The organism is Arhodomonas aquaeolei DSM 8974 (assembly GCF_000374645.1).
GTDB lineage: Bacteria > Pseudomonadota > Gammaproteobacteria > Nitrococcales > Nitrococcaceae > Arhodomonas > Arhodomonas aquaeolei.
Window position 1 is genome coordinate 275,275 of record NZ_KB894800.1, and the last position, 228,727, is coordinate 504,001.

Below are 228,727 nucleotides of genomic sequence, written 5' to 3' on the forward strand. Positions count from 1 at the left end.
GGCTACACCTGGGTCGGCTACGACCAGGGCAAGGTCCCGGCCATTCCGCTGTTCGCGGCCGTCCCCTTCGGCATGAAGCCGTGGGCGTTCATGGGCTGGTACTACTTCGACGAGGGACACAACCTCGTCCAGGAGGTCTACGCGAACGCGGGCTACAACGTGCACGCCGAGCTGTGCGGCATTATCGGGCCAGAGACGGCGGGCTGGTACCGCGAGCCCATCGAGAGCCTGGATGACTACAAGGGCCTGAAGATCCGCTTCGCGGGCCTCGGCGGCCGGGTGCTCGAGAAGCTGGGCGCCTCGGTCACCATGATGCCCGGCGGCGAACTGTTCCAGGCCCTGGAGACCGGCACCATCGACGCGACCGAGTTCTCGCTGCCGATCATCGACCAGATCCTCGGCTTCAACAAGGTCGTGAAGTACAACCTCTTCCCGGGCTGGCACCAGCAGTTCACCGCCCAGTACATGCTGATCAACAAGGATGACTGGAACGCACTCGGCGAAAACCAGCGCTCGCAGATCGACACGGCCTGCATGGCCGCGACGACTTACGCGCTCTCGGAGTCCGAGGCCAAGAACGGCAAGGTGCTGATGGAGTTCCAGGACAAGGGCGTGCACACCGCGCAGATCCCGGAGCCGGTCCTCAAGGAGCTCCGCGCCACCACCCGCGAGGTCATGCAGGAAGAGGCCTCCAAGAACGAGGACTTCAAGCGGGTCTGGGAATCGCAGAAGGAGTTCATGAAGCAGTACAAGGTCTGGGGTGAGCGTGCCTACCTCAAGCCCGAGATGATGCTCGGGGGCGAGGAAGCCAACAACTAAGTTCCCGGCCTTTCAGGGTTTTTCGGGAAAACAGCTTGGTGTGATGGAGAGATTGGTGACCATGTCGAAAGACGATAGCAACGAGTCTGCACAGGGATTCCACATCCCCGAGGGGGAGCTGGACTTCCACCATCACACCGAGCTGCCCGACACCGCCGCTTCCCTCGCTCTCGATCGCACGATCGGGAGCGTGGGGAAGCTTATTTCCTGGCTGTGGCTGGCCGTCGTCGCCGTGATCCTGATCAGCGTTATCTCGCGCTACGTCTTCGGTCAGGGCTCGATCATGCTCGAGGAGCTGACCTGGCACATATACGGTATCGCCTGGCCAATCGGACTCGCCTACACCCTGGTCACCGACGACCATGTGCGCGTGGACGTCCTGCATGAGCGCATGGCACTGAAGACGCAGGCCTGGATCGAGGTCATCGGCCTGATCGTGCTGCTGCTGCCGTTTCTCGGGCTGGTCCTCTATTACAGCCTTCCCTACGCATACGACTCCTTCATCCGCGGCGAGACCTCTCAGGCGCCGTCGGGTCTTCCCTATCGCTTCCTGCTGAAGTCGATAATCCCGTTATCCATGGTGCTGCTGGCTGTCGCCGTGATCGCGAGAATCAGTCGGTGCACGGCGCTACTGTTCGGCTTCCCGAAGCCGCGACGTCAAACCACGTCCGTTCACTAGAGGGCCCCGGCGCCTTCCCCTGCCACCGAAATAACGGGCCGGAGCGAGAGAGTTACCGTGACGCTAGAAGCAATCCTCGTCATCGCGATGTTCGCCACTTTCGGGCTGATCCTGCTGACCGGTTTCCCGGTGGCCTGGGCGCTCGCCGGTACCGCCGTGATCTACGGCATCGCCGGCCACGTGCTGGTAGCAGATTTCGGCGCCAACCTCTGGTTCAACTGGGGCAGCTCGGTCGAGCTCTTTCCGGAGCGAATCTGGCCGCTGGTCTCCAGCCCGACCCTCGTGGCGCTGCCCATGTTCATCTTCATGGGGATCATGCTCGACCGCTCCGGTGTGGCCGAGCGCCTGATGAAGAACATGGTCACGCTCTTCGGTGTGGTACGCGGCGGCTACGCGGTGACGGTGATCATCATCGGCGTGCTGCTGGCCGCCACCACCGGCATCATCGGCGCGTCGGTGGTCCTGCTGGGCATGCTCTCGCTGCCGGTGATGCTCAAGACCGGCTACAACAAGTCCCTGGCGGTGGGCACCGCCTGCGCTACCGGCACCCTCGGCATCCTCATCCCGCCGAGCATCATGCTGGTGATCATGGCCGACCGGCTGGCGCGCCCGGAGACCTCCGTGGGCGATCTCTTCCTGGGCGCGGTATTCCCCGGCGTGCTGCTCGGCGGGCTGTACATCAGCTACGTCCTCATCCTGGCCTGGGTGCGTCCCAACGCCGCGCCGGTCCCTAAGGACGTCCCCAAGGTCACACCACGCGTGGTCGCCAACGCCCTGTGGGCCGCCGCCCCCACCGCCGGGCTGATCCTGGCAGTGCTCGGCTCCATCTTCATGGGCGTGGCGACCCCCACCGAGGCCTCCGGCGTCGGCGCCGCGGGCGCCATGCTTCTGGCCATCGCTAACCGGCGCATGAGCTTCGAGGTCCTGCGCGACAGTCTCTACCAGACCACGCGGACCTCATCGTTCATCTTCGCGATCTTCCTCGGCGCCACCGCCTTCTCGGTGGTGCTGCGCAACCTCGGCGGCGACCAGGTCATCGAGGAGGCCCTGCTCGGCCTGCCGTTCAACAACTACGGCATCCTGGCGACGATCCTGTTCGTCACCTTCCTGCTCGGCTTCTTCCTGGACTGGGTGGAGATCACGCTGATCATCCTGCCCCTGGTCGCGCCCGTGGTGGAGGGCATGGGGTTCAACCTGGCATGGTTCACGATCATGTTCGCGGTCTGCCTGCAGACCTCGTTCCTCACCCCGCCGGTAGGCTTCGCGCTGTTCTACATCAAGGGGGTCTGTCCGCCCGAGATCAACACGATCGACATCTACAAGGGCGTGCTCCCCTACATCCTGCTCCAGCTCACCGGCCTGGCGGCGGTGTTCTTCTGGCCGGGCCTCGTGACCTGGCTCCCCAGCGTCGCCTTCAACTAGCCGGCGAATCCGCGGCCGGCACGGGCACGCCGAGTGCCCGTGTCAGCCGCTCCCACTCGAAGTGCGGCCCCGGGTCGGTCTTGCGGCCCGGGGCCACGTGACAGTGCCCCACGATCCGCTCCCTGCGGATCCCGGGATAGTGGCCCATCAGCGTCTCCAGCAGCGGCAGCAGGCGGGTGTACTGCGCCTCGGTGTACGGCACCTCGTCCGTGCCCTCCAGCTCGATACCGATGGCGAAGTCGTTGCATTCCACCCGCCCGGCCAGCGCCGAGCGCCCCGCATGCCAGGCCCGGGCGTCCAGGCCGACGAACTGCACCAGCTCGCCGTCACGGCGGATGAGCAGGTGCGAGGAAACCCGCAGGTCGGCGACCTCCGCGAAAAACGGGTGCGCCGCCGGGTCGAGCCGGTTGGTGAACAGCCGCTCGATGGCGTCGCCGCCGAAATCCCCGGGCGGCAGGCTGATCCCGTGCAGCACAATGGCGTCGACCGCCGTCCCCACGGGGCGCTCGTTGTGGTTCGGTGACGGGCACCAGCGCGCCGAGGCCAGCCAGCCCGTGTCGTCAACCCAGTCCATTTGCCGGACTCTCCCGCATCGTCTGTCTGGCCCGAATGCTACCATTGCGGCTGCGCCGTCCGGGTGCCGGCCTCCACGGTCCGGGCGGCGGGGCACACGAGCAGGAGCGAGGCGTCACCACCATGGCCACCACCGGCAGCAACGAACTGGCCCGCGAGGCCAGCCTGTATCTGCGCCAGCACGCGGACAATCCGGTGCACTGGCACCCCTGGGGCGAGGCGGCGCTGGCGGAGGCCCGTGAGCGCGACTGTCCGATCCTGCTGTCCATCGGTTACTCCGCCTGTCACTGGTGCCACGTCATGGCCCACGAGTGCTTCGAGTCGCCGGAGATCGCCGCGGCGATGAACGAGGGCTTCGTGTGCATCAAGGTCGACCGCGAGGAACGCCCGGACCTCGACCGCATCTACCAGACGGCCCACCAGCTCCTGAACGGCCGCGGCGGCGGCTGGCCACTCACGGTGTTCCTCACGCCGGAGCAGGTCCCCTTCTTCGCGGGCACCTACTTCCCCCCGGACGCCCGGCACGGCCTGCCGGGCTTCGGCGACATCCTGGCCCGGGTCAGCCAGGCCTGGCAGGAGCAGCGCGACGCCATCGACGGCCAGAACACGCGTATGATCGAGGCGCTGAAGGCACTCCAGCAGCCCCCCGAGGGCGAGCGCTGCGCAGCGGACGAGGCCGCCGGCCGGGCCCGTGACAGCCTCGGCGAGGCCTTCGATCCGACCTTCGGCGGCTTCGGGGAGGCACCCAAGTTTCCGCAGCCCGCCGCCCTCGGTCATCTACTCGGCCACTACGCCCGGCGTGACGACCGCGACGCCCTCCACATGGTCTGCCAGACGCTGCAGCGCATGGGACTCGGCGGGATCTTCGACCAGGTCGGCGGCGGTTTCGCGCGCTACTCGGTCGACCGTTACTGGATGATCCCGCACTTCGAGAAGATGCTCTACGATAACGCCCTGCTGGTCGGCCTGTACGCCGACGCCTGGCGGATCACCGGCGACGGCCTGTTCGCCCGCGTGATCGGGGAGACCGTGGACTGGCTGATGCGCGAGATGCAGTGCGGGGACGGCGGCTTCGCCAGCGCCCTGGACGCGGACACGCCCGAGGGTGAGGGCGCCTACTATCTTTGGACGCCGGAGACGGTGCGCGAGGCGCTGCCCGCCGAGGACGCCACACTGACGATCCACCGTTTCGGGCTCAACGAGCGCGCGAACTTCCATGGCCGCTGGCACCTCCACGTCCATGCCACCTTCTCGGAGCTCGCGCCGGTCATGGGCGCCTCGCGCGAACAGATCGTGTCGCGATGGGCCCAGGCCCGGGAGCGGTTGCAGGCGGTGCGCGCCGGGCGCACCCCGCCGGCGCGGGACGACAAGCGCCTTACCGGCTGGAACGCGTTGACCGCCCGCGGCCTCGCCCACGCCGGCCGGCTCATGGGCCGCCAGGAATGGGTGGACACCGCCGCCGGCATCCTGGGCTTCATTGACGACAACCTCTGGGCCGACGGCCGGCTGCTCGCCCGCTACGCCGACGGCTCGGCCGCCCTGCCGGCCTACCTGGACGACCATGCCTACCTGCTCTGGGCCCTGCTCACCCAGCTCGAGGCACGCTGGGAACCGCGCTGGCTGGAGCGGGCACGGACGGTGGCCGATCTGCTGCTCGCCCGCTTCGAGGCACCGGGCGGCGGCTTTCACTTTACCGCGGACGATCACGAGCCGCTGATCCAGCGACCCTACGGCTTCAGCGATGACGCCCTGCCGTCTGGCACCGCCATTGCCGTGCACGGCCTGCAGCGCCTCGCCGACCTCACCGGCGAGGCCGCCTACCGCGACGCCGCCCGGCGCGGCGTCGATGCCGCAGCCGGGGCCGTTGCCCGGGCACCGGAGGCCCACTGCACCATGATCGATGCCATGCTCGCCTGGGAGCACGGTGAGGAGACCGTGCTCATCCGTGCCGACGGCACGGACGCGGCGGAGTGGCGCCACGCCGGCGACACCGCGTACACCCCGGGCCGCCAGGTCTTCGTGCTGCCCACGGACGACGCCACCGGCCTCGGTCCGGCCGCCGGCGCCCGTGTCTGCACCGGCACCCACTGCCTGCCCGAGGCGGGCACACCGGAGGCGCTGGCCGACCTGCTGCGGGGCTGACCGGGAGGCGGAAGCTCAGGATCGGCAACGGCGAATCACCGCGGACTGGCCACGAGCGCGACGGGGATTTCCGGGGCGAGGGAAGGGAAAGCCGCCGGGCAGCGCGATGCCGCGCTCCCGGCCATGGTGACCGCCGCCCGAGGTCACGGGGACGACGGTGGACGCGGTTCAGACCGGCATGGCCTCGCCGAAGGCTGCCTCGTAGTGCCGGCGGAACTCATCCAGATCGAAGTAATGATTCTGGGTGCCGTGCTTGGCGATCTTGATCGACCCCATCAGCGAGGCGATGCGACCGGTGACCTCCCAGTCCAGGCCGCGGCCGAGGCCGAAGAGAAGCCCGGCGCGATAGGCATCGCCGCAACCGGTCGGGTCCAGCACCTGCTCCGGCTCCACCGCCGGAATCTGGATCTGCTTGCCGCCGGTAAAGATCCACGAGCCCTCGCCGCCGCGGGTGACCACCAGCGCCTCGACGCGCTCGGCGATGCCGTCCAGGTCGAGTCCGGTGCGCTCCTGCATCAGCTGGGACTCGTAGTCGTTGACCGCCACCCAGGTGGCCTGGTCGATAAAGCGCAGCAGCGCCTCGCCGTCGAACATCGGCAGGCCCTGGCCCGGATCGAAGATGAACGGGATCCCCGCCGCCTTGAACTGCTCGGCGTGCTGGACCATCGCGTCCGGACCGTTCGGTGCGACGATGCCGACCGGGTTGTCATAGCCCGCCGGCACGCTCACCCGGTGGGCCTCACCCATCGCCCCCGGATGGAACGCGGTGATCTGGTTGTCGTCCATGTCCGTGGTGATGTAGGCCTGCGCCGTGTAGTGGTCGTCCAGCGCGATGATGTGATCGCGCGGGATATCCCAGCGCTCCAGCCAGTCAGTGTAGACACCGAAATCCGCACCTACGCTCGCCAGCGGCACACCGCGCTCGCCGAGCAGGCGCAGATTGTAGGCGATGTTGCCGGCGCAGCCGCCGTATTCGCGGCGCATCTCCGGGACCACGAAGGCCACGTTCAGGATGTGGACCTGGTCGGGCAGGATATGATTGGCGAAGCGGTCCTTGAACACCATGATGGTGTCGAAGGCCATGGATCCGCTGATCAGCGCGGTCATTCACTACTCCCTCTGTCGCCGATAAGAAGCCAACACGGGACCACAGATCACCCGGAGTAGCAAGTGCGGCCCCGTCCCGGTCACACCGGGGAAGCTCACTCCTCGGCGGCGAACTCGGTGTAGGCCGCGGCGTCCAGCAGCGCGTCCACGGCGCCCTCGTCGGCGGGACGCATGCGGAACAGCCAGCCCTCGCCGTAGGGGTCCTGATTGATGAGCTCCGGCTCGTCGGCGAGGCGCTCGTTGGCCTCGGTGATCTCGCCGGCGAGCGGTGAATAGATATCGGAGGCGGCCTTGACCGACTCCACCACCGCCACCGTCGCCTCGCTGTCGACACCGCCCGGCTCGGGCAGCTCCACGAACACCAGGTCGCCGAGGGACTCCTGGGCGTGATCGGTGATGCCCACGGTCACGGTGCCGTCATCCTCAGTGCGCACCCACTCGTGACTGCGGGTGTACTTCAGTTCGGTGGGGATGTTGCTCATCGTCGCTGCTCTCCCTGAATCCTGAAAATCTCCGCGAGACTATACCCACCCCGGGCGCCCGGATACCAGCGCACCGGGTCCGGTATGCCTCAGGCCGCGACCCCCGGGGTGCGCATCAGTGCCGGCAGCTCGCCGGCCAGGCCGGTGGCCGCCCGCATGAACGCCCGCCGCAGCGGCGGCACGCGGTCAGCGGTGCCGAAGCCGGCGCCGCGCAGACGCACGAGCAGCGGATCATGGCGGGTAAACGCGGCATGGAAGGCGTCCATGGCGAGCTGCATGGCGTGGTTGTCGCCACGCCGGGCCCGCTCGTAGCGGCGCAGCAGGCCGCGGCCACCGGGGTCGCGGCCGGCGGCCAGTGCCGTGACAACGCCCTCGGCAAGGGTCGCGGCGTCGCGGAATCCGAGGTTGGCGCCCTGCCCCGCCAGCGGATGGATGACGTGGGCGGCATCGCCGACCAGGGCGACGCGCTCGTCGATGTAGCGCTCCGCGTGCAGCCGGCGCAGGGGAAAACGCGCCCGCGGCCCGACGGACTCGATCCCGCCCACCAGTGACCCGCCCGCCTCGTCGAGCAGCGTCGTGAAGGCGGCATCCGATAGCCCGGCGGTCACCTCGGCCTCGTCGGCGGGCAGGGACCAGACGATGGAGCAGCGCCCGTCCGCCAGCGGCAGGAAGGCAAGCGGCCCGCCCTCCAGGAAGCGCTGCCGTGCGGCGTGTCCGTGGCGGGCGCCCGTCGTAACGTTGGCAACGACGGCCTCCTGGCCGTACGGCGCAACGCGGGCGTGGATACCCGCCCGGGTACGCACCGCCGAGCCCGCACCGTCGGCGCCGACCAGCAACCGGGTGCGCAGGCGCCGGCCGTCCTCGAGGCGCACGTCCAGGCCCTCCGCCTCCGGCGTCCACTCGGCGATCGCCCCGGGCGCCAGCCGGCTCACGCCCGCCTGCGGGGCCCGGGCGGCGAGCATGGCGCAGACCAGCTCGTTCTCCACGATGTGGCCCAGGTGCGCGAGACCGGCGTCGGCGGCCTCGAAGCGCACCCGCGCCTCGCTCGCGGCGTCCTCGGCGTGGATGGCCTCGAACCGCCCCGCCCGCTCGGCGAGGATCTCCGGCCACACCCCGAGCCCCGTAAGCAGCCGCTCGCTGGCGAGGTTCAGGGCAGAGACGCGCTGGCGCACCTCCCCGCCCTGCCAGGGCCGGGGCGGCTCACGGTCGAGCAGCGCCACCCGGGCGCCGCCGTCGGCGGCGGCCAGGGCCGTGGCGAGCCCGATCATGCCGCCGCCCTGCACCAGCAGGTCATACTCGTCGCGTCTCATCGGCCCTCCCACAGGGGCAGTCCGCGGGCCAGCCGCGGCTGACGGCCAGCCCGGCCCATGGCATGGGTGATCAGTGTGCGGCGCACCGCGGGCAACAGCTCCAGCGCGGCGAGCGCTGCACCGCGGGCGGCGGTGATCCCCGGCAGCCGGTTGGAGAATCCGCGCACCAGGACGTCGGTAAAGGAGGATGTGCGGCGCACATCGCCACGGCGGGCGACCGCATAGCCGGCGAGGATATCGTCCGCACCGCAGTCGCCACCGGCCGCGACCGCTGCGCCGGCCCGCTCCGCCAGCTCGGCTACATCACGCAGCGCGAGGTTGAAGCCCTGCCCGGCCACGGGGTGCAGGGTATGGGCGGCGTTGCCGAGCACCACGGTGCGTGCCCCCGTGACCTCGACGGCATCGATGGCACGCAGGGGGTAGCGCGCCCGGGCGCCGGCGGCGACCAGGCGCCCCAGCCGCCAGCCGAAGGCGCGCTGCAGCGCATCCAGAAAGGTCGCTTCATCCAGGGCGGCCATGGCCTCGGCGCGCTCGTGGGGCAGCGTCCATACCGCCGCGTAGCGCCCCTGCCCGGCCGGTAGCATCGCCAGCGGGCCTTCGGGCGTGAACCGTTCGAAGGCCCAGCCGCCGTCACCACGTTCGACGCCGACGTTGGCGATGACGGCGGTCTGGCCGTAATCGCGGTTGCGCCGGGGGACGCCGAGCTGCTCACACAGCGGCGAGGCGCTGCCGTCCGCCACCGCGAGCAGACGTGCACTCAGGGTGGTGTCACCGTCGGCGCCGCTCACGTCGACGTGTACGGTGTCCTCCCCGGCACTGACACCGGTTACCGTCGCCGGCGTGTAGCAGGTGGCCGACTTCTCCATGGCCGGCCGCAGCACCCGCCCCAGGACCCGGTTGGGTGCGACGTGGCCCAGCGCGTCCAGCCCCTCATCCCCGGCATACATCCGCGTTGCCGCGAAACGGCCGCGCTCGCTGACGTGGATGGCGCGGATCGGAGCGGCCTCGGCGGCGATATCCCGCCACAGGCCCAGGGCCTCGAAGAAGCGGCGACTGGACGGGGCGAGCGCGGTCTGGCGCTCGTCGAAGCTCGGCTGCATGGCGCTGCCGGGTGCCGCCGCCTCGATCACGGCCACCCGCAGTCCACTGCCGTGAAGGGCCGCGGCGAGGCTCGCCCCCACCAGGCCGCCGCCGGCGACGATGAGGTCGTAGTCGCTCATGCCGCCATCACCGCCTCGATATCGTCGATGGACTTGGCCACGTCGGCGGTCAGGATATCGGCACCGTCCGCGGTCACGGCGACGTCGTCCTCGATGCGCACACCGATGCCCTGGAAGCGCTCGTCCACGCCCTCGGCACCCGGCGGGATGTAGAGGCCGGGCTCGACGGTAAGCACCATCCCCGGCTCGAGCTGGCGCCACTGCCCGTCGATGCGGTAATCGCCGACGTCGTGGACGTCCAGCCCGAGCCAGTGACCGGTCCGGTGCATGAAGAAGCGTCGGTACTCGCCGGACTCGATGATCCCGTCGCGGTCGCCGTCGAGCAGCCCGAGCGAGAGCATGCCGTCGACGAGCACCCGTGTCGCGGCCTCATGGGGCCGGTTCCAGTGGTTGTCCGGATGGACCGCCTCAATAGCGGCCTGCTGGGCGGACAGCACCACCTCGTAGACCGCCCGCTGCTCGGCGCTGAAGCGCCCGTTGACCGGGTAGGTCCGGGTGATATCCGAGGCGTAGCACTCCAGCTCCGCACCCGCGTCCACCAGCAGCAGGTCGCCGTCACGCAGGCGCGCGTCGTTGCGGATGTAGTGGAGCACGCAGGCATTGGCGCCGCCGCCGACGATCGAGGGGTACGCGGGCCAGCCGTTGGCGCGGCGGAAGGCGGCGAGATACTCCGCCTCCATCTCGTACTCGTACATGCCCGGCCGGCAGGTCCGCATGGCATGCATGTGGGCGGCCGCCGAGACCTCGGCGGCACGGCGCATCTGGCGAATCTCCGCCGGGCTCTTGACCACGCGCTGCTCGTGGAGCAGATGTTCCAGGGCCACGAACTCGCCGGGACTGCGCGCGCCGCCGCGGGCCCGGGAGCGGACCTGGTTGATCCAGGCCAGGAGCTGGGCATCGAACTCCGCATCCGAGCCCAGCGTACAGTACACACGGCCACGGCCCTCAATGAGGCCCGGCAGGATCTCGTCGATGTCGTCGATGGGGAAGGCGTCGTCGGCGCCGTAGTCGCTCACCGCCCGGTCCTGGCCGACAATCTCGCCGTCCCAGACCTCGTGGGCCGGGTCACGCTCGCGGCAGAACAGCACGTACTCGCCCTGGGCACGGCCGGGGATGATCGCCGCCACCGCCTCCGGCTCCGGGAAGCCGGTGAGATACCAGAAATCACTGTCCTGGCGGTAGGGGTGAAAGACGTCGCGATTGCGCCGGCGCTCCGGGGCGGCGGGCAGGATGGCGATCCCCCCCTCGCCCATCGCGGCCATCAGCTCCCGCCGGCGCCGCTCGAACTCGCTGGAATCCATTGAACCTCCGTGCCGTCGCCTGAATTCAGTGCAGCCGCCTGGCGTTCTCGTTCTGACGCGCCTGGGCGGTGAGATGCTCCTGGACGAGGAGCGCGCCCATGCGAACGTACTCCGCGAGCTCGGTGTAGGCGGCCTCGCTGTCCTCGTCCGGCTCCGGGTCGTCGTCGATGCGCGCGATCTCGCCGAAATCGCGCAGGACCTCGTCCACCTCCCGGGGGCGCTGCCCGCCCTCGCCGACGCCGCCCATGCTCACGCCGAGCAGAAAACCCTCGCACCAGTGCCCGAGCGCGGCGGAACGCTCACCGATGGGGGCATCGTCGGCAGGCAGCAACGGGCGAAAGCGCAGCTCCTCGTCGGCCATGTCCTCGGCGGTATCGGTGAACAGCTCGGTGAGCACCTCCAGGCAGGCGCGGGCGGCCTCGCCGCGGGCATGGGCATGTTCAAGCACCTGCGCGATCCAGCGCGCACGATCCGGCTCGCCGGGGCCGCTGAGCATGCCGCAGAGCAGCCCGTGGGCCTCGGCGGCGGTGGTGTCGCTGTCCACCGCGGTGAGCGCCTCGTCGAGCTGATGGTACAGTTCGGTGTCAGGCATGGGTGCTACTCCAATGAATGCATGGCGCCACCGGGGACGACGCGCTCAGTCTACCACCCGCGTTGACCCTCCGGGTGGTCGCTTCTATAGTCGGGTCAGACTCCCCGGGAGGCTTGCAGGTGACTGATTCCCTTGCTGAACATATCCGCTTGCTGGAGCGGCGCGTCGACGACCTGCTGGCCCTGTGCGAGCGGCTGCGCGAGGAGAACCGTATCCTGCGGGACTCCCAGGAATCACTCAACGCCGACCGCGCCAGCCTCCTCGAGAAGAATGAACAGGCGCGCTCGAAGATTGAGGCGATGATCAGCCGTCTCAAGGCCATGGAGAATCACTGACCATGAGCGAGGAACCCGTCGCCGTCCGTATCCTCGAGCGCGAATACATGGTCTCCTGCTCCCCCGGCGAGCGCGAGAGCCTGCGCGAGGCCGCCGCCTTCCTGGATGCGCGCATGCGCGAGATCCGCGACGGCGGCCGCATCGTCGGCCAGGACCGGATCGCGGTCATGGCCGCGCTCAATATCGCCAGCGACTTCCTGGAGCAGGGCCGCCGCCTCAATGACCAGGACCTCGCCGCCCAGGCGATCCAGCGCCTGAGCAGCCGCATCGGCAGCGTCCTCGAGGACGATGCACCGGCCGCGACGCACGACGACCCGTCGTCGGCGGGCTGACCCCCGGCGCTGGACGCACGGCACCGATCTCCGGCACCATAATTATCGACATCCCCTGCGGTGTACGAGAGCAGGCAATACGTTTTCTTGAGCCGACACTTAGTCGCCTTGGGGACGCACGCGTAGCGGCACTGGTGTGCATGTCCGCCCCGGAGCGGAAAGCCTAAAGGGTCGCTCGTTGTCCCCACCTGAACCGAAGGGTTCAAGGGCGATGCCTGCACGGCACCAACGCGGGGGATGTCTCTCGTTTCATACGGGTCACGGCCATCGCCGCGGCCCATCCCACGGATCATGGCCATGACATCCCGGCAGGACCGGCGGGCGCTGCGGCGCCGGCTGCGCGAGCAACGGCGAGCCCTGGATCGGCGAAGCCAGCACCAGGCGGCACGGGCACTGGTCCGCCACCTCTTCCGCCACCGGCTCTGGCGCCAGGTACACACCCTCGCGGCCTTCTGCGCCGCCGACGGCGAGCCCGACCTGTGGCCGCTGATGCACGCCGCCCACCGCGCCGGACGCCGCGTCCATCTCCCCGTGATCGCCGCCCCCGCCGCCCCGATGGGCTTCCGCGAATGGCGGCCGGGCCGACGGCTCGCTCCCAACCGCCTGGGTATCCCGGAGCCCGTCACCGGCACCACGCGCCACCCGCGGCGGATGGATCTGGTGCTGACGCCGCTGGTGGGCTTCGACGCCGCCGGCAACCGACTCGGCATGGGCGGCGGGTTCTATGACCGGACCTTCGCCTTTCTCCACCGGCGCCGGCGCTGGCACCACCCGCGCCTGGTGGGCGTGGCCCACGACTTTCAGCAGGTCGACACCCTCGCCGCCGAGCCCTGGGACGTGCCACTGTGGGGCATACTCACCCCCTCGGGTCTGCGCCGCTTCCCGCTGGGGCAGTGATGGGCGCCTCGCGCCGCGGCCGTGAAAGGCACAACACAGACAACGCAGGAGACTCGCCCATGGCCTACTGGCTGATGAAGTCCGAGCCGGACGTCTACGGCATCGACGACCTCGCCGCGGAGCCCGACCAGACCGACCACTGGGACGGCGTGCGCAACTACCAGGTCCGCAACATGATGCGCGACCGCATGCAGCCCGGCGACCTGGCGTTCTTCTACCACTCCAACACCAAGGTCCCCGGCATCGCGGGCATCATGGAGATCGTCAGCACCGGCTATCCCGACCATACGGCCTGGGATCCGGAGTCGAACTACTACGACCCCAAGAGCGACCCGGACAACCCGCGCTGGTACATGGTCGACGTGCGCTTCCAGCGCCGCCTGGAGCGGCTGATCCCCTTATCCGAGCTCAAGGCGGAGCCCGCCCTCTCGGAGATGGCGCTGGTGAAGAAGGGCAACCGGCTGTCGGTCATGCCGGTCAGGGAGGCGGAGTGGACCGCGATCCTGGAGATGGAGCACGCGGACGGACGCGGTTGACCGGGGCGACTGCCTCAGGCCGGCCCCAGGGTCTTGAGATAGACGCGGGAGTTGCGCTGGAGGTTGTACAGCGAGCGGCGGCTGCCTGGCAGGTCCTCCGGGGCGACACGGTGGAAGCCGCGCTCCTCGAACCAGTGCGCGGTCCGCGTGGTGAGCACGAACACCGCCTCCAGCCCGCGGCTGCGCGCCTCGGCCTCCAGCCGCGCGAGCAGCCGGTCGCCGCGGCCGGTGCCGCGGTAGTCCGGGTGGACCGCCACGCAGGCGAGTTCCGCCATGGGCGCATCCGGCATCGGGTGGAGCGCGGCGCAGGCCACCACCGTGCCCTCGCGCTCCATCACTGTGAACTCGCCGATCTCCGTCTCCAGCCGTTCCCGGGAGCGGCGCACCAGCACCCCGGCACGCTCCATCGGCTCGATCAGCGCGAGGATGCCGGGCACGTCGTCCACCCCGGCGCGGCGGGTGCGCTCGAAAGACTGCGCGGTGATCAGCGTGCCCACACCGTCGCGGGTGAACAGCTCCATGAGCAGCGCACCGTCACGGTGACGGTCGAGCAGGTGCACCCGGCGCACGCCGCCATGGCAGACGTCGATGGCACCGCGCAGCAGCCGCGTCATCTCCTCCGGCAGCGCCTCGCCGTGCTCGCCGAGATACCCCCGTGTCTCGTCGGTGGTCATCTGCCGTACCAGCCCTCCTCGGACGTCGGTGACGTCCCGCCCCTCCAGCAGGTAGAGCAGCTTCTCGGCCCGCAGGGCCCGGGCCACCGCCAGGGCGACATCTTCGCTGTAGAGGTTGAAGACCTCGCCGGTGGGCGAGTAACCCAGCGGCGGCACCAGCACCACGGCGCCGTCGTCCAGCCGCTCACCGATGGCATCGGCGTCGATGCGCCGCACCTCGCCGGTGTGCTGGTAGTCCACGCCCTCGTGCACGCCGAAGGGGTGCGCCATGACGAAATTGCCCGACGCCGCGCGCACCCGCAGCCCCGCCATGGGCGAGTTCGCCAGCCCCATCGACAGCCGCGCCTCCAGCTCCAGACGCACCTCCCCGACGGCCTCGCGCACACACTCGAGCGCCGCCTCGTCGGTGACCCGGCGGCCGTGAACGTAGCGCATCTCCAGGTCCCGCTCGCGCAGCCGGCGCTCGATCTGCGGGCGCGCCCCCGGGACCAGCACGATGCGCACGCCGAGGCTGTTGAGCAGGGCGATATCGTGGATCAGCGGCGCCAGCGCATCGCCGTCGAAGGCCTCACCGCCGAAGGCGATCACGAAGGTCGCCCCCCGGTGCGCGTTGATGTAGGGCGCGCCCTGGCGGAACACGCTCACCAGCCGCTGCGGATCCTCGCTCATGCGGCGCCCTCCATGCAGAAGCGATGGATGAAGCGCTGCAGCAGCGTGACCGTGGGCGCCAGCCGGTCGAGGGCGATGAACTCGTCCGGCTGGTGCGCCTGGGCGATATCCCCGGGGCCGAGGATGATCACGTCCATGCCCAGGTCGCGCAGCCACGGCCCCTCGGTACCGAAGGCCACCGCACCCGGCTCCTCGCCGGTGAGCGCCCGGGCGGCGGCCACGATCCCGGCGGTCTCCGGCGTCTCCATCGGGGGCTGCCCGGGAAAGAGCGAGGACAGGGTGAGCTCGCCGGGCCGCTCGGCCATGACCCCCCGAAGCCGCGTTTCCACCTCGGCGCGCAGCGCCTCCGGGCTCATCCCCGGCAGCGGGCGCAGATCGTAGTGCAGTACCACCTCGCCGCAGATGCGGTTGGGGTTGTCACCACCATGAATGTGGCCGAGGTTGAGCGTCGGCACCGGCACGGCGAAGCGTTCGTCGCGGTAGCGCCGGCCGAGCTCGTCGCGCCAGGTCATGAGCTCGCCGATCACCCCGTGCATGGCCTCCAGCGCATTGATGCCCAGCGACGGATCGCTCGAATGCCCGGAGCGGCCGGTCACGCGCACCGCCTCCATCATCATGCCCTTGTGCACACGGATCGGATGCAGCCCGGTGGGCTCGCCGATGATCGCCTGGCGCCCGGCGACGGGGCCGCTGCCGGCGAGGGCCTTGGCCCCCTCCATACCGGACTCCTCGTCCGCGGTGGCCAGCAGCACCAGCGGTGCATCCAGCTGCCCCGCCTCCAGGGTGCGCACGGCCTCCAGCGCCAGCGCCAGGAAGGCCTTCATGTCGCTGGTGCCGAGGCCGTGGAGGCGGCCCTGACGCTCGCTGAGGGTGAAGGGGTCGCTGGCCCAGCGGTCGGCATCGAAGGGGACGGTGTCGGTGTGGCCCGCGAGCACCAGCCCGCCCTCACCGCGGCCCAGGGTCGCGACCAGGTTGGCCTTGCCCGGATCCCCCGGCAGACGGCGGATATCCACCGCGAAGCCGAGCGCCTCGCACCACTCGGCGAGGCACTCGATCACGGCGAGGTTGCCCTGGTCGAGGGCCGGGTCGACGCTGCTCACGGAAGGCAGCGCCACGAGCTCGGCGATCATCCGCCGCACATCGGGAATCCGGGACATGCCAGCCCCTCCAAACTCGGGTCAGTGATTCGAGACTGCGTGGATCCCGCGCCCGGAGCAAGCCCGGGGCGCGGCACAGGCAGGTCCTGGGGCGCCCCGACGCGATTCGGTCCGTCTAGAGGTCGCCCCAGCTCGATCGCCGTCGCCAGCGGATGCGGGTCACCAGGACCCCGATGATCATGCCGGCGAACAGCACCCCCGCCCCCACCAGGAACCAGTCCTGCTGCTTGCGGTCGGAGAGGCGCTCGGTCTCGTTGACCAGATCCTGGATACGGCGCTCCAGATCGATCTTCTTCTTGGTCAGCCGGTCGTTTTCCTCGGAGAGCTTGAGCCCCTCCTTGGCCTGCTCGAGCTTCTGCGCCATCTCCTCTCGGGTGCCGGAGAGGGCATCGACCTGCTCGTTGGCATCGGCGAGCTGCTGCTTGGTCGTCTCCAGCTGGGAGGACAGCTCGCTGTTGCGCTGCTCCAGCTCGTTGACCCGGTCCTCCATCGAGGCAAGCCGGTCCGCGGCGGGACGCTCGCTGCTGAGATACTGCGACGGCACCCAGCCCGAGCGCCCGTCCCGGGTGCGCACCTGGCTCCAGCCGTCACGGCTGTCCATCAGCGTGAGCACCTCGCCGGTGGGCAGCATGCTCTGGATGCGGTAACCGTTACCGGGTCCGCTGCGCAGGTTGATGCGGAACTCGTCGGTGACGTAACGGGTCGCCTGGGCGAGCGCCACGGTGGCAAACGCCATGAGCACGGCGGCGAGAATCACGCGGGCTGGCTGTCGCACGAACACACTCCTGTTGGCCGGGAAGGCCCCGGTAACGGGGCGCGATGGAACGCAATCCGCCTCGCGGCGCCCCCGCGCCACGGGCGGACGGTTACGTCACCCCCACCGATCTTCACCCGTGGATGAAGAATCAGTCCCCGAAAACGCCCGGATTGTAGCCCATGGCGGGGACCGGCAAAACCGAGCACCGCACGGGCCTTGGGTCGACCGCGGCGGCGGGGTACGATCAGGAGCCGGTATCGCCGCGTCACCGACCACCCGGCAGGAGGGGAACATGGACCCGCAGACGAGGACCACGGCCGGCCGCGGCCGTCTCTATGACAGTGCCGCCGACGCCGTTGGCGACACGCCGTGCATCCGCATCAACCGCCTCGCGCCCGGCCACGTGTCGATGTACGTGAAGGCGGAGTTCTTCAACCCCGCCTCCTCGGTGAAGGACCGCCTGGCACTGAACATCATCGAGGCGGCGGAGCGCCGCGGCGATCTCCAACCCGGCCAGACCGTGGTCGAGGCGACCAGCGGCAACACCGGGATCGGCCTGGCCATGGTCTGCGCCGCCCGCGGCTATCCGCTGGTGGTGACCATGGCGGAGAGCTTCTCGGTGGAACGGCGCAAGCTCATGCGCTTCCTCGGTGCGCGGGTGGTCCTCACCCCGCGGGAGCTCAAGGGCTACGGCATGTACGAGAAGGCCAGGGAGCTTGCCGACACCCACGGCTGGTTCCTCGCGCACCAGTTCGAGACCGAGGCCAACGCGGACATCCACGAGGCCACCACCGCCCGGGAGATCCTCGCGGACTTCGACGGCCAGCGCCTGGACTATATCGTCAGCGGCTACGGCACCGGCGGCACCATCACCGGCATCGGCCGCGCCATGCGCGCCAGCCGCCCGGACGTCCGGCTCGTGCTGAGCGAGCCGGACAATGCCCCGCTGGTGGGCAGCGGCGAGCCCCAGCCCCGCAATGAGCGCCACGAGCCCACCGCGGGCCACTCCGCCTTCCAGCCCCACCCCATCCAGGGCTGGACCCCGGACTTCATCCCGTGGGTGCTCCAGGAAGCCCTCGACAAGGGCTATGTCGACGAGCTCGTGCCGGTGAGTGGCGCGGAGAGCATCGAGTGGTCCCGCCGGCTGGCCCGGGAGGAGGGGCTGTTCACCGGTGTCTCCGGCGGGGCGACGTTCGCCGCCGCGCTGGCCGTCGCCGAACGGGCGCCGGCCGGCTCGGTGCTCCTCGCCATGCTCCCCGACACCGGCGAGCGCTACCTCTCGACGCCGCTGTTCGAGGGCATCGAGGCGTCGATGAACGACGAGGAACTCCAGCTGATGCGCTCCACGCCTGGCTACCGCATGCCGGAGCCGGACTGACACGGGGCTCCGTCCGGCAGGACGGCAGACCGCAGCCAACGGACCGGGGGACACCCGCGGTTCGCTCCGGGCGCGCGAGCAGGCACAATGGTGCGCCCCGCGGGCACGGCGCCCGCAGCCCAGCGACGACGGAACCAATGGACGACTTTCAGGACCTGTTTCTAAAGAAGGGTGAGGACCGCCGCCTGCGCGCGGGCCACCTGTGGGTGTTCAGCAACGAGGTGGATATCGCGCGCTCGCCGCTCGCCACCCTGACGCCGGGTGCGCCGGTGACCATCCGCGCCCAGGGCGGCCGGGTCATCGGCTCCGGCTACGCCAACCCCCACTCGCTGATCTGCGCACGGCTCGTCAGCCGCGGCCAGGTACGGGCGCTGGACGAGTCGATGCTCGTGCACCGGCTCAACGTGGCGCTGTCGCTGCGCGAACGGCTCTTCGAGCGGCCCTTCTACCGGCTCGTCCACGGCGAGGGCGACGGCCTGCCGGGCCTGGTGGTGGACCGCTTCGGCGACGTCGCCGTGGTACAGGTCAACACCGCCGGCATGGAGGCAGTGCGCGACGCCGTGGTCGCCGCGCTGCAGCGCGTGATCGCCCCGGCCCACATCCTGCTGCGCTGCGATGCCGCCATCCGCGAGCTGGAGGGGCTGGAGCGTTACGTGAGCTGGGCCGGCCCCCCCGGCCCGGAGACCCTCACCGTCGAGGAGAACGGGGTGACCTTCCAGGTGCCCGCGGCCTCCGGGCAGAAGACCGGCTGGTACTACGACCACCGAGCCAACCGCGCCGCGATTGCGCCGTGGGTGAAGGGCGCACGGGTGCTCGACCTGTTCAGCTACGCAGGGGGCTGGGGTATCCAGGCCGCGGCGGCGGGCGCGGCCGAGGTCCTCACGGTGGACGCCTCCCGGGATGCCTGCGAGGCGGCAGCAGGCAACGCCGAGGCGAACGGTCTCGACGACCGCGTCTCCGTCGCCTGCGGCGACGTCCTCGATGTGCTCCAGGCCCTGCGCGCCGACCGCGAGCGCTTCGACGTGGTGATCGCCGACCCGCCGGCCTACATCAAGCGGCGCCGGGACCGCCGCAACGGGCTCAAGGCCTACCGCCGCCTCAACCAGGCCGCGCTGCAGGTCCTCGAGCCGGACGGCCTGCTCGCCTCCGCCTCGTGCTCGGCCCACCTGGACGAGCAGGACTTCCTCGCCACCCTGCTCGGCAGTGCCCGCCACCTCGACCGCAGCCTGCAGGTGATCGGCTTCGGCCAGCAGGGTCCGGACCACCCCGTGCATCCGGCGATCCCGGAGACGCGCTACATCAAGGCGGTGTTCGCGCGCATGCTGCTCGCCGACACCACGCCGTGACGGACCACGCCCGATGCTGACGTATCCCCAGATCGATCCCATCGCGATACAGCTCGGCCCCGTCGCCGTGCACTGGTACGGGCTGATGTACGCGGTGAGCTTCCTCGCCGGCTGGTGGCTGGCGCGCCGCCGCGCCCGCGCCCCCTGGCGGCCGCTGGAGCCCGTGCAGATGGACGACCTGATCGTCTACGTCGCCATCGGCGTGGTCGTGGGCGGGCGCCTGGGCTACATGCTCTTCTACGGCCTCGACCGGCTGGCGGCCGACCCGCTGAGCCTGTTCCGCATCTGGGAGGGCGGCATGTCCTTCCACGGCGGGCTCATCGGCGTGCTCGTGACCGTGTGGCTGTTCGCCCGGCGCATCCGCCGCGGCTTCTTCGAGGTGATCGAGTTCGTCGCCCCGATCGTGCCCATCGGGCTCGGCGCCGGACGGCTCGGCAACTTCATCAACGGCGAGCTCTGGGGCGCACCCACCGACCTGCCCTGGGGCATGGTCTACCCGCCGCTCGGCCCGGTCGCCCGTCACCCCTCCCAGCTCTACGAGTTCGCCCTTGAGGGCGTGGTGCTGTTCGTCGTGCTATGGTGGTTTTCCCGGCGCCCGCGCCCCACGGGGGCGGTCGCCGGCCTGTTCCTCGCGTGCTACGGCACGTTCCGTTTCATCGTGGAGTTCGTGCGCCTGCCGGACCCGCAGCTCGGCTACCTCGCCTGGGGCTGGCTGACCATGGGCCAGGTCCTGTCCGCGCCGATGATCATCGGCGGCGCAGCGCTGCTGGCCTGGGCCTACGGCAGTAGCACGAACCGGCCCGCAGCGACATCATGAAACAGTACCTCGATCTCATGCGCCACGTGCGCGACAACGGCGTGCGCAAGGCCGACCGCACCGGCACCGGCACCGTCTCGGTGTTCGGCCACCAGATGCGCTTCGATCTCGCCGAGGGCTTCCCGGTCGTGACCACCAAGCGGCTGCACCTGCGCTCGATCATCCACGAGCTGCTGTGGTTCCTCGCCGGTGACGCCAATATCGCCTACCTCAAGGACAACGGCGTCTCCATCTGGGACGAATGGGCCGACGCCAACGGCGACCTCGGCCCCATCTACGGGGTCCAGTGGCGCTCCTGGCCGACCCCGGACGGCGGCCACATCGACCAGCTCGCCGACGTGCTCGAACAGATCCGGCACAACCCCGACTCCCGGCGCCACATCGTCAGCGCCTGGAACGTCGCCGACCTCGACCGCATGGGCCTGCCGCCGTGCCACGCCCTGTTCCAGTTCTACGTGGCCGAGGGTCGGCTGTCCTGCCAGCTCTACCAGCGCAGCGCCGACATCTTCCTTGGGGTGCCGTTCAACATCGCCTCCTACGCGCTGCTCACGCACATGGTCGCGCAGGTCACCGGCCTCGAGCCCGGCGAGTTCATCCACACCCTCGGTGATGCCCACCTCTACGTGAATCACCTGGAGCAGGCGGACCGGCAGCTCGCCCGCGACCCCCTGCCGCTGCCGAGGCTGGTGCTCAACCCGGCGGTCACCGACCTGTTCGCCTTCCGCTACGACGACATCCGCCTCGAAGGCTACCAGTCCCACCCCCACATCAAGGCCCCCGTGGCCGTGTAGGCAAACGGGCGGGGGCTCAACGGCCCCCGTCGCCGAGCGCCTCCAGGGACACCCCGGCGCCGTTGCCGGCGAGGAATTCGCGGAACGCGGCCGCCTCCATGGGCCGGGCGAAGTAGAATCCCTGCACGGTCTGGCAGCCGCTCTCGCGCAGGAACGCCACCTGCTCGGCGGTCTCCGCGCCCTCGCCCACCACCTCGAGCTCGAAACGGTCACCGACGGCGATGATCGCCTCCACCAGGCTGGCGTCGGCGGGCTCGGACGGGGCCTTCTGGACGAACTCGCGATCGACCTTGACCACGGTCACGGGCAGCCGCCGCAGGTAGCTGAGCGCGGAGAAGCCGGTACCGAAGTCGTCCAGGGCGAGGGCGACGCCGAGGTCCCGGAGCTCGCGCAGCGACGCACTGATGGCCTCGAAGTCGCTCATCAGCGAGGTCTCCACCACCTCGATCTCGAGGTCCGCGGGCACCAGGCCGGCCTCGGCGAGCTCGCGCCGGACCATCTCCACGAAACCGTCGGCCTCCAGCTGAACCGGCGCCACGTTGATGGCGATCCGGGGCAGATCGAACCCCTCGGCGCGCCAGTCCCGCAACGCGCGGCAGGCCATGCGTATCACCCATTCGCCGAGCTGGACGATCACACCGTTGGCCTCGAGCACCGGCATGAACCGCGCGGGGGAAACCTCGCCGAGCGACGGCGAACGCCATCGCAGCAGCACCTCCGCACCGCGGATACGCCCGTCGACGAGCGAGACCTGGGGCTGGAAGGCGAGACGGAATTCGTGCTTGCTGACCGCCCGGCGGAGTTCGTTCTCCAGGGTGAACTGGCTGCTCACGGACTCGTTCATCTGCGGGGCGAAGAACTCCTGTCCGCCCCCGCGGCGCTTGGCGCGGTACATCGCCGTGTCCGCGTGCTTGAGCAACGAGGTTACGGTGGTGCCGTCCTGGGGATAGACCGCGATGCCGATGCTGCCCATGGGATAGATCCCGCGGCCCTCCAGCAGGAACGGCTCGCTGATCACCCGCAGCAGCCGCTCGCCCAGGTGCGCCACCGCGTCACGGTTGGCCCCGGTGACGATCACCGCGAACTCGTCGCCCCCCATGCGGGCCACGGTGTCCGCGCCGCGGGTCTCGCGGCGCAGCCGCCGGGCCACGTGCTTGAGCACGCGGTCGCCGGCGGCGTGGCCCATGGTGTCGTTGATGCCCTTGAACTGGTCGAGGTCGAGATAGAGCAGCGCCAGCGGTGTGCCGCGCTCGTTGGCGTCCGTGAGGGCCACCTCGAGACGTTCGAGCAGGCTCGTGCGATTGGGCAACCCGGTGAGGGCGTCCTGGTAGGCCAGGCGCTGGAGCCGGCGCTCCATCTCCATGCGCCTGGATATGTCCCGCCCGGTGGACACGAAATGGGTGATCCCGCCGTCGCCGTCCCTCAGGGGGGTTATGAGCTTGGCCTCGTGGTACAGCGAGCCGTCCTTTCGGCGGTTGATGAACGACTCCCGGAATACCTCCCCGCGGCTCAGCGTATCCCAGAGCCGTTGGTAGAACTCCGGGTCATGGCGCCCGGACTTCAGCAGCCGCGGGGTGCGTCCGAGGACCTCGCGCTGGGTATAACCGGTCTCCCGCTCGAAGCTCGTGTTCACGAACTCGATCCGGCCCCTGCGGTCGGTGATCATCACGGCGTCGTGGGCCTGCTGCAGCGCCCGGCCGAGCTTGCGCAGCTCCGCCTCCGTGCGCGAGCGCTCCGAGAGATCGCGGTACACCGCAAGGACCAGGGACTCGTTCAGCCACTGGATACGGGTGAAGGAGACCTCCACCGGCACAGGCTCGTGGCCTGCGCACAGCAGGCTGCCGCTGACCAGGCGGCCGCGGGCCTGGCCCGCAGCGGCAAGAGCGGCCGCCACGCGCTGCCGCTCCGGTTCCGGATGAAACGAGGCCAGGTCGCGGTCCGTCAGCGGTGCCTCGTCACCGTACAGCTCGGCGAAGCGCTGGTTCCAGTCAATCACCCGGCCGTCCGCATCGGCGATCAGCATGCCGTCCGCGGCATTGTCCATGAGCGCCCGGAACTTGCCCTCCTGGGCGCGCAGCATCGCCTCGCGCTCGCGCCGTTCGGAGATGTCCTGGATCACGCCCACGATCCGCCGCGCCCGGCCCGCGGCATCGCGCTCGACCCGCCCGGACGCGCTCAGCCAGGCGCCGGGCCGGGCGCTCACGCGGAACTCGACGTACAGCCCCTGGCCGTCGCTCAGTGCGCGCGCGAGTGCCGCCTCCGCATCCGCGGCATCGCGGGGGTCGAGCAGGGCGAGCAGCGACGTCCGGTCATCGGGCATGCCGGCGTCCCCGCGGGCGAACAGGCTCGCTGCCGTCTCCGACCAGCGCACGCGGCCATCGTCCACGTCCCATTCCCATACCGCGAGCCGGGCCGCCTCCTGGGCCCGCTGAAGCCGCCGCCGGGCGGATTCGAGCGCGGCGCGATCCGACTCGAAATAGGCCTCCAGCACGAGGGTAATGTCGAGGAAGACGATCTTGTGCAGCGCGTCCAGCGCCTGCATGAACCACGGGATGTCCCCCGCCGCGGCGCTCCAGAGGCTCGGCAGGTGGGCACGCAGGTACTTCGCGTAGCCACCCATATACCAGGCCGGCGCCAACCCGACCCGGTGATGCACGCGGCCGACGCGCAGCCGCCGCATGACGAACGCGTCGTCGTGCGGCCCTGTGGCGAGCTCCCTGAAATGCTGGCGCTGGCGCTGCTTCAGCCCCTGGAGATGCTCGGGGTCGCGATCGAGGATATCGCGCATCTCCGGGAAACGACCGAGGTGATCGTAGAATTCGTCCAGAGCGTCGTCGATCGAGCCGCCGAGCTGCACGGCCAGCTCGGCGAGCAGGGCCGCATCACGGCCGGTGAACTCGAGGAACGCCTTGCGGCGCTCGAGCTCACCGTGGTCGAGGCCGAGACTCTGCGCCATGCGCGTCGCCGGCGCATCCTTGTCGGTCGATTCCATTTCCCCCTCGCATCCGGCAATGGGCATTACCGGCCCGCGGCAGCTGCCTGCTGACCCAATCGACGGCTCCGCGGGTTCGGGGCGGAAGGCATCACGCTGACGATACCGCAGTGGCACCGGGCGCAAACTCGTTTTTCCGGATTAAGGACGCGGCCGGTGTTTCACGGTGAGGGGCGAGGGCTTGGCCCCACTGACACCGATACCCCGTCCCCGGTAACCCTAAACACCCATCCGGCGCTTCGCCACCCCCGAAGCCCCTGTGCAAAGCAAAAAAATTGCCGGAAAGCGGCACGCTGACGCCCTGGGCGCGCCGAAACGATCAATTCCTGCACACACCGAGAAACAATTCGCTGGCCTCGATGTACTCCTCCGCCACCTCCTCGAGGCGGCGCCGCTGGTCCCGTGCATGACCGCGCAGCCGGTTGAAGGCCTCGCTTCGGCCGATGCCGGCACGCTCCATGACCAGCCCCACCGCGACGCTGACGCTACGGCTGCCCTGCACCGCCCGTTCGAGCTGGTCACGGTGCTCTCGGAGCTGATGGAGCTCGCGGCCTCGTGCCATGGCGGCGTTGAGCACGGGCACGAGCTGGTTGCTCTGCAGGGGTTTCACGAGGTAGGTCAGGGCCCCGTAGCGGATGGCCTCGCTGACCGTCTCCGGATCCTCGTAGGCGGACAGGAATATGAAGGGCAGTGCGGTGTGCTCGGCCAGCCAGCCCGCGAGGCTGAGCCCGGACATGCCCGGCATCCGCACGTCAATGACGGCAAGGTCCACCTCGTTATCGCCGAGGCAGTCGATGGCCTGGTGGCCGCTGTCCGCTTCGAGGACCGTCATCCCCGCCCGCCGCAATCCGTCGCCCAGGGTGGCGAGCACCAGCCGGTCATCGTCCACAAGCAGTACCCGGCCCTCGGCCATAGCTTCCCCCAAGCGTCTTTTGCGGATGAGCACGCGGCGGCGCGCGGCAAGGATGCCTTTTACACGGCCGGCGTGCCATTTACAACTGCCGGGCAGGATCCCGTCACGCCGTGACGAACCTCACAAAATCAGCGGTTTGCGCCGGCCACCCCACGCCGGATCAGCCGGGCACCCGCCGGGGCGGGCGTACCACGGGGTGCCTGAGCACCAGCCGGGCCGCGACCCGGCCGTCACCCGCCTGAAGCGAGAGTTCGGCACCGGGGCGTGGCAGGAGACGGTACGCGAGGCCGAGACCGACGCCGCCATTGCCGTCGCGCGGAAGGTCGGCACCGTCCGCCACGTCCGCGGCATTGTGCACGCAGACGCAGGCACCATCGGGCGCACCGGTGACTGTCACCGCCACCGCCGGTCCGGGGTCCCCGTCGCGGCGCCCGTGCTTGAACGCATTGATCACGAGCTCGTTGACGACCAGGGCGACGGGAATGGCCTCCCCGGGATCGAGCCCCACCGGGCTGACGACGTCCAGTGAGAGGTCGACCGCCCGGTGCTCGCCGGTGATCGCGACCACGCCCTCGCAGACGGCACGGACCAACTCGCAGAGCAGGCTCTCGCCACCGGGGGTACGCCCCTGCAGGCCGTGGGCGGTGGCGATGGCGTTGACCTGCCCCATCACGGCACGCAGGCGCGGTGCCAGGGCGGGCTCCGCCTCCACCTGGCCGGCGATGAGGCCAAGCAGTCCCTGGAGGTGGTTCTTGATCCGGTGATGGACCTCGCGGATCAGTGCCTCGCGCTGACGGCGCTCCTCACGCAGGCGCTCACGTTCGCGCTCGCGGCGCTCGCTCAGGTCGCGGAAGACCCCGACATACAGGCAGGGCCCGAAACGCCGGTCGACACGCCGCCCCGCCACCTCCACGGGTATGCGGGTACCATCGGCGTGGATCACCTCGTGCTCACGCAGGGAGAAGCCCGTGGAGCGCATGTCCGCAAACGCGGCGTCCAGGGCCGGTTTCTCATCCGGGGGATGGATATCGCGGACCGCCATTCGCCTGAGCCGGCCTCGGGGATGACCCAGCAGTATCGCGGCCTGTTCATTGACGTCGTGGATCGCCCCAGAGAGGTCGGCGACGACGATGGCGTCCGCCGCCTGCTGGACCAGGGCCCGATGGATCCCCGCGCGTATGCGGCGATGGCGGCCGCCGAGCACCGCCGCCGTCACCGCACCACCGGCCACCGCCCCGAACAGGATGCCGCCCCACAGCGCCGGCGTCGCACCGAGCGCGACGAACAGCGCCTCCCAGCCCCCCTCGACACCGGCCATACCCGTCCCCCCTTGTCCAGTCGGTGACTCGCCTCCTACAGCGACTCGTCATCCATCGGCGCGCGGTGACTGACCACGTAGACCGCCGCCTGATCATAGATGCCCTGGAGCTGGTTGAGCAGCCGGTGCGCCACCTCGTACTGCGCCTGCCAGTTCTCCTCATTGGGGATCATGCGGATCAGCATCTCACGGCGCAGCTGGGCGAAACGTTCCGTGACCTCGTAACCCTGGTCGGTGACGAAATAGGCCACGCCGCGACGTTTGCGCGAGGCCTGCTTGTCCACCAGCCCCGCGGACTTGAGCTTCTTGAGCGCGTACTGGATGTTGCTGATGTCGTCGCGGTTGAGCAGGCGGGCGATCTCCGCGACCGTCTTGGGACGCTCTTTCATGCGCACCACATGCAGCACGGCATTATCCGATCCGGATACCGGCCGGTGTGTCACGGCCGCCAGGCACTCGGACTGCCAGCGCTCGAAGGCGGCGGTCAGCCGCAGCATCGTGTGCTCGATCTCGGTGAGCGCCATCTCCTTTTCGTCACCCGCCAGGTGCCAGTGCCGGTCCAGGGTGAAATCATCCGCGGGCGCCTCTCCTTCCCGACCCTCGTGCTCCGACATCGCTCTCCTCTCTTCTCGGTGCAGGGACCAGTCCAAACGACAACAGGCCTGGCAGCTCAGCACAAGCCCGACGGCCGGCGGGGCATACTTGACGGGGAAAAAATTTACGTCTAAAAGAAAAGTCATCTTGTTTTACTAGTAAATTACTAGAAAAAAGCACGAAAACCTGCAGGCCCGTGAGGGAAGCACACCCGAGGAGGAGCACCACCATGACCGTCAGGACCGCGCCCGTTTTCAACGACAACCCCTTCAAGCTGGGGATCTTCTCACCCAACTGCTCCGGCGGCCTGGCCGTGACCAAGGTGCCGGAGCGCTGGAACAACTCCTGGGAGAATAACCTCAGGCTCGCGCAGATGGCCGACGAGGCGGGGCTGGAGTTCCTTCTGCCCATCGCCCGCTGGATCGGCTACGGCGGTGCCACCAACTTCCACGGTAGTGTCCTGGAGACCGTCACCTGGGCCGCGGGACTGCTGGCGCAGACGAAGAACATCAACGTCTTCTCCACGATCCACACCGCGTTCAATCACCCGGTGGTGGTCGCCAAGCAGCTCGCGACGATGGACAACATGAGCAACGGCCGCGCCGGGCTCAACGTGGTCTGCGGCTGGAACAAGCCGGAGTACGACGCCCTCGGCATGACCATGCCGGACGACCACGAGACCCGTTACCGCTTCGGTCAGGAGTGGTTCGATATCGTCCGCAAGCTGTGGACCGAGACCGGACCGTTCGACTGGGATGGCGAGTTCTACCAGCTCAGGGACACCTACAGCCTGCCGCTGCCGAAAACCGACAAGGTGCCGATCTTCAACGCCGCCGGTTCCCAGCAGGGCCGCGACTTCGCCGTGCGCAACGCCGACTACCTGTTCACCCCGGCCATCGACCTGGACAGGTCCAGGGAAGAGATCGCAACGATCAAGGAGCAGGCCGCCGGCGTCGGGCGCAACGTGGGGCTGTTCACCCTCTCCTACGTCGTCTGCCGGCCGACCAGAAAGGAGGCCGAGGAGTACCACCACTACTACTCCCAGGAGAACGCGGACTGGGAGGCCGTGGACAACATCATCAACCTGATGTTCGCCCACGCCGAATCCTTCCCCAAAGAGGTCATCCGGCTGCTGCGCGACCGCATGGCCGGGGGCCACGGCGGCTACCCGCTGGTCGGCGACCCGGACACCGTCGCCGACGGGATCCAGCGCCTCTACGAGACCGGCTTCGCGGGCACCACCCTGGCGTTCGTGGACTACGTCGAGGAGTTCCCCTACTTCCGCGACGAGGTCCTGCCCCGCCTGGAGGATCGCGGCCTGCGGCTGCCGGTGGCGGGCGCGGCATGACCGGGATGCACGACGCCCACACCGCCATGGCGGCGCTGTCGGCGGTGATCGCCGGCGAGACCTTCAGCCAGTTCGTCGACGGCGCCGAGTTCCGCAGCGGCATGCGCGGCATCGCGGCGCCCGTGGCGCTGGCGACGACCCGGGGGCCGGACGGCCCCGCAGGGCTGACGGTGTCCTCGTTCTGCTCGCTGAGCGTGGACCCGCCGCGGATACTGGTCTGCATCAACCGCGACAGCAGCGCCTATCCCGTCATCGCCGGCCGCCGGGTACTCGCGCTCAATGTCCTCGCCGCACATCACGAGACGCTCGCCATGCGCTTCGCCTCCGGCGACGCCTGCCGGGGAGAGGCGCGTTTCGCGGCGGGTCGCTGGGCGCCGCTGCGCACCGGCGCGCCGGTGCTCGAGGACGCCCTCGTCGGCTTCGACTGCCGGATCGTGCGTGTCCATGAGGAAGGCTCTCATGGCATTATCGTCGGCGACGTGGTCGCGACGACCGGCAGCGGCGCCACCTCGCCGCTGCTCTACCGCGACGGCCACTTCGTCACCAGCACGGCACCGGCGCGCCAGGGGCACTGACCGCTCCGCGCCCGCCGGCACGTCGACCACACCCACCCGAGAGGCGAGGAGAACGCCATGCAGCGAGAGCATGCGGCGCCCGCACACGCGACGGCAACACCGGCGCTCAACGACGCGGCCCTGGACCGGATCTTCCGTGAGGCACGGACCTACAACGGCTGGCTCGACCGGCCGGTCACCGACGAACAGCTCCGCGAGATGCATGCCCTCGCCACCATGGGACCGACCAGCTTCAACGGCTGCCCCATGCGGGTCGTGTTCGTGCGCTCGCCGGAGGCCAAGGAACGGCTCGCACCGGCGCTGATGAAGAGCAACGTCGACAAGACCCTGTCCGCCCCGGTCACCGCCATCGTCGCCCACGACCTGCGCTTCTGGGAGTGGCTGCCCTGGCTGAACCCGCACAAGGACGTCAGCGGCCTGTTCCGCGACAGCCCGGCCTTCGCCGAGACCACGGCGTTCCGCAACGGCAGCCTCCAGGGGGCATACCTGATCATCGCCGCACGGGCCCTCGGGCTCGACTGTGGGCCGATGTCCGGCTTCGATCCGGCAATGGTGGACGAGGCCTTCTTCGCCGGCACAAGTATCCGCACCAACTTCCTGTGCAACATCGGCTACGGCGACCCGGACACGGTGTATTCACGCAACCCGCGCCCGGCCTTCGACGAGGCCTGCCGCATCGAGTGAGGCAGGCGTGCCGCACGCCGCCGTCGACGGTACAATGGCCGGCATGAGCACGCCCCTGGTGACACTGATCGCGGCGATGACGCGTAACCGCGTGATCGGCGCGAATGGCTCGCTGCCCTGGCGGCTGCCCGCGGATATGCGCCATTTCGTGGCGTACACCCGGGGCAAACCGGTGGTCATGGGCCGGCGCAACTACGACGACATCGGCCGGCCACTGCCGAAGCGGCACAACATCGTGATGAGCCGCGACCCGTCCTTCGCGGCCCCGGGCTGTACGGTGGTCGATTCCGCCGAGTCCGCCCTGGCGGCGGCCGGCGACGTCCCCGAGGTCATGGTCATCGGCGGCGCCGAGATCTACGCGCTGTTCCTGCCCCGCGCCCGGCGCATCGAGCTCACCGTGATCGACGCCGAGCTCGACGGGGACACCCGCTTCCCGGCGCTGGACGCCGGCTGGCGGGTCGTCGATGAGCAGCACCGGGGGGCCGACGCCGACAACCCGTGGCCGCTGACCTTTCAGCGCCTGGAACGGGATTGATTGCAGTGCTCACGGTGCTTGCCTATGCTGGCGCGCGAACCGGTGCCACCCGGCGCCGTCCGGGACAGATCCAACCGAGACGTTTGAGGAACAGATCCATGGTGCGCTCCCTTCTGCTGGCCGCCCTCGTCGTCACCGTCCTGATGGCCGGCGGCTGCGCGAACACGGAATCCACCCGCCAGAAGCACACCGAGCCGGGGGCGCTGCCCAGCGACTACGATCCCCTGGACACGGAGGCGCACAAGTCCGACCTGGAGGACGGCGCCATTCCGTCCGTCGGCGAGCTGATCTTCGGCAAGGACGCGTCGTCCAGCGGCGCGGATACCCGCCGGCTGGAACAGGAGGTCGCCCGCCTGCGCGCCGACCTGCGCCAGGGCGGCGGCACGGCGGCACGGCGCGGCCAGGCCACTACCACCGAGGCGGGCCCCGGCGTGGCGCTGCTCTTCCCCAATGCCACGGACCTGGCGGCCACCCGCGCCTACACGGCGATGACCCGCGTTGCCGGCGAATACCCGCTGACCGCGGTCAGCCAGCAGCGCCTGCAGCAGGCCCTCGACGGGGTCGAGTGCTCGCTGGACACCCTCGCCGAGTGCGGACCGGCGGTGGCCGCCGCTTCCGGCGCCCGCATGGTGGCCATTATCGACGGCACCGAGGCCCGCGGCGGCCAGCTCCCCCTGACCGTGAGCCTGGTGGACCTGGATCTCGGCATCCGCTACCCGGCCTACCGGATCACCCTGCCGGCCACGGATGACGGAGCCGCCGAGCAGAGCCTCGCCGCCCTCGCGGACAGCGTCTACCTCCACGCCATCGAGCGCTTCCGCCTCGCGCCCCGCATCTTCCACGTGCGCAGCACCGGTGACGGGCGCTGGGTGATGGACCCTGCCGGGGCCCAGTTCGCCATCGGCAGCCGGCTAACCGTCCACGAGAGCGGCCGCGTGCTGCGCCAGGGCGGCGACCCGGTCGCGTGGATCCCCGGCGAGACGGTGGGCACGCTCACGGTCGAGGGCCGCACGGCCAACGGCCTGCTGCTGCTCGAGCGCGGCTCGGGCAGGGCCCCGCAGGCGGACGACTTCGTCCTTCCCCCCTCGGGCTGAAGCGGCCAACCCCCGCGGAACGCACCGGGCCTCGGCCCGGTGCGTTGTTTTACGGTGCCGCCCATACGCAAGCGTATTGACGCGGACGGACAGCCCGCCTATTTTCCCTGCAAAAGGGGGCATGATTGGCGTAACGGTCACGCGGCGTGCTCCCTGTGTCACGACAAGAAGTCCGCACACCAGGAGGAGAGCCCATGTCCGCCCGTTATCGAGGCACCAGCCGTCTGATCATCGCCACCTCGGCGCTCACGCTCGCCGGCGCGACGGCGACCGCCCAGGCCACCGGTTTCCAGATCCGCGAGCAGAGCGCCAAGGCCCTCGCCAACTCCCTGGCCAACGCCGCCGCCGGCGCGGAGGACGTCAGCTTCATGGCCTACAACCCGGCGGCACTAGGCAACATCGACGGCACCCAGGTCGCCGGCAGCCTGGCCTACATCGACGCCGAGTTCGACCTGGAGAACGGCCGGGCCTCGCCTTCCGCGGTCCAGCTCAACGGCCCCAGCGATGGACTTCCCTACGACGGCAGCAAGGGCAATAGCGGCGAGGCCGCCCTGGTCCCCGCCTTCGCCGTGAAGACCCAGCTCAACGACTCGCTGGACGCGGGCCTGGCCGTCTACTCGCCTTACGGTCTGTCCACCGACTACGACCACGACTGGATCGGGCGCTATCACGCCCTGGAGACGGACCTGAAGGTGGTCGACATCCAGCCGACCCTGAACGTCCGCGTCACCGACCGGCTCTCGCTCGCCGGCGGCCTGCGGGTGCAATACGCCGATGCCACCCTCTCCAACGCGTTGGACTTGGGCGGCCTGTGGAACCCGCTCCTCGCGGGGCAGCATGACGGCATCGCCGAGGTCACCGGCGACGACTGGGGCGTGGGCTACACGGTCGGCGCGCTGTTCCAGGTCACCGACCGCACCCGCGTGGGCGTGAGCTACCGCTCCGAGGTGGAGCTCACCCTGACGGGGGATGCGGAGTTCGGCGCCACGGACACCACGTCACAAAACATACTCGACGCCGCCCAGCAGTCCGGCCAATTCACCGACACCTCCGGCAAGGCCGACCTCACCACGCCGGCGAGCCTGAACCTGGGGGTCTACCACCAGGCCACCGACCGCCTGGCGCTGATGTTCAACGCCGAGTGGACGGAGTGGAGCAGCTTCGAGGAGCTGGTGGTGAAGTTCGGCGACAACACCCCGAACAGCGTGACCGAGGAGAACTGGGAGAATACCTGGGCGCTGTCCACGGGCGCGAGCTACGCACTCACCGGCCGCTGGACGCTGCGCGGCGGCATCGGCATGGACGAATCCCCGGTGCCGAACGCGCAGCACCGCACGCCGCGCGTGCCGGACGTGGACCGCCGCTGGCTGTCCGCCGGCGCGACGTTCTCGCCCACCGACCGGCTGTCGATCACCGGTGCGTGGATGCACATCTTCTTCGACGACGGCGACGTCGATCTGGAGAACGAGAGCCGCGGCAACCTGTCGGGCACCTACGAGGGCACGGCGAACCTCTTCAGGGCACGGCGAACCTCTTCGCCCTCTCCGCCGACTACCGCTTCTGATCCCCCGCCACGAAAAAAGGGCAGCCCCGCAGAAGCGGGGCGGCCCTTCTCATGATGGCATCCGGATGCCCGCTCAGCGCTTCATGTAATCGAAGAACTCGCTGTTGGTCTTGGTGTCCTTGAGCTTGTCGAGCAGGAACTCGATGGCGGCGAGCTCATCCATCGGATGGAGGAGCTTGCGCAGGATCCAGACCTTCTGGAGCTCGTCCGGCGTCATCAGCAGCTCCTCGCGGCGGGTGCCCGAGCGATTGATATTGATGGCCGGATAGATCCGCTTCTCCGCGATGCGGCGATCCAGATGGATCTCCATGTTGCCGGTGCCCTTGAACTCCTCGTAGATCACGTCGTCCATGCGTGAACCGGTCTCGACCAGCGAGGTCGCGATGATCGAGAGGCTGCCGCCCTCCTCGACGTTGCGCGCCGCACCGAAGAAGCGCTTGGGCCGGTGCAGGGCGTTGGCGTCGACACCGCCGGTGAGCACCTTGCCGGAGGAGGGCACGACGGTGTTGTAGGCACGGGCGAGACGGGTGATGGAGTCGAGCATGATCACCACGTCCTTCTTGTGCTCGACCAGCCGCTTGGCCTTCTCGATCACCATTTCCGCGACCTGCACGTGGCGGTTCGCCGGCTCGTCGAAGGTGGAGGAGACCACCTCGCCGCGCACGGTGCGCTGCATCTCCGTGACCTCCTCGGGCCGCTCGTCGATGAGCAGCACGATCACGTAGCACTCGGGATAGTTGCTCGTGATCGACTGGGCCATGTTCTGCAGCAGCATGGTCTTGCCCGCCTTCGGCGGGGAGACGATCAGGCCGCGCTGGCCCTTGCCGATGGGCGCGGTGAGGTCGATGACGCGGGCCGTGAGGTCCTCGGTGGAGCCGTTGCCTCGCTCCATGACCATGCGGTCCTTGGCGAACAGCGGGGTAAGGTTCTCAAACAGGACCTTATTCTTCGCCGCGTCCGGGCGCTCGAAGTTGATCTCGTCGACCTTGAGCAGCGCGAAGTAGCGCTCGCCCTCCTTCGGCGGCCGGATCTTGCCGGAGATCGTGTCGCCGGTGCGCAGGCTGAAGCGCCGGATCTGGCTCGGGGAGACGTAGATGTCGTCCGGGCCGGCCAGATAGGAGCTGTCCGCCGAGCGCAGGAAGCCGAAGCCGTCCTGGAGGATCTCCAGTACGCCGTTGCCCCAGATGTCCTCGCCCTTCTTGGCCTGGGCCTTGAGGATGGAGAAGATGACGTCCTGCTTGCGGTTGCGGGCCATGCCCTCGATGCCCAGCTCCTGGGCGATCTCCACAAGCTCGGTCGCAGGTTTCTGTTTGAGTTCCGTGAGATTCATCAGCTACTGCTTCATGGATTTGGCCCCGCGCACGGCATCGGCCCGGTCACCATGACCGGCGCACGAATGGCACGGCTGTGAGGTTGTTGCGATCACGGGGCGAGGGGCGGAGCACCCTCGCCGCATCCACCAGTCGTCGTCGATGAAGGCAGAGGTCCGCGAATACCGACGCACGCGCTGCCTCCGCGGTTCCCGTTGTTCTGTAATCCTCATGCCGGGGGTGCCCTCCCGGGAGGCCGAACCGGTGGCTCCCCGAACGCACGAACGCCTGCCGCTGCTGGTGGCTGCCACCGACGCCGCCCCGCAGCGTGCGCTGCGCGCGATCACCGGGACGCACTACCCGGCCCCATCGCACCGCGGCCATCGGGGATACCGCGGCGGGTGCGCTCACGCCCTGAATCCCTCGGGAGCACCTTACCGATTACACGAAAAACGCCACAGGAACATCCGTCGTCTCGGGATTGGGGCTATAAATAAATGGCAGTGCGGATATGACCAGCTTATGCTGAGCAGTGGGGGAGGCACACGGTGCCGATATCGGTCGTAACCTTAGCGTCCCCCAAAGCGGGTGTCAACGCCACCGCCGACGGCTTCCGGCCTGCCTCCGGGAACCGCGGAAACAACCCTCCCCGAGCGTGGAGCCGCCGAGCGCGTGATATCACTGTCCAGCCTCCTCGCCGAGCCCGGCTCCCGGGCCGAGATCACCCTCGCCACCGCCGTCACGGGCGTGGCCGTGGTCCTGCTCGGCGTAGAGGCGGTACTGCTCGGCTGGCAGCTGTGGCCACGCGATAACACCGCCCCGCCCCCGGAGCCGGCGGCACGCTCGACGCCGGGCGACACCGCCGCGCGGTCCCGGGACACGGCGCCCGTTGTCGATGCCCACCTGTTCGGGCGCGCGCCGGAAGCGGATGCCCCGGCGCCCACCCGCGAGGCACCGCCGACGCAGCTCGACCTCACCCTCCACGGGGTGGTCGCCGGCCCCAGCGAGGACACGGGCCTGGCGATCATAGCCGCCGCCGGCGGTGACGAGCACCTCTACCGGCCCGGGGACACCCTGCCCGGCGGCGCCCGCCTGGAGGGGATTCGCCGGGATCGCGTGATCCTCAGCCGCGACGGCCACCGCGAGACCCTCACCCTGCCCGAGAAGACCAGCCCGCCCCGGCAGCAGGAACGCACGGCAGCGCCCCGCACGTCGTCGCAACCGACCGGCACGCCGTCCGCGCCACAGACCCTGGCGGACTACCGTGATCAGCTCCTTTCCGACCCCGGCGCCGTGCAGCGCCTACTCCAACCCACGCCGGTGCGCGACAGTGCCGGGGCGCTCGTCGGCTTCCGCCTGCGCGGCGGCGGCGACGTCCTGTACTCGGCCACCGCGCTCGAACCGGGAGACGTCATCACGGCGGTAGGCGACGTACGGCTCGACAACGAGGGCTCAGCGGTACAGGCGCTACAGCGTCTCGGCAACGCCGGGCAGGTTACACTGACGGTACGCCGCAACGGCAGCGAGCGGCAGATCACTCTGAACTTCGGCAACGGGGGGTAGGCGCAGTGGCAGCGTGGATCCACGCCCTCCGTTGGTACCGTCACGCCCTTCGCACCCGCGGCCGGGCCACCGCCGTGCTCCTGGCATTCGTGGCGGCGCTCGCCGCCACCACCGCCGGCGCGCAGGAGCAGATCACGCTCAACCTCAAGGACGCCCAGATCTCGGCGCTGGTGGACACCGTGGCGGAGGTCACGGGGCGTAACTTCGTGCTCGACCCGCGCGTGAACGCGCGGGTGACGGTCATATCGCGCCGGCCCATGGACGCCGACGCCCTCTACCAGGTATTCCTCTCGATCCTCCAGGTCCACGGCTTCGCCGCCATCCCCGCCGGCGAGGTCACCAAGATCGTGCCCGACGTCAATGCCCGCCAGCTCGGCGGCGAGGACGGCGAGGACACCGGCGACGCGGTGATCACGCGGGTGCTGACGGTAGAGAACGTGCCGGTGGCCCAGTTGGTGCCGATACTGCGGCCGCTGGTTCCCCAGCAGGGCCATTTCGCGGCCTACCCGCCGACCAACTCGCTGATCATCTCCGACCACGCCAGCAACGTGGCCCGGATCACCGACGTCGTGCGCCGGGTCGATCGCGCCGGGGCCGCGTCCACCGAGGTGATCCCGCTGGAGCACGCCACCGCCGAGACCGCGGCGGAGACCCTCGGCGAGGTCCTCGGCGGCCAGGGCGAGGAGGCCGGTGCCCAGGCGGTCCGGGTGGCGGCGGACAAGCGCACCAATGCCCTGGTGGTCATGGGCACCGACGCCCAGCGCGCCCGGGTACGCCAGCTCGTCGAGCGACTGGACGCCGGCGCGGACCAGGGCGGCGACACCCGGGTGGTCTACCTGAGCTACGCCAAGGCCGAGGACGTCGCGCAGGTCCTGCAGTCGGTCAGCGAGAACCTACCCTCCGCCGCGACGGACGGCGGCGCTGGCGGCGAGGGCACCACCACCGGCGGCAGCGGCAAGGCCGTCAGCATCCAGGCCGACGCCGCCACCAACTCGCTGGTGATCAGCGCGCCCCCCGCCGTGCAGAACGAGCTCGCCGCGGTCATCGACAAGCTCGACATCCGCCGCGCCCAGGTCCTCATCGAGGCCGCCATCGCCGAGGTCTCCGCCGACATGGCCGCTGAGCTCGGCTTCCAGTGGGCCGTGGACGGCGGCAACGGCAACACCGCGGTGGGCGGCACGAGCTTCGGCAACAACAGCGTCAGCGGCGGCGACAGCCTGGCCGGGATCATCGGTTCGCTGTCCCAGCAGGAGCTCCCGAACGTCGGCCAGGGCCTGAGCCTCGCCGTGGGCGATCTCGCCGGCGGGGTGCGCTTCGCCGCGCTGCTGCGCGCACTGGCGAGCGACGCCGACACCAACATCCTGTCAACGCCCTCGCTGGTCACCCTGGACAACCAGGAGGCGGAGATCACTGTGGCCCAGAACGTGCCCTTCGTCACCGGCTCCTACACCACCGCCTCGTCGGACAGCAGCAACGTCAATCCCTTCCAGACCATCGAACGCCGGGACGTCGGCCTCATCCTCAAGGTCAAGCCGCAGATCAACGAGGGCGACTCCGTGATGCTCGAGATCCAGCAGGAGGTCTCCAACGTCAGCGAGAGCACCCGGGCCGTGGACCTGATCACCGACAAGCGCTCCATCAGCACCAGCGTGCTCGTGGACAGCGGCCGCCTGGTGGTGCTCGGCGGGCTGCTCGACGAGCAGGTCCGCGAGACCGAGCAGCGCGTGCCCCTGCTCGGCAGCATCCCGGTGCTCGGCAACCTCTTCCGCTACCGCTCGGCGCAGAGCGAGAAGCGCAACCTCATGGTCTTCCTGCGCCCGCGCATCGTGCGCGACGAGGCGACGATGACGCGATACGCCAGTGACAAGTACGCGAGCATGCGCGAGCGCCAGCGCGCCCGGCGCGACGCGGGGGTGGCACTGCTGCCGGACGACGTGGCACCGGTACTGCCTCCGCTGGGCCGCCCCGCACTGCCGGCGCCGTTCACGCGGGGGCGATAACACCATGGCCACCGAACCGCTGAGCGAACACGACCAGGCCGGCGCCGACGCCCGGCGGCCGTCCTTCGGCTTCGCCCGCCGCCACGGCGTGCTCGTGCGCTCGGTGAGCGCCGGCAGCGCCGACGTCGTCTGCCGCACCGACGCCCCGCTGACCGTGATCGCGGACCTCCGCCGCAGCCTCGGCGTACCCCTGCACATCGAGCGCCTGGACGCGGATCACTTCGAGCGGCTGCTCCAGCAGGCCTACGAGACGCGCTCCGGCGAGACCATGCAGGCGATGGAGGACATCGGCGAGGCCGTGGACCTCTCCCGCCTCGCCGAGTCCATGCCAGAGCCGGAGGACCTCCTCGAGAGCGAGGACGACGCGCCCATCATCCGGCTGATCAACGCGCTGTTCACCGAGGCCATCCGCGAGGGTGCCTCGGACGTGCACATCGAGCCCTTCGAGTCGCGGCTGACTGTGCGCTTCCGCGTCGACGGCATCCTCCGAGAGGTCCTGGAACCGCCGCGCAGCATGGCCCCGCTGCTGGTCTCGCGCATCAAGGTCATGGCCCGGCTGGACATCGCCGAGAAGCGCGTGCCCCAGGACGGGCGGATCTCGCTGCGCATCGCCGGGCGCGCGGTGGACGTCCGCGTCTCCACCCTGCCCGGCGGTCACGGCGAGCGCGTGGTGCTGCGCCTGCTCGACAAACAGGCAGGGCGCCTGGACCTGGAGCACCTGGGCATGGACGAGGGTCTGCGCGCGGAGGTGGACGCGCTCGTCCACCGCCCCCACGGGATCCTGCTGGTCACCGGCCCCACCGGCTCCGGCAAGACCACCACGCTCTACGCCGCCATTACCCGGCTCAACGACCGCAGCCGCAACATCCTCACCGTCGAGGACCCGATCGAGTACTACCTCGACGGCGTCGGCCAGACCCAGGTGAACCTGCGCGTCGACATGTCCTTCGCCCGCGGGCTGCGCGCCATACTCCGCCAGGACCCGGACGTGGTCATGGTCGGCGAGATCCGCGACCTCGAGACCGCGGAGATCGCGGTGCAGGCCTCACTGACCGGCCACATGGTGCTCTCCACGCTGCATACCAACACCGCCATCGGGGCGGTCACCCGCCTGCGCGACATGGGCGTGGAGCCGTTCCTGCTCTCCTCCAGCCTCGTCGGCGTACTCGCCCAGCGCCTGGTGCGCCGGCTGTGCACCGCCTGCCGCCGGGCGTACACGGCAAGCGCCGCGGAGTGCGCCCAGCTCGGCGTCGAGCCGGCCACACCCCCGGTGCTCTATCACGCCACCGGCTGCGAGCGCTGTAACGACCTCGGCTACCGCGGCCGTACCGGACTGTTCGAGCTGGTGGTCGTCGACGAGACCATGCGCGGGCTCATCCACGACGGCGCCGGGGAGCAGGCAATGGCGGCCCACGCGCGCCGCCGCACCCCGGCGCTGCGCGCCGACGGCATGCGCCGGGTACTCGCCGGCGAGACGACCCTGGAGGAGGTGGTGCGCGTCACCACCGAGGAATGAGCCCGCGGCGGACCGCTCCGACCCGCCGGGAGAGGGGTTAAGTGGCAGCCTACGAATACACCGCACTGGACACCGCGGGCCGCGAGCACGGCGGCGTGCTGGAGGGCGACAGCCCCCGCCAGGTCCGCCAGCAGCTACGCGAGCGCGGCTGGCTCCCCGTGGCCGTCGAGGAGATCCGGGAGCGGCGCGAGCGCGGCACCGGCCTGGCCGGCGGGCGTGCGCGCATCCGCACCGCGGAGCTGGTGCTGTTCACCCGCCAGCTCGCCACCCTGGTGGGTTCGGGCACCCCGCTGGAGGAGGCGCTGCGCACGGTGGCGCGCCAGAGCGAACGCCCGGCGGTCCGGCGGGTGGTGACCGGCATCCGCGCCCGGGTGGTAGAAGGCCATCCCCTGGCCGCCGGTCTCGACGCGTTTCCGCGGGTGTTCAGCGAGCTCTACCGCGCCACCGTCGCCGCGGGCGAGCAGACCGGACACCTGGACATCGTCCTCGAACGCCTGGCCGACTACGTCGAGAAGCGCCAGCAGATGCGCCAGCGCGTGCAGCAGGCGCTGATCTACCCCCTCGCGCTGGTGGTGATCTCCATCGGCGTGGTCACGCTGCTGCTCACCTATGTCGTGCCCAAGGTGACCCGGGTGTTCGCCGACACCGGCCAGGCACTGCCGGCACTCACCCGCGGGCTGATCGCTACCAGCGGCTTCCTGCGGGACTGGGGCTGGGCGCTGGTGCTGGTCCTGGCGGCGGCGGCGGTGATGTTCTCGCTGTCGCTGCGCCGGCCCGCGTTCCGCCGCCGCGTGCATGCGTCACTATTGCGGCTGCCACTCGTCGGACGACTCACGCGGGGGCTGAACACGGCGCGTTTCGCGCGTACCTTCAGCATCCTCATGGGCAGCGGCGTGGCGGTGCTCGAGGCCCTGCGCATCTCCGCCGGCGTGATCGCCAACCTGCCCATGCGCGAGGCCGTGGCCGACGCCGCCTCCCGCATCCGCGAGGGCACCGGTATCGCCCCGGCCCTGGAGGCCAGCGGCCAGTTCCCGCCGATGACGGTCCACCTCGTCGCCAGCGGCGAGGGCAGCGGCAACCTCGAGGCAATGCTCGAGCGTGCCGCCGCCAGCCAGGAACGCGAGATCGACGGCCTCATCGGCACCCTTCTGGCCCTGTTCGAGCCGCTGCTCATCGTGGTGATGGGCGGCATCGTGCTGGTCATCGTCCTGTCCATCATGCTGCCGATATTCGAGCTCAACCAGCTCGTCGGCCGCTGACCGACCCGGAGGCCCCCGTGTCCTGGAACCCAAGCGCTTCGTCCGCCCGCACGTCACCGCCATGCCGTCGCACGGGCGGCTTCACGCTCATCGAGATCATGGTGGTGGTGGTCATCATCGGCATCCTCGTGGCCTTCGCCGTCCCCAACATCATGGACAACCCGGAGAAGGCCCGGCTGACCAAGGCGCGCCACGACCTGCGCACCATCGAGAATGCGCTGGAGATGTACAAGCTCGACAACTTCCGCTACCCGACCACCGCCCAGGGCCTGAAGGCCCTGGTGGAACGGCCCGACACCCCGCCGGAGCCGGAGAACTGGCAGGACGGTGGCTACCTCCGCGAGCTCCCGATGGACCCCTGGGGCCATCCCTACAAGTACCTCGGCCCCCAGGATGCCGACGGCGGGCGCGTCGAGATCATCACCCTCGGGGCGGACGGCCGTCCCGGTGGCGAAGGGGCGGACGCCGACATCAGCAGCCTCAACCTGCAATCGGACGACGGGTGAGGCCGTGACCCGGCCCAGAGTGTCGCCGGCAACCGGCCCCGGCCGCCATGGCGGCGGGCTGGCGGACATCGTCCGGATTCCCGTGGGACACCCGGCGGCCCTCCGCCGCCACGGCTTCACCCTGCTGGAGATGCTGGTGGTGCTGGTCATCATCGGCATCGTGCTCTCGCTCGCCCTCATCCGCCTGGGGGGCGGGGACGACCGGACAGCGCAGCGCAGCGCCGAGCGACTGTTCGCCCGCCTGAAGCTCGCCGGCGAGGAGAGCGTGCTGAGCGGCACCCCCATCGCCCTGGTCATCACCGAAACGGGCTACCGCTTCGCCCGCGCGACACCGGACGGCTGGGCGGCACTGACCGGCGACACCGTCCTCGCCGACACCCCGCTGCCAGAGCGGACGAGCCTGGCGGTGACGCCGGACGACGACGGTCGCACGCCGGAGGCGGCGCCCCCTGCGGGCCCGGCGGTCGTGCTCTACCCCAGCGGTGAGGTCAGCCCCTTCACCCTGGTGGTGGCCGAGGAGGGCACGGACACCGTCTGGCGCATCATCGGCCGGATCAACGGCGAGCTCCGGCTGGAGGGCCCCGGCGATGGCGACACGGCGGGGTGAACGGCACGGACCGTCCCGCGGAGACGGCTTTACCCTGGTGGAGGTGCTCGTCGCCCTGGCCGTGCTCGCCATCGCCCTGGCCGCGGCGGTGCGCGCCGCCACCCTCTCCGCGGACGCCGCCGGCGGCCTGCGTGAGCGCACCTTCGCACACTGGATCGCGGACAACCGCCTCGCCGAGATGCAGGCCCGGCGCGTCTGGGCCACCGGCCGGCGCACCGAGCGGCGGACGTTCGCCGGCCGCGAGTGGCCGCTGACCGTCACCGTCGAGGCCACCCAGTTCGAGCACGTCCGCCGGGTACGCATCGCGGTGGCCGCCCCCGCCGACCCGCAACGCACGGTAACGACGCTGCAGGGCGTGCTCCGCGATCCGGGGCTGCAGCCGTGAACCGGGGCGGCGGCTTCACCCTGATCGAGCTGCTGGTGGCAGTGGCGATCTTCGCGGTGGTCTCAGTGATCGCCTACGGCGGGCTCGCGACGGTGATGGACACCCGGGAACGCGTCGATACCGAGACCGCCCGCCTAGCCTCGGTGCAGACGGCGTTCACCGTCATGGCCCGGGATTTCCGCAGCGCCACCCCGCTCCGGGGCTACCGCGACCGCCGCGGCGACCCGCAGGTGCCGCTGCACGCCGACGGCGATACCCTCATGCTCGTGCACGGCGGCCGCCCCAACCCGCTGGGACGCCGACGCAGCCACTTCGAACGCATCGCCTACGCGGTGCGCGACGGCGCCCTGGTGCGCGAGCGCTACGCGATGGTGGACAGCCCCTACGAGCCGCAGGTCACGCGGACGGTCCTCCTCGACGGGGTCACCGAGGTCGGCTTCCGCTTCCTGTTCGATGACTGGCAGCCGACCTGGCCGCCGCCGGCCAACGCCGACACCGACGTGCCGGTGCTGCCCCGCGCGGTCGCCGTGAGCCTGCGCCACCCCCAATACGGCATTCTACGCCGGGTGTTCCTGCTGCCATGAGCGCATCCCGATACCGGCAGCGGGGCGTCGCCCTGATCACCGCGGTGCTGATCACCGCGCTGGCGGCCACTGCGGCCACCGCGCTGCTGTGGCAGGGCCACCTCGCGATCCGGCGCACGCAGAACGTCGTCGCCGACGGCCAGGCGTGGCAGTACGCCCTCGCCGCCGAGGCCGTGGCCGTCGACATCCTCGCCCGCGACCGCGGCGACAACGACGCCGACGGCGCCGGCGACGCCTGGTATGGCGAGCTCCCGCCGGTAAACGAGGGCGGCGCGACCATCACCGTGACCATCGAGGACCTCCAGGGCCGGCTCAATCTCAATGCCCTCGCCGCCGGCGACGAGCAGCGCCGGCGCCTGGCCGCCGCCGCGCTGGAGCGCCTGGTGGGCGCGGCGGTGCCCACCGCGCCGGCGGCGGGCATCGCGCCGGCGATCGAGGACTGGATCGACGACGACCTCCAGCCCGGCTTCCCCGGCGGCGCCGAGGACGACTTCTACACCCGCCAGCAGCCGCCGTACCGCGCGGCCAACGCCCCGCTGGCCGGTGCCTCCGGGCTGCGCCTGATCCGCGGCGTCGACGACGCCGTCCTCGCCGCCCTGCAGGGCCGGGTCACCGCCCTGCCCGTCGAGGCCGAGGGCATCAACCTCAACACCGCCCCGCCGGAGCTGCTGGCAGCGCTGCACCCGGACGTCGCCGCCAGCGACGTTCGTGCCCTCGTCGCTGGCCGCAGGGACACCACCCTCACCAGCGTCGAGGCGGCCCTGCAGCTCGCCCCCTCACTGGCTCAGCCGGAGCTGCCACGGACCTGGCTGAGGGTCGACAGCGACTATTTCCTGGTGACCGCCCGGGTCTCGCTGGGCCGCGTTAACGCCACGCACTACTCGGTGATACACCGCACGACGGACGGACCGATCGAGGTGATCTACCGCGGCGAGACGCCGCCGTGAACATTGGCGCTCCCCGGGTTTTCGGTGACAATACGGATAAAGGGATTCGCTCTAACGGAAGGTCAGGCGAATGCGCCCGCGATTGATCGTCCAAATCGCCGCCGACGCGGACGTGCCCCTGGCCGCACGCTGCCTGGATGCCCAGGGCCGGCTGACCGGGGCCGGCCCGGAGGATGACCCCGCGGCCTTGGCGCGCTCGCGCCGCGTCTACGCCCTCGCGCCCGGGACCGCCGTGCTCACCACCCGGGTGGCCATGCCCGTGCGCAGCCGCCAGCGCATGGCCCAGGCGGTACCCTGGGCCATGGAGGATCAGCTCAGTGAGGACGTGGAGGCGCTACACTTCCTGCTCGGCGAGCGCAACGCCGCCGGGGAGGTCCATGTGGCGGTGGTCGCCGCGCGCACCCTCCAGGCCTGGGAGGAGCGGCTCGCCCGCACCGGCATCCACGCCGAGCAGATCTACCCGGACTACCTCGCGCTGCCCCGCCACGAGCACGCGTGGACGATACTGGTCGCCGGCGACCGGGCGCTGGTACGCACCGGGGTCCAGACCGGCTTCGCCTGCGAGAGCGACGTCCTCGCGCTGTTCCTGGAGGCCGCCCTGAGCGAGGCCGGCGACGACGCCCCGCCACGGCTGGTGGCCTACCTCACCCCCGGCGCGACGCTGCCCCTGCCGGAGGTGGCGCCGGAGGCGGAGCGCCACACTGTCACCGACGTCCCCGCCCTGCTCGCCGAGAACCTGGACACCCGCCATGCCATCGGGCTGCGGCCGGTGGACACCGGGGGCACCGGCCGTTGGCGGCGGCGCTGGCGGGTCTGGCGCACTGCGGCGATCCTGCTCGCGGTGGTAATGCTGGCGGACACGGCCCGGGGATGGCTGGCGCAGTGGCATCTGGAGCAGACCATTGCCGCACGGGAGGCCGATATTGCGTCGATCTTCACGGAGGCATTCCCGGACGCCGGCACGCCGGTGTACCCGCGCCGGCAGATGGAGAGCCGGCTCGCCGCCCTGCGCGGCGGCGGCAGCGCTGCGGCGGGCCTGCTGCCCCTGTTGACCCGCGTCGCGCCCGTGATGGGCCCGGTGCGGCTCACCGGCCTGACCTGGGGGGAGGGCGGTGCCGAGCTCGCCGTTCAGACTGCAGAGCTCGCCGGCGTCGACGCCCTGGAGCGGCGCCTCGCCGATGCCGGGCTCACCGTCGAGGTACGCAACGTCACCCGCGAGGCCGACGGCGTCAGCGGCCGGCTGCACGTGGAGACGGGCTCATGAGGCGCTGGTGGCACGACCTCGCCCCCCGCGACCGGCGCATCCTGATCGCCGGCGCCGTCGCGCTCGCCGTGATCGCCTGGTTCTTCGGCCTGTGGCTGCCGCCGCGCCAGGCGGGGCCGGCGCTGCACGACCGCCTGGCCGCCGCCGAGACCGATCTCGCGTGGATGCGCGCGCACGCCGGCGAGGCGGAGGCGTTGCGGCAGCGCCGGCAGGCCGGGGGAGCGGAGCACACGGACCCGAGGGCGGTCTACGTCCTCGTCGAGGAGAGCGCCCGGCAGGCCGGTCTCGGCGAGGCACTGGAGCGGATCGAGCCCGCCGGCAACGCGGAGGCCCGCGTCACCCTCAACGGCGCCGCCTTCGACGGCCTCGTGCCCTGGCTCGCCGGCCTGCGCGACAGCCACGGGATACAGGCGGGCTCCGCCTCGTTCCGGGCCACCGGCACGCCCGGGCGCGTCGACGCCCGGCTGGTGCTCCAGGGGCCGTCTCCGTGAGGCATTGGGGCCGGCGTATCGGGCTACTCGCCCTGTTCCTCCTCGGTGCCCTGGTCACCACCGCCATCACCCTCCCCGCCCGGGTCGCCTGGTCCGTGGCGGGGGACATCGTGCCGGTACGTCTGCACGAACCGGAAGGCACGGTCTGGTCCGGCCGTGCCACGGGGCTAACCTACCGCGGCACCACCCTGCACGGCGTGGAGTGGCGGATTCACCCGGCAGCCCTGCTCGGCGGCCGGCTGGAGGCGACGCTCCGCGCCCGCGGCGACAACGGTGACCTCGCCGCGCAGCTCGCCGCCGCGCCCGGCGGCCGCGTCGAGGTCCGCGACGCCCTCGCCCGCCTGGACGTGGACACCGTGCTCGACTGGGCCCGCCGCGGCGGCCTGGCCTTCACCGTGGACGGCATCCTCGACGCCACGCTGCGTCGCCTGGTGGTCGACGGGCGCCGGCCGGTCACCGCTGACGGGCGCCTGCGCTGGGAATCCGCGGCGCTGAACCTCGGCGAGCGCTACCCGCTTGGCACCCTCACCCTCGACCTCGCACCCGGCGGGAACGGCGGCATCGACGCGACCCTGTCCGCCGAAGGCGGGGTGTTCGCGGTGGACGGCGAGGCGGACGTCGCCCCGGACGGGACCTTCCGCGCCCGCATGGAGGTCACCCCGCGCCCCGGCCGCGAGGAGGCCGGACGCGCCCTCGCCCGCCGGCTGCGACTCGCCAACCCCGACGGCACGACGGTGCTGGAGGCGAACGGCGGCCCCGCCGGCATAGAGGCCAGCCAGCACGCCGGCGGCTGAGCCGCCCGGGCCACCGGTGTCTAGGGCCGGTGAGGCAGGGCGAGGTAGCTGCGCGACTGCATCTCCGTGAGGCGGCTCGCGGTACGCTCGAACTCGAAGCCGAGCCGGTGCCCCTGGTAAAGGGCCTCCGGCTCGGCGGCGGCGGAGCAGATCAGCTTGACGGCGCGGTCGTAGAACTCGTCCACGAGGTTGATGAAGCGCCGGGCGTCATCCTCGGTGTCGCGGTCGAACACCGGGATGTCGGAGATCACTACCGTATGGAACTGGCGGGCGAGCTCGATGTAGTCGTTCTGGCTGCGCGGCCCCCGGCAGACCGCATCAAAGGCGAACCACACGACCCCGTCCGCCAGGCGCCGCACCGGGATGTCCCGGCCCTCCACCTCCAGCACGGTCTCGTGGCTCACCTCCCCGCCCTCCGGACGGACGTGATCGAAATCCTCGGTGAGCACCGCGTCCGCCTCGGCGTCCAGCGGGGTATGGTAGATCTCCGCCTGCTCGAGGAAGCGCAGGCGATAGTCCGTGTCGCCATCGACCGGGATGACCTCGGTGTGGCGCTCGAGCAGCTCGATCGCGGGGACGAAACGCTCCCGCTGCAGCCCGTCCCAGTAGAGCTCGTGGGGCGGGATGTTCGAGGTCGCCACCAGCGTGACCCCGCGCCGGAACAGCCCCTGGAGCAGCCCGGCTAGCAGCATGGCATCGGCGATATCGGAGACGAAGAACTCGTCGAAGCACAGCACCCGGGTGTCCGCCGCCCACTCCGCGGCGATGATGTCCAGCGGGTCCTGGCGGTCGCTGAGCGTCCTCAGCCGGGTATGCACGGCGCGCATGAAGCGGTGGAAGTGCAACCGTCGCCGCGCCTCGAAGGGCAGGCTCTCGTAGAAGATATCCATCAGCCAGGTCTTGCCCCGGCCAACGCTGCCCCAGAGGTACACGCCGGTCTCCGGCTCCACGGTCTCCGGCGCGCCGCGCAGGCGCCGCCACAGCCCGCCGAGCCCCCCGCCGGCCGGCTCCGGCCGCGGGCCGGCGGCGCACAGCCGCTGGTAGAGCCCCTCGAGGGCATCCACCGCCCGGGCCTGGGCGGGATCGTGCACGAAATCGTCGCGTCGCAGCGCCTGCTCGTAGCGCGCGCGGGGACTGCCCATGCTGCCTCCTGGTTGGACGGATCCGGTCAACCGGCTTACCCGTGCCGGGACACGCCGGGCCAGGCCACGCACGCGTGGCACTCGCGTTGAGCGGATCGGCAAAAACGGCCGGGACGGGCTCAGGCGCTCAGGTCCAGGCGGCCACCAAGCCGCATGAGCTCGCCGCCGGTCATCGCTGCAACCTCGGCGTAGCGGCCGGTGGGACCCCCGCCCGCCGCTGCGCCGCCAGGCCTGTCGCGCTGCACGAGCGCGGCGTCGCCGCGGGCGAGCTCGGCGCGGGCCTCGTTCGCCCGCGCCGCGGCGGTGGCCGCGATACGGCGATCCGCCGCCGATGGTGTTGTCGGTGCGAGCGCCGCGTCGCGGACCTGCTGCATCTTCGCCAGGGTCTCGCCGGGGGAGCCCTCCCGGGAGAGATCCAGCGCCACCTCGCCACCGACGGCATAGCGCCGGCCCCCGGAACCGCGCCGGTAGTCGTAGCTGATGGCGCCGGCATGCGCGCCGCCGGCGGCCTGGTGTGCCCGCTCGTGGGCACGAACCTCACGGTCCCGGGCGGCAAGCTCACGCGACCGGGCCGCCGCCTGAACGGCGGCCCGCTGACCGTTGCCGATGGATACTGCCGGTGGACCGATGGATGCCATGACCGTTAGCCGGCGCGCCTGCCCCGAGGGGTTCATTATTCACGCCGCCCGCCAAGAGGCAAGGGGCGGCGCATTGCCTGATTCCGCCAGTTCTCGTAATTTAACTTGTTTCGGGAACGCTCGTCCCCGAGCACTATCCGCTCACGCCGAGAAAGCCAGCGAGGAACAATCATGGCCGACAACCGCCGAAGCCGAGTGATCACCCAGGGGGTGGCACGCACGCCCAACCGGGCGATGATGCGCGCCGTGGGCTTCACCGACGAGGACTTCGACAAGCCCATCGTCGGCGTCGGTAACGCCCACTCCACCATCACCCCCTGCAACCTCGGTATCGGTGCCCAGGCCGAGCGCGCCGAGGCCGCGCTCAAGCGCGCCGGCGCGATGCCGGTGAAGTTCGGCACCATCACCATCTCCGACGGCATCTCCATGGGCACCGAGGGGATGAAATTCTCGCTGGTCTCCCGCGAGGTCATCGCCGACTCCATCGAGACCGTGTGCAACGGCCAGCGCCTGGACGGCATCCTCGCCACCGGCGGCTGCGACAAGAACATGCCCGGCGCCATGATAGCCCTGGCCCGGCTGAACATCCCCGGCATCTTCGTCTACGGCGGCACCATCAAGCCCGGCTACTACGAGGGCCGCACGCTCAACCTGGTGAGCGCCTTCGAGGCGGTGGGCCAGCATGCGGCGGGCAACATGTCCGACGAGGAGCTCAACGCCATCGAGAGGAACGCCTGCCCGGGCGCCGGCTCCTGCGGCGGGATGTACACGGCCAACACGATGTCGTCGGCGTTCGAGGCGATGGGCATGAGCCTGCCGGGTTCCTCCACGGTCGCCGCCGAGGACGACGAGGCCCGCGAGGTGGCCGAGCGCGCCGGCGAAGTGCTGGTCGACGCGATCCGCCACCAGCGCCTGCCCCGCGACATCATGACGCGCAAGGCCTTCGAGAACGCCTTCACCCTGGTGATGGCGGTGGGCGGCTCCACCAACGCGGTGCTCCATCTGCTCGCGATCGCCCAGGCCGCCGAGGTGGACATCTCCATCGACGACGTCGAGCGCATCCGCCAGCGCGTGCCGGTACTCTGCGACCTCAAGCCCTCCGGCACGTACTTGGCGACGGAGTTCCACGCCGTCGGCGGCACCCCGCAGGTGCTCAAGATCCTCCTCGCCAACGGCCTGCTCCACGGCGACTGCCTGACCATCACCGGCGAGCCACTGGCGGACCTGCTCGCCGACGTGCCCGAGCAGCCCCCGGCGGAGCAGTCCATCATCCACCCCTTCGACAACCCGATCTACGAGCACGGCCACCTCGCCATCCTCCGCGGCAACCTCGCCGAGGAGGGCGCGGTGGCCAAGGTCACCGGCATCAAGAAGCGCCGCATCAGCGGCCCGGCGCGGGTGTTCGACTCCGAGGAGGAGGCCATGGAGGCCATCCTCGCGGACCGGATCCAGGCAGGCGACGTGCTGGTGATCCGCTACGAGGGGCCGAAGGGCGGCCCCGGCATGCGCGAGATGCTCGCCCCGACCTCGGCGATCATCGGCCGCGGGCTCGGGGATTCGGTGGGCCTGATCACGGACGGGCGTTTCTCCGGCGGGACCTACGGCATGGTGGTCGGCCACGTGGCGCCGGAGGCCGCGGTGGGCGGCACCATCGCCCTCGTCGAGGAGGGCGACACGGTCACCATCGACGCCGACCGGAACCTGCTCTCGCTGGACGTCGACGAGGCGAGCCTGGCCCGCCGCCGCGAGGCGTGGCAGCCGCGCCCGCCGAACTACCGCCGCGGCGTTCTTGGCAAGTACGCGAAGCTCGTGAGCTCCGCGTGCTACGGCGCGGTCACCGACCGGGACCTCTTCCCGGAGGGGTGATCAGCCGCCCGCCGGCCCGGTCCCGGGCCGGCGGGCTCAGCCGGACTCGATGATCCGGCGCAGGTCCGCGAGCACCGCCTCCACCGGGTCGCTGTCGCGCACCAGCAACCGCGCCTCGCCCGCGCGGTTGAACACGAACACCGCACCGCTGTGGGAGACCACGTAGTTGCCGTTTTCGTCCGGCTCACCGTAGCCGTAGGTGACGCGGTAGCGCTTGTTCAGCGCCTTGAGCTGGTCCTGGGTCCCGGTCAGGCCGATGAAGTCCTTGCCGAAGGCGCTGGTGTAGGCGCGCAGCCGCTCCGGCGTGTCCCGCCGCGGGTCCACGCTCACGAACAGCACCTGCACGTCCCGGCGGGCGTCCTCGTCGAGCTTGCCAAGGATGCGGCTCAGCCGCGCGAGGGTGACGGGGCAGACGTCCGGGCAGAACGTGTAACCGAAGAACAGCAGCGTCACCTTGCCGCGATAGTCCTCGGCGGTGACCGACTGGCCGTTCTCGTTGGTCAGGTTGAAGGCGAGCTCCGGCATCATCCCGGAGATATCCTTGGTGCGCCAGTCACCGCTTGTGCAGGCCACCAGCAGCAGGGCCAGCATCGCCGTCACCGCGGCCGTTCGCATCTCTCGCATGGGTCGAACCTCGATCATTTTCCCGTAATCAGGTGGACGCCGCGGACGCCGGTGCGGTTCGCGCCCGGCGGCCTTCGGCGCCGCGCTCGTGGCGATGCCAGAAGGCAAGGACGATGACCACACCGAGCACGCTCATCATCGCCGAGGGGATCCAGGTGAGCGCCCCGCCGATGGTCTGGTCCGTGGAGGCACTGATGGGCCAGGGCCGCCCGCAGACGTCGTAGATCTGGTAGATGTCGCTGTCGGCGAAGACGATGTACGCCCCGAGCACGATCTGGGGGAACGCCACCGCCGCCAGCATCAGGCAGCGCTTGCCGAAGCCGACGCTGTAGTGCCCCGGCCCCGGCGCCCGCGGGTCCAGCGCCAGCCACCAGAATAGGATGCCGTCGATGGCCATGCTCCAGTTCATCAGCGCGTAGAGATCGCGGCTGAGCATGGCGTCGAAGTGGATCGAGGGGATCAGCCAGAAGTAGATCAGGCCAACGAACAGCAGCGCCGCCACCGGCGGGAACTGCAGCGTACGATAGACCCACTGCACGGGCCGCGCCCGCCACAGCGGCCGGATCACCCGCTCGCGCAACCCGGCCGGCATACCCGCGGCGAGCACCGGCAGCGGATTGGCCAGCGCGATGAGCACCGCCGCCACATGATGGAGCACCAGGTGCTGGAGGCGGTGGATGAAGAAGACGTACTGCGCGTAGTAGTCGTAGCGGGTCTGGGTGACCGCGTACATCAGCGCCAGGCCGAGCAGGAAGGCCGCCACGCGCCAACCCCCGGGCCGGGTCCCGGCGGCGAGCCCACGCAGGAACAGGACCAGCGCCCCGCCCACCACCAGGGTGACCAGGGGCTGCCATTCGTAGGGTGCCAGTGCACCCAGGATTTCCGGGAATGAAGCCATTACGGGCGCCGATCACCGAAAGAAGCGGTGATGATAGCACCCGGGTCGGTTAAGGATCAGCCGCGACGAGCCGGCCCCCACGGGACCGGCACGCCCGGGCAAAGACGGCTGCCGCCGCTTACTTGTTCGGCTGCGGGGTCAGCCGGAGGTAGGGGCGCAGTTCCTTCCAGCCCTTGGGGAAACGCTGCTTCGCGTCCTCGTTGGAGATCGTCGGGACGATGACGCAGTCCTCGCCGTCCACCCAGTCCACCGGGGTTGCCACACCGTAGTTGTCGGTAAGCTGCAGGGAATCGATCACCCGCAGGATCTCGCCGAAGTTACGGCCCGTGGACGCCGGGTAGGTAATGGTCGCGCGGATCTTGTGGTTCGGATCGATGATGAACACCGAACGCACGGTCGCCGAGGCGTCCGCGTTGGGGTGGATCATGTCGTAGAGCTCGGAGACCTTGCGGTCCTCGTCCGCGATGATCGGGAAGTTGACCTGGGTACTCTGGGTCTCGTTGATGTCGTCGATCCACTTCTTGTGATCGTCGACGGAGTCCACCGACAGCGCGATCGCCTTGACGCCACGCTTGTCGAACTCCTCCTTGAGCTTGGCGGTGCGGCCGAGCTCGGTGGTGCACACCGGGGTGAAGTCCGCGGGATGGCTGTAGAGCACCACCCAGCTACCGGCGCCCCACTCGTGGAAGTTGATCGTCCCCTCGGACGTGGCTGCGGTGAAATCGGGGGCGGTGTCGCCGATGCGAAGTGCCATGTCGACCTCCTTGGATGTGTCCCTGTGACGTCGTTCGTGAATAAACCACTGCGACTCTAGCAGCGGCTGGAATATAACAAAAAAGAATAATTGGTTTTAGGCTAACCGCTATCGGAAATATCCGTCATCCGCCCGCCCAGCCGCTGCGCGGCACCGGTGGTGAAAACCACGGCATGAACGGTGGCCCGGTAGACGTCGCCCCCGGCGCGCAGCTGCTCGATCCACTCGCCGTGCTCGGCGGCGTCCAGGTGCCGGAAGTCCCGCCCCTCGGTCAGCGCCCCCTCACGGCGCAGCGCCTTGAAGGCGCGGAAGGCCGTGCCCTTGGGCCGGGCGAACCACTCGTCGATCTGCCGCAGCGTGTGCATCGTCTCCCCGGCTACGGCCACCGAGGCCCCCGGTGCCTGCGTTCGCGGTTGCTGCATGAGGTCCCTCGCGCCCCGTATACTGCCGGCTACGATGGGGGCGGAACGACACCGGTACAAGGGGAACTATGGCCGTTTTTCAGGACTATGCCCTGTTTCTCGCCGAGCTGGCGACGATCGTGATCGCCATCGTGGCGGTGATCGTGATCGCCATGCGCGGCCGTGGCGGACGCGGCGAGCGCGACAGCCTACGGGTGCGCCGCCTCAACGAGCGCTACGAGGAAATGCGCCGCGGCATCGAGCGGGTCCTTGCCCCCTCGCGCAAGGCCCGCCGGCGGCTGCGCCGTGAGGGCCGGCGCCAGCGTCGGCGTGGCGGTGGCGACGGTGAGGCCCGGCTTCCGCGGGTGTTCGTGCTCGACTTCGAGGGCGACATCCGCGCGAGCGCCGTGGAGAGCCTGCGCGAGGAGGTCAGCGCGGTGCTGCGCACCGCTCGCTCGGACGACGAGGTCGTCGTGCGCTTGGAAAGCGGCGGGGGCATGGTGCCGAGTTACGGCCTAGCCGCCTCCCAGCTCGCCCGCCTGCGCGAGAACGGCGTACGCCTGACCGTTTGCGTGGACCGCATCGCCGCCAGCGGCGGCTACCTGATGGCGGCGGTGGCCGATCACATCGTCGCCGCCCCGTTCGCCATCGTGGGCTCCATCGGCGTGGTCGCCCAGCTTCCCAACCTCCACCGCCTGCTCAAGCGCCACGACGTCGACTACGAGCTGCACACCGCCGGCGAGTACAAGCGGACCCTGAGCGTGTTCGGGGAGAACACGGACGCCGGCCGTGCGAAGTTCCGCGAGGAGCTGGACGCGGTGCACGGGCTGTTCAAGCAACACATCGCCCGCTACCGCCCGGGCCTGGACATTGCCCGGGTGGCCACCGGCGAGTACTGGCTCGGCAGCCAGGCGCGGGAGCTGGGGCTCGTGGACGCCGTGGGCACCAGCGACGACCTGCTGCTCGAGCGCGCCGAGCGCATGGAACTCATCGAGCTCACCTGGCAGCGCCGCGAGCCGCTGACCCGGCGGCTTTCGCTGGTCCTCGAGTCGGCCCTGGCGCGGCTGCGCGCCTGAGCCCTCACCCCGGCGTCAGCCGGCGCAGGGCGACGAAGCGCCCGTCGTCGCCGTAGGCGAGCTCGAAGCGCCCGTGGATGCCGTCGTGGGTGGCGTGCCGGTGCAGCACGCTTGCCGGGAAACGCACCCGGCGCCCGTCCTCGGCACGGGCCACGACGTCGCGCGCCTCGCCGCGGTAATAGCTCAGCCACTCCGAGCGCGAGATGGCGAGACGCAGGGTCAGCACCGGCATCCTCACTCCTCCCCGGCACGGGCCCGCGCGGGCAGCCCGACGGTCTCGGCAACCGCCACCGTCAGCACCAGGGCCGCGCCGACCACCGCGAGCGGCGGGGGCACCTCGCCGAGCACCAGCGCGGCGGCGGTGATCCCGTAGACCGGCTGGAGGCAGGAGATCATGCCCGCGCTCTTGGCCGGGAGATCGCGCATGCTCGCCACGAACAGGCTGTGGGCGCAGGCGGTGAACACCGCACCAAGCAGCACCAGCAGCCCGGCGTCGCTGGTCGATGCCGGCGGCCGGACGAACGCCGCCAGGCACAGGCAGATCACCACCAGCTGCCACGCCATGGTCAGGGTGCCCGGGTAGTGGGTGAGGTAGTGGCGGTGCAGCACGTTACGCAGCGCGAACAGCAGCGCCGATAACAATCCCCAGAGGGCCCCCGCGAGCTGGCCCGAGCCCAGCGAGAAATCCGGCACCACCAGCGCCACGCCGGCAAGGGCGAGCACCGCGAGGACCAGGTCCCGCGGCTGCCAGCCGCCCCCGTGGAACAGCGGCTCGATGAGCACGGCCATCACCGGCCAGGTGAACATAGAGACCACGGCCACCGCCACGGTGGCGACCTGAATGGCATGGAAGTACGCACTCCAGTGCACCGCCATGATCACGCCCAGCACCACGACAAGGAGGCGATCGCGGCCGGAGGCCAGCCGCCAGCCGCCCTCGCGGCGCGCGGCCAGCCAGGCAAGGAGGACGAGCGCGCCGACGAACGCGCGCCAAGCGATGATGCTCACGGCGTCCAGGTCGACGAGCTTGGCGAACAGCGGCACCAGGCCCAGGAGCAGAACGGAGACGTTGACCTGCACCAGGCCGCGCGCAGGGGATAACACGGGGAACGACTCCGGCTCGGGTGGGTGTCGGGACAACGGCATCCCTGCCGCGGGCCGCGGGCGGGGCGGACCCCGCCCGCCATCAGGCGTCAGGCATCGCTACGCTCGTCGTTACGCTCGCGCACGTAACGCCCCGGGGCGTCCTCGACGGGCGTGAGCTGCCCCCCACCCGGCGTGCGCGCGGCAACCTTGCCGCCGCCCTTCTGGGCCAGCCAGCGCAGCCACTCCGGCCACCACGACCCCTCGTGATAGGTCGCCCCTTCGAGCCATTTGTCCGCATCCGCGGGCACGTTCCGGTTGGTCCAGTAGCCGTACTTGTTCTTCTCCGGCGGATTGACGATCCCGGCGATATGCCCGGAGCCGCCGAGCACGAACTTCGTCGACCCGCCCAGCAGGCGCGCACCCTGGTAGGTCGCCTTCCAGGGCGCGATGTGGTCTTCCTTCGTGGAGATGAAGAACGCCGGCACGTCGATGCTGGAGACGTCGATGGGCACGCCGTCCAGGGTGATGCCGCCGGGCTCACGCAGGCGGTTCTCGAGGTACATGTTGCGCAGGTAGAAGGCGTGCATGCGCGCCGGCATGTTGGTGCTGTCCTGGTTCCAGTACAGCAGATCGAAGGGGAACGGGTCCTCGCCCTGGAGGTAGTTGTTCACGAAGAACGACCAGATCAGGTCGTTGGCACGCAGGCTCGACATGGTCGCGGCCATCTGCTGGCCGGGCAGGTAGCCGATCTCGTTCATCTGACGCTCGAGCACGGAAAGCTGCTCCTCGTCGATAAACACCTCCAGCTCGCCGGGCTGCTCGAAGTCGATGAGGCTGGTGAGGAAGGTCGCGCTGTTCACCCGCTCGTCCCCCTTCGCCTTGAGATAGGCCAGGGTCGAGGCAAGCAGCGTGCCGCCCAGGCAGTAGCCGACCATATTGATCTCGGACTCGCCGGTCGCCTTCTCCGCGGCCTCCATGGCGGCCAGCACGCCCTCGTGCATGTAGTCCTCGAACCCCTTCTCGGCGAGCGAGGCGTCCGGGTTGCGCCAGGAGATGGTGAACACGGTCTGACCCTGCTCCACCAGCCAGCGGATCAGCGAGTTCTTGGGCCGCAGATCGAGGATGTAGTACTTGTTGATCCATGGCGGCACGAACAGCACCGGCCGCCGGGCGACCTCCTCCGTGGCCGGGGCGTACTGGATGACCTGACAGAGGTCGGTCTCGGCCACGACCTTGCCCGGGGTGACCGCCAGGTCGCGCCCAACCTCGAAGGCATCCGGGTCGGTCATGCGGATGTTGAGCTTGCCGTTGCCGCGCTCCAGGTCCTCGAGGAGGTTGTTCAGCCCCCGAAGCAGGTTCTGCCCGCGGGTCTCGACCGTCTTCTGCAGCACCTCCGGGTTGGTGGCGAGGAAGTTCGACGGCGACATCGCGTCGATGTACTGCCGGGTATAGAAGTCGATCTGCCGCGCGGTCTTCTCGTCGAGGTCGTCGACGTTGTTCTTCACCGTGTTGTGGATGTAATCCGCGGTGAGTAGGTAGGACTGCTTGAGGAAATCGAAGACCGGGCTCTCCTCCCAGGACTCGTGGCGGAAGCGCTTGTCCTTGGCATCGGGCTCGCGAACAGGGTCGGCCTCCAGGCCCCAGAGCCGCAGCGTGGTGCTCTGCACAAGCGCCATGTAGTCCTGCCAGAACGCCATCTGCGCCTGCGCCAGGGCCATCGGGTCCGACATCAGTCGGCCGTAGAGGTCCTGGAACAGCCGGCTCATGTGCAGGGCATCGTCCATGCTGAGCTGGTTGCCCTCCTGCCGCGCGATGAAGTCCTTGACCAGCTGCTGGCTCTTCTCGGCGATCTGCGCGAGCGAGCGGGCCAGTTCCTCCGGATCGACCTCGGTCGGGGTTCCTGTCTGATTCTCCGCCATTGTGCAAACACCTTGGTCGTGGTCACGGTTTGATCGCCAGCGGTTCGCCCGCATACGGCATACTGGCGTTATGTGGCATCCGCCTCGGATCGATCATACTGCACGGCAACAACGCGACCAACCGCACCCCATGACTGTCTCCGCCACGCCCCTCCAGGGCATCGTCACCACCGTCGACGCCGCGCCGGCACCGCCCGGCTGGCCCGTACTCGAGGCACCGCCGCAGAGCGGGCTGTACCTGCACTGGGACGGCTGGGCGCTCGCGCTCTGCCGCGCCACCCCCCCGCGAATGCGCCTCGTGCTCGATCCCGCCGCCACGAGTCTCGGCCGCCGAGGTCGCCAGGCGAGCGTCGGCAACGAGCACATCGCGCGTGCCTGCGGCCTGCGCGGGGGAGGAACACCGCGGATCGTCGACGCCACCGCCGGGGCCGGTCGCGACGCAGGCCTGCTCGCGGGACTGGGCGCGCAGGTGACCATGGTGGAACGCTCGCCGGTGGTGGCCGCGCTGCTCGCCGACGCACTGCGCCGTGCCGGGTCGGCCCCCGCCACCGCCCCGGTGGCCGCCCGGCTGGCGCTGGTGAGCGGCGAGGCGAGCGCGTACCTCGGCGACCACGTGGCGGACATCGTCTATCTAGACCCGATGTACCACACCGGCCGGCGCAAGGCCCTCGCCGGCAAGGAAATGCAGCTGCTACAGGCCCTGCTCGGGCCGGACGCCGACGCGGACACCCTGCTCGACGCCGCCCGCGGCGCTGCCTCACAGCGGGTCGTGGTCAAGCGCCACCGTCACGCACCGCCGCTCGCCGGCCGCCGCCCGCACCACAGCCTCACCGGCCGGAGCACGCGTTTCGACGTCTACCTGCCCGCGGGATAAGGAACGTTGCGCCGCGGGAGCTGACACTCGTCTAACCCGGCGTGCGCGGCTACGCTATCCGGACCGGCGGGACACGCCGGGTGAAGGCAATGCCGGAGGGGACGATGAGCGCACGCAAACGCCATCCGCAGGCACCGGCGCCGGAGCGCTTCGATCAGGCCCTGGCCGCCGGGAGCGCGGAGCGCTTCGAGCATCTCGGCGTGGAGTGGATCCGGCTCACGGAAGACTGGCGGGGCATGCCACGGGGGCTGCTGCGTGTAGCCGGTCGCGTGGTCCCCGACTACCCCCACATCGCCCGGGTCTTCTCCCTCGCCGCCGGCATGCGCACCAACTTCGATGCCCCCTGCCATGTCGAGGAGAAGATCGACGGCTACAACGCGCGTATCTTCCGTGCCGGCGACGGCATCGCCGCCGTCACCCGTAGTGGCCGCCCCTGCCCCTTCACGATGGACCGTCTCCCGGAGCTCATCGAACCGGCCGCACTGGGGCGCTTCTTCGACGCCTGCCCGGACGGCGTGCTCTGCACGGAGATAGCGGGCCCGGGCAATCCCTACATGGACGTCGCCTCCCCGAGGGGCGGCGACGACGTCCGCGCCTTCGTCTTCGATGTGCTGCGCCTCGACAGCGCCGGATTCGAACCGCTGGCCGAGCGCGACCGCCTGCTCGCGGCCGCCGGTGCCCCCCAGGCCCCGCGACTCGGGCTGTTCGGCCCCGGTGAGATCGATACGCTCAAGGCGGAGGTCCGCCGGCTCGACGACGAGGGAGCGGAGGGTATCGTGCTCAAACCCGCCGGCCCCGGCCTGCGCGCCAAATACGTCTGCCCCGGCATTAATGTGATGGATGCGGCCAGCGAGGCCGCGCTGGAGCTGGAGCTCCCGGGCGCGTTCTACACCCAGCGCCTGGTGCGTATGGTCATGGCCGCCCGCGAGCTGGGCCAGGCGGAACGGATAACGGCGCTGGGCGAGCGTTTCGGCCGCGAGCTCGCCGAGGGCTTCAGCCGGGCGCTGGACGAAGTCGAGGCCTCCGGCGAGCTGGTTCAGCGGCACACGGTACGGCTGCGTGAGGCCGCGAGCGCCGACGCCCTGCTCGCCCACCTCAACCGCGGCTCGCGCACCATCCACGCCGTGGAGGAATCCCGGGAGCACGACGGCCGGCACTGGGTGGTCACCTTCCGGAAGGTATTCCGCCGTTCCACCTCGCGCCTTGCCAGCCTGCGCCGGGGCGTGCCGGTGTTCGACTGAGCGGCTCCCACGGTTTCAGTCCTGGCCCGCGAGATGGCATAGCAACCCATGCAGACGTTTGGCGGGCATCAGGCGAAGCCCGCCCTTCTCGGCCCACTGCATCAGGCCGTGGTCCGCCGAGGAAACGGCAGCGTCGAGCTCCACGGCGAGCAGGATGACGTCCAGGTCCTCGGTGGAATCGAGCAGCCCGGTGCGCAGCGCCTCCCGGTAGTGGCCGCGCAGCCAGCGCACCGTGCGCTCCACGCTGCCGGACTCGACCTCGCGCACCGCCTTCTCCGCCACCCGCAGGCCACGGTCGATGCGCGTTCGGATGTCCTCGATGAGCTCGTAGAGGAACAGCCCGGGCACACGCAGGTCGTGCCGGCGCGGGGCCTGCAGGTGAACCACCAGCTCCAGATCCGGTGGCAGCCGCTCCGGGTCGGCGAAGTGACTGAGCTCGTCCATCACCGAGGGCGGCATGTAGCAGGTCAGGCGCGGGGCGGCCTCGCGGGCGAGCTCGACGAATCGGTTGACCGCCGCCGTGGCGTCATCACCGAACACGCCGGCGACGTCCGGATTGGTAAAGATACTGGTATCCAGCACGATCGCGTCGGTGTGGCTCATGCGGCCTCCTGGGTCGAGACGCCGGGCATGGGAACGCGATGGCGGGGGTCAGAATACGCGACGCCCGCGTCGGCAAGCCGGCGCGGGCGTCGGTGTGGGCCTTTTCAGGCCGCTCCGCAAGGAATGCGGAGCTTAGAAGCGGCGCGGGCCGCGACCGCCGCCGGCCGGCTTGCGGTCCTGCGCCTCGTTGATGCGCAGGGTGCGGCCGCCGAGCTCGGTGCCGTTCAGCGCCTCGATGGCGGTATCCGCCTCGGAGGGGGCCATGCGCACAAAGCCGAAGCCGCGCGGACGACCGGTCTCGCGATCCGTGATGAGGCGGACCTCGTTGACGTCGCCGTAGGCGGCGAACAGATCACGGACCTCGTCCTCGGAGGCACTGAAGGGCAGGTTGCCCACGTAAATCGATTTCATCGTAACTACACTCATCTTCCCTACCGGCCACTCCGGGTCCGGTAGCTCAAACATCAAGTCTTGCTAGGCGACGGACCGCCCGTGGGGGTACGTCACCGTGGCACGCCCTAGCGAGCGCACCGGGATCGACACTAAGCGTTTCTCGGGCGGTTTGCAATTACAAATTGACGACGCGGCCCCCGCGCCGCCGGACGGTAGCGCAGGCCCGCTCAGCTGCGCGCCATGCGCTCGTCCAGCGCCCGCTGGACGCAGGGGTGTACGAAACGGGTCACGTCGCCGCCGAGAGCGGCCACCTCACGCACGAGGCTCGAGGAGATATAGGCATACTGCTCCGCCGGCGTGAGGAACATCGTCTCCACGCCGGGGACGAGCTGCCGGTTCATGCTCGCGAGCTGGAACTCATGCTCGAAGTCGGAGACGGCACGCAGACCACGCAGGATGACCTGGGCGCCGCACTCGTTCACGAAGTCCGCGAGCAGGTTCTCGAACGGACGTACTTCGACGTTGGGCAGGTGACCGAGCACGTCCGCGCACAGGGCCACACGCTCGTCGAGGGTGAACACCGGGCGCTTGGTCGCGCCGGGATAGCCGGCGACACCGACGATCAGGTGATCGAACAGCCGTGCGGCACGTTCCACCAGATCGCTGTGCCCGTTGGTGACGGGGTCGAAGGTGCCCGGATACACCACCGTGATACTCATCGTCTCACTCCTCGATCTGGCGCTGATAGAGCCGATAGTCGACGTCGCCGGCCGTCCCGTGGCGCCGCAGGGTCCATGATGCCGGCACCGATACCGCCTGACCATGGCGGGCGCGCTCGACGTAGACGAGGGCCCGGGGCGAGAGCCAGCCCCCGGACTCCAGCCCGGCACAAACGGAGTCGATGATAGACGAGCTGAACGGTGGATCAAGGAATACGAGATCGAAGGCGGACGCCGGGCCGTCCAGGTAACGCCGTGCATCCGCCACCGTGACGGCGACGCGCTCTGCGCCCCCGAGCCTCGCGACGTTCTCCCGGAGGACGTCCGCGACCCGGCGCGAGCGCTCCACGCAGACCACCTCCCGTGCCCCGCGGGAAGCGGCCTCAAGGCCCAGCGCGCCGCTGCCGGCGAACAGGTCCAGGCAGCGCGCCCCGGCCACGTCGGCGCGTAGCCAGTTGAACAACGTCTCGCGCACGCGCTCGGCGGTGGGACGCAGGTCGCGGGCCTCCGGGAACGGCAGCCGCCGTCCGCCCCAGTCGCCGGCGACGATGCGCAACCGGTTACGCGCCGCCACCGTGCTCCCCGTCGGCGTCCGCCGCCTCGTCCGCGCCGATCACGCCGGCGGGACCCACGAGCACCGTCACGCGACGCCCCGGCGACAGCACCTGGGAGACCACCTCGGCCACCCGCTCGCGCCCGAGCTCGTCGATACGCTGCGGGAAGCGCGTCAGATAGTCCGTGGGCAGTCCGTACAGCCCGATCATGCCGAGATACCCCACCAGGTCCCGGTTACTGTCCAGGTTGAGGGGGAAGCTGCCGGTGATGTTCGAGCGCGCCAGCGCCAAGCGATCCGCGTCCGGCCCCTTGGACCGGAACTCGTCGATGCTGTCCCGGAGCACCTTCAGGGCATCGTCGAGGCGGTCGTTGCGCACCTGGGTGCCCACCTGGAACCAGCCCCCCGCCGCGGCGGCGGTCACCGAGCTCGACGAGCTGTAGGACAGCCCGCGCTGCTCGCGCATGCGCTCGGCGAGCACGGAGACCAGTCCGCCGCCGCCGAGGACGTGGTTCGCCAGGTACAGCGCCGGCCAGCGCTCGTCGCCCCGCGCCACCGGCGTGGTCTCGCCGATGAGCACGTGGGTCTGGCTGGTATCGAAGGGGATCCGTACCGTCCGGGACGCCTTCAGCGGCGGCACCGGCGGCAGCGCCGGGGCCGCCTCGCCCGCGGCGAGGCCGTCGGTGAGGCGCGCGGCGATCTCGTGGGCCCGCCTTGTGTCGATGTCACCGACGATCGCGACGGTGGCGTTGCCGGCGACGTAGTAGCGCCGGTGGAAGGCCTCGACCTGCTTGCGGGTGATGCCCTTGACCCCGGCCTCCGTACCGTTCGGCGGGCTCGCGTAGGGGTGATCGCCGAGCAGCGCCTTCATGAACGCGCGCCGGGCGACCGTGCCCGGATCCTGGCGGCCGTGGCGCAGGGCCACCTGCATCTGCCCGCGAACCCGCTCGAAGGCGTTCGCCGGGAAATCGGGGCCGGCCAGCACCCGGGCCAGGAGCTCCGTGGCGGCGTCCAGGTTTGCCTCGCGGGCAAGGCTGCGCAACGACACCCAAGCCGAGTCCCGGGCGCTGCCCGTGGACACCCGCGCGCCCTGCTGCTCGAGGCGCCGCGCGATCGCGCCGGCGTTCAGCCCGTCCGCCCCCTCCAGCAGGAGATTGGCGGTCAACCGGGCGAGACCGGGGTGATCGCCGTCCCGGGCCGAACCGGCGTCGAAGAGCACACGAACGTCCACGATGGGCAGCTCGTGGGTGGCGGCGAAGACCACCTGTGTGCCGTCATCGGTGCGCCAGCGCTGGATATCGGGAGCCGCCCACGCCGGGGCGCTCGCCACCACGATCAGGCACAGGGCCAGCATGATACGCCGCATCATTCGGCCTCCTCATCCGTGTCGCCATTGCCGCCACCCGGGCGCAGCACGCCCACGGCGAGACGGTCATCGGTCAGGTATGTACGGGCCACGCGCTGCACGTCCGCCGCGGTGACGCCTCGGATCCCTGCCTCGAAGCCCTTGAGCCACTCCCAGCCGATCCCGGTCGCCTCCAGCCGGCCGATGCGCATGGCCTGGTAGAACATGGAGTCGAGCCCATAGAGGTGGTCGGCGAGGATCTGGTTCTGGGCGCGCTCGAGGGTCTCGCCGTCCACCGGCTCGCGCCGCAGCGCCGCGATCTGCTCGCGCACCGCCGCCTCCAGGGCCTCGGGCGAGGTACCGGACGTCGGGGTCGCCTCGATGCTGAAGCGGGTGTCGAGCCGGGCCGCCGGCGAGTAGCCCGCCCCCACCCCCGCGGCGACGGACTGGTCACGCACGAGACGCTGGGCCAGCCGGGCACCGTCGCCACCGTCGAGAACACCGGCGAGGACCTCTAGGGCGTAGACGTCGGCCATGTCGTCGGCGGTGGCCGCCGACGGGACCTCGTAGGCCATGGACAGGTGCGGTACCCGCACGCGGTCGTCGCTGGCGGACAGCCGGCGCTCGCCCGGGGCACTCATGTGCCGGTCCACCGGCGGCTGAGGGTCCTCGCCGCCGGGAACGGGCCCGAAGTACTTGCGAGCGAGTTCGAAGACCACCTTCGGCTCGACGTCACCGACGACCACCAGCGTCGCGTTCGCCGGCGAGTACCAGCGCCGGTACCAGTCCCGGAGGTCGCCGATTTCCAGGCCGTGCAGGTCCTCGGACCAGCCGATCACCGGCTGGCGGTACGCGCTCACCGGGTAGGACACCGCGTTGAACCGCTCGCCGAAGGCGGCGACGGGCTGGTCGACGATACGCAGCCGCCGCTCCTCGAGCACCACGTCGCGCTCCTTGCGGAAGGCGTCGGGGTCGAGGCGGAGCTGGTGCATGCGGTCGGCCTCGAGCCGGAACGCCGTCTCCAGCCGGTCGGCGGCGAGCTGCTCGTAATAGGCGGTGTAGTCGCGGCTGGTGAAGGCATTTTCCTCGCCGCCGTTGCGCGCGACGATCTCCGAGAACTCGCCGGGTTTCAGGTTCTTGGTGCCCTTGAACATCATGTGCTCGAGCACGTGGGAGATCCCGGTGTGCGGCCGGGACTCGTAGCTCGAGCCCACCGCGTACCAGACCTGGGAGACCACCACCGGGGCACGGTGGTCCTCACGGACGATGACATGCAGCCCGTTGTCCAGACGCGTCTCCGATACCGGCCAGTCCCGCGCGGAGGCCGGCACCGCCAGCATCAGCAGCCCGGCGACCACGCCGGCGAGAATCCATGCTCTTGCGATCATTGGCTCGCTGCCCAGCGTTGATGAATGGGTGATAGGATAACAACCTCTTTGTGCCTCAAACCCGCCGAGAGGTTCCATGTTCGGATTCGGTCGCCGCCGGAAAGGCAAGCAGCCGCCCCGCGAGGAGGCCCCGCGCCCCGAAGACCGGGGAACCGCCGGGGACGAAGCGCCGGAACGGGCCGCTGACGAGACACCCGCCACCGAGGCCGACGCGCCGGAAGCGGAACACCCTGCCCCCCGGGAGACACCGCCACCCGCGACCGGCGACACCCCGGAGGCGATGCCGTCAGGCGACGCCCCCGCCGATGACGGCCCCGGACGGACGGTGGCGGACACGGACACGCGCACCGACGCGGAGACGGGCCGCGACAGCAACGGCCGCCGCGGCTGGCTGCAGCGCCTGCGCGCCGGGCTGCGCAAGACCGGCGAGGGGCTCTCCGGGCTCTTTCTCGGCCGCAAGACCATCGACGACGACCTCCTCGAGGACCTGGAGACCCGGTTGCTGATGGCGGACGTCGGCGTCGAGGCCACCCAACGCATCATCGACGACCTCACCGCGCGGCTTCGCCGCCGTGAGCTCGGTGACGCGAACGCCCTCTACCACGCCCTGCGCGAAGACATGCTCGCGATCCTCGAGCCAGTGAGCGCGCCGCTCGCCATCGACCCAGCCCACCGGCCGTTCGTGATCCTCACCGTCGGGGTCAACGGCGTGGGCAAGACCACGACCATCGGCAAGCTCGCCAGTCACTACCGCGGCGCGGGCCACGGCGTGTTGCTCGCCGCCGGCGACACCTTCCGCGCCGCCGCGGTGGAGCAGCTCCGCGTATGGGGCGAACGCACAGGCATCCCGGTGATCAGCCAGCCCACCGGTTCCGACGCCGCCTCGGTGGTCTACGACGCGCATCAGGCGGCCATCGCCCGGGGCAACGACATCCTTATCGCCGATACCGCCGGACGGCTGCACACCCAGAGCAACCTCATGGAGGAGCTCAAGAAGATCCGCCGGGTACTGGGCAAGCAGGACGACACCGCGCCCCACGAGGTGCTGCTGGTGGTGGACGCGGGCACCGGCCAGAACGCCCTCGCCCAGGCCCGCCAGTTCCACGAGGCAGTGGGCGTGAGCGGCGTGGTGATCACCAAGCTCGACGGCACCGCCAAGGGCGGCGTCGTCCTGGCCATGGCCCAGCAGCTCGGCGTTCCGATCCGCTACATCGGGGTGGGCGAGCGCGCCGAGGACCTGCGGCCCTTCAACGCCGGCGACTTTGTCGACGCCCTGCTCGCGGACACGGTGGAGGACGGCGACGCCGCATGATCCGGCTCGAGGCGGTGGGCAAGCGCTACCCGGGCGAACGCGACGCCCTGCGCCAGGTGAGCCTGCACCTGCGGCCCGGCGAGCTCGGCTTCCTCACCGGGCCCAGCGGCGCGGGCAAGAGCACCCTGCTGCGGCTGATTCCGCTGCTCGAACGCCCGTCCCAGGGCCGCGTCGAGGTCGGCGGTGTCGACCTCGGACGGCTCGCGCGCCGGCGCATCCCCTACCTGCGCCGGGGCATCGGCATGATCTTCCAGGATCACCGCCTGCTCGCCGACCGCACCGTCTTCGACAACGTCGCCCTGCCCCTGGTGATCGCCGGCACGCCGCGGCGCGAGCTCGGGCGACGGGTGCGCGCGGCCCTCGACAAGGTGGACCTGCTGCGCTACGAGCGCGCCCAGCCGGAGACACTCTCCAGCGGCGAGCAGCAGCGCGTGGGCATCGCCCGGGCCGTGGTCCGGCGCCCGCCGGTACTGCTCGCCGACGAGCCCACCGGCAATCTCGACCCGGCGCTCTCGGCGGAAATCATGACGCTGTTCCGGCGCTTCAGCGAGCTCGGCGTCACCACCCTGATCGCCACCCATGACGTGGCCCTCGTCGAGCGCCTCGGCCACCGCCGGATCAGCCTGAGCGGGGGCCGGGTGGTCGCCGACACCGCGGCCACGGAGGCGCACTGAATGGCCGCCCGCCGCAGCCGCCGCCGGATACGCGCCCGCACCGCCGCCTGGCTGGAGCACCACGGCCGGGCCGTGCTCGGCGCCCTCGGCCGGCTGCGCATGCAGTGGCTGGCCGCGCTCATGACCGCCGGGGTGATCGGCATTGCCCTGGCGCTGCCGGCGCTGTTCGTGGTGTTCATGGACAACACCCAGAACGTGGTCGGCGACTGGGACGGCCGCCCGCGGGTATCGGTCTTCCTGGAGCAGGACACCCTCATGGACCGGGCGCGGGAGACCGCGCAGCGCCTGCGCGAGCGCGACGACGTGCGCGCCGTCGAGGTCCTGACCCCCGAGGCGGCGCTGGCGGAGTTCCGCGCCCACACACGGATGGACCGGGCACTGTCGCTGCTGGAGAGCAACCCGCTGCCGGGGGTCCTGCTGGTGGAGCCGCCGCCGGGCCTGTCCACGGCGCGGATCGATGCACTCACCCGCACCCTCGAGGGACTGGACATCGCCGCCGAGGTCCGCCTCGACCGGGAGTGGGTCCGGCGCCTGCATGCGATCCTCACCCTCTTTGCCCGCCTCGGCTGGCTGATCGCCGGCCTGCTCGCGCTGGCGGTACCGCTGGTGGTTGGCAACACGATCCGCCTGGAGATCGAGAACCGACGCGAGGAGATCGTCATCACCAAGCTCCTCGGCGCCACCGACGCCTTCGTGCGACGGCCCTTCCTCTACACCGGCCTCTGGCACGGCCTGTTCGGTGGCGCCATCGCCGCGGTGCTGGTGGAAACGGCCTACCTGCTGCTCGCCGGCCCGGCGAACACCATCGCCCGCAGCTACGCCAGCGGCTTCCGGCTACAGGGCCTCGACCCGGCAGCCGCCGCCACCCTGCTCGCCTGCGGCGTGCTCCTCGGCCTGCTCGGCGCGTGGATCGCCGTCGGTCGACACCTCAGCACCATAGAACCACGCTGAGGTTGAAAACTGGCATAATGCTCACATAGTCCGAAAGGGAACTTTTCAAGGGCCTTGTCACTCCAATATGACGAAGGCCCCGGGTGGCGGCCGCAACTTTACGCTTCCGGCTCATAAAGGGGGAGCCATGGAAATGAGCAAGGCGATTGCCCGAAACGATCTCAGCAGCCTCCCGCTGCATGCCGGCAGCGAGGAGCACTACATCCAGGCAGTCAACCGCATCCCGACGCTCAGCGCCGAGGAGGAACAGGACCTGGCGGTACGCTACCGCGACGACAACGACCTCGACGCCGCGCGTTATCTGGTGATGTCGCACCTGCGCTTCGTGGTCCACGTGGCGCGGGGCTACTCCGGCTACGGCCTGCCCCTCGCGGACCTGATCCAGGAGGGCAACATCGGCCTGATGAAGGCGGTCAAGCGATTCGACCCGGACGTCGGCGTGCGCCTGGTGTCCTTCGCGGTGCACTGGATCCGCGCCGAGATACACGAGTTCATCCTGCGCAACTGGCGCATCGTCAAGGTCGCCACGACCAAGGCACAGCGCAAGCTGTTCTTCAACCTGCGTGGCTCCAAGAAGCGCCTGGGCTGGCTCAACCGCGCCGAGGTCGAGGCCGTGGCCGCGGACCTGGGCGTGAAGCCGGAGACGGTGATGGAGATGGAGTCCCGCCTGTCCGGTCAGGACGTGGGCTTCGATCCGCCGGAATCCTCCGACGACGAGGACAATGCCCCCCGCGCCCCGGCGGCCTACCTCCAGTACGCCGGCGAGGACCCGGCCTCCGAGGTCGAGGGCGATGACTGGCGCAGCCACCAGCACGAGGCCCTGACCTCGGCGCTGGCGGAGCTGGACGAGCGCAGCCGCGACATCATCGCGCGGCGCTGGCTCAACGACGGCAAGGCGACCCTGCAGTCCCTGGCGGACCAGTACGGCGTCTCCGCCGAGCGCATCCGCCAGCTCGAGAAGAACGCCCTCGGCAAGCTTCGCGGGGCCATGGGCGGCGCCGCGGCAGCCTGAACCTTAGGGGCAATCGCCGTCCGGCGACGGCGGTGCCTTCAGGGGGTGCCGCCGTCGAAGCCCTCCCCCCAGGGCCAGCTCCGCTCATTGAGACAGCGGAGCAGGTCCGCGTCGGTCATGGCCTCGAGTTCCCGCTCCGCCTCCAGCCAAGTCGCCGACTCCAGCGGCGCCTGACAGGCCCCGCCGCCGCTCTGCGGCATGAACAGGACCATGTGCACCCCGTAGGACTCGCGCCCCACGAAGGCGGTCCAGCTGCGTCCGTCGTCCGCGGTAATCGTTCGCATGGCCCGTCGCTCCAAGCCGGCCGTGTGTGTCCCCGGGTGCCGGGCCCGGTCCGTCGGGGAATGGGCGTCTCCCTCTAGAGCAACCCGCGCTCGGCGAAGCTCACCACCTCGCCATCGCCGACCACGAAATGGTCCAGCACCCGCACGTCCACCAGCGCGAGCGCGTCGCGCAGGCGCCGCGTGATCTGTTCGTCCGCCCCGCTCGGCTCGGCGACGCCGGAGGGGTGATTGTGCGCCACGATCACCGCGGCGGCGTTGTGCGCGAGTGCCCGGCGGACCAGCTCCCGGGGGTGGACCTGCGCGGCGTCGATGGTGCCATGGAACAGCTCCTCGAAGGCGATGACCCGGTGGCGGTTGTCCAGGAACAGCGCGGCGAACACCTCCGCCGGCTGGTGTCTCAGCCGCGCGGTGAGGAACAGCCGCGTGTCGCCCGGGCTCGTGAGGGCGTCCCCGCGTACCAGCCGCTCCTGGAGGTGGCGCCGCGCCATCTCCAGCACCGCCTGGAGCTGGGCGAACTTCGCCGGCCCCATGCCGGGATGGGCGGCGAACCGCGCCTGGTCCGCCTCCATGAGCCCGCGAAGCCCGCCGAAGGCGGCGAGCATTTCCCGGGCCACGTCCACCGCGGTAAGCCCCTGTCGCCCGGTGCGCAGGAATATCGCCAGCAGCTCCGCATCCGACAGCGCACCGGCACCGCGGGCGAGCAGCTTTTCCCGCGGTCGCTCCGCCGCCGGCCAGTCCGTGATCGCCATGCCTCCTCCCTGAGGTCATCGTCGCCGTTATCGCCGAGAGTCTACACGCTCGCACCACGGGCCCGCACGGCGGCGCCGGTGCTTCCCATACCCGGGGCGCGCCGGTAATCTGTGCCCATTTGCACGGATAACACCATGCCGCAGCTCACCGGCTGCCGCGTCCTGCTCGGGGTCACCGGCGGGATCGCGGCCTACAAGGCCCCTGACCTGGTACGCCGCCTGCGTGAGGCGGGCGCTGACGTCCGCGTCGTACTCACCGCCGGGGCGCGGGCGTTCGTGCAGCCACTGACCTTCCAGGCGGTCTCCGGGCAACCCGTCCACCACGACCTCCTCGACCCGGACGCCGAGGCGGCGATGGGCCACATCGAGCTCGCACGCTGGGCGGACCAGGTTCTGGTGGCCCCGGCGAGCGCGGACTTCATGGCACGGCTCGCCCACGGCCTCGCCGACGACCTCCTCGCGACCCTGTGCCTGGCCACGGACGCCCCAATCAGCCTTGCACCGGCCATGAACCGCCTGATGTGGGCCAACGCCGCCACCCAGGCGAACCGCGACCTGCTGGCGTCCCGCGGGGTCCGTTTCATCGGCCCCGGCGACGGCGCACAGGCCTGTGGCGAGACCGGTGCCGGACGGATGCAGGCCCCGGAAGCCATCGTCGCCGCCCTCAACGCGGGTGACGGCCGCCTGAGCGGCGAGCACGTGCTGATTACCGCCGGCCCCACCCGTGAGGCCATCGACCCGGTCCGCTACATCAGCAACCGCAGCAGCGGCCGCATGGGCTTCGCCCTGGCCGCGGCGGCGGCCGCCCGCGGCGCGGCGGTCACGGTGGTGGCCGGCCCCTGCACGGAACCGACGCCCCCCGGCGTGGAACGCGTCGACGTCGAGACCGCACAGCAGATGCACGAAGCGGTCATGGCGCGGGCGGATACCACCGGGCTGTTCATTGCCGCCGCCGCCGTGGCGGACTACCGCGTCGCCGAGACGGCGGCGCAGAAGATCAAGAAGCGCGAGGGCGAGGAAGGCCTGACGCTCGCGCTGGTACGCAACCCCGACATCCTCGCCGAGGTCGCCGCCCGCGATACCGCCCGGCCCTTCGTGGTGGGCTTCGCCGCCGAGACCGAGACGCTGCAAGAGCATGCCGAGGCCAAACGCCGCCGCAAGGGCGCCGACATGATCGCCGCCAACTGGGTCGGCCGGCCGGGTACCGGCTTCGACAGCGAGCGCAACGCCCTGGAGGTGCTCTGGGACGGGGGACACACGAGCCTGCCGGACGCCCCCAAGGCCGACCTCGCCGACGCACTAATGGACCTCATCATCGAGCGATATCATGGACACCGTTGACCTCCGCGTGATCGACCAACGGCTCGGGCAGGACTGGCCCATGCCCGGCTATGCCACCGCCGGCTCCGCCGGCCTGGACCTGCGTGCCTGCCTGGACTCGCCACTGACCCTGGCGCCCGGCGAGAGCTCGCTCATCCCCAGCGGTATCGCCGTGCACATCAACGACCCGGCCTACGCCGCGGTCGTGCTGCCGCGCTCGGGGCTCGGCCACAAGCACGGCATCGTGCTGGGCAACCTCGTCGGGCTCATCGACTCGGACTACCAGGGCGAGATCCTGATCTCCTGCTGGAATCGTGGCGAGGCCGCCTTCACCGTCGAACCCGGCGAGCGCGTCGCACAGCTCGTGTTCGTCCCCGTCGCCCGCCCGGCCTTCCGCGTGGTCGAGGGCTTCGCCGGCAGCGAACGTGGCGAGGGGGGATTCGGCCACTCGGGCCGGCAGTAGCCGATGCCCCGGCCGCGCCCCCGCATCGGCCTGACCCGCCGCGGCGCCGCGACGGCGCTGACCGGTGTCGGCGCCCTCGTGCTCGCGCTCGTCGCCCTGCTGGCCCTGCTGCCGGCGCTGCTGCGCCCGGACGCGCAGGCCCGCGCGCGCGACGAGGCGGCCCGGATCGCCGCCAGTGCCGCGACCCGGCTCGACCGTCGCGTCACCGTCGCCCTCGAACGCGTGGCGAGCGCCGGCGACGAGGCCGCGCTCCGGGACACCTTTCCCGCTGCACGGCGGATCCGGCACGTCCCCCCCGCCGGCCTGACCCCCGCCCCCCGGGCCGAGCCACCCGTGGGCTACGCCCTGGCGGACCAGGTGACACGCTGCCTGCGCACCGGCACGGCAAGCGCGGAGGTCCACCTGCCTGGGTCCGCTCGGGCGCAGCTCAATCTGGTCGCCGCTGCCGGAGACGATGGCGGCGCGTGGCTGGTGACCCTGCCCGTATCCCGGCTGCTCGACTGGGCCTCGTCCGACGGCGTCACGGCCGCGGTCACGATACGCCACGGCGACACCGTGCTCGCGCAGCGCGGCCGGGCGGACGGCCCGAGCGCCCGTGCCCCGGTGCCGGGACAGTCCTGGTCCGTGGCGGTACAGCAGCCGCCGCCGCAGCTACCGCTGGAGATCCCGGGCACATGGATTACCCTGCTCGGCCTCGCCGGCCTAACAACAGCCGGCACCGGCGCCTACCTCCGCCGGCGGGGCGAGCCCGCGGGCATGCCGACGAAGGTCCCGGCCGTGGAGACGGACATCACCCCCGCCGGACCGGCGCCCGAGCCACCCAAGGCCCACCATCCGATCCGCTCGCCGGCACCATCCACCCCGCCGGGAATCGAGGTCTCCGAGGCAGAGGCAGACACCGGGACGCCGCCGGCCCCCGCAGACACACCGGCAGGGGTGGCCACGGCAACCGCCGGCGTCGACACCGGCGCGGCGGGGGAGACGATCCCGCCCGGCATCCTGCGGGCCTACGACATCCGCGGGATCGTCGGCGAGACCCTCACGCCGGAGGTCGTCACCCGCCTCGGGCACGCGATCGCGGCGACCGCCCGGGAGGCCGGGAACGACACGGTGGTGGTCGGACGCGACGCCCGCCACTCGAGCCCCGAGCTCGCCCGCGCCCTGATCGCGGGCCTTAGCACCGGCGGCTGCCATGTCGTCGACGTGGACACGGTACCGACCCCGGTCCTGTACTTCGCCGTCCACCATCTCGGCACCGGCTCGGGGGTAATGGTCACCGGCAGCCACAACCCCCCGGGCTACAACGGCCTCAAGGTCATGATCGGCGGCGAGACGCTGGCCGGTGACGCGATCCAGGACCTTGGCCGCCGCGCCGCCGATGCGCCGGCCACCGGCGCCCCGGGCGAGGTCGAGCGCCGGCAGATCACCGAGGACTACATCGACCAGGTCGGCGCCGACATCACCCTCTACCGCCCCCTGCGGGTGGTGGTCGACTGCGGCAACGGCGTCACCGCCGCCCTCGCCCCGGAGCTCTACCGGGCGCTCGGCTGCGAGGTCACACCGCTGTTCTGCGAGATCGACGGCGATTTCCCCAACCACCACCCGGACCCTGCGGTCCCGGAGAACCTGGCGACGCTGCAGCAGCGGGTGGTGGACGACGGCGCGGACATTGGACTGGCGTTCGACGGCGACGGCGACCGCCTCGGCGTGGTGGACAGCGAGGGCGCCATCATCTGGCCGGACCGGCAGATGATGCTCTTCGCCCGGGACATCCTCGCGCGGCTCCCGGGCTCGGACATCGTCTTCGACGTGAAGTGCAGCCGCCACCTCGCCGAGCTGATCAGCGCCAACGCCGGCGTGCCGGTGATGTCACGCAGCGGCCACTCGCCGATCAAGCAGCGCCGCGCCGAAACCAACGCGCCGCTGGCCGGCGAGATGAGCGGCCACATCGTTCTCGCCGACCGCTGGTACCCGTTCGACGACGCCCTCTACGCGGGCGCACGGCTGCTGGAGCTGCTCTCCTTCGAGGCCGGCCAGAGCAGCGCGGCGCTGTTCGCCGGGCTGCCCGGCGCCGGCGGCGGCGCCGAGCTACGCGTGCCGGTGGCCGAGGGCGAGGCCGAGGCAGTCATGGCACGGCTGCTGGCGAACACCCACACGGTGCCGGAAGCCGCGCGGGTGACCACCATCGACGGCCTGCGCATCGACTTCGCCGACGGCTGGGGCCTGGTCCGCGCCTCCAACACCGAACCCGCCCTGACCCTGCGCTTCGAGGGCGACGACGAGGCCGCCCTGGAGCGGATCCGCGAACACTTCCGGGGCCTGCTCGCCGCAGCGGCCCCGGCGCTGTCACCGCCGTTCTGAGCCCCCGGACCCGATTCACGCTGACACGGAGCCTGGAGACCGACACGATGACCGACACCCCCACGCCCCCCGCCCAGGTCGCCCACGTCCTCACCGAGGCACTGCCCTATATCCGGCGCTACCACGGGCGCACCGTCGTGGTGAAGTACGGGGGCAACGCCATGACCGACGAGGCGCTCAAGGGCAGCTTCGCGCGGGACGTGGTGCTGATGAAGCTGGTGGGCATCAACCCCGTGATCGTCCACGGCGGCGGCCCCCAGATCGGCCGCCTGCTCGAGCGCATCGGCAAGGAGACGGAGTTCGTCGAGGGGATGCGCGTCACCGACGCGGAGACCATGGACGTGGTCGAGATGGTCCTCGGCGGCCTGGTCAACAAGGAGATCGTCAGCCTGATCAACAGCCACGGCGGGCGCGCCGTCGGCCTCACCGGCAAGGACGGCGGCTTCATCCACGCCCGCAAGCTCCATATCCAGCGCCCCGGGGCGGCCGAACGCGAGCCCGAGATCATCGACATCGGCCACGTCGGCGAGGTCGCCTCGATCGACCCGGCACTGGTCTCGCTGCTCGACGGCCAGGACTTCATCCCGGTGATCGCCCCCATCGGTGTGGGCGAGGACGGCAAGACCTATAACATCAACGCCGACCTCGTCGCCGGCCGCCTCGCCGAGACCCTGGGCGCGGAGAAGCTCGTGCTGATGACCAACACTCCGGGCATCCTCGACGGCGACGGTCGGCTGCTCACCGGTCTGGACGCCGCCCGGGTGGAGCGACTGATCGCCGACGGCACCATCCATGGCGGCATGCTGCCCAAGGTCCAGTGCGCCCTCGAGGCGGTGGCCGACGGGGTCGGCGCGAGCACCATCGTCGACGGCCGGGTGGAACACGCGATCCTGCTGGAGCTGTTCACCGACGCCGGCGTCGGCACCCTCATCCACGGCCGCGACGGGGCAGACGCACGCCGATCTGGGTGATGCGCTCGCCCTCCATCTCGCGGACCGTGAGCATCACCCCGCCCACGCGGACGCTGTCGCCCTCGGAGGCCTGGTGGCGCAGGCGCCGGCGCACGAACGCACCGACGCTCTCGGCGGGGCCGGCACCGGCGGCGTCGCCACCGAGGTACATCGCCGCGAACGCGCTCATGGGCGCATCCGCGGCCACGGTGAACTCGCCGAAGTAGGCCTGCTCCGCGTCATCCCGCGCGGTGGCGACGGTATCCACCCAGTGCTGGAAGCGCTCCTCCAGCGCCGGCGAGTGCCCGGGCAGGAGCAGGTAGAGCTGATCACCGGCCTGCAGCGGCAGCTCGGGCTCCGCCGCCACCGGCTCGCCGCGGCGGATCACTGCCAGCACCCGCACCCCGGCCGGCAGGTCCAGGTCCGCCACGCAGCCCTGCACCGCGGGCGCCCCCGCCGGGAGCACGCAGGTCACGAGCTCGTGGCCCTTGGGGCGGGTGAGATCCACCCGGTCCATGGCCGGATGCCGCCGCGGGATGATCAGCCCCAGGCGCCGGGCCAGCGGCGAGACTGTCCAGCCCTGCACCAGCAGCGAGACCAGGACGATGAAGAACACGCGGTTGAACAGCGCCTCCGCCTGGTCCACCCCGGCGATCAGCGGAAACAGGCTGAGCACGATGGGCACCGCCCCGCGCAGGCCGGTCCAGCTCATGAACGCGATCTGGCGCGGCTCGAAGCGCAGCGGCAGGAGGCAGACCAGCGTCGCCAGCGGCCGCGCGAGCACGATCAGCACCGCCGCCAGCCCGAGCGCCTCCGCCGCCACCGGGAGCAGCCGCGTGGGCTCGACCAGCAGCCCCAGCAACAGGAACAGGCCGATCTGGCACAGCCAGGCCATGCCGTCGTGGAAACGGCGAATCCCCCCCCGTGCCGTGCTCGCCCGATTGCCGACGATCAGCCCGGCGAGATAGGCCGCGAGGAAACCGCTGCCGCCGGCCACCGCCGCGGCACCGTAGACGGTGAGCCCGCCGGCGAGGGCGAGCAGCGGGTAGAGGCTCGGGGCCAGGCGCAGCCGATTGATCAGCGCGGTGAGCAGCCAGCCGCCGCCAAGCCCGGCGGCGGCGCCGAAGGCGATCTGGCGCACCAGCATCAGCGCGAGATCGACGGCCGTCCCCCCCGGCCCCGGGGCGAGCCATAGGGTCAGCGCCAGGGTGAGGAAGATCGCCAGCGGATCGTTGACCCCGGACTCGATCTCCAGGGTGTTGCGCACCCGCGCGTGCACCTCGATGCCCCGGGCCCGGAGCAGGTAGAACACCGCGGCGGCGTCGGTGGAGCTCACCATCGCCGCGAGCAGCGCCGCCGGCCCCCAGTCCAGCCCGAACAGCACCACCCCGGCCACCGCCGTGACCGCGGCGGTGACGAGCACGCCCGCCGTGGCCATGGCGAGCCCGGGCCACAGCCCGGTGCGGAAGCTCGCGAACGGGGTGTGCAGGCCCCCGTCGAAGAGGATGACCGCGAGCGCCGCCGTCCCGACGAGGTGTGCGTCGGCGACGCTCTCGAAGCTCACCCCGCCCAGCCCGTCCGCGCCGGCGACCATCCCCACACCGAGGAAGACCACCAGCAGCGGCACCCCGCTGCGGTCCGCCGGCACCGTCGCGAGGATACTCACGGCGACGAGCATCCCGCTCAGGAGGATGAACGAGTCGGTGAAGGGCACGCCGCGGCCGCCTAGCCGTCGTCGTCGGTCAGCGCCCGGTAGCGCGCCATGTCCACCTCGAACCGGGCGCGCACACGGGCCTTCTCGCGGCGCTGGCGCTGGATGTACTCGCGCTGGGAGCGCATCTGCTCGCGTACCGAATCGATACGCTCGTAAACCCCCTCCAGGCCGTCACTGCCCTTGCGTTCCATTCCCGCGGCCCGGTCGGCGAGCGCCTGGCGACGCTCGTCGAGCCGCTGCAGGCGGTCCCGGGCCAGCGAGATATGCGCCTCGAGGGCATGCAGGCGCTCGTCACGCGCGGCCTTCATGGCCTCAAGGCTGTCATAGGTCCGCAGCAGTATGCGGTCGCGCTCGCGCTGCTCCGCCTCGGCGCGCGCCTGCGCCTCGGCCTGCGCATGCCGCCGGGCGCGGGCATCCAGCTCCTCGCGCGTGGGCGGCGGCTCGACGCGCTTGACGGTGACGCCGCGGTCCGACTTGATCTCGCGCTCGCGACGGGCGCCGGCCTCATCCGGGGGAATGGAGTCGCTGTAGTGGACATTGCCCTGATCGTCGACCCACTTGTAGGTCTCCGCCCGGGCCGTGGCGACCAGCACCGCCGCGACCAGCAACCCCGCTGCCGCCCTGATCCACATACTCGCACCCCCCTGTCGCGCCGCCTGCCCCTCTGCCATTGTCGGGCAGATGGACGGGGCTGTCAGCCGGCACTCACACCATAGCGCCGGCGGTAGGCGCGCAGGGCGTGGAGGGCCGGTGGCGGCGACGGCTGTGTCTCCAGGTACGCGACCAGGGTGTCCAGGTCGGCGATCGCATGGACCGGCGCACCGTGGCGGGCGGCGACCTCCTGGGCCGCGGAGCGTTCGCCCTCACCGCGCTCCTGGCGGTCCAGGGCGATCACCACGCCCGCCAGAGTGGCCCCCGCCGCCTCGATCAGCGCCACGCTCTCGGCCACCGACGTCCCGGCGGTGATCACGTCGTCGATGACGAGTACGCGTCCGCGCAGCGGCGCCCCGACGATGTTGCCGCCCTCGCCGTGATCCTTGGCCTCCTTGCGGTTGAACGCGTAGGGCAGGTCCCGCCCGTGATGCTCGGCCAGCGCCACGGCGGTGGCCGCCGCCAGCGGGATGCCCTTGTAGGCCGGGCCGAAGAGCACGTCGAACTCGATGCCCGCCTCCTCGATCGCGCGGGCGTAGTAACGCCCCAGCCGGGCCAGTGCGCCGCCGGTGTTGAACAGCCCGGCGTTGAAGAAATAGGGGCTCTCGCGGCCCGACTTGAGCGTGAAGCTGCCGAATCGCAACACCCCGCGCTCGTGGGCGAACGCCAGAAACGCGCGCTGGTACTCCTGCATGGGACGCCTACCCGGTAGTGACTCGTTCGAGGGATGGTTGCCGGCGCCCAAGGATATAGCGCCTGCCGGGGATTCCCAAGCGCGTTGCGCCACACGGCACGCTGCCCCCATGGTGCCGGTGTAGCCCTCACCCGTACACGACGGCCGCCGCCCGCGGACACGGCCATTGACGTACACTCCGGGAACGCCCCCGGCGACCGTGGGTCCAATGAATCATGCCACTGACCGCCTTCCACCCTGCCGTGAACGACTGGTTCCGGGCCACGCTGGGCGAGCCCACGGCCGCCCAGCGCGGGGCCTGGCCGGCGATCCGTAACGGACACGACACCCTCATCGCCGCCCCCACCGGCTCCGGCAAGACCCTGGCCGCCTTCCTCGCGGCGCTGGACGAGCTGGTGCGTGAGGGCCTGGCGTCCGGGCTCGGCGACGAGACCACGGTACTCTATGTCTCGCCGCTGCGGGCGCTGTCCAACGACATCCAGCGCAACCTCCAGGTGCCCCTTGCCGGTATCGGCGAGGCCCTCGCCGCCCGTGGCGACCCCACCGTGGAGGTGCGCGCGTGGGTGCGCACCGGTGACACCCCGGCCGCCGAGCGCGAGCGCATGCGCCGGCACCCGCCGCACATCGTGGTGACCACGCCGGAATCGCTGTACATCCTGCTCACCTCCGCGTCCGGGCGGCGGATGCTGGCGACGGTGCGCACGGTGATCGTCGACGAGATCCACGCCCTCGCCGGCAACAAGCGCGGCGCCCACCTGGCGCTCTCGCTGGAACGGCTCGCGCGGCTCACCCCGAGACCGCCCCAGCGCATCGGCCTGTCCGCCACGCAGAAGCCCATCGAGGACATCGCCGCGTTCCTGAGCGGTGAGCGCGGCCGCTGCGAGATCGTGGATACCGGCCACGTGCGCGAGCGCGACCTCGCCGTGGAGGTGCCCGAATCGCCGCTGGCCGCGGTGATGTCCAACGAGGTCTGGGAGGGGATCTACGACCGTCTCGCCGGGCACGTGGACGCACACCGGACCACGCTGATCTTCGTCAACACGCGCCGGCTCGCCGAGCGCGCCGCCCGTCACCTCGCCGAGCGCCTGGGCGACGGCACTGTGACCGCCCACCACGGCAGCCTGGCCCGCGAACACCGCATGGACGCGGAACAGCGCCTCAAGCGCGGCGAGCTACGGGCACTGGTGGCGACGGCATCGCTGGAGCTCGGCATCGACATCGGCGACGTCGACCTGGTCTGCCAGCTCGGCTCGCCCCGGGGCATCGGCGCGGTGCTCCAGCGCGTGGGCCGCTCCGGCCACGGCCTCGGCCGCCTCCCCAAGGGCCGCCTCTTCCCCCTCACCCGCGACGACCTGGTGGAATGCACCGCCCTGCTCGACTGCGTACACCGCGGCGAGCTCGACCGCATCCACATCCCGGAGGCACCGCTGGACGTCCTCGCCCAGCAGATCGTCGCCGAGACCGCGGCCGCCGGCGAATGGGACGAGCGGGCCCTGTACGAGGCATTCGCCGCCGCCTGGCCCTACCGGGGGCTCACCCGCGAGACGTTCACCGGTCTCGTGCGCATGCTCGCCGAGGGGATCACCACCCGTCGCGGGCGTCGCGGCGCCTACCTCCACCGCGATGCGGTCAACGCCCGGCTGCGCCCGCGCCGCAGTGCACGCCTGGTGGCCCTGACCAATGGCGGCGCGATCCCGGACCAGTTCGACTACGACGTCCTCCTCCAGCCGGACGGGCTGCGGGTGGGCTCGGTGAACGAGGACTTCGCCTTCGAGAGCGTGCCCGGTGACGTCTTCCAGCTCGGCAACACCGCCTATCGCATCCTCAAGGTGGAATCCGGGCGCGTGCTCGTGGAGGACGCCGGGGGCATGCCGCCCAACCTGCCGTTCTGGTTCGGCGAGGCGCCGGCGCGCAGCGAGGAGCTCTCGGCGGCGGTATCACGCCTGCGCGCCGACGCCGACCGGCGGCTCGCAGCGTCGGACAACGACCCCGGACCGGTGCGCGAGTGGCTGATGGACGCCCACGGCCTGCCGGCGGGCGCCGCGGCGCAGCTCGCCGACTACCTCGCCGTCGCCCGTGTCGCCCTCGGCGTCGTGCCCACCCGGGCGCAGCTCGCCATGGAGCGTTTCTTCGACGAGGCCGGCGACATGCACCTCGTGATCCACTCGCCGTACGGCTCGCGCCTCAACCGCGCCTGGGGGCTCGCGCTGCGCAAGCGCTTCTGCCGGCGTTTCAACTTCGAGCTCCAGGCCGCCGCCCTCGAGGACAGCATCGTGCTCTCCCTGGGCCCCACCCACAGCTTCCCCCTCGATGAGGTCGCCCGTTACCTGGCGAGCGACAGGGCGCGGGAGGTGCTCACCCAGGCGCTGCTCGACGCGCCGCTGTTCGCCACGCGCTGGCGCTGGGTGGCAACCGTCTCGCTGGCCGTCAGGCGCAGCCACGGCGGCCGCCGGCGGCCGGCGCAGCTACAGCGCCAGGACGCCGAGGACCTGCTCTCGGTAGTCTTCCCGGACCAGCTCGCCTGCGCCGAGAACCTCGCCGGCGCCCGCGAGATCCCCGAGCACCCGCTGGTCACCCAGACGCTCCACGACTGCCTGGCGGAGAGTCTGGATACCGACGGTCTGGAGGCGCTGCTCGAGCGGCTGGAACGCAGCGAGATCACGGTCACGACCCGCGACCTCGCCGCCCCCTCCCCCCTCGCCGAGGAGGTGATCAACGCCCGCCCTTACGCCTTCCTGGACGACGGCGCCCAGGAGGAGCGCCGCACGCTCAGCATCGCCGGCAATGCCACCCCCGGCTCGCCGGAGGCCTGGGCGCAACCGGACGCCGCCGCCGTCGCACGGGTGTGCGCCGAGGTCTGGCCCCGGCCCCGCGACGCCGATGAGCTCCACGACGCCCTGGTCACCTACGGCTTCCTCACCACCGATGAAGGCACCGCCGGCGAGTGGCGCACACTCTTCGAACAGCTCGGCACCGAACGGCGCGCCGGTGCCGTGTCCGTGCCCGGCGGCGTAACGTTGTGGCTGGCGGCGGAGCGCCTCGCGGAGGTGCAGGCCCTGTCCCCGGACGTCCCCGCCCGCCCCGCCATCGACGCCGTGGGCACGCCCCCGACGGACGCCGACACGGCGCTCACCGGGCTGCTGCGCTCACGCCTGGAGGGGCTGGGGCCCGTGACCGCGGATGCGCTCGCGGCGCCGCTGGGTGTCGACGACGCATGCGTGGCGGCGGCGCTCGCCCGGCTCGAAACCGAGGGTTTCGCGATTCAGGGTCGTTTCACCGCCGACGCCGGGGCCGTGCAGTGGTGCGAGCGCGGGCTGCTCGCGCGCATCCAGCGTTACAGCCTGCAGCGCCGCCGCGCCCGTGCCGAACCCGTCGCGCCCCGGCGCTACCTGCGCTTTCTCGTCGGCTGGCACGGCCTCGACGAGCGCGGCGAGGGGGTGGAGACACTCGCCGGCGCTCTGGAACAGCTCGAGGGCTTTCCCGTGCCGGCGCGCGCGTGGGAGAGCGACGTACTGCCCGCCCGGGTCGTGGACTACACCGGCGGCCAGCTCGACCAGCTGCTCACCACCGGTCGTTTCGCCTGGCTGCGGCTGACCCCGCCGCGCGCCGGCGACGACGGCCGCCGCCACGCCGCCCCCGTCCGGCACACACCCATCTCGCTGATAGAACGTGAGAACCTGGCCCACTGGCGGACGGCGACCCCGGCACCGCAGGCCGGGGAGACCGGCCTTTCCGGCGGGGCGGAGCGGGTGCTCGCCGCCCTGGGCGGGCACGGTGCCTCATTCTTCGCCGACCTGGTCGCGGCCACGGGCATGCTCCGCACCCAGGTCGAGGAGGCCCTTGCCGAGCTCGTCGCCATGGGCCGGGTCACGGCGGATACCTTCGACGGGCTGCGCGCGCTCATCGCCCCGAGTCACAAGCGCCCGTCGTTCGCTCCCCGCGGCCGGCGGCGCCGACGTAGCGCACCGGGCGTGGACGCCGCCGGGCGCTGGGCGGCGCTCCGGGCACCCGCACCGGGCGCCGACGAACGCCGGCGCATGACCGACCTCGCCGCCCTGGAGCACATCGCCCGGGTGCTGCTGCGTCGCTACGGCGTGGTCTTCCGCCGGGTGCTGGCCCGCGAGCAGGCACTGCCGCCGTGGCGGGAACTGCTCTACGTCTTCCGGCTGCTGGAGGCCCGTGGCGAGATCCACGGTGGCCGTTTCGTGGACCAGTTCGCCGGCGAGCAGTTCGCCCATCCCGATGCGGTGGGGGCGCTCGCGCGCTACCGCCATGCCGAACCGGACGACACCCTCGTGGTGATCTCCGCGGCGGATCCGGTGAACCTGATGGGCATCGTCACGCCCGGCGGACGGATCCCGGCCTCCCCCGCCAACCGCATCCTCCTGCGCGACGGCGCCCCCGTCGCCGCGCAGATCGGGGGCGAGGTCCACTACCTGGAGACGCTGCCCCCCGAGGCCCAGTGGGACGCGCGCACGCGGCTGGTACGGCGGGCGGGATAAGCGACAGGGCGCGAGGAAGCAGGGACGGCCTGACGGGGCGCCGTGCCCCATACGGCCGGGGCGGCCCCGGTGTGTCCCGCGCTTTCCGCTCCGGGGTTGCCGCCCCTACCCGGTGTTGCGCATACCCGCGGCGATGCCGTTGATGCAGACCATCAGTGGCGGCAGCAGCGCCTCCTCGCGGCCGTGGCGCACGCGGTCGAGGAGCTCCACCTGGATCAGGTTGAGCGGGTCGACGTAAGGGTTGCGCACCGCCACCGAGCGCTGCACCACGGGGAAGTCCTCCAGCGGCGCCTCGTGGCCGGTGACCGCGAGCACCCCGTCGAGAGTCCGGTCGTACTGCCCGCGCAGCCGCTCGCCCAGCCCGCGCAGCGGCTCCGGCACCAGCCGCGCGTCGTACCAGGCGGCCACCTGCGGGTCGCCCTTGGCGAGCACCATCTCGACCATGTCCAGGAACGCGCGGAAGAACGGCCACTGGCGGTACATCTCGCGCAGGGTCTCGCCATCCTCCGCGAGTCCCTCCGCCAGGGCCTCGCCCACGCCGAGCCAGGCCGGCAGCAGCAACCGCGTCTGCGTCCACGAGAAGATCCAGGGGATCGCCCGCAGGCTCTCCACGCCGCGGGTCGGCTTGCGCCGCGCCGGGCGACTGCCGATGGTCAGCATCCCGATCTCGTGCTCCGGGGTGGCGTGGCGGAAGTAGTCGATGAACTCCGGGGTCTCGCGCACCAGGCCGCGGTAGGTATCCCGTGCGGTGGCGGCGAGACGGTCCATGAGCGTCCGCCAGTCGTCCTGCGGGGAGGCCGGCGGGCACAGCGAGGCCTCCAGCACCGCGGTGGTGTAGAGCTCGAGGTTGCGCTGGGCGATGCCCGGCAGCCCGAACTTCGCCTGGATCACCTCGCCCTGCTCGGTCACCCGCAGCCGCCCCTCCACGCTGCCCGGGGGCTGGGATAGGATGGCGGCGTGGGTGGGGCCGCCACCACGGCCGATGGACCCGCCACGGCCGTGGAACAGCGTCAGTCGGACGCCCTGGCGCCGGGCCAGCGCCACCAGCCGCTCCTGGGTCTGGTAGAGCGCCCAGGCGGCGGTGAGGTGCCCGGCGTCCTTGCCCGAATCGGAGTAGCCGATCATCACCTCCTGGTGACCCTGGATGCGCTCGCGGTACCAGGGGATCTCCAGCAGCCGCTCCATGGTGGCCTCGGCGGCCTCCAGGTCGTCCAGGGTCTCGAACAGCGGCACCACGCGCAGGAAGTGCCGCACCCCCGCCTCCTTCTGCAGCAGCTCGACGGCGAGGATGTCCGACGGGCGCGCGGCCATGGAGATCACGTAGGCACCGAGGGAATCCGGCCCCATCTCCGCCATCACGGCGAAGGTGTCGAGCACCTCGCGGACCTCCTCGTCCGGCTGGAACTCCCGCGGCACCAGCGGCCGGCGGCTGGAGAGCTCGCGGATAAGGAAGGCCTGGCGGTCGTCCTCGTCCCACTCGTGGTAGCTGCCCAGGCCCAGCTCCCGGGTGATGGCATCCAGGGCATCGTTGTGGCGCCCGGCCTCCTGGCGCACGTCCACGCGCATCAGGGTCAGGCCGAACACGGACAGCCGCCGGATCAGGTCCAGTAGCCGGCCCTCGGCGACCACGCCGGCACCGCACGCCTGCAGGGAGTGATAGCAGGTCAGCAGCGGCTCGCGCAGCTCCTCCGCATAGCGGTAGACGGGCGCGTCCGCCGGCCGCTCGCCGGCGAGGCGGGCGTCGATCCAGGCGCGGGTGTCGCGCAGACGCTGGCGAACGTCCTTGAGGACCTGGCGGTACGGCTCCCAGGCTGCGCCGGAGGCGCGCTGGAGCTCGTCGTCGGCACACTGCAGCGACAGCTCGGTGATCAGCCGGCCGACCTCCTGCTCGTAGAGCTGGACGGCCATCCAGCGGTTGAGCAGGCAGACCTCACGGGTAACCGTGGCGGTGACCCGGGGGTTACCGTCGCGGTCGCCCCCCATCCAGGAGCCGAAGCGGATGGGTGCGGCATCCAGCGGCAGGTGCTCGCCGGTACGCCGGTAGACCTGGCGGTCGAGCCGGCGGAGGTAGCGCGGGATGACGTCCCAGAGGGTCTGCTCGATCACCGCCAGCCCCCAGCGTGCCTCGTCCTGGGGGCGCGGGCGCTGGCGGCGAATCTCGTCGGTGTACCAGGCCGCGGTGATCTCGCGGCGCAGCGACTGGTGGACCTCCTCGATCTCCTCGGGGATGGGGTCGAGACGGTCCTGCTGGTCCAGCAGCTCGGCGATGCGGTTGTACTTCTGCAGGAGGGTGCGACGGCTGACCTCGGTGGGATGGGCGGTCAGCACCAGCTCGATGGACAGGTCACACACGGCCTGGTGGAGCCGCTCGCCGTCGACCTCACCGCTCAGGCGCTCGAAGCTCTCCTCCAGCGAGCCGCGCAGCGGTGCGGAATCCGGGTCGCGCAGCCACGTCCGGCTGCGGCGTACCCGGTGGTGCTGCTCGGCGATGTTGGCGAGGTTGAGAAACTGCGAGAACGCGCGCACCACCGGCATGATGTGCTCGTCCGGCAGCTCGGCGAGCATGCGCTCCAGCGCCTGCGCGGCCTCCGCGTCGCCGGCGCGTGCCTCCTTGGACAGGCGCCGGACCTCCTCGACGACGTGGAAGACGGACTCGCCGGCCTGCTCGTAGAGCGTGCTGCCGAGCAGCCCGCCGAGCTGGCGGATGTCCTCGCGGAGCGGCGCATCGGTGCGCTTGTCATTCATTCTCTAAATCTCCCCCTGGGCGGACGTGTTATCCAGACTACCCCGAACATGACTCCTGCCTCATCCCGGCGTCCCCGTCCGCACCGGCGCGGCACCAAATGCCCGCGCCCGTCCCGGGCGCAGATCCGCGTCGCCGCCGCCAGGCTCACGGGGCCGCACACAGAAACGCCCGGGCGCACGCAGCACCCGGGCGTTCGGTACCGCCAGGGGCGGTGGGACCTACTCCGGCAGACCGAACTGCTCGACGGCGGCGAAGATGTCCGTGTCGGAGATGATGCCCACCGGGCGCTCGTTCTCCACCACGACCACGCGGCGGATATTCTCCTTGCTCATCTTCTCCGCGCACTCCTGCAGGCCCATATCCCCGGGCACGGTGACCAGCGGCTTGGAGGCCACCTCGCTGACCCGGGCGTCCGACGGACGGCGGCCCGCGGAGATGATGCGCGAGAGGACGTCGCGCTGGGTCATGATGCCCCAGGCCCCGTCGTCCCCCGGCTCGCAGATCACCGAGCTGATGTGGCGCTCTCGCATCAGGTGCATGGCGTCCTCCACGGAGGTGGCCGCGGCCACGGAGACCGGCTCCGGGTTCATCATCTCGCGCACACTCTGCGGCGTACGCCCGGAGGCGATCATCTCCTCCAGCGGCGAGGCAACGCGGCGCAGCTCGCGGACCTTGCGGTCGTGCTCGATGGCCTCCTCGCGCTCCTGCTGGTACTTGGCGAGGTCGATGCGGCCCTGCATCTGCTCGATGATCGCGTCGGCGAACTGGCTGGTCTTGACCTCGGTCGCGCCCTCGATCTGGCGGGCGAAGTCATAGGTCACGATACCGGTGGTGACCACCTTCTGGTAGGCCGCGCGGATGAGGTCCGCCGCCTCGGTCCAGCCGAGGTAGTCGAGCATCATCACGCCCGAGAACAGCAGCGAGCCCGGGTTGACCTTGTCCTGGTTGGCGTACTTCGGGGCGGTGCCGTGGGTGGCCTCGAACACGGCCACGTGATCGGACATGTTCGCCCCCGGCGCGATACCCACGCCGCCGACCTCCGCGGCGATGGCGTCGGAGAGGTAGTCGCCGTTGAGGTTCATGGTGGCAAGCACGTCGAACTCGTTGGGCCGCAGCAGCATCAGCTGGAAGATGATGTCGGCGATGCGGTCCTTGATGACGATCTTGCCCTCGGGACGCTTGCCACCGTAGGTGGAGTAGAGCTCCTCCTCGGTGATGGTGACGTCGCCGAACTCCTCCTTGGCGACCTCGTAGCCCCACTGGCGGAAGGCGCCCTCCGTGAACTTCATGATGTTGCCCTTGTGGACAAGGGTCACGCTCTCACGGTTGTTGTCGACGGCGTACTGGATGGCCTTGCGCACCAGGCGCTTGGAACCGAAGGGGCTGATCGGCTTGACGCCGAGGCCGGCGTCGTCGAAGAAGGTCTCGCCCATCTCCTCCTTGAGGAACTTCGCGACCTTCCGGTTCTCCTCGCTGCCGGACTGGTACTCGATGCCGGCGTAGACGTCCTCGGTATTCTCGCGGAAGACGACCACGTCCACGTCCTCGGGCTTGCGCAGCGGCGAGGGCACGCCGTCATAGTGACGCACCGGGCGCACGCAGGCGTAGAGGTCGAGCTTCTGGCGCAGGGCCACGTTGAGCGAGCGGAAACCGCCCCCGACCGGCGTGGTCAGCGGGCCCTTGATGGAGACGATGAGGTCCTGAAGCGCGGTCTGGGTCTCCTCGGGAAAGTAGTCGCCGTCGTACAGGCCGGCGGCCTTCTCGCCCATGTAGAGCTCGGCCCAGTGGATCTTTCGCTTGCCGTTGTAGGCCTGCTCGACCGCGGCGTCCCAGATACGCATGCTCGCGCGGGTGATGTCCGGGCCGATGCCGTCCCCCTCGACGTAACCGAGAACCGGGTTGTCCGGCACGGAGATCTTGCCGTCGACGACCTTTATCTTTTCACCCGATTCCGGATACTGGATGTGCTGGGTCATGAATAACCTCCCTAGAGACATTGGGGCGGCGCCGGCTTCTGGCCTTTGCCCGGGGCATGCGCCCGCCCATCGTGGTCCGGTTGCATCGAAGGCGGCCCGACAGCCGATACCGCCGGGATTGTTCCCCCCGATCGGGGTCGGCCGGGCGCGCCCGGATTCCGCGCTCTCGAAGCGCGCCATTTTCGCCGACCAGCCCCCACCGTTCAAGAAATTGCTGATTTTGATGCGTAGAATCACGATGATGGGCGCTGGGGCGCTTTCACGGTTGGTGCGGTGCAGCGCCGCCCGTGAAAGCGCCCTGCCGGCCTCATCCCACACAGAACAGCTCAGGGAGTCCCCGTCATGCAGGACGTAGTCGTTGTCAGCGGTGTCCGCACCCCCGTCGGCAGTTACGGCGGTGCGCTCAAGGACGTCCCCCTCGGCGAGCTCGCCGCCTCGGTGGTGCGTGAGTCGGTCGCCCGTGCCGGCGTCTCGCCGGAGGCGGTGGGACATACGGTCTTCGGCAATGTCATCCACACCGAGCCGCGGGACATGTACCTCGCCCGGGTCGCCTCCGTGAACGGCGGCCTGCCCGTGACCACCCCGGCGCTCACCCTCAACCGCCTGTGCGGCAGCGGCCTGCAGGCCATCCTCACCGCCGCGGACTACATCCGCGCCGGCGACGCGGACTGCACCGTCGCCGGCGGCGGCGACGCCATGAGCCGCGCCCCCTACTGGCTGCCGAGCGGCCGCTGGGGCCAGCGCATGGGCGACGGGCAGATGCTCGACGCCATGGTTGGCGCGCTCACCGACCCGTTCGACAAGTGCCACATGGGTGTCACCGCGGAGAACGTCGCCGAGAAGTGGGGGATCTCCCGCGAGGACCAGGACGCGCTGGCCGCGGAGAGCCACCGCCGGGCGACCGCCGCCATCGACGCCGGCTACTTCCGCGAGCAGATCCTCCCGGTGGAGATCCGCGGGCGCAAGGGCACGGTCACCGTGGACACCGACGAGGGCCCGCGCCGCGACATCGACGCCGAGCGTATGGCCGCGATGAAGCCCGTGTTCAAGCGCGACGGCGGCACCGTCACCGCCGGCAACGCCTCGACGCTCAACGACGGCGCCGCCGCGGTGGTGCTCGCCTCCCGCGAGGCCGCCGAGCGCCAGGGCCTGAAACCGCGGGCGCGACTGGTCGCCGGCACCGTCGCCGCCGTGGACCCCCGGTACATGGGTATCGGCCCCGTCCCCGCCGTGCACCAGCTGCTCGAGCGCACTGGAGTGGCCGCCGACGACGTGGACACCTGGGAGATCAACGAGGCCTTCGCCGCGCAGGCCCTCGCGGTGGTGCGCGACCTCGAGCTGGACCCGGCGCGGGTGAACCCCAACGGGAGCGGTATCTCCCTCGGCCACCCCATCGGCGCCACCGGGGCCATCCTCACGGTCAAGGCCATCCATGAGCTCGAGCGCATCGGCGGGCGTTACGCCGTGGTCACCATGTGCATCGGCGGCGGCCAGGGCATCGCCGCGCTGTTCGAGCGCCTGGACTGACCGTCCCGGAGACACCGTCACGCCCCCGGGGCACGGGCCGGCACCCGGCCCGTGCCCCGGGGATGTGCCGAGGTGTGCACCACCTGTAGTAGGCTCCGCCCATGAGCATGGACAACGCCCCCAAGCCCCTGCGCGACGCCCTCGATGCCCTGCCCGACACCCTCCGGGACGGGGTCGCGGAGCAGCTGGAAACCCTGCTCGCCGAACGCGGCGCGCCGGACGACGCCCGGGTCCGGGCCACCCTGCCCCGGGTCTGGGCGACCAGCCCGTTCGTGGCCCGGGTCTGTCTGCAGCGCCCGGAGGCGCTCACCACGCTGACCGACCCGGCCCCGCTCACCGAGGCGCGCACCCTGGACGCCTACCGCGAACGCCTGGACCACGCCATCGCGGATGCCGACGGCACCGAGGCACTGCAGCGCGCCCTGCGCCGCTTCCGCGACGTGGAGATGGCGCGTATCGCCTGGCGGGACCTCGCCGGCATCGCACCCCTGGAGGAGACCCTCGGCGAGCTCTCCGGCCTCGCCGAGGCCTGCATCGACCGTACCCTCGCCCACCTCTACGAGCGTCGCTGCGCGCTCTGGGGCGTGCCGCGCAACGCCGACGGCGAGGCCCTGCGGATGAGCGTGATCGGCATGGGCAAGCTCGGCGGCGGCGAGCTCAACTTCTCCTCGGATATCGACCTGATCTTCGCCTTCCCCGAAGCGGGCGAGACCGACGGCCGGCGCCCGCGGGCGAACGAGGAGTTCTTCAACCGCCTCGGCCAGGAGCTGATCGCCGCGCTGGACCGGCAGACACCGGACGGCCAGGCCTTCCGGGTGGACATGCGCCTGCGCCCCTTCGGCAGCTCCGGCCCGCTGGCAAGCAGCTTCAACGCCCTCGAGCTCTACTACCAGAACCAGGGCCGGGAGTGGGAACGCTACGCCATGATCAAGGCGCGGATCGTCGGCGGTGACTACGAGCGCGGGGCGACCCTGCTCGCGGCCCTGAGGCCGTTCGTCTATCGCCGCTACCTCGACTACGGCGCCTTCGAGAACCTGCGCGAGATGAAGGCCCTGGTCGACCGCGAGGTCCGGCGCCGGGGCATGGCGGACAACATCAAGCTCGGCCGCGGCGGCATCCGCGAGATCGAGTTCATCGTCCAGGCCTTCCAGCTCATCCGCGGCGGCCAGGAGCCGGCCCTGCAGGGGCGCTCGCTGCTGGAGATGCTCTCGCGACTCGCCGAGCACGACCAGATCCCCGCGCACACCCGCGACGAGCTCGCCGAGGGCTATGCCTTCCTGCGCCGCAGCGAGAACCGGCTGCAGGCGATGTACGACAGCCAGACCCACCAGCTTCCGGACGATCCCCTGGACGGCGCCCGGCTCGCCCTCGCCATGGGCTACCCGGATTACGACACCTTCACCGCCGCGCTGGAGGGCTGGCGCGCCCGGGTGCAGGCCCACTTCGACCAGGTCTTCGTCGCCCCCCAGGAGGCCGGCGAGGCCGATGCCGGGGCCACCGACTTCGGCGACGTCTGGAACGCCACCCTCGACGACGACGAGACCGACGAGTTCCTCCACGACGCCGGCTTCGCCCACCCCTCGCGCGGCCGCGAGCGCATCGCCGCCCTGCGCGAGGGCCACACCGCACGCTCGCTCTCGGCCCGCGGCCGGGGCCGGCTCGACCGGCTCATGCCCATGCTGCTGCAGGCCGTCTCCGGCCAGCCCGGCCCGGACGCCACCCTGGAGCGGGTGCTCTCGCTGCTGGAGACGGTGGCCCGGCGCACCGTCTACCTGGCGCTGCTCAGCGAGAACCCGATGGCGCTGTCCCAGCTCGTGCAGCTATGCAGCGCCAGCCCCTGGATCGCGCGGCTGCTCGCACGCCACCCGGTGCTCCTCGACGAGCTCCTCGACCCGCGCACGCTGTACACGCCGCTGCGCCGCGAGGCCCTGGCCGGGGAGCTCGCCGCACGCATGGCCCGGGTCGACGACGACGACCTCGAGCGCCAGATGGAGGAGCTGCGCCACTTCCGCCAGGCCAACGTCCTGCGCGTGGCCGCCGCGGACCTCGCCGAGGCGATCCCGATCATGGTGGTCAGCGACTACCTCACCGACATCGCCGAGGTGGTGGTCGAGGAGGTCCTGCGCGTCGCCTGGTACCACGTCAGCCGCCGTTTCGGTGAGCCCACCGGCTTGGTGGACGGCGAGCACGTGCGCCAGGGCTTCGCGGTGCTCGCCTACGGCAAGCTCGGCGGCATCGAGCTCGGCTACGGCTCGGACCTGGACCTGGTGTTCGTCAACGACGCCCGCGGCGAGGCGCTGCACACCGACGGCGAGAAGAGCGTGGAGAACGCGGTATTCTTCGCCCGCCTCGCCCAGCGCATCATTCACATCCTGGCCACCACCACCCCCGGCGGCATCCTCTACGAGGTGGACACGCGGCTGCGCCCCAGTGGCAAGTCGGGGCTGCTCGCCACCAGCCTCGACGCCTTCGCCACCTACCAGCGCGACAACGCCTGGACCTGGGAGCACCAGGCCCTGGTGCGCGCCCGGGTGGTCGCCGGAGACACTGACCTCGGCAAGCGCATCGAGGCGCTGCGCCGCGAGATCCTCTGCCGCCCCCGCGACCCCGGGGCGCTGCGCGGGGAGGTCGCCGCCATGCGCGAGCGCATGCGCCGTGCCAAGGCCTCCGGCGACGAGGAGACCTTCGACCTCAAGAACGACCGGGGCGGTATCGCGGATATCGAATTTATGGTCCAATATGGGGTCCTTGCCGGAGCCCATGACAACCCCGGCCTGCTGCGATTCACGGACAATATCCGCCTGCTCGGCGAGCTCTCCCGCGACGACGGTCTCGTCGGCGAGGACGACGCGGAGACCCTCGCCGAGGCCTACCGGGTATTCCGCGCGGAGATCCATCGGCTGACGCTACAGGAGCTGCCCGCACGGGTTCCCGCCGAGCGCTTCCGGGCGCAGCGCGAGGCGGTCACGGCGCTGTGGTCGCGGATCATGGGCGCGGCGCATACCCCGGAACCGGGCGAGACCACATAGAGCGTGTAAGGAGTGCCGCGCATGAGCATGGCGGACCGGGACGGCGTGATCTGGATCGACGGCGAGTTCGTGCCCTGGCGCGACGCCAGGGTCCACGTCCTCACCCACACGCTCCACTACGGCTTCGGCGTCTTCGAGGGTGTCCGCGCCTACAACACGGTCCACGGCCCGGCGATCTTCCGGCTGTTCGAGCACACCCGGCGTTTCATGGACTCCGCCAAGATCCTCGGCCTGCCGATGCCCTTCGACGCGGACACCATCAACCGGGCCTGCATCGAGACGGTGCGCGAGAACGGCCTGGAGAGCGCCTACCTCCGGCCGATGGCGTTCCTGGGCTCCGAGGGCATGGGCCTGCGCGCCGACGGGCTGTCCACGCACGTGATGGTCGCCGCCTGGCACTGGGGCGCCTATCTCGGCGCCGAGGCCATCGAGCGCGGCATCCGCATCAAGACCTCGTCGTTCTCGCGCCACCACGTCAACGTGGCCATGTGCCGCGCCAAGGCGAACGGCAACTACATCAACTCGATGATGGCGCTGCAGGAGGCGGTGGCCGCCGGCTACGACGAGGCGCTGCTGCTCGACGTGGACGGCTTCGTCGCCGAGGGCTCCGGGGAGAACTTCTTCATGGTGCGCGACGGGGTGATCCACACCCCGGAGCTCACCTCCGCGCTCGCCGGCGTCACCCGCGACGCGGTCATGCAGCTCGCCGACGAGGCGGGCTACGAGGTACGCGAGCGGCGGATCACCCGCGACGAGGTCTACGTCTGCGACGAGGCGTTCTTCACCGGGACCGCCGCCGAGGTCACCCCCATCCGCGAGCTCGACGGCCGGATGCTCGGCGAGGGCCGCCGCGGGCCGGTGACCGCGGACCTGCAGAAACGCTTCTTCGACCAGGTGGAGGGCCGCCGGGACGCCCACCCCGAATGGCTGACCCCGGTCGCCTGAACATCGCTCGGGAGGATACGACGTGCCTGATCCCCAGACTCACGACCGCCAGGACCTGATCCAGCCGAACGCCGCGCACCGCTACGAGGTGACGGTGGACGACCTGCCGGTGTCCTGCCCCATGCCCGGGATGTACCTGTGGAACTCCCACCCCAGGGTCTTCATCCCGCTGCACAAGACCGGCGAGGGCAAGTGCCCCTACTGCGGCGCCGAGTACGTGGTGAAGGACTTCGACCCGGACGACCCGCGCATCCTCGAGCAGCACCGGCGGGAGTGAACCCGCCGGTCACCGCCCCCGCCCTTCCATCATGCTGCGCGCCCGCCTCGTAGACGGCCTGCTCCGGCTGACCGCCCGGCTGCCCCTGCGCCTGCTCCACGGCGCCGGCCGGGCCGTGGGCACGCTCGCGGACGGCTTCCCCAACGACGTCCGGCGCATCGTGCGCGTGAACGTGGAGCTGTGCTTCCCCGCGCTGTCCCCGGCGGCGAAGCGCACGCTCGCCCGCCGCGCGCTGCAGTCCTCGGCGTGCAACCTGCTCGAGCTGGGGGCGATCTGGCACCGGCCGGTGACGGAGACCCTGGCGCTGATCCGGGAGGTGGACGGCGAGGCGGTATTCACCGAGGCCCTGGCCGAGGGCCGCGGCGTGCTCATCATCGCGCCCCACCTCGGTGCCTGGGAGCTACTCCAGGCGTGGGTCGCGCAGCGCACCCCGCTCCACGCCCTCTACCGCCCGCCACGCCAGGCGTGGCTGGAATCGCTGCTGGTGGCGGCGCGCTCGCGTACCGGTGCGCGCTTCCACCCCGCCCGGGCCGGCGGCGTGCGCGCCCTGCTGCGGGCGCTGCGCGACGGCGAGAGCGTCGGCATCCTGCCGGACCAGCAGCCCCCCGGCGAGGGCGTGCACGTGCCCTTCTTCGGCCAGCCGGCCAAGACCATGACCCTGTTCGGCCGCATCGCCGAGCGCAGCGGCGCCCCGGTGGTGATCGGCTGGGCCGAGCGCCTGCCCGCCGGCCGGGGCTTCCGCGTGCACTGGCGCCGTGCCGACCCGGCGGTGGCCGCCCCGGACCCGGCCACCGCCGCGACCGCCCTCAACCACACCATCGAGGCGGCGGTCCGCGAGCAGCCGGAGCAGTACCTGTGGAGCTACCGCCGCTTCTCCCGCCAGCCCGAGGGCGTGCGCAACCCGTACAAGCGCTTCGCCGACCGCGGCCGCTGGCTGGTGGAGCGCTGACCCGGCGGGACGCGCCGGGTCAGTCCCCGTCGCCGAAGCGGTAGCCGAAGCGCTCGATGTCCTCGGCGTAGTGCCGGGCCACCAGCGCCCGGGTCTCCGGCGTGTAGTAATCCTGATAGGTCCCGCGGTCACCCGCGCGGCGGCGGTGCGGCAGCGCCGGCGCCTCGATGCCGATGCGCTCGCACACGTGGGCGAAGTCCTCGGAGAGACGCTCGTAGCGGGCGACGAAATCCACGATCTGCCGGCCGTGGAAATCGCACACGTACTCCCACTGGCGCTCCTGGGAGATGTCCAGCAGGTAATCGTAGGCCCGTTCCGGGTCGAGCTTGGCACGGATGAACGTCTCGAAGGTATCCAGGTGCGCGGTGCGCTGCGGGTGCTCGCGCCTGAGGTGGTGGAACGAGCTCACCTGCAGATCCCAGGGATTGCGCACCACGGCGAACTTGAACAGCCCCTCGTAGAGCTCGCGGGGCAGCATCTCGTAGGCGGCGATCGCCTTGGCATGGCGCGGGAACTTGATGCCCAGCGCGTGCTTCGGCCGGGTCATCTGGCTGATCAGGCTCGCCGCAGCGAGCACCGGCGTGTACGGCCAGCCCCAGCGGTACGGACGCAGGGCCGTGCGGATGCTCGTGCCGCCGGTCTTGGCGATGTGCACGAACAGGAATCGGTGACGGTAGGAAATCAGCATCAGGGGGTTCCGGCTCGTTCGTCCAGGCCCAGCGCCCGCAGGTAGCCCGCCGCGCTGGCCTCCAGTGTATACCCCGCCGCCGCGCCCCGGAGCGTCTCCGGCGGCAGGGGGGCGTCCAGGACCGCCGCCATGGCCGCCGCCATGGCGATGTCGTCGCCCACCGCCACCAGCGGCCCGAAGCGCCCGTCCGCGAGCAGCTCCCGGGGTCCGCTGGGGCAGTCCGTGGCCACCACCGGCGTGCCCAGCGCCACCGCCTCGGTGAGCACGTTGGGCGAGCCCTCCCAGGCCGAGGACAGCACGAACAGCGAGGCCCGCGCCATCCAGGCGTAGGGGTTGGCCACGTGCCCCGGCAGGGCCAGATCGTCGGCGACGCCGAGCTCGGCCGCCTGCGCCTCCAGCGCCCCGCGCTGGCCGCCGTCGCCGAGGATCACCAGCCGCGCCGGGCGCCCGGCGCGCAGCCGCGCGAACGCGCGCAGCAGCGTGGGGAAGTCCTTCTGCCGGGTCAGCCGCCCGGCACCGAGGATCACCGGCGGGCCGGGCTCGCGCAGCCACGGATGGTCCGGCTCGGCGCGCGCCTGCTCGGCGAGATCCGGTGAAACCACCGGGTTGCGTACCACGCACACGCGCCCGGCGGCGAGCCCGGCGATACGCCGGGTGTCCTCGGCCACGCCCTCGGAGACCGCGACCACCCGGTCCACGCGATGGTAGAGCACCCGCATGGGCGCATAGCGCAGCCACCGTCCCAGCCGACTCCGTCCCGCAAGCGCGGCGGAGAGGTTGGTGCCGAGGCGCCCGGCGAGGTGCACCGGCACCCGGGCCAGCGCACGGGCGACGATGGCGGTGCGGATGGCGCGGTCCTTGGCGGCGAGCAGCGCCACCGGGCGCTCCCGGCGCAGGTAGCGCGCGAGCGCCAGCACCGCCATCTGGCTGTGGCGGTGGCCGGTGTCCACCAGCCGCACCCCCGCCGGCAGCGGACCGGGCAGCCGGTCGGCGCGCACCGCCACCAGGTCCACCGCGTAGCCCCGGTCCACCAGCCCGGCGAGCAGGCGCACGACCATGCGCTCCACCCCGCCCTTGCCGGAGAAGGCCAGGAACACGGCGATCCGCGGCGCGCCGCTCATGCCGGGTCCTCCAGCAGCCGGAAGGGATCCGCGTCGCTGCCCGGGTCGGCGCCGTCACCCTCCAGCACGATACGGTGCCAGAGCGCGAACTGGACGATGGCGAAGGCCGGCGCGCTGAGCCGGCCCCGGGCAGCATCCCGGCGCAGCAGCCAGGCCACGCCCTCCGGGCGGAACCACTCGCGCACCGCCGGATGGGCCGGCAGCACGCGCTCCAGCCAGGCAAGGTGGTCACCGAACCAGCCGCGCACGGGCACGTGGAAGCCGCGCTTGGGGGCATACAGGAGCTCCCGCGGCACCAGGCGCTCGGCCCAGCGCTTGAGAAAGTGCTTGCCCTGGCCGTCCGCGACCTTGAGCCGGTCGGGCAGCGACAGCCCGAAGGCAACGATGCGGTGGTCGACGAACGGCAGCCGGCCCTCGACACCGCTGGCCATGAGCATGCGGTCCGCCTTGACCAGGAGGTTGTCCGGCAGCGCGGTGGTGAGGTCCACGTACTGCATCCGCTGCAGATCCGACCAGCCCCGCGGCGTCGATGCCCAGGCCTCGACGAACGGCTCCCGGGTGTGGCGCATGGCCCCGGCGAGGGCGTCGCCGGCCAGCCGCCGGCGCGTGCGCCCGCGCAGCAGGCCGCCGGTGCGGAAGCCGCCGCTGCCCGGCGCGGCCACGGCCTTGAGCCGCCGCTCCAGCGGGTTGACCCGGTAACGCCCGTAGCCGGCGAAGGCCTCGTCGCCGCCCTCGCCGGAGAACACGACCTTGAGGTCGCGCTGCGCCTGCTCGGCGAGATAGAGGGTCGGGAGGCTGGCGAAATCGCGCATCAGCTCATCCGCCGCCCAGATCGTGCGCGGCAGGCGCGCCAGCAGTGCGGCGCCGTCCGGCGCGAAGGGGTGATGCCGGCTCGCGTTGCGCCGGGCCACCTGCGCCGCCAGGGGCAGCTCGTCGACCATGTCCGGGGCCTCGAAGCCGACGGAATAGGTGTGCAGCGGCTCGTCGCGCAGGCGCGAGAGCGCCCCGAGCAGGGTGGCGGAATCCACCCCGCCGGAGAGGAACAGGCCGAAGGGCACGTCCGAGCGCTGGTGCTGGCGCATCACCCGGTCGAAGAGCTCGTCGAAGGCGGTGCTGGCCGACTCGAAGTCCGTCTCCCACGGCTCCACGGCGCTGGCGTCCCAGTAGCGGCGCCGGCCGCGGACCCGGCCGTCGACCACCTCCATCACCTCCCCCGGCAGGACCCGCTCGACCCCCTCCAGGATGGTCTCGCGCCCGGCGGCGTACTGGTGCTGGAGATAGCGCGCGAGCCCCACCGCGCGCACCGACGGGCGTGCCGGCAGCAGCGGCAGCAACGCCTTGATCTCGGAGGCGAAGCGCACGCCGTCGGCACCGGCGGCGACGAACAGCGGCTTCTGCCCGAGGTGGTCCCGGGCGAGCAGCAGCCGCCGGCGGGGGACGTCGTAGAGGGCGAAGGCGAACATCCCGCTCACGTGCTCGAGGAAGTCGTCGCCGTAGACGCGGTAGGCGTGCAGCAGGACCTCGCAGTCCGAGTGCGTGCGGAACGCGCAGCCGGCGCGCTCGAGCTCGGCGCGCAGCTCCACGTGGTTGTAGATCTCGCCGTTGGCGATCAGCACCAGAGCGCCGTCGGCGGTGACCAGGGGCTGGTGACCGCCGGCGAGATCGATGATGGACAGCCGCGTGTGCCCGAGCGCGACGTTGCCCTCGCGCCAGACGCCGCGGTCGTCGGGGCCGCGGTGGCCGAGCCTCGCCACGGCGGCGGTGATGCGCTCCTCCGGCACCGGGGCGTCGAGACTGACACCGGCTATACCGCACATTGATCGCCTCTCGCTAGTGGCTCTTCCACCGCGGCAATCCGAAAACGTCCAGGTAGGCATCCGTAGCCGCACTGACGGAGTACCTGCGGACCGCCGTGCGGAGGGAGTCACTGTCCGGTGGGCTCCGGAGTGTCGCAGCCAGTCCCTTGGCCATTTGCTCCGCATGGTCGACCGGCACTAGTGGACCATATCTGCCGCCGTCCAGGATCTCGGCCGGACCGCTCGGGCAGTCGGTCGCCACTACCGGCGTCCCCATCGACATCGCCTCGATCAACACAAACCCGAGCCCTTCCCACCGGGACGTGAAGGCCAAAACGTCGGCATGGGCCATGAAGGCATAAGGATTGGAAACGAACCCCGCGAAATCCACATGTCCGCTGATTCCGAGCTGGGAAGCCATGGCCACAAGCTCCTCCCGCTGTCGTCCTGCTCCAAGTATTACGAGCCGGGCGTCGACGCGCTCGCGCAGAAGCGCGAACGCCTGAAGCAGCATATCGAAGCCCTTTCGCCTACCGAGCTCGCCGACAGCCAGAATCACCGGCTTGCACCGCGCGCCAAACCATGGGTGATCAGGTCGAGGCTGGGGAGCCGCGAATAAGGAATCTGGCACAACCGGGCTGGGGACTACCGTGATGCGCTCGCGCCCGAGTCCCGTGTAAGCCGCCATGTCCTCAGCGACACCGCGGGAGGTGACAATCACGCTGTCCGCCAATGGGTATAAGCGCCCCATTGAGTTCCGCTGCAACCAACACTCGAATCGCCCGCGGTGACGCAGGTCGATCGATATTGTCGTACCGGAGCTCAACACAAGACGCGAGGCTACTCCAGATAACTTTCGCGCAAGCAAGGCCGTCCGATTCACCCTGTCCTTGTCCGAGAGGATAACCTTGGGCTGCAGCTCCCTGAGCCACCTGACCAATGCAGGCAGCGCTGTGTACACGTGTCTCGCCCCCAAATCGATGGCCATGAACCGCTCATGGGAAAAGTCGAGACTGGGTCCATGCTCACGAACCTTGAGAAGAGCGACGCTATAGCCTCTCCGAACTAACTCCGGCACGAGATGCCGTACCGCAACGTCAACCCCGCTGTGGCCGGATGTTGCAAAGAAAAGGCAGATATCAACGGTCATGAGGTTACCGGTTCCAGACCGAGCGCCTTCAGGTAAGCTCCGGCGCTTGATTCCGCCTTATAGGGCTCGGCCGCCAAACGCGTACATTCCGGCGATAACGGGCTCTCAAGCGCCTGATGGATGGCCGCAGCAAGGGCGGAGACATCGTTGACGGGAACCAAATGTCCCAGACGCCCGCCTTGGAGTATTTCCCTCGGGCCGCTGAAACAGTCCGATGCAACGAGCGGCACCCCCAATGCGGCGGCTTCCACCAAGGCATTGGGCGACCCTTCCCAACGCGAACTCATGACGAACACCGACGCATGCGCCATGAACGCATAGGGATTGGGTTGCCACCCGGGCAAATCCACATCGCCAGCCACGCCGAGACGTCTCGCAAGCGCCAATAACCGTTCCCTCTGGCGCCCCTCACCAAGGATAATGAGTCTGACATGACATCGCGCCCGTACTTCCGCAAATGCCCGTAACAACACACCGAAGTTTTTCTGCCGACGCAGCCCACCGATTGAGAGGACAACCGGAACCGCATCATCACGCAACCATCGATGCGGAACGGGTTCCTTTGACTCATCGTAAAGCGAGTCAACAACAGTCGGATTGGGTAGAGTCCAGATCCTCTCACGTGGCACACCGAGCCCTCTCACCAAGTCATCGGCTATACCCGATGACACCGCAATGAAACCATCAGCACGCCGATATAGCCGCGCCATCTGCATGCAGGTGTACCAGACCCTGATCGGATTCTTGGTTCGTTGCCGCAGTCGGTGAACCAGGGGATTCCCAACCCTGAAGAGGACGCGGGTGTCGACACCCGCAGCGTCCCGGGCGTCAACGGCGAGCCGGTCGTCACGCAGCTTGGCGCTGATGAGCACGGCCGGGCGTTCTTGCTCCAGAAAACGGCGCACCGCCGCCACCGGGGAGCCGGTCTCCAGCTCGCTCAGCGCAACAGCGTCATCGCAGCGGTCGAGGAAAGGGTGGTCACGATCAGCCACCAGCAGATGAACCGTAACGCCCCGCGCCGCAAGCGCATTCGCAGTATGCACCAGCATGCGCTCGACACCGCCATCGCCCTGGTCGGTGATCAGGATCGCTAGACGGTTGTCATGGACCTCTTGTGCGGGGGTGACTGCCATCGGAAGCGGGCGATACCTGTAATTGATCAGAGCCGGTAAGGAGCATCAAGTGCGAAAAGCTCCACAAGAGACGGCTGAAACGATGGGATACTATCACGTACGCCACAGCTATAGCGCAGGAACGCTGATAGACTCGCGCACCAGTAGGCACACAACACCGAGGCGCCCGCTGTCTTGAACCAGCCGATCGACATCGCCCTATTCGGCATGATTAGCCGACACCCCGGACGCAACCAGGGGGGCGTGTCCGTCAGCGTTCAACGCCTCGCCAACGCCCTGGATGCACAAGGCCTTGAGATCCTCGTCGTCACCGCGGAGACCTCCTGCCGCCCAGAGTGGCGTGCGGGACTCAACCCCGGGGTCCAGTTGGCCGCCTGCCAACGCCTGTCACGCTGGCGGCTGACCCTGCGACTCACCGCTATCCTGCGCCGCCATCGGCCGCGCGCATTGATCGCGTTTGATCAGCGCGCGGGACTGATCGCCGCCGCGGCCGGGCGCTTTCCCGGCATTCACAGCCCGCTGTTCTGGTCGCCGCGAATCGCCATTGGCCCCCAGGTCGCAGGAGGCGGCAGATCGGCCCGTCGCGTACTGGCCGGCATCCGGCGCATCCATGCCCGTGCACGGGGCATCATCGCAATCAGTCAAGGCATGGCCGCGGATCTGGGCGCGCTTACCGGCATACCGGCGTCATCCATCACCACGATATATAATCCGATCGTGGACGGAGCGCTCGAACAAAAGGCGAAGGAGCCCGCCCCGGGCCGGTTCGACCTGCCCGAAGACACCCCTCTTCTCGTCGCGAGCGGTCGGATGACGCCGCAGAAGGACTACCCCACGCTGCTACGCGCCGTGGCCAGGGCGAATCGCCGTACGCCCCTGTCCCTGCTGATCCTCGGCGAGGGCCCGGAACGGCCGGCCCTGGAGGCCCTGAGCCGGGAGCTCGGCCTGGGGGACAGAGTCGCCATGCCCGGCTATCTGTCCAACCCGTTTCCGGTCATGCGACAGGCGGACACCTTCGTGCTGAGCTCCCGATACGAAGGATTCGGCAACGTCCTCGCCGAGGCCCTGGCACTGGGTCTGCCGGTGGCCGCCACCGACTGCCCGTTCGGGCCGCGCGAGATCCTCGCCGACGGCCGCTACGGCGCGCTGGTACCCGTGGGGGATAGCGAGGCACTGGCAGAGGCGATCGCCACCACCCTGGAGCACCCGCCGACCCCCGAACACCAGCATGCGGGGGCGGCACGCTTCGAGACCGGGCGAATCGCACGGCAGTACCGCGACACGGTCCTCGGCCCCCCGGGGGATCCCGCCTGAACCCGCTCAGCGCCCACGTATGGCGAGCCGAAGCGCACGCCATGCGGCGCTGAGCTCACGCCGGCGAAAGGCGCCCGCCTGTTCCCGGGAAACCCGTGACAGGACCGCTTCCGGGTCGATGCCGAGCCGTTCCCGAAGGCCGGCGGCGACGGCCGGGATCGACCATACGGCCGCGGCGTAGTCCACGAGGCCGTAGGCCAGCGCGATCACCCCCGCGGACGCCCCCATGTGGACGACGTCCCCTGCCCTGCCGGGCAGCACGTCCGGATCCATCAGGTACAGGACATCGCCGTGAATGAGCTCCCCGCGGGAGAACGGCCGCTCGCCGCCGGCGAGCTGGCCCGGACGACGCTCGCTGTCGCGGCGCCAGGCGTGCAGCTCGGGGAAACCAACGGGGCGCAGGCCCCGTGACTGCAGGGACTCGTCGATACCGGAGAACAGGGGCTGGCCACGATATATGGGGCGGAAACTCACCTCGGTGCGTACTGCCACCAGCTCCTCGGCCAACAGCGAGGACGCGCCGTCGAAGACCGCCTGCTCCCACCCCTGGACATCGATCTTCATGTACCGGGGGTGGTCCACCGCCTCGTCGCGGACGACGTCATCGAGGGCCTGCGTCACGAGGTCCACGGTCCGCTCGGTCTCGTAGCGGTGCCCCCGGGAGAACGACTCGGCCAGTGGCCTGTCCGCCGGCAGCAGCGACGAGCATCCCGGGGCGTGGGTCACGTACAGCACACCGGCCTCGTCCCGGCGCCCGAGCGGGGTGGAGCGCACGCGCAGCGATCGCCACCCCCGGGACTCGCCCGGGGGGAAGTCCGTTGCCCGGGCATCCGCATCGAAACCCATGACATCGACGCAGACGCCAATCCCGGTCAGATCGGGACAGACCGAGCCGCGGCAACCCACGTCGATGGCGGAAAACGCCGACTTATCGCCCATGCGCCCTGCCAGTTCGCGGAGATGGTCACCGACGACGACGGGTTTAATCAGTTCCATAATGTTCTACTCTATTGCCTGCCGGCGGCCGATAACTGATCGCCGCCCCTGCCCGGACGGGACAGATGGAGCGCAACCGCGACCCCGCAGAACAGCGCAATCATGAACGGATTACGATAGCCCTCTATCACGTGATCGGCCATCGACTGCCATGTCATCGCGACGAGACTCACGAATACGCCTCCGGCGACACCGGTGACGTCATCACACAGGGCCCTGAATAGGGTAACCACGCAGAAAACGAATAGTGCGAGAAAAAGACCCAGCCCGATGATGCCGTGCTCGACCATGATGGTGATCGCGGTGTTATGGAAATGGCGAAACCCTCGAGTCGCGACCGCCTCGAACCGGGAATGCGCGAGCAGCTCAGGGGCGCTCGCGAATCCATGTCCGAGAACGGGCTGCTGCCACCATATGGAAAGCCCCTCATAGGCCATCTTGGCGCGGAGGCCGACAGAGCCATTGCCCAGTGCCTCCCAGTTCCCCTGCACCAGCATGTCAAGCGCGTGCTGACCTTTCTCCCAGCGGCCGGCGATGATGTCACCGGCCCCCCAGGCAATCGCCAGGCAGAGTGCGACCAGGACCAGACCGCCGGCCACCGCGGCCCGCAACCAGTAGCGCCGGGGGACCCTTGGGCCGACACCGAGAACGGCCGCCAGCGGCAGCGCGACGGGAACGATCAGCCACACGGAGCGGGTCTTGGCCAGCACGACACTGACAAGGGCGAGCACGAACACGGAAACCAGATAAGCCAGTGCCGCGTTACGCCGCAGCGGCGAGCGCATGCGGCACGCCCCGCGGATGAGTGTCAGCGCGAAAATCGCCACAACCAGGGACCAGAATCCGAAATCCACCGCCGAATCGCCGAACCTGAATCGCCCGTGCCCGTAAAGGGCGCCGGTAAAATCCCCGGGCTGCCATTTCTCGGCCACCCGGACCAGAAGCCCCGCCGGCAGCAGCATGAAGACCGTAAACTGCCACTCCGGCTTGCGGTACAGCCAGTAGCCGGCCGCCAGGGCAGCCAGATAACCGACGGCGATATAACTCTTGAATGCCTCGAACTGGGCCGCCATCGGCACCGCAGGGCGAAGCGGCCCCAGGGCGAGCTGCAGGACGAGGAACCCCAGATACACGAGTGTCAGCCACACGAACGGCGAGCGTGTCAGCCCCACCCGCGCCCGCGGCGCATCGACGACGAAGGCGACCAGCAGCAACACCAGCGCGACGTTGCCCATCGCCACCCCCATCAGCGCGCCACTGCCAAGCAGTAGCAGCGCGAGAATGGCGCCCACGGATACAACCCTGTCCCAGCCTGTCATTACGTAATGCGTGTCAGAACGAACGTTCGCTTTCCCCGGTAGCGACTCGGTCACGGACGACGCGTCTCCTCGACAATGCGTTGGTAAATCGACCGGTTTCCGGCCACCATGCGTTCCACGGAGAACCGGTCGACGACAAAATCGCGTGCCCGTCCCCCCATCTCCTGCCGTTCCCGCGTACTCGAAAGCAGGCCGTTGAGGCGGTCGGCCAGGATACCCGGCTCCCCTGGCGATATCAGCCAACCGCTTTCCCCGTCCATCACCGCCTCCTTGATCCCGCCCGCCGCAGACGCCACAACCGGCACGCCGCAGGCCGCCGCCTGGAGCAGGGTCACGCCGAGGCCCTCCATGTAGGCCGGGTGCGCGAGGACATCGAGGCAGGGAAAGATGTGCGCCATGTCCGTGCGGAAGCCGGCGAACACGAACCGGTCCGCCAGGCCCTGCCCGTGGACCAGCGAGCGGATCGCCGCCTCCCCCGGGCCACGGCCGAACAGCAGGAAGCGGGTGCGCGGATGCGCCGCCAGCACGGCCGGCGCCGCCGCCACGAGCACGCGGTGCCCCTTGCGCGGGATGAACTGCGCGGCCATGCCCACGACGGCCTCGTCGTCGGCCAGGCCGAACTCCCGCCGGAACCACGCACGGTCGCCGCCGGGACGATACGTCTGTGTGTCCACGGCGCTGGGCACGCAGGTGACGCGCTCCGGGGCCAGCCCCTCGGCGAGCAGGACCTCGCGTATGCCCTCGGAGATGGTGATCACGTGGGCGTAGAGGCGGTATTTCAGCGCCACCCACCAGCGCCGTTCCGGGTTGTCCACCCGGCGGCTGAGCACCGCCGGTACGCCGGCGAGGCGGGCGGCGATGCCGCCGATGACGTCGGCGCCGCGGCGGCTGTGGAGGTGGACGAGGTCCGCGTTCTCCTCGCGCAGCACGCGGTAGAGACGGGCACCGAAGGCGACGTCCAGGTCGCCACGCACGGGCATCGCAACCACGCGGTCGGCGACGCCCTGCGCCGCCTCGGCGATCTCGCTGCCCGCGGGGCAGACCAGCACGTGCCGGCCCGGCGAGGCCGCAAGCCCGCGCAGCAGCATCAGCACCTGCAGCGCCCCCCCGTAGAGGTGCATGCCGGTCTCGACGTGGACCACTGTCATGCCGCGGCCATCAGCTCGCGGGCGACGTCGAACACGTCGCCGGGGCGGTGCAGGCGCATGCAGCTGAATTCGCCGCCGCACAGCGGACGCCGGCGGCAGGGCGAGCACCACAGCGGCTCGTAGAGCACGCGGGTGCGTGGGCTCTCGGTCTCCAGGTAGGGACGGGTGGAGCCGAACAGCGCCACGGTGGGCACGGTCAGGGCGGTGCCCATGTGGGTGAGGCCGGTATCCACGCCCACCAGGGCCTCGGCACCGGCGATGGCCGCGGCGCTGGCGCGCAGCGACAGCCCGCCGGCGACGCTGATCGCCGGGCTGTCGGCGACCAGCGCCTCCGCCACCGCGCGGTCCTCCGGGCCGCCGAGCACCACCGGAGTCGCGCCGGTCTCAGCCGCAAAACGCCCCGCGAGGTCCCGCCAGCGCTCGTCGAACCAGTGTTTCTGGGGACGGGTGGTGAACGGCGCGAACGCGACGTAGCGCCCGTTCACCCCGGCCGCGGCGATGGCCGAGCGGGCGGCGGCGTGGTCGTCGTCGCCGAGTGCCAGGTCCATGGGGAAACGGGTGGTGTCCGCGCCGAGGTGGGCGGCCAGGGCGCGGTACTCGCTGGCGATGCGGCGGTCGTCCCGCGGCGGCGCGAGCACCTCGGTCATCAGCCGCTCGCTGCCCTCCCGCGAGCCCAGGCCGATACGCTCGCCGGCGCCGGTGAAGCGGGCCCAGACGCCGCTCTTCAGCAGCCCCTGGGTGTCGAGCACCAGGTCGAAGCCCTCGCCCCGCAGCCGCGCGGCGAAGGCCCGCACGGACCGTGCCAGGGCCAGGTAGCGGCGCTCGGCGCGCAGCCGCCGCCACTCCCCGCGGGGCCAGACGATCACCTCGTCGAGGCGGGGGTTGGCCTGCAGCAGGCTCGCGCCGGCGGGCTCGGCGAGCCAGGCGATGTGGGCATCCGGCCAGCGCGAGCGCAGCGCGGGGATGAGCCCGGAGGCCATGACGATGTCGCCCAGCGCGGACAGCCGGATGACGAGTATGCGCCGCATCAGCCCCACCCCCCGGTGGCGCGGTGCAGGGTGTCATAGAGGCGGACGTAGGCCTCGACGACCGCGGCCTCGCCATGGGCCCGGGTCAGCTCGGCGTGACCCGCCGCCACCATCGCCGCACGCCCATCCGCGTCCAGTGCCAGCGCCCGCTCCAGGGCCTCCGCCAGCGCCGGCGGGTCCTCACGGGGGACCAGCAGCGCGTTGTCGCCGTCCCGGGCGATCTCGGTGGCCCCCGGCGTGCGCGTGCTCACCACCGGCAGGCCGTGGTTCCAGCCCTCCAGGATGACGTTGCCGAGGGTCTCGTGGCGCGACGGGCAGACCAGCACGTCCGCCAGCCCGAACCAGGGCTCCGGGTCGTCCAGCCAGCCCGGCCAGTGCACCCGCCCCGCGACCCCCAGCTCGCCGGCCAGGGCGTGCAGCTCGCCGGCCAGCGGACCGTCGCCGACGATGACCAGTCGCAGCGGCCGGCCGTCGCGGTCCTCCCCGGGCATACGCGCGAAGGCGCGCAGGAGATCGTCCATGCCCTTGATGCCGATGAACCGCCCCAGGGCGAACAGCACCCGGGCCGAGGGCGGCAGGCCGGCCTCCTCGCGCAGGGCGGCCAGCTCCGCGTCGGTGACCGTCCGTGGCGGCGGCACGAAGTTGCCGATGTGGAAGACCCGTTCCCGCGGCAGGCCCTCACCGACCAGGTAGTCGCACACGCCCCGGGTGTTCCCGACCCAGGCGTCGCAGTGGCGGTAGTAGCCGTCGAGCTTGTAGTAACCGCCGAGGCGGGCGATGTGCGCGGCACCGCTGCGCCGGGGGACACGGGTCAGCCGCGTCGCCCGGCCCATGTAGCTCTGCACCGCCATGGGGCGTTCGCGCCGCACCAGCGCACGCAGGCGCAGCACGGTGGCGAGGTCCCACTTGTTGGCGAACGGCAGGTGATACTGGCGCACCGGGAGCTCCGCCGGCGTGGCGGCGAGCGCCTCCGCCACCGGGCTGCCGGGGCGGTTGACGGCCACGGTCTCGTGGCCGGCGGCGGCGAGCGCCTGGATCAGGCGCACGTAGAAACGGTCCGCGCCTCCGAACTGGCGGCTTCCGAGGACATGGAGACTCTTCATGCCGCGCGCGCCGCGCCCCCGCGGTCCTTGCGCGCGTGCTTGGCGTGCAGCTTCCAGAGGTAGCCGATCAGGTTGTCGCCGTAGGAGATCGCCTTGCGCGGGATCTCCAGCGGGTTGTCGGCGGTGTTGGCCGCGCCGCGGATACAGGTCAGGCCGCTGGCATAGCCGGCCTCCGCCACCAGCTCCCGGCTGCGGGCGTCGTAATCGCCGTAGGGATAGCAGAAGTGGCGTACCTCCGCCCCGAGGATGTCCTCCAGGCGTGCCTTGCTGTCGACGATCTCACGGCGCTGGTCGGCCTCCTCCAGCCGGGAGAGCCGCGGGTGGCTGAGGGTGTGCGAGCCGAAGGTCACGCCCTCGGCGTGGAGCGCGCGCACCGTGTCGGCGCCCATCAGTGCGGCCCGGGTCTGGCCGTCGCCCAGCCACTCGGCGCGTCCGCCGACCCGCTCGGCCACCAGGAAGACCGTCGCCGGGAAGCCGTGGCGCCGCAGGATGGGCCAGGCGTGCTCGCGGAAGTTCTCGTAGCCGTCGTCGAAGGTCAGCACCACCGCGCGCGGCGGCAGCGGCGTGTCACCGAACAGGCCGTCGAGCAGGCGGTCCAGGCCGATGACGTGATAGCCGAAACGCCGCAGCCAGGCCATCTGCGCACCGAAGCGTCGTACGTGGCAGTAGCCGGCACGATGCGACGCGGGCGGGGCGAACGGCCCCACCTGGTGGTACATCAGCACGGAGACCGGCGGCGCGGCGGAGGGGATCGATCGGCTCATGACTCGTCAGCGGCGAAGCGACCACGGCAACGCAGTGTAGCAAATCGCCCCCACTACCGCCCCAGCCGCGTCACGATATCGGTGGTGGAATAGCCCTCGAGCAGCGGCAGGATCCGGACGTCCCCGCCGCGGGCGAGCACCGACTCGTGGCCGGCGATGTCCTCGACGCGGTAGTCCCCGCCCTTGACCAGGACGTCCGGGGCGACCGCCTCGATGAGCCGGGCCGGGGTGTCCTCGGCGAAGGGTACCACCCAGTCCACCGCGGCCAGGCCGGCGAGCACCGCCATACGGTGCCCCAGGGGATTGACCGGGCGGCCCTCGCCCTTGAGACGCCTGACCGAGTCGTCGTCGTTGACGGCGACGATGAGCCGGTCGCCCAGCGCCGCCGCGGCCTCCAGGTAGGCGACGTGGCCGGGGTGGAGGATGTCGAAGCAGCCGTTGGTCATCACCAGCCGCTGCCCCTGGACCCGTGCCTCGCGGACGCCGGCGATCAGGCCCGGCTCGTCGAGCACGCCCTCGGCGGTACGCACCGGCGCCCAGTGGCGGAGCGCGGCATGCAGCTCCGCGGGCGTGACGGTGGCGGTGCCGAGCTTGCCCACGACCACCCCGGCGGCCAGGTTCGCCAGCGCCGCGGCCTGGGCCAGGGACTCGCCGGCGGCCACCGCGGCGGCGAGCACGGCGATCACCGTGTCCCCCGCGCCGGTCACGTCGAACACCTCGTGGGCCTGGGCAGGGATGTGCACCGGCTCACCGTCCCGGCGCAGCAGGGTCATGCCCTCCTCCCCCCGGGTGAGCAGCAGCGCCTCGATGTCGAGCTCGCGCAGCAGGGCACGGCCTCGCGCCACCAGGGTCGCCTCGTCGCCGCAGTGGCCGACGATGCGCTCGAACTCCGGGCGGTTGGGGGTGATCACGGTGGCCCCGGCGTAGGCCTCGAGATCCGGGCGTTTCGGGTCGACCAGCACCGGACAGCCGGCGGCGCGGGCGGCGCGGATCAGCGGCTGCGGGTCGCGCAGCGCGCCCTTGGCGTAGTCGGAGAGGATCACCGCCCGGACCCCGTCCAGCGCGCCGGCGATCTCGGCGGCGGCCAGCGGGGACGAGGCGGCGGCGCCGTCCTCGAAATCCAGCCGGATCATCTGCTGGTGCTGGCTGATCACGCGCAGCTTGGTCGTGGTGCGCGCACCGGGGCGCCGCACCCAGTGGCGCTCGACGCCGGCGCCGGCGAGGCAGCCGTCCAGGGCCCCGGCCGCCTCGTCCTCGCCCACCGGCGCGGCAAGCCGCGCCCGGCAACCCAGCGCCGCGAGCCCGAGGGCCACGTTCGCGGCACCGCCGGGGCGGTCGTCGCTGGCGCCGATGCGCACCACCGGCACCGGGGCCTCCGGCGATATCCGGCCGGTATCGCCGTGCCAGTAACGGTCCAGCATCACGTCCCCGGCCACCAGCAGGGTGACGTCGCCGAAATCGGGTATCCGCATCACTTGCCCTTCCTGCGCCGTTTGCGCCGCCCCCGATAGGGATTCGGCCCGCCGTCGGGCCGGGTCTTGAACCGCCGGTGCACCCAGTAGTACTGCGCCGGGCGCTGCCGGATCTCCGCCTCCAGCCGGGCGTTGAGCCGCTCGGCGTCGGCGGTGTCGTCACCGCTCGGGAACCCCTCCAGCGGGGGGCCGAGCCGGACCACGTAGCCGCTGCCATCCTCGCGCGCCACACCGTAGCAGGGGATCACCACCGCCCCGGAGAGCCGCGCGAGGCGGGAGGTCATCGTGATCGTCGCCGCCGGCACGCCGAAGAACGGCGCGAACACGGCGTGCCGGCGACCGTAGTCCTGGTCCGGGGGGTACCAGACCACCCGCCGCTCACGCAGCGCCCGTACCATGGCACGCATGTCGCCGCGGTCGAAGGCGTGCTCGAAGTGCCGCCGCCGGCTCTCGCGCATGAAGTGCTCAATGACCGCGTTCCGGTTCTCGCGGTAGATCGCCTGAAAACCGAACCACCGGCTCATGATTCGCCCCGAGATGTCCAGCGGCGTGAAGTGCGCACTCACCAGGATCACGCCGTGGCCGTCGGCCTGCGCGCGCGCCACGTGTTCGGCCCCCTCCACGGTCCCGAGCCGGGCGATACGCGACTCCGCACCCCACCACGCCAGCGCGACCTCCACCAGTCCGCGTCCTGTATAGCACAGGTTCCGGCGGGCGAGATCGCGCCGCTGCGCGGCGGTGAGATCCGGGAAGCAGAGCCGCAGGTTGGTCTCGACGATGCGGCGACGGTAGGGCACGAGGTACCACGAGAGCAGGCCGAGCCCGTCGCCCGCGCGCATGGCGAGCCGGTACGGCAGCGCCGCCAGCAGCCGCAGCAGCCCCATACCCAGCCAGGTCAACCAGTAGCGCGGCGCGAACAGCGAGCGGTCCATCGGCGATTCAACAGCGATCGGCAGGAGCGCGGAGTATACTAACCTCGCGGCTCGCATCACCACCTCCCGCGGCCGCACGTGCCCCGGCCCGGGCAGCACGCGCCCGATGACGCCCGGCGTGCTTGACCGGACTATCGCAGCGTCGAATCACGACGACCCGTTGATCCGGCGTATCCCCGCGAACCGGCACGCCCGCATGGAACGCCGATCCCCGGGGCGCACCGCGGCACGCCGCCGCCTTCGCCGGTCCGGCGGCGCTCATCGCGCCCCCCGACCTCCACGGCCGGGGCAACGGTGATCGCCACGGGCTGGCCGCAACGCTTCGGCGCAAGCCCCCGCACGCCGGGCCGGTAGAATGCCACCGCACCCCGATCGCTGAATTGATAGAGTGTGCGCCATGCCGCGTACCCTTTATACCCTCGCCCTGCGACTCGCCACCCCGGCGATCCTCTCCCGGCTGTTGTGGCGCTCCCGCCGCGCACCCGCCTACCGGCGGCGCTGGGGGGAACGCTTCGGCTTCGGCCCGGCCATCGACGGCGCGCCGGTGTGGGTCCACGCCGTCTCCGTCGGCGAGACCGTGGCCGCCCGCGGACTGATCGAGGCGCTGATGGCGGCCCATCCGGAGCGGCCGGTACTGGTCACCTCCACGACGCCCACGGGCTCGGAGCGGGTGCGGGCCCTCTTCGGGGACCGGGTCCGCCACTGCTACCTCCCCTATGACACGCCCGGCGCGGTACGGCGTTTCCTGGCACGGACACGGCCGGCGCTGGGTGTGCTCATGGAAACCGAGATCTGGCCCAACCTCATCGCGGAGGCCGACGCCCGCGGCATCCCGCTGGTGCTCGCCAACGCCCGGCTGTCAGCGCGCTCCGCCGCCGGCTATGCCCGCACCGGGCGGCTGGGCACGGAGGCCGTTCGCGGCCTGGCCGCGATCGCCGCGCAGCACGACGCGGACGCCGAGCGGTTCCGGGCGCTGGGGGCCTCCCCCGGGCGACTCCACGTCACCGGCAGCCTGAAGTTCGACCAGCCCGTGGACGAGACCCAGCGACAGGCGGGGGAGGCACTGCGCGGGTTGCTCGGCCCGGCGCGTGCGGTGTGGATCGCCGCGAGCACCCACGAAGGCGAGGAATCCGCCGCGCTCGCGGCGCACCGGCGCGTGCTGGAGGCCGTTCCTGGCGCGGTGCTCGTGCTGGTTCCCCGACACCCGGAGCGATTCGACGGTGTCGCCGCGCTGACCCGCTCGGAGGGGTTCCGGTTCGCCCGGCGCAGCACCCCGGGGACCACCGACGCGGCGAATGTGGACGTGCTGGTGGGAGACACCATGGGCGAGCTGCCAACGCTGCTCGCCGCGGGGGATATCGCCTTCATGGGCGGGAGCCTGGTGGCGGTGGGCGGTCACAATCCGCTGGAACCCGCCGCCCTGGGGCACCCGGTGATCACCGGGCCCCACGTGCACAACTTCGCGCGGATATTCGAGCTGCTGACCGAGGCGGGCGGCGCGCGCACGGTCACGGATGCGGAGGGGCTGGCCACGGCGGTGATCGAGTGGCTCACCGACTCCGGGGCCCGGATCCGGGCGGGCCAGGCCGCGGAGGGCGTGGTCGCCGCCCACCGCGGAGCCCTGGGCCGCACCGTGGCGCTGATCGAGGCGCTTACTCCGCGGAGTTCTCCCCGGGAGTGATCGCGTCCTCGCTCACGTACGGCGCCGCGTTCGCTGAGAGCAGGCGGTTGATCGAGGCAAGGTCGTCCTCTGAGAGCACGCCGGCGGCCTGCTGGAGGCGCAGGGTGTTGAGCAGGTAGGCGTGACGCGCCTGCTGATAGTTCCGCTCTGCCTCGAAGACATTCTGCTGGGCGTCGAGGACGTCCACGATGGTACGCGTACCGACCTCGAAGCCGGCCTGGGTCGCCTCCAGGGCCGTCTTGGTGGAGACGCGGGACTGCGCGAGGGCCTGCACCCGCTCGAGGGCCGTCTGCACACCGCGGTAAGCGTCGGCGGCGTTGCGGGTCACCGAGCGGCGGACCTCCTCCAGGCTGGCACGTGCCTCCGTGTACTGCGACTGCGCCTCACGCACCCGCGAGCTGGTGGCCCCGCCGGTGTACAGCGGCACGGTGACCTCGATACCGGCGGCGAGCTCCTGATTATCCGAACCGTCGTAGGTGGCACCGCTGGTCACCCCGCCATCGGTGTGGCTGCCGCCGTAGCTCGCCACCGCGTCGACCTGCGGATAGTGCCCCCCGCGGGCCACGTCGACGTTCTCCATGGCGGCCTTCGAGGCCTGGCGTGCCGCGGTGAGCTCCCAGTTCTGCTCCTCCGCACGCTGGCGCCATGCATCCTCGTCCGCGGGCTGCGGCGCCGAGAGATCGACACCGCTGCGCACCCGGGCGAGCTCCCCCGGGGGCTTTCCGATCACCTCACGCAGCTGGGCACGGGCGCTCTCCAGGTCGTCCTCCGCCTGGATGACCGAGGCACGGGCGGTATCGTAGCGGGCCTTGGCCTCCTCCACGTCGGTACGCGCGATCAGACCGACGTCGAAGCGCTCCCGGGCCTGCTCGAGCTGGCGCTGGATGGCCTTGAGCTGTGCACGGGCGGCGGCGAGCGCCACCTGGGCGTCGAGCACGCCGAAGTAGCGCTCCGCGGCGCGGGTCATCAGCGACTGCTCGGCGGAGGCGAAGCGCGCCTTGGCCTGGGCGACGTTCGCCTTCGCCACGTCGAGCTGCTGGAAGTCCGAGTAGCGGAACAGCGGCTGGCTGAGCTGAACGCCGTAGGTCAGCGAGTTGTAGCTATCGTCGGCTTCAGGACCGTTGACGATATTGGTGTCCTGATAGTTGCGCTTGGCCGCGGCATCGACACCGATCTCCGGCAGCCGTAGTGCCCGGGCCTGCGGCAGGGCCTCCTCCGCCGTACGCAGCTGCGCCTGCGCCTGCTGGAAGACCGGGTCGCTGTCCAGGGCGTTGCGGTAGACGTCGAGCAGGTCCTCGGCAGCCAGCGCCGGCAGGCTCAGGCTGCCGAGGGCGACGGCCAGTAGAATTCGTTTCATGGGCAGGTCTCCGTCAGTAGCGGGGCACGGCAGGGTCGACCTCGACCGACCACGCGTCTATCCCGCCATCAAGATTGATGACGTCTGTGAATCCGGCGCGCTCGAGCAGCCCGGCGGCCATCGCACTGCGCACGCCGTGGTGGCACATCACAACCGTGGGCCGTTCCCGGGACAGCTCATCAAGGCGCTGTGGCAGCAACGCCAGGGGCACCAGGCTCGCTTGCGCAAGACTCGCGGTCCCGTGCTCCCAGGGCTCGCGCACATCGATGAGCTGCGGGGGCGCCTCCCCTGCGAGCCAGTCGGCGAGTTCGCTGGCATTGACCGATCGCACGGTAGTGTCCCCGCGCGCCCTAGAGACGGAACCGCGGCGTGACGCGGGCGCCGCGCAACGGCGGCACGCTGGTGTCGAACAGGCTCTCGCTGGCCCACTGGTCCTCGCCGACCCGGGTAATCAGCAGCGCCTCCATGATCGGCGGCTGGCCGACGATCAGGAATACCCGGCCGCCGATGGTGAGGCTGCGGTGAAAGCCCTGATGGAGCTCCGGCAGCGACCCCGTGACCGCAATCACGTCGTAGCGCCGGCCGTCGTCCCAGCCGGCAGCGGCGTCGCCCACCTCCAGATTGACACCACCGACCCCGGCGGCGGCAAAGTGCTCGCCGGCCAGCTCGCGGAAGTCCTCGTGGATGTCGATGCTGGTGACCTCACCGGCGAGCTGAGCCAGGCACGCGGCGAAATAGCCCGTGCCGGTGCCGATCTCCAGGGCCCGCTCGTCGGGCTGGGGGTCCAGCGCCTGGAGCATCCGCGCCTCGAGCCTCGGCTCCAGCATCACCTCGCCGTGAGGCAGCGGAAGCTGGAGATCCGCATAGGCGAGGTTGCGGTGGGCCGCGGGCACGAAATCCTCGCGCGGCAGCGCTTCGAGCACCGAGAGGATGCGGTCGTTGAGCACCTCCCAGGGGCGGACCTGCTGCTCGACCATGTTGTAGCGCGCGCGCTCGAGATTGACGTCGGTCATTTGCGCATCCTCATCGCCAGTGACCTTGTTGGATTAGGGATCGAGGGACTCCGCCCCGGCAGCATCGTCCCGCCAGCGCGGCGCGTCGACAAAGGGTAAGCACTTTACCCCTTTCAGGCAACCGATTAGCGCACTAATAATCCATGTTCGCCCGGGGGTCGAACCGGCACCGGTCGCGCAACTGTTCATACAGACCGCGCACCGCGTCGTCATCCATGGGCGGGTTAACGATACGCAGGGTCACGTACTGGTCCCCCGGCGGCTCTCCGGGCAGCCCCCGCCCTTTCAGGCGCAGGCGCTTGCCCGCCTGGCTCCCGGCCGGTATCCGCATGTCCACCGGACCGCCCAGGGTCGGCACCTTCAGCCGCGCGCCCAGCGCGGTCTCCCAGGGCGCTACCGGCAGATCCAGGTGGATGTCCCGGCCGCGCAGGTGGAACTGGTGGTGCGGCGAGATATGGATCTCCAGATAGAGATCGCCGCGCTCGCCTCCCCCCATGCCCGGCTGCCCCTGGCCGGCGAGACGGATGCGCTGACCGTTGGTCACCCCCGCGGGCACGCGCACGCGAAGGCTGCGCTGGGTGCGCCGCATGCGGCCCTGGGTATCGGGCTCGGCACCCTCGAGCTGCACGGTACGGGCGCCACCGTGGAACGCCTCGTCGAGCGAAACGGTCAACCGCGCGGTCTGATCCTGGCCGCGGGCCGAGAATCCGCCGTGCTGCCGGGCGGCGCCGCCGAATATGTCGTCGAACGGGGAACGGCCGCCGCCGAACAGTGACTCGAAGAAGTCGCTGAAGTCGGCGCCGCCACGGCCGCCACCGGTATGGAACTCCCACTCCGGCGGCGGACGGAAATCCTGGCCCTCGCGCCAGCCGCTGCCCAGCTCGTCATAGGCGCGGCGCTTCTCGGGATCACGCAGCACCTCGTAGGCCTCCGCGACCTCCTTGAAGCGCTGCTCGGCATCGGGCTCGCTGCTGACGTCCGGATGGTACTTGCGGGCAAGCTTGCGGTAGGCACGCTTGATCTCGTCCGCATCGGCATCCCGTCCGACCCCGAGTATCCGGTAGTAGTCCTTGTACTCCATGCCCTGTTCGCCACCTCAGTCGCGTTACCGGTGTGCCCTGGCACGGCACGGCGGCGCGGCGCCCGCGCCGCCGCCTCCCCGACCTCAGCCCTCGACCTGGATGCGCCGTGGCCGGGTCTTCTCCTGCTTGGGAATGCTGACCTCGAGCACGCCCTGGTCACAACGTGCCGTGATGCCGCTGGGATCGGCGGTATCCGGCAGGCTGAAGCGCCGGGAGAAGCTGCCGCTGGCACGTTCGACCCGCTTGTAGCCTTCACCGGCCTCGTTCGTGTGGGACTCCCGGCGACCACTGATGCTGAGCATGCCGCCCTCCATGTGGACCTCGATGTCCTCCGGACGCACCCCGGGCAGGTCCGCATGGATGACGTAACGGTCGGTTTCCTCGCGGATATCCACCGCAGGCGTCCAGTCACTGGTAGCCAGGCTGGAGCTGTCCCCCGTCTCCGCGGACTCGGACAGACGGCCCAGCTCGCGGGAGAGCTCGTTGAGCAGCCCCCAGGGCTCGTAGCGACGAATGGCCATAAACACCTCCTGTCGAATAGACCTGTGGCTCGATGGCGGCACGCCGAGCGCGCCGTTCATCGCTCATGTGTGTCCCGCGCCCGGTAAATTCAAGCCCGATGGTGCTTGAACCGCGGCGGGGGCGCTGGTATAAAGGCCGATCTTTCGGGAACCCTGCGATCAGGCGCGTCGCCGCCCGGGCCTGATCAGAGGTTTCCCGGCTCATCACGGTCACGGATTCTAGGAGGCAGCTCCCATGGCGAAGGTCTGCCAGGTCACGGGCAAGCGCCCGGCCACGGGCAACAACGTCTCGCACTCGAACATCAAGTCCAAGCGGCGCTTCCTGCCCAACCTGCGGTTCCACCGCTTCTGGGTGGAGAGCGAGAAGCGCTTCGTTCGGCTGCGGGTATCTTCCAAGGGCATGCGGATCATCGACAAGAAGGGCATCGATCAGGTGCTCAACGATATCCGTGCGCGTGGCGAACGGGTCTGAGGAGGTCAGACATGCGCGAGAAGGTGAAACTCGTCTCGACCGCCGGCACCGGTCACTTCTACACCACCGACAAGAACAAGCGGAACACCCCCCACAAGATGGAGTTCCGCAAGTACGATCCGGTGGTGCGCAAGCACGTGACCTACCGCGAGACCAAGCTCAAGTAGCAGCGCCGCCACCCCGGCGGCGCCCGCGATGAAACCCGCCCTCCGAGGCGGGTTTTTTCTTGCCCGGACGCGGACGCGGACGGGTATCATCACGGCATGCCCGAGCTCCCCGAAGTCGAGACTACCCGGCGCGGCCTCGCGCCGCACCTGGCCGATGCCCGCGTCACCGCCGTGACCGTGCGCGAGCGGCGTCTGCGCTGGCCGGTGACCGACGGCATCGAGGCCGCGGTGACCGGCCGGCGGATCGAATCGGTCTCGCGCCGGGGAAAGTACCTGCTGCTGACCCTGGACGACACCAGCCACCTGCTCTGGCATCTGGGCATGTCCGGCAGCCTGCGGGTGGTCCCGCCGGAGACGCCGGTACAGCGGCACGACCACGTGGACGTCACCCTCGACGACAGCCGTGTACTGCGCTTCAACGACCCCCGCCGCTTCGGCAGCCTCCACCACGTCCTCGGCGCCCCGGAGGCCCATCCGCTGCTCGCCCGCCTCGGGCCCGAGCCGCTCGGGCCGGACTTCCACGGCGACCGGCTGCACGCCCGCGCCCGTGGCCGGCGCGCCCCGGTCAAGGCGTTCATCATGGACAGCGCCACGGTGGTGGGTGTCGGCAACATCTACGCCACCGAGGCCCTGTACCTGGCCGGCATCCATCCGGCCCGCGCCGCGGGCCGGATCTCGCGCAACCGCTACCGCCGGCTTGCGACCGCCATCGCCACAGTGCTCGGCGAGGCGATCACCGCCGGCGGCACCACCCTGCGCGACTTCACCGACGCGGACGGCCGCCCCGGCTACTTCCGCCAGCGCCTGCGCGCCTACGGTCACGGCGGCGCCCCCTGCGGCCGCTGCGGCCACCCCCTGCGCGAGATCACCGTCGCCCAGCGGACCACAACCTACTGCCCCACCTGCCAGCGCTGAGCCGATTTCGGTTTCCCCGTTGACCAAGGTCAATTCCCGGAACGATCGCGGTCGACTCTGAGAGTCAGGGTGCTAGCTTAGAATCAGTCAAGAAAACAGGCATGCTGACTACAAGGAGCACCGCCATGGCTTCAATACCCCTGCGCGCTTTGCCGCTCGCCGTCCTGCTCGTGGCCGGGGGCGCCCACGCCGATTCGCAACTGATGGAGATGGCGAAGGGCAGCTTCGAGCCCATTCCCGAACCGCCGGCGAACGTCGACGGCGTCAAGGTGACCGACGACATGGTCATCCTGGGCAAGAAGCTGTTCTTCGACCCGCGCCTGTCAGGCAGCCAGACGATCAGCTGCAACACCTGCCACAACCTCGGCATGGGCGGTGACGACAACCAGCCGACCTCCCTGGGGCACGGCTGGCAGCGCGGCCCGCGCAACGCCCCGACCGTATTCAACGCCGTCTACAACGTCGCCCAGTTCTGGGACGGCCGCGCCTCCGACCTCAAGGAGCAGGCCAAGGGCCCGATCCAGGCAGGCGTGGAGATGCACAACACGCCCAAGCGCGTGGTCGAGACCATCAAGAGCATGGATCCCTACGTCGAGGACTTCGAGGCCGCCTTCCCGGATCAGTCCGACCCGGTGACCTTCGACAACGTCGCCGCGGCGATCCAGGCCTACGAGGCCACCCTGCTGACCCCGGATGCGCCCTTCGATCGCTACCTGAAGGGCGACGAGGACGCGCTCAGCGACCACCAGAAGGAGGGACTGCAGGCCTTCATGAACAAGGGCTGCGTGGCCTGCCACAACGGCATCAACGTCGGCGGCCAGGGCTACTATCCCTTCGGCCTGGTGGAGAAGCCCGGCGCCGACGTCCTGCCGGAGAATGACAAGGGTCGTTTCTCGGTAACCGGCACGGCGACCGACGAGTACGTCTTCCGGGCACCGTCACTGCGCAACGTCGCGGTGACCGAGCCCTACTTCCACTCCGGCCAGGTCTGGGACCTGACCCAGGCGGTGGCCATCATGGGTGAGGCGCAGCTCGGCCAGGAGCTCAGCGACAAGGAGGTCTCGGCGATCACCGCCTTCCTCGAGAGCCTGACCGGCCCGATGCCGGACGTCTCCTACCCGCAGCTGCCGCCGAACGGAGCGAACACGCCGCGTCCGCTCGAGGCACCGGCCCCGACCCGCAACCCGCAGGGCTGACCCTGCCAGCCACGTGCCCCGCACCCGCGGGGCATGCCCTCAGGCGCTGCCCGCCAGCCAGGCGGGCAGCGCCTCGACCGTTTCCATCACCATGTCCGCCTCTGCGGCCAGTCCCTCCCGGGAGCCGGTGCCGCTGAGCACGCCGATCGCCAGACCGCAGCCCGCCGCCCGCGCCATGCGGATGTCATGGAGGTTGTCGCCGACCACGGCCACCGCCTCCGGCCCGATACCGGTAGCGGCGCAGAAGCCCCTCACCATACCGGGCTCCGGCTTGCCGCCGTGGCCGCTGTCGTAGCCGGCGACGAACGACAGCACCCCCGGCGTAACAAAGCCGGCGAGCATCGCCCGGGTCGCCCGCTCGCCGTCGCTTGTGGCCACACCGAGATGCAGGCCTAGGGCACGCAACGCGGCGAACAGTGCCTCCAGCTCCGTGACCGGGGTGGCATGCACGGGCCCAAGGCGGGCGAAGACGCGGTCGAGACGGGCCACCAGCGCGGCCCGTTCGGACGCCTCCAGGCCCAGGGTCTGGGCCCAGGCCCCGGCGATCTCACCGGTATGTCCGGCGGCTAGCAGGCTGCCGGCGGCCACCCGGCCACTTGCCGGGTCGTGGCCGGCCACGCTCAGCAACCGGTCGGCCAGGGCGGCATCGCCGCCGGCGGCCTCCAGGGCGGCGGCCTCGTTCACCGGCCGCCAGGTGCGATGATAGTCGAACAGCGTGCCGTCCTTGTCGAACAGCACGCCGCGTATCCCGGCGCGCACGCCGGCACTGCCGGACATCGTCATTCGCCCCGGCGCACGGCGGCGACGTGGCCGGCGAAGGCGGGGTCCGCCATCAGGGCCTTGCAGCGGGCGAAGCGCTCCGTCGAGTAGGCCCAGAAGTCCTCCGCGGGATTGCCGTTGCCGTGCTGGATGAGCCCCCACAGGGTCCAGAGCAGGTCGCTCGCGGCCTTGTAGAGCACCATCCGGCCCCACTCCGCCGCATTCGGCTCACGCCCGAGGTAGGCACGCATCAGCCGCTCGTCCTGGCTGCGCGACAGACCCGCCTCGACAGAGAAGTCGCCGACGTCCCAGAGGGGGTCATTCATGCCGGAGTACTCCCAGTCGACCACCCACATGCGCTCGCCGTCGTCGAGAAAGTTCTCGCACAACGGGTCGCAGTGGCAGGGCGCCAGGGCCGCGGGCTGCGCGTCCAGGGCCTCGCGCATGGTGCCCGCCTCCGCGAGCACGTCGTGATAGCCCTCCGGGAGCTCGGTATCCAGGCCGGAGAGCACCTGCAGGTACTCATCGATCATGGTGAAGAGCTCGAAGCGGAACCGGAAGATCTCGCCGGAGTTGTGCATGCGCGCGAGGACCTCGCCGGCCCGGTCGGCAGCGGCGTCCTCGGCCTGGAAGCCCTCCGGCGACATGGTGCGACAACCCTCGAGGCTGCGCATGAGCATCAGCCCGTCCGTCTCGTCGAAGTGCAGCACCTCCGCACCGACACCGGCGCGGGCCGCCGCCCGGGTGTTGTGGGCCTCCACGCCGCGGTCGATGTAGGCCTCGGTGCCCTCGCCGGGGATGCGCAGCACCAGCTGCTCGCCGCCATCGTTGAGGCGGTAGACGAGGTTCGTCATACCGCCCAGCCGCTCGGCGCCCAGCGCCTCGGCACTGCGGCCCGCCAGCCGCGGGATCCGTGCGATCGCGTTTTCGAGATGGCTATCCATCGGGTCCTCCTGATTGCGGGGTCCGTGTTCGCTCCGCCGGCTCACCCGGCCGGTTTCTCGGCGAGATAGAAGTCCAGACTGAGCTTGCCCTCGGCGGCGAGGTCCGCCCAGTGGGCCCAGCTGCGGTGGTTGTTCTCCAGCGTTTCCGCGTCCATCTCCCGGGCGAACTCGCTCATGTGCTGCTCCAGGCGCGCGAGCACCTTGGCGCGGTGAAGCGCGGCGTGGCGCTGCCAGTCCCGATGCTCGACGAGCGTGAAGCCGGCGTCGGTGATGTGGCGCTCGTAGTCCGCCGGCGAGGAGAGGTTGGACATGCCGTAACGCGCCTCCACCGCGGCACGCTCCTGCGGCGTGAGCCGCTCGTGCCAGAAGATGTGATCGGAGATCACGGCGCGGCCGCCGGGCTTGAGCACGCGGTAGGCCTCACGCAGCACGCGTTCCTTGTCCGGCGAGTGCACCATCGACTCCTGGCACCACCACACGTCGAAGCTCTCGTCCGGGAACGGCAGGTCGTGGAAGTCCGCGTACTCGAAGCTCACACGGTCGTCGAGGGCGCGGCCCCCCGCCATCTCGCGGCAGCGCGCGAGCTGGGTCTCGGAGATGTTGCTGGCGACCACCGAGACACCATACGCCTCGGCGAGGTAGCGCGCCGTGGCGCCGTAGCCGCAGGCGACCTCCAGCACCCGCTCGCCGGGACGCAGGCGCGCGGCCTCGGCCATCAGGCGCTTGGCCGCCCAGGTGGCGGTCTCGATGGTCTCGTCACCGGTTTCGTACACGCCGTAGTGGATGTTCTCGCCCCACACGGCGGAATACAGGCGGTCGACGCCGCTGTTCTCGTAGTGTTCGGACATGGTATGTGTTCTCCGTTCCTTCAGGGTTGGGGCCGCGGCCCGGGCTCAGGCGAGCCCGAGCGCGGCACGGCGCCGGGCCACCCAGGCGCCTATGAGCCGGTCGGCGATCATGGCGATGAAGGCGACACACAGCCCGGCGACCAGGCCGGCGCCGATATCCGCGCGGGTCAGCGCGATGTAGACCTCCTGGCCGAGGTCGCGGGTCCCCACCAGGGCGGTAATGACGAGCATGGACAGCGCCATCATGATGGTCTGGTTGAGGCCGAGCATGATCTCGGGCAGTGCCAGCGGGAGCTGCACCCGCCAGCGGATCTGGCCGCGCGTGCATCCGCACATGCGCGCCGCCTCGATGGTCTCGGCGGGCACGCCGCGGATCCCGTGGTCCGTATAGCGGACCGCCGGCGCCAGGGCGTAGAGGACGATGGCGACCATCGCGGAGAAGTCGCCCACCTGGAAGAGCATGACCACCGGGATGAGGTAGACGAAGCTCGGCAGGGTCTGCAGCGTGTCCACCACCGTGGTGGTCACCCGGTGGACGCGATCGCTCGCCGCCGACCATATGCCCAGCGGGATGCCGATCAGCGCGGCAATGGCCACCGAGATACCGCAGAGATAGACGGTGATCATCGCCTTCTCCCAGTTGCCGGTGACGGCGATGAACAGCGCCAGAGCGGTGACGCCCGCGGCGAGCCGCCAGCCGCCCAGGCGGTGGCTGAGCACCGCCAGGGCGGCGACGACACCAGTCCACGGCAGAGCCACCAGCGCCCGCTTGAACGGGATGAGCACGTACACCAGCAGCACCGACTTCGCCCCGTTGAGCGGCCCGTAGAGCTCGGTGTTGACCCAGGCGACGAGCCGCCCCCAGTACTCCGCCGTGCTCACGGTGAGGGCGTCCGGCACCCCGGCCAGCGGCGACCAGAACACGCCGGCAATCGTGGGCAACGCCACCACGGCGGCCAGCAGCAGGCCGAAATGCCGCCGCGGGAGTCGCGCCCGGCTGCGGGTGCCGTCGGTAAGCGCGCGCCCCAGCCGCTCGGTGGCGATGGCGATCAGGGTGATGGCGACGCCCGCCTCCAGCCCGTCACCGATCTGCAGCCGGCGCAGGGCACGGAGCACGTCATAGCCCAGACCGCCGGCACCGATCATCGAGGCGATGATCACCATGTTGAGGGACAGCATGATCACCTGGTTGACGCCGACCATCAGGCCCTGGCGGGCGGCCGGCACCAGCACGCGCCAGGTCAGCTGCCGGCGGGTGCAGCCGCTCATGCGGGCGAACTCCAGGATCTCCTCGGAGACGCCGCGCAAAGCAACAATGGTCACCCGGGCCATCGGCGGCATGGCATAGATCACCGTGGCCACCACGGCGGCCACGGGGCCGAAACCGAAGAGCACCAGCACCGGCACCAGGTACGCGAATATCGGCACCGTCTGCATGAGGTCGAGAACCGGGCGCAGAACGCGCTCGAACGCGGGATGACGGTAGGCGGCCAGCCCCAGCAGCAACCCCAGGACGAGCCCGACCGGCACGGCGACAAGGATGGAGGCAATGGTGGTCATCGCACTCTGCCACTGCCCGAAGAAGGCCAGATAGGCCACCGTGAAGAACAGCAGCGTCGCCAGACGGCGCCCGCCGACCCGGGCGCCGAAGAGCACCAGCGCGGCGGCGACCCCGAGCCAGCTCAACGCCGGTAACGTCATGCCGCCGCCGAAGGGCAGCTCGAAGCCCTTGGCAAGCACGAGGGTGCCGGCCTCCAGCGGCACGGAGAGCAGGGTCGCCAGGCTCCGCACCACCGAGCGGAAGCCGATGCCGCCGATGGCGGCGTCCTGGAGCAGCCACTCCATGACACCGCTCACCCAGTCGGATACCGGCAGCTCCCAGCTGCCGGGATAGACGCCGACCCAGGGCAGCCATCCGGCGAGCCGGTCGGCGACGAAGAGGGCGAGCACCACGGCCGCCACGGTCACCGCCGTGCGCGACAGCCCGCCGCCGGCCCCGGTGCGTTCCGCGACGGCCTCATTCATGGCCGCCCCCCGTGCCGGCGAGCACGGCAATGACCTCGTCGCGGCCGATCGTGCCGACCACACGCCCGCTTCCGGGATCGCGCACGCGCAGCGACGTTCCGGCCGCCAGCACACGGGGCGCCACCGCCTCGATGCGCTCCTCCGCACCGATCTCCGCCGCCCCGGCGGGTGCGGTGTCCTCATGGCGCATGACCGAGGAGACACTGACGACCTTGGCCGCGGGCACGTGGCGGGTGAACTCCGCGACGTAGTCATCCGCCGGCGAGAGAACCAGGCGCTCCGGTGTATCCACCTGGACGATCTCGCCGGCCTTCATGATCGCCACCCGGTCGGCGAGCCGGATGGCCTCGTCGAAGTCGTGGGTGATGAAGATGACGGTCTTGTGCAGCACGCGCTGCAGCCGGAGCAGCTCGTCCTGCATCTCGCGGCGAATCAGCGGATCGAGGGCGCTGAAGGGCTCGTCGAGGAACCAGAGCTCCGGGTCCACGGCGAGCGAGCGCGCGATGCCGACGCGCTGCTGCTGGCCGCCGGAGAGCGCCGCCGGCCGGCGGGCCTCGTAGCCGTCCAGCCCGACGAGCTCGATCATCTCGCGGGCCCGGCCCTCGCGCTCGTCACGCCCAATGCCCTGGATCTCCAGCGGGAAGGCGACGTTGCCGAGCACATCCCGGTGGGGCAGCAGCGCGAAGTGCTGGAAGACCATCCCCATCTGGTGACGGCGGATCTCGGTAAGCTCGCGCTCCGGGGCAGCGAGCAGGTCCCGGTCCTCCAGGGTGAGGGTGCCCAGGCTCGGCTCCACCAGGCGCGAGAGGCAGCGCACGAGCGTGGACTTGCCGGAGCCGGACAGGCCCATGATCACGAAGACCTCGCCGGTGTGGACGTCGAGGCTGGCGTCGCGGACCGCCGCGGTGAGCCCGTGCCGCGCGAGGATCGCGGCATCCGGGGCACCGCCGGAGCGCTCGAGCACACGGTCGGCGTGTTCGCCGAAGACCTTCCACAGGCCCCGGCAGGCGAGCTTGACCGGGGCATCCCCGGCCTCGCTGGTATCGGCATGCATAGGACGATGACCTGGCGTCAGCGGTGATACGGAGGGACGGGGCGCCCGCCCCGCGGAGCAGGGCGGCGCCGCGAGTGCGGCGCCGCCGTTACCGGCGTTACTTCGCCGGAATCCAGGACCGCCAGGTGTCCTCGTTCTCGGCCATCCACTTATCGACCACGGTCTGCAGCGGTCGCCCGTCGACGTCGATGGCACCGATCATCCGGCCCATTTCGTCGTTCTCGATGTGGAAGTTGCGGATCGCGGTGTAAGCGGCAGGCCAGACGTCCTCGCCACCGGCCCAGGCGACCTTCTTGATCCAGCCGCGGGGGTTGCCGCAGTCATAGGTGGCATCCGGGTTGATCCCCCAGGACGGGTCGTCGTAGCAGCCGTCCCCGTACTTCGGGAACCGCACCCACTCGCCCTCGAACTGCTGCGGCGCCCAGTGGGGCGTCCAGAGCCAGGCGAGGATCGGGGCCTTGCGCTGGTAGGCAGACTGGATCTCTGCCATCAGCGCCGCCTCCGTGCCGGAATGCACGACCTCGAAGGGCAGGTCCAGGGCCTCGATACGCTCCTCGGCGTGGCCGTCCCAGGTGACCGCGCCCCCGAGGTAGCGCCCCTTGGGCTGCGTGGTGGGCGTGGCGAAGACGTCGGCGCAGTCCTTCAGCGCCTCCCAGTCCGGCAGCCCGGGGCAGCGCTCCTCCATGTACTTCGGATACCACCAGTCCTCGACGGCCCGCATCCCGGTCTCGCCCATGTCGAGGACCTTGCCGCCGGCAACGGCCTCCTCCATGAGGTCCTTAGCGGTCGTTTCCCAGATCTCCATGGCGACGGTGAGATCGCCGGACTTCAGGCCCGTGAACTGGGCCATGTAGTCCGCCTGAACGTAGTCCACCTCGTAGCCCATCTCCTCGAGCACGCCACCCATGATGCGGGTGCTCACGTTCTGGCCGGTCCAGTCGTTGAGCGTCAGCCGGATGGGCTTGTCCGTCTCCGGGAAGTCAGCGGCGGAAGCCGCACCGGCGGCGCCGAGCGCCACGGTCGCACCCACGGCCCACAAAAACCCACAATTTCTGATCCAATTCCTGAGCTGCATCGGTCATTCCCCTCTTCAGCCGATCTCCTGCTTCGGCGCCCGGGCACAGCCGTACAAGGACCGGCCGGCAGCGCGTCAGCATTCACAAATTACCGATCAAAGGCCATTTATTTCGTAATCCGGGCCATCTCTGACGCCGGTCTCGTCACCCACGCGACCACGGCGCAAGGCCGTGAAAGGCGTGCTGCCGCCCCGCCGGCACGGGATCCGGGGGTCGACAAAGATCAAACTTTTTCCACAAATTACCACATATTCAGTCAGACTCAAGCCCGTATGCGTTACAATCGGCGAGCAAGAGGCGTGGTGGTGTGATCGCCGCCGGCGCCGGGGACGGCTCACAGGGAGGGTTCGATTTGCACAAAGCCGCACGACACAAGGCCATACTGAGTCTCCTCGAGACCCACGGCTCCTGCAGCGTCGCCGAGCTGGTGGACTCGCTGGGGGTCTCCGACGAGACCGTGCGCCGGGACATCAAGACCCTGGCCAACCGGGACCTCATCGAGCGGGTCCGCGGCGGCGCCATGCTGCCCGCGTTCGTGCGCGAGCCCGGCTTCCAGCAGCGCATGACCAGCAACGCCCGGGAGAAGCGGGCCATCGCCCGCGAGGCCGCCGCACTGATCGAGAACGGCGACTCCGTGCTGCTGGAGAACGGCAGCACCAGCCTGTACGTCGCGCGGGCGCTGCGCGGCCACCGCGACCTGTTCGTCGTCACCAACGGCCTGGACATCGCGCGCACCCTGCTCGGCAACGGCAACCGCGTGCACATGGCCTGCGGCGAGGTCCGCGCCGACGACGGCGCGGTGCTCGGGGCCAGCGCGATCGAATTCGTGAGCCGCTTTCGCGTGCGCTACGCGGTCATCACCGCGGGCTCCGTACACGTGGACGGCGGTCTGATGAACTACTACTACGACGAGACCGAGTTCTCCCACGCCGCCCTGGGGCAGGCCCTGCACGTCATCGCGGTAACCGACCACACGAAGTTCCGCACCCAGGCACCGGTAAGGCTGTGCGAGTTCGAGCGCATCGGCACCCTGATCACCGACCGCCAGCCCTCGGAACCACTGGTGGAGCGTCTCCGCGATGCCGAGGTGCGCCTGCTCGTCGCCGGCCCGGGATCGGCCGGGGACTGAACGCCGCAACGCACGATTGCCTCTGCGCTCAGATCGTCGATAATGCGTGCAGACCTTCGATGGGAGCATTCACTTGGCGCAGGGGCGGCAGCGCTGGCTGCAGAGACAGGCACCGGTCCTGGAATCGATACCGGATGCCGTGGCGATACTGGACCGGCAAGGACGCCGCCTCTACGGTAACGATCTCTACCACGCGCTGTGCCGCGAGCATGGTGTCCCGGATCTACGCCCGGCCACGCTGGATGCCGCCATGCCAGACTGGGACGCAATAGGCGCCGCGGCGTCCGCCGCCGGCCACTGGGAGGGGGCGATAACCGTGCCCGCGGCGCACGCCCCCCGCCGGACCCTGCGCTGCCATGTCCGCCCCATGACCGCCCCGGCCGGCGGGGATACGCTGTTCGCGGCGACGTTCACCGACATCACGGAGCTGGCCGAGGCGCACCAGACCTCGGACGGCCATGCACGGCTGATCGCACAGCTACCCCATCTGCAGGCCCCCGGGGCGGGCGCCGGAGACACCGCGGTGCGGGTCTTCCGAGACACCCTGGTCGAGGCCCTTGCGGCGCTCGATCTCGGTCGCGCCGAGACCATTCCCGACGGTGACGAGACCGACGGGGGGTGGTTCTACTGCCCGCTGACCGGGGACCGGCAGGAGGCCCGGCTGGTCTGGCGCGTCGGTGAGCCGCGCCACGGCGGCCGGGCCTTCCAGGCCCGCTTTAACGCGGCACGCGAGCTCTCGCCCGCCGAGCGCCGCCTGGCCGTGACCGCCACCCGGGCGCTGACCACGAGCACCGAGCGCGCCGGCCAGCTCGCGCGCCTGCACCGCACGGCATTCAGCGACGACGTCACCGACCTGCTCAACCGCCGCGGCTTCGAGCATTTCGCCGCGCCGCTGCTCGCCGGCGGCGAGCCGGCATCGCTGCTGCTCATCGACATGGACCGTTTCAACCGCGTGATCGGCACGCTCGGCCACGACGCCGCCGACGCCTACCTCCACGCCATGGGCGAGCGGCTGGTCGGCGCCGCCGGCCCGGGACGCCTGGTCGCGCGCATGGGCGGCGACGAGTTCGCCATCCTTGTGCCCGGCGGCATGGGACTCGCCCGCGGCGTCGCCGAGGCCATTCACGAGCGCCTGGAGACGCCGATGACCATCGCCGCCCGGCCGGTGCGCGCGCGGGTGCACATCGGTATCGCCTCCGCCCCGAGGCACGGGAGCAGCCTCGCGGAGCTCCGCCGCTGCGCCGATCGCGCCATGTTCACCGCCAAGCGCACCGGGCGGAGCACGAACCTGTTCCGGCCGGAACGCGAGCTCACCGACCGAACCGCCCTGTGGGTGGAAGGGCGACTGGAGGCGGCCATCTCCGAGGAACTCCTCACCCTCGCCGTGCAGCCGATCATGCGGCTCGACAGCGGCGAGGTGACGGAGGTCGAGCTACTGCTGCGCTGGGACGACCCGATGCTCGGCACGGTCGCACCGGCCACGTTCGTGCCCGTCGCCGAGCACGCCGGCCTGAGCGAACGCCTGGATCGCTATGTCGTCGCCAAGGGCCTGCGCGAGACGCGCCACCTGGACTGCGCCGTGGCCATCAACCTCGCCGCCCCCACGCTCTACGACCCCGCCTTCGCGGACTTCGTGTTCACCCACCTCGAGCACGCCGGACGCACACCGGACACGATGGTCTTCGAGATCACCGAGCGCCTCGTCGCCGACGCGGACCGCGCCCGCCCCACCCTGCAGCGGCTCACCGACGCGGGCGTGCGCATCGCCATCGACGACTTCGGCGCCGGCTACTCGTCCCTCGGGGTGCTCCCCGACCTGCCGCTCAGCCGCCTCAAGGTGGACAAGTCCTTCCTCATCGGCAGCCGCGGCAACCCGCGCCACCGCGAGGTGATCATCGGCACCCTGCGGCTCGCCTCGGCACTCGGGCTGGAGGCACTGGTCGAGGGCGTGGAGCGCGCCGAGGACATGGAGTGGCTGCGCGGCGTGGGCTGCGACTTCGCCCAGGGCTTCCTGTTCGGCACCCCCATCGCCCTGTCGGACTGGCCCGGCACCGACGACGACCCCCGCCCCGCCTGAACCGCCGCCTGCGCGGACTGGTATCCTGCCCGCACCGACGCAGGGCAGCCGGAGCACGACTCGCACACCGGAGGCACCATGGGCCGCTACCGACCGCCACGTCCACGCTCGTCACCCTACATCACGCCCGAGGGCTGGGACCGCCTCAACGCCGAGCTCGACTGGCTCTGGCGCGAACGCCGCCCCGAGGTTACCCAGGCGGTATCGGAGGCCGCCGCGATGGGCGACCGCTCCGAGAACGCGGAGTACATCTACGGCAAGAAACAGCTCCGCGAGATCGACCGCCGGATCCGCTATCTCAGCAAGCGGCTCGACGCGCTGACCGTCGTGCGTGAGCGCCCGGCGGACCGGGACCGCGTGTTCTTCGGCGTCTGGCTGGAGGTGGAGGACGAGGCCGGCGACCCCGCCTGCTTCCGCATCGTCGGCGCCGACGAGATCGACCCCGCCCACGGCTGGATCAGCGTGGACTCGCCATTCGCCCGCGCGGCCCTGGGCAAGGCCGTGGACGAGGAGTTCGTCGTGCCCACGCCCCACGGCGAGACGGTCTACATCGTCACCGCCGTGCACCACGAACCACCGGCCTGAGACCCCCGCACGCCCCCCGGTCCCTGCACGGAAGCAGCCTCCGGCGGCCCGGCCGGGAGTGCCGCGTGAGGGCGGGAACCGCCTCCCGGAAGCAACGACAGGCCCGGGCCGTGACAGGGTCACCGCGCCCGCGGGACGGCACTTCACCGGCCACTGAGGGCCGGCCGCCGCCACCCCGAACTAACAAACAGTCTTGACTGTTTTTATCTTTCTCCTACGCTCAATTTTGGGGTTTGCGTAACCGCAACTGGCTCCAAGAACAACGCCACCACGCTGGAGGAAGACCATGAGAGCACCCCTTATCGCCCTGTCACTGGGGCTTGCGACCGCCCTGACCGCCACCGCCGCGGTCGGACAGACCGAGTTCACGGCCAATTCCTTCTATTCCGCCGGCAGCCCGCTGTCGAAGTACGGCTTCATCGAATGGTCCAAGCTGGTCAAGGAGATGTCGGGGGGCGACCTCCAGCCCGACCCGATGATCGGCACCGCACTCCTCGAGCCCCGGGCATCACTCGAGGGCGTCCAGAAGAACATCGCCCAGGTGGCGACCATGCCTGCGATGTACACGCCCTCGGAAATGCCGGTCGCGAACTCCGTACAGCAGCTCGGCTTCACCTACTCCGATCCGCTCGCCACGATCTTCGCGGTGACCGACTTCTCCGTGCACAACCAGACGCAGCTCCAGGAGTGGAAGGACCTCGGCATCGTCTATCTCGGCGGCTACGCCACGCCGCCCTACATCCTCATGTGCCGCATGCCGGTGCACACCCTCGACCAGATCAAGGGCAAACGGATCCGCACCGCCGGCTCCGCGGTCTCGCAGTGGGTCGAATCGGTGGGCGGCATCCCGGTGAATGTCCCCTCCAGCGAGATGTACACCGGGCTCGATCGCGGCACGCTCGATTGCGCGAGCAACGCCGGCAACGATCTGGTGGACCGTTCGCTGTGGGAGGTCGCCAAGCACGTCACCCCGCTGTCGACCGGCCTCTACTACGCCGGGCCTCACTGGGGCTATAACGCGGACTTCTGGGCCAGCCTCACGCCCGAGCAGCGCCACACCCTGATGAAGGCGACGGCCTACAACATGGCGGACATGACCATCCACTACATGGCCAACGTCGACAGTGCCGAGAAAACGGCCAGGGAGAAGGGCGTCGAGTTCCACGAGGCGTCCGAGGGACTCCAGGGCTCTGCCGACGAGTTCAGCAAGAAGGTGGTCGAAATGGCCTACGACCAGGCCGAAACGACCTTCAAGCTGAGCAACCCGAAGGAAGTCATCGACGATTTCCGGGCCACCCACGAGAAGTGGAAGAAGCTGCTCAAGGACGTCGACCGGGACGATCCGGAGGCGCTGGCGAAGCTGGCCATGAAAGAGATCTACGGCGATCTTGATCCCGAGGCCTACGGCGTCTATTAGTCCGCGCCGATCGTAGACCGCCGGTCCCGGTGCCGCAGGCCCGGGGCCGGCGCAGCCACATGGAAGGCAGGCAGGTCATGAACGAAACCACCAGCACCAAGCCGCGCCGCCGGACCCAGGCCGAACGCTCGGCCGCCACGCGCACGCGCATTCTCGATGTCACGCTCGACTGCCTCATGGACATAGGTCTGCGGGACACCTCAACGGTCGAGATCGCACGCCGCGCCGGTGTTTCCCGGGGGGCGCTGCTGCACCACTACCCGTCCAAGGTGCTGCTGCTCCAGGAGGCGTTCAGGCATCTTCTGGACCGGGAGATTGCCGAGATCCAGCTGATGGCCTCCGATCTGGCCGAGGCCGAGATCACGCTGGAGGATTTCCTCGATACGCTCTGGGGCCATTTCTCCGGGCGGCTGTTCATGATCACCATCGAGTACCTCGCCGCGGCGCGGACCGACGAGGCCATACGTGAAACCATGACCGCCGTCGCGCTGGAGTTTAACGACTCCCTCGACGTCATCTGGGACAGCCTCCCGCTCAAGCAGGGGGTCTCGCTCGAGGAGCGCCGCCTGGCGCTCAATGCCACGCTTTGTTTCCTGAGGGGGATGGGCACGCAGACCGTATGGCGTGACGACCCTGCATTGCACCGGCAGATGCTCGAGTTCTGGAAACGCACGCTCGCAGCGATCGACATCATGAACGACTCGACGAGTGCCGGCGATCCCGCTCCTCCTCACCAGGAAAAGGACCCACGCGGATGATTGAAACACTCGACAGGATCACCGCCCGGATAGATCGCGTTCTTCTCGTTATCGGCTGTCTATTCCTCGCGGTGATGATGATCCAGATCACCGTGGATGTGCTGCTACGGGCGATTTTCAACGCCTCCGTCCCGGTCACGCTCGAGACGGTTTCCTACTACTACATGATCTTCGCGGTATTCCTGCCGCTGTCCTACGTCGAGCGGCGGAACGCCCATATCAAGGTGGACCTGTTCACCCAGCTCATGCCCGAACGGGTGCAGTTCGCGCTCCACGTCCTCGCCTGCCTGATCGGGGTGGGATTCTTCGGCGCACTCGCCTATCAGAGCTTCCTCGACGCGGTGGACGCAACGATAAAACAGCAGACGGTTATGTCCAATTTCATCTTCTATATCTGGCCGAGCCGGTGGGCGCTGCCGATCGGGTTCGCGGCGACGTGTCTCGCGATCATCAACAACATGGCTGCGGCCGTGATTCAGCGCCGGGCGCTCTGAGCTAGGGGGACATCGATGAGCCATCTTGCAATCGGCCTTATCGGGGTAGCCGTAGCGCTATCGATGATCGCGCTGCGGGTCCCCATCGCGGTAGCGCTCGGCTCGGTCTCGATCGTCGGCGTGGGCATGATGACGAACGCCCAGGTCGCCTGGGGACTGATCTCCGTCACACCGTTCGATTTCGTCGGCCAGTGGGCACTCACCGCGGCACCCATGTTCCTGCTCATGGGCTACATATGCACCACGACCGACCTGACGAGCGGGCTTTTCGACGCCATGCGGGTCTTCCTGTCCCGGGTGCCGGGCGGCCTGGCCCTCGCCAGTGTCGCGGGCTGTGCGCTTTTCGCTGCGGCGTCGGGTTCCAGCACGGCCACCGCTGCGGCGATGTCCCGCATCTCGGTGCCGGAGATGCTCAAGCACAACTACGACAAGGGGCTCGCCGCCGGCACGATCGCCGCCTCCGGCACACTCGGGTCGCTAATCCCGCCGTCCGTGCTGCTGATCCTCTATGGCGTATTCGCGCAGGTCTCGGTCGGCCAGCTCTTCATGGCGGGTTTCATTCCCGGCGTGCTCTCCGCGCTGCTGTACATGGCCATGATCAGCGGGCGGGTGATCGCCAGGCCCCAGCTCGCCGGCGCCGTCAATGAACGCCCGGACGCAAGCGAATGGAAGGCCGCGATAAGGCACATATGGCCCCTGCCGGTGCTCATCATCGCGATCCTCGGGGGCATCTTCTTCGGCATCTTCTCCCCCACCGAGGCCGGGGCGATAGGGGCCGCCGTGTCACTGCTGCTCGCAGCGGTACGCGGGACGCTGACCTGGCCGGCGGTGAAGGACGCCTTCGTGAGTACCGCCGTCAGTACGATCAGCATCTTCATCATCCTGATAGGCTCGGCCTTCTTCACCCGCTTTCTCGCACTGAGCGGTGTCCCGGACGCGTTCGCCAACACCATCCTCGACGTCAGCACGAACCCGCTGTGGATCATCTTCTCCGTCGCTGTGCTCTACCTGGTGCTCGGCATGCTGCTCGACCCGATCGGGCTGTTGCTGCTCACGCTGCCGCTGGTGCTGCCCCTGGTCGACGGCGCCGGTCTCAACCTCATCTGGTTCGGCATCCTGGTGGTCAAGCTGCTCGAGATCGGCCTGGTGACCCCACCGGTCGGCTTGAACGTCTACATGGTCAAGGGCTCGCTGGGCGACATCGTCACGCTCCCGCAGGTCTTCAAGGGCATCACCTGGTTCATCGTCATGGACATCGTCACGATCGTGCTGCTGGTGGCCTTTCCCATGCTCGCGCTGTTCCTGCCGCAACTCATGATTCGCTAGAAGCCACATCAACAGGAGAACGGATCTTGGCTACGATACGGCTTACCGACGCAAACGTCCTCGACACCGAGGCCGGGCGACTGCTGCCCGACCACAACCTGCTGATCGAGGACGGCCTCATCTCGCAGGTCTCCTCCGAGCCCATTGAAGGCAAGGCGGATCAGACGATCTCGCTCGGCGGTCGCGTGGTGATGCCGGGGCTGTGCGACGCGCACGTCCACGTCACTGCACTGACCCCGGATTTCGCACTGCTTAAACGCCTGTCGCCGTTCTACGTAGGCGCTCACAGCGCGGAGATCATGCACGGCATGCTGATGCGCGGCTTCACCACCGTGCGCGACGCCGGCGGCGCGGATCACGGGCTCGCGCGTGCGGTGGACGAGGACCGGGTGATCGGGCCGCGGCTGCTGTTCTGCGGCCACGCCCTCTCGCAGACCGGTGGACACGGCGACATGCGCTCCCCCGGCGAGAACGACGTCGATCAATGCTTCTGCTGCGCCGGCCTCGGCGTGGTCTGCGATGGGGTACCGGAGGCCCGGCGCGCCGCCCGCGATGAGATCCGCAAGGGCGCCACGCATATCAAGATCATGGCCTCCGGCGGCGTGGCCTCGCCGACCGACCGCATCGACAGCACGCAGTTCTCGCTATCCGAGATCGACGCGATCCTCGAAGAGGCGGAGGCGGCCAACCTGCACGTCATGGCCCACGCCTATACGGCGCGAGCGATCAACCGGCTCATCGCCCGGGGCGTACGCACCATCGAGCACGGCAACCTCATCGATGAGGAGAGCTGCCGGCTGTTCCGCGAGCACGGCGCGTTCCTCACGCCGACGCTGGTCACCTACGACGCACTGGCGCGCGAGGGCGTGGAGGCCGGCCTGCCGACGGACCTTCAGCGCAAGGTGTTCAATGTGCTCGAGGCGGGGTCACAGGCACTGGAGCTTGCCCATCGCGAGGGCGTGCGCATGATCTTCGGCACGGATCTGCTCGGGAGCATGCAAAAGCATCAGCTCAACGAGTTTCACATCAGGAAATCGGTCGTGCCCACCGACGAGCTCATCCGGGCGGCGACGTGCACACCGGCCGAGGCGTTCCAGCGCAAGGGCGAGTTCGGCGTGGTTGCGCCCGGCGCGCGCGCGGACCTGCTCGTCCTCGACGAGAATCCCCTTGAAGACATCAACGTGCTGACGCAACCGGAACGCCACCTGAAGGCGATCATGAAGGGCGGCAAATTCTACAAGAACGAGCTCACCTGAGCACGGCCATTACACCTGCTGTTGTGACACAGACGAGGAGGAGCCAGACATGGGCGATCAGCGCGACTATACCGAACGCAGTTACGGCGAGATCGACGTCGGCCTCGGGCAGCGCCCCGGGATCGTCGTCATCGACTTCCAGAAAGGGTTCACGGAGGAGCAGTATCCGCTAGGCGGCGCACCACTGATCATGCGGAGTCTCGAGAACACCGCGCGCCTGCTCGATACCGCCCGTGCGTGCGGGATCCCGGTGGCGAACTGCTACACCGCCTACCAGGGCGGGCTGGACATGCCCTACTGGAAGATTACCGCCGTGCGCGAGCAGTTCCGCCTCGGGGATCCGTCGATCGAGCTCGATCCGCGCATTCACGAGCCGGGCTACGACGTCGTGGTCTGCAAGAAAGGGCCCTCGATCTTCTTCCAGACCGGCGTCGTACCGTACTTCATCAAGGAGCAGGTCGACACGGTAATCATCACCGGCTGCACCACCAGCGGCTGCGTCCGCGCCTCCTCGATCGACAGCTTCCAGTGGGGCTTCCGGACCATCGTCCCGGAGGACTGCGTGGGCGATCACGAGGAACAGCCCCACCGCGACAACCTGCGGGACATCTCGCGGCGCTACGTCGACCTCAGCAGCGCCGATGACCTCATCCCCTATCTCGAGAAAATCAGCGCCAACAGGCGCGCCGCGGTGTAGCGGCACGCGCATGACCTTCACGGTGGACCACCGCGGTTCACCGTGGAGGCGGCGTCGGCGGCTATTCCCGGTGGCATGCCACCGGAACGCCCTGCCGGGGGGGGACGACCGGTGCACGCGTCGTGGACACAAAAAACCCGGCGCGACGGCCGGGTCTCTCGTAAGTGCTTGTCTGGGTGGTGGCCAGGGAGAGAATCGAACTCCCGACACGGGGATTTTCAATCCCCTCAAGACCACTTTCAAAAGCTCCCGCCACAAGCGGCGTTTCCTCGAATAAACCCATAAACTCAGTAACTTATAATATGCCATTTGCCGCCATTGACCGTCAAGACATTCCGGTTATGCTGTGACACAACTGTGACCGTCACACCGGATTTCCGATGCCGAACCTCACGGACGCCCGCATCCGCAAGATGGAACCGCCCGCGCGCGGCCGACGGCTGGTGTTCGACGAACACCGCGACGCGCCGAAAGGCTTCGGCCTGCGCATTACCGCTGCGGGCAAACGCGCATTCGTTCTCCGCTATCTCACGCACGATGGAAAAGACCGGCTCCTTACAATCGGCGAGCATCCGACCTGGAGCCTCGCGGCCGCGCGCAAGCGCGCGGCCGAGCTGCGCCGCGAGATCGACAGCGGCGCCGATGTGCTCGCGCAGCGGCGCGAGAAGCGTGCGGAGCCGACCGTCTCGGGGGTGGTGCAACGCTACTGCGCGGCTCACGTCGATCACCTGGCCAGCGCGACGAGCGTTCGCGGCACGCTTGAGCGGCACTTACTCCCGGCGCTCGGTGACAGGAAACTCCGCGACGTGCGGCGGCGTGACGTGATCGCGCTGCTGGAGCCGCTGGCCGCTGCCAAGCCACGTCAGGCCGGCAAGCTGCTCGGCTACCTCAAGCAAGTATTCGCCTACGCCGAGGACCGGGAGATCATCGAGGCGTCGCCGATCGCGACGCTCAAGTCCAGCAAGATTGGCCCCGGGCTCACGGCCCGCCGGCGCGCGCGGGTGCTCACCGACGACGAGCTACGCGCCTTCTGGCGGTGCGTCGAAACCTGCGGGATGCACCGCCTCACGGCCCTGGCGCTCAAGCTGGTGCTAATTACGGGCCAGCGCCCGGGCGAGGTGGCCGGGATGCGCCACGACGAGGTAGACGGCGACCTGTGGACCATCCCGGCGGAGCGGCGCGGCAAGACCGACACCGCCCACGTCGTGCCGCTCACGGATACCGCCCTGGCGCTGCTGGAGGCCGCAAAGGCCGAGGTAAAACGGCTAAGCCGGCGCCACCCGCGAACCGGGGATTACGTCTTCGAGACCCGCCCCGGTAGTCCCCTCACCTCCTTAGCGGCCGCCCGCGCCGCCAACCGCTACGCCGCCGCCCTGGGTAACGAAGACGCCAAGACCTGGGGGCACTGGACACCGCATGACCTGCGCCGCACCTGCCGTACCGGGCTCGCCGCCCTCGGCATCGGCGAGGTAGTGGCGGAAATGACTATCGGGCACGTCCGCAAGGGCATCGCCGCGGTCTATGACATGCACAGATACGACCGCGAAAAGCGTACCGCGCTAGAGGCGTGGGAGCGGCGGTTGCTCGAGCTCACCGCCTAGACCTACCGTTCATCGGGAAAAAACTACCGCTCGTCACGGCTCGGACCGCGACATCCCGCCCTATGCCCCGCACCGCACGCCATCGCATGGGTAAAAATGCGTGCAAAATCAGTCGGTGCAAATTCGATAATACTTTATTTGACACAAGCCACTGATTTTGCGCGGTTTTCCGGTGGCGTGGTACTCATGTGGTCATCGTGAGCCACACGGAGTCCTCCCGAGCTATCGCCCGACATAGATACGCCCCGCCGGCGGCCACCGGCAGGGCGTAGGGGCACTCCCCATTTATCCCGTATCCACGCCAGCCCCGCAGGGCTGGCCTTGCAACCAAAGGAGTACCCGATGCCACAGTATGACAGCCGCATCGGCACGTCCACCTCGCGCACCGTGCTGACGCAGGCCGAAGCCGCAGACTACCTGCGCGTGACTCGACGCACGCTGTACCGCTGGCGGCATGAGCGCCGCGGTCCGCGATGGACGTATGCCGGTCGTCAGATCCGCTACCGGCGCACCGATCTCGACTCGTACCTCGACGCCCGCACTGCCGAGCCGGTCGCCGATGGCGACCAGGAGGCGCGGTGATGCCGACGACCGATGCACCGATCGACCGCCTGCTCGCGCAGCTCGATGCCGTCCGCGGGCGCGGCGAGGGGCGCTGGATCGCCCGCTGCCCGGCGCACGATGACCGTACCCCCTCCCTCGCGGTCGCCGAGGCCGAAGACGGCGTGATCCTGGTCCGCTGCCATGCCGGCTGCGGGGCGGCGGACGTGGTGGCCGCAGCGGGTATGACCCTCGCGGACCTGTTTCCGCGCCGCGTCCGGCGCGGCGGCCGCGGGCCGCGGCGGGCGGATGCGCGCCGGCTCCCGCGGCCGTCTGCGGCCGAGATGCTGGCCGCGGTCGGCGGCGAGGCCGCGGTCGTCGCGCTCGCGGCCTCCGACCTCGCCGCCGGGCGGGCGCTCGGCGGCGATGACTACGCCCGCGTGATGCGCGCGGCGGCGACGCTCCGGCGGGCGGCGGATGCCGCCGGGAGGCGTCAGGCATGACGGCGTGGATCGACATGAGCGACGACCTCTCGCGCGAGGCGCCGCCGATCGACTGGATCGTCGAGGGGCTGCTGCCGGCCGGCGCGGTCGGCGACATCTACGGCGCGCCGGGCGGCGGCAAGTCGACGCTCGCGCTGCACCTCGCGGCCCACGTCGCGGCGGGGCGGCGGACCTGGTTCCGCCGCCGGCTCGCTGGCGGCCCCGTGCTCCTCGTCGGCGGCGAGCGCAGCGGCAGTGCGGTGTGGGCGCGCGATATGCACCGTACTGCCGGCATGGCCGGCATCACGCCCGACGAGCTCCGCGGGCGGGCGCTGCGCGCGCCCGCAGACCTCGGCCCGCTATGGGCCTGGGATCGCCGCGAGGGCACGTGGCTCGGCGGCGAGGCACTAGCCGCGGTCCACGAGCAGGCCGCGGCGGTGCGGCCGGCGCTGATCATCATGGATACCATCGGCCGCGTCGCTCGCGGCCAGGACCCGCTCGATATCGCGCAGCAGCAGCAGCTCGCCGAGCGTATCGAGGCGCTCGGAGCGGCGACCGGGGCGGCGGTGCTATCAGTTTCGCACACGTCCCAGGCGGCGCGGCTCGAGCGCCTCGATCGACGGCTCCGCTACGAGGCCCGCAGCGGCAGCAGCGGGCTGCCTGGGCACCTCCGCTGGCTCCTCGGCGTCACCCGTATCCCGCCAGATGAGGCGGAGCAGATCGGGCTCGACCCGCGCGGCGGGCGACTGATCGCGGGCGGCGTCGGCAAGGGGTCGGAGATGCCGCCGGCGGCGTGGACGCCGGACGCGCCGGCGATCCTGCGGATCGGCCGCGACGGCGCCGTCGAGCTGGTCCGCGACGGCGAGGAGGTGAGCGCGGACGGCGGGATCGCGGCCATGCTCCGGGGCGACAGCAGCGCCAGGCAGCGGCGCGGGACACGTCGATATGCAGCGGCGAGCCAGCCGGCGTCGGTGGGCCGCGCCGGCCGGGACTACGACACGCCGGCGGACGCGATGGCGGCGATCCGCGCCGGACTGCCGGGGGCGCGATGAGCAGGCGCGACCGCGACGTGACTACCGCGTATCAGTCCCGCATCCCCATCTTCGCCGCCACCCGCCGCCCGCGGCGGGTGGCGGCGGAAGAAGTAGAGACCCCATGGGGACGAGCGACGATCACCGGCCGGCTCGGCCAGGGCCACCGCGACCTGCTCGAGGCCGCGATGTACATCGCGGCGGGCGCCGGAGTCGATGCCGAGGGCCGAGCACGGATCACGATCGACCCCTATCGCCTGCGCCGGACGATGGGCGCCGGGACGCGAGACGTGAGCTACCGGCACATACTCGGACTCGCGCGTGACCTGCGCGCGGCCGAGGTCGATCTGCACATCCCCGCGCGCGATATCCATGTCTACGGCGGGGTCATCGACGAGCTAGTGACCGCCGGCGATCCCATTGCGCGCCGCGCTGGCACCCGTGGCGGCGACGGCATGACCTGGCGCATCACCTTCTCGCGCGCCTGGTCGATGCTGCTAGCCGCGGACATCCCCATCGCCTATCCATCGCTCCGCGCCGTGCTCCGCCTGCGCCGCGGCGCGACCCAGGCGGTCGCCCGGTGGGCGCTGACCCACCGGTGCGTCCGCGGCGAGGCCATCGCGGACGTCCTCCGGCGCCTCACGCCGAGCAGCAGCCCGGCGCGTCGCCGGCAGCAGGTCGCCGAGGTGCTCGCCGACGCGGACGCGCTCGCGGATGCCGGGGTGACCATCGATGCGGGCGGGCGGGTGTGGGTGTGACACATATACCCGGTGGGCGAACACATATACCCGGTGGCGTGCTCCATATACCCGGTGCTGTGACGCATATACCCGGTGGCGTCAGGCCTGTCAGGCCGATCAGGCCTATCAGGCGGGGCGCGCCCAGCGCCCCCGCCTGATGGCGGGGCGCTGGGCGCTATGTTACCTCGGCGGCGCGACGCCGCGCCGCCGGGATCGCCCCGGGGGAGAGTGGCCGGGCGAGATGGACGTGAGGGCGGTGCGCCACCCTATCTCCCATCTCCTATCCCCACCGCCTCACGTCGTCGGCGGCGGCGCGCTCGCCCCGGCGCTAGGCCGCCCGCGCGGCGTCGCGCGGGCGCGGCACTGCCTTCCCTTCTGTCCTTTTCACCCGCCTTTTGTCAAATTCGTTGACCTTATTTTTGTCGCTAAAACAGTGACTTGCGACTCGTATCCGCATCGTGTACCTTTACCTCCATGGGTTTTCACACCCGACGCACCTATGGTGGCTATAGATCGGTTTTTTGGGCGTTTTCCGGTGAAAAAATCGGTTCGAGTATCTGAGAAAAATGGTTTATAAACAGTAATATATGTGACCATGATGGCGATGCGAACCGCTTCCGGTTCTACGTTTCACAAACCCGCCGTTTTTCATGGCCTATACGACCCGGGAGGGCCTATGCGAGATGACCAGTATGAGGAGCACACGAGCGTGCAGGTGCACGTCGATGCCGGTATCCGCACGTCGCCGGCAGGCAACGGCATGCGGCCGATCGAGCTCCCCTGCCGGATACGGCGATGGCGCGATACGGGACGCGTCGCGATGGAGTATCTGGACACCGATGGCGGCACCGTGCCCTGCGGTGCCGCTACACGCGCGGGTGTCCACGGCCGTGGCGTGAAACACACGCTGATCAATTCCCGCGCAATCGGCCGATCGCGGACGGTCGATGACGTAGTGGCGGCTGTGGCCAATCAGGCTGGCACCGTCGTCCCCTGTACGCTCGCCGGGGACGGCCCATCAGACCGCAGTTGCCGGGTGCGCATCCGCGCACGCACGGGCGATGGGAAGACCGTGCACCACACCTACACCGTGCCCGCCTCCCAGCTGAGACAAGCCGATGACGGCAGCTGGTGGTTGGCGAGCTGGGTCGCTCGCGAGCGCCTGGACACGTATACGGACCGCGCCGAGGAGCCCATTGATGAGCGTCCGTGGCTCGGGACCGAGGCCCTCCGGCGCCAGCTCCATGCGCAGGTCGAGGCCATCCGGCACGAGGAAGCCGAGGCTGCAGAGGCGGAGCGACAGCGCCGCGAGAAGGCTGAGGCCAAGGCCAAGGCCAAGCGCGAAGAAGCCAGACGTCAGCGCGAGCGGGACCGCGAGGCGGCGCCCGAGCCGAAGCCGGATCCGGAAACCGAGCGGGAGAAGGAGAACGAGAAGTGGCGTAAAATACTGATTAGATTGGAAAAAAGAGAGAATGTGGCGGTACGGATCTACGGCTGGCGGCCCAGCGGTAGTGGCTACTACACGCGCACCCAGGAGGATGTCCCCGCTTGTGATCTCTATTACACCGCCTCCGGTAAAAGCGTCTACATCGTGGAGGACGACGATTACGTTGGATGCCGGCGTAAAGCGCTGACCAACGTGGAGATCCTGGGGGCGGCAGAGGGGGCCGAACAGTGAGAGCCATCACCATCCGTCTGCCGGACGCCAGCCACGCCACCCTCTCCCGCGCCGCCCGGCGCGGGGGGATCTCGCTCGGTGCCGCCGCCCGGGAGGTCATCGCCAGCGGCCTGGCCGTCGATGATATCGGCGATCGGATCGCGCAGCTCGACCACCGCCTGGCGCGCATCGAGCAGCGGTTCGATCAGCTATTCGCGACCGTAGAGGTAGAGATCGTCAGCGAGGACGACCAAGGAGGGACCGGCGATGGCCGCACCCCCTGATTCCCGGGACTGGGCGCGCACCCTCGCCGCTGGGGGCATCCTCGGCGTCATCGGGGGCGGGGTCCTGGCCCTCGCCGCGGTGGTCGCCATCGGGACGATATGGAGCGGCACGCCGGCCGATGACCTGATCCGCGCCACCCTGTCGGCGGCGATACCCCCCATCCTCGCCGACGCCCTGCGTCTGCCTCTCTCACCGATCGCCGCCGACTGGCTCTCCCGCGCGGCCCCAGGCTGGCAGGGGGTCGCCGTTGCCGGCGCCGCACTCGGCGTGGCCGCCGGTGCCACCCTCGGGGGCGTGGCCGGCGCACCGCGCCCACCCGTCACGGAGCGGGGGCGTATCGTCACCCGTGGTGCCCGTGCCGCGGCCGCGGAGAGCCGGCGGGAGTCCCGGCATGCCGGCGGTCCGGGGGTACACATCCATCCCGAGGTGCGCATCAGTCGGGATCGCGAGACCCGCGGCATCATGCTCTCGGGCTCGGTAGGCGCCGGAAAAACCGTGATACTGCAGCATCTTATCGGCGATATCCTGGCGAACCCATCCGCGCGACTTCTCATCCACGATATTAAGGGCGATTTCACGGCCACGGTCCCCGGGCTGATGCGCGAGGCCGGTGGCGGCCTCGGCCTGATCGCGCCCTGGGACGCGCGCTCGATGCGCTGGTCGGTAGCCGCCGATATCCGCTCCTCGGCCGACGCGCGCGAACTCGCTTCCCGCCTCATCCCCTCCGGTGAGGCCGACGGTACGGATAGCCACTGGACGCAAGGGGCGGCGATGATCCTCGGCGGCCTCATCGTCTCGCTCGCCCGCCGCACCCGCGGGCAATGGGGCTGGCGCGAGCTCGTGGCCGAGATCGGCCAGTCCTATCCGCAGCTGCGCGAAGCGGCCATCGCCGGCGCTCCGGCAACCGAGGCCCTGCTCACCCACCGGGAGCCGAGTCCCACCACCGCGAGCTACCTCTCGCTGCTGACATCCTCCGCCGGTGGATTGATCTCGGATCTGGCGGCCGCGGACGCCGAGCATGCGCGGCATCGACCCTTCTCCGCCCGGCAGTGGCTACGAGGCCATGGACCCCGCGTGGTGATCCTCGGCGGGTCCACCCGGTACGCCACCCTCGCCACGGCGCTGCACAGCTCCATCGTGCGTGCCATTGCCGGGGGGCTGGATGCCCTCGAGGACGACCCCGAGCGACGGATTTGGCTCGTCCTGGATGAGGCGGCGCAGCTGGGCCGAGTGGACCTGCAGCCGATCGTCGAGACGGGTCGGTCGAAGGGCGTCTGCGTGGTCACGGGCTGGCAGGACGTCGCCCAGCGCCGCAAGATATACGGCGCCGACGCGGCAGCGGCAATGGACGGGATGACCGGTACCCACATTATCGGCCGGCTGCTCGGGGCCGACTCGCAGCAGTGGGCCGCGCAAATGGTGGGGCAGCGCCGGGTACGGCGCTACACCACCTCCTATGGTGCCGATGGGCGCTCGGTGAGCGAGCAGGTTGGCGATGAGGCGGTCATCCCACCGGACGAGTGGGGTGGACTCGGCCGGGTGCGCGACGGTATCGAGGCCGTGCTGATCCGCGGCGGTCGCACCGTGCACCGCGTGGTCTGGCCGTTTCCCGACCGCCGCCAATGGCGCAAGGTGACACCGCCCCATCGCCCGGCGGCCTGGACCGATACCCTCCAGACTGCACCGACGCCCTCGGGCGGTGACAGCGACCCGGATCCCACGGCGTCACCGCGCCCGGCAGCGGAATCGGCCCCTTCCCACCGCCCGGCCCCGGAGGGTGGGGATCACGGCTCCCCGCCGGCGGCCGAGGCCCGCGCGGCTCAGGAGGATCGCACCGGTGGCGGTTCGCGCAGCGGCGAAGCCGGAAAGCCGTCCGGCAGAGCGGGGCCCGCAGCACCGCACGACGGGAATGCCGCCTCCGGGAGCGGAGCGATTAAGGTTCCGGAGGAGCCGGCGATGGCCCCGGAGATCCCGGCGCATACCCAGGGGCCCGACACCGGTGACACCACGCCCCGGCCGCGCCGACGGCTGGTCATCCGCCGTCCGCGCGGGGACGGCGCCGGCCCCGAGCGGGACGATCGCTGATGCTCTCGATCTCCGCGCGCGGATCCGCCACCGAGGCCATGGGCTACTACGTCCATCTCGCCGCCGGCGACGGCCCGGAGGACTACTACGCCGCCGAGGCCGCGGGGGTCTGGCAGGGCGCCGGGGCCGCCGCCCTGGGCCTCGCCGGTCCGGTCACCGGCGAGGCCTTCCGGAGCGCGGCGGAGGGGTGCGCGCCGGACGGAGCGGCCCTGGTGCAGGGCACCGGTGAGGCGCACCGCGCCGGCTGGGACCTCACCTTCTCGGCGCCGAAGTCGGTATCCGCGATCTGGGCCGTCGCCGATCCCACCGAGCGCACCGCCATCGCCGACGCTCACGACCAGGCGGTGCAGCAGGCCCTCGCCTACATCGAGTCCGGCTTCCCCCTGGCCCGCCGGGGCCGCGGCGGCCTCGAGCGGGAGCGGGCAGGGCTGGTGATCGCCACCTATCAGCACGGCACCTCCCGGGCCCTGGACCCGCAGCTGCACACGCATGCGTTTCTCCACAATCTCGCGCAGCGCGCCGATGGCACCTGGGGCGGCCTGGAAGTGCGTGATCTCTATCGGTGGAAACACGCGCTGGGGGCGATCTACCGGGCGGCGCTCGCCGCGGAGCTCGCCGCACAGGGCTACGCCATTGCCGCCGATGGCCCCTCCTTCGCCATCGCCGGCGTACCGGAGGCGGTGACCGACCGGTTCTCGACGAGACGCCAGCAGATCGAGGCCGCCCTTGCCGAGCGCGGTATCTCCGGGGCGAAGGCCAGCGAGGTCGCCGCGCTGGACACGCGGGCCGCGAAGACCGAGATCCCGGACCACGACACCCTGCACGCCCGCTGGACGACGGAGGCCCAGGCCGCCGGTTTCACCCCCGCGGACGCCCATGGCGCCGCCGCCGCGGCCCCGTCACCGGAGCCCATGCCGACGCCAGAGACGTTGCTCCGGCAGGCCACCGAGCACGAGGCGGTCATCGAGACACGCCATATCTGGCAGGCCGTGGCCGTCGCCGCCCAGCACCGCGGCCTCGGCCTCGACACCATCCGCGAGCAGGTCGGCGTGGTACTCAGCGATCCGGAGTGCCTGCGCCTGGTCGGTGCCGACGGGACCGTCCGCTACACCACCCGCGAGCTCTACCGGATGGAGCGTGCGGTGATGGCCTCGGCGCGGGCGCGGGCCGCCGAGACCCACCACGCCGTCGACGCCGCGACGGTGACCATCGCGCTCGCCCGCCACGCCAGAGAGGAGGGATTTCCGCTCAGTGACGAGCAGGCCGCGGCGGTGCGCCATGTAACCGCCGCCCCCGGCGCGGTGCAGGTCGTCATCGGCGACGCCGGCACCGGCAAGTCGGCGGCCCTCAGCGCCGCCCGCCGGGCCTGGACGGCCGCCGGCCAGCGGGTCATCGGATGTGCACCGTCGGGCAAGGCGGCCGCCGGGCTCGAGGCCGGTAGCGGCATCGAAAGCCGCACCCTGGCATCGCTACTCCTGGCGCTGGAGGGCTACACGGACGAGGAAGGCATCGGTCACCCGCCCCGGGAGCAACTCACCGCCCGCGATGTCGTGGTGGTCGACGAGGCCGGCATGGTCGACTCGCGCACTCTGGCCCGGCTGATGCGCCACGCCGACGACGCGGGCGCGCGGGTGGTCCTGGTCGGCGATCACAAGCAGCTCCAGGCCGTGGGCGCCGGGGGCGTCTTCCGCCACCTCGCCGGCGAGGATGCGGCGGAGATCACGGCGATCCGCCGCCAGCGCGATCCCTGGGCGCGCGCGGCCACCCGGGCCTTCGCCGCCGGCGAGGCCGCGGAGGCCCTGTCCCACTATCTGGAGCGCGGCCGGGTCCATCTCACCGATGGCCAGCCCCAGGCCGTGGCCTGTGCGGTGGCGCGTTGGGCCGAGCACGTCCGCGATGCGGGGGCCGCCGAGACGCTGCTCATGGCCGGAACCAACGCGGAGGTGGCGGCCCTCAACGCCGCCACCCGGGCGCGGATGGAGGCCGACGGCCGACTCATCGGCCATGAGACCGAGATTCAAACCCGCGAGCGCTCCGGGCGCGCCGCGGGCCGGATCGCCGTCGCCGCGGGGGAGCGATTGCTCGCGAAGCGGAACGATCGGGAGACGGGGCTGCGCAATGGCGATCTGCTCACCGTCGAACGCCTCCGCTACACCGGGACAGGCGTGCAACTCGTCGTGCGCGTTGACCGCACCGGCGAGGCGGTGACCATCGACCCGCGGCGCTATGCCCAGCTTCGCTACGGCTACGCGGTGACCACCCACGCCGCCCAGGGCGCGACAGTGGAACGCGCGGTGGTGCTTGCCGGCGGCTCGATGACCTCGCGGGAGAGCACCTACGTACAGATGAGCAGGCACCGCGATTCCGCCGAGATCATCGCGACACGCCAGCAGCTCCGGGCGGCCGCGGAACAGCTTGCGCCGAGCGAGCCGCTGCTCGGGCGGGTGCGCGCACTCGCCGAGGCCCGGGGCCTGGAGCGGCCCAGGGAGATCACCGAGAGCCTGGCCGCCGCACAGGCCTGGCTCGCCGCCCAGGGCGAGCCAACCACCGACCTTCGCGAGCTTTGTGATCTGGTCGAGGCGATGGGCGAGAGCCGGCCCGCGGTGACCACACTCGACTATGTCGCGTCTGAGCAGGCACGGCACGACGCGGATGTGACGGCGGACACTGCCGCGATAAACCGCGACACTACTCATGCGGCGGGGCAGTAAGGCAACCACGACGGAGGAAACGACAATGCTCAGGCGATGCAATATTCCACATAGCGGCCAACCACTGCTGCCACTTGCCAACGGAAAAACGGTCTCCCTTGTCGCCGCGCTCGACTGGCGTGGGCGCCGCATCGACCATTACGAGGCCATCTGGGATGAAACGGCGATCTCGCCGCTCGCCGACGATGAAGACTTCGATCCCAACGATATTGAGCAATTGGAGCGCCTCCCCGGGCGGAAGCTGCGCGACGGCGTGGGCTGGCTCGAATCCGGCCACATTGAACCGCCGCTAATACCGGAGGACCTCGTGCTGATCGCCGGGACCGATGTGCTTGCCGGGGCTGATAGCACCACCGCGACCGGCGTCTACGTCTCGCCGTGGCTTGAAGACGTGTGGGCGGCAATCACCGCCGACGATGGGTATTGCTACGCCCGTCGCCTGCCGACCTGGCCGAACCGGCGTAGCGCACGACGGGCCGCCCGCGCAGCCGGCGCCGGCGAGGTGATGCTTCTACGCCTCGGTGAGGGCGTATGGATTTGGATGTGACGAGGCTTCGCCATGATCCACTGCCCGTTAGCCCTCAAACCGACAATCGTCTAAAGTGGCAAAGACTCCGACAGAATCGTCTATATCGGCACTCACAGCGGTGGTAGCAATTGATGGATGGCCGTTGGCTCTCCGTAGATGAGATCAGTGTGTACCTAGGCGTTAAGCGCGACACAGTCTATCGGTGGATTGCCCAGCGCAGTATGCCCGCGCACCGAGTCGGACGGCTCTGGAAATTTAAGAGTGACGAGGTAGATGCGTGGGTCCGCAGCGGGGGGACGCGTGCGAGTGGCAAGCCCGATGCGTGATGAAACCACTCTGCAACGCCTCGGCTTCATGACTCATACCGGCGGTGTACACGCCTCTCGCACCATCATGCTCACCGAGCTATCCACGCTCTTCGACTGCGTTGGCGCGGACGCGCCACCATCCGCGTATCGTGATGCGATTTGCCAGCAGAACTGTCTCGCCAAGCGTTCCGGGCGGAGCCGACTTCTTACGGCGCGACACCTTGCTGAAGCGTACGCGTTGGATCCCGCCAATCCGGTTTATGCAGGGCTGCGTTACTTCTGGGCTCGTGATGTATCCGCCCGCCCTCAACTAGCCTTGCTCGCAGCCGCCGCCCGGGACAGCCTGCTGCGCGACACCGCTCCCGCGATACTCGCTAGGCCACCGGGCACGCGTATCGAACGGGAGTGGGTGGAGGAACGAATCGAGTCACGCTGGCCCGAGCGCTTTAGCTCGGCGACCCGTAGGTCGGTCGCACAGAACCTCAACAGCAGCCTAACGAAGGCGGGCCTCCTTGGCGGCCGGCGAACCAAGATCCGCCGGCAGTTGAATCCCGCGATAGGCGCTGTTGCCTTCGCCTTCTACCTTGCATGGTTGCAGGGAGATAGAGGTGAGATCCTGCTACAGAATGTCTACTGCAAGCTGTTGAACGTTACCAGTGAGCGCCTGCTGGAACTCGCAGGTCAGGCGTCGGCCAAGGGGTGGATGGTCATGCGCCGCGTGGATAACGTGGTAGATGTCGATTTTCCCGCTCTAACGGATGTGGTTACTCAGGCCATGCAAACCTCCGACAAGGGAACCGCACAGAGAATCAATCCATGAGCAAGGTTAAGCGACTGATCGAGTCGTATGCCCAGTTTATCCAGCTGCCTTGGCGGGACGACGCTGCTGCTGCGCAGCGGGTAGCGTTCTGCGTCTACCCGGAGACCGAGGAACTCCGCATCCGGGCCAACCTCGGGGAGTTCGAGCTGACGACCCGACAAAGCGGGCATGACTGGATCGCTTTTGACCTGAGTGACACCTTTGCGCGGTGGATGGCCGAACAGAAGTACGCGGAGGGATACTTCCGCTCTCCGTCAAAATTGCCCACGGTACTGCACCGCTACCTCGAGTGGCTGGTTGACGGCTTCGTCGCAAACCTCGACGCCAATGAAGTTGATGACAACCATGTGGTCATGATCTACGGCGTTGGCAGTCTGTTCGGGCTGCTCAAGGTAAAGGAGGTTGTCGACCGCCTCGCACCCCATGTGCCTGGCAGACTGGTCGTGCTGTTTCCGGGCAGCTTCGAGCAAAACAACTACCGACTCCTGGATGGCTACGACGGCTGGAACTATCTCGCCACGCCGATCCTTCCCGATGGCGCAAGGTGAGCTTGCAACCGAGACCGACTGCCTCCTGTACCGCAAGGAAAGGACGCATGCGAAACCGCGAAATCTATGCCAAGGACCCATCCCAGCAACGCTTGGAGAACGAGGGAGTGGCGTACGTCAACGACGACGCCAGCGACCGCGCCCAATCAGTACTCCGCTACGAGCTGGAGACCTTCGTCTGCGACGGCCAGTATGCCCGTGGCATGCAGGACATCCTAGACACCTACCTGCGCAACCTCAGCGGCGGTGCCTCACAGCAACCCGGTGTATGGATTAGCGGCTTCTTCGGGTCGGGCAAGTCGCACCTGGCCAAAGTGCTTCGCAACGTTTGGGAAGACTTCACCTTCGACGACGGCGCCACTGCGCGGGGGATCACTACGCTGCCCCAAGAGATTGGTGACCAACTCAAAGAGTTGTCTACCCAGGGCAGGCGCCATGGAGGGCTGTTCGCCGCCTCAGGTACTTTGGGTGCGAGCTCGCGCGACAAGAGCGTGCGCCTTGCACTCCTGTCCGTCATTTTCCGCGCTGCCGGTCTCCCGCGGCAGTACCCCGTCGCACGTTTCGTCATGTGGCTGCGGGATGAAGGCATTCTCGACGAGGTACGGAATGACGTCGAGGCTCGTGGCGATGACTGGCAGGAAGAGCTGGACAACTTCTACGTGGCGGAGTCGCTCCACGAGGCGCTGGTCAAGGCGAAGCCGAGGACGTTCAGCAGCGTAGAATCTTGTGCCGAGACGCTGAGCCACCTTTACCCGCACGTCACTGACGTCAGCAGCGACGACATGCTCGAGGCGATTCGTCAGGCCATAAGTCGTGACGGCAAGATGCCCCTCACGTTGGTGGTGCTGGACGAAGTACAGCAGTACATCGGCTCCGATGGCCAACGCTCCATCGAGGTCCAGGAAGCCGTCGAGGCGTGTTGCAAGGAGCTCGGCAGCCGACTCATGTTCGTCGCAACCGGCCAGACCGCGATCACCGGCACCAGTAACCTGGCGCGCTTGCAGGGCCGCTTCACTACCCGCATCGAGCTCTCGGACGCCGACGTGGACGCAGTCATTCGCCAGGTGGTGCTGGCCAAGAAGCCCGATGCGAAGGGCCCCGTCACTGAGGTGATGGAGGAGAACCTAGGCGAGATTTCCCGTCACCTCGCTGATACTTCCATCGCGCATCGCCAGGAGGATACCAGGCACTTCGCGCAGGACTATCCCATCCTGCCCGTACGTCGGCGCTTCTGGGACGCTGCGCTGCGGGTTCTCGACCAGACCGGCACTGATAGTCAGCTTCGCAACCAGCTGAGCATGATCCACAAGGCGATCCAGACCAACCTGGACGCGCCCTTGGGCAACATCATCCCGGCTGACTACCTCTACTTCGACGCCGCCGACCGGCTGTTACAGGCACGCATGCTGCCGCGCAAGCTGCATGACGCCACTCTGCGCTGGCTCGAGGGCAGCGAGGATGAGCACCTGATGGCGCGCGCCTGCGCGCTCGTGTTTCTGATCAACAAGGTGGCCGGCACCAATACCGAGCTCGGGCTGAAGCCGACGCTGAGCAACATCGCCGATCTGCTGGTGGACGATCTTACGGCCGGAAGCAGCTCGCTGCGCGGTCACCTGCCAACATTGCTCGATCAATGCGAGTTCATCATTAAGGTCGGTGACCAATACCGCATTCAGACGGAGGAAAGCGCCGCTTGGAATGACGCCTTTCTCAGCCACAAGAACACGCTCGGCAACGCAACGCATCAGATCGAGACCGAGCGGGAAGACCTGATTCGGCAGCATTTCGCCAAACAGGTCGGGAATCTCTCATTGGCCCACGGGGAGGCGAAGGTTCCGCGGCCACTGTCCCCAGTATTCGACACGGTGCTGCCTGGCGACGCGCCTGAGAAGCTCTACGTGTGGGTTCGCAACGGCTGGTCGGACGACGTGAGCCAGTTACGAGCCGACGCGCGTCAGGCGGGATCGGAATCTCCCACGTTATTCGTCTTTATCCCGAAGCGTTCTGCCGATGAGCTGCGAAATCAGCTGATCGAATACAAGGCGGCGACGGCCACCCTTGAGACCCGCGGCACGCCGGGTACCCCAGAGGGCCAGGAAGCTCAGGCCGCCATGCAGACCACGCGCGACACCGCCCAGCGACGGATCAACGAGTTGTTGGACGAGGCCTTCAGCGGCGCCCAGGTCTTCCAGGGCGGCGGTAACGAGCTCGTTGGTGCCACGCTGCGAGAAGCCATCCTCGAGGGGGCTGAAAATGCCCTGACGCGGCTTCACCCCAAGTTCCACCAGGCCGACCACTCGAACTGGGACAAGGTGTATGCCAAGGCCAAACAGGGTGCGCCCGACGCACTGAAGGCCGTGGGTCACGACGGTGAGCCGCAGGCCCATCCGGTCTGCAAGGCCATTCTCGGCTATCTAGGCAACGGTAAGAAGGGCAGCGAGATCCGCGAGCACTTCGAGCATGGCGAGTACGGCTGGCCACAAGACGCCGTAGACGGCGCCCTGCAGGTGCTCCTGGTCGCCGGCCAGATCCGCACGGTCGATGGGACAGCGCCCCAGGACCTGGATCGCCGCGCCATTGGCAGGACCGAGTTCCGCGTGGAAGCCACCACAATATCCGCCAGCGAGCGCATCAAGATCCGTAAAGTGATGCAGAAGCTGGGCGTCCAGGCCAAAGCTGGGGAAGAGTCGCCCAAGGCGCCCGAGTTCGTCGAGAAGCTACGATCTCTGGCGGACCGTGCCGGTGGTGGTGCCCCACTACCACCTCCCCCTAGCACCGATGCCCTCGAGGCAATACGCCTGAGCAGTGGCAATGACCAGCTCAAGGCCATCGTCACCAATCAGGACGAACTCCTCACTGCGATCGATGAGTGGCAGGCCATCGCGGACAAGATTGCGCAGCGCCAGCCCGCCTGGGCAACTCTCATGCACCTGGCGAATTACGCCAGGGGCGAGCAAGACGCCGAGCCGCTGCTGGCTCAGGTGGATCAGATCCGTGAGCACCGCTCCCTGCTCGATGACCCGGACCCCATCCAACCCCTGCTGAGCAACCTCACGCAGTACTTCCGTGACGCCTTGAATACCTTGCGGGAACGCTACGAAGCGGAGCATGCAGCGGGTATGGCGCGGCTGGAAGCAGATGAAAACTGGCAGCAATTGTCCCCCGAACAGCGCCATGATCTCCTGGAACCGAAGCGCCTCACCAACGCCCACGCGCCGAAGATCGCACTCGGCTCCACCGACGAGGTACTGGAGACGTTAGAACGCGTGCGCCCGGAGGCCTTGGCCGACCGCATCGCCGCGCTGTCCAGCCGCTTCGATGAGGTTTTGACAGCGGCCGCGGAGGCCATGGAGCCCCAAGCCCAGTTCGTCAGGCTGCCGCGCCGCACACTCAAAAGCGAGGCCGAGATCGATGCCTGGCTGGAGGAAGCGCGCGATCAGCTCCAGCAGGCCCTGCAGGCCGGACCCGTGATCACCCAATAGGAGCGGCGACAGGGCATGAGATCACGCCGCGATATCGAAGCGCTGCTGGAGGAGCTGGAGCACTACATCGCCGACGACCTGGAAGACCAGGACCTGGACTTCAAGCAGTGGGACACCCAGAGCCTCGCCAAGGCCGTGAAGACGGTCGTCGACATGGCCATCTGCATGGTCAACGGTGGAGGCGGCAGCGTGGTGTTCGGCGTCGCTGACCGTATCTCGGGGCGCCAGCAGGCCGTGCTGGGCGTGCCGCCGGAAATCGACGTCAATGTGCTGAAGCGGGCCGTCTATGACCAGACTGACCCCCACATTACCCCGGTATTCGAGGAGCTCCATGTGCCGGAGGGCACCGGCCGGGTGCTGATCATGCAGGTGCATCCGGGCATGCCGCCCCATACCGATACCAAGGGGGGCGGTACCATACGCATCGGCAAGGAGTGTAAACCGCTCACCGGCACCCAGCGCCGCAAGATCGGCGTGGAGACCGGCGATACCGATTACACCGCCGAGACGCTGGGTCCCGTCGACGATGCCCTCTTCTCGCCTGTCGCCATGGAAGCGCTTCGCCACCTGGCACAGCGTGAAAGAGCCCCGGATGAACTCCTGCGTCGCTCCGACCGGGAGTTGCTCGATACCCTGGGACTGATCCGCAAGGGACAGGTTACCCGCGCCGCTATCCTGTTGGCCGGTACCGAAGAAGCCCTGCGCGAGCACGTGCCGGGCCACCTGTGGACCTTCCTGCAGATGCGCTCCGATACCGACTACGGCGTTCGCGAGGACCGCGTCAGCGCCCTGCCCCTATCGGTGCAGCGTATCGAGGAGCTGCTGGTGCCCTTCAACCCCATCACCACCGTGCAGCAGGGCATGTTTCACTTCGAGTACCGCACTTGGCCCGAGGTCGCGGTGCGCGAGGCGCTGATGAACGCCTTCTGTCACGGAGACCTGCGCCTCGCCGGCCCCGTGATGGTCAAGCTCTACCCCCAGCGCCTGGAGGTCAGCAACAACGGTGGCTTCATCGCGGGGATCAGCGAGCACAACATCCTCCACCACCAGCCGGCCGCCCGAAACCCGCTGCTGGTCGATGCGCTGGTCAAGCTGCGCCTGGTCAACCGCAGCAACCTCGGGGTCAGCCGCATGTTTGAGGCCATGCTGATGGAAGGTAAGGAGCCCCCGGTGATCCGCGAGATTGGCGACTCCGTCTCGGTGATCTTCCAGAAGCGGGAGATCAATGCCGCGTTTCGGCGGTTCGTGGCCGAAGAGAGCGAGCGCGGCCGCAACCTCGGGGTCGATCAGCTGCTGCTACTGCAGTATTTCCTGCAGCACCCCGAGGTGGATACCGGCACAGCGGCGGGGCTCTGCCAGCGCACCGAGCCAGAAACCCGAGAGCTGCTCGCCGATATGGAGCGACAGGGCTACGTCGAGCATGGGGGAAGCGGTCGCGGGGCCTACTGGAGCATTCACCCCGAACTCTATGCACGGCTTCGTGCCGATGGCAACGCGGAGACACGCCGCCGCATCGATTGGGATGCCGCCAAGACCCGGGTACTCAGCATCCTGATCGAACGCGCCAAGCGCGGCGAGGAGGGTCTGAGCAACAAGGAGATCCGCCAGATCACCCGCTTCGACCGCAACCACGCCTATCGCTTGATGCGCGAGCTACGGGAAGAAAACCCGCAGATCCAGCCCCCCGGGAAGGGCAAGCACGCCCGTTACGAATACCGCAATACGTAGAGCAATGCGCTGCGCATTGGGGTGAGCATTAAACCCAGCTCAATGCGCGCTGCAATGCTCACGCGCAATAAACACGCATTCGCAGGGAGAACGTTGGAAGGGATAAACAAGGACGGCAGCATGCAGCCACTCGACAAGACACTCCGCAACCAGCTCGACCGCACCGTGCGCACGGCCCGCCCGGTAGCCGAACAGGCCGCCGAGGCGGCCCTGGAGCAGCTCGGCCTCGGCGAGGAGAACCCGCCCAGCTACCTCGGTGAAGACCAGCGCGCTCTGCGCCGTCGGCTGCGCGCCCACGCCCGTAGCCTCGGCGACCCGCTTAAGGACGGCACCCAGGCGACGACCCGCCTGATCCATGAGGTCGCCTATGAGCACTGGCACCGCATGATCTTCGCCCGCTTTCTGGCCGAGAACGAGCTGCTGATGTACGACGGCGTGGCCATCACCCTGGAAGAGTGCGAGGAGCTGGCCGAGGAAGAAGCGGAACAGGGCGAGCGCACCAACGGCTGGGCCCTGGCCGCCCAGCTGGCCAGCACCATGCTGCCCCAGGTGTTCCGCGTCGACAGCCCGGTGTTCGAGCTGACCTTGGCCGCCGAGTATCAGCGCGAGCTGGAGGACCTGCTGGCCGACCTGTCGGTGGAGGTCTTCCACGCCAGCGACAGCCTGGGCTGGGTCTACCAGTTCTGGCAGACCGACAACAAGGAGCGCATCAACCGCTCCGAGGTGACGATCGGCGCCGACGAGCTACCCGCCGTCACCCAACTCTTCACCGAGCCCTACATGGTCAGCTTTCTGCTGGACAACAGCCTGGGGGCCTGGTGGGCCGCCCGCCGCCTGTCTGAGGCCGACCTGGCCAGCGCCGAGAGCGAGCAGGAGCTGCGCGACAAGGCCAGCCTGCCGGGCGTGCCACTGGAGTACCTGCGCTTCGTCAAGGACGAGGAGACCGGACACTGGACACCCGCCGCCGGCACCTTCGATGCCTGGCCGCAGAGCCTCGCCGAGCTCAAGACCCTGGACCCCTGCTGCGGCAGCGGCCACTTCCTGGTCGCCGCCCTGCTGATGCTGGTCCCCATGCGCATGGAGATGGAGGGTCTCAGCCCCCGCGACGCCGTGGATGCGGTGCTGCGCGACAATCTGCACGGCCTGGAGATCGACCAGCGCTGCGTCGAGCTAGCCGCCTTCGCCCTCGCCCTCACCGCCTGGCGTTATCCGGATGCCGGCGGCTATCGCCCCCTTCCTGAACTGCACCTGGCCTGCTCCGGCCTGCCCATCAGCGTGGCCAAGGAGGAATGGAAGGCCCTGGGGCTGGGAAGGAAGAACCTCACCATCGCCCTGGACTGGCTCTACGACAGCTTCAAGGACGCCCCCATCCTTGGCAGCCTGCTCGATCCCACACGCACCCGCGCCGCCAAGATCGCCCACTGGGAGGAGCTCTCAGAGGCGCTTAACCAAGCGCTCAGCCAAGAGAACAGCGATGAGGAGCTTGAAGCTGCGGTGACCGCCCAAGGCTTGGCCAAGGCTGCCACCCTGCTAGGCGATCGTTACCACTGGGTCATCACCAACGTGCCGTATTTGGCGCGAGGCAAGCAGCATCCGAAACTGCAGCAATTCTGCGCCGACCACTACCCGGCCGCCAAAAATGATCTGGCCACGGTCTTTCTCGACCGCTGTCTGGAGCTGTGCGTAGAGGGTGGCACCACCAGCAATGTGCTGCCTCAGAACTGGCTGTTTTTAAGCAGAAACTCCCTATTCCGAAAAAAATTACTGGAAAGTGAGGTTTGGCAAGTAATTGCGAGGTTAGGGCCCGGTGCATTTGAAACCATTAGTGGAGAAGTTGTAAAAGCGATTCTCATTGCCATTAGCAGAGGCAACAACACCGTCCATTCCCAGGAAGGCTTATTTAAGGCAGTTAGAAGAAACTTGATCTGCGGGCTAGATGTTGCTGAATCACGCACAATAGAAGAAAAGTCAGAAAAGCTGCGTAAAGACGGTCTATCTGTTGTCTCGCAAGCTCAGCAATTAAGCAACCCAGGATTCGCCATTGAAATCCAAAACCTTTCAGATATTTCTCGTGTCAATGATTTAGCGTATGTGAGGGGTGGCATAACTACTGGTGACTCACCTAAATATAGACAGGCGTTTTGGGAGCAAAAACGTAAAAGCAATCTATTCTCATTCCAGCAAAGTACAGTAAAAAGTACTCAGGACTTCTCGGGAAGAGAGTTTTGCCTGTTGTGGCAGAATGGAGATGGGGCGCTCTCATGGGCAGCCCAGAATGCTGGAGCCACTATTGCAGGGAGAGACGCCTGGGGAAAAAAGGGAATAGCAGTAACTTACACCGGTTCACTAAAGTGCAGCATTTATAGTGGCGAATTATTTGAAAACGTAATATGTACAATGGTGCCAAATAAACCAGAACATATGCCGATATTGTGGAGTTTCTGCAGATCGCCTGAATTCGAAGAGGCGGTTAGAACCGTAAATCAGAAGCTGAGTGTAGATGTCCGATATTTTGAAAAGGCTCCAATTGACCTTAGTCGCTGGACAAAAGTCGCCGAAGAAAAATATCCTCACGGCCTCCCCGAGCCCTACTCCAACGATCCAACCCAGTGGATCTTCCACGGGCACCCGTGCGGCTCGGTAATCTGGGACGAAGCAGTCAAATGGACCGCCCATGGCCCGCTTCGCACCGATGACACCGTGCTGCAGGTGGCCGTGGCTCGGCTGCTGGGCTATCGCTGGCCGGCGGAGCTGGACCCGGAGATGGAACTGGCCGAGGAGCAGCGCGAATGGGTCAGGCGTTGCGAGGCGCTGCTGGGCCATGCCGACCGCGATGGAATCGTCTGCCTGCCCGCCGTGCGCGGCGAGCGTCGCGCCGTGGATCGGCTGGAGGCCCTGCTGGCCGATGCCTATGACGACCAGTGGTCCGCCACCACCCGCGGCAAGCTGCTGGAGAGCGTCGACCACACCGGCAAGGACCTGGAAAGCTGGTTGCGAGACAAGTTCTTCGCCCAGCACTGCAAGCTGTTCCAGAACCGCCCCTTCATCTGGCACATCTGGGATGGCCTCAAGGACGGCTTCTTGGCGCTGGTGAACTACCACAAGCTCGACTACAAGGCCCTGGAAACCCTCACCTACACCTACCTGGGCGACTGGATCACCCAGCAGAAGAAGCAGATCAGCGAGGGCATCGATGGCGCCGAGGCCCGCCTCGCCGCCGCCGAGGCGTTGCAGAAGAGCCTGGAGCTGATCCTCGAAGGCGAAGAGCCCTACGACATCTTCGTGCGCTGGAAGCCCCTGGAGGAGCAGCCCATAGGCTGGGATCCGGACCTCAATGATGGTGTGCGCCTCAACATTCGCCCCTTTATGACTGCGCCAGACGTGAAGAAGAAGGGGGCCGGAGTCCTTCGCGATAAGCCCAACATCCACTGGAAGAAGGACCGCGGCAAGGACGTGGAATCCGCGCCGTGGTACGACCTAGGCCCCGAGCTGGGCGAGGCCAAGGGCGCCCGCATCAATGACCACCACCTGACGCTCGCGGAGAAGCGCAGGGCGAGAACGCAAGCAGGGAGCAACCGAGCAGGATGACCAAGAAGATCAGTGGCGCGGAGTATCCGCTCGCCAAAATATTCAGTTCCGAGTTCGAGTACCGGATCCCGTCTTATCAGCGACCTTATGCATGGACCGTGGATCAGGCATCCGAGTTGTTTGATGACCTGTACGACTTCCATGTCAGTGAGGACGAGGAGGGTTACTTCCTGGGCAGCATCGTGCTGATCAAGGAGGAGGGGAGGGCCGAAGCCGACGTGATTGATGGTCAGCAACGACTGACCAGCCTGACTGTCCTGCTGGCGGCTATTGCATCCCTGATCGAGGGCGAGGAACATCGATCCACTCTCAACAAGTACATCATGGAGCCAGGCAACCCGTTTGAGGGACTTGAACCCAAACCGCGACTCACGCTGCGAGGGAAGGACCAAGACTTCTTCGCCCGGTACGTGCAGGGTATGCGCTTCGACGATCTCTTGGCGCTGGGCTCGCACACGCTGGAGAACGAAGCGCAAAAGAACATTCAGGTGAACAGTCAGTTGTTTTTGAGCCGGGTTACCGATCGGTTTGGCAACGACCAGCAAGCGCTGCACCGGTTTGTAGGGTTTCTGCTACAACGCTGCTTTCTTGTTGCGGTATCCACACCCAGCCAGAAGTCGGCCTTTCGGGTGTTTTCGGTGATGAACAGTCGGGGGCTGGATTTGCAGCCGACCGACATTATCAAGGCGGATGTTATCGGACAGCTGCCGTCCGAGGAAATGCAGGAGGTGTACAACGCGCGTTGGGAAGACATGGAGGTGGAGCTGGGGCGTTCCGGGTTCAACGATTTGTTCGCCTACGTGCGGATGATCTATGCCCAAGAGAAAGCGAAACGCGCGCTACTGGAAGAATTCCGGGATCATGTCCTCACACGAACCACCGGTGCGACGGCGTTGATCGAAGATGTTCTTGAGCCCTATGCGGAAACCCTCTCTACGTTGCGAGAGGTCAATTACGTCGCCGAAACCGATGCGGACAAAGTCAATCGCTATCTGCGTTGGCTTAACCGTATTGATAACTCCGACTGGATGCCGCCGGCGATGACCTTTCTCGCCGAACACAAGGATGACCCGACCTATGTCGAGTGGTTTTTCAACCGGCTCGAGCGACTTGCTGCGTATATGCACATCTGCGCACACAATGTAAACCAGCGGATCGAAAGGTATGCGCAGTTGATCGCTGCGTTGCAGCGGACCCATAGCCGGGACGATCGGGTGCAGGCCGTCGAATTAACAGAAGAGGAGAAGGCCGCAATGCGGCGCGCCTTGGATGGCGACATCTACACCCTGACCGCGCGGCGCCGCAATTACCTGATGTTGCGGCTGGACTCGTTTGTCTCGGATGGCGCGGCCTCCTACGACCCGACGCTTCTCACCATCGAACATGTTCTGCCTCAATCGGTACCGGAGTCCAGTGAGTGGGAGAAACACTGGCCGACGCCGGAGAAGAGAGCACAGTGGGTGCACCGTCTAGCCAACCTGGTGCCCTTGAACAAGCGGCGGAATTCCCAGGCGCAGAACTTCGACTTTGAGAGGAAGAAGAATGCCTATTTTCGCGGACGTAGCAATGTATCTTCTTATGCGCTGACCAGTCAGGTACTGGGACAGGAGGAATGGACGCCGGACGTTGTCCAGGAACGGCAGAAGTACCTGGTGGACGCGCTGGTCGACGGGTGGGATCTCTGACACTCATGGTACTGATCGAGCGGTTGGCCGAGGCGATTCGGCGAGCCTCCGCACATAACCCGGACGTGCAAGCGGCACCGGCCTGCATACTCTGGCCTGACCGGGAGCGCCTCTGGGAGCCGGTGATCGCGCAAATCCAGGCGCAGCTGCCGGAGCTTTTGGTGCTCGGTGACTATGCGCCGGAGGCGCGACGTGGTCCGGCGATCTGGCTGCGCTGCGCCATCGCCGGCACGCTGGACGACGTGACGGTCGATCCGGAAACGCCGCCAGTCATTTATCTGCCCGGCGTCGGCCGACAGGACCTGCGCGCCATCAGCGAGTGTCCGGACTCCCTCAAACCGCTGGCGGAATTGCAGTATCGGGGCGTGCTGTGGTCGCAGGTGAACGCCAAGGACTGGACGCCGCGCGCCTTTCTCTCGTCCCAGCAGGGGGGCCTCGGGTTGGACATCCCAGGCGACAGTGCCACGCGCCAGGCCCTGCTGGCGGCGTTGCCCCGGCTGCTGAACGAAGAAGTCGAGGATCTGCAGGGCCAGCACCTGGACGTCGATGCGCTGAACACGCTGCTCACCGGGGGCGATCCCGTTCGCGACCTGCTGGACTGGCTCAGCCAACCGGAGGGCGTGAAGGCCAGCTTGCCAGCCGATGAATGGAAGGCCTTCTGCCATGTCTGCGCATCCCGCTATGGCGTACACCCCGAACAACACAGTGCGCTGGAAGCCGTCGAGAAACTCACCCAGCGACAGGGCACGTGGAAAACGGTGTGGACGCGCTTCGCGGAGGCGCCGCACCGTTATCCGGAGCTTATCCGGCAGATTCGCCAGCTTACGCCCCCAGACCTGGGGCTCTTTCCGGCTCCGGAAGACATGGAGGTCTGGCCGCAGCTCAACCGACAGGAGGAGGACAGGCTCTATGACGCCCTGTCCAGGTTGAGTGATCTGCCGGCCCACGAGGCTCGGGATCGGCTCGAGATGCTGGAGCGCGAGCATGGTATGCGCCGGGCGTGGGTGTGGGCCGAGCTGGGTGAAAGTCCTTTAGCCGTCGCCCTGGCGCCACTCGCCCAGCTTGCCCAGGTGACCCGGCGCAGCCTGGCCGGTGGCGAGCCCGAGGACATGCGCCAGGCCTATGCCGCCGACGGGTGGAAGGCGGATGATGCGCTGCTGACCACGCTGGCGGCAGTGAATGGGCAGCGTGAGCAGGAGGCCGTCTTCACCGCGATACGTACCGTCTACATGCGATGGGCCGACGAGGCGGCCCGTCACCTACAGCAAACCTGGCGGCCAGGAGTGGATGGGCTCAAACGGGGGGCCACCTCCCCTCGCGCACACGAAGAGGAGTGCGTGCTGTTCGTGGATGGCCTGCGGCTGGATTGCGGCAAGCGATTGGCCAAGAGGCTTGCCAGTCTGGGATTGGCGGTCGAGGAGCACACCGCCTGGGCGGCGTTGCCCAGTGTGACCGGGACCGGGAAATACGCGGTGGCACCCGTCCTGAATAGCGATACTCTCCACGAAGAACCCGCTGGTTATCAGTTCACGCCGATCACTCAGCACCTGTTCAAGAAGCTACTGCACGAGCACGGGTGGCAGGTGCTCGAGCGACGCCAGGTGGAACGCCTGCACAAGGAGACACTGGACACCTCAAGGCCCGCCTGGTGTGAGTTTGGAGATATCGACCACGCCGGACACGAGCGCGGCTGGAAGCTGGCCCAGCATGTCGATGACATGTTGGCCGAGGTAGCGGAGCGCATCGAAGCCTTGCTGGCCCAGGGCTGGCCGCAGGTACGAGTGGTCACCGATCACGGGTGGCTGCTTCTCCCTGGAGACCTGCCAAAGACGGAACTGTCTGCCAGCCTGGTAGAGACCAAGTGGGGACGCTGCGCGCAGCTAAAGCCCGGCGCGCGCACCGATGCGGTGCGCTTCCCCTGGTACTGGAATGAGCAGGCGCACTTCGCCCTCGCAGAGAGCATTCACTGTTTCAAGGCGGGCGAAAGCTATGCTCATGGGGGCCTCAGCGTCCAGGAATGTGTCACGCCGGAGCTCGTCGTAACTGGTACCACCGGTCCTAGGCCCTCGGTATTGATTGACGATCTGGTGTGGAAAGGGCTGCGCTGCACACTGGCTGTGGAGGGAGACACCGACGGAATGACGTTGGACGTACGCCATCACGCTGGCGATCCGACAAGCAGCCTCGCTCTCTCCCCCAAGCCCTTCAAGACAGGTGGCAAGGCTTCGGTCGTGGTCGCCGATGACGATCGTGAGGGAGAGACAGCCCAGGCCGTCATTCTCGACAGCGCGGGACGGGTGATTGCGCAGCGCTCGACTACCGTCGGCGGCGAGCACTGACAAAGGGGACTTCATGGAACTCGATGAGCTCGATCGTAAGGCCGCCGAGCAACTGGATGGTTTCTTGGTCCGCAAGGACCTGGTGCGGACCTTTGCCCGCCAGTTCCCAGTGCCGACTTACGTGGTGGAGTTTCTGCTCGGACGTTACTGCGCGAGCACCGACCCGGAAGAAATCGAGGAGGGACTCGAGGTTGTCCAGCGACAGCTTCAGTCGCGCACCATCAAGGCTGGAGAGGAGGAGTTATTCAAGGCGCGCGCCCGGGAGAAGGGAGACATCAAGATCATTGACCTCATCCAGGCGCGGCTGGATACCAAGAGCGATAGCTACCTCGCCACCCTCCCGAGCCTGCGCCTGAACGATGTGCGTATCCCCGAGGAATTGGTAAGCGAGCACGAGCGGATGCTGACCGGCGGCTTCTATGCGGAGGTCACCCTTGCGTATGACTCCGGTGTTGCCCAGGAACAGGGCGGACGCCCATTTGGTATTCGGGCGTTGCGCGAAATCCAGCTCTCCAAGCGCAATGTGCTCGAAGAGCTGGCACGGGCCCGGAGCGGCTTCACGACAGAGGAGTGGAAGGCGTTTCTGCTGCGCTCCACCGGCATCGAGCCCGCCGGGCTCACGGAGCGGCAGAAGGACGCGATACTGCTGCGAATGGTCCCCTTCGTGGAGCGCAACTATAACCTCGTCGAGCTGGGACCTCGAGGCACCGGGAAGAGCCACCTATTTCAGCAGGTGTCCCCTTACGCCCACCTGATCTCTGGCGGCAAGGCGACCGTGGCAAAGATGTTCGTCAACAACTCCAATGGCCAGCGTGGTCTGGTCTGCCAGTATGACGTGGTTTGTTTCGACGAGGTCTCCGGCATTTCCTTCGACAACAAGGATGGCGTCAACATCATGAAGGGCTACATGGAGTCCGGCGAATTCTCTCGAGGCAAGGAGAGTATCCGTGCGGACGGTTCGCTGGTGATGGTCGGGAACTTCGATGTGGACGTCGAGCATCAGCAGCGTATCGGGCATCTATTCGGTCCGCTCCCGGAGGAGATGCGCTACGACACCGCCTTTATGGACCGTATCCACGCCTTTTTGCCGGGCTGGGACGTACCCAAAGTTGGCAAAGACTTGCTGACCGATCATTTCGGTCTGGTAAGCGACTTCCTCTCCGAATGCTGGAGCCAACTACGCAACCAGAGTCGCGTCTCCCAGTGGCAGGGTCGAGTGTTCTTCGGTGGTGCCCTTTCAGGGCGAGACAGCAATGCCGTGAACAAGACGGCGAGCGGACTACTGAAGCTACTGTACCCGGGCCCCGAGTCGACGCCCAGTGATGAGGACCTCGAGTGGGCGATCCATATCGCCATGGAGGCGCGTCGACGCGTCAAGGAGCAGCAGAAACGCATCGGCGCCGCTGAGTTCCGTAACACACACTTCAGTTACACCATGGGCGAGGACGGCGTCGAGAAGTTCGTGGCAACCCCCGAGCTGCAGAGCGACAATAGCATTGGTAGCGACCCGCTGGAGCCCGGGCAGGTTTGGGCCATTAGTCCCGGCGGGCAGGCCAGTGGCGGCCAGGAAGAACATCCCGGCCTGTTCCGTATCGAGGTCAACGAAGCCCCCGGGTCGGGGGTGAAAATCCTGAATAAACCGATACCGCCAGCGTTTCGCGAGAGCGTCGGCTATGCCGAGCAAAATCTCTATAGCCGTTCGGCACAGCTTGTCGGCGACAAGGACCCCCGTCAGCATGAGTTTGCCGTCCAGCTTCGCGCGTTCGATGCGGCCAAAAGCGGTAGCAAATTGGGTGTCGCCGCCCTGATCGCCATGAGTTCGTCGTTGCTCAAGCGCAGCCTACGCGGAGGGCTAATCGTAGTCGGGGAGATCAACTTGGGAGGCTCAATCGAACCAGTCCACAACCCAGTCACTCTGGTGGAGATTGCTGTCGAGAAGGGGGCCAGCGCCATTCTCATGCCGGTCACCTGTCGAAAGCTGCTGTTCGACCTATCTGACGAGATGGCGACTAAGGTCGACATTCAGTTCTATTTGGATGCGCGTGATGCCCTGCTTAAGTCTTTAGGGGAATGACCGCTGGTAAAGTCACCTCTCCGTTCGACCAGATATCACCGAGAGCTGGTGTAGGGTGTCGGCCTCACCCCTTCCGCTCGCTGGTGGCGTTTCCCTGCGCCGGGTGCGTTCGGCAGCTGGGTCGATTCTGATGGCCACAGGGGGGGGGTCAAAAGCGCGATGGCCATTGGCACCCGGCTTTCCCGTCGGGCGGCCCGGCTCTTAGCGGGCCGTGTCACATTATTGCGGCGGGAAGAAGATCGCCATGATCGGCACGCCGATTAACAGGCCAAGAATAACAAGCGCAAAGATACCGTTCATGATCTGCCACGGCGTTTTCTTTCCGGTTTCCGCGTAATACTGCCGGCGCTCGCGGTTTTTCTGAACGACGCGGTTCGGGTGCGGGTACGGCTCAACATCGCGAAACCCGCGGCCGATTTCATACAGCGATTGCGCTGACTTCTCCGCGTGCACAACCGCTTCGCGCTGTTTCTGTACATTCTTGTCGGCCATGATTTCCGATTGCGGAATGCCTCGCTCCTCGGCCGCGTGAACTATCGCATCGCGAAGCCGCCCGAGTTCGCGGTAACACGCGTGCAGCTCGTTAATTGCGTTCCCCTGTTCCGCCAAGGCCCTATTTTGCCGCTTTATCTGATTGTGGCGGCCGCCGGCCATGCCGGCCCAGAAATAAGCATCAGAATCCATTCCTACACCTCCCGTTCCGCCGCCGCGCTCTCGATGCGCTCGGCGTATTCCGTCAGCGTGTCCGGCGAGATTGCACCGTCGCGCGCCATCATTGCTACAACCGCCGACCAGGCTACGGCCTTCTCCCGCGCCTGGCGGTCGTCGTCGTAGGGCTCAGTCGCGCGCGACGGTGCTATCTCGCCGCACTGCTGACGCCAGACGCTCGAACTCAAGAGGATGCACAGCGGCCATAACGTATACTCCTTGGAGGTGACCAGAAGGAACGCCGCTGTGACTTTGCTGTGACTCGGAGGGAATCGGCAGTTACGCGGATTCGCGTAACTGCCTGATTTTATGGTGGCCAGGGAGAGAATCGAACTCCCGACACGGGGATTTTCAATCCCCTGCTCTACCGACTGAGCTACCTGGCCCGAGGTCGGGTATTCAACCGAATTAGGGCACCGGCGTCAAGGGGCGGTAAAGACCCACGCGCCGTCCCTCTCGCGCCGCGCCACGGCGCCGGTATGCCAGAGCCGGTTGAGGTGGGCGACGGCCTCGCCCATGGCGAAAAACAGGCTGTGGCTGTCCAGGCTGCGATCGAAGAGCAGCGGCAGTGCGTCCGCCGCGGTGAGCGGCCGCCGCCGGGCCTCGGCGAGGAGCACCTCGAGATGATGCCCGTGGTGGGCACGGAGCTCGGCGGTGCGAGCATGCAGACCGCGGAACGGCCGGCCATGGGACGGCAGCACCAGGGTATCCGCCGGCAGGGTGTCGAGGGTGTCCAGCGAGTCCAGGAATGCCCCGAGCGGATCGGCGTCCGGCGCGGCCGGCGGGACACTGACGTTGCTGGAGATCCGCGGCAGGAGCTGATCGCCGGCGATCAGCACACCGTCCTCCGCGCGGTAGAGACAGGCGTGCTCCGGGGCGTGGCCGCGGCCGACGATCACGCGCCAGTCCGCGCCGGCGAGGTCGAGCGTGTCACCGTCCGCGATGCAGCACCCGATCTCCGGCATGCCGTCGACCAGGGGGCTGTACGTGTTGCCACGCCGACGCAGGGCGTCGGCCCGCCCGGCGTCGAGTCCGTGCCGGCGGTAGAACGCCGCCACCGACTCGCCCGCCTCGTCGTCGGAGCTGGCCAGCAGCCGTGCCGCGGTGTCGCGCTCCGCGCGGCTCATCCAGACGGCGGCCCCCGTCGCGGCCTGCAGCCACCGCGCCAGACCCATGTGGTCCGGGTGGAAGTGGGTCACCACGATGCACCCCGGCGACCACGCATCCAGCAGCACCTGCCAGTGGGCGCGGTTGTCGGGCGAATCCACGCCGGTATCCACGAGCACGCGCTCGCCACCGCCGTCCAGCAGCCAGAGATTGATGTGGTCCAGGGCGAAGGGCAGCGGCAGGCGCAGCCAGCGCACGCCCCCGGCGACCGGTACCGGCTCGCCGAGGGCCGGACGCGGCAGGGGGTAGTCCAGTGCCGCGGCGCTCACGCGTCCGGGCGGTAGTCCGGGGGCAGCTCGGAGCCCGAGCCGAAGAAGAACTTCTCCATCTCCTTCTCCAGGAACTCCCGCGCCTTGGGGTCCATCGGCGAGAGGCGGTACTCGTTGATGAGCATGGTCTGGTGCTGCAGCCACATCTGCCAGGCCTCCTTGGAGACCTGCTCGTAGATCCGGCGCCCGAGGTCACCGGGATAGGGCTGCCTGGACAGGCCCTCGGCCTCGCGGCCGAGCTTCACGCAGTTAACGGTTCGAGTCATGGATCCTCCAGGCCCTTGAGCAGTCGCGCGACCGGCGCGGCGAGGCCGCGGGCGTCGCCGGAGCCGGCGTTATACCAGACGAGGTCGGCGTCATCCATGACGGCCGTGCCCGGGCCGGCATCCGCGCGCACCGGGTGTATGTCCAGCGCGAAGTGGGTGAATACGTGCCGCAGCGGCCGCCACTCGTGCACACCGTACAGCGTGAGGCCGAAGCGCCGGGACGCCTCCGCCGCCGGGTCCGCGTCGACGTCGCATTCCGGCGGACACCACAGCCCGCCCCAGATCCCGGTGGGCGGACGACGCTGGAGCAGCACCCGGCCGTCGTTCCGGGTGATGAGCAGCATGCGCGTCGCCCGCACGGGTTTGTCACGCTTTGGCCGGCGCCCCGGGAAGGCCTCCGGCGTCCCGGCGGCGCGGGCGTGGCAGTCCGCCGCCAGCGGGCAGGCGCCGCAGAGCGGGCGGCGGCGCAGGCACACCGTCGCCCCCAAGTCCATCATGGCCTGGTTGAAGGCGTCCGGACGGGTATCCGGCGTGTGCGCCTCGGACCAGGCCCACAGCTCGCGGGCCACGGCGGTGCGCCCGGGCCAGCCGTCGATGCCGTGGTAGCGCGCGAGCACCCGTTTGACGTTGCCGTCGAGGATGGGATGGCGCTCGCCGCGGGAGAGCGAGAGGATCGCCCCGGCGGTGGAGCGCCCGATCCCGGGCAGGGACTCGACGGCATCGATGTCGGCAGGGAACTCGCCGCCGTGATCCTCGACCAGCCGCTGCGCCGCCCGGTGGAGATTGCGCGCCCGCGCGTAGTAGCCGAGCCCGGACCACAGGTGCAGGACCTCGTCCACGTCCACCGAGGCCAGGGCATGGACGTCCGGGAAGCGCGCCATGAAACGCTCGAAGTACGGGATCACCGTGGTGACCTGGGTCTGCTGGAGCATCACCTCGGAGACCCACACCCGGTACGGCGTGGCCGGGCGCTGCCACGGCAGGTCATGGCGACCATGGACATCGAACCACTCCAGGACACGGGCGGCGACGTCCGCCGCCGCGGCGTCCCGTTGTGCCGACAGCCCTGCCATCAGTCGCCGAACAGCCCCTTGAGGCGATCACCGACCTTCTTCTCGATCTCCTCCTTGGCCTTGGTCTTCACCTCCGCCTTCTTCTCGTCGACCTTCTCCTTGACCCGGCCCTGGGCGGCGCGCTGGAGCGCCTCGCCCACCGCGAGCTCGACACTGGGGCCGGTGAGCGGGCCATGGAAGCGCAGCGGCACGGGCACACGTTTGAGCGCCGCGAGCTCGTCGCCGCCCTGGCCCTCCAGCGAGCTGACGACATTCACCGTGAGGTTGTAATCCATCTCGCGACTGACCAGGTTCACGTCACCGTCGCCGTCGAGCCGCAGCAGCGGCGTCTTGGCCTGGAGGTCCTGGTTGCGGAGCATGCCGCCATCGATCTGAACCGTGCCGGTGAGGCTGCTGAAGTCCGTCCTGCGCTCCCCGCCGGCGTCGCCCACGGACCCGCCACGAAAACGCGCCACGGCCTCGCGCAGCATCTGCGCGATGTTGATGCCCTTGACCGCGCCGTCGGTGAACTCGAAACGCGCCTGGCCCTGTAGCGCCTTGATCAGCGCGTCCGTCTGGCGCCCGGCGGTGCTCGCCTGCAGGCTCAGGCTGGCGGTGCCGAGCAGCCGCTCGAACCCGGCCATGTCGGTGAGCAGCGGCCCGGCGCTGACGCCGCTTAGCCGCTCGTCCACCTGGACCCTGGGCTCCTCGCCGGTGGCGTCGACGCGCACGTCGCCCTGGTAGTTGCCGCCGTAGAGCGCGGCGTTCAGCGGATGGACGCGGAGTTTGCCGTCCGCGGCCCTGACCACGACCTCCACGTCGCTGAGCTTGAGGCCGGAGACCGTGAGCTGGCCCACGGCGAGGCGGCCGTCCAGGTTGAGCGCCCGCAGGGTGTCCACGGGGATCTCGCCCGCCCCCTTGGCCGCGGCGCCGCCGGGGGTACCCGCCTGCTGCCCGCCCTCGGAGGCCGGCGGCAGGTAACGGTCCACGTTCAGGGACTCGGTGGAGAGATCGAAGGCGATCGCAGGGTCGGCGAAGTCGCTCACCGAGGCGGTCCCCTTCACCGTGGTGTCGTCCAGAGTGAGGTTCAGCGGGTCCGCGCGCAGCGTGCCGCCGCTGTAGCGCAGCTCGGTGCTCGCCTCCAGCCGCTTGAGGACGTCCGGATCACGGGTCTCCGGCACGGCCATGTCGAGGGCGTCCATCACCTCCCGCGGGCTCACCGCCGGCACGTTCAGCGACGCGGCGGCGACCGGGCCCTGATCCGTGGTGCGTACCTCGGCGTTACCGTGGAGCTCGGCACCCGCGCCGGCCACGCTCAGCTCGGGGATCCGGTAGGTCCCGCCGGCGAGGTCGGCACGGGCCTCGCCGCTGACGGTGACCGTCTGCTCCCCGGCAGGCACGCCGTCGCCGCTGGCGGTCAGATCGAGGGCGATACCGGTGACGGTCGCCTCACGCAGGGCATCGTCAACCTGCAGGGTCGCGGCGAGCTCACCGGCGAGCGACACCCCCTCGCCCAGCGAGGCCTGCCAGTCCGCCTCCAGGGGCACCGGCGCACCGAAGCGCACGTCCTCCAGCGATAGATTGAGCGGCTCCACGGCAAAGGCCGTGCCCGCGCCCTCGTCGCGGTAGCTGATGCGGGCGTCGCTCACCTCCACACCGTCGAGCCGGGCGTTGCGCACCATGGCCGGCAGCGCCGGGGCAGCGCCATCCTGCTGAACCGGGGTCAGCGAGACCGGTACCACCTGCCCCGCCGCGGCCTTCTGCGCCGGCGGCGTGAACTGCTCCCAGTTGGCCTCGCCGTCGGCGTTACGGATCAGGCGCAGCCTCAACCCCTCCAGGGTGATGGTGTCGAGACGGGGCTCGCCGGAGATCAGCGAGCTCAGGCCGACACCGAGCGTCACGCGCCCCACCTCGGCGAACGGCTCCTCGCCGAATCCGGGCGCGTCCGCCAGGGCGACGTCGTTGACGGCGAGCCCGAGGCGGGGAAAGAAGCTCAGCTCGATGTCGCCGTCTATGGCCAGGGAGCGACCGGTGTTGCGCTCGACAACGGCGGCGATGTCCTCGCGGTAGTCGTTGGGGTCAACGAACGCGACCACGGCGAGCGCCGCCGCCACGACGAGGGCGATCAACGCGATCACGACGATCACCACCCACTTCAGTAGCTTGCCCATACCGGTCCTCCTGACGGTGTCATGCCGACATTCTAGCCACATGGCCGGGGCGTTGTATTGCCCGTGCCGAGGGCTCGGCTCCTATACTGCGAAAAGGGGTTGACCGGGGCGTTAACGCCCCGATCCTTGAACCAAGGGACAAAAGGACAGGATGCGCCGGGCATCCTGCACTGTGTCATGGGGGTAAGGCCCGCGGGCGGCGCCGCCGCGGCGGGCCGAGGGGCCATGAATCACACGGCGTCATTACAGGAGACGACCATGACGAAGACCTGCGTTGTCGTTGCCGAGGGGGCCCGCGCCCGTTTCTTCACCCTGGAGCACGCGGAGGTGCCGGAGCTCGACGGCGGCCCGGACCTCGTCGAGCGCAACACCCTGATCAACCCGCGCCACCGAGCCCACGACGAGCACGTCTACAGCGACGGGCGCAGCGGCCGGAACCGCGGCCCGTCCGGCCAGGCCGTCACCTACGACGAGCACCGGGACGGCTTCGACGCCGAGCTCGAGGGACGCTTCGCCCGGGAGATCGTCACCGAGCTGCGCACGCTGCTCGAGAATACCGGCGCCGAGCGGGTCATTCTCTGTGCGGAGAAGCGGATGCTCGGTTTCGTACGCCAGGCCCTGAACGGCAGCACCCCGGAAGGCGCGCGGATCGTCGAGGTCCCCAAGGACCTCACCCGTCTTTCCGCCCGCCAGCTCCACGCCCGGCTGACCGAGGACGGGCTGCTGCCGGCACGGCGCAGCGGCGGCAACGGCGCGCGTCCCGGCGCCGGCTGACCCGGCTCCGCGCCGTCGCCGGATGACCGGCGGCGGCGCGGATAATAGGATGAACACTACCCGCAATCAAAGACACGGAAAGGAGAACGGCAATCATGGCAGCTGGAAGCGACAGCTATCACGAGCCACTCGAAGAGCTCAGCCGGGAGACGCGGCTGCATCACCAGGCGGTGGTATCACTGCAGGAAGAGCTGGAGGCGGTGGACTGGTACCGCCAGCGCGCGGACGCCTGCGGCGACGACGAACTGCGCGGGATCCTGCTGCACAACATGCGCGAGGAGCTCGAGCACGCCTGCATGTGCCTGGAGTGGCTGCGCCGTAACTACCCGGATTTCGACAGCCACCTGCGTGAATATCTCTTCAAGGACGGCCCCATCGTCGGCCACGACCACTGATCACCCCGCGCCCGCCGGGCGCGGCCACACCGGGGGCACTCCATGGAGGAGAGCAGGGCGACGGACGGACTGATCTGCGCATACGCCGCCGGCACACGCGGGCGGCTCGAACCCGCCGACGCCGCGGCCGTTGCCGGGTGGCAGGCGGGGGACGGCACGCTCTGGACCCACCTCGACCGCACCGCGCCGGACATGCACCGGTGGCTCGGTCAGACCGCTGGGCTGCCGCCCCTGCTGGTGGAGGCCCTGCTCGCCGAGGAGACCCGCCCGCGGCTCGCGCCCATGCACGACGGTCTGCTCGTCATCCTCCGCGGCGTGAACCTCAACCCCGGCGCCGACCCGGAGGACATGGTCTCGATCCGCATGTGGCTGGATCACGAGCGCCTGATCTCCCTGCGCGGCCCGCGCCTCCAGGCGGTGGAGGACGTCCGCACCGCCCTGGACGCCCCCGGTGCGCCGCGCACCCCCGGCGGACTGCTCACCGCCCTCGCCGCGGGCCTGGTGGCACGCATGGGTCCCATCATCGCCGGGCTGGAGGAGGACCTGGACGCCCTGGAGGAGCAGCTCGTCGACCGCCAGGGCCGCGAGATGCGCCAGCAGCTCGTCGCCATCCGCCGCCAGGGCATCATCCTGCGCCGTTTCATCGCCCCCCAGCGCGACGTCATGCAACGCCTCGCCACCGAGGCCCTGCCCTGGCTGGACGAGACCGACCGCGGTCGCCTGCGCGAGACCGCGGACCGCATCACCCGTTACGTGGAGGATCTCGAGGCCCTGCGCGACCGTGCCGCCGTGGCCCAGGAGGAACTGGCCACGCGGCTGTCCGACCAGATGAACCGCACCATCTACGTGCTCTCGCTGGTGGCGACGCTGTTTCTGCCGCTGGGCTTCATCACCGGCCTGCTGGGGGTCAACGTCGGCGGCCTCCCCGGCACCGAGGACCCCGGCGCGTTCATCCTGCTCTGCGTCGTCCTCGGCGTGCTCGCCGTCGCCGAGCTGGTGCTCTTCCGCCTGCGCCGCTGGCTCTGAGCCCTCGCCCCGCGGGCGCAGTCACCCGCCGTCCGCCGCGGCGACCAGCCAGTCACGCAGGACCACCGCCTCCGCGCGCAGCTCGCGGTCGGCGGGCCATACCGCATAGAACGCCTCGTTCGACGGCAGCACCGCCCGGAACGGGGCCACCAGCGATCCCCGTGCGATCCGCCCCTCGACCATGGACCAACGCCCCAGCGCCACGCCCAGTCCCTCCTCGGCGAGCTTGGTCGGGAGGATCGCCGTGTCGAAGTGCGAGCCGGATCCGCCGTCCACCACCGCGGACACACCGGCATGGTCCAGCCACTCGGGCCAGCCGGTGCGAAAACCGTCCACGTGCAGCAGCCGCTCGCCGGCCAGTCGCTCCGGCGCGCCACCGAGCCGCTCCGCGAGCCCCGGCGAGCACACCGGCATGAGGTATTCCCGGGTGAGGCGGACCGTCTCCAGCTCCGGCCATTCGTCGCTGCCGTAGCGGATCTCCAGGTCAACGCCGGACTCCACCACGTCCGTGTTCCAGATGGTCGAGACGATGCGCAGCTCGAGCTCGGGGTGAGCCGCGTACAGCGCGTGCAGCCGGGGCGCCAGCCAGAACTCGCCGAATCCGGGCGTGGCGCGGATCGTCACCTGGCCGGTGCGCTCGTAGCCGAACAGCGCCTCGGTGCCGTAGGACAGGCGCTCGAAGGCGTCCCGCACCACCGGCAGATAGGCCTTGCCCGCCTCGGTGAGCTGCAGGCTCTGCGGGAGGCGGTGGAACAGCGGCTCGCCGAGCCGGTCCTCGAGCAGCCGGATCTGCTGGCTGACCGCAGACTGGGTCACGTGCAGCTCGCGCGCGGCGCGGGTGAAGCTCATGTGGCGGGCTGCGGCAGCGAACGTGCGCAACCAGCTCGGCGGTGGCAGGCGGCTGTACATCGAGCCTCCGGGCGGGTCATTAGCTGAGCTAAGGCTAACATGCCGGATTCATCGATTGAGGCCCCGCGGCGGCCACCCGAGACTGGAGCGATTCAAAAAAACCGCCCTGACAACCCGCGGAGGGCATCCATGCCAGCCAAACAGCCGAACATCCTGTTCATCATGGCCGACCAGCTCGGCTCGCCGGTCCTGCCGGCGTACGGCCACCCGGTAGTGAAGACGCCCAACATCGACCGCATCGCCGCGGCCGGCACGGTCTTCGAGAACCCCTACTGCAACTCGCCGCTGTGCTCGTCATCGCGGGCATCGATGCTCTCCGGCCGGCTGCCCTCGGAGTTCAACGCCTTCGACAACGCCACCGAGTTCCCGTCGTCGACGCCGACCTTCGCCCACTATCTGCGCGCGCTCGGCTACCGCACCTGCCTCAGCGGCAAGATGCACCTGGTCGGGCCGGACCAGCTCCACGGTTTCGAGGAACGGCTGAACACCGACTTCTACCCGGTGGACTTCGGCTGGACGCCGGACTGGGAGAAGCCCGAGGAGCAACTGGAGTTCTTCCACACCATGGAGAGCGTGACCCACTCCGGCGTGGTCGCACGCAGCATGCCCATCGACTACGACGACGAGACCACCTGGCGGGCCGTGCGCCACATTTATGACGTCAGGCGCGACCCGCACGACGAGCGCCCGTTCTTCATCGCGGCCTCGCTGACACATCCCCACGACCCGTACCTGACCACCCGCGAGTACTACGACCTCTACCGCGACGACGAGATCGACATGCCGCGGGTACCGTTCATCCCCGTGGAGGAACGCGACGCACACAGCGCGCGGCTGTACTACCACTATGGCATGCACCGGGAATCACACACCGATGAGGACATCCGGCGCACCCGCCACGCCTACTACGGGATGATCAGCTACGTGGACGCCCGCGTCGGCGAGCTGCTGGACGCGCTGGAGCGCACCGGTCAGGCGGACAACACCATCGTGATATTCACCGCCGACCACGGCGACATGCTCGGCGAGCGGGGCATGTGGTACAAGATGAGCATGTACGAACGCTCCGCCTCGGTGCCGTTCATCGTCAGCCACCCCGACATCGCCGGCGGCCGCCGGATCAGCCAGAACATGTCCCTGGTGGACCTGTTCCCGACACTGGTAGAGTTCGCCTCCGGCGAGACCCCGGACCCGGTCGTCGCCCCGCGGCTCGACGGCAGCAGCCTGGTGCCGCTGATGGAGGGCCGCACGGACGGCTGGCCGGACACGGTCTACTCCGAATACATGGGCGAGGGCACCGCCGGCCCCTGCCTGATGGTGCGCCGCGGGCGCTACAAGTACGTCCACAGCGACGGCGAGGCCGATGCCCCCGCCGATCCGCCCCAGCTCTTCGACCTGGAGGCAGACCCGGACGAGCTCGACAACCTGGCCGGCCGCGATGAGCTGCAGGACGTCGAGCGCGAGCTCGCCGCGCTCGTCCACGAGCGCTGGGACGCCGACAACCTGCGCGAGCGCGTGCTGGATACCCAGAAGCGGCGCCGGTTCATCTACTCCGCGCTGTCGAAGGGACGCTTCCAGCCCTGGGACTACGAGCCGCGCTACGACGCCGCGAACAGATACATCCGTAACGGCGAGGTACTGGCCGAGCGCGAGGCCCGCGCCCGGCTGGAAGAACAGAACAATCCCAAGCTGGCCGCCGCCGCGGGAGGACGGCAGGCCTGACCCCCAGCACGTCACCGAAACCCGGCCCGCCACCGGGCCGGGGGGCGTAGTCGCGCACGCTCGCTCGACTACCCGGACCGGACCGGGCGCCACACACGATCAACGAAGCGCCCGTGCCGGCACGATTCGGTGAGATCACGCGGGCTGACACCCGCCTTCACCACGGTGCCCCCGCTCCTGGGGGCACCCGGAAACCGGGGAGGACCCACCATGATCCACCATAACAACCGCCGCCTGCGTGCGGCCTTGATCACGATCATCGTCGCCGCTGTCACGGCCCTCGCGCCGCTCGGCGCGTCCGCGCAGCAGCAGGCACCCATCCGCTTCGCGATCCAGACCTGGCCCGGCGTGACCGTCAAGACCGAGGTCGCCCGCCAGATCCTGGACGCCATGGGCTACCCGAGCACCCTCCAGGAGCTCAGCCCGCAGTTCGTCTACCAGGGCATCCGCACGGGCGACGTCGACGTCTCCCTGGGTGCGTGGATGCCGGCACACAAGGACATGGTCCAGCCGCTGCTCGACGACGGCGTGGCCGTCAAGTACGCCGCCAACCTGGAGGGCGCCGTACAGGGGCTGGCCGTGCCGTCCTATGTCTACGAGCAGGGCATCCACAGCGTAGAGGACTTGGTCGCCAACGGCGACGCCTTCAACCACAAGATCTACGCGATCGGCTCCGGGGCGGCCATGACCCGCGCCTTCCAGGACGCGGTCAAGGACGACTACATGGGGCTCGGCGACTGGAGCGTCGTGCCGAGCAGCGTCGCGGGCATGCTCGCCCAGGTGAAGCGCAAGACCGGCCGCAAGGAGGCCATCGTCTTCCACGGCTGGAAGCCGCACTGGATGGACATCGCCTACGACATCCGCTTCCTGGAGGCCGACCCCGAAGGCAGGCTCGCCGGCATGAAGACCACGGTCTACACCATCGTCGCCACGGGCTGGCCCGGGGATCACGCCCAGCCGGCGCGCTTCCTGCGGCAGTTCAACGTGCCCACGGACGCCCAGAGCCTTTGGATCGACCGCTACAACCGCCAGGACCAGCCGGTGGACGAGGTCGCCACCACCTGGATCCGCGAGAACATGGACCTCGTCGGGCAGTGGGTGGACGGCGTCCGCACGCCCGACGGTACCCCCGGCATCGAGGCCGTGCGCGCGCACTTCAGCGACTGACGTGTCCGGATCCCGGCCCGGGCGGTACCGCCCGGGCCGCGGCCCTGCCCCTGCCTGGAACCCGTCCTGTCCCTGCACGACACCCCGCCCGGGGTTGTTCCGTTCCCCGAGATACCGGATGATGCCGCGGGAGCGGCACCCACAACGATACATCGACACGCCGCCGCCTCAGCCCCGGGACAACGCCTATGCGTGCCTTGCAGACCCATCGCCTGCTGCTCATGGGCCTGGTCGGTCTGGTGACCGCGCTGGGCGTCATCCTCGCCGGCTCGTCACTGTACGTGCTCGACCAGGCGCAGAAGCTGGAAACGGTGACGGAGAAGGCGCTGTTCGCGGGCATACGCGGTGAGCTGCGCGGCGCCTACGGCGCACTGGAGCGCCGGCTCGAGGACCGCCACGACACCTTCCTTGCCCTGCACCGCAGGGCCCGGGAATGGCTGCGCAAGCATGGCCGCGACGCCGACCTCGGGCCGCTGCAGGAGACGCTGTCGCGGGCTGCCGGGCACCGGGTGGACATCTACGTGATCTCGCCGGACTGGCACGTCACCCACACCACCTACCCCCCGGACCGCGGACTGGACTTCAACCAGCCTGCGCTTCGGGACGGCCAGTACTACCTCGAGCGGGCCCACCAGCAGGACGATACCCTGATCAGCCCGCCGACGCTGGAGGCGGTGTCCCGGCGTTTCCGCGTCTACAGCTACTCACCCCTGGGTGACGACGGCTACAGCCTCGAGCTCGGCTTCTCCGATCCGGCCATCGACCGCTTCTTCAACCGTCTGCAGGGTACCGCCGAGGGCAACGACGCCTACTCCGCGCGACTGTACTTCCTGCTCTGGGACCACCTGCTGCTGAGCCTGCGCGAACCCTGGCAGAGCGGCACGGACCCGGACGGAAAGGCGAGACTGCTCGCCCGGGGCGGGGAGCGGGAACAGCGCATGGCACGTATTCGCGAGGTCATTGCCAGCGGCAAGCCGGCGGTGACCGCCACCGAAGACGGCGACCGGCGTTACCTGATCTACGTCGCCGACATCCCCTACGGCGAATCGCTGACCACACACATACTCGCCGAGGTGGACCTCACCGCGGACATCGCCGGCGCGGCCCAGAAGCGCTTCACCATCGCCCTGGGGCTCGCCGGCGCGGCCGCCCTCGTGGTTATCCTGCTCGCCTACCTGGCGGCCCGCAACGCCCTGGTCCGACCGCTGCACCACGCCGTCGCGGCCATCGAGCGCGGCCGGCCGATCCGGCTGCACGGCCCGGGCCGGCACGTCCACGAGCTGCAGATGCTGAGCACCCACTACAACGCGCTGCTCGGCAGCACCCACGCCCGCATCCGCGGCCTCGACCGCCGCGCCAGCACGGACGCACTCACCGGCCTCGCCAACCGCGACGCCATCGAGGGCGAGCTCCGCGCCGCCGTCGCCGGCGCCCGGGCCGCCGGTGAGCAGCTCGCCGTTATCTTCCTCGACATCGACCACTTCAAGGCCATCAACGACGCCCACGGCCACCTCGCCGGCGACCACCTGGGCCGCTGGGGCGGCGAGGAGTTCATCATCGTGTGCCCGCGCACGGGCCTGGACGGTGCCTGCACCCTCGCCGGACATCTGCGCGAGCAGCTCGCACGCACCCCGATCCCGGAGATCGGACGGTGCTCGGCAAGCTTCGGGGTCGCCGCGCTCGGCGAGGAGGACGACGAGCACACCCTCGTCGCCCGCGCGGACCAGGCCCTCTACCGCGCGAAGGCCGACGGGCGCAACTGCGTACGCCTGGAATGAGCCCCGCCGCCCACGATTGTGACACGGGGGTTTACGCGCCCGCGTTTTAGTCGCACACTCTGGCGCCTTGATGCGCTGCGGCATTGCCATGGCGCACGCGGGGTCCGGGCCCGAACGATCGGGCGTGAGTGTTCAACAGGCAGACGAGAATCTGCGGCAGGAGGTAGCCATGCCGGCGACTCAGCAAGAGAGCTGCCGTGTGGAATACCGTGGCAAGGAAATCGTCATCCGCGGGCCATCGAACGAGATCCGCCGCGAGGCGAACCGCATCATCAAGCGTTTCGCGTGCAGCGCGACGCCCTACCGCCTGGCCCAGTCCTCGGACGGACAGGTCGTGCTCAAGCCCGAGTAACCCCGGGCGCCGGGCGGCGTCCGCCGCCCGGCTTCGACACCCTCAGGACTGCCACTGACCGTCGACGAACCGCCGCAGGCCGAGCGGATTGTCGTCGCGCAGCGCCTCGGGCAGCGCCCCTGCCGGGAAGTCCTGGTAGCACACCGGGCGCAGGAAGCGCTCGATCGCCCGTGTACCCACCGAGGTGGTGCGCGAATCCGTGGTCGCCGGATACGGCCCGCCGTGGACCATGGAGTGGCTGACCTCCACGCCCGTGGGGAAACCGTTGACCAGCACCCGGCCGGCCCGCGCCTCCAGCGCCGCCACCAGCTCCGCGTGATCCACCAGCTCGGCATCGGTGGCCTGGATGGTCGCCGTCAGCTGGCCCGGCAGGCCCAGGGCGGCCACGCTCAGGTCCGCCTCGGAATCCACCGTCACCAGCAGCGACACCGGGCCGAAGACCTCCTCGGCGAGCTGCGGGTTGGCACGGAAGGTCTCGTAGTCGGTACGGAACAGCCGCACGCTGGCGCGCCCGTCACCCGACTCGCCGCAAGCGACCTCCGTCACCCCGGGCACCGACTCCAGGCGGCGCACGCCGGCCTCGTAGGCCTCCAGGATCCCGCCGTGGAGCATCACGCCCGGCGCGGCACCGGCGACCGCGTCCCCGGCCGCCTTGACGAAGCGCTCGAAGTCATCACCGGCGACACCGAAGACCAGCCCCGGGTTGGTGCAAAACTGTCCGCAGCCGAGCCCGACGGAACCCGCAAGCCCGCTACCCAGGGACTCGGCCCGCTCCGCCGCCGCGGCCGGCATCACGAACATCGGGTTCACGCTGCCCATCTCGGCGTACACCGGGATCGGTTCCGGGCGCGTTGCGGCCAGCCGCGCCAGCGCCGTGCCGCCGCCGAAGGAGCCGGTGAAGCCCACCGCCTTGATCGCCGGGTGCTGCACCAGCGCACCGCCGAGCTCATGGCCACCGCCGTGGAGCAGCGAGAACACCCCCGGCGGAACCTCGCAGCGCGCCACCGCGCGCATCACCGCCTCCGCGGTGATCGCCGCGGTCCCCGGATGGCCGGGATGCCCCTTGACCACCACGGGGCAGCCCGCGGCCCAGGCCGAGGCGGTATCGCCGCCGGTGGTGGAAAACGCCAGCGGGAAGTTGCTGGCACCGAACACCGCCACCGGGCCCAGCGGCACCAGGCAGGAGCGGACGTCGGGCTTCGGCGCCGGGCTGCGGTCGGGATCGCCGTGATCGATGCGTGCACCGAGGAAATCACCGGCACGCACCACCGTGGCGAACAGCCGGAGCTGCCCGGAAGTGCGGCCGAGCTCGCCGCGGATACGCGCCTCGGGCAGACCGGTCTCTGCGGGCGCACGCTCGACGAACGCCTCCACCGAGGCGTCCAGCTCCTCGGCCACCGTCTCCAGGAACGCCGCCCGGCGCTCCAGGCTCAGCGCCCGCCAGGCCGGGGCGGCCTCGGCCGCGGCGCGGCAGGCGCGGTCCACGGCGTCCGTGGTGGCCTCGTGGAAGACCGGCGCCAGCGCCTCGCCGCTGGCGGCGTTCACAGCCTGCAGCGGCTGACTGCCGTCTGCCTCGTGGCGGCTGGCGATGACGTGATCGGGATTGATCTGCATTGCGTGCCTCCTGGCGGACCTACTTCACCGTAAAGCCGTGGGCGAAGGGGTCGCGGTCGTCGATGAACAGGGTGTTGTAGCCGGTGATCCGGGCCCAGCCGGCGATACTCGGCATGATGCCGTCGTGCTCGCCGACCCGGGTCCGGGACTCGATCCGGCCCTCGAAAAGGCTGCCGATGATGCTCTCGTGGACGAAGGTATCGCCCACGCCAAGGCGGCCCCGGCCATAGAGCTGGGCCATGCGCGCCGAGGTGCCCGTGCCGCAGGGGGAGCGGTCGATGGCGCGCTCGCCGTAGAACACGGCGTTGCGGGCATCGGCACCCGCCTCGCGGGCAGGACCGGTCCACATGACGTGGCTGACCCCGCGGATGGTCGGGTTGTCCGGGTGCACCGGCTCGATGATGGCGTTGAGGCGCTCGCGCACCACGGGCGAGAGGCGGAGGATCTCGTCCACGCTCAGCGCGTCCAGCCCCTCGAAGCCGGGCTGGGGATCGAAGATCGCATAGTAATTGCCGCCGTAGGCGATGTCGCAGGTGAGCTCGCCGAAACCCGGCACCTCGACGGCCACGTCCGTGGCGGCGAGGTAGGCGCCGACGTTGAACAGCCGCACGCGCTCGACATAGCGGCCGTCGCTCTCGTACTCGACGCCGACGAATCCCGCCGGAGTCTCGAGGTTCAGCCGCCCGGGCTGCGACGGCGTGACGAAACCCTCCTCCAGGGCCACCGTGACCGTGCCGATGGTGCCGTGCCCGCACATGGGCAGACAGCCGGAGGTCTCGATGAACAGCACACCCAGATCGCAGTCCTCGCGCAGCGGCGGGTAGAGGATCGAGCCGGACATCATGTCGTGGCCGCGGGGCTCGAACATCAGGCCCTGGCGGATCCAGTCGTACTCGGCGAGGAAGTGCTGCCGGTACTCGGACAGCGAGGCGCCCTTCAGCGGCGGGCCGCCGCCGGCGACCACGCGCACCGGGTTGCCGCAGGTGTGCGCGTCCACGCACATGAAGGTATGTCGGGCCATGGGCAGGAACTCCTGACAACGTGCGGGGCCGCCCGGCGGGCGGCCCCTGATGACGGAAGGACATAACGCCGGTACCGCCATGCTAATGCCCTGACCCGCCTGAGTCAGGGCCTTCGGACACATGGCGCGTCACCGCGGCGCGGGCGCGCTCAGTCGATGGACGGCCGGTTGGCCAGCAGCCGCTCGATGGTGGAGACCACGTACTCCCGCTCCTCGCCCTCCAGGCGCAGGCGCGGGGCCCGCACGGTCTCGCTGCCGCGGCCGGCCACCTGCTCGGAGAGCTTGATCATCTGCACCAGCTTGGGGTGAACGTCCATGTGCAGCGCCGGCATCATCCAGCGGTAGATCTCGCGGGCCTTCTCGATCCGCCCGGCCTGCAGGTGATCGTAGATGGCGACGCTCTCCGCCGGGAAGACGTTGGCGAAGCCGGAGACCCAGCCCTGGCAGCCCAGGATCATGCACTCCATGGCCACGTCGTCGACGCCGGACATGAGCGCGAGCGCGTCCGGATCGATGTTGATGATGTCGGTGACACGGCGCGGGTCCTCGGAGGACTCCTTCACCGCGACCACGTTCTTCGTGCTCCGGGCGAGCTCCACCAGCGCATCGGGCTTGATGTCGATGCCGTACACCCCGGGGTTGTTGTAGATCTGCACCGGCAGGTTCGCGGCCTCCGCGGTGGCGCGGATGTGGGCGACTACCTCGCGCTGGTCGGCCTTGTAGACCATCGCCGGCAGCGCCATCAGGCCGTCGGCGCCGAGCTTCTCCACGTCACGGGCATACTCCTGCGCAAGGGCGGTGGTGTACTCCGCCACGCCGGAGATCACCGGCACGCGGCCGTTGACGACCTCGACGGTGGAGGCGATCACGCGGCGCTTCTCCTCCGCGCTCAGCGAGGTGTTCTCACCGACACTGCCGAGCATGACCAGGCCGTGAACGCCGTCATCGATCATCTGCTCGACCATCTTCTGATTCGCCTCCAGGTCCAGGGACCCGTCGGCCTTCATCTGCGTGGTGGCGGCCGGGTAGATGCCGCGCCAGTCGACCTTCATGGACTTGCTCCTCCAGGAGGTGTTGGGTTGAGGCGGATGGTTTGCGTCTTCCGCCGAGCGACGTATATTGTATAAAATATATATCGAACCCCGGGGACGCAAGGACGATGAAAGGGCCTATGGCGAGCACGGGACTCAAACGCCAGACGATGTCCGCCGCGCTGACCGACGAGCTGCGCGAGCGCATCCTCAATCTCGACATCCCGGAGGGGGAGCAGCTGCGCCAGGATACCCTGGCGGCTGAGTTCGGCGTCAGCCGCATCCCCGTGCGCGAGGCCCTGCTCCAGCTCGAGGGAGAGGGGCTGGTGACCCTCTCCGCCCACAAGGGCTACACGGTCACGGCGCTGTCGCTCGACGAGATACGCGAGCTCTTCGACCTGCGTGCACTCATCGAGGTCGACCTGCTCCAGCGCGCCATCCCGCGCCTGGAGACCCATCACATCGAGCGTGCGCGCGAGATTCTCGCCACCTTCGACGAGATGCTCTCCCGCGGCTCACAGGAGCGGGACTGGGGCCAGCTCAACTGGGAGCTTCACGCCGTGCTCTACGAACCCGCGGAGCGTCCCCGAGCCCTGTCCATCGTGCGCAACCTCCACCGCAACGCAGACCGCTACCTGCGCCTGCAGCTCAAGCTCACGCAGCGCACGAACGAGCGCGCGCGCGAGGAGCACAACCGGCTGGTCAACCTGTGCGCGGACCGCGATGTCATCGAGGCCAGCCGCCTGCTCAACGAGCACGTCCTGGCCGCCCGCGACGATCTGCTAGCCTTTCTTGCAGAACGCCGGGGCAGCGGCGAGAACACGCACGAGGAGTAGCGGCTTGCGCATCACCGTCACCACCCGGGCACCGCAGACGGACACACCCGTCCAGGGGCGCGATCGCCAGTGGCCGGGCGATGACCGCAGCGGACACGCCTGCCCGGCGGTGACAGCGGCACGTGCGGACACGGTGCCCGCCACGGGCCCGGGCGCACCCGTACCGCCGGGGACACTCGCCGACGGGACCACGGACGTGGTAAATATCAGGATCGCTGAAGCGGGCGGGTGCGACGGGGACGCTCCCCCCGCCCGGAGACCAGGATCGCGGCTTCCCCCGCAAAGCGCTCCGGACGTCGGGCCATCGCCCCCGGAGCGGGGGAGCCGGCCATCCACCTGCCGCGACAGGCTTGCGGCTGGCAGCCTTGAATTGTATAAAATATACCAATAAGCATGATAACCACGGCTCTGCGCCGTGGCGGAGGAGGGGCCGACAATCATGGAACGGGGACAGCACAGGGGAGCACCGATCTCCCGCCCGGGCCGCGGAGCGTGCCCGGTCATCATAAACGATCCCCGCCTCGCCCTCTCCGGCAGCCCCACCCCCGTGAACACCGGCGCCGGCGGCCACCGCCGTGCGGACGCCGGCCGGATTGCGTCCCCGGACAGCCACCGGGGACCTTTACGCGGTGGCACGACAGGCCACCCCTGTTGCAACGGCTCTACAACGCGTTAACGGAGAGAGCACTATGTCCAAACGTCTCACCCATCTCGCCGCGGCGGCGACCATCGCGCTGGCCGCGAGCGGTGCCGGCCATGCCCAGGAGCCGATCACCGTGGGCGTCCAGGTGCCCACCACCGGTTCCGAGGCCACTTACGGCGTCGACATGAAGAACGCGATCCAGATCGCGGTCGACGAGATCAACGCCGACGGCGGCCTGCTCGGCCGTCAGGTGGAGATCCTTGTCGGCGACTCCGCCTGTGACCCGCAGCAGTCGGTGAACGCGGCGAGCAAGCTCGCCTCCGCCGACGTCGCCGGTGTGGTCGGCGGCTACTGCTCCGGCGCCACCCTGCCGACGCTGAAGACCTACGGCGATGCCAACATCCCGTTCGTCATCACCGCGGCCAACTCGACCAAGCTCATCCCGGCGAACCCGGGCAACGCCTTCATGATCAACTCCACCGGCTACGACCAGGTGCGCAAGGCGGTGGACTTCTTCAAGAGCCAGGGCGCGAAGACGCTGGCGATCGTCGACCAGGGCGACGCCTATTCCCAGGACCTCGCCAACCTGACCGCGAAGGAGTGGAAGAAGGCCGGCCTCGAGGTCACCGTGCAGGAGACGGTGAGCAAGGGCGAGCAGAGCTTCAGCTCGCTGGTGACCAAGATCCGCTCCGAGGGCGCGGACGCGGTGTTCTGGACCGCCTACTACGCCGACGGCGGCCTGCTCATCCGCCAGCTCCGCCAGGGCGGCTACCAGGGCATCATCGCGGTGGGCGACGGCTCCAACTCGCCGAAGCTCTTCGAGATCGCCGGCCGCGCGGCCGACGGCGTGTACTGCTTCTCCAACCCGATCGCGGAGTTCCTCCCCGAGGCGAAGCAGTTCATCGAGTCCTACGGCAACAAGTACAAGGGCCGCAGCCCGGGACCGTACTCGACCCTGTCCTACGACGGCATGAAGCTGCTCGGCTGGGCCATCGAGAAGGCCGGCTCCACCGACCCGGACGCGGTGATCGACGCACTCGCCTCGGCGGACGGCGAGGCCTGGCTCACCGGCCCGATCTCGTTCACGGACAAGAACACGCTGGCGCGTTCCAACTTCATCATCCTCAAGGGTGAGCAGGGCGGCTGGACCCTGCATTCCAAGTAACCGTTGCCCCAACGGCCGGCGGGGCACCCGCCCCGCCGGCCCCTACCGGAATCCGCCGGGAGACCGTTTTCCATGTCACTGACCGACATACTCATCCAGCAGCTGGTCAACGGCCTGGTGCTGGGGTCGTTCTATGCCCTGGTGGCGCTGGGCTACACCATGATCTTCGGCGTCATCAAACTGCTCAACTTCGCCCACGGCGATATCTACATGGTCGGCGCGTTCGTCGGCTTCGGCGCGCTCTCCCTCGTCTCGGGCACCATCGGTGCCGGCTGGATGGGGATATTCGTGGCGATGTTCGTCGCCATGATCGCGGTGGGCTTCCTCGGCGTGGTGATCGAGCAGGTGGCCTACCGCCCGATGCTCTCCGCGCCCAGGCTGTCCATACTGATCACCGCGCTCGCCGTCTCCCTCGTGCTGCAGAACGCCGCGCTCGCGCTCACCGACGGCCAGGTCACCGCCTTCCGCACGGACCTCGGCTTCGGCGGCGTCTCGCTCGGGGCGGTATTCGTCAACTACACCCAGATCGTGCTCGTGGCCTCCGCGATCGTGCTCATGATCGGCCTGGAGCTGTTCGTCTCGCGCACGATGTACGGCAAGGCCATGCGCGCCGTCTCCCTGGACAAGGACATGTGCCGGCTGATGGGCATCAACGTCCAGCGCGTCATCGCCGTGACCTTCTTCGCCGGCTCGGCACTGGCGGCAGCGGCCGGCGTGATGGCCGGCGTGCAGTACGGCCGCATCTGGTACTTCATGGGCTTTCTCATCGGCCTGAAGGCCTTCACCGCCGCGGTCATCGGCGGCATCGGCAGCATCACCGGCGCCATGCTCGGCGGCCTCATACTCGGCCTGCTCGAGGCGTTCGCCACCCAGATCCCGCATATCGGCGGTGAATGGAAGGACGTGTTCACCTTCGGCGTGCTCATCCTGGTGCTGGTGTTCAAACCCACGGGGCTTCTCGGCAAGTCCGAAGTGGAGCGGATGTAATCATGGCGACGAACAAGGTCACGACCCGGCCGGCACCGGGCGCCATCGAGCGCCTGTACGCGGCCTTCGACGACCCGCGGCGGCGCTGGGCGCTGTACGCGGTGATCATCGCGCTGCTGCTGCTCGCCCCGCCCGTCGTGGGCCGCTACGGCACGGTGATCCTCACCAACGCCCTCCTCTACGTCATCCTCGCGCTGGGGCTGAACGTGGTCGTGGGCTTCGCGGGACTGCTCGACCTCGGCTACGCCGCGTTCTTCGCGGTGGGGGCCTACACCACGGGCATACTCACCCAGCAGTTCGGCTTCAACTTCTGGCTGACGATCCCCTTCGCCCTGTGCGCGGCGGCGATCGCGGGGGTGATCATCGGCGGACCGACGCTGCGGCTGCGCAGCGACTATCTCGCCATCGTCACCCTGGGCTTCGGGGAGATCGTGCGCATCGGCGCGCGCAACCTGGAGATCACCGGCCAGGCCAGCGGCCTGACGGGCATCCCCTCGCCGAGCGTGTTCGGCTATACCCTGACCGGCCCGACCACCTACTACTACATCTTCGCGGCCCTCGCGGTGCTCGCGGTCATCGCCGCACAGCGGCTGCTGCACTCGCGCCTGGGCCGGGCCTGGCTGTACGTGCGCCACGACGAGGACGCCGCCGAGGCCATGGGCATCAATCGCGTGCGCGTCAAGCTCGCCGCCTACATCACCGGGGCGGTCTTCGGCGCCATAGGCGGGGTGTTCTTCGCGGCCAACCTCGGGGCGATCTCGCCGCAGAGCTTCAGCTTTCAGCAGTCCGTGCTGGTGCTCATGGCGGTGATCCTCGGCGGCATGGGCAAGATCCCCGGGGTCATCCTGGGCGCGTTCATCGTCATCCTCGGCCCCGAGCTGCTGCGCGACATCGGTTCGCTGCGGCTGCTGGTCTTCGCCGTGATCCTTCTGCTCATCATGCTCTTCCGGCCCAGCGGTATCTGGCCGGGACGGCGTTCGTAGGGAGACCACCATGCTCTTGCAGCTCGACGACGTGGTCCTGCGCTTCGCAGGCAACACCGTGCTCGAGAACATCCGCTTCGGTGTCGAGGAGAACAGCGTGGCGAGCCTCATCGGCCCGAACGGGGCGGGCAAGACGTCACTGTTCAACTGCATCACCGGCTTCTACCGCCCCCAGCAGGGCTCGATCACCTTCGGCGGCGAGGAACTGCTCAAGCGCAAACCCCATGCCGTGACCAGGCTCGGGATCGCGCGCACGTTCCAGAACGTGCGCCTGTTCCGCGAGATGTCCGTGCTCGACAACGTGATGGCCGGCCAGCACTGCCGCAGCCGCGCCGGGGCGTTCTCCGCGATCCTCGGCCTGCCCTCCCAGCGCGCGGAGGAACGCCGGGTGCGCGAGATCTGCGAGGAGTGCCTCGAGTTCGTCGGCATCGCCGACGAGGCCGACCGCATCGCCACCAACCTCGCCTACGGCCACCAGCGCCTGGTCGAGATCGCCCGCGCCCTGGCCACACAGCCCCGGCTGTTGCTGCTCGACGAGCCCGCCGCCGGGCTGAACAGCAGCGAGAAGACCGAGCTCGTGCGGCTGATCCGCCGCATCCGCGACGAGCGCGGGGTGGCGGTGCTGCTCATCGAGCACGACATGGGCCTGGTCATGGAGGTCTCCGAGCACATCAGCGTGCTCGACCACGGGCGCATCATCGCCGAGGGCAACGCCGAGACCATCCAGAACGACCCGGCGGTGATCGAGGCCTATCTGGGCCAGGACGAAGACGAACTGGAGCTGACATGAGCGAGACCGTACTCAGCGTCCGCGATATCGAGTCCTTCTACGGCAAGATCCAGGCCCTGCACGGCGTCACCCTGGAGGTCCGCAAGGGCCAGATCGTCGCCCTGCTCGGCAGCAACGGCGCGGGCAAGACCACGACGCTCAAGACCATCTCCGGGCTGGTGCGCGCCGCGGCCGGCGAGGTCCAGCTCCAGGGCAAGCCCATCACCTCCCTGGCCGCACACACCATCGCCCGGCTGGGCGTGGTCCACGTGCCGGAGGGCCGGCACGTGCTCAAGGGCCTGTCGGTGAAGGAGAACCTGGAGCTCGGCGCATTCACGGTACGTGACGCCCACGTGCGCGCCGAGCGCATGGCCCACGTCTTCGAGCTGTTCCCGCGGATGGCCGAGCGCCGCCACCAGGACGCCTCGCTGCTCTCCGGCGGCGAGCAGCAGATGCTCGCCATCGGCCGCGCGCTCATGCACGGCCCCGAGGTGCTGCTCCTCGACGAGCCCTCCATGGGACTGGCGCCGAAGCTGGTGACCGATACCATGCGCATCGTCAAACGTCTCAACGAGACCGGTGTGACCATCCTGCTCGTGGAGCAGAACGCCCGGCTCGCGCTGCGGCTCGCCCACTACGGCTACGTGCTGGAGAACGGGCAGGTACGCATGCAGGGCAGCGGCGAGGAGCTGCGCGCCGACGAGCGCATCATCCAGGCCTACCTCGGCGGGGCCGAATGAGCGCGACCCGCCACATCGCCATCGTCGGCACCGGCCCGGCCGGCGGGAGCGCCGCTGCGCGGCTGCTCGACGCCGGCTGGACGGTGACCGCGTTCGACGAGCAGCCGCGCAGCGGCGGGAACATCACCCGCGTGCGCCGTGACGCGCCGGCGACGGCGCTCGAGCAGCGCCTCGGCGACGCGCTGATCTGCGGTGCCGCCGTCCTCGGCGTGACCGGCGACGGCCGGGTGACCTGGCGCGAGGGCGCCACCGGCGCGGTACGGGAGGCCCGGTTCGACGCCGTGGTGCTCGCCTGCGGGGCCTACGACCTGCACGCCCCAGTCCCGGGCACGCCGGCACCGGGGGTGACCAGCGCCGGCGCGCTCCAGGCCCTGCTCAAGGGCCACGGCGCGGTGCCCACCGGCGACGTCGTCGTCGCCGGTGCCGGGCCGTTCCTGTACGTCGCCGCCGCCGGCCTGTGCCGCGCCGGCGCGCGGGTCTCCGCGGTGATCGACCGTCTTGGCCTTTGGGACTACGCCCGGCTCGCCCCCGCGGGCGCGGCGATCCCGGGCAACGCGGTGGAGTTCGCCCGCGACCGCACCACCCTCGCCCGGCACGGCGTCACCGTGCTGCGCGGGCGGGGAGCGGCGGCGGTGGAGAACGGACGCCTGCGCCTGGACGATGGCCGGCGCCTCGCCTTCGACCGCCTCGGGCTGACTGACGCCTTCATCGCCCAGAGCCAGCTCCCGCGCACCGCGGGCTGCCGCCTGCGCTGGCACGCCCCGGGCGGTTACTTCGTCGCCGAGACGGACGAGTGGGGGCGCAGCTCCGTGGCCAACGTGCTCGTCTGCGGCGAAGGCCAGGGCGTACGCGGCTGGCGCCACGCCCGGGTCTCCGGCGAGCTCGCCGCGCTGGCGCTGCTCGGCGACGCCGGCAAACGCATCGATACCGGCCGGGCACGCCGGCTGCTCCGGTGGCGGGCGCTGTACGCGCGTTTCGGCGAGGCCCTGGAGACACGGATGCGCGCCCGGGAACCGGTGCCGCCGGCGGCGGCGACGGTGTGCGCCTGCGAGTCGGTGCCCCTGGCCCGCGTCGACGAGGCCGTGTCCCTCGGTCTGACGGACCTCTCCTCCATCAAGGTGGTGACCCGCTGCGGCATGGGCCCCTGCCAGGGCCGCTACTGCGAGCCCCAGGTCGGCCGGGCCATCGAGCAGGCCGGGGCGGTACCGCGCAGCGCGCTCAACCAGCGCACCCTAACGCGGCCGGTCGGGGCCGGGGAGTTCGCCCGTGGCGGTTGATTGCATCGTTATCGGCACTGGGATCATCGGCAGCTTCACCGCGCTGGCGCTGCACGAGCGCGGTCTGTCCGTCGCCGTGGCGGACCGGGGCGGGCTCGCCCCCGGGACCTCGCGCAGCAGCGACGGCAACCTGCTGTCCTCGGACAAGTCCGGCGGCGTGATGCTCACCCTCTCCGAGCGCAGCCTCGTGCTGTGGTCGGACTTCGCCGCGCGCCACGGCAACCACTGCGAGTACGACCCCAAGGGCTCTACCGTGGTCGCCCGCGGCGCGGACCAGGCCGAGGCGCTCGCGGAGCACGTGGCCGGCCACCAGACGGCAGGGGTGACCTGCGAGTTCGTCGATGCCGGCTGGGAGCGCTACGAGCCGCACCTGGGACCGGACACCAGCGCCATCGGCCACTGGCCGCGGGATGCGCAGGTCCAGCCCATGCTCGCCTGCTACCAGATCGCGCGCAGCCTCAGCGAGGCGAACGTGCCCTACCGCTTCTACGACGAGATCACCGCGCTGGAACCCGGCGCCGACGCCGTGACCGTCCGCTTCGCCAACGGCGACACCTGGAGCGCGGGGCACGTGGTCCTCGCCACCGGCGTGTGGAGCAACGAGCTCCTCGAGCCCCTGGGGCTGTCGGTCCCGGTGCGCCCGCGCAAGGGCCATATCTGCGTGCTCGAGCGCGGTGACGTCGAGGTCAACTCCAAGATCGCGGATTTCGGCTACAACGCCACCGCCGAGGACACCAGCGGCGACGACGCCGCGGTGCAGACGGCGGCAATCATCGAGTCCACGCGCAGCGGCACCATCCTCTGCGGCAGCTCCCGGGAGTTCGCCGGCTTCGACCGCAGCGTCAGCACCGACACCCTGCGGCGGGTGATGGCGGACTGCATCGGCATCGTGCCGGACCTCGCCCGCCTCCGGGTGCTCCGCGCCTATGCCGGGCTGCGACCGTTCTCGCCCGACGGGCTGCCGATCATCGGCCCGGTGGACCCGGACGGCCGGATCGTGGTGGCCACCGGCCACGAGGGTGCGGGCCACGGCCTCGCGCCGGTCACCGGCGAGCTGGTGGCGGACCTCATCGCCGCCGGCGTCACCCACCCCTACGACGGGGCACTGCACCCGGAGCGTTTCACGGTATGAGCGAGCGAGGGTTCCGGTTCATCGACACCCCGGAGACGGCGATCGAGGTCACGGTCGACGGCGCCCTCAGGCACCTGCCCGCGGGGCGCAGCCTGCTGGCCGGTCTGCTCGCCACGGCGGACGGGGCCCCGGACTTCTTCTGCGCGATCGGCCAGTGCCAGCGCTGCCGGGTACGGGTAAACGGCACCAGCGAGGTCGCCTGTCTGTATACGCCGCGAGACGGGGATACGGTAGAGACGCCGGAGACCGGCGGGCGGGCATAGGCCGGGCACGGGGCCGGAACGCCGCGCGGCGGCCTCCGGGAAGGCCGCCGCGGGAGTGGGGCGTTACTGCTCGTCGAGGAAGCTGCGCAGCGACTCCGAGCGGGTCGGGTGGCGGAGCTTGCGCAGGGCCTTGGCCTCGATCTGGCGGATGCGCTCGCGGGTGACGTCGAACTGCTTGCCGACCTCCTCGAGGGTGTGGTCGGTGTTCATGTCGATGCCGAAACGCATGCGCAGGACCTTGGCCTCGCGGGGCGTCAGGCCGCCGAGCACGCCGCGCACCGACTCCTTCAGGCCCTCGCGGGTGGCCGAGTCCACCGGCGACATCACGTTGATGTCCTCGATGAAATCGCCCAGGTGCGAGTCCTCGTCGTCACCGATGGGCGTCTCCATGGAGATCGGCTCCTTGGCGATCTTGAGCACCTTGCGGACCTTGTCCTCCGGCATCTCCATGCGCTCGGCGAGCTCCTCGGGCTGCGGCTCGCGGCCCATCTCCTGGAGCATCTGCCGCGAGACGCGGTTGAGCTTGTTGATGGTCTCGATCATGTGCACCGGGATGCGGATGGTCCGGGCCTGGTCCGCGATGGAGCGGGTGATGGCCTGACGGATCCACCAGGTGGCGTAGGTCGAGAACTTGTAGCCGCGCCGGTACTCGAACTTGTCCACGGCCTTCATCAGGCCGATGTTGCCCTCCTGGATGAGGTCCAGGAACTGCAGGCCGCGGTTCGTGTACTTCTTGGCGATGGAGATCACCAGGCGCAGGTTGGCCTCGACCATCTCCTTCTTCGCCCGGCGGGCCTTGGCCTCGCCGATGGACATCCGGCGGTTGATCTCCTTGATCTCCGCGATGGGCAGGCCGGTGTTCTCGCGGATCGTCGCCAGCGCGTACTGCGCCTCGATCAGCGCGTCGCGGTGATCGGCGAGCTTGTCCGAGTGCGCCTTGCCGGCGGCGATCTCCTCGTCCACCCAGCCCATGTCCGTCTCGCGGCCGGGGAAGCTCTTGATGAACTGCTTGCGCGGCATGCCGGCGCGCTTGACCGCCACGCGCATGACCTCGCGCTCCTTGCCGCGGATGCGCTCGACGGTCTTGCGCAGGTTGTCGGCAAGGCGCTCGACGACCTTGGGCACGAACTTCACCGACAGGAACAGCGTCGCCAGCTCCTCGCGGATCTCGTCCACCCGCGGGTTCTCGCGGTTGCCGGCGTCCAGGCACTCCATGAGCTCCTGGTGCAGCTCATAGATGCGGTTGAAGATCTGCGCGGCACGCTCCGGGTCGGGCCCGTTGTCGCCGGCGCTGGCCTCCTCGTCGTCATCCTCGTCGCTGTCCGCGGAGGCGGAGGACGCGGACTCCGCGCCCGCCGAGTCCTCGCCATCGGGGTTGTCGCGGAAGCCGCCGATCACGTCCGAGAGCCGCACCTCGCCGGCCTGCACGGCCTCGTAGAGCCCCACCAGGCTGCGTGCGGACTCCGGGTAGTAGGCGATGGCGCGCAGGACCTGGTCGAGCCCCTCCTCGATCCGCTTGGCGAGCATGATCTCGCCCTCGCGGGTGAGCAGCTCCACCGTGCCCATCTCGCGCATGTACATGCGCACCGGATCGGTGGTCCGCCCGAACTCCGCGTCCACCGACGCGAGCGCCGCCGCCGCTTCCTCGGCCTCGTCCTCGTCCGTGGTGACCGCGGTGTCGCTCAGCAGCAGCTCATCGCTATCCGGCGCCTGCTCATGGACAGTGATGCCCATGTCGTTGATCATGCCGATGATATCCTCGATCTGCTCCGGGTCGACGATATCGTCGGGCAGGTGGTCGTTGACCTCGGCATAGGTCAGGAACCCCTGCTCCTTGCCCCGGGCGATGAGCTCTCGAATCTGTGACTGCTGGTCCTGGCTTGCCATATTTCGTAAATTGATGTCAGCTTGATGAATATGGGGTAGCGGCTGCGAGCGCGACTGAACCGGGCATTATAGCCCGAATTGCCGGGATAACAACTGTCTGCCGCCTCCGCTGCTGTCAGCCGCGTTTGAGCGCGACCCACTCGTTCCATTCGTCCCGGGTCAGATCGCCGCTCTGCAACCTCTCGTTCAAGTATTGCAGGCGCTTGTCGTTCCTCAATGCCCGGATCCGGCCGAGCGCATCGGCGAACTCCTGCGCCAGGCCGTCCTCCGGGACCAGGTGATCCCACGTCGCCAGCCGCCAGAGCGCCGCCTCGTGCTCCGAGTCGCGGAAACGCTCCAGCAGCGCGCCTGTGGTGATGTGCGGTTCATCCCGCGTGATTTCAAGCAGCTGTGCGAGCAGCGGCGCCCCCGGGAGGTCGCTGTCGGCGAGCGCCGCATCCGTCTCGCTCACGCCGGCCCCGAGCGCCGGACGCTGGAGCAGCAGCGCCACCGCCAGACGCACCGGCGTGCGCCGCACCGCCGGCTCCTCCGGCGTGCTCCGCGCCGGGCGCGACGGTGTCCGTGACGGCGCCGACTCCCGGCCCTCGATCACCGCCTCCAGGTAATCGTGCTCCAGCCGCGCCAGGCCGGCGAGCCGATCGACGATCATGCGCCGGTAGACATCCGGCGGCAGGCGCCGTATCAACGGAATGGCCCGCTCCACCAGCCTCGCCCGGCCGTCCATGCTGGCGAGGTCGACCTCGGCGGTGAGCCGCTCGAACAGCCAGTCCGACAGCGGCGCCGCATCGGCGAGCAGCCGCTCGAAGCCCTCCGGGCCGTCGCGGCGCACGAGGCTGTCCGGGTCCTCGCCCTCGGGCAGGAACAGGAACCGCACCTGGCGACCCTCGCGCAGCGCCGGCAGGCTCGACTCCAGCGCCCGCCAGGCCGCCTGACGCCCGGCCTCGTCGCCGTCGAAGCAGAACACCAGGTCGCCGGTGACCCGGAACAGCCGCTCCACCTGGCGGGTGCCGGTGGACGTGCCCAGGGTGGCCACCGCGCGGGTGATGCCGAACTGGGCCAGCGCGACCACGTCCATGTAGCCCTCCACCACCACGATGTCCGGCGGGTGGCGGTCCGCCTCCAGCGCCTCGTAGAGCCCGTACAGGCCCTGCCCCTTGTGGAAGACCGGGGTCTCCGGGGAATTGAGGTACTTGGGCTCGCCGTCGCCGAGTACCCGCCCGCCGAAGCCGATGATGCGGCCGCGGCGGTCGCGGATGGGGAACATGATGCGGTCGCGGAAGCGGTCGTACCCCCGGCCGCCCTCGCGCTCGACCAGCAGCCCGGCCCGGGCAAGGTTGTCCCGCTCGCCGAGCTCGCGCAGGAGGTTGTCCCAGCCCGGCGGTGCGAAGCCCAGCGCGTAGCGCGCCGCGATCTCGCCGCTCAGACCGCGGCGGCGGAGGTAGTCGACGGCGCGGTCGCGATCGGGATGACGGCGCAGCCACCGCCGGTAGCACTCGCCGGCCCGCTCAAGCACGCGGTAGAGCGGCTCGTGGCTCTCCACGGGACCCTCGCGGGCCGACTCCGGCAGCTCCATGCCCGCCATCTGGGCCAGCGAGGCCACGGCCTCGCGGAAGTCCATCCGGTCGTACTCCATGAGGAAGCGGATGGCGGTGCCGTGCGCACCACAGCCAAAGCAGTGGTAGAACTGCTTGCTCTGGCTGACGGTGAAGGACGGGGTCTTCTCGCTGTGGAACGGGCAGAGGGCGTGGTGATTCGCGCCGGCACGCTTCAACTGGACGCGCTCGCCCACCACGTCGACGATGTCGACGCGCGCGAGCAACTCGTCAATGAACTGGTCGGGTATGCGACCGGCCATCGCGCCCTCCGCGCCGCCCGATGCGGCGTTCGGCGATCATCGGCCGATGCCCGCCGCGGAAACGGCCAGGGCCGGTGGTCGATTCACGCCCGCACCGTCCCGCCGGCCATTCTCCCGAACCCGCGGGGCGGGCGCACCGCGTGGACCCGCCACGCCGGCGTACGGAAGAATGGAAGCGGAACGAACCCTGGGACTCGCGCCCCACCCCGGTCCCGGGCAGCGGCGCGGCGCGCGCGGGAACCGGTGATGGCCCTAACCGGAAAGGCGTGCCTTCACCCGGGCACTGACCGCGCCCATGTCGGCACGGCCCTGAACCCTGGGCTTGAGCACGCCCATGACCTGCCCCATCGACCGGACGTCCGATGCACCGGTCTCGGCGATGGCGGCATCCACCATCCCGTCGAGCTCCGCGTCCGACAGCGGCTGGGGCAGGAACTCGGCAATAATCTCGAGCTCGCTGCGTTCCTTCGCGGCCAGGTCGTCGCGGCCAGCCTGCTCGTACTGCTCGAGGGCCTCACGCCGCTGCTTGACCATCTTCGAGAGCACCTGCAGGACCTCGGCATCCGAGAGCTCGGCCCGGCTGTCGACCTCCTGCTGTTTGATCGCCGCGGTCACCATCCGCAGTGCCGAGACGCGGGGCTTGTCGCCCGCGCGCATGGCCTGCTTGACGGCATCGGTGATCGCGGTCTTGATGGCGCTCACGTAGTGCGTCTCCGCGGAGCTAGTACATCCGCATCCGGCGCTGCTCACGCTGGATCCGCTTCATGTGGCGCTTGACCGCCGCGGCCTGCTTGCGCTTGCGCACCTGCGTCGGCTTCTCGTAGGACTCGCGCCGGCGGATCTCGGAGAGGACACCGGCCTTCTCGCAGGAGCGCTTGAAACGACGCAGAGCAACCTCGAAGGGCTCGTTCTCGCGAACCTTTACGTGCGGCATGTACTGATCACCTTCCAGGAATCGGTTTTCACGATAGAATGTATGGCCTCACGCCGGGTATTCGGCGCTCGCCGAGGCGCGTAAGTGTATACGCGCCCCCGGGTAAATGCAAAATCCGGCCGTTGCGCCGGGCCATCTGTCGGAACCGCCCCGCCATGCGCGTACTCGGCATCGAGACCTCCTGCGACGAAACCGGCGTCGCCGTCCACGACAGCGCCCGCGGGCTGCTCGCGCACTGCCTGCACAGTCAGATCGAGACCCACGCCCGTTACGGCGGGGTGGTCCCCGAGCTGGCCTCCCGGGATCACGTGCGCAAGCTCGCGCCGCTCATCCGGGAGGCCCTGGAGCGGGCGCAGACCCCGCGCACCGCCCTCGACGGTATCGCCTATACCCGCGGCCCCGGCTTGGCCGGCGCACTGCTCGTGGGCGCTGCGACGGCGAGGGCCATGGCCTTCGCCCTGGACATCCCCGCAGTGGGCGTCCACCACATGGAGGCGCACCTGCTCGCGCCGCTGCTGGAGGCGGACCCGCCGGCCTTCCCGTTCGTCGCCCTGCTGGTCTCCGGCGGCCACACCATGCTGGTGCAGGTGGCCGGCGTCGGCCGCTACCGGCTGCTCGGCGAGAGCCTGGACGACGCCGCCGGCGAGGCCTTCGACAAGACCGCCAAGCTCCTCGGCCTCGGCTACCCGGGCGGCCCGGCCGTGGAGCGCGCGGCCCGCGACGGCGACCCCGGGCGCTTCAGATTCCCCCGGCCCATGACCGACCGCCCGGGGCTCGACTTCAGTTTCAGCGGGCTCAAGACCCACACCCTCAACACCGCCCGGCGCGAGGGCGACGCCCCGCAGACCGTCGCCGACATCGCCCGCGCCTTCCAGGACGCGGTGATCGACACCCTGGCGATCAAGTGCCGCCGGGCGCTGGACGAGACCGGCGTACGCCGGCTGGTGGTGGCCGGCGGCGTCGGCGCCAACGCGGCGCTGCGCGAACGCCTGGCGGAGGTCGCCCGGCGCCGCGACGCCCGCGTGCATTACCCGCGCATCGAGTTCTGCACCGACAACGGCGCCATGGTCGCCCATGCCGGCTGCCTGCGGCTGCCCGGCGAGGGCAGCCGGGACGACGCGTTCGACATCGCGCCGCGCTGGGACCTCGAATCACTTGCCCCTCCCGGGGACGCGGTTACGGCACCAGCCGCTGGAGCCAGCGCACCAGGCGCCGGGTCCCGGGGCTGAACAGCCGTCCGGAATAGGCGGTGTTCGCCGCCCGCCGGTGAATCTGTGCCAGCGTCGGATAGGCGTGGACGGCGCTGGAGAGGCGGTCCAGGCGGACGCCGGCCTGCATGGCGAGCACGATCTCGTGGAGCAGCTCGCCGGCATGGGGCCCGAGCAGCGTCGCCCCCAGGATGCGCCCACGCCGCACCACCAGCCGGATGCCGCCGGCCGGGACGCCATCGATCAGCGCCCGGTCCACCGCCGTGAACCGGTAGGTCAGTACGCGCGCGTCCGGGTAACGGGCGTGTGCCTCGGTCTCGGACAGGCCCACCGCGGCCAGCTCCGGGTCCGTGTAGGTCACCCGCGGCACCACCCGGTAGTCCGCGCGCTTCGGCCAGCGGAACACCGCGTTGGCGATCACGATGCCGGCCTGGTACTCGGCCATGTGGGTGAACGGATACAACCCGGTGACGTCGCCGCAGGCGAAGATATGGCGCCGCGAGGTGCGCATGCGCGCGTCCACGCGGATCCCGGCGGGTCCGTGCTCGACACCGGCGGCCTCCAGGCCGAGCCCCCCGGCGTTGGCCTCGCGCCCCACGGCGACGAGGATGCGGTCCGCCACCACCGGCAGGTGCTCGGTGCCCTGGTGGACCTGCAGCGTCAGTCCGCCGGGCTCGCGCTCGACGCGCTCCAGCCTCGCCCCGAGACGGAAGCGCACCCCCTCGGCCTCCAGCGCCTCGCGGAGCTCGCCGGCGACCGCCGGCTCCTCCCGCGGCAGGATCTCGCCGGCGGCCTCGATGACGGTCACTGCCGAGCCCAGCCGCGCGAAGGCCTGGGCCAGCTCCACACCCACCGGGCCGGCGCCGACCACCGCGAGGCGCTCCGGCAGCCCGTCCAGGTCGAACACGTCCTCGTTGGTGAGGTACCCCGCCTCGGCGAGGCCGGGCACCGCCGGCACCGCCGGGCGCGAGCCCGTGGCGATGACGAACCGCCGGGCACGGATACGCTCGCCCTTGACGCTCACCTCGTCCGGCGCGGTGAACCGGGCCTCGCCGAAGAGGACGTCCACGCCATAGCCGCGGAAGCGCTCCGGGTCGTCGTGGGCCTGGATCGTGTCGATGACCTCATGCACCCGGCGGCGCACGTCGGCGAAGACCGCCGGCCGCGCCGTCGCGGGCAGACCGAAGTCGGGGGCCCGGCGCATCAGGTGGGCGACCTGGGCGGAGCGCAGCAGGGTCTTGCTCGGCACGCAGCCGTGGTGCAGGCAGTCGCCGCCGAGTCGCGCGCTGCGCTCCACCAGCACCACGTCGAGGCCGAGCTGGCCGGCGACGCTCGCCGTCACCAGGCCGCCGACGCCCCCGCCGATGACCACCAGATCCCGCATCACGCGCCGTCCCTGTCCGCCGCTGGCTGAGAACGGTAGCGTCTCACCAGCCGGGGCAGGAACGCCACCGCGGCGAACACCCCCAGCGCGATCAGCACCGCCTGCACGGCACCGCGCCCACCGGCGATGGCGGCGGCCCCGGCATGCCCCACCCAGGCATAGGCGAAAGCCCCCGGGGCCATGAACACCAGGCTGGCCAGCACGAAGTGCGCCAGCGGGATGCGGGTCACCCCGAGCGCGTAGTTGAGCAGGTTGAAGGGGATGAGCGGCACCAGCCGGGTGAAGGCGACGAAGCGCCAGCCCTCTGCCTCCACCCCGTCGACCAGTCGGCGCAGCCGTCCGCCGGTGCGCCGGGCCACCCAGTCCGCGGCGAGGTAACGGGCGACGAGAAAGGCGATGCTCGCCCCGGTGGTGGCACCGAGCAGGGCGTAGAGCGTGCCCGCCCATGGCCCGAAAAGGACCCCGGCCGCCAGGGTGAACACCAGCCCGGGCAGGAAGAGCACCGTCGCCGCCGCATACAGCACCATGAACGCCAGCGGCGCCCAGGCCCCGAAGTCGTCCAGGCGCGCGCGCAGGGCCGCCACCGTGAACGCATCGCGGTACCACAGCGCAACCGCTACGGCGGCGAGCATCCCGAGCAGCAGCAGTGCCCTGGCGGTGTTTCTCGCGTTCAAGCCCCCTCCCGGCAGGATCGAATGGCGGATGCCCGCAGTCTGCCCGCCCGCCCGCGCCGGCGCCATCCGTAATCCCCGCTACCCGCCCTTGGGGGCGGACGTGATAAATCGGCATAATGATTCGATGCAAAGTTCATGCGCGCCCCACATCAGACGCGCCCACACCGGAGGTGCCCCTTGTCCCTCGACCACATCTCGACCGGCCGCTTCCCCCGCACCCGCATGCGGCGCATGCGCGCCGATGCCTTCTCGCGGCGGCTGATGCGCGAGCACACCCTGACCGTGGACGACCTCATCTACCCGGTCTTCGTCCTAGACGGCGACAACCGCCGCGAGGCGGTACCGTCGATGCCCGGCATCGAGCGCCAGAGCATCGACCTGCTGGTGGCCGAGGCGGAACGGCTGGCCGCGCTGGGCGTGCCGGCGGTGGCGCTGTTCCCGGTCACGCCGCCGGAGCGCAAGAGCCTGGACGCCGCCGAGGCGTGGAACCCGGACGGGCTGGTCCAGCGCACGGTGCGCGCGCTCAAGGAGGCGGTCCCGGAGCTCGGCGTGATCACCGATGGCGCCCTGGACCCGTTCACCAGCCACGGCCAGGACGGGCTGCTCGACGACAGCGGCTACGTGATGAACGACGAGACGGTCGAGGTGCTGGTCCGCCAGGCTCGCTCCCACGCCGAGGCCGGCGCGGACGTGATCGCCCCCTCGGACATGATGGACGGGCGCATCGGCGCGATCCGCGAGGCCCTGGAGGACGACGGCCACACCCTCACGCGGATCATGGCCTACTCCGCGAAGTACGCCTCCAGCTTCTACGGCCCCTTCCGGGACGCCGTGGGCTCCGCGGCCAGCCTCGGCCAGGCGGACAAGAAGACCTACCAGATGGACCCGGGCAACAGCGACGAGGCCCTGCGCGAGGTCGCCCAGGACATGGACGAGGGCGCCGACATGGTGATGGTCAAGCCCGGCATGCCCTACCTGGACGTCATCCACCGGGTGAAGCACCAGCTCGGCGTGCCCACCTTCGCCTACCAGGTGAGCGGCGAGTACGCCATGCTCCGCGCCGCCGAGGCCAACGGCTGGCTCGACGGTCGCGCCTGCGCCCTGGAGGCGCTGACCGCCTTCAAGCGCGCCGGCGCCGACGGCATCCTCACCTATTTCGCCCGCGACGTGGCGGCCTGGCTCAACGACCGCGAGGTCTGACGCCCATGGCCGAGGCGACAGGAGGGGAGGCGCGGGTGGACCGCTACGCCGTGATGGGCAACCCCATCGCCCATTCGCGCTCGCCGGAGATCCACCGGCGCTTCGCCGAGCAGACCGGCGAGGCCATCCGCTACGAGCGCATCCTGGTGCCCGAGGGCGGCTTCGCCGGGGCGGTCGCGGAGTTCGAGGCCGCCGGCGGCGCCGGCCTCAACGTGACCGTGCCCTTCAAGGGCGACGCCTGGGCCCTGGCCGACACCCTCTCGGACCGCGCCGAGCGGGCGCGGGCGGTGAACACGTTGATCATCAGCGACGCCGGGCTCTACGGCGACAACACCGACGGCATCGGCCTGGTCCGGGACCTGCGCGACAACCACGGCGTGACCCTCGCCGGCGCCCGGGTGCTGATCCTGGGCGCCGGCGGTGCCGCCCGCGGTGCCCTGCCCTCGCTCCTCGAGGAGGCCCCCGCGTCGGTCCACGTCGCCAACCGCACGGCGGAGCGCGCGCGCGAGCTCGCGGCCGCCTTCGCGGACCTCGGCACCGTCACCGGCAGCGGCTACGAGACCCTCGCGGAGATGCGTTTCGACGTGGTCATCAATGCCACCTCCGCCGGGCTGACCGGTGAGCTGCCGCCGCTGCCGGACACCCTGCTCGCCCCCGGGGCGTGCTGCTACGACATGGTCTATGCCGACGAGCTCACGGCCTTCGTGCGCTGGGCGCGGACCCACGGCGCCGCCGTCGCCGCGGACGGGCTCGGCATGCTCGTCGAGCAGGCCGCTGAGTCGTTCTTCCTCTGGCGCGGCCACCGACCCCGCACCGCACCGGTGATAGAGGCACTGCGCGGCGCATGAGCGAGGCGCTCCAGGCCGCGGACCTCAACGCCCTGCTGGTCCTGCTCATCGGCGTGGCCACCGCCGCCGCCATGGGCCTGCGCGCCGGCTGCGAACGCCTCGGCCTGCCGCCGCTGGTGGGCTATCTCCTGCTCGGCGTCGCGATCAGCAGCGTCGACCAGGGCCTGCCGGTGCTCTCCGACCCGGTAATCGAGGGCTTCGACCTGCTCGCCAACCTGGGCCTGGTGGCCCTGCTCTTCCGGGTCGGCCTCGGGCTCGACCCCCGCACCCTGCTCGCCAAACTCCCCGGCGCGAGCGTGGTCTGGGTCGGCGACGTGACCGTCTCCGGGCTGATCGGCTTCGCCACCGCGCACTGGCTCCTCGGGCTCGCGCTGATCCCGTCGCTGATCATCGGCGTGGCGCTCACCGCCACCAGCATCGGCGTGGTGATGCCCGTGTGGCAGGACGCCGACGCCCTGGACGGGGAGGCCGGCTCACTCACGGTGGACGTCGCCGAGCTCGACGACATCTCCGGGGTCATGCTGATGGCGGTGCTGTTCGCCGTGCTGCCGGTGCTGCAGTCCGGCAACGGTGCGCTCTGGGGGTCGCTGGCGAGCGCCGCCGGCGGCCTGGCGGTCCGCTTCGCCGGCTTCGCCGTGCTGTGCTGGCTGTTCGCGCGCTTCGCCGAGCCGGCCCTGCACCAGTTCCTGCAACGCTGGGAGAATCCGCCGGAGCGGCTGCTCACGGTGGTCGGCGTGGGCTCGGCGATCGCCGCCGTGGCCGGTGTGCTCGGCTTCTCGCTGGCGATCGGCGCGCTGTTCGCCGGCCTGGTGTTCAGCGCCTTCCCCGAGCGGGTGCAGTCGCAGAACACCTACCACGCGCTGTACGACTTCCTCACCCCGTATTTCTTCATCGGCATCGGGCTGAAGTTCAACCCGACTCTGCTCCTGCCCGCCCTGGGCATCGGCGCCGTGCTGGTCGTCGCCGCCGCGGCGGGCAAGCTCGCAGGCCCCTACCTCGCCGCCCGGCTGACCACGGACCGCGACTCCGCGCGGCTGCTCGCCGTGAGCATGGTGCCCCGCGCGGAGATCGCCATGGTCGTCATCCACCAGGCCCACGCCCTCGGCCCGTGGGCGATCAGCGATCACCTCTACGGCGCCATGGCCGTGGTCAGTCTCGTGACCTGCGTGGTCACGCCGCCACTGCTCGGGCGGATGCTGGCACGGCGGCGCGACAGCCGGGCATAGCCGGCCCCGGCGGCGCATGATGAGGACCGGGCTCCGCAGGGGAGACAGGCAATGACCGGGATCGAGGCGCTCGCCGCCTTCACCGTGACGGCCGGGCTGATCACACTCACCCCGGGGCTCGATACGGCCCTGGTGCTGAGGACGGCCGCGGTGGAAGGCGGCCGGCGGGCGCTGTGCGCCGGGCTCGGGGTGGCCGCGGGCTGCCTCGCCTGGGGACTGGCGGTCGCGCTGGGCCTGGGCGCGGTGCTGGCCGCCTCGGAACTGGCGTACACCGTCCTCAGGTGGACCGGCGCGGCCTACCTGGTCTGGCTCGGCATCCGCCTGATCCGGGGCGCCGGTGCGGGCCCTGACGTCCAGGATGCCGTAACGGGCCCGCACACCGGAGCCCCCGGCTGGTTCCTGCGCGGGCTGACCACCAACCTGCTCAACCCCAAGGTGGGGGTGTTCTACGTGACATTCCTGCCGCAGTTCGTGCCCGCCGGCGCCGACGTCGTGGTCTTCTCCGCGCTGCTCGCGACGGTCCACGCCGTCGAGGGGATCGCCTGGTTCACGCTGCTGGTGGCCGCCACGCGGCCGCTCACCGCCGCGCTGCGGCGGCCCCGGGTGACGCGGGTTCTGGACACCGTCACCGGCGGCGTGCTCCTGGCCTTCGGCCTGCGCCTGGTCACCGGCTCTCCGCGGGCGTGACCCGCCCCCGCGCGGGCCTGCCGGTCACACGATCGGCGGCTCCGGGTCACTGCCCTGCCAGTCCTGGTCCTCCTCGAGCTCGCGGTTGAAGGCCTGGACGTAGCGGGCCACGCGGTGCACCGAGTCGAAACGGGCGACGTGGAACAGCGCCTCGCCCTCGTGGACCAGGGGCAGGTTGTTGCGGCCGATGACGATACCGCTCGCCCCCGCCTCCACGGGGATCTCGCGGTCGCCGAAGGGATCGGCGATGTAGCCGAGGATCTGGCCCTCCTCCACGTACTCGCCCAGGGGGACGATCGCGCGGAACATGCCGTCCTGCTCGGCCCGGGTCCAGCTGCTGTTGTTGGCGGCGTAGCTGTTGCGTGGGCGACGGCGCACGCGACTGGCCGCGACCATGCCGAGGTGCCACATGACCTGGAGCACACCCTGCACGCCGGCCTTGATCGAGGACTCGTCGAAACGCAGCGCCTCACCGGCCTCGTAGGTGATCACCGGCCGACCCTCGTCGCTGCAGGTCTTGCGCAGGCTGCCCTCGATCAGCGGGGTGTTGACGATCACCGGCGTGGCGAAGGCCTTGGCCATCGCGGTGCAGTCCGGGTCGTCCAGGTTGGCCCGGATCTGGGGCAGGTTCTCGCGGTGGATCGCCGCGGTGTGCAGGTCGATGACGTGGCTGGCGTGGCTGAGGATTTCCGTGCGGAAGAGGTTCGCCAGGCGCCCGGCGAGCGAGCCGCGCTCGCTGCCCGGGAACGCGCGGTTGAGATCGCGCCGGTCCGGAAGATAGCGCGAGCGGTCGGTGAAACCGAAGACGTTGACGATGGGGACCGCCAGCAGTGTCCCCCGCAGGCGCCGCAGGGCCGGCAGCTGGAGCAGCCGGCGGATGATCTCCACGCCGTTGATCTCGTCGCCGTGGATGGCGGCGTTGACCAGCAGCACCGGGCCGTCGCGCCTGCCGTGGATGACCTGCACCGGCAGTGTCACCGGCGCGTGGGTATAGAGCAGGGCCGCCGGGATATCGATGGTACGCCGCTCGCCGGGACGCACCGTGGTCCCGGCGAGGGTCAGGGCCTGACGCGCCATCAGAGCCGCCCCTCGTGCTTCTCCTTGACCCGGACGTAGTGGTGGGCGGAGTAGACGAGCTGCTCGCGCTCCTCGGCACTGAGCTCGCGCGCCGCTTTCGCGGGTGAGCCGACATAGAGATAGCCGGCGTCCAGGCGCCGGCCCGGCGGCACCAGCGTGCCCGCGGCGATGATGCAGTCGTCCTCGACCACGGCACCGTCCATGATGATCGCGCCCATGCCCACGAGCACCCGGCTGCCCACGGTGCAGGCATGCACCACGGCGCGGTGTCCGATGGTGACGTCCTCGCCGACCACGGTGGGGAAGCCACCGGGGCTGTAGGGCCCGTCATGGGCGACGTGGATCACCGTGCCGTCCTGGACGTTGCTGCGGTCGCCGATGGCGATGCGGTTGACGTCGCCACGGATCACGGCGGTCGGCCACACCGAGACGTCATTACCGAGGGTCACGTCGCCGATGATCACGGCGCTCTCGTCGATCCACGCGCTGTCGGCGACGCGCGGCCACTTCTCGTCGAACGGTCGAATCATGTCCTCGCTCCCTGGCTGCGGCACGGGGCGGCGACGCTCCGCCGTCCGCCGTGCGCTCTTCGGCCGCAAGATACCGCCCTTCGCGGCCTCAGGCCATGGTGACCACTTCCTCGGCACTGGTGGGGTGGATGGCCACGGTGTCGTCGAGGTCCGCCTTGCTCGCCCCCATGCGCACCGCGACGGCGAAGCCCTGGAGCATCTCGTCCGCCCCCAGGCCAAACAGGTGCACCCCCACCACCTGGCGGGCGTCGCCGACGCAGACCAGCTTCATCGCGCTGCGACGCTTGGCCGCGGCGTCGGCAAGGGCATACTCCATGGGCACGAACCGGGTGCTGTGCACCGTCACCGCCTCGTCGCCGTACTCCGCCCGGGCCTGGTCCTCGGTGAGGCCGACGGTGCCGATCGGCGGGTGGGTGAACACCACCGTGGGGATCGTCTCGTAGACGAGATGGCGCTCCGGCTGCCCGCCCCAGAGCCGGTCAGCGAGACGGCGGCCGGCGGCGATGGCCACCGGCGTGAGCGGAAAGGCGTTGCCGGTGACGTCGCCCAGTGCATAGATGTGGTGGGCGTTGGTGGCCTGGTACGCGTCCACCGGGATGCTGCCGTCGGCGCGGACATCCACGCCCGCGGCGTCGGGGCGCAGCGCCGCCGTCGCCGGCGTCCGCCCGATGGCCCAGATGACCTCGTCGAGGCCGTCGAGGTGACGGCCGTCCTCGGCGTGCAGCGAGAGCCTCTCGCGCCGGCGCTCCAGGCGCGCGGGGACGAAGTGGTTCACCACCTCGATGCCGTCGGCGGCCGCCGCCTCCAGGTAGGCCTCGCGGATGATCGGGTCGAAGGCGCGCAGCGGCGAGTCCCGGCGCACCACCAGGCGCACCCGCGCCCCGAGCTGGTGGAGCACGCCCGCGAGCTCCACGGCGATGTAGCCGGCACCGACCACCGCCACCTCGTCCGGGCAGGCGGTGAGCTCGAAGAAGCCGTTGGAGTCGATGCCGAGCTCCGCGCCGGGGATGTCCGGGTACATCGGCGTGCCGCCCACGGCGATGACGAAGCGGTCCGCGGTGTAGCGCTCGCCGCGCACCTCGATGGTGTGCGGGTCGACGAAACGCGCCTCGCCGCGCAGCACCGCGACGTCAGAGTTGTCCAGGTTGCGGGCGTAGATGCCGTTCAGGCGCTGGATGTAGGCCTCGCGGTTGGCCACCAGGGCGCCCCAGTCCAGGCCGTTGACGGTGACGTCGAAGCCGTAATCCCCGGCATGGCGGAGCGCCTCCGCGGCATTGGCGGCGTTCCACATCACCTTCTTGGGCACGCAGCCGACGTTCACGCAGGTGCCGCCGAGGCGCTCGCGCTCGACCACCGCGCAGTTCGCCCCGTAGCTCGCGGCCCGGCGCGCGGTGGCGATACCGCCGCTGCCGCCGCCGATACAGATCAGATCGAAATGGTTGCTCATGCGACTCTCTGCCCCAACACTTAGCATTCAGGCCGGCGGCGCCGTCCGGTACCGGCCCTAATCTACTGCGCTGCGGCGCCGCGGCAAAGCACCGCCACCGCGACGAACCAGGTGGCAAGGCGACCGCGCCGCCCACCGGCGACGCCCCGAACGGAGAAACAGCACCCGAATGGACAACCCCCTGCTCGCCACCGACCGCCTCCCGGCGTTCCATGCCATCGAGCCGGCCCACGTGGAGCCGGCGATAGACACCGTGCTCGCGGAGAACCGCGCCACGCTGGAGCGGCTGCTCGCCGACGGCGGGCCGTACACCTGGGAGGGCCTGGTCGCCCCGGTCGAGGCCATGAACGAGCGGCTGATGCGCGTGTTCTCACCGGTCTCCCACCTCAACAGCGTCATGGACAGCGAGGCCCTGCGCGCGGCATACAACGCCTGCCTGCCCAGGCTCTCGGCCTACGACACCGAGCTGCGGCAGAACACCGCGCTCTACGAGGCGTACCGGGCGGTGGCCGGGCGCGACGATTTCACCGCCCTGCCCGCCGAACGGCGCGCCGCGGTGGAGCACGCCCTGCGCGACTTCCGCCTCGCCGGCGTAGCGCTCGCCCCGCAGGCCAAGCGCCGCTACGCGGAGATCGCCAGCCGTCTGAGCGAGCTCTCCGCCCGCTTCCAGGAGCAGCTCCTCGACGCCACCGGCGCCTGGCACCGGGACCTGGGGGACGCGGGGGCGCTGGCCGGCCTGCCCGAGTCCGCCCTGGGCGTGGCGCGGCAGGCCGCGGAGCAGGCCGGCGTGTCCGGCTACCGGCTGACGCTGGAGTTCCCCTCGGTGCAGGCGGTGCTGACCCACGCCGACGATCGCGCCCTGCGCCGCGAGGTCTACGAGGCCTTTACCACCCGGGCCTCCGAGGTCGGCCCCCATGCCGGGCAGTTCGACAACGGCCCGGTCATGGACGAGATCCTCGCCCTCCGCCACGAGCAGGCACAGCTGCTCGGCTTCGACAACTACGCCGAGCTCGCCCTGGAGCCGCGCATGGCGCGCAGCGTCGACGAGGTGATGGGCTTTCTCGAGGACCTCGCCCGGCGCAGCGTGCCCCGCGCCCGCGAGGAGTTCGCGGAGCTGGAGGCGTTCGCCCGCGAGCGCGACGGCCTCGAACGGCTGGAGGCCTGGGACGCCACCTACTACTCGGAGAAACTGCGCCAGGCGCGCTTCGGCCTCTCGCCCGAGGACCTGCGCCCGTGGTTCCCCGCCTCCCGGGTGATGGACGGGCTGTTCCGGGTGGTCGAGCGCCTCTACGGCCTGCACATCACCCCCGGCGACGGCGGTGTGGAGACCTGGCACCCGGACGTGGGCTTCCACGAGATCCGCGACGCGGACGGCGGCCTGGTCGGCCAGTTCTACACCGACCTCTACGCCCGCGCCCACAAGCGCGGCGGCGCGTGGATGGACGTGTGCCGCTCGCGCAACGCCCTCGCCGACGCGGTCCAGGTGCCGGTGGCCTATCTCACCTGCAACTTCACCCCGCCGGTGGGGGGCACCGAGGCGCTGCTCACCCACGACGAGGTCCAGACCCTGTTCCACGAGTTCGGCCACGGCCTGCACCACATGCTCACCCGCGTGGGCGTGCCCAGCGTCGCCGGCATCTCCGGCGTGCCGTGGGACGCCGTGGAGCTGCCGAGCCAGTTCATGGAGAACTGGACCTGGGAGCGCGAGGCCCTGGACGCCTTCGCCCGCCACCACGAGACCGGCGAGCCCCTGCCGGAATCGCTGTTCGAGCGCATGCGCGCGGCGCGGACGTTCCAGTCCGCCATGCAGATGGTCCGCCAGCTCGAGTTCTCGCTGTTCGACATGCGGCTGCACGCGGAATACGACCCGGACGCCGGGGCCCGCGTCCAGGCGATGCTCGACGAGGTGCGCGGGCAGGTCGCGGTGATGCGCCCGCCGGCGTTCAACCGCTTCGCCAACGGCTTCGCCCACATCTTCGCGGGCGGCTACGCCGCCGGCTACTACAGCTACAAGTGGGCGGAGGTGCTCTCCGCGGACGCGTTCTCGCGCTTCGAGGAGGAGGGGCTGTTCAGCCAGGAGGCGGGCGGCGCCTTCCGTCACTGGATCCTGGAGCGGGGCGGCAGCGAGGACTTCATGACGCTCTACCGCGGCTTCCGCGGCCGCGAGCCCAGCATCGAGGCGCTGCTGCGCCACAGCGGGCTCGCCGCCTGAGTCACTGTCGCCGCCCGGGGACGTCACGCCCCGGGCGGCGGCACACACGGACTCCCGCCTCACCGCGTGCCTGAGCACGTGCATCCGGCTGGTGCTCGCGGGCGGGCCGGGCCAGGCTGTCTCCGCACTCGAAACCACAACGGCACAGACCGGGAGACAGTGACATGAAAGGCCGATACGCACTGGCGCTCGGCGCACTGGTCGCCACCGCCCCGGCACTGGCGGACGACACCACCGACGCCGCCATCGGCGGGGCCATCGGTGGTGCTACCGGCGCGGCCATCGGCTCCGAGGTCGGCGGCCGCGACGGCGCCATCGTCGGCGGTGCCGTCGGCGCGGCCACCGGCGCCGCCGTGACCACCGACGGCGATGGCGGCCATGACCACCGTGAACGCGAACGCGTCATCCACGAGGGCGGCGGCCCGTCCGGTGACTTCTGCCCGCCGGGCCAGGCCAGGAAGGGACGCTGCTGACCGCAGCGCCCCGGGCCCCGATCAGTCGCCGGACCCGCCGAAACGCTCGCGCAGCGCCGCACACGGGTCGGCCCGTTCCACGGCGGCCGTGAGCCAGACGTAGTCGAAGGGCGGCGTCCCCGCCGGAGGCCCGCCCCGGCCGTCCGGCACCGCCGCCTCGAAGGCCACGGCGACGACGCGGCGTGACGGCGCCCGGGCCGCGATCACCCGCGGGATGGCGTGATCGGTGCGCACATGACCGTGGCCGGCGATGACCACGCTCATCCCCGCCTCCCCGGCGGCCTCCAGCGCCGCACGTGCCAGGGCGCCGTCCCGCGCCCGCTGAATCCCGCGCATGCGCGGCAGCATCTCCTCCGGCAGCAGCCCGCAATGACCCTCGCGAATGGCCTCGGTCATGGAGGCCCGCTCGTCGTCGGGCTGGGGGCGCTCCAGGCCCAGCCGTGTCCGGGTCGCGGCGGACAGGCCCGCCCGCCCCCGGGAACGCAGTGTATCCAGCTGCCCACGGGAGAGGTTGCCCGCGACGATGGGGAGGTCGTGGCGGTATGCCGCGGCGAACACCGGGCGGTACATCGACCACGGCGGCCAGCCGGAGTCCGCCCAGTCCACCGCCCCGGCGAGGGCGTCGACGTCGCCGGGATGCTCGCGACGCGCCCGCTCCACCGCCGCCTGCTGGTCCGCGCGCAGCATCTCCAGCACCACCGCCGGGTGCCGGCCCCGGGCGGCCAGGGCATCGATGACCGCCGCCTGATTCTCGTGATGGTGCGGATTGTCGTGCTCCTCGCCCAGCAGCACGATATCCGCGCGGGCCAGCCGCGCCATCAGGGCGGGCCGGTCGATGAACCGCCCCGCCGCTACATCCCGGATCCGGCCCGCCTGCGGCCCGCCGTCATCCACCCCGGTGGCCGCACAGCCGGCCACCGTCAGCAGCATCGCCGCCCCCATGAGCACCCCTCGCATACCATCGACCTCCTGTTGCCGCCGCCCCGGTTCTCGGCGACCCTGTCCCTGCTGACCAGGTCGTTAGTATTGCCGCCCTTGGCCGTGCCTGTCAGCGGCTTCCGGAATACCGGGCAGGTAACGGCGCGCCGCCGGGGGAGGGAACCGCCCATGGCCGTTCACAATAGCGAGATCGCGGCGCTGTTCGAGCGCTATGCCGAGCTCCTGGAGATCCAGGGGGCGAACCCGTTCCGGGTGCGCGCCTACCGCAATGCCGCACTGATCGTGCGCGGGCTCGGCACCGAGATCGCGCGGATGATCGCGGACGGCACCGATCTCACCGAGCTTCAGGGCATCGGCGACGACCTCGCCGCCAGGATGCACGAAATCGTGGACACCGGCCGGCTGCAGGCGCTGGAACGCCTGGCCGGCCAGTTCCCTGAACACCTCGCCGACCTCGAGGCCCTCCCGGGGCTCGGCCCGCGGCGCATCCGCGCCCTCCACGACGCCCTCGGCATCGGCAGCCTGGACGATCTCGAGCACGCCGCCCGCCAGGGCCGAATCCGCGGCCTCAAGGGCTTCGGCGCGAAGAGCGAGCGCAACATCCTGCACGCCATCGAGGCCCACCGGGACAGCCAGCAGCGCACCCGGCTGGCGGACGCCGAGCGCATCGCCGAGCCCCTGCTGGCCCATCTCGCCGCGGCCCGCGGCGTGAAGCAGGCGATCATCGCCGGCAGCTACCGGCGCCGGCGCGAGACCGTGGGCGACGTGGACATCCTGGTCAGCGCGGACACCGGCAATGACGTCATGGACCGGCTCACCGGCTACGACAGCGTCTCCGAGGTCGTCTCCCGGGGCGAGACCCGGGCGACGGTGATCCTCGAGGGCGGCCTGCAGGTGGACCTGCGGGTGGTCCCGGAGGCGAGCTACGGCGCGGCGCTGCACTACTTCACCGGCAACCGCGCCCACAACATCGCCGTGCGGGTGATGGGCCAGCGGCGCGGACTGAAGATCAACGAGTACGGCGTCTTCGAGGGTGAGCACCGGGTCGCCGGCGCCACCGAGGCCTCGGTCTACGCACAGGTGGGGCTGGCCTACATCGAGCCGGAACTGCGCGAGAACCGCGGTGAGCTGGCCGCGGCGGCGGAGGGCCGGCTGCCGGCACTGGTGGACCTCGAGGACATCCGCGGCGATCTCCACTGCCACACCGATACCACCGACGGACGGGACAGCGCGGAGGCCATGGCACGGGCGGCGAAGGCCCTGGGCCGGGAGTACCTCGCCATCACCGACCACACCCGGCGGCTGCGCGTCGCCAACGGGCTCACCCCGGGGGCGTTCGCCGAGCACCTGGACGCCCTGGAGGCACTGGACGCCCGCCTGGACGGCATCCGCGTGCTCCGGTCCGCCGAGGTGGATATCCTGGAGGACGGCAGCCTGGACCTGCCGGACGACGTGCTCGCGCGCATGGACGTTGTCGTCTGCGCCGTGCACTACGGCCTGGGACTGCCCCGCGCGAAGCAGACCGACCGGCTGCTGCGGGCGCTGGACAGCCCCCACTGCCAGATCCTGGCCCACCCCACCTGCCGGATCCTCGGCGAGCGCCAGCCCATCGACGCGGACATGGGCCGGGTCCTCAGGGCCGCCGCGGAGACCGGTTGCGCCCTGGAGATCAACGCCCAGCCCGGCCGGCTGGACCTCCCCGACGTGCTGATCAGGGAGGCCCTCGGCCAGGGCGCCCGGTTCGTGGTCGCCACCGACGCCCACGGCACCGAGGACCTGGCGCGCATGCGCCTGGGCCTGGACCAGGCCCGGCGCGGCTGGCTCACCGCCGCCGACGTGCTCAACACCCGCGGCGTGGACGGCTTCCTCGCCGCGCTGCGCCGGCGCTGACCGCGCGGCTCAGCGCACCTCGTCCAGCCGGCCGCTGGCGACGTCGTAGACGAAGCCCCGGACCGAGTCCCGGTGCTGGATGAACGGGCTCGCCTGGACGCGGCGCAGCGACTGGCGCACGTCCTCGGCCGGATCGTCGAAGGCCTCCAGCGCGAACGGCGGACGCATCCCGGTCTCGGCCTCGATCTGTGCCTTCACCCCGTCGTCGTTGAAGGTGAGCATGCCGCAGTCGGTATGATGCACCAGCACGATCTCGCGGGTACCGAGCAGGCGCTGCGAGATCACCAGCGAGCGGATCACGTCCTCGCTCACCACGCCGCCGGCGTTGCGGATCACGTGGGCCTCGCCCAGACCCAGGCCGAGCAGACGGTAGACGTCCAGGCGCGCGTCCATGCAGGCCACCACCGCCACCCGCCGGGACGGCGGCATGGGCAGGCCGCCCTGGTCGAAGCCCTCGGCATAGCTGCGGTTATCCTCCAGCAGCTCGTCGGTCACGCTCATCTCGATCCCTCCCTATGACAACGGAGAACACGGATCGGGGCGCGCCCGCCCCGATCCGGCAGCGTAAGCACGCGCCGCCGGGCACCGGAACCAATCGTTCGTCATGTGCTTATGCCGTTACCGACAGGCTCCCGGCGGTCTGCCATTCGCACGGCGCCGGAAGGGATCACGGGCCTGGCGCAACGCCGCTGCCGGCCCCCCACGCCCCGTTCGGTCCGGCTGGCGGATGACAAGACCGCCAGCAGACCGGGCAGGCACGCGTCGCGCTCGCCGCGGCCCGCGCGGATCAGGCAGACTGAGCCGGCAGACCGAGGAACAGGACGCCGCCCACCGTGCTCGTCACCCACCACAGCAACCGCCTGGAGGCCCTCGCCGACGCCCTCGCCGGGCAGATGGCCGCGGCGCCGCTGCCGCCGATGACCGAGGAGACGGTGGTCGTGCCCCACCGCAGCATGGGCCACTGGCTGTCCATCGAGCTCGCCGAGCGCCACGGCGTGACCGCCAACGTGGCGTTTCCGTTCCTCGGCGGGCTGGTCTGGCGCCTGTTCGCCCGGCACTGGACGGCGCTGCCCGAGCAGTCCGGCTTCGACCGCCAGGCCCTGCGCTGGCGGGTGCTCGCGCGGCTGCCGGCGGTGATCGACGCCCCCGCCTTCGCCCCGCTGCGGGCCTACCTCGCCGACAGCGACCACGACAACGGGGTCAAGGCCTACCAGCTCGCCGACCGCCTGGCGAGCCTCTACGACGAGTACCTGGTCTACCGGCCGGACTGGATCGCCGCCTGGGAGGCCGGGGAATCGGCGCACTGGCAGGCCGCGCTGTGGCGCGAGATCGCCGCCGGCACCGACGGCCGCGCCGCCCACCGCGCCGCGCTGGTGCACGACTACATCGCCGCCCTCGGCAACGGCGAGGTCGACCCCGCCAGCCTGCCGCCGCGGCTCACCGTCTTCGGCGTCTCCTCCGCGCCGCCCGCCTACATCGCCCTGCTCGCCGCCCTGGCCGAGCACATCCCCGTGGACGTGCTCGTCCTCAACCCCTCGCTCCACTACTGGGGCGACGTGGTCTCCGAGCGCGGGCTGGCGAAGCTGCGCGAGCTCTGGCGCCGCCGCGGACTGCCGGACGCGAGCGACTACTACAGCGTCGGCCACCCGCTGCTCGCCTCCCTCGGCGGCACCGGCCGGGAGTTCCTGGAGCTGCTCCAGAACCACAGCGGCGACGACGCCTACCACTTCACCGAGCCGGCGGAGGACGCAGACCTCGGCCACCTGGCCCGGCTGCAGGCGGACATCCTGGAGCTGCGCCGGCGCGGCGCGGACGGCGACGAGCCCGCCGTGCCGCTGGACCCGGCGGACACCTCCGTCACTCTGCACGCCTGCCACAGCCCCATGCGCGAGGTGCAGGTGCTCCACGACCGCCTGCGCCGGCTGTTCGCGGACACGGACCTCCAGCCCCGGGACGTCGTGGTCATGACGCCGGACATCGACCGCTACGCCCCCTACATCGAGGCGGTGTTCGGCAACGCCACCGGCGAGCGCCACATCCCGTGGTCCGTGACCGACCGCGCGCTGCCCGGCGTGCACCCGGTGATCCGCGTGTTCACCCGGCTGCTGGAGCTGCCGCGCAGCCGCCTCACCGCCTCCGAGGTGCTCTCCATCCTCGAGGTCCCGGCGGTGCACCGGGCCTTCGACCTGGATGCCGACGCCGTCGAGCGCATCCGCGCCTGGGTGCGCGAGAGCGGCATCCGCTGGGGCGCGGACGCCGGCCACCGCACCGAGGAGGCGCTGCCCCCGGCCCGCGAGCGCCACAGCTGGCGTTTCGGCCTGAACCGCCTGCTCCTCGGCTACGCCATGGACGACGACACCGCGCTGTACCGCGACATCGCGCCCATGCCCGGCGTCGAGGGCGGCGAGGCGGCCTGGCTCGGCGGCTTCGCCGCGTTCTGGGAACAGCTGCTCGCCGCCCGCGCCACCCTGCGCGAGGCCCACACCCCCGACGGGTGGCAGACCCGGCTGAACGCCGTGCTCGACGCACTCTTCCACGGCGCCGAGGCCGCCGAGCACCAGGCGCTGCAGGTCATCCGCGACACCGTCACCGCGCTGGTGGACGCCACCGCCGCGGCGGGCTTCGACGAGCCCCTGCCGCCGGCCACCCTGCGCGCCCACCTGCTCGACGCCCTGGAAGGCGACGGCCAGCAGGGCGGCTACCTCACCGGGCAGGTGACCTTCTGCGCGATGGTGCCCATGCGCAGCGTGCCCTTCGAGGCGGTCTGCCTGATCGGCCTCAACGACCAGGACTTCCCCCGCCAGGGCCCGACCATGGCCTTCGATCTCATGGCCACGGAGGGCCGCCGCCCCGGCGACCGCAGCCTGCGCGAGGACGACCGCTACCTGTTCCTGGAGGCCCTGCTCTCCGCCCGCTCACGGCTGTACGTGAGCTACGTCGGGCGCAGCATCCGCGACGACAGCGAGCGCCTGCCCTCGGTGCTGGTCAACGAGCTCTGCGACAGCCTGGACCGCACCTTCACCGCCCCGGACGGGCACCCGGCCAGCGCGTCGCTACTCACCGAACACCCGCTGCAGCCCTTCAGCGCCCGCTACAGCGGCGCCCCGGAGGCCGCGGTGTTCAGCTACGCCGACGACTGGCTGCGCCCGGCCGGCGGCGGGGACACCGGCGACAGCGCCCCCGCGCCGTTCATCGACGCCCCCCTGCCCGAACCGGAGGCGGAACTGCGCGAGGTCACGCTGGAGGGGCTGGTCCGCTTCCTGCGCAACCCGGCGGAGGCCTTCCTGCGCCTGCGTCTGGGCACACGGATGCAGCGCGAGGCGGTGGACGAGGCGGACAGCGAGCCCTTCGACCTGGACGGCCTGGGCGCCTACCAGCTCCGCGAGCACCTGCTCGCCCAGCGCCTCCGCGGCCACGACCCGGAGACCCTGGAACGGCTGCTGGACGCCGCCGGCACCCTGCCGGAAGGCCCGTTCGGCCGCGCGGTGATGGACGACACCGTCACCCGGGTCGAGCGCCTGCGCGAGCACCTCGAACCCCTGCTGGGCGAGCCCCTGCCGGCGCTGGAGGTGGACCTCGAACTGGCGGAGCTGCACCTCACCGGCTGGCTCACGGACCGCCGCGAGGGCGGGCTGCTCACCTACCGCCCGGCCCCGGTACGCCCCGCCGACCGGCTGCGCCTGTGGGTGAGCCACCTTGCGCTCAACGCCGTCGCCCCCGGCGACGACCCCGGCCGCATCAGCCGCCACCTCGGCGAGGGCGGCCGCGAGGCCCCGCCGGCCCTCCTGGCCTTCGCCGCCATCGATCCGGAGCAGGCCCGGGAGCGCCTCGGCGCCCTGCTCGCCCTGTACTGGCGCGGCCTGCGCACGCCCCTGCCCCTGCCGCTGGCGAGCGCCCATGCCTATGCCACCGCCCTGCGCCGCCACGGCGACGCCGACCGCGCCATGACCGCCGCCGCCCGCGTCTGGGAGGACAACCCGTTCCAGGGCGTGCCGGGCGAAGGCAGCGACCCGAGCTGGGCCACCGTGTTCCGCGACGCCGCCCCGCTGGACGACCCCGGGTTCCCCGCCCTCGCCACCGCCCTGTTCGACCCGATGTCCGACGCGGAGATGCCGGAGTAGGCCCGGCGACACGGCCGGACACCTGTCGGTCGCCAGGGGCAACCGGCCTTGTGTGGTTCCGGAGTGGAAGACCGGCAGGTCGTGCACGGCCGCGGGCCGTGTGCGACGCCTTCATGACCGGGCCGGAACGTCGCACGCCTGCGGCGCACGACCTACGTGGACTCAGCCACCTGACGTGTGCGACAGCCCGCCGCGGCACCGTCCAAAGAACTTCACACGCCCCGGACACCAGCCGCGCACCGGCAAATCGCCGGCACCCCGCCCGTCGGTTGCATGGCGCAACCGACCTGCCGCGGAACGGGAGCACACCGTAGATATCACCTCGCGGATCAAGCGATTTGCGAGGTATGGAGTGTCTGATCTCCGATGACGCCGGAACGGATGTGCACGGGCTTGCATATGACCGCCCCCAGCGTCGCCATGCCGGCTTTGCCCCGCCTGCGCACACGCTGGAAAAATGCGCGGACATCGGGGTTATAAGGCCGCTCAAGGCAGTCCACGCAGCCAACACGCGGGACGGGATGTCGGCTGCCAGGCGCTGCCAACCTACAAAACGGCCCCTCCACAGGCATGCCGCAAGGGGGTCGCCTGCCCCTCCCGTAAGTCGGCTGCTCCTGGCCGCCGACGATCCCGCCGGCAGGGAGAGAACCGCCATAGATTCCCCCCGCAGCCCGCCGGCGTCGTGCTCGGCCCTGATCGTTGTGCGACACCCCCGACCGGGAATGCCACGGGACACCACACCGACGGCGGCGCCGGGCCGGACGTGGCGCGCGTGCTACCGCCTCAGGGCACCAGGAAGGGCATGGCCCGCTCGGCCACGCCCACGTGCACCGGGCCGCGGGCGCTGTTGGCGGGGTAGAGCTCGCCGTCGACGACGTAGTCGCCGTCGATATCGAGGGTGACGGCGTCCACGTCGCCGCTGGCAAAGCCCCGCCGGGGCGTAAGCCGGTGCCCCGGACGACCGCCGAGCAGCCGCGGCAGCGCGGCGACCAGACGGCCGGGACGGGCGGGCATGACCGTGCAGTGCAGCGCGCCGGCACCACCGCCCCAGTACGGACGACTGCCGAAGAGCAGCCGGTCCAGGGCGCTGACCAGCACCAGCCCGTGGTCGACGGGCGGCGCCAGCGCCGCGGGCTCGCGCAGGATCACACCGCGGCCGCGCGGACGCCGGGTAAACGGCGCCGCCAGGGTGCGCAGCACCGCCAGCGCAGAGGCCTTCTCCCCCACCAGGCCGCGGCCGCGCACCCGCTCGCGGAAGTATCCCACCCCGTCGGCAATCATGCCGGCGCCGAAGAACATCCCGCACACCCGGTGGCCGCCGTGCCCGACGCCGAGCACCGGCCGGAACCGCGCGGTCAGCGTGCGTGCATCCGCCACGGCGGAGACCAGGCGCTCCAGCACGGCAACGGGCCCGCCGCGCAGGCCGATATCCCGCGCGGTCATGTCCGTGCTGCCGGCGGGGACCACCACCAGCCACGGCAGGCGCGGGAACCGCCGCGCCTCGAGCAGCTGCCCCAGCACCGCCTGCACCGTGCCGTCACCGCCCACGACCACCAGCGCCGTAACGCCGTCCGCGGCCATGGCCTCCAGCGCCGCCGCCATCCCCGCCGGCGTATCGGCCTCGTGGGCGGCGGTCAGCGGCAGTGAGGCGGCCAGCGCCCGCACCCGCTCCAGCGGTCGGCGCAGACCGCCGGCACGGGGATTGAGCAGCAGCCCCAGCCGCTCGCCGCCGAGGGCCACCGCCGCAGCGGCGGGCTCAGCGTCGGGCACCGGCGCCTCCGGCCGGGGCCTGGGTGAAGCAGCGCACCGCCAGGCGGTCACGGTCCCGGGCCGGGTCGACGTCGTTGAGCCAGGGCACGAGCGCCGCACCGCGGGCACGGATCGCCGCCTGCATCACCCGGGCCGCGAGCACCAGCGTGGAGAGCACGTGCCAGGCGGCCACCGCCCACAGCCCCAGGTCCGGCCGCCCGCCCAGCCAGAAGGCGGTGAGCAGGATGAGATTCGGGTTGCGCCGCGCCGTGATCAGGCGGTTGAAGGAGTCGAACGGCCGCCAGATGAACAGCGAGAAGGGCGCGGCGAACCACTGGAACGCCCCCTCGCACAGCCGCCCGCCGATATAGGCGGCGAAAATCGCGGTGACGGTCACGTCCAGCGACGGCGTCAGCGTCCACGGTGCCGCCAGCCCGAGCCCCCAGGCGAGGTACCACAAGGGTGGATGGATGAGGTCGATGCCGTGGTCCAGGTAGTCGCCGAAGCGGCTGGCAGTAACGGTCACCCGGGCGAGCTTGCCGTCCACGGTGTCGAGGAAGGTCATCAGCCAGCCAGCAACCAGCCCGATGCCGTAGGCTCCACCGGCGAACGCCACCAGCGCCGCGATCGCCAGCACCAGGCCGGCGCTGGTCACGGCGTTAGGCGAGAGCCCGAGACGGATGCAACCGCGCACCGCCCACTGGGCCGGCACCGGCCACAACCACTTGGTGATCAGGTCGGTCACCCCCTTGTAGGCCCCGGAGAACAACCAACGCTCCAGCGCCCGGCGATTGTCGGCGGTGATCCGCGCCACCCGCGGGGGATTACGGCTGAGCAGGCCGGCATTGAAGCCGTCGGTCAGCTCCGCGGGACCGAGCGTGGGCCAGGTGGTGGCCAGGGAACCGCCCTCCAGCATCGACACCGCCGACTCGGCGTCCCCGCCCGGCCCCCGCATCGCCACCGGGGCGGCGGCGTCCGGATCCAGGAGACACAGCGCCGGGCCATCGCCTAGCAGCGCCGTCAGCACGGCGGCGTCGTAGACGTAGTCCCCCCGCAACACGACCACCCGCCCCGCCACTGGCACGGCCGCCGCGGCATCCACGAGCGCCACGCCCGGCATGCGCGTGATCGTACGCTGCAAGCGCTCACGCCCTGTCAATCCCCAAAGCCGGAGCGGGCTGTCGCCCACGATGAGCACGTATACGTCCATGGCGCCTGTCATATGGTCCTTCCCCATCCAGACATAAGCCTGAACTGAGCCGATGGGTAAGGCCTGCTCAGGCGGCCGGGTTTGGGTGTTGTTGATGGAGCGAAACGATTCCTCCCGCGCCTGGTTGAGGCGTAGAGCAACCCATTGTCGCTGATCACGTCGGCGATGGCATCCAGTTGCTCGAAGGTGATGCCGTGCCACCCTCAAACCCGTAGCATGGCCCAGCGCTTCAACGCCGCATCGTCACGAACCTACGGCAGGCTCCAGAGCGCGGAGGCGCTGACGTATGCCGGGGAGATCGTTGAGTTCGTCCGTACTCAAAGGGCCTGACGCGAGACTGTCGACAAAGCGGCCCGCCTGTCGGCCGGGGCGACGGTGGCGCGGCATCCGGAGATCACCCGCATCGGCTACTTCGGTTCCTACGCCCGGCGCGACTGGGGCGTGGGAAGCGATCTGGATCTTGTCGTTATCGGGAACGGGTTGGACGAGCCTTTCCTGCGCCGATCACTGCGTTTCGACACCGGTACGCTATCGGTTCCTGCGGAGGTTCTCGTCTACACCGAGCTCGAGTGGCTGACGTTGGCCACGCCGGCGGATCGCTTCGCTCGGACCGTAACCGCCGAAACGGTGTGGGGTGTGGCCGCCTTAGCAGCCAATTTACCCACCTCCGCGAAGCATTGCCCTGCGCGGGCCGAAGCACGTTGCCCTGCGGTTACCCACACCTGATTATCGTAGCCCAGCCGGGTTTTGGAGCGGGCGCCGGGCTCGGGGCACGGCAGCATAACCGCGGTATGGTTGTGCCGACCACGACCCGGATCCAGCACCAGGAACAATGCCGTGGAATGACGGTGGCGGCTCATGCGTCATTGGGCAACGCCCACATTCGCTTTCACCGTCACAGGGCGGGCATTATACTGATTCGCTAATGGCATCCCCGAACGACAGCACGGCGGCCTTCGTACACCTGTCCGACCCGCACATGACCTCGCTTCGCCGGCTACGCGCCCGCGATCTGGTCAACAAGCGCCTGCTGGGCTATCTCTCCTGGCGCCGGAGCCGCCGCCGGGATCATGATCCGGAAGTCCTCGGCGCATTGCGCCACGCGCTCGCCGACCACCCCGGCGACGCCGTCGTGATCACCGGGGATCTCACCCACCTGGGCACCCCAGACGAGTACGCCGAGGCGCGGGATTGGCTCGCCACGCTCGGGCCGGCGGAGCGGGTCAGCGTAGTCCCGGGCAATCACGACCTCTACGCACCGGTGACGCCCGCCGCGACCCTAGCCCACTGGGACCGGCACATGGGCGGCGACGGCGCCACGGCCTTTCCCTTCGAGCGCCGCCACGGACCGATCAGCTTCATCGGCGTGAACACCGCCTACCCGAGCGCACCGCTACTCGCCACAGGTCGCATCGGCACCGCACAGATGGCGCGTCTGAGCGAGCTACTGGAACGTACCGGCGCGGAAGGGCGCTTCCGCGTGGTATTCATGCACCACCCGCCACAACACGATGCCGTGGGACGACGCAAAGCGCTCAACGATGCCATGGCCTTCCGCGAGGTGATTCGCCGACAGGGGGCCGAGCTCATCCTCCACGGCCACACCCACCGGCTCTGCCGCGCCCGCCTGGACGGCCCCGCCGCCGGCGTCCCCGTGCTCGGTGCCTCCTCCGCCTCCACGCGCTCGGCCCGATTCCGGCGTAATGCGGCCTATTATCGCTGCCGCGTCACCGACGATGGCGGGAGGTGGCGACTCTCCGTGTCCATGCACGCGTATTGCCCTGACAAGGCCGTTTTCGCCGAGCATTCCAGCAGCGACGGACCGCTATCCGACCTGGCTTGCGCATCGTGACGCAGCGCGTCGGCTTCCTGTTCAATCACCGCAGCGACCAGGCATGGCATGCCGCGCCCATCGCCTTCGCGCTGTCACAACGGCATCCGGAAATCGACGTCGTCTGCCTGGGGGCCAACGCGGCGATCATGGAAACGCTGGCGCGCATCGCCAGCCTCTATCCCGGACACCACTGCCGCCTGACCGAGGCGCGCATACCCGCACCGGCACGCTGGGCGGACCGGCTGGTCAGCGCCTGGGTTCCGCTAGAAAAATGGCTCGTGATGCGCGGCAATCGTCGATTCTATCGCAGCCTCGACGCCCTGGTCGTTCCGGACGTGACCAGCCTGCACCTGCGCCACTACCACGCGCTGCATCGTACCCGCATGATCCTCACACGCCACGGCGCCGGTGACCGTGCCGGCAGCTTTCGCCCGGAGGTGGCGGGTTTCGACCTGATCCTGCTACCGGGCGCCAAGACGGAGGCCGACCTGCACCGCCACGGCCTCGCCCGCGAGGGCGGCCACGCCCGCGTCGGCTACCCCAAGTTCGCCGCGGTAGACCGCCTGCCGCCGCCGCCCGCCGTGTTCGCCAACGACCGACCCGTGGTGCTCTACAACCCGCACTTCGATCCGCGACTTTCGTCCTGGCACCGATGGGGCCTGGCCGTGCTGGAATTCTTCCGGCGCCACCCGGAGCGCTACAACCTGGTCTTCGCGCCGCACCTGAAGCTCTTCGCCCGCCGCGGCCGCTATCGCGCGCACCTGCCGGAACGCTACCGGAACTGCCCGAACATCCACGTGGACCTGGGCAGCGAGGCGGTCACGGATATGACCTATACCCGCGCCGCCGACCTCTACCTCGGGGATGTCAGCAGCCAGGTTTACGAGTTCATCCGCCAACCCCGACCCTGTCTATTCCTCAACGCCGCGGGGATCGACTGGCGGGACGACCCCCATTTCCGGTTCTGGCACTTCGGGCCGGTTCTCACGGATATCCAGGCGCTGAGTGAGACAACCACACACGCCCTCGCTTCACACGCCGAGTACGAAACAGTGCAAAGGACGGCCCTCGCGGAAACATTCGATGACAGCGCCAGCGCGGATGTCCGTGCCGCCAGAGCCATACATGGTCTTCTCGGAGGGTAGTCGGCGTGATGACGAAGTTTGGCCGCATGCGCCGGGTGAAGTACCCTTTGCGCCGGCTAGCGGCATGCAATGCGAGCAACCATCATGACCCGACCTGTTATCCACATCGGCTACCACAAGACCGCGACGAGCTGGTTCCAGCGTCACTTCTATCCGGAAGTGCGCAACCGCCGTTATGTGCCACGAAAGCTCGCCAAGGCAACGCTGGTCAACCCTTCAGCACTGCGCTTCGACCCTCAGGCCGCGCGACAGGCGCTAGGAGCCAACGAAGGGCTCATTATCTGCGAGGAGGCGCTGTGCGGACACTATGAGAACGCCGGGCTCAATGGCTGCCTGTCCAAGGACATAGCACATCGTATCCAGTCCACGTACCCGGACGCCCGGATCGTGGTATTCATCAGGCGGCAGCCGGATATAATCAAGGCGGCTTACCTGCAGTACCTGCGCCGTGGCGGTACCTTCTCGGCAAAGCGATTCATCTTTCCATACCACTATGAGCGCCATGTAGACCATAAGCGATTCAAGCGACCGATGTTCGACCTGGATCACTTCGACTACCGGCCGCTTATCCGCCACTACCAGACACTGTTCGGCGCGGAGTCCGTGCACGTCTTCCCCTTCGAGGCCTTTCTGGCCGATGCTGACACATTCCTCGACGACTACACTAAGCGGCTGGACCTGGACGTCGACCTGCGACACCTGAACCGACGCCCGGCCAACGTCTCCTATCGGTCGGCAACCGCCTTGCTTGCTCGCGTAGTGAATCACTTCGGTGTTAGCGACGTCTCCCAGCGTGGCTGCGCCCTCCCTGTGATCCCGAAAAGCCTGCGGATTCACACCATGGAGGCCTGGAACCGTTCGCCTTTGGCGGGAAGGAAGCTGACCCTCGAGCGGCTGATCGGGGCGCAGCTCGCACAGCAGGTTGCTCGCCACTATGAGGCGGCGAACACGGATCTCGCGCTGATGCTGGGGCTACCGCTAGCGGAACTCGGCTATCCGGTTGCCGATTCGGCTTCTACCTCTGCCGTGACCGGCGAATCCACCGCATCGCGCCCGTCCCCTGAAGCAACACCCTAACGAGCATACCGAGCACCGCCGCGACACCTGATCCCCAGAGCCCTACCACCGGCACGAGGGCATATAGCACGCCGACATAGGCGAGGGTGGCCACCACCTGCGCCCGCAGGGCAAGCGCCGGCCGCCCAACGGAGATCAACAACGGTTCCAGGGGAAACCACCACATTCCGAGTAATGCCGACGCCGCCAGCAGCAACATCAGCCCATAGGCCGCCTTGGCCGGCTCGCCGCCCAGCAGGAAAAGGAGGGGTTCACCGGCCACCGCTAGCAGCCCCAGGATCAGCAACGCCACACCACCGGAGAGGGTCACAGTACGCCAAATCAGGCGTCGTAACCGACCCTCGTCGCCTTCGGCCAGTAGCTGGGCCATCTCGGGATAGATCGCCGGAATCAGTGACCGTGCCGGTTTGGCCACGCCACGGGCAAGACGGTCAGCGATGTTGAACTGACCGGCTTCACTGGCACCGAGCAACCCTCCAACCAACAGTGTCCCCAACTGCTCAAAGCTCAAGGCGAAGGTGGCATTTAGGTTGGTCACGCCCAGGAATCGCCAGATACCATGAAACTCCAACCCCGGCCTAATAGCCCATCCGGGCGAGGCGCCGGCAGGCACCTCGCGGTGGAACTCACGCCATGACCAAAAAATAAGGACCACCTCGGCACCGGCACGAGATAAGAACCACACCACGAGAAAAGCCCCCAACCCTCCACCCATGGCGAGAACAACCAGGGCGCCGCACAAACGTCCCACCGGCTCAAGGACGACCTGCACCGCCAGCAGATCAAACCGGTCAAACAACCGCAGCAGCCCTTTGGGCGTGGCGGTAATCATGAACAATGCAGTTACGCCGTAGGTACTGGCGAGTGGGACGAGCGAGTCCGGCCAGTCGAGCAGAGGCGCGATGAGCCTGGCTCCGAGAACCACGGTCAGTGCGGCCAGCACGGCGCTCACGCCGTCAAGGACGGCAGTAAAGCGCACCAGCCGCCGCAAACGACCATACTCGCCCCGTTGCCGGGCACCAGCGCCATACCGAAGTACGGTCTGCCACGACTTGGAGTTGAACACACGGCTCACCACCAGGGTAAAGGTGTGGATGAGCACCAGTAAGCCGTAGTCCTGCACTCCCAACGCCCGCGTGGCGACCGCGACATAGGTTAAGCTCAGCACCGCGCCGGCGCTTTTGCCTCCCAGGAGGCGACCGGAGTTGGCGATGACGCGACGTAATACACCCCTGCGGGTCACCGGTACCGCATCCCGGTTGTTATGGTGATCTATAGTCCCCCGCGACATACTGCCCCCTTACCGGCGCCACCCGGCCAGCACGGCACCGAGGAGCAGCATCGACCCCGCGGGGACCAGGGCGATTGCGGCCGGGGGAAGCCCCAGCGACAGCCCGCCACTGGCCAGGATCTCGTCACCGATGAACACCGCGATACCGGTGAACGCACCAAGCACCAGGCGCGGGGCCAGCGGGTCGCGGGGGGCACCGCCGGTGACGAAGGCGGTGGCGAGCAGCGCGAGAGCCATGATCAGCAGGCCGCGCCCGGCCTTGCGCCACAGTATCAGTGCATAACGCGCCGAGGGGCTGCCGTTGGCGCGCAGGTAGGCCACGTAGCCTGCTAGGTCCACCGGGTCCAGGCTCTCCGGCGGCTTCTGCATGGCCTCGATGCGGGCCTGGTCGATGAACGGTGTCCATTCGAGACTAGCGCGCTGCTCGCTGCCGGTCTCCGCGCCGCCGAAGCGCTTGATGGTGACGTCGAGCAGCCGCCACGTGCCGTCACTGCGGATCTCGGCCCGGGCGGCGTAGACGTAGCGGGCCAGCCTCGCCTCGCCACGCAGCCGGAACAGCTCCACGTCCACCGGCACGCGGCCGTGGCGCATCGCCCCGATGTGCAGGATCCGCCGGCGGTCGCGCAGCCATAGCCCCGGACCGCCATCACCGCGCTCCATGCCGGCAACGAGCTCGGTACGCCGTTCGACCGCGTACTGCTGCGCCGCCGGGGCGATCACGCCCTGCAGGGCGGCGTACATCAGCGCCAGGGCCACCGCGGCAAGCCCCGTGGCGCGACGAAGCCGCCACGCGGAGAAGCCCACCGCGCGCATCGCGATGAGCTCGTCGTGGACGGCCAGCAGCCCGAGCCCCACGATCCCGCCCAGCAGGCCGATGAACGGGGCGAGCTGGGTCAACCGCCGGGGTACCAGCAGCGCCGTGTACATCAGTGCGTCGGCGAAGCCGTAGTCGCCGCGGCCCAGGTCCTCGAGCTGCTCGGCGAGATCGAGCAGGGAGAACAGGGGCACCAGCACCGCCGCGGCGATGCCGAAACCGGCCAGAAACCGGGTGACGACATGACGCTCCAGCCGGCTCACCCGGCGCCTCCCCGCCGCAGCCGCCATGCGGCGCGGCGCGCCCACAGCCCGAGCAGCGCCGCCGCGGCCACCGCGGGCACCCACCACACGCCCGGGAAGGCGCCCACCGCGGACTGCTCCACCCAGCTCCGGGCCATGTCGGTGGCCACGAAGTAGAGCGCGAACACCCCCATGGCGGTGAATACCCGCGCATAGCGGCCACGCCGCGGCGCCGTGGCGCTCAAGGGCACCGCCAGCAGTGCGAGCAGCAGCGTCGCCAGCGGCCGCGAGGCCCGCCACTGCCATTCGGCGATGTCGTCCGGGCGCTGCGAGCGCAGCAGCGCGGCGGTCGCCGCCGCCTTGCGCTTGTAGCCCACCAGCCGGGACGGCGGCTCCAGACGCAGGGTCAGCTGGTTGAACTCGGAGACCCGGTCGTTGCCACCGTCGCGATCGAGGCCATAGACGGCGCCGTCGTCGAGGAGCAGGCGCGTCCGTCCCGCCGCCCCTTCCGGCTGACGGGCCCGCTCGGCGAGCACCAGCTGGACAACGCCATCCTGGCGCTCGTAGAGCAGGAAACCCTGGAGCCCCTTCCCGCCGCGGACGCGGGCGCGAGCGTGGACCACGCGCCCGGTATCGCTATTGGCCTGGAAGTGCCCCGGCGCGAGGTCGTCCAGCTCGAACTCCGCGCCCTGCTCCGCCTCCAGGGTGTAGACGCGCTCGTAGGCCCAGGCGCGGGCGAAAAGCGACACCCCGCCCACCACCACCGCCACCGCGACGGCCACCACCAGCACGCCGCGCACCAGCACCGCAGCACTGAAACCCAGCGCGCGCAGCGCGACGACCTCGTGATCGTGGTGCAGCCGGCCCAGGGCGATCACCACCGCGAGGTAGAGCCCCAGGGGCAGCAGCACGTCCAGCGCGATCAGGGTGCGCAGCGCCACGAGCTCCAGGAGCACCGGCAGCTCCACGGCGAGAGCGGCCGTACCCGTCAGGCTCCGCGCGGTATCGAAGGCCGCGAAGATGACGACCAGCAGCGCGAGCACGGGGATCAGGGCATGGCTGACCTCGGCGACGGTGTAGCGGACCATGCGGGACAAACGGATTTCCTCCGGGAACGGGCGTTTGGCGGACGCCCCTGTCGGACCAGCAATTCTCATTATGGCGCGCCGCGCGGTGGAGCCGGTCGCAGCCAGGCATAAAACGGCTGGCAAGACGTCGCACGCCTGCGGCACACGACCTACCGAATTAGCCGGGTAGGTCGGGCACGGCCCCGGCCGAATGCCCCGGCCCCGCCACGCCGGGAATGGGTGGCATACGCCTGCGGCGTCGCAGCGGTCATCCGGCCGTGTGCGACATCCCGGCCGGCAACGCATCCACCAATCCCGTGATCAACGGCCACCGGCCGTCGTCGCGCCGGCACCCGTTGCCATAGTGCGAATTGCTGCTGTCGGGCCGACGCCAATGCTAATACAGCGGGGATGTGATGAAATAGTGACGTTTTTGCCCAAGCAACCGGACCCGCCGATGGATTCACTGTCACCGTCAGGGCATGGGGCGGCTGATGCCCCCGGAGCCCCGCCCCACGCCCTGCTGCTCAGCGCCGGCCAGGGCCGCCGCCTGCTGCCGCTGACGCAGGACAGGCCTAAGTGCATGCTGAGCTTCCACGGCCGCAGCGTGCTCGAGTGGCAGATCGACACCCTCCTGGAGGCCGGCATCGACGGCGTGACCGTGGTCACCGGCTACGGCGCCGAGCGCGTCGAGGAGTTACTCGAGCACCGCTACGGCAGCGCCCGCGTAGACACCGTGTTCAACCCCTTCTACCGGGTCTCGGATAACCTGGCGAGCTGCTGGATCGCCCGCGCGGCGCTCCACGGCGAGCTGCTGCTCATCAACGGCGACACCCTCTTCGAGGGCGGCATCGTCCGTGAAGTGCTGGCCGCGCCACCAGCACCCGTGACCCTCACGGTGGACTTCAAGGACGCCTACGACGACGACGACATGAAGGTCTCGCTGCACGGCGACGGCCGCCTGCGCCGGGTGGGCAAACGCCTGGACGCCTCCGAGGTGGACGGCGAATCCATCGGCATGACCCGCTTCCAGGGCGACGGCGCGGCGCTGTTCCGCGAGGCCGTCGAGCGTGCCATGCGCGACCCGGACGCGCTGCGTCTGTGGTATCTCTCCATCATCGACGCCATGGCCGGAGAAGGCCACGTCCGGGCCTTCCCCATCGCCGGACGGCGGTGGGCCGAGCTCGACTTCCCCGAGGACCTGGCGCCGGTGAGCGACGTCCTCGCCGCGCAACTGCCGGCGGCCTCCGCCGGCACGGCCCAAGGGGGCTGAGCGGCACGGGCACGCAGCGCGCGCCGGTGTCAGCCGTGGGCACCGGCCACGGCGCCGGCGACGGTGACGAGCGCGAGCACCAGCAGGAGCACGTGCAGGTGGTGCATGCGCGCGAGCCGCGACGGCAGATCCCGCTCTAGTTTGCCGGACATGACCCGCCGCAGGACCCCGGTGGGCCCGAGGACGAAGAGCATGAGGAAGAACAGCGTCCACAGCGCGATCATCGCCCACAGCCACCAGAAGGCCGGCTCGCCGAGGACACGCCAGAGCTGCAGGCGGTAGAGCATCCAGCCGCCGGAGGCACCCACCGCCAGCACCGCCACGCGCACCTGCGGCGCGAAGCGCCGCTCGATGGCGTGGAAACGCTCCAGCGCGCCGTCCGGATGGCGGCGCAGGTGGGGCAGGACAACGGTGGTGACCAGCGCCATGCCACCGATCCACCAGACGACGCCGAGTATGTGCAGCACCATGGCCACGGTGATGTCGGACACCAGCGATCCCCCCTGATCGCACCCAGAGCAACGCCCGGCCGGCAGCACCACCGCGACACGCGCGCCCTGCCGGCGGAGGCAGGCATGCCGGCGCCGACGGCCGGGCCATAAGCAGTATATTTCCGTTTTCTACAATAGGAAAACCCGCCGTGTTCAGGCCGCGGTCAGGCGCTGGGCGACGCCCCCGTGCCGGCGGGAGCCGCAGGCCGATCTGCGGCCAGCGCCGCCTCGGCGAGCGCCAGATCCGCCGCCGAGTCGACGTCCACCCCGGCCCGCGCCCACGGCAGGATCACCGCCCCGACGCTGACCCCGAGGCGCCGCGACAGGATCTCCAGCGCCGCCTCCAGGCTCAGCCGCCCGAGGGCGTAGCGCACCACCGCCACGGGGCCGACAGCGCCGAGGACCACCTGCCAGGGGTGCTTGCGCCGCGCCTCCACCCGTTGCCAGTAGCGCACCAGCGAGCGGCCTTCGGGAGTGGCGAAGGCGAACAGGTTGGTGCCGCAGACCGCGGCGTCGCTGAAGCGGGTGACCGTGCGCCGCACGCCGGGGAAGGCCGCCGTTACCGTGTCGTACTCGACCAGCCCGACCACCGCGTCCCAGCCGCCGGCCTCGGCCGCCGCGGCGACGCCGTCGATCATCTCCCGGGTCAGCAGGGCGTGGTCCCCGGTGGTCACGAGGGCCGGGCGCGCCCCGCCGAGATGCGCCAGCCCCGCCTCCGCGCTCGCGCTCGGCCCGGGCCCCGGGGCGAGCCAGTCGACGGCGCCGGCGTCGACACGCGCGCGCAGCCCGGCGCAGCCGGCCAGGGCCGCTGCCGGCGGGCCGCACAGTACCGTGCGCGTTACCGCCGGGTCCGCCGCGAGCGCATCCAGCACGCGCACGACCATGGGGCGCCCGGCCACCGGCGCGAGGACCTTGCAGGCCGCGCCGGTGGCGGCCGCGACCGGGTCCGCGGGCCCGCGATCGGCGGCCAGGACGACGGCGTCGAACGGTGCCACCGGCGCGTCACCGGCCCGGGCACGGATCACCCGGGCTGTCACGCGATGACCTTCCGGTAGAGGCGGTAGCGCTTGTAGGGCTCGCCCCCGAGGCGTTCCAGGATCTTGCGCATACCCGCGTTGTCATCCAGGACCCAGGACAGCTCCGCCCAGCGGATGCCCCGCTCCACGTAGGCGGACTGGGCACCGGCGATCACCGCAAAGGCGAGTGCCGCGCCGAGGGGCGAGTCCTGGTAGCAGCGGCGCACCCCCATCAACGGCACGCGCCCGCGTGTCGCGGCACCGCCGCGCAGGCGGCGGATCAGGCGCAGCCAGCCGAACGGCAGTAGCCGCCCGTCCAGATCGGCGATGAGCTCGTTGAGATCCGGCAGGCCGACGATGAACGCCGCCGCCTCGCCGTCCACCTCCGCGATGCGCACGAGATCGTCGTCGACCACCCAGCGCAGCACTTGCCCGAGCTCGGCGAACTCCTCGGCGGTGAACGGCACGAATCCCCAGTTCCGCGACCAGGCGTCGTTGAAGATACCCCGCAGCAGTTCCAGCTCCCGGCCGAGCTCGCGGCGGCGCAGCGAACGCAGCCGCACCCGGTCGCCGAAGCGGCCCAGCAGCGCTGTCATCGCCGGCGGATGGCGGAAACCGGTATCGATGGCATAGGCGAGCATATCCTGGGCAGGACGGTAGCCTTCCGCCTCCAGGCGTCGCGCGTACCAGCGCCGGCCGTGGGGCATCATCACCGCCGGCGGGGTGTCGAAGCCGTCCACCAGCACGCCGCACTCCTGATTGATCGAGAAGCTGAACGGCCCGGTGACCTCGCGCACGCCCTGCGCCGCGAGCCACTGCTCCGCCGCGGCGACCAGGGTGCGGAACACCGACGGATCATCGACCGCCTCCAGCAGCCCGAAATGACCGCTGGCGCCGTAGCGCGCCTGGTGCAGGGTATCGACCTGCGCGCAGATACGCCCCACCGGGCGTCCGTCGCGCAGCGCCACCCAGCCCCGCCAGTGGCCGTGGCGGAGGAAGGGGTTCTGCCGGGAGTAGTGCAGGCGGCGCTCCAGCCACAGCGGCGCCACCCAGGCGGGATCGTCGCGGTAGACCTCGGCGGGCACCTGCATGAAGGCGCGCAGGCCCGTCCGTCCCTCCGCACGGCGCAGCACTGGGGCACCGGGCGCGCCGCCCGCCAGCCCCGGGAGATCATGTGCATCCGCGCTCGAGCCGCTGGCGGCGTGGGCTGGGCTATCCTCCAGTGACATGGTCAGGTGTCCCGATACGTACAATTCCCGATATGTACAATTCAGGCGGCAATCATGGCACACTTGCGTGTCATCGGTCAGTCATCTATGTGCGGGAAGCACCCGCACCGGGCGGGATCACAGGCATGAGCGAGCGAATGAGCGGCGCCGACGGCACGGAATGGAACGCCACGATGCGCAAGTTCGGCGCACCGGCCACGTGCATCCGCAACTACGCTCACTGGAGCGTGCTCCTTCGTCCCCGTCAGGCAACACTGGGTGCCCTGGTGCTGGCGGCACGGGAACCGGCGCAGGCCTTCCCGGAGCTCAGTGCGGCGGCCTTCTCGGAGCTGCGCGAGGCCACTGCCGACATCGAGCAGGCCCTGCAGCAGGCGTTCTCCTACGAGCGGCTGAACTACCTCATGCTGATGATGGTGGACCCGGACGTGCACTTCCACGTCCTGCCCCGCTATCCCGAGCCACGAACCTTCGACGGCCGGGAGTTCGAGGATCGGGGCTGGCCCGGCCCCCCGGACCTTTCCCACGTCAACCAGACAGATGAATCAGCCAATGCCCGCATCATCGAGCACATCGCGAGCTGCTGGCCCTGACGGCCCGGGCGCCGCGACGCCCACCGTCAACACGGTACCGCTCAACCCCGGGGCCTTCGCCACGCTCGCCGAGGCGCTGGACTATGCGGCGGAGGGACACACCGGGCTGAACTTCCACGACGCCCGCGGACGCCTCACCGAGGCCCTGCCCTACGGTGAGCTGCGCCGCCGCGCACTGACCACGGCCCGGCGACTGCTGGGCCTCGGGCTGCAGCGCGGCGAGCGCATCGCGGTGATCGCCGAGACCGCCTCGACGTTCCCCGAGGTGTTCTTCGCCTGCCAGTACGCCGGACTCGTACCCGTGGCGCTGCCGGTGTCGCTGAACCTGGGCGGCCGGCAGGCCTACGTCGAGCAGATCCGGGGCCTGCTGGAGCGGGCCCGCCCGGGCGTCGCGCTGGCCTCTGAGGCGTTCTCGCCCTTCCTCGAGGAGGCGGCGTCAGGCATGGACGGCGTGCGGCTGCACACCCCCGCGTCCCTCGCGGCCCTCGAGCCGGCGGAGGTGACGCCGGAACCCACGCGCCCGGAGGAGATCGCCTACCTGCAATTCACCTCCGGCAGCACCCAGGCGCCGCGGGGCGTGGTGATCCGGGCCGGCGCGGTCATGAGCAACCTCCAGGGGATCGTGCGCCACGGCCTCGGCATCCACGCCGGCGACCGCTGCGCCTCATGGCTGCCCTTCTACCACGACATGGGCATGGTCGGGCTGCTGCTCGGGCCACTGGCCTCCCAGCGCTCCGTGGACTACATGGGCACGCGGGACTTCGCCGTACGCCCGGTCCAGTGGCTGAAGTTGATCAGCCGCAACGGCGGCTCGGTGGCCTTCGCCCCGCCGTTCGGCTACGACCTCTGCGCCCGCCGCGTACGCGATGGCGATGTCGAGCAGCTCGACCTCTCGCGCTGGCGGGTCGCCGGCGTGGGTGCGGAGCTGGTCCGCCCGGAGCCGCTGCGCCGCTTCGCCGAACGGCTGGCGCCGGCGGGCTTCGGCGAGCACGCCTTCCGCGCCTGTTACGGCCTGGCGGAGGCCTCGCTGGCGGTGACCTTCGCACCGGCCGGGGCGGG

Annotated in this window: 204 protein-coding genes, 2 tRNA genes, 1 other RNA gene and 1 pseudogene (2 of these 208 running past the window's edge); 115 read left to right on the forward strand and 93 right to left on the reverse strand. The window is 69.9% G+C overall.

Features of this window, described 5'->3' with window-relative positions:
* The 3 genes from C516_RS0101145 to C516_RS0101155 form a co-directional block, all read left to right on the forward strand.
* Positions 1-819, forward strand: partial view of a TRAP transporter substrate-binding protein gene (locus C516_RS0101145; RefSeq protein ID WP_018716513.1) — the 3' portion only. The gene continues 288 nt to the left of window position 1, outside the view; the window shows 819 of its 1,107 coding nt (coding positions 289-1,107); its start codon lies beyond the left edge, outside the window; it ends in the stop codon at positions 817-819.
* A 61-nt stretch (positions 820-880) separates the two neighbouring features.
* The gene (locus tag C516_RS0101150) at positions 881-1,498 is read left to right on the forward strand and encodes a TRAP transporter small permease subunit (RefSeq protein ID WP_051088173.1); all 618 of its coding nucleotides are present in this window, start codon (positions 881-883) and stop codon (positions 1,496-1,498) included.
* Between the two features lie 57 nt (positions 1,499-1,555).
* Complete coding sequence (locus tag C516_RS0101155; RefSeq protein WP_018716515.1) at positions 1,556-2,920, forward strand: TRAP transporter large permease; 1,365 nt, start codon at positions 1,556-1,558, stop codon at positions 2,918-2,920.
* On the opposite strand, the gene ampD is transcribed toward C516_RS0101155, so the two are convergent.
* Entirely contained in the window at positions 2,913-3,494 is a 582-nt protein-coding gene (ampD, locus tag C516_RS0101160) for a 1,6-anhydro-N-acetylmuramyl-L-alanine amidase AmpD (RefSeq protein ID WP_018716516.1), read from the reverse strand. The genes C516_RS0101155 and ampD overlap by 8 nt on opposite strands.
* Before the next feature lie 122 nt (positions 3,495-3,616).
* Here ampD and C516_RS18140 point away from each other — a divergent pair, with 122 nt between their 5' ends.
* Positions 3,617-5,635 carry a thioredoxin domain-containing protein gene (locus C516_RS18140; RefSeq protein ID WP_018716517.1) on the forward strand — a complete coding sequence of 673 codons (2,019 nt, stop codon included), beginning with the start codon at positions 3,617-3,619 and terminating at the stop codon, positions 5,633-5,635.
* 168 nt (positions 5,636-5,803) lie between these two features.
* Here C516_RS18140 and C516_RS0101170 read toward each other — a convergent pair whose 3' ends face one another.
* The 6 genes from C516_RS0101170 to C516_RS0101195 all read right to left on the reverse strand — a co-directional run bounded on the left by C516_RS0101170 (position 5,804) and on the right by C516_RS0101195 (position 11,647).
* Entirely contained in the window at positions 5,804-6,742 is a 939-nt protein-coding gene (locus C516_RS0101170) for a carbohydrate kinase family protein (protein ID WP_018716518.1), read from the reverse strand.
* Between the two features lie 95 nt (positions 6,743-6,837).
* Positions 6,838-7,224, reverse strand: a complete 387-nt coding sequence (gene gcvH / locus C516_RS0101175; RefSeq protein WP_018716519.1) for a glycine cleavage system protein GcvH — start codon at positions 7,222-7,224, stop codon at positions 6,838-6,840.
* 89 nt (positions 7,225-7,313) lie between these two features.
* The gene (locus C516_RS0101180; protein ID WP_018716520.1) at positions 7,314-8,534 is read right to left on the reverse strand and encodes a UbiH/UbiF/VisC/COQ6 family ubiquinone biosynthesis hydroxylase; all 1,221 of its coding nucleotides are present in this window, start codon (positions 8,532-8,534) and stop codon (positions 7,314-7,316) included.
* Complete coding sequence (ubiH, locus tag C516_RS0101185) at positions 8,531-9,754, reverse strand: 2-octaprenyl-6-methoxyphenyl hydroxylase (protein ID WP_018716521.1); 1,224 nt, start codon at positions 9,752-9,754, stop codon at positions 8,531-8,533. The genes C516_RS0101180 and ubiH overlap by 4 nt, the downstream gene beginning before the upstream one ends.
* Positions 9,751-11,055: a Xaa-Pro aminopeptidase gene (gene pepP / locus C516_RS0101190; protein ID WP_018716522.1), complete on the reverse strand. Its 1,305-nt coding sequence runs from the start codon at positions 11,053-11,055 to the stop codon at positions 9,751-9,753. The genes ubiH and pepP overlap by 4 nt, the downstream gene beginning before the upstream one ends.
* 25 nt (positions 11,056-11,080) lie before the next feature.
* A complete protein-coding gene (locus C516_RS0101195) occupies positions 11,081-11,647 on the reverse strand; it encodes a UPF0149 family protein (RefSeq protein WP_018716523.1) in 567 nt (188 codons plus the stop codon).
* A gap of 119 nt (positions 11,648-11,766) precedes the next feature.
* On the opposite strand from C516_RS0101195, the gene C516_RS0101200 reads away from it, so the two are divergent.
* The 5 genes from C516_RS0101200 to C516_RS0101215 all read left to right on the forward strand — a co-directional run bounded on the left by C516_RS0101200 (position 11,767) and on the right by C516_RS0101215 (position 13,747).
* A complete protein-coding gene (locus C516_RS0101200) occupies positions 11,767-11,982 on the forward strand; it encodes a TIGR02449 family protein (protein WP_240466214.1) in 216 nt (71 codons plus the stop codon).
* Positions 11,983-11,984: 2 nt separating this feature from the next.
* Positions 11,985-12,314, forward strand: coding sequence for a cell division protein ZapA (locus tag C516_RS18145; protein ID WP_018716525.1), 330 nt, complete (start codon positions 11,985-11,987; stop codon positions 12,312-12,314).
* 49 nt (positions 12,315-12,363) lie between these two features.
* A non-coding RNA gene (gene ssrS, locus C516_RS20725) (6S RNA) lies at positions 12,364-12,555 on the forward strand.
* Between the two features lie 56 nt (positions 12,556-12,611).
* The gene (locus tag C516_RS0101210; RefSeq protein ID WP_018716526.1) at positions 12,612-13,211 is read left to right on the forward strand and encodes a 5-formyltetrahydrofolate cyclo-ligase; all 600 of its coding nucleotides are present in this window, start codon (positions 12,612-12,614) and stop codon (positions 13,209-13,211) included.
* A 59-nt stretch (positions 13,212-13,270) separates the two neighbouring features.
* A complete protein-coding gene (locus C516_RS0101215) occupies positions 13,271-13,747 on the forward strand; it encodes an EVE domain-containing protein (protein ID WP_018716527.1) in 477 nt (158 codons plus the stop codon).
* A 14-nt stretch (positions 13,748-13,761) separates the two neighbouring features.
* On the opposite strand, the gene argA is transcribed toward C516_RS0101215, so the two are convergent.
* From argA to C516_RS0101230, 3 genes are all read right to left on the reverse strand, one after another.
* Complete coding sequence (gene argA / locus C516_RS0101220; protein ID WP_018716528.1) at positions 13,762-15,090, reverse strand: amino-acid N-acetyltransferase; 1,329 nt, start codon at positions 15,088-15,090, stop codon at positions 13,762-13,764.
* Positions 15,087-16,247, reverse strand: coding sequence for an acetylornithine deacetylase (gene argE / locus C516_RS0101225; RefSeq protein WP_040409078.1), 1,161 nt, complete (start codon positions 16,245-16,247; stop codon positions 15,087-15,089). The genes argA and argE overlap by 4 nt, the downstream gene beginning before the upstream one ends.
* Before the next feature lie 115 nt (positions 16,248-16,362).
* Positions 16,363-17,022: a TIGR04211 family SH3 domain-containing protein gene (locus C516_RS0101230; protein WP_156831086.1), complete on the reverse strand. Its 660-nt coding sequence runs from the start codon at positions 17,020-17,022 to the stop codon at positions 16,363-16,365.
* Between the two features lie 274 nt (positions 17,023-17,296).
* On the opposite strand from C516_RS0101230, the gene C516_RS0101235 reads away from it, so the two are divergent.
* From C516_RS0101235 to C516_RS0101250, 4 genes are all read left to right on the forward strand, one after another.
* Positions 17,297-18,382, forward strand: coding sequence for a PLP-dependent cysteine synthase family protein (locus C516_RS0101235; RefSeq protein ID WP_018716531.1), 1,086 nt, complete (start codon positions 17,297-17,299; stop codon positions 18,380-18,382).
* A 137-nt stretch (positions 18,383-18,519) separates the two neighbouring features.
* Entirely contained in the window at positions 18,520-19,728 is a 1,209-nt protein-coding gene (locus C516_RS0101240) for a class I SAM-dependent rRNA methyltransferase (protein WP_018716532.1), read from the forward strand.
* A gap of 13 nt (positions 19,729-19,741) precedes the next feature.
* Complete coding sequence (gene lgt / locus C516_RS18150; protein WP_018716533.1) at positions 19,742-20,545, forward strand: prolipoprotein diacylglyceryl transferase; 804 nt, start codon at positions 19,742-19,744, stop codon at positions 20,543-20,545.
* Positions 20,542-21,336, forward strand: a complete 795-nt coding sequence (locus tag C516_RS0101250) for a thymidylate synthase (RefSeq protein ID WP_018716534.1) — start codon at positions 20,542-20,544, stop codon at positions 21,334-21,336. The genes lgt and C516_RS0101250 overlap by 4 nt, the downstream gene beginning before the upstream one ends.
* Before the next feature lie 16 nt (positions 21,337-21,352).
* On the opposite strand, the gene C516_RS18155 is transcribed toward C516_RS0101250, so the two are convergent.
* From C516_RS18155 to C516_RS18160, 4 genes are all read right to left on the reverse strand, one after another.
* A complete protein-coding gene (locus C516_RS18155; RefSeq protein WP_018716535.1) occupies positions 21,353-24,328 on the reverse strand; it encodes an EAL domain-containing protein in 2,976 nt (991 codons plus the stop codon).
* Positions 24,329-24,647: 319 nt separating this feature from the next.
* Positions 24,648-25,241, reverse strand: coding sequence for an ANTAR domain-containing response regulator (locus C516_RS0101260; RefSeq protein WP_018716536.1), 594 nt, complete (start codon positions 25,239-25,241; stop codon positions 24,648-24,650).
* 160 nt (positions 25,242-25,401) lie between these two features.
* The gene (locus C516_RS0101265; protein ID WP_018716537.1) at positions 25,402-26,559 is read right to left on the reverse strand and encodes a sensor histidine kinase; all 1,158 of its coding nucleotides are present in this window, start codon (positions 26,557-26,559) and stop codon (positions 25,402-25,404) included.
* Positions 26,560-26,594: 35 nt separating this feature from the next.
* Positions 26,595-27,173, reverse strand: coding sequence for a winged helix DNA-binding protein (locus C516_RS18160; RefSeq protein WP_018716538.1), 579 nt, complete (start codon positions 27,171-27,173; stop codon positions 26,595-26,597).
* Positions 27,174-27,382: 209 nt separating this feature from the next.
* Here C516_RS18160 and C516_RS0101275 point away from each other — a divergent pair, with 209 nt between their 5' ends.
* The 6 genes from C516_RS0101275 to C516_RS0101300 all read left to right on the forward strand — a co-directional run bounded on the left by C516_RS0101275 (position 27,383) and on the right by C516_RS0101300 (position 33,008).
* Positions 27,383-28,501, forward strand: coding sequence for an LLM class flavin-dependent oxidoreductase (locus tag C516_RS0101275; RefSeq protein WP_018716539.1), 1,119 nt, complete (start codon positions 27,383-27,385; stop codon positions 28,499-28,501).
* Entirely contained in the window at positions 28,498-29,076 is a 579-nt protein-coding gene (locus tag C516_RS18165; RefSeq protein WP_018716540.1) for a flavin reductase family protein, read from the forward strand. Before C516_RS0101275 ends, C516_RS18165 begins: the two co-directional genes overlap by 4 nt.
* A 57-nt stretch (positions 29,077-29,133) precedes the next feature.
* Positions 29,134-29,760 carry a malonic semialdehyde reductase gene (locus C516_RS0101285; protein ID WP_018716541.1) on the forward strand — a complete coding sequence of 209 codons (627 nt, stop codon included), beginning with the start codon at positions 29,134-29,136 and terminating at the stop codon, positions 29,758-29,760.
* 7 nt (positions 29,761-29,767) lie between these two features.
* Positions 29,768-30,295: a dihydrofolate reductase gene (locus tag C516_RS0101290; protein WP_018716542.1), complete on the forward strand. Its 528-nt coding sequence runs from the start codon at positions 29,768-29,770 to the stop codon at positions 30,293-30,295.
* 98 nt (positions 30,296-30,393) lie between these two features.
* Complete coding sequence (locus tag C516_RS0101295) at positions 30,394-31,389, forward strand: hypothetical protein (protein ID WP_018716543.1); 996 nt, start codon at positions 30,394-30,396, stop codon at positions 31,387-31,389.
* A 194-nt stretch (positions 31,390-31,583) separates the two neighbouring features.
* Positions 31,584-33,008: an OmpP1/FadL family transporter gene (locus C516_RS0101300; RefSeq protein ID WP_018716544.1), complete on the forward strand. Its 1,425-nt coding sequence runs from the start codon at positions 31,584-31,586 to the stop codon at positions 33,006-33,008.
* A gap of 18 nt (positions 33,009-33,026) precedes the next feature.
* Here the strand turns inward: C516_RS0101300 and rho are convergent, their stop codons facing one another.
* The gene (gene rho / locus C516_RS0101305; protein ID WP_018716545.1) at positions 33,027-34,283 is read right to left on the reverse strand and encodes a transcription termination factor Rho; all 1,257 of its coding nucleotides are present in this window, start codon (positions 34,281-34,283) and stop codon (positions 33,027-33,029) included.
* 652 nt (positions 34,284-34,935) lie between these two features.
* Here rho and C516_RS0101310 point away from each other — a divergent pair.
* The 12 genes from C516_RS0101310 to C516_RS0101365 all read left to right on the forward strand — a co-directional run bounded on the left by C516_RS0101310 (position 34,936) and on the right by C516_RS0101365 (position 46,179).
* Positions 34,936-35,826 (forward strand): type II secretion system protein N, encoded by an 891-nt coding sequence (locus C516_RS0101310; protein WP_018716546.1) that lies wholly within the window; start codon positions 34,936-34,938, stop codon positions 35,824-35,826.
* 5 nt (positions 35,827-35,831) lie between these two features.
* A complete protein-coding gene (gene gspD / locus C516_RS18170) occupies positions 35,832-37,826 on the forward strand; it encodes a type II secretion system secretin GspD (protein WP_018716547.1) in 1,995 nt (664 codons plus the stop codon).
* A gap of 4 nt (positions 37,827-37,830) precedes the next feature.
* Positions 37,831-39,342, forward strand: coding sequence for a type II secretion system ATPase GspE (gene gspE / locus C516_RS0101320; protein ID WP_018716548.1), 1,512 nt, complete (start codon positions 37,831-37,833; stop codon positions 39,340-39,342).
* A 41-nt stretch (positions 39,343-39,383) separates the two neighbouring features.
* Complete coding sequence (gspF, locus tag C516_RS0101325) at positions 39,384-40,601, forward strand: type II secretion system inner membrane protein GspF (RefSeq protein WP_018716549.1); 1,218 nt, start codon at positions 39,384-39,386, stop codon at positions 40,599-40,601.
* A 17-nt stretch (positions 40,602-40,618) separates the two neighbouring features.
* Positions 40,619-41,107, forward strand: a complete 489-nt coding sequence (gene gspG / locus C516_RS0101330) for a type II secretion system major pseudopilin GspG (RefSeq protein ID WP_026320858.1) — start codon at positions 40,619-40,621, stop codon at positions 41,105-41,107.
* Positions 41,108-41,111: 4 nt separating this feature from the next.
* Complete coding sequence (gene gspH / locus C516_RS0101335) at positions 41,112-41,714, forward strand: type II secretion system minor pseudopilin GspH (protein ID WP_169509117.1); 603 nt, start codon at positions 41,112-41,114, stop codon at positions 41,712-41,714.
* On the forward strand, positions 41,695-42,099 hold the full coding sequence (gene gspI, locus C516_RS0101340; RefSeq protein WP_018716552.1) for a type II secretion system minor pseudopilin GspI: 405 nt from the start codon (positions 41,695-41,697) through the stop codon (positions 42,097-42,099). The genes gspH and gspI overlap by 20 nt, the downstream gene beginning before the upstream one ends.
* Entirely contained in the window at positions 42,096-42,683 is a 588-nt protein-coding gene (gene gspJ, locus C516_RS0101345) for a type II secretion system minor pseudopilin GspJ (RefSeq protein WP_018716553.1), read from the forward strand. Before gspI ends, gspJ begins: the two co-directional genes overlap by 4 nt.
* On the forward strand, positions 42,680-43,630 hold the full coding sequence (gene gspK / locus C516_RS0101350; RefSeq protein ID WP_018716554.1) for a type II secretion system minor pseudopilin GspK: 951 nt from the start codon (positions 42,680-42,682) through the stop codon (positions 43,628-43,630). Before gspJ ends, gspK begins: the two co-directional genes overlap by 4 nt.
* Before the next feature lie 70 nt (positions 43,631-43,700).
* Entirely contained in the window at positions 43,701-44,894 is a 1,194-nt protein-coding gene (gspL, locus tag C516_RS0101355) for a type II secretion system protein GspL (RefSeq protein WP_018716555.1), read from the forward strand.
* Positions 44,891-45,385, forward strand: a complete 495-nt coding sequence (gspM, locus tag C516_RS0101360) for a type II secretion system protein GspM (protein WP_018716556.1) — start codon at positions 44,891-44,893, stop codon at positions 45,383-45,385. Before gspL ends, gspM begins: the two co-directional genes overlap by 4 nt.
* Positions 45,382-46,179, forward strand: coding sequence for a type II secretion system protein N (locus C516_RS0101365; RefSeq protein ID WP_018716557.1), 798 nt, complete (start codon positions 45,382-45,384; stop codon positions 46,177-46,179). The genes gspM and C516_RS0101365 overlap by 4 nt, the downstream gene beginning before the upstream one ends.
* A 20-nt stretch (positions 46,180-46,199) precedes the next feature.
* On the opposite strand, the gene zapE is transcribed toward C516_RS0101365, so the two are convergent.
* The gene (gene zapE / locus C516_RS0101370; protein ID WP_018716558.1) at positions 46,200-47,321 is read right to left on the reverse strand and encodes a cell division protein ZapE; all 1,122 of its coding nucleotides are present in this window, start codon (positions 47,319-47,321) and stop codon (positions 46,200-46,202) included.
* Between the two features lie 119 nt (positions 47,322-47,440).
* Positions 47,441-47,959 (reverse strand): putative metalloprotease CJM1_0395 family protein, encoded by a 519-nt coding sequence (locus C516_RS20265; protein ID WP_018716559.1) that lies wholly within the window; start codon positions 47,957-47,959, stop codon positions 47,441-47,443.
* Positions 47,960-48,127: 168 nt separating this feature from the next.
* On the opposite strand from C516_RS20265, the gene ilvD reads away from it, so the two are divergent.
* Positions 48,128-49,825, forward strand: a complete 1,698-nt coding sequence (gene ilvD, locus C516_RS0101380; protein WP_211210558.1) for a dihydroxy-acid dehydratase — start codon at positions 48,128-48,130, stop codon at positions 49,823-49,825.
* A 36-nt stretch (positions 49,826-49,861) separates the two neighbouring features.
* Here ilvD and C516_RS0101385 read toward each other — a convergent pair whose 3' ends face one another.
* The 4 genes from C516_RS0101385 to C516_RS18180 all read right to left on the reverse strand — a co-directional run bounded on the left by C516_RS0101385 (position 49,862) and on the right by C516_RS18180 (position 52,523).
* Entirely contained in the window at positions 49,862-50,449 is a 588-nt protein-coding gene (locus C516_RS0101385; protein ID WP_211210549.1) for an SCO family protein, read from the reverse strand.
* Between the two features lie 28 nt (positions 50,450-50,477).
* Positions 50,478-51,347: a cytochrome c oxidase assembly protein gene (locus C516_RS0101390; RefSeq protein ID WP_018716562.1), complete on the reverse strand. Its 870-nt coding sequence runs from the start codon at positions 51,345-51,347 to the stop codon at positions 50,478-50,480.
* 118 nt (positions 51,348-51,465) lie between these two features.
* Positions 51,466-52,101: a peroxiredoxin gene (locus tag C516_RS0101395; RefSeq protein ID WP_018716563.1), complete on the reverse strand. Its 636-nt coding sequence runs from the start codon at positions 52,099-52,101 to the stop codon at positions 51,466-51,468.
* Positions 52,102-52,202: 101 nt separating this feature from the next.
* Entirely contained in the window at positions 52,203-52,523 is a 321-nt protein-coding gene (locus tag C516_RS18180) for a hypothetical protein (protein WP_245558719.1), read from the reverse strand.
* Between the two features lie 68 nt (positions 52,524-52,591).
* Here C516_RS18180 and sohB point away from each other — a divergent pair, with 68 nt between their 5' ends.
* On the forward strand, positions 52,592-53,578 hold the full coding sequence (gene sohB / locus C516_RS0101405) for a protease SohB (RefSeq protein WP_018716565.1): 987 nt from the start codon (positions 52,592-52,594) through the stop codon (positions 53,576-53,578).
* Between the two features lie 4 nt (positions 53,579-53,582).
* Here the strand turns inward: sohB and C516_RS0101410 are convergent, their stop codons facing one another.
* From C516_RS0101410 to phaC, 3 genes are all read right to left on the reverse strand, one after another.
* Positions 53,583-53,810: a DUF2835 domain-containing protein gene (locus tag C516_RS0101410; RefSeq protein ID WP_018716566.1), complete on the reverse strand. Its 228-nt coding sequence runs from the start codon at positions 53,808-53,810 to the stop codon at positions 53,583-53,585.
* Between the two features lie 2 nt (positions 53,811-53,812).
* Positions 53,813-54,682, reverse strand: a complete 870-nt coding sequence (locus C516_RS0101415) for a DMT family transporter (protein ID WP_026320860.1) — start codon at positions 54,680-54,682, stop codon at positions 53,813-53,815.
* An 89-nt stretch (positions 54,683-54,771) separates the two neighbouring features.
* Positions 54,772-56,583, reverse strand: coding sequence for a class I poly(R)-hydroxyalkanoic acid synthase (gene phaC / locus C516_RS0101420; RefSeq protein ID WP_018716568.1), 1,812 nt, complete (start codon positions 56,581-56,583; stop codon positions 54,772-54,774).
* A 130-nt stretch (positions 56,584-56,713) separates the two neighbouring features.
* Between phaC and C516_RS18185 the strand changes: the two genes are divergently transcribed.
* Positions 56,714-57,457, forward strand: coding sequence for a class I SAM-dependent methyltransferase (locus C516_RS18185; RefSeq protein ID WP_018716569.1), 744 nt, complete (start codon positions 56,714-56,716; stop codon positions 57,455-57,457).
* Between the two features lie 104 nt (positions 57,458-57,561).
* The gene (locus tag C516_RS0101430; RefSeq protein ID WP_018716570.1) at positions 57,562-58,698 is read left to right on the forward strand and encodes an RNA ligase; all 1,137 of its coding nucleotides are present in this window, start codon (positions 57,562-57,564) and stop codon (positions 58,696-58,698) included.
* Positions 58,699-58,713: 15 nt separating this feature from the next.
* Here the strand turns inward: C516_RS0101430 and C516_RS0101435 are convergent, their stop codons facing one another.
* The 6 genes from C516_RS0101435 to C516_RS0101460 form a co-directional block, all read right to left on the reverse strand.
* Entirely contained in the window at positions 58,714-59,301 is a 588-nt protein-coding gene (locus C516_RS0101435) for an RNA ligase partner protein (RefSeq protein WP_018716571.1), read from the reverse strand.
* 132 nt (positions 59,302-59,433) lie between these two features.
* The gene (locus C516_RS0101440; protein WP_018716572.1) at positions 59,434-59,712 is read right to left on the reverse strand and encodes an RNA recognition motif domain-containing protein; all 279 of its coding nucleotides are present in this window, start codon (positions 59,710-59,712) and stop codon (positions 59,434-59,436) included.
* Between the two features lie 209 nt (positions 59,713-59,921).
* The gene (gene coaD / locus C516_RS0101445) at positions 59,922-60,413 is read right to left on the reverse strand and encodes a pantetheine-phosphate adenylyltransferase (RefSeq protein WP_018716573.1); all 492 of its coding nucleotides are present in this window, start codon (positions 60,411-60,413) and stop codon (positions 59,922-59,924) included.
* A gap of 4 nt (positions 60,414-60,417) precedes the next feature.
* Positions 60,418-60,987 (reverse strand): 16S rRNA (guanine(966)-N(2))-methyltransferase RsmD, encoded by a 570-nt coding sequence (rsmD, locus tag C516_RS0101450; protein ID WP_018716574.1) that lies wholly within the window; start codon positions 60,985-60,987, stop codon positions 60,418-60,420.
* The gene (locus C516_RS0101455) at positions 60,974-62,335 is read right to left on the reverse strand and encodes a M16 family metallopeptidase (protein ID WP_018716575.1); all 1,362 of its coding nucleotides are present in this window, start codon (positions 62,333-62,335) and stop codon (positions 60,974-60,976) included. Before C516_RS0101455 ends, rsmD begins: the two co-directional genes overlap by 14 nt.
* On the reverse strand, positions 62,332-63,699 hold the full coding sequence (locus C516_RS0101460; protein ID WP_051088164.1) for a M16 family metallopeptidase: 1,368 nt from the start codon (positions 63,697-63,699) through the stop codon (positions 62,332-62,334). Before C516_RS0101460 ends, C516_RS0101455 begins: the two co-directional genes overlap by 4 nt.
* Before the next feature lie 280 nt (positions 63,700-63,979).
* Between C516_RS0101460 and ftsY the strand changes: the two genes are divergently transcribed.
* The 4 genes from ftsY to rpoH all read left to right on the forward strand — a co-directional run bounded on the left by ftsY (position 63,980) and on the right by rpoH (position 67,648).
* Complete coding sequence (gene ftsY, locus C516_RS18190; protein WP_018716577.1) at positions 63,980-65,011, forward strand: signal recognition particle-docking protein FtsY; 1,032 nt, start codon at positions 63,980-63,982, stop codon at positions 65,009-65,011.
* Complete coding sequence (gene ftsE, locus C516_RS0101470) at positions 65,008-65,685, forward strand: cell division ATP-binding protein FtsE (protein WP_018716578.1); 678 nt, start codon at positions 65,008-65,010, stop codon at positions 65,683-65,685. The genes ftsY and ftsE overlap by 4 nt, the downstream gene beginning before the upstream one ends.
* Positions 65,686-66,636 carry a permease-like cell division protein FtsX gene (gene ftsX, locus C516_RS0101475; RefSeq protein ID WP_018716579.1) on the forward strand — a complete coding sequence of 317 codons (951 nt, stop codon included), beginning with the start codon at positions 65,686-65,688 and terminating at the stop codon, positions 66,634-66,636.
* Between the two features lie 133 nt (positions 66,637-66,769).
* Entirely contained in the window at positions 66,770-67,648 is an 879-nt protein-coding gene (rpoH, locus tag C516_RS0101480) for an RNA polymerase sigma factor RpoH (protein WP_018716580.1), read from the forward strand.
* A 38-nt stretch (positions 67,649-67,686) separates the two neighbouring features.
* Here rpoH and C516_RS0101485 read toward each other — a convergent pair whose 3' ends face one another.
* Both C516_RS0101485 and radC read right to left on the reverse strand, forming a co-directional pair.
* A complete protein-coding gene (locus C516_RS0101485; RefSeq protein WP_018716581.1) occupies positions 67,687-67,932 on the reverse strand; it encodes a hypothetical protein in 246 nt (81 codons plus the stop codon).
* A 74-nt stretch (positions 67,933-68,006) separates the two neighbouring features.
* Entirely contained in the window at positions 68,007-68,681 is a 675-nt protein-coding gene (radC, locus tag C516_RS0101490) for a RadC family protein (RefSeq protein ID WP_018716582.1), read from the reverse strand.
* A 135-nt stretch (positions 68,682-68,816) separates the two neighbouring features.
* On the opposite strand from radC, the gene coaBC reads away from it, so the two are divergent.
* The 4 genes from coaBC to argB are packed head-to-tail and all read left to right on the forward strand — an operon-like array spanning position 68,817 to position 73,796.
* The gene (coaBC, locus tag C516_RS0101495; RefSeq protein WP_018716583.1) at positions 68,817-70,022 is read left to right on the forward strand and encodes a bifunctional phosphopantothenoylcysteine decarboxylase/phosphopantothenate--cysteine ligase CoaBC; all 1,206 of its coding nucleotides are present in this window, start codon (positions 68,817-68,819) and stop codon (positions 70,020-70,022) included.
* The gene (gene dut / locus C516_RS0101500; protein ID WP_018716584.1) at positions 70,009-70,464 is read left to right on the forward strand and encodes a dUTP diphosphatase; all 456 of its coding nucleotides are present in this window, start codon (positions 70,009-70,011) and stop codon (positions 70,462-70,464) included. Before coaBC ends, dut begins: the two co-directional genes overlap by 14 nt.
* 3 nt (positions 70,465-70,467) lie before the next feature.
* Positions 70,468-72,825, forward strand: coding sequence for a phosphomannomutase/phosphoglucomutase (locus tag C516_RS0101505; RefSeq protein ID WP_018716585.1), 2,358 nt, complete (start codon positions 70,468-70,470; stop codon positions 72,823-72,825).
* 47 nt (positions 72,826-72,872) lie between these two features.
* Positions 72,873-73,796, forward strand: coding sequence for an acetylglutamate kinase (argB, locus tag C516_RS0101510; protein ID WP_018716586.1), 924 nt, complete (start codon positions 72,873-72,875; stop codon positions 73,794-73,796).
* Here the strand turns inward: argB and C516_RS0101515 are convergent.
* The 3 genes from C516_RS0101515 to pyrE form a co-directional block, all read right to left on the reverse strand.
* Positions 73,753-75,489: a potassium/proton antiporter gene (locus C516_RS0101515; protein ID WP_018716587.1), complete on the reverse strand. Its 1,737-nt coding sequence runs from the start codon at positions 75,487-75,489 to the stop codon at positions 73,753-73,755. The two genes, argB and C516_RS0101515, sit on opposite strands and share 44 nt — an antisense overlap.
* Positions 75,490-75,500: 11 nt before the next feature.
* A complete protein-coding gene (locus tag C516_RS0101520; RefSeq protein WP_163139649.1) occupies positions 75,501-76,121 on the reverse strand; it encodes a DUF4124 domain-containing protein in 621 nt (206 codons plus the stop codon).
* A 62-nt stretch (positions 76,122-76,183) separates the two neighbouring features.
* Positions 76,184-76,834, reverse strand: a complete 651-nt coding sequence (gene pyrE, locus C516_RS0101525) for an orotate phosphoribosyltransferase (protein WP_018716589.1) — start codon at positions 76,832-76,834, stop codon at positions 76,184-76,186.
* A 215-nt stretch (positions 76,835-77,049) separates the two neighbouring features.
* On the opposite strand from pyrE, the gene C516_RS0101530 reads away from it, so the two are divergent.
* On the forward strand, positions 77,050-81,336 hold the full coding sequence (locus C516_RS0101530) for a DEAD/DEAH box helicase (RefSeq protein WP_018716590.1): 4,287 nt from the start codon (positions 77,050-77,052) through the stop codon (positions 81,334-81,336).
* Between the two features lie 105 nt (positions 81,337-81,441).
* Here the strand turns inward: C516_RS0101530 and ppc are convergent, their stop codons facing one another.
* The 3 genes and pseudogenes from ppc to icd all read right to left on the reverse strand — a co-directional run.
* Entirely contained in the window at positions 81,442-84,081 is a 2,640-nt protein-coding gene (ppc, locus tag C516_RS0101535) for a phosphoenolpyruvate carboxylase (protein ID WP_018716591.1), read from the reverse strand.
* Positions 84,082-84,300: 219 nt separating this feature from the next.
* Entirely contained in the window at positions 84,301-84,822 is a 522-nt protein-coding gene (locus C516_RS21495) for a CBS domain-containing protein (RefSeq protein ID WP_310504214.1), read from the reverse strand.
* A pseudogene (icd, locus tag C516_RS0101540) lies at positions 84,820-86,058 on the reverse strand (isocitrate dehydrogenase (NADP(+))); the annotation flags it as partial. The pseudogene icd and the gene C516_RS21495, both read right to left, overlap by 3 nt.
* A 342-nt stretch (positions 86,059-86,400) precedes the next feature.
* Between icd and C516_RS0101545 the strand changes: the two are divergent.
* The 5 genes from C516_RS0101545 to C516_RS0101565 all read left to right on the forward strand — a co-directional run bounded on the left by C516_RS0101545 (position 86,401) and on the right by C516_RS0101565 (position 92,785).
* Positions 86,401-87,585, forward strand: coding sequence for an acetyl-CoA C-acyltransferase family protein (locus C516_RS0101545; RefSeq protein ID WP_018716593.1), 1,185 nt, complete (start codon positions 86,401-86,403; stop codon positions 87,583-87,585).
* A gap of 101 nt (positions 87,586-87,686) precedes the next feature.
* Entirely contained in the window at positions 87,687-90,614 is a 2,928-nt protein-coding gene (gene glnE, locus C516_RS0101550) for a bifunctional [glutamate--ammonia ligase]-adenylyl-L-tyrosine phosphorylase/[glutamate--ammonia-ligase] adenylyltransferase (protein ID WP_018716594.1), read from the forward strand.
* A 21-nt stretch (positions 90,615-90,635) separates the two neighbouring features.
* Positions 90,636-91,559 carry a branched-chain amino acid transaminase gene (locus C516_RS0101555; protein ID WP_018716595.1) on the forward strand — a complete coding sequence of 308 codons (924 nt, stop codon included), beginning with the start codon at positions 90,636-90,638 and terminating at the stop codon, positions 91,557-91,559.
* A 22-nt stretch (positions 91,560-91,581) separates the two neighbouring features.
* Positions 91,582-91,836: a zinc-finger domain-containing protein gene (locus C516_RS0101560; protein WP_018716596.1), complete on the forward strand. Its 255-nt coding sequence runs from the start codon at positions 91,582-91,584 to the stop codon at positions 91,834-91,836.
* A 31-nt stretch (positions 91,837-91,867) separates the two neighbouring features.
* Positions 91,868-92,785, forward strand: a complete 918-nt coding sequence (locus tag C516_RS0101565) for a lysophospholipid acyltransferase family protein (RefSeq protein WP_018716597.1) — start codon at positions 91,868-91,870, stop codon at positions 92,783-92,785.
* A gap of 19 nt (positions 92,786-92,804) precedes the next feature.
* On the opposite strand, the gene C516_RS0101570 is transcribed toward C516_RS0101565, so the two are convergent.
* Genes C516_RS0101570 through C516_RS20730 form a run of 5 tightly spaced genes read right to left on the reverse strand, consistent with a single transcriptional unit; the run spans position 92,805 to position 98,673 of the window.
* Positions 92,805-93,473, reverse strand: coding sequence for a sulfotransferase family 2 domain-containing protein (locus C516_RS0101570; RefSeq protein ID WP_018716598.1), 669 nt, complete (start codon positions 93,471-93,473; stop codon positions 92,805-92,807).
* Entirely contained in the window at positions 93,473-94,594 is a 1,122-nt protein-coding gene (locus C516_RS0101575) for a glycosyltransferase (protein ID WP_018716599.1), read from the reverse strand. Before C516_RS0101575 ends, C516_RS0101570 begins: the two co-directional genes overlap by 1 nt.
* Entirely contained in the window at positions 94,591-96,411 is a 1,821-nt protein-coding gene (gene asnB, locus C516_RS0101580) for an asparagine synthase (glutamine-hydrolyzing) (RefSeq protein ID WP_018716600.1), read from the reverse strand. Before asnB ends, C516_RS0101575 begins: the two co-directional genes overlap by 4 nt.
* Positions 96,412-96,424: 13 nt before the next feature.
* The gene (locus C516_RS21655) at positions 96,425-97,540 is read right to left on the reverse strand and encodes a glycosyltransferase (protein WP_040409084.1); all 1,116 of its coding nucleotides are present in this window, start codon (positions 97,538-97,540) and stop codon (positions 96,425-96,427) included.
* Positions 97,537-98,673: a glycosyltransferase gene (locus tag C516_RS20730; RefSeq protein WP_084594026.1), complete on the reverse strand. Its 1,137-nt coding sequence runs from the start codon at positions 98,671-98,673 to the stop codon at positions 97,537-97,539. Before C516_RS20730 ends, C516_RS21655 begins: the two co-directional genes overlap by 4 nt.
* Before the next feature lie 174 nt (positions 98,674-98,847).
* Between C516_RS20730 and C516_RS18195 the strand changes: the two genes are divergently transcribed.
* Positions 98,848-99,987, forward strand: a complete 1,140-nt coding sequence (locus tag C516_RS18195; RefSeq protein ID WP_018716603.1) for a glycosyltransferase — start codon at positions 98,848-98,850, stop codon at positions 99,985-99,987.
* Between the two features lie 6 nt (positions 99,988-99,993).
* Here C516_RS18195 and C516_RS0101600 read toward each other — a convergent pair whose 3' ends face one another.
* The 8 genes from C516_RS0101600 to lpxL are packed head-to-tail and all read right to left on the reverse strand — an operon-like array spanning position 99,994 to position 108,806.
* Complete coding sequence (locus C516_RS0101600) at positions 99,994-100,983, reverse strand: FkbM family methyltransferase (RefSeq protein WP_018716604.1); 990 nt, start codon at positions 100,981-100,983, stop codon at positions 99,994-99,996.
* Positions 100,984-100,994: 11 nt separating this feature from the next.
* Positions 100,995-102,356 (reverse strand): O-antigen ligase family protein, encoded by a 1,362-nt coding sequence (locus C516_RS0101605; protein ID WP_156831089.1) that lies wholly within the window; start codon positions 102,354-102,356, stop codon positions 100,995-100,997.
* Positions 102,353-103,450 carry a glycosyltransferase gene (locus C516_RS0101610; protein WP_018716606.1) on the reverse strand — a complete coding sequence of 366 codons (1,098 nt, stop codon included), beginning with the start codon at positions 103,448-103,450 and terminating at the stop codon, positions 102,353-102,355. Before C516_RS0101610 ends, C516_RS0101605 begins: the two co-directional genes overlap by 4 nt.
* Positions 103,447-104,478 carry a glycosyltransferase family 9 protein gene (locus C516_RS0101615; protein ID WP_018716607.1) on the reverse strand — a complete coding sequence of 344 codons (1,032 nt, stop codon included), beginning with the start codon at positions 104,476-104,478 and terminating at the stop codon, positions 103,447-103,449. The genes C516_RS0101610 and C516_RS0101615 overlap by 4 nt, the downstream gene beginning before the upstream one ends.
* Positions 104,478-105,581 carry a glycosyltransferase gene (locus tag C516_RS0101620; protein WP_018716608.1) on the reverse strand — a complete coding sequence of 368 codons (1,104 nt, stop codon included), beginning with the start codon at positions 105,579-105,581 and terminating at the stop codon, positions 104,478-104,480. Before C516_RS0101620 ends, C516_RS0101615 begins: the two co-directional genes overlap by 1 nt.
* Positions 105,578-106,345 (reverse strand): polysaccharide deacetylase family protein, encoded by a 768-nt coding sequence (locus C516_RS0101625; RefSeq protein ID WP_018716609.1) that lies wholly within the window; start codon positions 106,343-106,345, stop codon positions 105,578-105,580. Before C516_RS0101625 ends, C516_RS0101620 begins: the two co-directional genes overlap by 4 nt.
* Before the next feature lie 53 nt (positions 106,346-106,398).
* Complete coding sequence (hldE, locus tag C516_RS0101630) at positions 106,399-107,817, reverse strand: bifunctional D-glycero-beta-D-manno-heptose-7-phosphate kinase/D-glycero-beta-D-manno-heptose 1-phosphate adenylyltransferase HldE (RefSeq protein ID WP_018716610.1); 1,419 nt, start codon at positions 107,815-107,817, stop codon at positions 106,399-106,401.
* Positions 107,817-108,806, reverse strand: coding sequence for an LpxL/LpxP family Kdo(2)-lipid IV(A) lauroyl/palmitoleoyl acyltransferase (gene lpxL, locus C516_RS0101635; protein WP_245558721.1), 990 nt, complete (start codon positions 108,804-108,806; stop codon positions 107,817-107,819). Before lpxL ends, hldE begins: the two co-directional genes overlap by 1 nt.
* 340 nt (positions 108,807-109,146) lie before the next feature.
* On the opposite strand from lpxL, the gene waaA reads away from it, so the two are divergent.
* Positions 109,147-110,430, forward strand: coding sequence for a lipid IV(A) 3-deoxy-D-manno-octulosonic acid transferase (waaA, locus tag C516_RS0101640; RefSeq protein ID WP_018716612.1), 1,284 nt, complete (start codon positions 109,147-109,149; stop codon positions 110,428-110,430).
* Here the strand turns inward: waaA and C516_RS0101645 are convergent.
* From C516_RS0101645 to C516_RS0101665, 5 genes are all read right to left on the reverse strand, one after another.
* Positions 110,402-111,787, reverse strand: a complete 1,386-nt coding sequence (locus C516_RS0101645) for a TolC family outer membrane protein (RefSeq protein ID WP_018716613.1) — start codon at positions 111,785-111,787, stop codon at positions 110,402-110,404. The genes waaA and C516_RS0101645 overlap by 29 nt on opposite strands.
* 13 nt (positions 111,788-111,800) lie before the next feature.
* Complete coding sequence (locus C516_RS0101650) at positions 111,801-112,118, reverse strand: rhodanese-like domain-containing protein (protein WP_018716614.1); 318 nt, start codon at positions 112,116-112,118, stop codon at positions 111,801-111,803.
* 19 nt (positions 112,119-112,137) lie between these two features.
* A complete protein-coding gene (locus tag C516_RS0101655) occupies positions 112,138-112,800 on the reverse strand; it encodes a protein-L-isoaspartate O-methyltransferase family protein (protein ID WP_018716615.1) in 663 nt (220 codons plus the stop codon).
* A 133-nt stretch (positions 112,801-112,933) separates the two neighbouring features.
* Positions 112,934-113,881, reverse strand: coding sequence for a DnaJ C-terminal domain-containing protein (locus tag C516_RS0101660; protein WP_018716616.1), 948 nt, complete (start codon positions 113,879-113,881; stop codon positions 112,934-112,936).
* Positions 113,882-113,965: 84 nt separating this feature from the next.
* Complete coding sequence (locus tag C516_RS0101665) at positions 113,966-114,403, reverse strand: Hsp20/alpha crystallin family protein (protein ID WP_018716617.1); 438 nt, start codon at positions 114,401-114,403, stop codon at positions 113,966-113,968.
* 235 nt (positions 114,404-114,638) lie between these two features.
* Here C516_RS0101665 and rpmB point away from each other — a divergent pair, with 235 nt between their 5' ends.
* The 4 genes from rpmB to C516_RS0101685 all read left to right on the forward strand — a co-directional run bounded on the left by rpmB (position 114,639) and on the right by C516_RS0101685 (position 117,153).
* Positions 114,639-114,875 carry a 50S ribosomal protein L28 gene (gene rpmB, locus C516_RS0101670; protein WP_018716618.1) on the forward strand — a complete coding sequence of 79 codons (237 nt, stop codon included), beginning with the start codon at positions 114,639-114,641 and terminating at the stop codon, positions 114,873-114,875.
* A gap of 11 nt (positions 114,876-114,886) precedes the next feature.
* Positions 114,887-115,042, forward strand: a complete 156-nt coding sequence (rpmG, locus tag C516_RS0101675; protein ID WP_018716619.1) for a 50S ribosomal protein L33 — start codon at positions 114,887-114,889, stop codon at positions 115,040-115,042.
* Positions 115,043-115,138: 96 nt separating this feature from the next.
* Positions 115,139-115,957 (forward strand): bifunctional DNA-formamidopyrimidine glycosylase/DNA-(apurinic or apyrimidinic site) lyase, encoded by an 819-nt coding sequence (mutM, locus tag C516_RS0101680; RefSeq protein ID WP_018716620.1) that lies wholly within the window; start codon positions 115,139-115,141, stop codon positions 115,955-115,957.
* Between the two features lie 125 nt (positions 115,958-116,082).
* On the forward strand, positions 116,083-117,153 hold the full coding sequence (locus C516_RS0101685; RefSeq protein WP_026320864.1) for a cytochrome-c peroxidase: 1,071 nt from the start codon (positions 116,083-116,085) through the stop codon (positions 117,151-117,153).
* 39 nt (positions 117,154-117,192) lie between these two features.
* Here C516_RS0101685 and C516_RS0101690 read toward each other — a convergent pair whose 3' ends face one another.
* The 6 genes from C516_RS0101690 to C516_RS0101715 all read right to left on the reverse strand — a co-directional run bounded on the left by C516_RS0101690 (position 117,193) and on the right by C516_RS0101715 (position 123,858).
* Positions 117,193-117,930: an HAD family hydrolase gene (locus C516_RS0101690; protein ID WP_018716622.1), complete on the reverse strand. Its 738-nt coding sequence runs from the start codon at positions 117,928-117,930 to the stop codon at positions 117,193-117,195.
* A 2-nt stretch (positions 117,931-117,932) separates the two neighbouring features.
* Positions 117,933-118,856 (reverse strand): choline/ethanolamine kinase family protein, encoded by a 924-nt coding sequence (locus C516_RS0101695; RefSeq protein ID WP_018716623.1) that lies wholly within the window; start codon positions 118,854-118,856, stop codon positions 117,933-117,935.
* Positions 118,857-118,897: 41 nt separating this feature from the next.
* Positions 118,898-119,728 carry a methyltransferase domain-containing protein gene (locus C516_RS20270; protein WP_281167310.1) on the reverse strand — a complete coding sequence of 277 codons (831 nt, stop codon included), beginning with the start codon at positions 119,726-119,728 and terminating at the stop codon, positions 118,898-118,900.
* A gap of 21 nt (positions 119,729-119,749) precedes the next feature.
* The gene (locus tag C516_RS0101705; RefSeq protein ID WP_018716625.1) at positions 119,750-121,729 is read right to left on the reverse strand and encodes an ABC transporter permease; all 1,980 of its coding nucleotides are present in this window, start codon (positions 121,727-121,729) and stop codon (positions 119,750-119,752) included.
* Complete coding sequence (locus C516_RS0101710; RefSeq protein WP_018716626.1) at positions 121,722-122,783, reverse strand: quaternary amine ABC transporter ATP-binding protein; 1,062 nt, start codon at positions 122,781-122,783, stop codon at positions 121,722-121,724. The genes C516_RS0101705 and C516_RS0101710 overlap by 8 nt, the downstream gene beginning before the upstream one ends.
* Positions 122,784-122,880: 97 nt before the next feature.
* A complete protein-coding gene (locus tag C516_RS0101715; protein WP_051088165.1) occupies positions 122,881-123,858 on the reverse strand; it encodes an ABC transporter substrate-binding protein in 978 nt (325 codons plus the stop codon).
* A gap of 353 nt (positions 123,859-124,211) precedes the next feature.
* Between C516_RS0101715 and C516_RS0101720 the strand changes: the two genes are divergently transcribed.
* The 9 genes from C516_RS0101720 to C516_RS0101760 all read left to right on the forward strand — a co-directional run bounded on the left by C516_RS0101720 (position 124,212) and on the right by C516_RS0101760 (position 133,598).
* Positions 124,212-124,988, forward strand: coding sequence for a DeoR/GlpR family DNA-binding transcription regulator (locus tag C516_RS0101720; RefSeq protein WP_018716628.1), 777 nt, complete (start codon positions 124,212-124,214; stop codon positions 124,986-124,988).
* Positions 124,989-125,061: 73 nt separating this feature from the next.
* Positions 125,062-127,065, forward strand: coding sequence for a putative bifunctional diguanylate cyclase/phosphodiesterase (locus C516_RS20275; RefSeq protein ID WP_018716629.1), 2,004 nt, complete (start codon positions 125,062-125,064; stop codon positions 127,063-127,065).
* A 78-nt stretch (positions 127,066-127,143) separates the two neighbouring features.
* Positions 127,144-127,650, forward strand: coding sequence for a transcription elongation factor GreB (gene greB / locus C516_RS0101730; protein WP_018716630.1), 507 nt, complete (start codon positions 127,144-127,146; stop codon positions 127,648-127,650).
* Between the two features lie 286 nt (positions 127,651-127,936).
* A complete protein-coding gene (locus tag C516_RS0101735) occupies positions 127,937-129,067 on the forward strand; it encodes a C4-dicarboxylate TRAP transporter substrate-binding protein (protein WP_018716631.1) in 1,131 nt (376 codons plus the stop codon).
* Positions 129,068-129,144: 77 nt separating this feature from the next.
* Entirely contained in the window at positions 129,145-129,825 is a 681-nt protein-coding gene (locus C516_RS18210) for a TetR/AcrR family transcriptional regulator (RefSeq protein WP_018716632.1), read from the forward strand.
* On the forward strand, positions 129,822-130,319 hold the full coding sequence (locus C516_RS0101745; RefSeq protein WP_018716633.1) for a TRAP transporter small permease: 498 nt from the start codon (positions 129,822-129,824) through the stop codon (positions 130,317-130,319). Before C516_RS18210 ends, C516_RS0101745 begins: the two co-directional genes overlap by 4 nt.
* A gap of 15 nt (positions 130,320-130,334) precedes the next feature.
* Positions 130,335-131,645, forward strand: coding sequence for a TRAP transporter large permease (locus C516_RS0101750; protein WP_026320866.1), 1,311 nt, complete (start codon positions 130,335-130,337; stop codon positions 131,643-131,645).
* Positions 131,646-131,671: 26 nt separating this feature from the next.
* Positions 131,672-132,901, forward strand: a complete 1,230-nt coding sequence (locus tag C516_RS0101755) for a metal-dependent hydrolase family protein (RefSeq protein WP_018716635.1) — start codon at positions 131,672-131,674, stop codon at positions 132,899-132,901.
* A 49-nt stretch (positions 132,902-132,950) separates the two neighbouring features.
* Positions 132,951-133,598, forward strand: coding sequence for an isochorismatase family protein (locus C516_RS0101760; RefSeq protein ID WP_018716636.1), 648 nt, complete (start codon positions 132,951-132,953; stop codon positions 133,596-133,598).
* A gap of 177 nt (positions 133,599-133,775) precedes the next feature.
* Here C516_RS0101760 and C516_RS20965 read toward each other — a convergent pair.
* A tRNA-Ser gene (locus tag C516_RS20965) sits at positions 133,776-133,852 on the reverse strand.
* Positions 133,853-133,978: 126 nt separating this feature from the next.
* Between C516_RS20965 and C516_RS18215 the strand changes: the two genes are divergently transcribed.
* The 19 genes from C516_RS18215 to brxL all read left to right on the forward strand — a co-directional run bounded on the left by C516_RS18215 (position 133,979) and on the right by brxL (position 161,831).
* Entirely contained in the window at positions 133,979-135,199 is a 1,221-nt protein-coding gene (locus C516_RS18215; RefSeq protein WP_018716637.1) for a tyrosine-type recombinase/integrase, read from the forward strand.
* Between the two features lie 342 nt (positions 135,200-135,541).
* The gene (locus C516_RS0101770) at positions 135,542-135,781 is read left to right on the forward strand and encodes a helix-turn-helix domain-containing protein (RefSeq protein ID WP_018716638.1); all 240 of its coding nucleotides are present in this window, start codon (positions 135,542-135,544) and stop codon (positions 135,779-135,781) included.
* On the forward strand, positions 135,781-136,242 hold the full coding sequence (locus C516_RS18220; RefSeq protein WP_018716639.1) for a hypothetical protein: 462 nt from the start codon (positions 135,781-135,783) through the stop codon (positions 136,240-136,242). The genes C516_RS0101770 and C516_RS18220 overlap by 1 nt, the downstream gene beginning before the upstream one ends.
* On the forward strand, positions 136,239-137,273 hold the full coding sequence (locus tag C516_RS0101780) for an AAA family ATPase (protein ID WP_018716640.1): 1,035 nt from the start codon (positions 136,239-136,241) through the stop codon (positions 137,271-137,273). The genes C516_RS18220 and C516_RS0101780 overlap by 4 nt, the downstream gene beginning before the upstream one ends.
* Complete coding sequence (locus C516_RS0101785) at positions 137,270-138,010, forward strand: hypothetical protein (protein WP_018716641.1); 741 nt, start codon at positions 137,270-137,272, stop codon at positions 138,008-138,010. The genes C516_RS0101780 and C516_RS0101785 overlap by 4 nt, the downstream gene beginning before the upstream one ends.
* A 658-nt stretch (positions 138,011-138,668) precedes the next feature.
* Positions 138,669-139,670: a hypothetical protein gene (locus C516_RS0101790; RefSeq protein WP_018716642.1), complete on the forward strand. Its 1,002-nt coding sequence runs from the start codon at positions 138,669-138,671 to the stop codon at positions 139,668-139,670.
* Entirely contained in the window at positions 139,667-139,933 is a 267-nt protein-coding gene (locus C516_RS0101795; RefSeq protein ID WP_018716643.1) for a ribbon-helix-helix protein, CopG family, read from the forward strand. The genes C516_RS0101790 and C516_RS0101795 overlap by 4 nt, the downstream gene beginning before the upstream one ends.
* Positions 139,917-142,019, forward strand: a complete 2,103-nt coding sequence (locus C516_RS0101800; RefSeq protein WP_018716644.1) for a type IV secretion system DNA-binding domain-containing protein — start codon at positions 139,917-139,919, stop codon at positions 142,017-142,019. Before C516_RS0101795 ends, C516_RS0101800 begins: the two co-directional genes overlap by 17 nt.
* Entirely contained in the window at positions 142,019-144,730 is a 2,712-nt protein-coding gene (gene mobF / locus C516_RS0101805) for a MobF family relaxase (RefSeq protein ID WP_018716645.1), read from the forward strand. Before C516_RS0101800 ends, mobF begins: the two co-directional genes overlap by 1 nt.
* A 25-nt stretch (positions 144,731-144,755) precedes the next feature.
* Positions 144,756-145,277, forward strand: coding sequence for a hypothetical protein (locus C516_RS0101810; protein ID WP_018716646.1), 522 nt, complete (start codon positions 144,756-144,758; stop codon positions 145,275-145,277).
* Between the two features lie 113 nt (positions 145,278-145,390).
* Positions 145,391-145,585, forward strand: coding sequence for a helix-turn-helix domain-containing protein (locus C516_RS20735; protein ID WP_084594027.1), 195 nt, complete (start codon positions 145,391-145,393; stop codon positions 145,583-145,585).
* Positions 145,566-146,387, forward strand: a complete 822-nt coding sequence (locus C516_RS20970) for a hypothetical protein (protein ID WP_169509118.1) — start codon at positions 145,566-145,568, stop codon at positions 146,385-146,387. The genes C516_RS20735 and C516_RS20970 overlap by 20 nt, the downstream gene beginning before the upstream one ends.
* A complete protein-coding gene (locus tag C516_RS0101820; protein WP_018716648.1) occupies positions 146,384-146,935 on the forward strand; it encodes a BREX protein BrxB domain-containing protein in 552 nt (183 codons plus the stop codon). Before C516_RS20970 ends, C516_RS0101820 begins: the two co-directional genes overlap by 4 nt.
* Before the next feature lie 47 nt (positions 146,936-146,982).
* Positions 146,983-150,417, forward strand: a complete 3,435-nt coding sequence (brxC, locus tag C516_RS0101825; RefSeq protein WP_018716649.1) for a BREX system P-loop protein BrxC — start codon at positions 146,983-146,985, stop codon at positions 150,415-150,417.
* Positions 150,418-150,432: 15 nt separating this feature from the next.
* Positions 150,433-152,145: an ATP-binding protein gene (locus C516_RS0101830; RefSeq protein ID WP_018716650.1), complete on the forward strand. Its 1,713-nt coding sequence runs from the start codon at positions 150,433-150,435 to the stop codon at positions 152,143-152,145.
* A 120-nt stretch (positions 152,146-152,265) separates the two neighbouring features.
* A complete protein-coding gene (locus C516_RS0101835) occupies positions 152,266-155,733 on the forward strand; it encodes an Eco57I restriction-modification methylase domain-containing protein (protein WP_018716651.1) in 3,468 nt (1,155 codons plus the stop codon).
* Positions 155,730-157,418, forward strand: coding sequence for a DUF262 domain-containing protein (locus C516_RS0101840; protein WP_018716652.1), 1,689 nt, complete (start codon positions 155,730-155,732; stop codon positions 157,416-157,418). Before C516_RS0101835 ends, C516_RS0101840 begins: the two co-directional genes overlap by 4 nt.
* A gap of 5 nt (positions 157,419-157,423) precedes the next feature.
* Positions 157,424-159,757 carry a BREX-1 system phosphatase PglZ type B gene (gene pglZ / locus C516_RS0101845; RefSeq protein ID WP_018716653.1) on the forward strand — a complete coding sequence of 778 codons (2,334 nt, stop codon included), beginning with the start codon at positions 157,424-157,426 and terminating at the stop codon, positions 159,755-159,757.
* A gap of 13 nt (positions 159,758-159,770) precedes the next feature.
* Positions 159,771-161,831: a BREX system Lon protease-like protein BrxL gene (gene brxL, locus C516_RS0101850; RefSeq protein ID WP_018716654.1), complete on the forward strand. Its 2,061-nt coding sequence runs from the start codon at positions 159,771-159,773 to the stop codon at positions 161,829-161,831.
* A 219-nt stretch (positions 161,832-162,050) separates the two neighbouring features.
* Here the strand turns inward: brxL and C516_RS0101855 are convergent, their stop codons facing one another.
* The 7 genes from C516_RS0101855 to C516_RS0101885 all read right to left on the reverse strand — a co-directional run bounded on the left by C516_RS0101855 (position 162,051) and on the right by C516_RS0101885 (position 167,464).
* Positions 162,051-162,515 carry a hypothetical protein gene (locus C516_RS0101855; RefSeq protein ID WP_018716655.1) on the reverse strand — a complete coding sequence of 155 codons (465 nt, stop codon included), beginning with the start codon at positions 162,513-162,515 and terminating at the stop codon, positions 162,051-162,053.
* A 2-nt stretch (positions 162,516-162,517) separates the two neighbouring features.
* Positions 162,518-162,727, reverse strand: coding sequence for a hypothetical protein (locus C516_RS20975; protein ID WP_156831090.1), 210 nt, complete (start codon positions 162,725-162,727; stop codon positions 162,518-162,520).
* 122 nt (positions 162,728-162,849) lie between these two features.
* Positions 162,850-162,925, reverse strand: a tRNA-Phe gene (locus C516_RS0101865).
* 36 nt (positions 162,926-162,961) lie between these two features.
* A complete protein-coding gene (locus C516_RS0101870) occupies positions 162,962-163,975 on the reverse strand; it encodes an MBL fold metallo-hydrolase (protein ID WP_018716657.1) in 1,014 nt (337 codons plus the stop codon).
* Positions 163,972-164,241, reverse strand: a complete 270-nt coding sequence (locus C516_RS0101875) for an oxidative damage protection protein (protein WP_026320868.1) — start codon at positions 164,239-164,241, stop codon at positions 163,972-163,974. The genes C516_RS0101870 and C516_RS0101875 overlap by 4 nt, the downstream gene beginning before the upstream one ends.
* Positions 164,238-165,314 (reverse strand): A/G-specific adenine glycosylase, encoded by a 1,077-nt coding sequence (mutY, locus tag C516_RS0101880; protein ID WP_018716659.1) that lies wholly within the window; start codon positions 165,312-165,314, stop codon positions 164,238-164,240. The genes C516_RS0101875 and mutY overlap by 4 nt, the downstream gene beginning before the upstream one ends.
* Entirely contained in the window at positions 165,314-167,464 is a 2,151-nt protein-coding gene (locus C516_RS0101885) for an AsmA family protein (protein ID WP_018716660.1), read from the reverse strand. The genes mutY and C516_RS0101885 overlap by 1 nt, the downstream gene beginning before the upstream one ends.
* Before the next feature lie 258 nt (positions 167,465-167,722).
* Between C516_RS0101885 and C516_RS0101890 the strand changes: the two genes are divergently transcribed.
* From C516_RS0101890 to C516_RS0101900, 3 genes are all read left to right on the forward strand, one after another.
* Positions 167,723-168,238, forward strand: coding sequence for a host attachment protein (locus tag C516_RS0101890; RefSeq protein WP_018716661.1), 516 nt, complete (start codon positions 167,723-167,725; stop codon positions 168,236-168,238).
* Positions 168,239-168,333: 95 nt separating this feature from the next.
* The gene (locus C516_RS0101895) at positions 168,334-168,633 is read left to right on the forward strand and encodes a ferritin family protein (RefSeq protein ID WP_018716662.1); all 300 of its coding nucleotides are present in this window, start codon (positions 168,334-168,336) and stop codon (positions 168,631-168,633) included.
* Between the two features lie 42 nt (positions 168,634-168,675).
* Positions 168,676-169,659 carry a zinc transporter ZntB gene (locus tag C516_RS0101900; protein ID WP_018716663.1) on the forward strand — a complete coding sequence of 328 codons (984 nt, stop codon included), beginning with the start codon at positions 168,676-168,678 and terminating at the stop codon, positions 169,657-169,659.
* A 21-nt stretch (positions 169,660-169,680) separates the two neighbouring features.
* Here the strand turns inward: C516_RS0101900 and C516_RS18230 are convergent, their stop codons facing one another.
* A complete protein-coding gene (locus C516_RS18230) occupies positions 169,681-170,568 on the reverse strand; it encodes a LysR substrate-binding domain-containing protein (RefSeq protein ID WP_018716664.1) in 888 nt (295 codons plus the stop codon).
* A 129-nt stretch (positions 170,569-170,697) separates the two neighbouring features.
* Here C516_RS18230 and betC point away from each other — a divergent pair, with 129 nt between their 5' ends.
* From betC to C516_RS0101925, 4 genes are all read left to right on the forward strand, one after another.
* A complete protein-coding gene (betC, locus tag C516_RS0101910) occupies positions 170,698-172,290 on the forward strand; it encodes a choline-sulfatase (protein ID WP_018716665.1) in 1,593 nt (530 codons plus the stop codon).
* A 210-nt stretch (positions 172,291-172,500) separates the two neighbouring features.
* Positions 172,501-173,457, forward strand: a complete 957-nt coding sequence (locus tag C516_RS0101915) for a glycine betaine ABC transporter substrate-binding protein (protein ID WP_018716666.1) — start codon at positions 172,501-172,503, stop codon at positions 173,455-173,457.
* A gap of 188 nt (positions 173,458-173,645) precedes the next feature.
* Positions 173,646-175,235, forward strand: a complete 1,590-nt coding sequence (locus C516_RS20285) for a GGDEF domain-containing protein (RefSeq protein WP_018716667.1) — start codon at positions 173,646-173,648, stop codon at positions 175,233-175,235.
* 169 nt (positions 175,236-175,404) lie between these two features.
* On the forward strand, positions 175,405-175,587 hold the full coding sequence (locus C516_RS0101925; RefSeq protein ID WP_018716668.1) for a hypothetical protein: 183 nt from the start codon (positions 175,405-175,407) through the stop codon (positions 175,585-175,587).
* 42 nt (positions 175,588-175,629) lie between these two features.
* Here C516_RS0101925 and C516_RS0101930 read toward each other — a convergent pair whose 3' ends face one another.
* The 3 genes from C516_RS0101930 to C516_RS0101940 form a co-directional block, all read right to left on the reverse strand.
* The gene (locus C516_RS0101930) at positions 175,630-177,201 is read right to left on the reverse strand and encodes an aldehyde dehydrogenase (NADP(+)) (RefSeq protein WP_018716669.1); all 1,572 of its coding nucleotides are present in this window, start codon (positions 177,199-177,201) and stop codon (positions 175,630-175,632) included.
* 19 nt (positions 177,202-177,220) lie between these two features.
* Positions 177,221-178,222 (reverse strand): 4-hydroxyproline epimerase, encoded by a 1,002-nt coding sequence (locus C516_RS0101935; RefSeq protein ID WP_018716670.1) that lies wholly within the window; start codon positions 178,220-178,222, stop codon positions 177,221-177,223.
* 149 nt (positions 178,223-178,371) lie between these two features.
* A complete protein-coding gene (locus C516_RS0101940; RefSeq protein ID WP_018716671.1) occupies positions 178,372-179,274 on the reverse strand; it encodes a dihydrodipicolinate synthase family protein in 903 nt (300 codons plus the stop codon).
* Positions 179,275-179,393: 119 nt separating this feature from the next.
* Between C516_RS0101940 and C516_RS0101945 the strand changes: the two genes are divergently transcribed.
* The 9 genes from C516_RS0101945 (at position 179,394) to C516_RS18240 (ending at position 188,048) form a co-directional block, all read left to right on the forward strand.
* Positions 179,394-180,089, forward strand: coding sequence for a GntR family transcriptional regulator (locus C516_RS0101945; protein ID WP_018716672.1), 696 nt, complete (start codon positions 179,394-179,396; stop codon positions 180,087-180,089).
* Between the two features lie 689 nt (positions 180,090-180,778).
* On the forward strand, positions 180,779-181,897 hold the full coding sequence (locus C516_RS0101950; RefSeq protein WP_018716673.1) for a branched-chain amino acid ABC transporter substrate-binding protein: 1,119 nt from the start codon (positions 180,779-180,781) through the stop codon (positions 181,895-181,897).
* A 72-nt stretch (positions 181,898-181,969) separates the two neighbouring features.
* On the forward strand, positions 181,970-182,884 hold the full coding sequence (locus C516_RS0101955; RefSeq protein WP_018716674.1) for a branched-chain amino acid ABC transporter permease: 915 nt from the start codon (positions 181,970-181,972) through the stop codon (positions 182,882-182,884).
* Between the two features lie 2 nt (positions 182,885-182,886).
* Positions 182,887-183,867 (forward strand): branched-chain amino acid ABC transporter permease, encoded by a 981-nt coding sequence (locus tag C516_RS0101960; RefSeq protein ID WP_018716675.1) that lies wholly within the window; start codon positions 182,887-182,889, stop codon positions 183,865-183,867.
* Positions 183,868-183,877: 10 nt separating this feature from the next.
* Positions 183,878-184,657 carry an ABC transporter ATP-binding protein gene (locus tag C516_RS0101965; RefSeq protein WP_018716676.1) on the forward strand — a complete coding sequence of 260 codons (780 nt, stop codon included), beginning with the start codon at positions 183,878-183,880 and terminating at the stop codon, positions 184,655-184,657.
* On the forward strand, positions 184,654-185,376 hold the full coding sequence (locus tag C516_RS0101970; RefSeq protein WP_018716677.1) for an ABC transporter ATP-binding protein: 723 nt from the start codon (positions 184,654-184,656) through the stop codon (positions 185,374-185,376). Before C516_RS0101965 ends, C516_RS0101970 begins: the two co-directional genes overlap by 4 nt.
* Entirely contained in the window at positions 185,373-186,653 is a 1,281-nt protein-coding gene (locus C516_RS0101975; protein ID WP_018716678.1) for an FAD-dependent oxidoreductase, read from the forward strand. Before C516_RS0101970 ends, C516_RS0101975 begins: the two co-directional genes overlap by 4 nt.
* Positions 186,643-187,785: an NAD(P)/FAD-dependent oxidoreductase gene (locus tag C516_RS0101980; protein WP_018716679.1), complete on the forward strand. Its 1,143-nt coding sequence runs from the start codon at positions 186,643-186,645 to the stop codon at positions 187,783-187,785. The genes C516_RS0101975 and C516_RS0101980 overlap by 11 nt, the downstream gene beginning before the upstream one ends.
* Complete coding sequence (locus C516_RS18240; protein WP_018716680.1) at positions 187,782-188,048, forward strand: 2Fe-2S iron-sulfur cluster-binding protein; 267 nt, start codon at positions 187,782-187,784, stop codon at positions 188,046-188,048. The genes C516_RS0101980 and C516_RS18240 overlap by 4 nt, the downstream gene beginning before the upstream one ends.
* A 63-nt stretch (positions 188,049-188,111) precedes the next feature.
* On the opposite strand, the gene rpoD is transcribed toward C516_RS18240, so the two are convergent.
* The 4 genes from rpoD to rpsU form a co-directional block, all read right to left on the reverse strand.
* Entirely contained in the window at positions 188,112-189,935 is a 1,824-nt protein-coding gene (gene rpoD, locus C516_RS0101990) for an RNA polymerase sigma factor RpoD (protein WP_018716681.1), read from the reverse strand.
* Positions 189,936-190,050: 115 nt separating this feature from the next.
* Complete coding sequence (dnaG, locus tag C516_RS0101995) at positions 190,051-191,790, reverse strand: DNA primase (protein ID WP_018716682.1); 1,740 nt, start codon at positions 191,788-191,790, stop codon at positions 190,051-190,053.
* 252 nt (positions 191,791-192,042) lie between these two features.
* Entirely contained in the window at positions 192,043-192,492 is a 450-nt protein-coding gene (locus tag C516_RS0102000) for a GatB/YqeY domain-containing protein (RefSeq protein ID WP_018716683.1), read from the reverse strand.
* 19 nt (positions 192,493-192,511) lie between these two features.
* On the reverse strand, positions 192,512-192,724 hold the full coding sequence (gene rpsU, locus C516_RS0102005) for a 30S ribosomal protein S21 (RefSeq protein ID WP_018716684.1): 213 nt from the start codon (positions 192,722-192,724) through the stop codon (positions 192,512-192,514).
* Positions 192,725-192,879: 155 nt separating this feature from the next.
* Between rpsU and tsaD the strand changes: the two genes are divergently transcribed.
* Positions 192,880-193,953, forward strand: coding sequence for a tRNA (adenosine(37)-N6)-threonylcarbamoyltransferase complex transferase subunit TsaD (gene tsaD, locus C516_RS18245; RefSeq protein ID WP_018716685.1), 1,074 nt, complete (start codon positions 192,880-192,882; stop codon positions 193,951-193,953).
* On the opposite strand, the gene C516_RS0102015 is transcribed toward tsaD, so the two are convergent.
* Positions 193,901-195,316: a dihydrolipoyl dehydrogenase family protein gene (locus C516_RS0102015; RefSeq protein ID WP_018716686.1), complete on the reverse strand. Its 1,416-nt coding sequence runs from the start codon at positions 195,314-195,316 to the stop codon at positions 193,901-193,903. The genes tsaD and C516_RS0102015 overlap by 53 nt on opposite strands.
* A complete protein-coding gene (locus C516_RS0102020; RefSeq protein ID WP_018716687.1) occupies positions 195,316-195,990 on the reverse strand; it encodes a TVP38/TMEM64 family protein in 675 nt (224 codons plus the stop codon). The genes C516_RS0102015 and C516_RS0102020 overlap by 1 nt, the downstream gene beginning before the upstream one ends.
* A gap of 177 nt (positions 195,991-196,167) precedes the next feature.
* On the opposite strand from C516_RS0102020, the gene hemB reads away from it, so the two are divergent.
* Genes hemB through C516_RS0102040 form a run of 4 tightly spaced genes read left to right on the forward strand, consistent with a single transcriptional unit; the run spans position 196,168 to position 199,951 of the window.
* Positions 196,168-197,190, forward strand: a complete 1,023-nt coding sequence (hemB, locus tag C516_RS0102025) for a porphobilinogen synthase (protein WP_018716688.1) — start codon at positions 196,168-196,170, stop codon at positions 197,188-197,190.
* A gap of 5 nt (positions 197,191-197,195) precedes the next feature.
* The gene (gene aroE, locus C516_RS0102030; protein WP_040409088.1) at positions 197,196-198,038 is read left to right on the forward strand and encodes a shikimate dehydrogenase; all 843 of its coding nucleotides are present in this window, start codon (positions 197,196-197,198) and stop codon (positions 198,036-198,038) included.
* Entirely contained in the window at positions 198,035-199,264 is a 1,230-nt protein-coding gene (locus C516_RS0102035) for a cation:proton antiporter (protein WP_018716690.1), read from the forward strand. Before aroE ends, C516_RS0102035 begins: the two co-directional genes overlap by 4 nt.
* Before the next feature lie 51 nt (positions 199,265-199,315).
* Positions 199,316-199,951 carry a LysE family translocator gene (locus C516_RS0102040; RefSeq protein WP_018716691.1) on the forward strand — a complete coding sequence of 212 codons (636 nt, stop codon included), beginning with the start codon at positions 199,316-199,318 and terminating at the stop codon, positions 199,949-199,951.
* 24 nt (positions 199,952-199,975) lie between these two features.
* Here the strand turns inward: C516_RS0102040 and C516_RS0102045 are convergent, their stop codons facing one another.
* The 3 genes from C516_RS0102045 to gorA all read right to left on the reverse strand — a co-directional run bounded on the left by C516_RS0102045 (position 199,976) and on the right by gorA (position 203,005).
* Positions 199,976-201,028, reverse strand: coding sequence for a succinylglutamate desuccinylase/aspartoacylase family protein (locus C516_RS0102045; RefSeq protein WP_018716692.1), 1,053 nt, complete (start codon positions 201,026-201,028; stop codon positions 199,976-199,978).
* Positions 201,028-201,558: a gamma carbonic anhydrase family protein gene (locus C516_RS0102050; RefSeq protein WP_018716693.1), complete on the reverse strand. Its 531-nt coding sequence runs from the start codon at positions 201,556-201,558 to the stop codon at positions 201,028-201,030. Before C516_RS0102050 ends, C516_RS0102045 begins: the two co-directional genes overlap by 1 nt.
* An 88-nt stretch (positions 201,559-201,646) precedes the next feature.
* Positions 201,647-203,005, reverse strand: a complete 1,359-nt coding sequence (gene gorA, locus C516_RS0102055; RefSeq protein ID WP_018716694.1) for a glutathione-disulfide reductase — start codon at positions 203,003-203,005, stop codon at positions 201,647-201,649.
* A gap of 169 nt (positions 203,006-203,174) precedes the next feature.
* Between gorA and C516_RS0102060 the strand changes: the two genes are divergently transcribed.
* Both C516_RS0102060 and C516_RS0102065 read left to right on the forward strand, forming a co-directional pair.
* Entirely contained in the window at positions 203,175-205,217 is a 2,043-nt protein-coding gene (locus tag C516_RS0102060; protein ID WP_018716695.1) for a M3 family metallopeptidase, read from the forward strand.
* Between the two features lie 164 nt (positions 205,218-205,381).
* Positions 205,382-205,690, forward strand: a complete 309-nt coding sequence (locus C516_RS0102065; RefSeq protein ID WP_018716696.1) for a glycine zipper domain-containing protein — start codon at positions 205,382-205,384, stop codon at positions 205,688-205,690.
* Positions 205,691-205,711: 21 nt separating this feature from the next.
* Here the strand turns inward: C516_RS0102065 and C516_RS0102070 are convergent, their stop codons facing one another.
* Entirely contained in the window at positions 205,712-206,647 is a 936-nt protein-coding gene (locus C516_RS0102070) for a ChaN family lipoprotein (RefSeq protein WP_018716697.1), read from the reverse strand.
* Positions 206,648-206,797: 150 nt separating this feature from the next.
* On the opposite strand from C516_RS0102070, the gene polX reads away from it, so the two are divergent.
* A complete protein-coding gene (polX, locus tag C516_RS0102075; protein ID WP_018716698.1) occupies positions 206,798-208,519 on the forward strand; it encodes a DNA polymerase/3'-5' exonuclease PolX in 1,722 nt (573 codons plus the stop codon).
* Between the two features lie 9 nt (positions 208,520-208,528).
* Here polX and C516_RS0102080 read toward each other — a convergent pair whose 3' ends face one another.
* Complete coding sequence (locus C516_RS0102080; RefSeq protein ID WP_018716699.1) at positions 208,529-209,020, reverse strand: beta-class carbonic anhydrase; 492 nt, start codon at positions 209,018-209,020, stop codon at positions 208,529-208,531.
* Between the two features lie 332 nt (positions 209,021-209,352).
* On the opposite strand from C516_RS0102080, the gene recC reads away from it, so the two are divergent.
* Complete coding sequence (recC, locus tag C516_RS18250) at positions 209,353-212,640, forward strand: exodeoxyribonuclease V subunit gamma (protein WP_018716700.1); 3,288 nt, start codon at positions 209,353-209,355, stop codon at positions 212,638-212,640.
* A gap of 783 nt (positions 212,641-213,423) precedes the next feature.
* Here the strand turns inward: recC and C516_RS0102090 are convergent.
* Positions 213,424-214,410, reverse strand: a complete 987-nt coding sequence (locus tag C516_RS0102090) for a diacylglycerol/lipid kinase family protein (protein WP_018716701.1) — start codon at positions 214,408-214,410, stop codon at positions 213,424-213,426.
* A complete protein-coding gene (locus tag C516_RS0102095; protein ID WP_018716702.1) occupies positions 214,397-215,611 on the reverse strand; it encodes a CDP-alcohol phosphatidyltransferase family protein in 1,215 nt (404 codons plus the stop codon). The genes C516_RS0102090 and C516_RS0102095 overlap by 14 nt, the downstream gene beginning before the upstream one ends.
* A 363-nt stretch (positions 215,612-215,974) precedes the next feature.
* Between C516_RS0102095 and C516_RS20740 the strand changes: the two genes are divergently transcribed.
* From C516_RS20740 to C516_RS20290, 4 genes are all read left to right on the forward strand, one after another.
* On the forward strand, positions 215,975-216,325 hold the full coding sequence (locus C516_RS20740) for a nucleotidyltransferase domain-containing protein (RefSeq protein ID WP_211210550.1): 351 nt from the start codon (positions 215,975-215,977) through the stop codon (positions 216,323-216,325).
* 199 nt (positions 216,326-216,524) lie between these two features.
* Complete coding sequence (locus C516_RS18255; RefSeq protein ID WP_018716703.1) at positions 216,525-217,451, forward strand: metallophosphoesterase family protein; 927 nt, start codon at positions 216,525-216,527, stop codon at positions 217,449-217,451.
* Positions 217,448-218,578, forward strand: coding sequence for a glycerophosphotransferase (locus C516_RS0102105; RefSeq protein WP_156831091.1), 1,131 nt, complete (start codon positions 217,448-217,450; stop codon positions 218,576-218,578). The genes C516_RS18255 and C516_RS0102105 overlap by 4 nt, the downstream gene beginning before the upstream one ends.
* A 69-nt stretch (positions 218,579-218,647) precedes the next feature.
* Entirely contained in the window at positions 218,648-219,655 is a 1,008-nt protein-coding gene (locus tag C516_RS20290; RefSeq protein WP_018716705.1) for a hypothetical protein, read from the forward strand.
* Here C516_RS20290 and C516_RS18265 read toward each other — a convergent pair.
* Genes C516_RS18265 through lptF form a run of 3 tightly spaced genes read right to left on the reverse strand, consistent with a single transcriptional unit; the run spans position 219,594 to position 223,090 of the window.
* Entirely contained in the window at positions 219,594-220,898 is a 1,305-nt protein-coding gene (locus C516_RS18265; RefSeq protein WP_169509119.1) for a lipopolysaccharide biosynthesis protein, read from the reverse strand. The two genes, C516_RS20290 and C516_RS18265, sit on opposite strands and share 62 nt — an antisense overlap.
* Before the next feature lie 57 nt (positions 220,899-220,955).
* Positions 220,956-222,023, reverse strand: coding sequence for an LPS export ABC transporter permease LptG (gene lptG / locus C516_RS0102120; RefSeq protein WP_026320873.1), 1,068 nt, complete (start codon positions 222,021-222,023; stop codon positions 220,956-220,958).
* A complete protein-coding gene (gene lptF, locus C516_RS18270) occupies positions 222,020-223,090 on the reverse strand; it encodes an LPS export ABC transporter permease LptF (protein WP_018716708.1) in 1,071 nt (356 codons plus the stop codon). The genes lptG and lptF overlap by 4 nt, the downstream gene beginning before the upstream one ends.
* A 436-nt stretch (positions 223,091-223,526) precedes the next feature.
* On the opposite strand from lptF, the gene C516_RS0102130 reads away from it, so the two are divergent.
* Complete coding sequence (locus C516_RS0102130; RefSeq protein WP_026320874.1) at positions 223,527-224,342, forward strand: phosphocholine cytidylyltransferase family protein; 816 nt, start codon at positions 223,527-223,529, stop codon at positions 224,340-224,342.
* 29 nt (positions 224,343-224,371) lie between these two features.
* On the opposite strand, the gene C516_RS0102135 is transcribed toward C516_RS0102130, so the two are convergent.
* The 3 genes from C516_RS0102135 to C516_RS0102145 all read right to left on the reverse strand — a co-directional run bounded on the left by C516_RS0102135 (position 224,372) and on the right by C516_RS0102145 (position 227,078).
* Positions 224,372-224,833 carry a hypothetical protein gene (locus C516_RS0102135; RefSeq protein ID WP_018716710.1) on the reverse strand — a complete coding sequence of 154 codons (462 nt, stop codon included), beginning with the start codon at positions 224,831-224,833 and terminating at the stop codon, positions 224,372-224,374.
* A gap of 164 nt (positions 224,834-224,997) precedes the next feature.
* Positions 224,998-225,870 carry a nucleotidyltransferase family protein gene (locus C516_RS0102140; protein ID WP_018716711.1) on the reverse strand — a complete coding sequence of 291 codons (873 nt, stop codon included), beginning with the start codon at positions 225,868-225,870 and terminating at the stop codon, positions 224,998-225,000.
* Positions 225,867-227,078 carry a GNAT family N-acetyltransferase gene (locus C516_RS0102145; protein WP_245558723.1) on the reverse strand — a complete coding sequence of 404 codons (1,212 nt, stop codon included), beginning with the start codon at positions 227,076-227,078 and terminating at the stop codon, positions 225,867-225,869. The genes C516_RS0102140 and C516_RS0102145 overlap by 4 nt, the downstream gene beginning before the upstream one ends.
* Before the next feature lie 125 nt (positions 227,079-227,203).
* Between C516_RS0102145 and C516_RS0102150 the strand changes: the two genes are divergently transcribed.
* Together C516_RS0102150 and C516_RS0102155 are read left to right on the forward strand one after the other, a co-directional pair.
* Positions 227,204-227,668 (forward strand): HIT family protein, encoded by a 465-nt coding sequence (locus C516_RS0102150; protein WP_026320876.1) that lies wholly within the window; start codon positions 227,204-227,206, stop codon positions 227,666-227,668.
* A protein-coding gene (locus C516_RS0102155; RefSeq protein WP_018716714.1) for a fatty acyl-AMP ligase crosses the window boundary here: on the forward strand, positions 227,628-228,727 show its 5' portion. It continues 682 nt past the right edge of the window; only the first 1,100 of its 1,782 coding nucleotides appear in the window; the start codon lies at positions 227,628-227,630; its stop codon lies off the right edge, out of view. Before C516_RS0102150 ends, C516_RS0102155 begins: the two co-directional genes overlap by 41 nt.

Coding starts and splice junctions, on each gene's coding strand:
- C516_RS0101150 (WP_051088173.1), top strand. CDS start 881: ATGTCGAAAGACGATAGCAACGAGTCTGCACAGGGATTCCACATCCCC.
- ampD (WP_018716516.1), bottom strand. CDS start 3,494: ATGGACTGGGTTGACGACACGGGCTGGCTGGCCTCGGCGCGCTGGTGC.
- C516_RS18140 (WP_018716517.1), top strand. CDS start 3,617: ATGGCCACCACCGGCAGCAACGAACTGGCCCGCGAGGCCAGCCTGTAT.
- C516_RS0101170 (WP_018716518.1), bottom strand. CDS start 6,742: ATGACCGCGCTGATCAGCGGATCCATGGCCTTCGACACCATCATGGTG.
- gcvH (WP_018716519.1), bottom strand. CDS start 7,224: ATGAGCAACATCCCCACCGAACTGAAGTACACCCGCAGTCACGAGTGG.
- C516_RS0101180 (WP_018716520.1), bottom strand. CDS start 8,534: ATGAGACGCGACGAGTATGACCTGCTGGTGCAGGGCGGCGGCATGATC.
- ubiH (WP_018716521.1), bottom strand. CDS start 9,754: ATGAGCGACTACGACCTCATCGTCGCCGGCGGCGGCCTGGTGGGGGCG.
- pepP (WP_018716522.1), bottom strand. CDS start 11,055: ATGGATTCCAGCGAGTTCGAGCGGCGCCGGCGGGAGCTGATGGCCGCG.
- C516_RS0101195 (WP_018716523.1), bottom strand. CDS start 11,647: ATGCCTGACACCGAACTGTACCATCAGCTCGACGAGGCGCTCACCGCG.
- C516_RS18145 (WP_018716525.1), top strand. CDS start 11,985: ATGAGCGAGGAACCCGTCGCCGTCCGTATCCTCGAGCGCGAATACATG.
- C516_RS0101210 (WP_018716526.1), top strand. CDS start 12,612: ATGACATCCCGGCAGGACCGGCGGGCGCTGCGGCGCCGGCTGCGCGAG.
- C516_RS0101215 (WP_018716527.1), top strand. CDS start 13,271: ATGGCCTACTGGCTGATGAAGTCCGAGCCGGACGTCTACGGCATCGAC.
- argA (WP_018716528.1), bottom strand. CDS start 15,090: ATGAGCGAGGATCCGCAGCGGCTGGTGAGCGTGTTCCGCCAGGGCGCG.
- argE (WP_040409078.1), bottom strand. CDS start 16,247: ATGTCCCGGATTCCCGATGTGCGGCGGATGATCGCCGAGCTCGTGGCG.
- C516_RS0101235 (WP_018716531.1), top strand. CDS start 17,297: ATGGACCCGCAGACGAGGACCACGGCCGGCCGCGGCCGTCTCTATGAC.
- C516_RS0101240 (WP_018716532.1), top strand. CDS start 18,520: ATGGACGACTTTCAGGACCTGTTTCTAAAGAAGGGTGAGGACCGCCGC.
- lgt (WP_018716533.1), top strand. CDS start 19,742: ATGCTGACGTATCCCCAGATCGATCCCATCGCGATACAGCTCGGCCCC.
- C516_RS0101250 (WP_018716534.1), top strand. CDS start 20,542: ATGAAACAGTACCTCGATCTCATGCGCCACGTGCGCGACAACGGCGTG.
- C516_RS18155 (WP_018716535.1), bottom strand. CDS start 24,328: ATGGAATCGACCGACAAGGATGCGCCGGCGACGCGCATGGCGCAGAGT.
- C516_RS0101260 (WP_018716536.1), bottom strand. CDS start 25,241: ATGGCCGAGGGCCGGGTACTGCTTGTGGACGATGACCGGCTGGTGCTC.
- C516_RS0101265 (WP_018716537.1), bottom strand. CDS start 26,559: ATGGCCGGTGTCGAGGGGGGCTGGGAGGCGCTGTTCGTCGCGCTCGGT.
- C516_RS18160 (WP_018716538.1), bottom strand. CDS start 27,173: ATGTCGGAGCACGAGGGTCGGGAAGGAGAGGCGCCCGCGGATGATTTC.
- C516_RS0101275 (WP_018716539.1), top strand. CDS start 27,383: ATGACCGTCAGGACCGCGCCCGTTTTCAACGACAACCCCTTCAAGCTG.
- C516_RS18165 (WP_018716540.1), top strand. CDS start 28,498: ATGACCGGGATGCACGACGCCCACACCGCCATGGCGGCGCTGTCGGCG.
- C516_RS0101285 (WP_018716541.1), top strand. CDS start 29,134: ATGCAGCGAGAGCATGCGGCGCCCGCACACGCGACGGCAACACCGGCG.
- C516_RS0101295 (WP_018716543.1), top strand. CDS start 30,394: ATGGTGCGCTCCCTTCTGCTGGCCGCCCTCGTCGTCACCGTCCTGATG.
- C516_RS0101300 (WP_018716544.1), top strand. CDS start 31,584: ATGTCCGCCCGTTATCGAGGCACCAGCCGTCTGATCATCGCCACCTCG.
- rho (WP_018716545.1), bottom strand. CDS start 34,283: ATGAATCTCACGGAACTCAAACAGAAACCTGCGACCGAGCTTGTGGAG.
- gspE (WP_018716548.1), top strand. CDS start 37,831: ATGGCCACCGAACCGCTGAGCGAACACGACCAGGCCGGCGCCGACGCC.
- gspI (WP_018716552.1), top strand. CDS start 41,695: ATGGCGACACGGCGGGGTGAACGGCACGGACCGTCCCGCGGAGACGGC.
- gspK (WP_018716554.1), top strand. CDS start 42,680: ATGAGCGCATCCCGATACCGGCAGCGGGGCGTCGCCCTGATCACCGCG.
- gspL (WP_018716555.1), top strand. CDS start 43,701: ATGCGCCCGCGATTGATCGTCCAAATCGCCGCCGACGCGGACGTGCCC.
- gspM (WP_018716556.1), top strand. CDS start 44,891: ATGAGGCGCTGGTGGCACGACCTCGCCCCCCGCGACCGGCGCATCCTG.
- zapE (WP_018716558.1), bottom strand. CDS start 47,321: ATGGGCAGTCCCCGCGCGCGCTACGAGCAGGCGCTGCGACGCGACGAT.
- C516_RS20265 (WP_018716559.1), bottom strand. CDS start 47,959: ATGGCATCCATCGGTCCACCGGCAGTATCCATCGGCAACGGTCAGCGG.
- C516_RS0101385 (WP_211210549.1), bottom strand. CDS start 50,449: ATGCGAGAGATGCGAACGGCCGCGGTGACGGCGATGCTGGCCCTGCTG.
- C516_RS0101390 (WP_018716562.1), bottom strand. CDS start 51,347: ATGGCTTCATTCCCGGAAATCCTGGGTGCACTGGCACCCTACGAATGG.
- C516_RS0101395 (WP_018716563.1), bottom strand. CDS start 52,101: ATGGCACTTCGCATCGGCGACACCGCCCCCGATTTCACCGCAGCCACG.
- C516_RS18180 (WP_245558719.1), bottom strand. CDS start 52,523: ATGCAGCAACCGCGAACGCAGGCACCGGGGGCCTCGGTGGCCGTAGCC.
- sohB (WP_018716565.1), top strand. CDS start 52,592: ATGGCCGTTTTTCAGGACTATGCCCTGTTTCTCGCCGAGCTGGCGACG.
- C516_RS0101410 (WP_018716566.1), bottom strand. CDS start 53,810: ATGCCGGTGCTGACCCTGCGTCTCGCCATCTCGCGCTCGGAGTGGCTG.
- phaC (WP_018716568.1), bottom strand. CDS start 56,583: ATGGCGGAGAATCAGACAGGAACCCCGACCGAGGTCGATCCGGAGGAA.
- C516_RS18185 (WP_018716569.1), top strand. CDS start 56,714: ATGACTGTCTCCGCCACGCCCCTCCAGGGCATCGTCACCACCGTCGAC.
- C516_RS0101430 (WP_018716570.1), top strand. CDS start 57,562: ATGAGCGCACGCAAACGCCATCCGCAGGCACCGGCGCCGGAGCGCTTC.
- C516_RS0101435 (WP_018716571.1), bottom strand. CDS start 59,301: ATGAGCCACACCGACGCGATCGTGCTGGATACCAGTATCTTTACCAAT.
- C516_RS0101440 (WP_018716572.1), bottom strand. CDS start 59,712: ATGAAATCGATTTACGTGGGCAACCTGCCCTTCAGTGCCTCCGAGGAC.
- coaD (WP_018716573.1), bottom strand. CDS start 60,413: ATGAGTATCACGGTGGTGTATCCGGGCACCTTCGACCCCGTCACCAAC.
- C516_RS0101455 (WP_018716575.1), bottom strand. CDS start 62,335: ATGATGCGGCGTATCATGCTGGCCCTGTGCCTGATCGTGGTGGCGAGC.
- C516_RS0101460 (WP_051088164.1), bottom strand. CDS start 63,699: ATGATCGCAAGAGCATGGATTCTCGCCGGCGTGGTCGCCGGGCTGCTG.
- ftsY (WP_018716577.1), top strand. CDS start 63,980: ATGCCGTCAGGCGACGCCCCCGCCGATGACGGCCCCGGACGGACGGTG.
- ftsE (WP_018716578.1), top strand. CDS start 65,008: ATGATCCGGCTCGAGGCGGTGGGCAAGCGCTACCCGGGCGAACGCGAC.
- ftsX (WP_018716579.1), top strand. CDS start 65,686: ATGGCCGCCCGCCGCAGCCGCCGCCGGATACGCGCCCGCACCGCCGCC.
- rpoH (WP_018716580.1), top strand. CDS start 66,770: ATGAGCAAGGCGATTGCCCGAAACGATCTCAGCAGCCTCCCGCTGCAT.
- C516_RS0101485 (WP_018716581.1), bottom strand. CDS start 67,932: ATGCGAACGATTACCGCGGACGACGGACGCAGCTGGACCGCCTTCGTG.
- radC (WP_018716582.1), bottom strand. CDS start 68,681: ATGGCGATCACGGACTGGCCGGCGGCGGAGCGACCGCGGGAAAAGCTG.
- coaBC (WP_018716583.1), top strand. CDS start 68,817: ATGCCGCAGCTCACCGGCTGCCGCGTCCTGCTCGGGGTCACCGGCGGG.
- dut (WP_018716584.1), top strand. CDS start 70,009: ATGGACACCGTTGACCTCCGCGTGATCGACCAACGGCTCGGGCAGGAC.
- C516_RS0101505 (WP_018716585.1), top strand. CDS start 70,468: ATGCCCCGGCCGCGCCCCCGCATCGGCCTGACCCGCCGCGGCGCCGCG.
- argB (WP_018716586.1), top strand. CDS start 72,873: ATGACCGACACCCCCACGCCCCCCGCCCAGGTCGCCCACGTCCTCACC.
- C516_RS0101520 (WP_163139649.1), bottom strand. CDS start 76,121: ATGTGGATCAGGGCGGCAGCGGGGTTGCTGGTCGCGGCGGTGCTGGTC.
- pyrE (WP_018716589.1), bottom strand. CDS start 76,834: ATGCAGGAGTACCAGCGCGCGTTTCTGGCGTTCGCCCACGAGCGCGGG.
- C516_RS0101530 (WP_018716590.1), top strand. CDS start 77,050: ATGCCACTGACCGCCTTCCACCCTGCCGTGAACGACTGGTTCCGGGCC.
- ppc (WP_018716591.1), bottom strand. CDS start 84,081: ATGAATGACAAGCGCACCGATGCGCCGCTCCGCGAGGACATCCGCCAG.
- C516_RS21495 (WP_310504214.1), bottom strand. CDS start 84,822: ATGCAGGGCCGCATCGACCTCGCCAAGTACCAGCAGGAGCGCGAGGAG.
- C516_RS0101545 (WP_018716593.1), top strand. CDS start 86,401: ATGCAGGACGTAGTCGTTGTCAGCGGTGTCCGCACCCCCGTCGGCAGT.
- glnE (WP_018716594.1), top strand. CDS start 87,687: ATGAGCATGGACAACGCCCCCAAGCCCCTGCGCGACGCCCTCGATGCC.
- C516_RS0101555 (WP_018716595.1), top strand. CDS start 90,636: ATGAGCATGGCGGACCGGGACGGCGTGATCTGGATCGACGGCGAGTTC.
- C516_RS0101565 (WP_018716597.1), top strand. CDS start 91,868: ATGCTGCGCGCCCGCCTCGTAGACGGCCTGCTCCGGCTGACCGCCCGG.
- C516_RS0101570 (WP_018716598.1), bottom strand. CDS start 93,473: ATGCTGATTTCCTACCGTCACCGATTCCTGTTCGTGCACATCGCCAAG.
- C516_RS0101575 (WP_018716599.1), bottom strand. CDS start 94,594: ATGAGCGGCGCGCCGCGGATCGCCGTGTTCCTGGCCTTCTCCGGCAAG.
- asnB (WP_018716600.1), bottom strand. CDS start 96,411: ATGTGCGGTATAGCCGGTGTCAGTCTCGACGCCCCGGTGCCGGAGGAG.
- C516_RS21655 (WP_040409084.1), bottom strand. CDS start 97,540: ATGACCGTTGATATCTGCCTTTTCTTTGCAACATCCGGCCACAGCGGG.
- C516_RS20730 (WP_084594026.1), bottom strand. CDS start 98,673: ATGGCAGTCACCCCCGCACAAGAGGTCCATGACAACCGTCTAGCGATC.
- C516_RS0101600 (WP_018716604.1), bottom strand. CDS start 100,983: ATGGAACTGATTAAACCCGTCGTCGTCGGTGACCATCTCCGCGAACTG.
- C516_RS0101610 (WP_018716606.1), bottom strand. CDS start 103,450: ATGACAGTGGTCCACGTCGAGACCGGCATGCACCTCTACGGGGGGGCG.
- C516_RS0101615 (WP_018716607.1), bottom strand. CDS start 104,478: ATGCGGCGCATACTCGTCATCCGGCTGTCCGCGCTGGGCGACATCGTC.
- C516_RS0101620 (WP_018716608.1), bottom strand. CDS start 105,581: ATGAAGAGTCTCCATGTCCTCGGAAGCCGCCAGTTCGGAGGCGCGGAC.
- C516_RS0101625 (WP_018716609.1), bottom strand. CDS start 106,345: ATGAGCCGATCGATCCCCTCCGCCGCGCCGCCGGTCTCCGTGCTGATG.
- hldE (WP_018716610.1), bottom strand. CDS start 107,817: ATGCGGATACCCGATTTCGGCGACGTCACCCTGCTGGTGGCCGGGGAC.
- lpxL (WP_245558721.1), bottom strand. CDS start 108,806: ATGCGAGCCGCGAGGTTAGTATACTCCGCGCTCCTGCCGATCGCTGTT.
- waaA (WP_018716612.1), top strand. CDS start 109,147: ATGCCGCGTACCCTTTATACCCTCGCCCTGCGACTCGCCACCCCGGCG.
- C516_RS0101645 (WP_018716613.1), bottom strand. CDS start 111,787: ATGAAACGAATTCTACTGGCCGTCGCCCTCGGCAGCCTGAGCCTGCCG.
- C516_RS0101655 (WP_018716615.1), bottom strand. CDS start 112,800: ATGACCGACGTCAATCTCGAGCGCGCGCGCTACAACATGGTCGAGCAG.
- C516_RS0101660 (WP_018716616.1), bottom strand. CDS start 113,881: ATGGAGTACAAGGACTACTACCGGATACTCGGGGTCGGACGGGATGCC.
- C516_RS0101665 (WP_018716617.1), bottom strand. CDS start 114,403: ATGGCCATTCGTCGCTACGAGCCCTGGGGGCTGCTCAACGAGCTCTCC.
- rpmB (WP_018716618.1), top strand. CDS start 114,639: ATGGCGAAGGTCTGCCAGGTCACGGGCAAGCGCCCGGCCACGGGCAAC.
- rpmG (WP_018716619.1), top strand. CDS start 114,887: ATGCGCGAGAAGGTGAAACTCGTCTCGACCGCCGGCACCGGTCACTTC.
- mutM (WP_018716620.1), top strand. CDS start 115,139: ATGCCCGAGCTCCCCGAAGTCGAGACTACCCGGCGCGGCCTCGCGCCG.
- C516_RS0101685 (WP_026320864.1), top strand. CDS start 116,083: ATGGCTTCAATACCCCTGCGCGCTTTGCCGCTCGCCGTCCTGCTCGTG.
- C516_RS0101690 (WP_018716622.1), bottom strand. CDS start 117,930: ATGTCCGGCAGTGCCGGCGTGCGCGCCGGGATACGCGGCGTGCTGTTC.
- C516_RS0101695 (WP_018716623.1), bottom strand. CDS start 118,856: ATGGATAGCCATCTCGAAAACGCGATCGCACGGATCCCGCGGCTGGCG.
- C516_RS0101705 (WP_018716625.1), bottom strand. CDS start 121,729: ATGAATGAGGCCGTCGCGGAACGCACCGGGGCCGGCGGCGGGCTGTCG.
- C516_RS0101710 (WP_018716626.1), bottom strand. CDS start 122,783: ATGCATGCCGATACCAGCGAGGCCGGGGATGCCCCGGTCAAGCTCGCC.
- C516_RS0101715 (WP_051088165.1), bottom strand. CDS start 123,858: ATGCAGCTCAGGAATTGGATCAGAAATTGTGGGTTTTTGTGGGCCGTG.
- greB (WP_018716630.1), top strand. CDS start 127,144: ATGGGCCGCTACCGACCGCCACGTCCACGCTCGTCACCCTACATCACG.
- C516_RS0101735 (WP_018716631.1), top strand. CDS start 127,937: ATGAGAGCACCCCTTATCGCCCTGTCACTGGGGCTTGCGACCGCCCTG.
- C516_RS18210 (WP_018716632.1), top strand. CDS start 129,145: ATGAACGAAACCACCAGCACCAAGCCGCGCCGCCGGACCCAGGCCGAA.
- C516_RS0101745 (WP_018716633.1), top strand. CDS start 129,822: ATGATTGAAACACTCGACAGGATCACCGCCCGGATAGATCGCGTTCTT.
- C516_RS0101750 (WP_026320866.1), top strand. CDS start 130,335: ATGAGCCATCTTGCAATCGGCCTTATCGGGGTAGCCGTAGCGCTATCG.
- C516_RS0101760 (WP_018716636.1), top strand. CDS start 132,951: ATGGGCGATCAGCGCGACTATACCGAACGCAGTTACGGCGAGATCGAC.
- C516_RS18215 (WP_018716637.1), top strand. CDS start 133,979: ATGCCGAACCTCACGGACGCCCGCATCCGCAAGATGGAACCGCCCGCG.
- C516_RS0101770 (WP_018716638.1), top strand. CDS start 135,542: ATGCCACAGTATGACAGCCGCATCGGCACGTCCACCTCGCGCACCGTG.
- C516_RS18220 (WP_018716639.1), top strand. CDS start 135,781: ATGCCGACGACCGATGCACCGATCGACCGCCTGCTCGCGCAGCTCGAT.
- C516_RS0101780 (WP_018716640.1), top strand. CDS start 136,239: ATGACGGCGTGGATCGACATGAGCGACGACCTCTCGCGCGAGGCGCCG.
- C516_RS0101785 (WP_018716641.1), top strand. CDS start 137,270: ATGAGCAGGCGCGACCGCGACGTGACTACCGCGTATCAGTCCCGCATC.
- C516_RS0101790 (WP_018716642.1), top strand. CDS start 138,669: ATGCGAGATGACCAGTATGAGGAGCACACGAGCGTGCAGGTGCACGTC.
- C516_RS0101800 (WP_018716644.1), top strand. CDS start 139,917: ATGGCCGCACCCCCTGATTCCCGGGACTGGGCGCGCACCCTCGCCGCT.
- mobF (WP_018716645.1), top strand. CDS start 142,019: ATGCTCTCGATCTCCGCGCGCGGATCCGCCACCGAGGCCATGGGCTAC.
- C516_RS0101810 (WP_018716646.1), top strand. CDS start 144,756: ATGCTCAGGCGATGCAATATTCCACATAGCGGCCAACCACTGCTGCCA.
- C516_RS20735 (WP_084594027.1), top strand. CDS start 145,391: ATGGATGGCCGTTGGCTCTCCGTAGATGAGATCAGTGTGTACCTAGGC.
- C516_RS0101820 (WP_018716648.1), top strand. CDS start 146,384: ATGAGCAAGGTTAAGCGACTGATCGAGTCGTATGCCCAGTTTATCCAG.
- brxC (WP_018716649.1), top strand. CDS start 146,983: ATGCGAAACCGCGAAATCTATGCCAAGGACCCATCCCAGCAACGCTTG.
- C516_RS0101830 (WP_018716650.1), top strand. CDS start 150,433: ATGAGATCACGCCGCGATATCGAAGCGCTGCTGGAGGAGCTGGAGCAC.
- C516_RS0101835 (WP_018716651.1), top strand. CDS start 152,266: ATGCAGCCACTCGACAAGACACTCCGCAACCAGCTCGACCGCACCGTG.
- C516_RS0101840 (WP_018716652.1), top strand. CDS start 155,730: ATGACCAAGAAGATCAGTGGCGCGGAGTATCCGCTCGCCAAAATATTC.
- pglZ (WP_018716653.1), top strand. CDS start 157,424: ATGGTACTGATCGAGCGGTTGGCCGAGGCGATTCGGCGAGCCTCCGCA.
- brxL (WP_018716654.1), top strand. CDS start 159,771: ATGGAACTCGATGAGCTCGATCGTAAGGCCGCCGAGCAACTGGATGGT.
- C516_RS0101855 (WP_018716655.1), bottom strand. CDS start 162,515: ATGGATTCTGATGCTTATTTCTGGGCCGGCATGGCCGGCGGCCGCCAC.
- C516_RS0101875 (WP_026320868.1), bottom strand. CDS start 164,241: ATGACTCGAACCGTTAACTGCGTGAAGCTCGGCCGCGAGGCCGAGGGC.
- mutY (WP_018716659.1), bottom strand. CDS start 165,314: ATGGCAGGGCTGTCGGCACAACGGGACGCCGCGGCGGCGGACGTCGCC.
- C516_RS0101885 (WP_018716660.1), bottom strand. CDS start 167,464: ATGGGCAAGCTACTGAAGTGGGTGGTGATCGTCGTGATCGCGTTGATC.
- C516_RS0101890 (WP_018716661.1), top strand. CDS start 167,723: ATGACGAAGACCTGCGTTGTCGTTGCCGAGGGGGCCCGCGCCCGTTTC.
- C516_RS0101895 (WP_018716662.1), top strand. CDS start 168,334: ATGGCAGCTGGAAGCGACAGCTATCACGAGCCACTCGAAGAGCTCAGC.
- C516_RS0101900 (WP_018716663.1), top strand. CDS start 168,676: ATGGAGGAGAGCAGGGCGACGGACGGACTGATCTGCGCATACGCCGCC.
- C516_RS18230 (WP_018716664.1), bottom strand. CDS start 170,568: ATGTACAGCCGCCTGCCACCGCCGAGCTGGTTGCGCACGTTCGCTGCC.
- betC (WP_018716665.1), top strand. CDS start 170,698: ATGCCAGCCAAACAGCCGAACATCCTGTTCATCATGGCCGACCAGCTC.
- C516_RS0101915 (WP_018716666.1), top strand. CDS start 172,501: ATGATCCACCATAACAACCGCCGCCTGCGTGCGGCCTTGATCACGATC.
- C516_RS20285 (WP_018716667.1), top strand. CDS start 173,646: ATGCGTGCCTTGCAGACCCATCGCCTGCTGCTCATGGGCCTGGTCGGT.
- C516_RS0101925 (WP_018716668.1), top strand. CDS start 175,405: ATGCCGGCGACTCAGCAAGAGAGCTGCCGTGTGGAATACCGTGGCAAG.
- C516_RS0101930 (WP_018716669.1), bottom strand. CDS start 177,201: ATGCAGATCAATCCCGATCACGTCATCGCCAGCCGCCACGAGGCAGAC.
- C516_RS0101935 (WP_018716670.1), bottom strand. CDS start 178,222: ATGGCCCGACATACCTTCATGTGCGTGGACGCGCACACCTGCGGCAAC.
- C516_RS0101940 (WP_018716671.1), bottom strand. CDS start 179,274: ATGAAGGTCGACTGGCGCGGCATCTACCCGGCCGCCACCACGCAGATG.
- C516_RS0101945 (WP_018716672.1), top strand. CDS start 179,394: ATGGCGAGCACGGGACTCAAACGCCAGACGATGTCCGCCGCGCTGACC.
- C516_RS0101950 (WP_018716673.1), top strand. CDS start 180,779: ATGTCCAAACGTCTCACCCATCTCGCCGCGGCGGCGACCATCGCGCTG.
- C516_RS0101955 (WP_018716674.1), top strand. CDS start 181,970: ATGTCACTGACCGACATACTCATCCAGCAGCTGGTCAACGGCCTGGTG.
- C516_RS0101960 (WP_018716675.1), top strand. CDS start 182,887: ATGGCGACGAACAAGGTCACGACCCGGCCGGCACCGGGCGCCATCGAG.
- C516_RS0101965 (WP_018716676.1), top strand. CDS start 183,878: ATGCTCTTGCAGCTCGACGACGTGGTCCTGCGCTTCGCAGGCAACACC.
- C516_RS0101970 (WP_018716677.1), top strand. CDS start 184,654: ATGAGCGAGACCGTACTCAGCGTCCGCGATATCGAGTCCTTCTACGGC.
- C516_RS0101975 (WP_018716678.1), top strand. CDS start 185,373: ATGAGCGCGACCCGCCACATCGCCATCGTCGGCACCGGCCCGGCCGGC.
- C516_RS18240 (WP_018716680.1), top strand. CDS start 187,782: ATGAGCGAGCGAGGGTTCCGGTTCATCGACACCCCGGAGACGGCGATC.
- rpoD (WP_018716681.1), bottom strand. CDS start 189,935: ATGGCAAGCCAGGACCAGCAGTCACAGATTCGAGAGCTCATCGCCCGG.
- dnaG (WP_018716682.1), bottom strand. CDS start 191,790: ATGGCCGGTCGCATACCCGACCAGTTCATTGACGAGTTGCTCGCGCGC.
- rpsU (WP_018716684.1), bottom strand. CDS start 192,724: ATGCCGCACGTAAAGGTTCGCGAGAACGAGCCCTTCGAGGTTGCTCTG.
- tsaD (WP_018716685.1), top strand. CDS start 192,880: ATGCGCGTACTCGGCATCGAGACCTCCTGCGACGAAACCGGCGTCGCC.
- C516_RS0102015 (WP_018716686.1), bottom strand. CDS start 195,316: ATGCGGGATCTGGTGGTCATCGGCGGGGGCGTCGGCGGCCTGGTGACG.
- aroE (WP_040409088.1), top strand. CDS start 197,196: ATGGCCGAGGCGACAGGAGGGGAGGCGCGGGTGGACCGCTACGCCGTG.
- C516_RS0102035 (WP_018716690.1), top strand. CDS start 198,035: ATGAGCGAGGCGCTCCAGGCCGCGGACCTCAACGCCCTGCTGGTCCTG.
- C516_RS0102040 (WP_018716691.1), top strand. CDS start 199,316: ATGACCGGGATCGAGGCGCTCGCCGCCTTCACCGTGACGGCCGGGCTG.
- C516_RS0102045 (WP_018716692.1), bottom strand. CDS start 201,028: ATGGCGCGTCAGGCCCTGACCCTCGCCGGGACCACGGTGCGTCCCGGC.
- C516_RS0102050 (WP_018716693.1), bottom strand. CDS start 201,558: ATGATTCGACCGTTCGACGAGAAGTGGCCGCGCGTCGCCGACAGCGCG.
- gorA (WP_018716694.1), bottom strand. CDS start 203,005: ATGAGCAACCATTTCGATCTGATCTGTATCGGCGGCGGCAGCGGCGGT.
- C516_RS0102060 (WP_018716695.1), top strand. CDS start 203,175: ATGGACAACCCCCTGCTCGCCACCGACCGCCTCCCGGCGTTCCATGCC.
- C516_RS0102065 (WP_018716696.1), top strand. CDS start 205,382: ATGAAAGGCCGATACGCACTGGCGCTCGGCGCACTGGTCGCCACCGCC.
- C516_RS0102070 (WP_018716697.1), bottom strand. CDS start 206,647: ATGCGAGGGGTGCTCATGGGGGCGGCGATGCTGCTGACGGTGGCCGGC.
- polX (WP_018716698.1), top strand. CDS start 206,798: ATGGCCGTTCACAATAGCGAGATCGCGGCGCTGTTCGAGCGCTATGCC.
- C516_RS0102080 (WP_018716699.1), bottom strand. CDS start 209,020: ATGAGCGTGACCGACGAGCTGCTGGAGGATAACCGCAGCTATGCCGAG.
- C516_RS0102095 (WP_018716702.1), bottom strand. CDS start 215,611: ATGACAGGCGCCATGGACGTATACGTGCTCATCGTGGGCGACAGCCCG.
- C516_RS18255 (WP_018716703.1), top strand. CDS start 216,525: ATGGCATCCCCGAACGACAGCACGGCGGCCTTCGTACACCTGTCCGAC.
- C516_RS20290 (WP_018716705.1), top strand. CDS start 218,648: ATGCGAGCAACCATCATGACCCGACCTGTTATCCACATCGGCTACCAC.
- lptF (WP_018716708.1), bottom strand. CDS start 223,090: ATGGTCCGCTACACCGTCGCCGAGGTCAGCCATGCCCTGATCCCCGTG.
- C516_RS0102130 (WP_026320874.1), top strand. CDS start 223,527: ATGGATTCACTGTCACCGTCAGGGCATGGGGCGGCTGATGCCCCCGGA.
- C516_RS0102145 (WP_245558723.1), bottom strand. CDS start 227,078: ATGTCACTGGAGGATAGCCCAGCCCACGCCGCCAGCGGCTCGAGCGCG.
- C516_RS0102150 (WP_026320876.1), top strand. CDS start 227,204: ATGAGCGAGCGAATGAGCGGCGCCGACGGCACGGAATGGAACGCCACG.